At 56.8% G+C, this 224,915-nt stretch carries 221 protein-coding genes, 1 tRNA gene, 3 pseudogenes and 1 riboswitch; of the genes and pseudogenes, 97 read left to right on the top strand and 128 right to left on the bottom strand.

Annotation, left to right across the window (positions count from 1 at the left end):
• Positions 1-107: 107 nt before the first annotated feature.
• The 3 genes and pseudogenes from ACQZ5M_RS17135 to ACQZ5M_RS17125 form a co-directional block, all read left to right on the top strand.
• Positions 108-809: pseudogene (locus ACQZ5M_RS17135) on the top strand (phosphatidylserine decarboxylase); the annotation flags it as partial.
• A gap of 24 nt (positions 810-833) precedes the next feature.
• On the top strand, positions 834-1,694 hold the full coding sequence (gene pssA, locus ACQZ5M_RS17130; protein ID WP_296078376.1) for a CDP-diacylglycerol--serine O-phosphatidyltransferase: 861 nt from the start codon (positions 834-836) through the stop codon (positions 1,692-1,694).
• 203 nt (positions 1,695-1,897) lie between these two features.
• On the top strand, positions 1,898-2,032 hold the full coding sequence (locus ACQZ5M_RS17125; RefSeq protein ID WP_296019477.1) for a hypothetical protein: 135 nt from the start codon (positions 1,898-1,900) through the stop codon (positions 2,030-2,032).
• Between the two features lie 114 nt (positions 2,033-2,146).
• Here the strand turns inward: ACQZ5M_RS17125 and ACQZ5M_RS17120 are convergent, their stop codons facing one another.
• Positions 2,147-2,902 (bottom strand): SOS response-associated peptidase, encoded by a 756-nt coding sequence (locus tag ACQZ5M_RS17120; protein ID WP_296078378.1) that lies wholly within the window; start codon positions 2,900-2,902, stop codon positions 2,147-2,149.
• Positions 2,903-2,906: 4 nt separating this feature from the next.
• Positions 2,907-3,230: a YnfA family protein gene (locus ACQZ5M_RS17115; protein ID WP_296019481.1), complete on the bottom strand. Its 324-nt coding sequence runs from the start codon at positions 3,228-3,230 to the stop codon at positions 2,907-2,909.
• Between the two features lie 148 nt (positions 3,231-3,378).
• Between ACQZ5M_RS17115 and ACQZ5M_RS17110 the strand changes: the two are divergent.
• From ACQZ5M_RS17110 to ACQZ5M_RS17070, 9 genes and pseudogenes are all read left to right on the top strand, one after another.
• Positions 3,379-3,909 (top strand): annotated as a pseudogene (locus ACQZ5M_RS17110) (glutathione S-transferase family protein); the annotation flags it as partial.
• A 185-nt stretch (positions 3,910-4,094) separates the two neighbouring features.
• Positions 4,095-4,517 carry an NUDIX hydrolase gene (locus ACQZ5M_RS17105; protein ID WP_449080337.1) on the top strand — a complete coding sequence of 141 codons (423 nt, stop codon included), beginning with the start codon at positions 4,095-4,097 and terminating at the stop codon, positions 4,515-4,517.
• A gap of 58 nt (positions 4,518-4,575) precedes the next feature.
• Positions 4,576-5,001: a TIGR02301 family protein gene (locus ACQZ5M_RS17100; protein ID WP_296039979.1), complete on the top strand. Its 426-nt coding sequence runs from the start codon at positions 4,576-4,578 to the stop codon at positions 4,999-5,001.
• Between the two features lie 105 nt (positions 5,002-5,106).
• A complete protein-coding gene (locus ACQZ5M_RS17095) occupies positions 5,107-5,364 on the top strand; it encodes a hypothetical protein (protein WP_062425653.1) in 258 nt (85 codons plus the stop codon).
• Positions 5,365-5,378: 14 nt separating this feature from the next.
• A complete protein-coding gene (locus ACQZ5M_RS17090) occupies positions 5,379-6,128 on the top strand; it encodes a hypothetical protein (RefSeq protein WP_449080336.1) in 750 nt (249 codons plus the stop codon).
• Between the two features lie 294 nt (positions 6,129-6,422).
• Complete coding sequence (ygfZ, locus tag ACQZ5M_RS17085; protein WP_449080335.1) at positions 6,423-7,271, top strand: CAF17-like 4Fe-4S cluster assembly/insertion protein YgfZ; 849 nt, start codon at positions 6,423-6,425, stop codon at positions 7,269-7,271.
• A 3-nt stretch (positions 7,272-7,274) separates the two neighbouring features.
• Positions 7,275-7,886: an HD domain-containing protein gene (locus ACQZ5M_RS17080; RefSeq protein ID WP_296078385.1), complete on the top strand. Its 612-nt coding sequence runs from the start codon at positions 7,275-7,277 to the stop codon at positions 7,884-7,886.
• A complete protein-coding gene (locus ACQZ5M_RS17075) occupies positions 7,883-8,413 on the top strand; it encodes a tyrosine phosphatase family protein (RefSeq protein WP_296100907.1) in 531 nt (176 codons plus the stop codon). Before ACQZ5M_RS17080 ends, ACQZ5M_RS17075 begins: the two co-directional genes overlap by 4 nt.
• A gap of 65 nt (positions 8,414-8,478) precedes the next feature.
• The gene (locus tag ACQZ5M_RS17070) at positions 8,479-9,303 is read left to right on the top strand and encodes a mechanosensitive ion channel family protein (protein WP_296078387.1); all 825 of its coding nucleotides are present in this window, start codon (positions 8,479-8,481) and stop codon (positions 9,301-9,303) included.
• Between the two features lie 47 nt (positions 9,304-9,350).
• On the opposite strand, the gene ACQZ5M_RS17065 is transcribed toward ACQZ5M_RS17070, so the two are convergent.
• From ACQZ5M_RS17065 to ACQZ5M_RS17055, 3 genes are all read right to left on the bottom strand, one after another.
• Positions 9,351-10,169 carry an ABC transporter permease gene (locus ACQZ5M_RS17065; RefSeq protein ID WP_296078390.1) on the bottom strand — a complete coding sequence of 273 codons (819 nt, stop codon included), beginning with the start codon at positions 10,167-10,169 and terminating at the stop codon, positions 9,351-9,353.
• Positions 10,166-10,954: an ABC transporter ATP-binding protein gene (locus ACQZ5M_RS17060; protein ID WP_296078392.1), complete on the bottom strand. Its 789-nt coding sequence runs from the start codon at positions 10,952-10,954 to the stop codon at positions 10,166-10,168. The genes ACQZ5M_RS17065 and ACQZ5M_RS17060 overlap by 4 nt, the downstream gene beginning before the upstream one ends.
• A gap of 145 nt (positions 10,955-11,099) precedes the next feature.
• Positions 11,100-12,140, bottom strand: a complete 1,041-nt coding sequence (locus ACQZ5M_RS17055) for an ABC transporter substrate-binding protein (protein ID WP_296078395.1) — start codon at positions 12,138-12,140, stop codon at positions 11,100-11,102.
• A gap of 283 nt (positions 12,141-12,423) precedes the next feature.
• Between ACQZ5M_RS17055 and ACQZ5M_RS17050 the strand changes: the two genes are divergently transcribed.
• From ACQZ5M_RS17050 to ACQZ5M_RS17030, 5 genes are all read left to right on the top strand, one after another.
• A complete protein-coding gene (locus ACQZ5M_RS17050; protein WP_449080352.1) occupies positions 12,424-13,989 on the top strand; it encodes a VOC family protein in 1,566 nt (521 codons plus the stop codon).
• 171 nt (positions 13,990-14,160) lie between these two features.
• Positions 14,161-16,947 (top strand): DUF2339 domain-containing protein, encoded by a 2,787-nt coding sequence (locus tag ACQZ5M_RS17045; protein WP_296078396.1) that lies wholly within the window; start codon positions 14,161-14,163, stop codon positions 16,945-16,947.
• A 57-nt stretch (positions 16,948-17,004) separates the two neighbouring features.
• Positions 17,005-17,646 carry an HD domain-containing protein gene (locus ACQZ5M_RS17040; RefSeq protein ID WP_296039962.1) on the top strand — a complete coding sequence of 214 codons (642 nt, stop codon included), beginning with the start codon at positions 17,005-17,007 and terminating at the stop codon, positions 17,644-17,646.
• Positions 17,647-17,657: 11 nt separating this feature from the next.
• Positions 17,658-18,503 (top strand): MOSC domain-containing protein, encoded by an 846-nt coding sequence (locus ACQZ5M_RS17035; protein ID WP_296078397.1) that lies wholly within the window; start codon positions 17,658-17,660, stop codon positions 18,501-18,503.
• A 115-nt stretch (positions 18,504-18,618) separates the two neighbouring features.
• A complete protein-coding gene (locus ACQZ5M_RS17030; protein ID WP_296078398.1) occupies positions 18,619-19,845 on the top strand; it encodes an MFS transporter in 1,227 nt (408 codons plus the stop codon).
• Between the two features lie 454 nt (positions 19,846-20,299).
• Here ACQZ5M_RS17030 and recO read toward each other — a convergent pair whose 3' ends face one another.
• The gene (gene recO, locus ACQZ5M_RS17025) at positions 20,300-21,070 is read right to left on the bottom strand and encodes a DNA repair protein RecO (protein ID WP_296104017.1); all 771 of its coding nucleotides are present in this window, start codon (positions 21,068-21,070) and stop codon (positions 20,300-20,302) included.
• 90 nt (positions 21,071-21,160) lie between these two features.
• On the bottom strand, positions 21,161-21,514 hold the full coding sequence (locus ACQZ5M_RS17020) for a response regulator (protein WP_296104014.1): 354 nt from the start codon (positions 21,512-21,514) through the stop codon (positions 21,161-21,163).
• A gap of 218 nt (positions 21,515-21,732) precedes the next feature.
• Between ACQZ5M_RS17020 and ACQZ5M_RS17015 the strand changes: the two are divergent.
• A pseudogene (locus ACQZ5M_RS17015) lies at positions 21,733-22,018 on the top strand (methyl-accepting chemotaxis protein); the annotation flags it as partial.
• A gap of 448 nt (positions 22,019-22,466) precedes the next feature.
• Here ACQZ5M_RS17015 and ACQZ5M_RS17010 read toward each other — a convergent pair.
• From ACQZ5M_RS17010 to rpoZ, 9 genes are all read right to left on the bottom strand, one after another.
• The gene (locus ACQZ5M_RS17010) at positions 22,467-23,219 is read right to left on the bottom strand and encodes a Crp/Fnr family transcriptional regulator (protein WP_296019524.1); all 753 of its coding nucleotides are present in this window, start codon (positions 23,217-23,219) and stop codon (positions 22,467-22,469) included.
• A gap of 195 nt (positions 23,220-23,414) precedes the next feature.
• Positions 23,415-24,374, bottom strand: a complete 960-nt coding sequence (gene era, locus ACQZ5M_RS17005) for a GTPase Era (protein ID WP_296019526.1) — start codon at positions 24,372-24,374, stop codon at positions 23,415-23,417.
• 10 nt (positions 24,375-24,384) lie between these two features.
• Entirely contained in the window at positions 24,385-25,104 is a 720-nt protein-coding gene (gene rnc, locus ACQZ5M_RS17000) for a ribonuclease III (RefSeq protein WP_296019529.1), read from the bottom strand.
• Entirely contained in the window at positions 25,101-25,847 is a 747-nt protein-coding gene (lepB, locus tag ACQZ5M_RS16995; protein ID WP_296019531.1) for a signal peptidase I, read from the bottom strand. The genes rnc and lepB overlap by 4 nt, the downstream gene beginning before the upstream one ends.
• Before the next feature lie 131 nt (positions 25,848-25,978).
• A complete protein-coding gene (acpS, locus tag ACQZ5M_RS16990; protein ID WP_296019534.1) occupies positions 25,979-26,383 on the bottom strand; it encodes a holo-ACP synthase in 405 nt (134 codons plus the stop codon).
• On the bottom strand, positions 26,380-26,958 hold the full coding sequence (locus tag ACQZ5M_RS16985; protein ID WP_296019536.1) for a DUF2062 domain-containing protein: 579 nt from the start codon (positions 26,956-26,958) through the stop codon (positions 26,380-26,382). The genes acpS and ACQZ5M_RS16985 overlap by 4 nt, the downstream gene beginning before the upstream one ends.
• A 119-nt stretch (positions 26,959-27,077) precedes the next feature.
• Positions 27,078-27,224 (bottom strand): DUF3563 domain-containing protein, encoded by a 147-nt coding sequence (locus tag ACQZ5M_RS16980; RefSeq protein WP_296019594.1) that lies wholly within the window; start codon positions 27,222-27,224, stop codon positions 27,078-27,080.
• 190 nt (positions 27,225-27,414) lie between these two features.
• Complete coding sequence (locus ACQZ5M_RS16975) at positions 27,415-29,649, bottom strand: RelA/SpoT family protein (RefSeq protein WP_296039942.1); 2,235 nt, start codon at positions 29,647-29,649, stop codon at positions 27,415-27,417.
• A gap of 245 nt (positions 29,650-29,894) precedes the next feature.
• Positions 29,895-30,287 (bottom strand): DNA-directed RNA polymerase subunit omega, encoded by a 393-nt coding sequence (rpoZ, locus tag ACQZ5M_RS16970; RefSeq protein WP_296019543.1) that lies wholly within the window; start codon positions 30,285-30,287, stop codon positions 29,895-29,897.
• A 278-nt stretch (positions 30,288-30,565) separates the two neighbouring features.
• Between rpoZ and ACQZ5M_RS16965 the strand changes: the two genes are divergently transcribed.
• Positions 30,566-31,138, top strand: a complete 573-nt coding sequence (locus ACQZ5M_RS16965; RefSeq protein ID WP_296019545.1) for a LabA-like NYN domain-containing protein — start codon at positions 30,566-30,568, stop codon at positions 31,136-31,138.
• Positions 31,139-31,306: 168 nt separating this feature from the next.
• On the top strand, positions 31,307-32,800 hold the full coding sequence (locus tag ACQZ5M_RS16960; RefSeq protein ID WP_296019547.1) for a methyl-accepting chemotaxis protein: 1,494 nt from the start codon (positions 31,307-31,309) through the stop codon (positions 32,798-32,800).
• A gap of 130 nt (positions 32,801-32,930) precedes the next feature.
• Here ACQZ5M_RS16960 and ACQZ5M_RS16955 read toward each other — a convergent pair whose 3' ends face one another.
• The 5 genes from ACQZ5M_RS16955 to dapA form a co-directional block, all read right to left on the bottom strand.
• Positions 32,931-33,626, bottom strand: coding sequence for an FkbM family methyltransferase (locus ACQZ5M_RS16955; protein WP_296019549.1), 696 nt, complete (start codon positions 33,624-33,626; stop codon positions 32,931-32,933).
• 173 nt (positions 33,627-33,799) lie between these two features.
• Complete coding sequence (locus ACQZ5M_RS16950) at positions 33,800-35,734, bottom strand: putative bifunctional diguanylate cyclase/phosphodiesterase (RefSeq protein ID WP_296078502.1); 1,935 nt, start codon at positions 35,732-35,734, stop codon at positions 33,800-33,802.
• A gap of 9 nt (positions 35,735-35,743) precedes the next feature.
• Positions 35,744-36,247, bottom strand: coding sequence for a putative pterin-binding protein (locus ACQZ5M_RS16945; protein ID WP_296078516.1), 504 nt, complete (start codon positions 36,245-36,247; stop codon positions 35,744-35,746).
• A 559-nt stretch (positions 36,248-36,806) separates the two neighbouring features.
• Positions 36,807-37,286 (bottom strand): SsrA-binding protein SmpB, encoded by a 480-nt coding sequence (smpB, locus tag ACQZ5M_RS16940; RefSeq protein WP_296019557.1) that lies wholly within the window; start codon positions 37,284-37,286, stop codon positions 36,807-36,809.
• A gap of 140 nt (positions 37,287-37,426) precedes the next feature.
• The gene (dapA, locus tag ACQZ5M_RS16935) at positions 37,427-38,311 is read right to left on the bottom strand and encodes a 4-hydroxy-tetrahydrodipicolinate synthase (RefSeq protein ID WP_296078503.1); all 885 of its coding nucleotides are present in this window, start codon (positions 38,309-38,311) and stop codon (positions 37,427-37,429) included.
• A 384-nt stretch (positions 38,312-38,695) separates the two neighbouring features.
• On the opposite strand from dapA, the gene ACQZ5M_RS16930 reads away from it, so the two are divergent.
• A complete protein-coding gene (locus ACQZ5M_RS16930) occupies positions 38,696-40,771 on the top strand; it encodes a lytic transglycosylase domain-containing protein (protein WP_296078504.1) in 2,076 nt (691 codons plus the stop codon).
• A gap of 149 nt (positions 40,772-40,920) precedes the next feature.
• On the opposite strand, the gene ACQZ5M_RS16925 is transcribed toward ACQZ5M_RS16930, so the two are convergent.
• The 3 genes from ACQZ5M_RS16925 to ACQZ5M_RS16915 form a co-directional block, all read right to left on the bottom strand.
• Positions 40,921-41,988 carry a porin gene (locus ACQZ5M_RS16925; RefSeq protein ID WP_296078505.1) on the bottom strand — a complete coding sequence of 356 codons (1,068 nt, stop codon included), beginning with the start codon at positions 41,986-41,988 and terminating at the stop codon, positions 40,921-40,923.
• 299 nt (positions 41,989-42,287) lie between these two features.
• Positions 42,288-43,406 carry a porin gene (locus ACQZ5M_RS16920; protein WP_296078506.1) on the bottom strand — a complete coding sequence of 373 codons (1,119 nt, stop codon included), beginning with the start codon at positions 43,404-43,406 and terminating at the stop codon, positions 42,288-42,290.
• A gap of 642 nt (positions 43,407-44,048) precedes the next feature.
• A complete protein-coding gene (locus tag ACQZ5M_RS16915) occupies positions 44,049-45,179 on the bottom strand; it encodes a porin (protein WP_296078507.1) in 1,131 nt (376 codons plus the stop codon).
• Between the two features lie 598 nt (positions 45,180-45,777).
• Between ACQZ5M_RS16915 and ACQZ5M_RS16910 the strand changes: the two genes are divergently transcribed.
• The 3 genes from ACQZ5M_RS16910 (at position 45,778) to ACQZ5M_RS16900 (ending at position 47,326) form a co-directional block, all read left to right on the top strand.
• Positions 45,778-45,868, top strand: a tRNA-Ser gene (locus tag ACQZ5M_RS16910).
• A gap of 859 nt (positions 45,869-46,727) precedes the next feature.
• Positions 46,728-47,078: a hypothetical protein gene (locus ACQZ5M_RS16905; protein ID WP_296017890.1), complete on the top strand. Its 351-nt coding sequence runs from the start codon at positions 46,728-46,730 to the stop codon at positions 47,076-47,078.
• A 71-nt stretch (positions 47,079-47,149) separates the two neighbouring features.
• Positions 47,150-47,326 (top strand): hypothetical protein, encoded by a 177-nt coding sequence (locus ACQZ5M_RS16900; protein ID WP_296017892.1) that lies wholly within the window; start codon positions 47,150-47,152, stop codon positions 47,324-47,326.
• A gap of 3 nt (positions 47,327-47,329) precedes the next feature.
• On the opposite strand, the gene ACQZ5M_RS16895 is transcribed toward ACQZ5M_RS16900, so the two are convergent.
• A complete protein-coding gene (locus tag ACQZ5M_RS16895) occupies positions 47,330-48,127 on the bottom strand; it encodes an HpcH/HpaI aldolase/citrate lyase family protein (RefSeq protein WP_296078508.1) in 798 nt (265 codons plus the stop codon).
• Between the two features lie 8 nt (positions 48,128-48,135).
• Complete coding sequence (locus ACQZ5M_RS16890; protein WP_296078509.1) at positions 48,136-49,353, bottom strand: NAD(P)/FAD-dependent oxidoreductase; 1,218 nt, start codon at positions 49,351-49,353, stop codon at positions 48,136-48,138.
• Positions 49,354-49,638: 285 nt separating this feature from the next.
• Between ACQZ5M_RS16890 and ACQZ5M_RS16885 the strand changes: the two genes are divergently transcribed.
• A complete protein-coding gene (locus ACQZ5M_RS16885; RefSeq protein WP_296039365.1) occupies positions 49,639-49,992 on the top strand; it encodes a hypothetical protein in 354 nt (117 codons plus the stop codon).
• A 132-nt stretch (positions 49,993-50,124) separates the two neighbouring features.
• Complete coding sequence (locus tag ACQZ5M_RS16880; RefSeq protein ID WP_296039367.1) at positions 50,125-51,237, top strand: pyridoxal phosphate-dependent aminotransferase; 1,113 nt, start codon at positions 50,125-50,127, stop codon at positions 51,235-51,237.
• A 191-nt stretch (positions 51,238-51,428) separates the two neighbouring features.
• Here the strand turns inward: ACQZ5M_RS16880 and ACQZ5M_RS16875 are convergent, their stop codons facing one another.
• The gene (locus ACQZ5M_RS16875) at positions 51,429-51,695 is read right to left on the bottom strand and encodes a sel1 repeat family protein (protein ID WP_296017900.1); all 267 of its coding nucleotides are present in this window, start codon (positions 51,693-51,695) and stop codon (positions 51,429-51,431) included.
• A gap of 504 nt (positions 51,696-52,199) precedes the next feature.
• Here ACQZ5M_RS16875 and ACQZ5M_RS16870 point away from each other — a divergent pair.
• The 7 genes from ACQZ5M_RS16870 to ACQZ5M_RS16840 all read left to right on the top strand — a co-directional run bounded on the left by ACQZ5M_RS16870 (position 52,200) and on the right by ACQZ5M_RS16840 (position 57,750).
• Entirely contained in the window at positions 52,200-52,538 is a 339-nt protein-coding gene (locus ACQZ5M_RS16870; protein ID WP_296017902.1) for a DUF2147 domain-containing protein, read from the top strand.
• A gap of 434 nt (positions 52,539-52,972) precedes the next feature.
• Positions 52,973-54,883 carry a PhoX family protein gene (locus ACQZ5M_RS16865; RefSeq protein ID WP_296078511.1) on the top strand — a complete coding sequence of 637 codons (1,911 nt, stop codon included), beginning with the start codon at positions 52,973-52,975 and terminating at the stop codon, positions 54,881-54,883.
• Between the two features lie 187 nt (positions 54,884-55,070).
• Positions 55,071-56,228 carry an esterase gene (locus tag ACQZ5M_RS16860; RefSeq protein ID WP_296078512.1) on the top strand — a complete coding sequence of 386 codons (1,158 nt, stop codon included), beginning with the start codon at positions 55,071-55,073 and terminating at the stop codon, positions 56,226-56,228.
• A 301-nt stretch (positions 56,229-56,529) separates the two neighbouring features.
• Positions 56,530-56,739 (top strand): cold-shock protein, encoded by a 210-nt coding sequence (locus ACQZ5M_RS16855; RefSeq protein WP_296017907.1) that lies wholly within the window; start codon positions 56,530-56,532, stop codon positions 56,737-56,739.
• 110 nt (positions 56,740-56,849) lie between these two features.
• On the top strand, positions 56,850-57,134 hold the full coding sequence (locus tag ACQZ5M_RS16850) for a cold-shock protein (RefSeq protein WP_296078513.1): 285 nt from the start codon (positions 56,850-56,852) through the stop codon (positions 57,132-57,134).
• A 28-nt stretch (positions 57,135-57,162) separates the two neighbouring features.
• Positions 57,163-57,399: a 30S ribosomal protein S21 gene (gene rpsU, locus ACQZ5M_RS16845; RefSeq protein ID WP_296017911.1), complete on the top strand. Its 237-nt coding sequence runs from the start codon at positions 57,163-57,165 to the stop codon at positions 57,397-57,399.
• A 129-nt stretch (positions 57,400-57,528) separates the two neighbouring features.
• Positions 57,529-57,750, top strand: a complete 222-nt coding sequence (locus ACQZ5M_RS16840) for a hypothetical protein (RefSeq protein WP_296039375.1) — start codon at positions 57,529-57,531, stop codon at positions 57,748-57,750.
• A gap of 123 nt (positions 57,751-57,873) precedes the next feature.
• Here the strand turns inward: ACQZ5M_RS16840 and ACQZ5M_RS16835 are convergent, their stop codons facing one another.
• Positions 57,874-58,464, bottom strand: coding sequence for a hypothetical protein (locus tag ACQZ5M_RS16835; protein WP_449080334.1), 591 nt, complete (start codon positions 58,462-58,464; stop codon positions 57,874-57,876).
• A 113-nt stretch (positions 58,465-58,577) separates the two neighbouring features.
• On the opposite strand from ACQZ5M_RS16835, the gene ACQZ5M_RS16830 reads away from it, so the two are divergent.
• The 3 genes from ACQZ5M_RS16830 (at position 58,578) to amn (ending at position 60,515) form a co-directional block, all read left to right on the top strand.
• Complete coding sequence (locus ACQZ5M_RS16830) at positions 58,578-58,748, top strand: hypothetical protein (protein ID WP_296039377.1); 171 nt, start codon at positions 58,578-58,580, stop codon at positions 58,746-58,748.
• A gap of 8 nt (positions 58,749-58,756) precedes the next feature.
• Positions 58,757-58,930 carry a hypothetical protein gene (locus tag ACQZ5M_RS16825; protein WP_296017916.1) on the top strand — a complete coding sequence of 58 codons (174 nt, stop codon included), beginning with the start codon at positions 58,757-58,759 and terminating at the stop codon, positions 58,928-58,930.
• A 79-nt stretch (positions 58,931-59,009) separates the two neighbouring features.
• On the top strand, positions 59,010-60,515 hold the full coding sequence (gene amn / locus ACQZ5M_RS16820) for an AMP nucleosidase (protein WP_449080333.1): 1,506 nt from the start codon (positions 59,010-59,012) through the stop codon (positions 60,513-60,515).
• 11 nt (positions 60,516-60,526) lie between these two features.
• Here amn and ACQZ5M_RS16815 read toward each other — a convergent pair whose 3' ends face one another.
• Positions 60,527-61,462: a lysylphosphatidylglycerol synthase domain-containing protein gene (locus tag ACQZ5M_RS16815; protein WP_449080332.1), complete on the bottom strand. Its 936-nt coding sequence runs from the start codon at positions 61,460-61,462 to the stop codon at positions 60,527-60,529.
• 140 nt (positions 61,463-61,602) lie between these two features.
• Between ACQZ5M_RS16815 and ACQZ5M_RS16810 the strand changes: the two genes are divergently transcribed.
• Positions 61,603-62,577, top strand: a complete 975-nt coding sequence (locus ACQZ5M_RS16810) for a glycosyltransferase family 2 protein (RefSeq protein ID WP_296077587.1) — start codon at positions 61,603-61,605, stop codon at positions 62,575-62,577.
• Positions 62,578-62,581: 4 nt separating this feature from the next.
• A complete protein-coding gene (locus ACQZ5M_RS16805; protein ID WP_449080331.1) occupies positions 62,582-64,075 on the top strand; it encodes an ArnT family glycosyltransferase in 1,494 nt (497 codons plus the stop codon).
• Here ACQZ5M_RS16805 and ACQZ5M_RS16800 read toward each other — a convergent pair.
• From ACQZ5M_RS16800 to ACQZ5M_RS16790, 3 genes are all read right to left on the bottom strand, one after another.
• Positions 64,072-64,542, bottom strand: coding sequence for an OsmC family protein (locus tag ACQZ5M_RS16800; protein WP_296017926.1), 471 nt, complete (start codon positions 64,540-64,542; stop codon positions 64,072-64,074). The genes ACQZ5M_RS16805 and ACQZ5M_RS16800 overlap by 4 nt on opposite strands.
• 2 nt (positions 64,543-64,544) lie before the next feature.
• A complete protein-coding gene (locus ACQZ5M_RS16795) occupies positions 64,545-65,915 on the bottom strand; it encodes an aspartate aminotransferase family protein (RefSeq protein WP_449080330.1) in 1,371 nt (456 codons plus the stop codon).
• 79 nt (positions 65,916-65,994) lie between these two features.
• Entirely contained in the window at positions 65,995-66,906 is a 912-nt protein-coding gene (locus ACQZ5M_RS16790) for a diacylglycerol/lipid kinase family protein (protein WP_296039390.1), read from the bottom strand.
• A 310-nt stretch (positions 66,907-67,216) separates the two neighbouring features.
• Between ACQZ5M_RS16790 and ACQZ5M_RS16785 the strand changes: the two genes are divergently transcribed.
• Positions 67,217-68,410: an MFS transporter gene (locus tag ACQZ5M_RS16785; protein WP_449080329.1), complete on the top strand. Its 1,194-nt coding sequence runs from the start codon at positions 67,217-67,219 to the stop codon at positions 68,408-68,410.
• A gap of 16 nt (positions 68,411-68,426) precedes the next feature.
• On the opposite strand, the gene ACQZ5M_RS16780 is transcribed toward ACQZ5M_RS16785, so the two are convergent.
• Positions 68,427-71,369, bottom strand: coding sequence for an autotransporter outer membrane beta-barrel domain-containing protein (locus tag ACQZ5M_RS16780; protein ID WP_449080328.1), 2,943 nt, complete (start codon positions 71,367-71,369; stop codon positions 68,427-68,429).
• A 566-nt stretch (positions 71,370-71,935) separates the two neighbouring features.
• Here ACQZ5M_RS16780 and mgtE point away from each other — a divergent pair.
• Both mgtE and ACQZ5M_RS16770 read left to right on the top strand, forming a co-directional pair.
• A complete protein-coding gene (gene mgtE, locus ACQZ5M_RS16775; protein ID WP_449080327.1) occupies positions 71,936-73,309 on the top strand; it encodes a magnesium transporter in 1,374 nt (457 codons plus the stop codon).
• Between the two features lie 111 nt (positions 73,310-73,420).
• Positions 73,421-73,873: a GNAT family N-acetyltransferase gene (locus ACQZ5M_RS16770; RefSeq protein ID WP_449080326.1), complete on the top strand. Its 453-nt coding sequence runs from the start codon at positions 73,421-73,423 to the stop codon at positions 73,871-73,873.
• Positions 73,874-73,886: 13 nt separating this feature from the next.
• Here ACQZ5M_RS16770 and ACQZ5M_RS16765 read toward each other — a convergent pair whose 3' ends face one another.
• The 8 genes from ACQZ5M_RS16765 to ACQZ5M_RS16730 form a co-directional block, all read right to left on the bottom strand.
• Positions 73,887-74,795, bottom strand: a complete 909-nt coding sequence (locus tag ACQZ5M_RS16765; protein WP_449080325.1) for a homocysteine S-methyltransferase family protein — start codon at positions 74,793-74,795, stop codon at positions 73,887-73,889.
• A 31-nt stretch (positions 74,796-74,826) separates the two neighbouring features.
• Positions 74,827-75,516 (bottom strand): ABC transporter permease, encoded by a 690-nt coding sequence (locus ACQZ5M_RS16760; RefSeq protein ID WP_296077608.1) that lies wholly within the window; start codon positions 75,514-75,516, stop codon positions 74,827-74,829.
• Positions 75,517-75,526: 10 nt separating this feature from the next.
• Positions 75,527-76,249, bottom strand: coding sequence for an ABC transporter permease (locus ACQZ5M_RS16755; protein WP_449080324.1), 723 nt, complete (start codon positions 76,247-76,249; stop codon positions 75,527-75,529).
• 18 nt (positions 76,250-76,267) lie between these two features.
• Positions 76,268-77,041 (bottom strand): transporter substrate-binding domain-containing protein, encoded by a 774-nt coding sequence (locus ACQZ5M_RS16750; RefSeq protein ID WP_296077610.1) that lies wholly within the window; start codon positions 77,039-77,041, stop codon positions 76,268-76,270.
• Positions 77,042-77,061: 20 nt separating this feature from the next.
• Entirely contained in the window at positions 77,062-77,841 is a 780-nt protein-coding gene (locus ACQZ5M_RS16745) for an ABC transporter ATP-binding protein (protein WP_449080323.1), read from the bottom strand.
• A 179-nt stretch (positions 77,842-78,020) separates the two neighbouring features.
• The gene (locus ACQZ5M_RS16740; protein WP_296034659.1) at positions 78,021-78,857 is read right to left on the bottom strand and encodes an undecaprenyl-diphosphate phosphatase; all 837 of its coding nucleotides are present in this window, start codon (positions 78,855-78,857) and stop codon (positions 78,021-78,023) included.
• A gap of 493 nt (positions 78,858-79,350) precedes the next feature.
• Complete coding sequence (locus ACQZ5M_RS16735; protein WP_449080322.1) at positions 79,351-80,751, bottom strand: coniferyl aldehyde dehydrogenase; 1,401 nt, start codon at positions 80,749-80,751, stop codon at positions 79,351-79,353.
• Positions 80,748-81,149, bottom strand: a complete 402-nt coding sequence (locus ACQZ5M_RS16730; RefSeq protein ID WP_296077614.1) for a winged helix-turn-helix transcriptional regulator — start codon at positions 81,147-81,149, stop codon at positions 80,748-80,750. The genes ACQZ5M_RS16735 and ACQZ5M_RS16730 overlap by 4 nt, the downstream gene beginning before the upstream one ends.
• A gap of 137 nt (positions 81,150-81,286) precedes the next feature.
• On the opposite strand from ACQZ5M_RS16730, the gene ACQZ5M_RS16725 reads away from it, so the two are divergent.
• Positions 81,287-82,303, top strand: coding sequence for a zinc-binding alcohol dehydrogenase family protein (locus ACQZ5M_RS16725; protein WP_296017953.1), 1,017 nt, complete (start codon positions 81,287-81,289; stop codon positions 82,301-82,303).
• A 118-nt stretch (positions 82,304-82,421) separates the two neighbouring features.
• On the opposite strand, the gene ACQZ5M_RS16720 is transcribed toward ACQZ5M_RS16725, so the two are convergent.
• The 3 genes from ACQZ5M_RS16720 to ACQZ5M_RS16710 all read right to left on the bottom strand — a co-directional run bounded on the left by ACQZ5M_RS16720 (position 82,422) and on the right by ACQZ5M_RS16710 (position 85,677).
• Positions 82,422-83,162 carry a pentapeptide repeat-containing protein gene (locus ACQZ5M_RS16720; protein ID WP_296017955.1) on the bottom strand — a complete coding sequence of 247 codons (741 nt, stop codon included), beginning with the start codon at positions 83,160-83,162 and terminating at the stop codon, positions 82,422-82,424.
• A gap of 201 nt (positions 83,163-83,363) precedes the next feature.
• Positions 83,364-83,867 (bottom strand): GNAT family N-acetyltransferase, encoded by a 504-nt coding sequence (locus ACQZ5M_RS16715; RefSeq protein WP_296017957.1) that lies wholly within the window; start codon positions 83,865-83,867, stop codon positions 83,364-83,366.
• A 145-nt stretch (positions 83,868-84,012) separates the two neighbouring features.
• Positions 84,013-85,677, bottom strand: coding sequence for an electron transfer flavoprotein-ubiquinone oxidoreductase (locus tag ACQZ5M_RS16710; RefSeq protein ID WP_296017959.1), 1,665 nt, complete (start codon positions 85,675-85,677; stop codon positions 84,013-84,015).
• 447 nt (positions 85,678-86,124) lie between these two features.
• On the opposite strand from ACQZ5M_RS16710, the gene ACQZ5M_RS16705 reads away from it, so the two are divergent.
• Complete coding sequence (locus ACQZ5M_RS16705) at positions 86,125-86,667, top strand: GNAT family N-acetyltransferase (protein WP_296017961.1); 543 nt, start codon at positions 86,125-86,127, stop codon at positions 86,665-86,667.
• A gap of 47 nt (positions 86,668-86,714) precedes the next feature.
• Here the strand turns inward: ACQZ5M_RS16705 and ACQZ5M_RS16700 are convergent, their stop codons facing one another.
• Entirely contained in the window at positions 86,715-88,109 is a 1,395-nt protein-coding gene (locus ACQZ5M_RS16700; protein ID WP_449080351.1) for an anti-phage deoxyguanosine triphosphatase, read from the bottom strand.
• A 164-nt stretch (positions 88,110-88,273) separates the two neighbouring features.
• Between ACQZ5M_RS16700 and ACQZ5M_RS16695 the strand changes: the two genes are divergently transcribed.
• Positions 88,274-89,062, top strand: a complete 789-nt coding sequence (locus ACQZ5M_RS16695) for an SDR family oxidoreductase (RefSeq protein ID WP_296017963.1) — start codon at positions 88,274-88,276, stop codon at positions 89,060-89,062.
• An 86-nt stretch (positions 89,063-89,148) separates the two neighbouring features.
• Complete coding sequence (locus ACQZ5M_RS16690; protein WP_296077620.1) at positions 89,149-89,352, top strand: hypothetical protein; 204 nt, start codon at positions 89,149-89,151, stop codon at positions 89,350-89,352.
• Between the two features lie 3 nt (positions 89,353-89,355).
• Here ACQZ5M_RS16690 and blaOXA (ACQZ5M_RS16685) read toward each other — a convergent pair whose 3' ends face one another.
• Positions 89,356-90,114, bottom strand: coding sequence for a class D beta-lactamase (blaOXA, locus tag ACQZ5M_RS16685; protein WP_365999432.1), 759 nt, complete (start codon positions 90,112-90,114; stop codon positions 89,356-89,358).
• Between the two features lie 194 nt (positions 90,115-90,308).
• Here blaOXA (ACQZ5M_RS16685) and ACQZ5M_RS16680 point away from each other — a divergent pair, with 194 nt between their 5' ends.
• From ACQZ5M_RS16680 to ACQZ5M_RS16665, 4 genes are all read left to right on the top strand, one after another.
• Entirely contained in the window at positions 90,309-91,202 is an 894-nt protein-coding gene (locus ACQZ5M_RS16680; protein ID WP_296077692.1) for a LysR family transcriptional regulator, read from the top strand.
• Between the two features lie 139 nt (positions 91,203-91,341).
• Positions 91,342-92,634: an Hsp70 family protein gene (locus ACQZ5M_RS16675; protein WP_449080321.1), complete on the top strand. Its 1,293-nt coding sequence runs from the start codon at positions 91,342-91,344 to the stop codon at positions 92,632-92,634.
• 66 nt (positions 92,635-92,700) lie between these two features.
• Positions 92,701-93,588: a uracil-DNA glycosylase gene (locus ACQZ5M_RS16670; RefSeq protein ID WP_296034667.1), complete on the top strand. Its 888-nt coding sequence runs from the start codon at positions 92,701-92,703 to the stop codon at positions 93,586-93,588.
• Positions 93,589-93,737: 149 nt separating this feature from the next.
• Positions 93,738-93,926 carry a hypothetical protein gene (locus tag ACQZ5M_RS16665; RefSeq protein ID WP_296017967.1) on the top strand — a complete coding sequence of 63 codons (189 nt, stop codon included), beginning with the start codon at positions 93,738-93,740 and terminating at the stop codon, positions 93,924-93,926.
• A gap of 323 nt (positions 93,927-94,249) precedes the next feature.
• Here the strand turns inward: ACQZ5M_RS16665 and ACQZ5M_RS16660 are convergent, their stop codons facing one another.
• Positions 94,250-95,119, bottom strand: coding sequence for a hypothetical protein (locus tag ACQZ5M_RS16660; protein ID WP_296077624.1), 870 nt, complete (start codon positions 95,117-95,119; stop codon positions 94,250-94,252).
• A gap of 234 nt (positions 95,120-95,353) precedes the next feature.
• Positions 95,354-96,292 (bottom strand): DMT family transporter, encoded by a 939-nt coding sequence (locus ACQZ5M_RS16655; protein WP_449080320.1) that lies wholly within the window; start codon positions 96,290-96,292, stop codon positions 95,354-95,356.
• Between the two features lie 428 nt (positions 96,293-96,720).
• On the opposite strand from ACQZ5M_RS16655, the gene pepN reads away from it, so the two are divergent.
• The 3 genes from pepN to ACQZ5M_RS16640 all read left to right on the top strand — a co-directional run bounded on the left by pepN (position 96,721) and on the right by ACQZ5M_RS16640 (position 102,367).
• The gene (gene pepN, locus ACQZ5M_RS16650; protein ID WP_449080319.1) at positions 96,721-99,369 is read left to right on the top strand and encodes an aminopeptidase N; all 2,649 of its coding nucleotides are present in this window, start codon (positions 96,721-96,723) and stop codon (positions 99,367-99,369) included.
• Positions 99,370-99,488: 119 nt separating this feature from the next.
• Positions 99,489-99,788, top strand: a complete 300-nt coding sequence (locus ACQZ5M_RS16645) for a carboxymuconolactone decarboxylase family protein (protein ID WP_449080318.1) — start codon at positions 99,489-99,491, stop codon at positions 99,786-99,788.
• Between the two features lie 182 nt (positions 99,789-99,970).
• Positions 99,971-102,367, top strand: a complete 2,397-nt coding sequence (locus ACQZ5M_RS16640) for a PAS domain-containing sensor histidine kinase (RefSeq protein WP_449080317.1) — start codon at positions 99,971-99,973, stop codon at positions 102,365-102,367.
• A gap of 19 nt (positions 102,368-102,386) precedes the next feature.
• On the opposite strand, the gene ACQZ5M_RS16635 is transcribed toward ACQZ5M_RS16640, so the two are convergent.
• The 14 genes from ACQZ5M_RS16635 to ACQZ5M_RS16570 all read right to left on the bottom strand — a co-directional run bounded on the left by ACQZ5M_RS16635 (position 102,387) and on the right by ACQZ5M_RS16570 (position 118,732).
• A complete protein-coding gene (locus tag ACQZ5M_RS16635; RefSeq protein ID WP_449080316.1) occupies positions 102,387-103,502 on the bottom strand; it encodes a metallophosphoesterase in 1,116 nt (371 codons plus the stop codon).
• 149 nt (positions 103,503-103,651) lie between these two features.
• On the bottom strand, positions 103,652-106,627 hold the full coding sequence (locus tag ACQZ5M_RS16630; protein WP_449080315.1) for a bifunctional [glutamine synthetase] adenylyltransferase/[glutamine synthetase]-adenylyl-L-tyrosine phosphorylase: 2,976 nt from the start codon (positions 106,625-106,627) through the stop codon (positions 103,652-103,654).
• Between the two features lie 91 nt (positions 106,628-106,718).
• Complete coding sequence (locus ACQZ5M_RS16625) at positions 106,719-108,131, bottom strand: sensor histidine kinase (RefSeq protein WP_449080314.1); 1,413 nt, start codon at positions 108,129-108,131, stop codon at positions 106,719-106,721.
• Positions 108,132-108,133: 2 nt separating this feature from the next.
• Positions 108,134-108,832: a response regulator transcription factor gene (locus tag ACQZ5M_RS16620; RefSeq protein WP_449080350.1), complete on the bottom strand. Its 699-nt coding sequence runs from the start codon at positions 108,830-108,832 to the stop codon at positions 108,134-108,136.
• Positions 108,833-109,106: 274 nt separating this feature from the next.
• Positions 109,107-110,657, bottom strand: coding sequence for a Do family serine endopeptidase (locus ACQZ5M_RS16615; protein WP_296036970.1), 1,551 nt, complete (start codon positions 110,655-110,657; stop codon positions 109,107-109,109).
• Between the two features lie 154 nt (positions 110,658-110,811).
• Positions 110,812-111,276 carry a cytochrome c-type biogenesis protein gene (locus ACQZ5M_RS16610; RefSeq protein WP_449080313.1) on the bottom strand — a complete coding sequence of 155 codons (465 nt, stop codon included), beginning with the start codon at positions 111,274-111,276 and terminating at the stop codon, positions 110,812-110,814.
• Positions 111,273-113,264 (bottom strand): heme lyase CcmF/NrfE family subunit, encoded by a 1,992-nt coding sequence (locus tag ACQZ5M_RS16605; protein WP_449080312.1) that lies wholly within the window; start codon positions 113,262-113,264, stop codon positions 111,273-111,275. Before ACQZ5M_RS16605 ends, ACQZ5M_RS16610 begins: the two co-directional genes overlap by 4 nt.
• The gene (gene ccmE, locus ACQZ5M_RS16600) at positions 113,261-113,728 is read right to left on the bottom strand and encodes a cytochrome c maturation protein CcmE (RefSeq protein WP_296103883.1); all 468 of its coding nucleotides are present in this window, start codon (positions 113,726-113,728) and stop codon (positions 113,261-113,263) included. The genes ACQZ5M_RS16605 and ccmE overlap by 4 nt, the downstream gene beginning before the upstream one ends.
• Positions 113,725-114,870, bottom strand: a complete 1,146-nt coding sequence (gene ccmI / locus ACQZ5M_RS16595) for a c-type cytochrome biogenesis protein CcmI (protein ID WP_449080311.1) — start codon at positions 114,868-114,870, stop codon at positions 113,725-113,727. The genes ccmE and ccmI overlap by 4 nt, the downstream gene beginning before the upstream one ends.
• 221 nt (positions 114,871-115,091) lie before the next feature.
• The gene (locus ACQZ5M_RS16590; RefSeq protein ID WP_449080349.1) at positions 115,092-115,532 is read right to left on the bottom strand and encodes a hypothetical protein; all 441 of its coding nucleotides are present in this window, start codon (positions 115,530-115,532) and stop codon (positions 115,092-115,094) included.
• A gap of 142 nt (positions 115,533-115,674) precedes the next feature.
• Positions 115,675-117,075 carry an ATP-binding protein gene (locus ACQZ5M_RS16585; RefSeq protein WP_296100843.1) on the bottom strand — a complete coding sequence of 467 codons (1,401 nt, stop codon included), beginning with the start codon at positions 117,073-117,075 and terminating at the stop codon, positions 115,675-115,677.
• Complete coding sequence (locus ACQZ5M_RS16580; protein WP_296036985.1) at positions 117,065-117,736, bottom strand: response regulator transcription factor; 672 nt, start codon at positions 117,734-117,736, stop codon at positions 117,065-117,067. The genes ACQZ5M_RS16585 and ACQZ5M_RS16580 overlap by 11 nt, the downstream gene beginning before the upstream one ends.
• A gap of 89 nt (positions 117,737-117,825) precedes the next feature.
• Positions 117,826-118,095: a hypothetical protein gene (locus tag ACQZ5M_RS16575; protein ID WP_296015535.1), complete on the bottom strand. Its 270-nt coding sequence runs from the start codon at positions 118,093-118,095 to the stop codon at positions 117,826-117,828.
• A gap of 328 nt (positions 118,096-118,423) precedes the next feature.
• The gene (locus ACQZ5M_RS16570) at positions 118,424-118,732 is read right to left on the bottom strand and encodes a Dabb family protein (protein ID WP_296015537.1); all 309 of its coding nucleotides are present in this window, start codon (positions 118,730-118,732) and stop codon (positions 118,424-118,426) included.
• Positions 118,733-119,479: 747 nt separating this feature from the next.
• Here ACQZ5M_RS16570 and ACQZ5M_RS16565 point away from each other — a divergent pair.
• The gene (locus tag ACQZ5M_RS16565) at positions 119,480-121,141 is read left to right on the top strand and encodes an alpha/beta hydrolase (protein ID WP_449080310.1); all 1,662 of its coding nucleotides are present in this window, start codon (positions 119,480-119,482) and stop codon (positions 121,139-121,141) included.
• A 28-nt stretch (positions 121,142-121,169) separates the two neighbouring features.
• On the opposite strand, the gene ACQZ5M_RS16560 is transcribed toward ACQZ5M_RS16565, so the two are convergent.
• Positions 121,170-121,601, bottom strand: a complete 432-nt coding sequence (locus ACQZ5M_RS16560) for an Lrp/AsnC family transcriptional regulator (protein WP_296036992.1) — start codon at positions 121,599-121,601, stop codon at positions 121,170-121,172.
• Positions 121,602-121,724: 123 nt separating this feature from the next.
• Between ACQZ5M_RS16560 and ACQZ5M_RS16555 the strand changes: the two genes are divergently transcribed.
• Positions 121,725-122,825 (top strand): saccharopine dehydrogenase family protein, encoded by a 1,101-nt coding sequence (locus ACQZ5M_RS16555; RefSeq protein ID WP_296036994.1) that lies wholly within the window; start codon positions 121,725-121,727, stop codon positions 122,823-122,825.
• Between the two features lie 196 nt (positions 122,826-123,021).
• On the opposite strand, the gene ACQZ5M_RS16550 is transcribed toward ACQZ5M_RS16555, so the two are convergent.
• From ACQZ5M_RS16550 to ACQZ5M_RS16515, 8 genes are all read right to left on the bottom strand, one after another.
• Positions 123,022-123,450, bottom strand: coding sequence for a Ros/MucR family transcriptional regulator (locus ACQZ5M_RS16550; RefSeq protein ID WP_296015542.1), 429 nt, complete (start codon positions 123,448-123,450; stop codon positions 123,022-123,024).
• Between the two features lie 412 nt (positions 123,451-123,862).
• Positions 123,863-124,204 carry a monovalent cation/H(+) antiporter subunit G gene (gene mnhG / locus ACQZ5M_RS16545; RefSeq protein WP_449080309.1) on the bottom strand — a complete coding sequence of 114 codons (342 nt, stop codon included), beginning with the start codon at positions 124,202-124,204 and terminating at the stop codon, positions 123,863-123,865.
• Positions 124,201-124,605 carry a cation:proton antiporter gene (locus tag ACQZ5M_RS16540; protein WP_449080308.1) on the bottom strand — a complete coding sequence of 135 codons (405 nt, stop codon included), beginning with the start codon at positions 124,603-124,605 and terminating at the stop codon, positions 124,201-124,203. The genes mnhG and ACQZ5M_RS16540 overlap by 4 nt, the downstream gene beginning before the upstream one ends.
• Positions 124,602-125,081, bottom strand: a complete 480-nt coding sequence (locus ACQZ5M_RS16535) for a Na+/H+ antiporter subunit E (protein WP_296015546.1) — start codon at positions 125,079-125,081, stop codon at positions 124,602-124,604. The genes ACQZ5M_RS16540 and ACQZ5M_RS16535 overlap by 4 nt, the downstream gene beginning before the upstream one ends.
• The gene (locus ACQZ5M_RS16530; RefSeq protein WP_449080307.1) at positions 125,078-126,676 is read right to left on the bottom strand and encodes a Na+/H+ antiporter subunit D; all 1,599 of its coding nucleotides are present in this window, start codon (positions 126,674-126,676) and stop codon (positions 125,078-125,080) included. The genes ACQZ5M_RS16535 and ACQZ5M_RS16530 overlap by 4 nt, the downstream gene beginning before the upstream one ends.
• On the bottom strand, positions 126,676-127,053 hold the full coding sequence (locus tag ACQZ5M_RS16525) for a Na+/H+ antiporter subunit C (RefSeq protein WP_296100838.1): 378 nt from the start codon (positions 127,051-127,053) through the stop codon (positions 126,676-126,678). Before ACQZ5M_RS16525 ends, ACQZ5M_RS16530 begins: the two co-directional genes overlap by 1 nt.
• The gene (locus tag ACQZ5M_RS16520) at positions 127,053-127,472 is read right to left on the bottom strand and encodes a Na(+)/H(+) antiporter subunit B (RefSeq protein ID WP_296037001.1); all 420 of its coding nucleotides are present in this window, start codon (positions 127,470-127,472) and stop codon (positions 127,053-127,055) included. The genes ACQZ5M_RS16525 and ACQZ5M_RS16520 overlap by 1 nt, the downstream gene beginning before the upstream one ends.
• Positions 127,469-129,853: a putative monovalent cation/H+ antiporter subunit A gene (locus tag ACQZ5M_RS16515; protein ID WP_449080306.1), complete on the bottom strand. Its 2,385-nt coding sequence runs from the start codon at positions 129,851-129,853 to the stop codon at positions 127,469-127,471. Before ACQZ5M_RS16515 ends, ACQZ5M_RS16520 begins: the two co-directional genes overlap by 4 nt.
• 173 nt (positions 129,854-130,026) lie before the next feature.
• On the opposite strand from ACQZ5M_RS16515, the gene msrB reads away from it, so the two are divergent.
• The 3 genes from msrB to bioB all read left to right on the top strand — a co-directional run bounded on the left by msrB (position 130,027) and on the right by bioB (position 132,419).
• Positions 130,027-130,437, top strand: a complete 411-nt coding sequence (gene msrB / locus ACQZ5M_RS16510; protein ID WP_449080305.1) for a peptide-methionine (R)-S-oxide reductase MsrB — start codon at positions 130,027-130,029, stop codon at positions 130,435-130,437.
• A gap of 418 nt (positions 130,438-130,855) precedes the next feature.
• The gene (locus ACQZ5M_RS16505; RefSeq protein ID WP_296077656.1) at positions 130,856-131,431 is read left to right on the top strand and encodes a biotin transporter BioY; all 576 of its coding nucleotides are present in this window, start codon (positions 130,856-130,858) and stop codon (positions 131,429-131,431) included.
• On the top strand, positions 131,415-132,419 hold the full coding sequence (gene bioB / locus ACQZ5M_RS16500; RefSeq protein ID WP_449080304.1) for a biotin synthase BioB: 1,005 nt from the start codon (positions 131,415-131,417) through the stop codon (positions 132,417-132,419). Before ACQZ5M_RS16505 ends, bioB begins: the two co-directional genes overlap by 17 nt.
• A 43-nt stretch (positions 132,420-132,462) precedes the next feature.
• Here the strand turns inward: bioB and ACQZ5M_RS16495 are convergent, their stop codons facing one another.
• Positions 132,463-132,858 carry a rhodanese-like domain-containing protein gene (locus ACQZ5M_RS16495; protein WP_296077659.1) on the bottom strand — a complete coding sequence of 132 codons (396 nt, stop codon included), beginning with the start codon at positions 132,856-132,858 and terminating at the stop codon, positions 132,463-132,465.
• 68 nt (positions 132,859-132,926) lie between these two features.
• On the opposite strand from ACQZ5M_RS16495, the gene ftrA reads away from it, so the two are divergent.
• Positions 132,927-133,949 (top strand): transcriptional regulator FtrA, encoded by a 1,023-nt coding sequence (gene ftrA, locus ACQZ5M_RS16490; protein WP_296077661.1) that lies wholly within the window; start codon positions 132,927-132,929, stop codon positions 133,947-133,949.
• Here ftrA and ACQZ5M_RS16485 read toward each other — a convergent pair.
• The 3 genes from ACQZ5M_RS16485 to ACQZ5M_RS16475 all read right to left on the bottom strand — a co-directional run bounded on the left by ACQZ5M_RS16485 (position 133,933) and on the right by ACQZ5M_RS16475 (position 135,729).
• Positions 133,933-134,433 carry an N-acetyltransferase family protein gene (locus tag ACQZ5M_RS16485; RefSeq protein ID WP_449080303.1) on the bottom strand — a complete coding sequence of 167 codons (501 nt, stop codon included), beginning with the start codon at positions 134,431-134,433 and terminating at the stop codon, positions 133,933-133,935. The genes ftrA and ACQZ5M_RS16485 overlap by 17 nt on opposite strands.
• Positions 134,434-134,530: 97 nt before the next feature.
• Positions 134,531-135,202: a PAQR family membrane homeostasis protein TrhA gene (gene trhA / locus ACQZ5M_RS16480; protein ID WP_296015562.1), complete on the bottom strand. Its 672-nt coding sequence runs from the start codon at positions 135,200-135,202 to the stop codon at positions 134,531-134,533.
• A 116-nt stretch (positions 135,203-135,318) separates the two neighbouring features.
• A complete protein-coding gene (locus ACQZ5M_RS16475) occupies positions 135,319-135,729 on the bottom strand; it encodes a universal stress protein (protein WP_449080302.1) in 411 nt (136 codons plus the stop codon).
• A 220-nt stretch (positions 135,730-135,949) separates the two neighbouring features.
• Here ACQZ5M_RS16475 and ACQZ5M_RS16470 point away from each other — a divergent pair, with 220 nt between their 5' ends.
• Entirely contained in the window at positions 135,950-136,810 is an 861-nt protein-coding gene (locus ACQZ5M_RS16470) for a VOC family protein (RefSeq protein WP_449080301.1), read from the top strand.
• 100 nt (positions 136,811-136,910) lie between these two features.
• A complete protein-coding gene (locus tag ACQZ5M_RS16465; RefSeq protein ID WP_449080300.1) occupies positions 136,911-138,077 on the top strand; it encodes an AI-2E family transporter in 1,167 nt (388 codons plus the stop codon).
• A 22-nt stretch (positions 138,078-138,099) separates the two neighbouring features.
• Here the strand turns inward: ACQZ5M_RS16465 and ACQZ5M_RS16460 are convergent, their stop codons facing one another.
• The 3 genes from ACQZ5M_RS16460 to ACQZ5M_RS16450 form a co-directional block, all read right to left on the bottom strand.
• Positions 138,100-138,837 carry a polysaccharide deacetylase family protein gene (locus tag ACQZ5M_RS16460; RefSeq protein WP_449080299.1) on the bottom strand — a complete coding sequence of 246 codons (738 nt, stop codon included), beginning with the start codon at positions 138,835-138,837 and terminating at the stop codon, positions 138,100-138,102.
• Positions 138,838-138,892: 55 nt separating this feature from the next.
• Positions 138,893-139,813, bottom strand: a complete 921-nt coding sequence (locus ACQZ5M_RS16455) for a dihydrodipicolinate synthase family protein (RefSeq protein WP_449080298.1) — start codon at positions 139,811-139,813, stop codon at positions 138,893-138,895.
• Between the two features lie 122 nt (positions 139,814-139,935).
• On the bottom strand, positions 139,936-141,396 hold the full coding sequence (locus ACQZ5M_RS16450; RefSeq protein ID WP_449080348.1) for a protein adenylyltransferase SelO: 1,461 nt from the start codon (positions 141,394-141,396) through the stop codon (positions 139,936-139,938).
• Positions 141,397-141,690: 294 nt separating this feature from the next.
• Here ACQZ5M_RS16450 and ACQZ5M_RS16445 point away from each other — a divergent pair, with 294 nt between their 5' ends.
• The 3 genes from ACQZ5M_RS16445 (at position 141,691) to ACQZ5M_RS16435 (ending at position 143,917) form a co-directional block, all read left to right on the top strand.
• Entirely contained in the window at positions 141,691-143,406 is a 1,716-nt protein-coding gene (locus ACQZ5M_RS16445; protein WP_296077678.1) for a GH32 C-terminal domain-containing protein, read from the top strand.
• Positions 143,407-143,468: 62 nt separating this feature from the next.
• Complete coding sequence (locus ACQZ5M_RS16440) at positions 143,469-143,639, top strand: hypothetical protein (protein ID WP_296015574.1); 171 nt, start codon at positions 143,469-143,471, stop codon at positions 143,637-143,639.
• Positions 143,640-143,668: 29 nt separating this feature from the next.
• Positions 143,669-143,917: a hypothetical protein gene (locus ACQZ5M_RS16435; protein WP_296100827.1), complete on the top strand. Its 249-nt coding sequence runs from the start codon at positions 143,669-143,671 to the stop codon at positions 143,915-143,917.
• A gap of 38 nt (positions 143,918-143,955) precedes the next feature.
• Here the strand turns inward: ACQZ5M_RS16435 and ACQZ5M_RS16430 are convergent, their stop codons facing one another.
• The 5 genes from ACQZ5M_RS16430 to ACQZ5M_RS16410 form a co-directional block, all read right to left on the bottom strand.
• Complete coding sequence (locus tag ACQZ5M_RS16430; protein WP_296082418.1) at positions 143,956-144,156, bottom strand: heavy-metal-associated domain-containing protein; 201 nt, start codon at positions 144,154-144,156, stop codon at positions 143,956-143,958.
• Positions 144,149-144,577 carry a Cu(I)-responsive transcriptional regulator gene (cueR, locus tag ACQZ5M_RS16425; protein WP_296082417.1) on the bottom strand — a complete coding sequence of 143 codons (429 nt, stop codon included), beginning with the start codon at positions 144,575-144,577 and terminating at the stop codon, positions 144,149-144,151. Before cueR ends, ACQZ5M_RS16430 begins: the two co-directional genes overlap by 8 nt.
• The gene (locus ACQZ5M_RS16420; RefSeq protein ID WP_449080297.1) at positions 144,574-147,099 is read right to left on the bottom strand and encodes a heavy metal translocating P-type ATPase; all 2,526 of its coding nucleotides are present in this window, start codon (positions 147,097-147,099) and stop codon (positions 144,574-144,576) included. Before ACQZ5M_RS16420 ends, cueR begins: the two co-directional genes overlap by 4 nt.
• A 179-nt stretch (positions 147,100-147,278) precedes the next feature.
• Positions 147,279-148,097 (bottom strand): class D beta-lactamase, encoded by an 819-nt coding sequence (gene blaOXA / locus ACQZ5M_RS16415; RefSeq protein ID WP_296082410.1) that lies wholly within the window; start codon positions 148,095-148,097, stop codon positions 147,279-147,281.
• Positions 148,098-148,247: 150 nt separating this feature from the next.
• A complete protein-coding gene (locus tag ACQZ5M_RS16410) occupies positions 148,248-148,727 on the bottom strand; it encodes a YcgN family cysteine cluster protein (RefSeq protein ID WP_296077686.1) in 480 nt (159 codons plus the stop codon).
• A gap of 183 nt (positions 148,728-148,910) precedes the next feature.
• Here ACQZ5M_RS16410 and ACQZ5M_RS16405 point away from each other — a divergent pair, with 183 nt between their 5' ends.
• Positions 148,911-151,076: a transglycosylase domain-containing protein gene (locus ACQZ5M_RS16405; protein ID WP_296082407.1), complete on the top strand. Its 2,166-nt coding sequence runs from the start codon at positions 148,911-148,913 to the stop codon at positions 151,074-151,076.
• Between the two features lie 173 nt (positions 151,077-151,249).
• Here the strand turns inward: ACQZ5M_RS16405 and ACQZ5M_RS16400 are convergent, their stop codons facing one another.
• Positions 151,250-151,825, bottom strand: coding sequence for a DUF805 domain-containing protein (locus ACQZ5M_RS16400; protein WP_363315085.1), 576 nt, complete (start codon positions 151,823-151,825; stop codon positions 151,250-151,252).
• Positions 151,826-152,176: 351 nt separating this feature from the next.
• On the opposite strand from ACQZ5M_RS16400, the gene ACQZ5M_RS16395 reads away from it, so the two are divergent.
• Both ACQZ5M_RS16395 and ACQZ5M_RS16390 read left to right on the top strand, forming a co-directional pair.
• Positions 152,177-152,608, top strand: coding sequence for a DUF2231 domain-containing protein (locus ACQZ5M_RS16395; RefSeq protein ID WP_449080296.1), 432 nt, complete (start codon positions 152,177-152,179; stop codon positions 152,606-152,608).
• 2 nt (positions 152,609-152,610) lie between these two features.
• Positions 152,611-154,089 carry a PQQ-dependent sugar dehydrogenase gene (locus ACQZ5M_RS16390; protein WP_296082402.1) on the top strand — a complete coding sequence of 493 codons (1,479 nt, stop codon included), beginning with the start codon at positions 152,611-152,613 and terminating at the stop codon, positions 154,087-154,089.
• A 133-nt stretch (positions 154,090-154,222) separates the two neighbouring features.
• On the opposite strand, the gene ACQZ5M_RS16385 is transcribed toward ACQZ5M_RS16390, so the two are convergent.
• Positions 154,223-154,630, bottom strand: coding sequence for a DUF1801 domain-containing protein (locus ACQZ5M_RS16385; protein WP_449080347.1), 408 nt, complete (start codon positions 154,628-154,630; stop codon positions 154,223-154,225).
• A gap of 283 nt (positions 154,631-154,913) precedes the next feature.
• Between ACQZ5M_RS16385 and ACQZ5M_RS16380 the strand changes: the two genes are divergently transcribed.
• The 3 genes from ACQZ5M_RS16380 (at position 154,914) to ACQZ5M_RS16370 (ending at position 156,703) form a co-directional block, all read left to right on the top strand.
• Positions 154,914-155,264, top strand: coding sequence for a hypothetical protein (locus tag ACQZ5M_RS16380; protein WP_449080295.1), 351 nt, complete (start codon positions 154,914-154,916; stop codon positions 155,262-155,264).
• A 295-nt stretch (positions 155,265-155,559) separates the two neighbouring features.
• Positions 155,560-156,147, top strand: coding sequence for a DUF1214 domain-containing protein (locus tag ACQZ5M_RS16375; protein WP_449080294.1), 588 nt, complete (start codon positions 155,560-155,562; stop codon positions 156,145-156,147).
• Positions 156,140-156,703, top strand: coding sequence for a DUF1254 domain-containing protein (locus ACQZ5M_RS16370; protein ID WP_449080293.1), 564 nt, complete (start codon positions 156,140-156,142; stop codon positions 156,701-156,703). The genes ACQZ5M_RS16375 and ACQZ5M_RS16370 overlap by 8 nt, the downstream gene beginning before the upstream one ends.
• 120 nt (positions 156,704-156,823) lie before the next feature.
• Here the strand turns inward: ACQZ5M_RS16370 and ACQZ5M_RS16365 are convergent, their stop codons facing one another.
• Entirely contained in the window at positions 156,824-157,024 is a 201-nt protein-coding gene (locus ACQZ5M_RS16365; protein ID WP_296082393.1) for a hypothetical protein, read from the bottom strand.
• A gap of 637 nt (positions 157,025-157,661) precedes the next feature.
• On the opposite strand from ACQZ5M_RS16365, the gene ACQZ5M_RS16360 reads away from it, so the two are divergent.
• Entirely contained in the window at positions 157,662-158,561 is a 900-nt protein-coding gene (locus ACQZ5M_RS16360) for a DUF2336 domain-containing protein (protein ID WP_449080346.1), read from the top strand.
• 144 nt (positions 158,562-158,705) lie between these two features.
• Here ACQZ5M_RS16360 and ACQZ5M_RS16355 read toward each other — a convergent pair whose 3' ends face one another.
• The 3 genes from ACQZ5M_RS16355 to ACQZ5M_RS16345 form a co-directional block, all read right to left on the bottom strand.
• Positions 158,706-159,047, bottom strand: coding sequence for a DUF1491 family protein (locus ACQZ5M_RS16355; protein WP_296037053.1), 342 nt, complete (start codon positions 159,045-159,047; stop codon positions 158,706-158,708).
• 182 nt (positions 159,048-159,229) lie between these two features.
• Positions 159,230-160,183: a peptidoglycan-binding domain-containing protein gene (locus tag ACQZ5M_RS16350; RefSeq protein ID WP_296074302.1), complete on the bottom strand. Its 954-nt coding sequence runs from the start codon at positions 160,181-160,183 to the stop codon at positions 159,230-159,232.
• Complete coding sequence (locus ACQZ5M_RS16345; protein ID WP_449080345.1) at positions 160,155-161,678, bottom strand: sensor histidine kinase; 1,524 nt, start codon at positions 161,676-161,678, stop codon at positions 160,155-160,157. Before ACQZ5M_RS16345 ends, ACQZ5M_RS16350 begins: the two co-directional genes overlap by 29 nt.
• A 490-nt stretch (positions 161,679-162,168) precedes the next feature.
• Between ACQZ5M_RS16345 and ACQZ5M_RS16340 the strand changes: the two genes are divergently transcribed.
• Both ACQZ5M_RS16340 and ACQZ5M_RS16335 read left to right on the top strand, forming a co-directional pair.
• Positions 162,169-162,579: a DUF5330 domain-containing protein gene (locus tag ACQZ5M_RS16340; protein WP_296015603.1), complete on the top strand. Its 411-nt coding sequence runs from the start codon at positions 162,169-162,171 to the stop codon at positions 162,577-162,579.
• Between the two features lie 233 nt (positions 162,580-162,812).
• Positions 162,813-163,229, top strand: a complete 417-nt coding sequence (locus tag ACQZ5M_RS16335) for a SufE family protein (protein WP_144621064.1) — start codon at positions 162,813-162,815, stop codon at positions 163,227-163,229.
• A gap of 39 nt (positions 163,230-163,268) precedes the next feature.
• Here the strand turns inward: ACQZ5M_RS16335 and ACQZ5M_RS16330 are convergent, their stop codons facing one another.
• Entirely contained in the window at positions 163,269-163,670 is a 402-nt protein-coding gene (locus tag ACQZ5M_RS16330; RefSeq protein ID WP_296015607.1) for a DUF930 domain-containing protein, read from the bottom strand.
• A 232-nt stretch (positions 163,671-163,902) separates the two neighbouring features.
• Between ACQZ5M_RS16330 and ACQZ5M_RS16325 the strand changes: the two genes are divergently transcribed.
• Together ACQZ5M_RS16325 and ACQZ5M_RS16320 are read left to right on the top strand one after the other, a co-directional pair.
• Positions 163,903-166,002 (top strand): S9 family peptidase, encoded by a 2,100-nt coding sequence (locus ACQZ5M_RS16325; RefSeq protein WP_449080292.1) that lies wholly within the window; start codon positions 163,903-163,905, stop codon positions 166,000-166,002.
• Positions 166,003-166,383: 381 nt separating this feature from the next.
• Positions 166,384-166,668 carry a hypothetical protein gene (locus tag ACQZ5M_RS16320; RefSeq protein WP_296100811.1) on the top strand — a complete coding sequence of 95 codons (285 nt, stop codon included), beginning with the start codon at positions 166,384-166,386 and terminating at the stop codon, positions 166,666-166,668.
• 93 nt (positions 166,669-166,761) lie between these two features.
• On the opposite strand, the gene dmeF is transcribed toward ACQZ5M_RS16320, so the two are convergent.
• The 3 genes from dmeF to ACQZ5M_RS16305 all read right to left on the bottom strand — a co-directional run bounded on the left by dmeF (position 166,762) and on the right by ACQZ5M_RS16305 (position 168,960).
• Positions 166,762-167,790: a CDF family Co(II)/Ni(II) efflux transporter DmeF gene (gene dmeF, locus ACQZ5M_RS16315; protein WP_449080291.1), complete on the bottom strand. Its 1,029-nt coding sequence runs from the start codon at positions 167,788-167,790 to the stop codon at positions 166,762-166,764.
• Positions 167,791-167,800: 10 nt separating this feature from the next.
• Complete coding sequence (gene dmeR / locus ACQZ5M_RS16310) at positions 167,801-168,073, bottom strand: Ni(II)/Co(II)-sensing transcriptional repressor DmeR (RefSeq protein ID WP_113272125.1); 273 nt, start codon at positions 168,071-168,073, stop codon at positions 167,801-167,803.
• A 110-nt stretch (positions 168,074-168,183) separates the two neighbouring features.
• The gene (locus ACQZ5M_RS16305) at positions 168,184-168,960 is read right to left on the bottom strand and encodes a sulfite exporter TauE/SafE family protein (RefSeq protein WP_449080290.1); all 777 of its coding nucleotides are present in this window, start codon (positions 168,958-168,960) and stop codon (positions 168,184-168,186) included.
• Between the two features lie 149 nt (positions 168,961-169,109).
• On the opposite strand from ACQZ5M_RS16305, the gene ACQZ5M_RS16300 reads away from it, so the two are divergent.
• A complete protein-coding gene (locus ACQZ5M_RS16300) occupies positions 169,110-169,523 on the top strand; it encodes a MerR family transcriptional regulator (protein ID WP_340195028.1) in 414 nt (137 codons plus the stop codon).
• A gap of 56 nt (positions 169,524-169,579) precedes the next feature.
• Here ACQZ5M_RS16300 and ACQZ5M_RS16295 read toward each other — a convergent pair whose 3' ends face one another.
• The gene (locus tag ACQZ5M_RS16295; protein WP_449080289.1) at positions 169,580-170,128 is read right to left on the bottom strand and encodes a YbhB/YbcL family Raf kinase inhibitor-like protein; all 549 of its coding nucleotides are present in this window, start codon (positions 170,126-170,128) and stop codon (positions 169,580-169,582) included.
• A 98-nt stretch (positions 170,129-170,226) separates the two neighbouring features.
• Entirely contained in the window at positions 170,227-171,042 is an 816-nt protein-coding gene (locus ACQZ5M_RS16290; RefSeq protein WP_449080288.1) for a helix-turn-helix transcriptional regulator, read from the bottom strand.
• Positions 171,043-171,378: 336 nt separating this feature from the next.
• On the opposite strand from ACQZ5M_RS16290, the gene ACQZ5M_RS16285 reads away from it, so the two are divergent.
• Together ACQZ5M_RS16285 and ACQZ5M_RS16280 are read left to right on the top strand one after the other, a co-directional pair.
• A complete protein-coding gene (locus ACQZ5M_RS16285; protein WP_296017151.1) occupies positions 171,379-171,867 on the top strand; it encodes a GNAT family N-acetyltransferase in 489 nt (162 codons plus the stop codon).
• Between the two features lie 28 nt (positions 171,868-171,895).
• Positions 171,896-172,462 (top strand): type 1 glutamine amidotransferase family protein, encoded by a 567-nt coding sequence (locus ACQZ5M_RS16280; RefSeq protein WP_449080287.1) that lies wholly within the window; start codon positions 171,896-171,898, stop codon positions 172,460-172,462.
• 61 nt (positions 172,463-172,523) lie between these two features.
• On the opposite strand, the gene ACQZ5M_RS16275 is transcribed toward ACQZ5M_RS16280, so the two are convergent.
• From ACQZ5M_RS16275 to ACQZ5M_RS16240, 8 genes are all read right to left on the bottom strand, one after another.
• Positions 172,524-172,844, bottom strand: coding sequence for a hypothetical protein (locus ACQZ5M_RS16275; protein ID WP_449080286.1), 321 nt, complete (start codon positions 172,842-172,844; stop codon positions 172,524-172,526).
• 1 nt (position 172,845) lies between these two features.
• On the bottom strand, positions 172,846-173,553 hold the full coding sequence (locus tag ACQZ5M_RS16270) for a CbtA family protein (RefSeq protein ID WP_449080285.1): 708 nt from the start codon (positions 173,551-173,553) through the stop codon (positions 172,846-172,848).
• Between the two features lie 11 nt (positions 173,554-173,564).
• The gene (locus ACQZ5M_RS16265; protein WP_296037066.1) at positions 173,565-173,747 is read right to left on the bottom strand and encodes a CbtB domain-containing protein; all 183 of its coding nucleotides are present in this window, start codon (positions 173,745-173,747) and stop codon (positions 173,565-173,567) included.
• 144 nt (positions 173,748-173,891) lie between these two features.
• A riboswitch (cobalamin riboswitch) is annotated at positions 173,892-174,099 on the bottom strand.
• Between the two features lie 54 nt (positions 174,100-174,153).
• Positions 174,154-175,077 (bottom strand): c-type cytochrome, encoded by a 924-nt coding sequence (locus ACQZ5M_RS16260; RefSeq protein WP_449080284.1) that lies wholly within the window; start codon positions 175,075-175,077, stop codon positions 174,154-174,156.
• Between the two features lie 78 nt (positions 175,078-175,155).
• Positions 175,156-175,587 (bottom strand): c-type cytochrome, encoded by a 432-nt coding sequence (locus tag ACQZ5M_RS16255; protein ID WP_162686460.1) that lies wholly within the window; start codon positions 175,585-175,587, stop codon positions 175,156-175,158.
• 191 nt (positions 175,588-175,778) lie between these two features.
• Positions 175,779-176,414, bottom strand: a complete 636-nt coding sequence (locus tag ACQZ5M_RS16250) for a LysE family translocator (protein WP_449080283.1) — start codon at positions 176,412-176,414, stop codon at positions 175,779-175,781.
• A gap of 237 nt (positions 176,415-176,651) precedes the next feature.
• A complete protein-coding gene (locus ACQZ5M_RS16245; protein ID WP_449080282.1) occupies positions 176,652-177,500 on the bottom strand; it encodes a metallophosphoesterase in 849 nt (282 codons plus the stop codon).
• Positions 177,501-177,652: 152 nt separating this feature from the next.
• Entirely contained in the window at positions 177,653-178,255 is a 603-nt protein-coding gene (locus tag ACQZ5M_RS16240; RefSeq protein WP_062425801.1) for a superoxide dismutase, read from the bottom strand.
• Between the two features lie 225 nt (positions 178,256-178,480).
• On the opposite strand from ACQZ5M_RS16240, the gene ACQZ5M_RS16235 reads away from it, so the two are divergent.
• A complete protein-coding gene (locus ACQZ5M_RS16235; RefSeq protein WP_296037075.1) occupies positions 178,481-178,813 on the top strand; it encodes a hypothetical protein in 333 nt (110 codons plus the stop codon).
• 3 nt (positions 178,814-178,816) lie between these two features.
• Here the strand turns inward: ACQZ5M_RS16235 and ACQZ5M_RS16230 are convergent, their stop codons facing one another.
• Positions 178,817-179,359, bottom strand: a complete 543-nt coding sequence (locus ACQZ5M_RS16230) for a GNAT family N-acetyltransferase (RefSeq protein WP_296073774.1) — start codon at positions 179,357-179,359, stop codon at positions 178,817-178,819.
• A 103-nt stretch (positions 179,360-179,462) separates the two neighbouring features.
• Between ACQZ5M_RS16230 and ACQZ5M_RS16225 the strand changes: the two genes are divergently transcribed.
• Positions 179,463-180,344, top strand: coding sequence for a LysR family transcriptional regulator (locus ACQZ5M_RS16225; RefSeq protein WP_449080281.1), 882 nt, complete (start codon positions 179,463-179,465; stop codon positions 180,342-180,344).
• On the opposite strand, the gene ACQZ5M_RS16220 is transcribed toward ACQZ5M_RS16225, so the two are convergent.
• On the bottom strand, positions 180,322-180,930 hold the full coding sequence (locus ACQZ5M_RS16220; protein ID WP_449080280.1) for a LysE/ArgO family amino acid transporter: 609 nt from the start codon (positions 180,928-180,930) through the stop codon (positions 180,322-180,324). The genes ACQZ5M_RS16225 and ACQZ5M_RS16220 overlap by 23 nt on opposite strands.
• Before the next feature lie 91 nt (positions 180,931-181,021).
• Between ACQZ5M_RS16220 and ACQZ5M_RS16215 the strand changes: the two genes are divergently transcribed.
• On the top strand, positions 181,022-181,930 hold the full coding sequence (locus ACQZ5M_RS16215; RefSeq protein ID WP_449080279.1) for a LysR family transcriptional regulator ArgP: 909 nt from the start codon (positions 181,022-181,024) through the stop codon (positions 181,928-181,930).
• A 56-nt stretch (positions 181,931-181,986) separates the two neighbouring features.
• On the opposite strand, the gene ACQZ5M_RS16210 is transcribed toward ACQZ5M_RS16215, so the two are convergent.
• Complete coding sequence (locus ACQZ5M_RS16210) at positions 181,987-182,871, bottom strand: branched-chain amino acid aminotransferase (RefSeq protein ID WP_449080278.1); 885 nt, start codon at positions 182,869-182,871, stop codon at positions 181,987-181,989.
• 235 nt (positions 182,872-183,106) lie between these two features.
• On the opposite strand from ACQZ5M_RS16210, the gene tam reads away from it, so the two are divergent.
• Positions 183,107-183,877, top strand: coding sequence for a trans-aconitate 2-methyltransferase (gene tam / locus ACQZ5M_RS16205; RefSeq protein ID WP_449080277.1), 771 nt, complete (start codon positions 183,107-183,109; stop codon positions 183,875-183,877).
• Between the two features lie 54 nt (positions 183,878-183,931).
• Here the strand turns inward: tam and ACQZ5M_RS16200 are convergent, their stop codons facing one another.
• Positions 183,932-184,300 carry a VOC family protein gene (locus tag ACQZ5M_RS16200; RefSeq protein WP_296073762.1) on the bottom strand — a complete coding sequence of 123 codons (369 nt, stop codon included), beginning with the start codon at positions 184,298-184,300 and terminating at the stop codon, positions 183,932-183,934.
• Positions 184,301-184,345: 45 nt separating this feature from the next.
• On the bottom strand, positions 184,346-185,050 hold the full coding sequence (locus ACQZ5M_RS16195) for a helix-turn-helix transcriptional regulator (RefSeq protein WP_296017188.1): 705 nt from the start codon (positions 185,048-185,050) through the stop codon (positions 184,346-184,348).
• 191 nt (positions 185,051-185,241) lie between these two features.
• Here ACQZ5M_RS16195 and ACQZ5M_RS16190 point away from each other — a divergent pair, with 191 nt between their 5' ends.
• Positions 185,242-186,525 carry a TadE/TadG family type IV pilus assembly protein gene (locus ACQZ5M_RS16190; protein WP_296100787.1) on the top strand — a complete coding sequence of 428 codons (1,284 nt, stop codon included), beginning with the start codon at positions 185,242-185,244 and terminating at the stop codon, positions 186,523-186,525.
• Between the two features lie 59 nt (positions 186,526-186,584).
• Here ACQZ5M_RS16190 and ACQZ5M_RS16185 read toward each other — a convergent pair whose 3' ends face one another.
• On the bottom strand, positions 186,585-187,484 hold the full coding sequence (locus ACQZ5M_RS16185; RefSeq protein ID WP_296073758.1) for a LysR family transcriptional regulator: 900 nt from the start codon (positions 187,482-187,484) through the stop codon (positions 186,585-186,587).
• A 138-nt stretch (positions 187,485-187,622) separates the two neighbouring features.
• Here ACQZ5M_RS16185 and ACQZ5M_RS16180 point away from each other — a divergent pair, with 138 nt between their 5' ends.
• The gene (locus ACQZ5M_RS16180; protein WP_449080276.1) at positions 187,623-188,804 is read left to right on the top strand and encodes an MFS transporter; all 1,182 of its coding nucleotides are present in this window, start codon (positions 187,623-187,625) and stop codon (positions 188,802-188,804) included.
• Positions 188,805-188,889: 85 nt separating this feature from the next.
• Entirely contained in the window at positions 188,890-189,717 is an 828-nt protein-coding gene (locus ACQZ5M_RS16175; RefSeq protein ID WP_449080275.1) for an aldo/keto reductase, read from the top strand.
• A 152-nt stretch (positions 189,718-189,869) separates the two neighbouring features.
• On the opposite strand, the gene ACQZ5M_RS16170 is transcribed toward ACQZ5M_RS16175, so the two are convergent.
• Positions 189,870-190,628: an SDR family oxidoreductase gene (locus tag ACQZ5M_RS16170; RefSeq protein WP_296073750.1), complete on the bottom strand. Its 759-nt coding sequence runs from the start codon at positions 190,626-190,628 to the stop codon at positions 189,870-189,872.
• A gap of 104 nt (positions 190,629-190,732) precedes the next feature.
• On the opposite strand from ACQZ5M_RS16170, the gene ACQZ5M_RS16165 reads away from it, so the two are divergent.
• Positions 190,733-191,158, top strand: a complete 426-nt coding sequence (locus ACQZ5M_RS16165; protein WP_296073748.1) for a winged helix-turn-helix transcriptional regulator — start codon at positions 190,733-190,735, stop codon at positions 191,156-191,158.
• A 12-nt stretch (positions 191,159-191,170) separates the two neighbouring features.
• On the opposite strand, the gene ACQZ5M_RS16160 is transcribed toward ACQZ5M_RS16165, so the two are convergent.
• Positions 191,171-191,563 carry a hypothetical protein gene (locus ACQZ5M_RS16160; RefSeq protein ID WP_449080274.1) on the bottom strand — a complete coding sequence of 131 codons (393 nt, stop codon included), beginning with the start codon at positions 191,561-191,563 and terminating at the stop codon, positions 191,171-191,173.
• Between the two features lie 211 nt (positions 191,564-191,774).
• On the opposite strand from ACQZ5M_RS16160, the gene ACQZ5M_RS16155 reads away from it, so the two are divergent.
• A complete protein-coding gene (locus ACQZ5M_RS16155) occupies positions 191,775-193,337 on the top strand; it encodes a helicase HerA-like C-terminal domain-containing protein (protein ID WP_449080273.1) in 1,563 nt (520 codons plus the stop codon).
• Positions 193,338-193,457: 120 nt separating this feature from the next.
• A complete protein-coding gene (locus ACQZ5M_RS16150; protein WP_449080344.1) occupies positions 193,458-193,925 on the top strand; it encodes a GNAT family N-acetyltransferase in 468 nt (155 codons plus the stop codon).
• 199 nt (positions 193,926-194,124) lie between these two features.
• Here the strand turns inward: ACQZ5M_RS16150 and ACQZ5M_RS16145 are convergent, their stop codons facing one another.
• Positions 194,125-194,550: an organic hydroperoxide resistance protein gene (locus ACQZ5M_RS16145; RefSeq protein WP_296017204.1), complete on the bottom strand. Its 426-nt coding sequence runs from the start codon at positions 194,548-194,550 to the stop codon at positions 194,125-194,127.
• Positions 194,551-194,900: 350 nt separating this feature from the next.
• Between ACQZ5M_RS16145 and ACQZ5M_RS16140 the strand changes: the two genes are divergently transcribed.
• Positions 194,901-195,347, top strand: coding sequence for a MarR family winged helix-turn-helix transcriptional regulator (locus ACQZ5M_RS16140; RefSeq protein ID WP_449080272.1), 447 nt, complete (start codon positions 194,901-194,903; stop codon positions 195,345-195,347).
• Positions 195,348-195,487: 140 nt separating this feature from the next.
• On the opposite strand, the gene ACQZ5M_RS16135 is transcribed toward ACQZ5M_RS16140, so the two are convergent.
• The 6 genes from ACQZ5M_RS16135 to ACQZ5M_RS16110 all read right to left on the bottom strand — a co-directional run bounded on the left by ACQZ5M_RS16135 (position 195,488) and on the right by ACQZ5M_RS16110 (position 202,843).
• Positions 195,488-196,225, bottom strand: coding sequence for a L,D-transpeptidase (locus tag ACQZ5M_RS16135; protein ID WP_449080271.1), 738 nt, complete (start codon positions 196,223-196,225; stop codon positions 195,488-195,490).
• A gap of 194 nt (positions 196,226-196,419) precedes the next feature.
• Complete coding sequence (locus tag ACQZ5M_RS16130) at positions 196,420-197,304, bottom strand: L,D-transpeptidase (protein WP_296037111.1); 885 nt, start codon at positions 197,302-197,304, stop codon at positions 196,420-196,422.
• Positions 197,305-197,431: 127 nt separating this feature from the next.
• A complete protein-coding gene (locus ACQZ5M_RS16125) occupies positions 197,432-198,370 on the bottom strand; it encodes an alpha/beta hydrolase family protein (RefSeq protein ID WP_296073848.1) in 939 nt (312 codons plus the stop codon).
• A gap of 88 nt (positions 198,371-198,458) precedes the next feature.
• A complete protein-coding gene (locus ACQZ5M_RS16120) occupies positions 198,459-200,090 on the bottom strand; it encodes a cisplatin damage response ATP-dependent DNA ligase (RefSeq protein ID WP_296083496.1) in 1,632 nt (543 codons plus the stop codon).
• A 2-nt stretch (positions 200,091-200,092) separates the two neighbouring features.
• Positions 200,093-201,103: a ligase-associated DNA damage response exonuclease gene (locus ACQZ5M_RS16115; RefSeq protein ID WP_449080270.1), complete on the bottom strand. Its 1,011-nt coding sequence runs from the start codon at positions 201,101-201,103 to the stop codon at positions 200,093-200,095.
• A gap of 219 nt (positions 201,104-201,322) precedes the next feature.
• The gene (locus ACQZ5M_RS16110) at positions 201,323-202,843 is read right to left on the bottom strand and encodes an MDR family MFS transporter (RefSeq protein ID WP_449080269.1); all 1,521 of its coding nucleotides are present in this window, start codon (positions 202,841-202,843) and stop codon (positions 201,323-201,325) included.
• 115 nt (positions 202,844-202,958) lie between these two features.
• Between ACQZ5M_RS16110 and ACQZ5M_RS16105 the strand changes: the two genes are divergently transcribed.
• On the top strand, positions 202,959-203,459 hold the full coding sequence (locus ACQZ5M_RS16105; RefSeq protein WP_449080343.1) for a MarR family winged helix-turn-helix transcriptional regulator: 501 nt from the start codon (positions 202,959-202,961) through the stop codon (positions 203,457-203,459).
• Between the two features lie 37 nt (positions 203,460-203,496).
• Here ACQZ5M_RS16105 and ACQZ5M_RS16100 read toward each other — a convergent pair whose 3' ends face one another.
• The gene (locus ACQZ5M_RS16100; RefSeq protein WP_449080268.1) at positions 203,497-204,948 is read right to left on the bottom strand and encodes a diguanylate cyclase domain-containing protein; all 1,452 of its coding nucleotides are present in this window, start codon (positions 204,946-204,948) and stop codon (positions 203,497-203,499) included.
• Positions 204,949-205,292: 344 nt separating this feature from the next.
• Here ACQZ5M_RS16100 and ACQZ5M_RS16095 point away from each other — a divergent pair, with 344 nt between their 5' ends.
• Complete coding sequence (locus tag ACQZ5M_RS16095) at positions 205,293-205,952, top strand: glutathione S-transferase family protein (RefSeq protein WP_296073836.1); 660 nt, start codon at positions 205,293-205,295, stop codon at positions 205,950-205,952.
• Between the two features lie 54 nt (positions 205,953-206,006).
• Here ACQZ5M_RS16095 and ACQZ5M_RS16090 read toward each other — a convergent pair whose 3' ends face one another.
• Positions 206,007-207,011 carry an asparaginase gene (locus tag ACQZ5M_RS16090; protein WP_449080266.1) on the bottom strand — a complete coding sequence of 335 codons (1,005 nt, stop codon included), beginning with the start codon at positions 207,009-207,011 and terminating at the stop codon, positions 206,007-206,009.
• 74 nt (positions 207,012-207,085) lie between these two features.
• Here ACQZ5M_RS16090 and ACQZ5M_RS16085 point away from each other — a divergent pair, with 74 nt between their 5' ends.
• A complete protein-coding gene (locus tag ACQZ5M_RS16085; RefSeq protein ID WP_449080265.1) occupies positions 207,086-207,865 on the top strand; it encodes a DUF3750 domain-containing protein in 780 nt (259 codons plus the stop codon).
• On the opposite strand, the gene ACQZ5M_RS16080 is transcribed toward ACQZ5M_RS16085, so the two are convergent.
• The 4 genes from ACQZ5M_RS16080 to betI all read right to left on the bottom strand — a co-directional run bounded on the left by ACQZ5M_RS16080 (position 207,808) and on the right by betI (position 213,210).
• Positions 207,808-209,217 carry a chloride channel protein gene (locus tag ACQZ5M_RS16080; RefSeq protein ID WP_449080264.1) on the bottom strand — a complete coding sequence of 470 codons (1,410 nt, stop codon included), beginning with the start codon at positions 209,215-209,217 and terminating at the stop codon, positions 207,808-207,810. The genes ACQZ5M_RS16085 and ACQZ5M_RS16080 overlap by 58 nt on opposite strands.
• A 160-nt stretch (positions 209,218-209,377) precedes the next feature.
• The gene (betA, locus tag ACQZ5M_RS16075) at positions 209,378-211,030 is read right to left on the bottom strand and encodes a choline dehydrogenase (protein WP_449080263.1); all 1,653 of its coding nucleotides are present in this window, start codon (positions 211,028-211,030) and stop codon (positions 209,378-209,380) included.
• 88 nt (positions 211,031-211,118) lie between these two features.
• Entirely contained in the window at positions 211,119-212,582 is a 1,464-nt protein-coding gene (gene betB, locus ACQZ5M_RS16070; protein ID WP_449080342.1) for a betaine-aldehyde dehydrogenase, read from the bottom strand.
• A gap of 16 nt (positions 212,583-212,598) precedes the next feature.
• Positions 212,599-213,210 (bottom strand): transcriptional regulator BetI, encoded by a 612-nt coding sequence (gene betI / locus ACQZ5M_RS16065; protein WP_296017230.1) that lies wholly within the window; start codon positions 213,208-213,210, stop codon positions 212,599-212,601.
• 323 nt (positions 213,211-213,533) lie between these two features.
• Between betI and ACQZ5M_RS16060 the strand changes: the two genes are divergently transcribed.
• From ACQZ5M_RS16060 to ACQZ5M_RS16050, 3 genes are all read left to right on the top strand, one after another.
• Complete coding sequence (locus ACQZ5M_RS16060; protein ID WP_449080262.1) at positions 213,534-213,761, top strand: ribbon-helix-helix domain-containing protein; 228 nt, start codon at positions 213,534-213,536, stop codon at positions 213,759-213,761.
• A 167-nt stretch (positions 213,762-213,928) separates the two neighbouring features.
• Positions 213,929-215,746: an EAL domain-containing protein gene (locus tag ACQZ5M_RS16055; RefSeq protein WP_449080261.1), complete on the top strand. Its 1,818-nt coding sequence runs from the start codon at positions 213,929-213,931 to the stop codon at positions 215,744-215,746.
• A 102-nt stretch (positions 215,747-215,848) separates the two neighbouring features.
• Complete coding sequence (locus ACQZ5M_RS16050; RefSeq protein WP_449080341.1) at positions 215,849-216,835, top strand: NAD(P)H-quinone oxidoreductase; 987 nt, start codon at positions 215,849-215,851, stop codon at positions 216,833-216,835.
• A 354-nt stretch (positions 216,836-217,189) separates the two neighbouring features.
• Here ACQZ5M_RS16050 and ACQZ5M_RS16045 read toward each other — a convergent pair whose 3' ends face one another.
• The 4 genes from ACQZ5M_RS16045 to ACQZ5M_RS16030 form a co-directional block, all read right to left on the bottom strand.
• Complete coding sequence (locus tag ACQZ5M_RS16045; RefSeq protein WP_449080260.1) at positions 217,190-218,227, bottom strand: sulfate/molybdate ABC transporter ATP-binding protein; 1,038 nt, start codon at positions 218,225-218,227, stop codon at positions 217,190-217,192.
• Positions 218,228-218,238: 11 nt separating this feature from the next.
• Positions 218,239-219,111, bottom strand: coding sequence for a sulfate ABC transporter permease subunit CysW (gene cysW / locus ACQZ5M_RS16040; protein ID WP_449080259.1), 873 nt, complete (start codon positions 219,109-219,111; stop codon positions 218,239-218,241).
• Positions 219,104-219,961: a sulfate ABC transporter permease subunit CysT gene (gene cysT / locus ACQZ5M_RS16035; protein WP_296077558.1), complete on the bottom strand. Its 858-nt coding sequence runs from the start codon at positions 219,959-219,961 to the stop codon at positions 219,104-219,106. The genes cysW and cysT overlap by 8 nt, the downstream gene beginning before the upstream one ends.
• Before the next feature lie 133 nt (positions 219,962-220,094).
• Positions 220,095-221,120, bottom strand: a complete 1,026-nt coding sequence (locus ACQZ5M_RS16030) for a sulfate ABC transporter substrate-binding protein (protein ID WP_449080258.1) — start codon at positions 221,118-221,120, stop codon at positions 220,095-220,097.
• A gap of 535 nt (positions 221,121-221,655) precedes the next feature.
• Between ACQZ5M_RS16030 and ACQZ5M_RS16025 the strand changes: the two genes are divergently transcribed.
• Genes ACQZ5M_RS16025 through cysN form a run of 3 tightly spaced genes read left to right on the top strand, consistent with a single transcriptional unit; the run spans position 221,656 to position 224,884 of the window.
• Positions 221,656-222,423: a phosphoadenylyl-sulfate reductase gene (locus tag ACQZ5M_RS16025; RefSeq protein WP_449080257.1), complete on the top strand. Its 768-nt coding sequence runs from the start codon at positions 221,656-221,658 to the stop codon at positions 222,421-222,423.
• A gap of 32 nt (positions 222,424-222,455) precedes the next feature.
• Positions 222,456-223,409, top strand: coding sequence for a sulfate adenylyltransferase subunit CysD (gene cysD, locus ACQZ5M_RS16020; protein WP_449080256.1), 954 nt, complete (start codon positions 222,456-222,458; stop codon positions 223,407-223,409).
• The gene (gene cysN, locus ACQZ5M_RS16015; RefSeq protein WP_449080255.1) at positions 223,409-224,884 is read left to right on the top strand and encodes a sulfate adenylyltransferase subunit CysN; all 1,476 of its coding nucleotides are present in this window, start codon (positions 223,409-223,411) and stop codon (positions 224,882-224,884) included. The genes cysD and cysN overlap by 1 nt, the downstream gene beginning before the upstream one ends.
• Positions 224,885-224,915 lie beyond the last annotated feature (31 nt).

The following is a 224,915-nucleotide window of genomic DNA, read 5'->3' as shown; positions in this document are numbered from 1 at the left end:
ACCTTAAGACGTTCTGCGATGGGGCATACAGACAAATCGAGGCCTGAGCGAGCAGCAGCCGAGAGGCGCATCGTCAGGACCGGAAACGAAATTTCGGAGAAGAACGACCAATGAACCTGTTCGATACCATTCGCAACACCCTGGTACCGATTCACAAGGAAGGCTACATTTTCATCGCGGCTTTCTTCGTTGCATCGCTGGTGCTCGGCTGGATCGCCACGCCCCTCTTCTGGATCGGTATGGTTCTGACAGCGTGGTGCGCCTACTTCTTCCGCGACCCCGAACGCGTGACGCCACAGGATGACGATCTGATCATCAGCCCTGCAGATGGCACCGTGTCCGCCATCCAGACCGTCGTTCCTCCGCTGGAGCTCGAACTCGGCAAGGAGCCGATGGTGCGTGTTTCGGTGTTCATGAATGTGTTCAACTGCCACGTTAACCGCTCGCCGGTGCGTGGCCGCATCGTGAATGTCGCCTACCGCCCAGGCCTATTCCTCAATGCCGATCTCGACAAGGCTTCGGAAGACAACGAACGCAACGGTCTTGTGATCGAAACGGCGCATGGCCGGGTCGGCGTCGTACAGATTGCGGGCATGGTCGCTCGTCGAATTGTCTGCTGGGTTAAGCCGAACGAACCCGTTGATGCCGGCGAGCGCTTCGGCCTTATCCGCTTTGGCTCTCGCCTCGACATCTTCCTGCCCGAAGGCTTCGCAACGCGCGTTTCCGTCGGACAGACGGCTATTGCTGGCGAAACCGTTCTTGCCGAATTCGGCTCGGCCAAGGGGGCCGTTCTCAGCCGCCGCGCCTGATGATACGACAGGGAGCCACGATCGATGGAAGAACAAGCGCCGCAGCCGAATATTAACGGCAAGCCCGATGTCAGCACAGATAGCGGACGAGGCCCGAGGCTTCGCGAAATTCCGCTTCGTCTGGTCGTGCCTAATCTCGTCACGGTGCTTGCCATCTGCGCGGGTCTTAGTGGCGTTCGCCTCGCCTTCGAGGGGCGCTTCGAGCTGGCGGTCGCCATGGTTCTGGTGGCCGCGTTCCTCGACGGGATCGACGGGCGCCTGGCACGGATGATGAAGGCAACGTCCAAATTCGGCGCGCAGATGGATTCGCTTGCCGACATCGTCAATTTCGGCGTTGCCCCTGCCCTCGTCGTATATGCCTATCTCCTCGATCAAGCGCGGTCGCTGGGTTGGATCGCGGCCCTCATCTATGTCATTGCTGCTGGACTTCGCCTGGCGCGCTTCAATGTCATGGTCGAGCGGGAAGTGAAGGCGCCCTGGCAGAACGAATTCTTTGTTGGCGTTCCCGCCCCGATGGGCGCGATGCTGGTATTGCTTCCCGTTTATGTCGGATTTATCGGCATCGAGCCGAGCCGCACGTTTGCCCACATTGCCGCTGCCTATACAGTATTGATCGGCTACCTTCTGATCAGCCGCCTTCCGGTATGGTCGGGAAAGTCTGAAAGCCGCATCCGCCGCGATCTCGTTCTTCCAGCGATTTTGATCGTCGTGCTCTATGTCGCGCTCCTGATGAGCTTCACCTGGGAAGTTCTGATCCTGACGGTTCTGGCCTATCTCACATTTTTGCCCTTCAGCGCACGGATCTGGCATAAACGTTACGGCACGCTGACCATCGAAGACCATGATCACGGCGACAGCGGCGACGGTCTAGACCGAGGCATTTGACCTCAGCGGGACCGAAAGCGTTTCGCGGCAACAACGACTGGTTTCAGCGGTGGGCAGTTCCAGGGTGGGGGCGAACACGAAATGTCGCAGACTGCAATTTTCAATTGATTGAATCCGCCTCGAATTCGTCACGATTGACCCCGAGAGAGCTTGTCAGGAAGGCCCGCGAATCAAGGCCTGACAAGCAATCTGCGGAGGGTGGAATGACTGAGACAACGAAAATCGAAACGCCAGCAAAACCGGATCTGAAGGCGCATTACCAGCCGCTCGGCCTCAAGGCCGTTGCAGCCGCCGCCATGATGGTGGCGCGCAAGCCGAAGCAGGCAAAGACAGCCTGATCTCTTTCAAGTTCAGCAGGCAGTGTGGTGCCCGCGAGCTTTGCAAATGGCGCTCTCGAGCGCCATTTTTATTTTCTACGTGAGGACACGATCGACGAGAAGCCGATTTCTCATCTAAAATAGCGAGAGTTGCTCGCTCTTCTCTTTCACCGGAGCAAGTGGTGCGGTTTCCTCCACCGGCTCGATAAGATCCGGCCCAACATTGGCGACCTTGTTCACCTTGTCCGACACCGGGATCATCTCGAAGAAATCCTCATCCGCTGCCGTCATCAAGCTCGAGACCTCGCGGGGCTCCTGCGTCTTGCAATCCAGCCAGCGGCTGAAATCCTGCGGAGCGATCACCACCGGCATTCGGTCGTGGATGCGTGACATCGAGGCGTTGGCAGCGGTGGTGAGGATCGCGCCGGTATCGACTTCCGATCCATCCGCAGAGGACCATGTTTCCATCAATCCGGCGAAGGCAACGATACCGCCGTGCTTTGGCCTGATGTAGTAGGCCTGAAGCTTGCAGCAATCGTCTTTGGCTGGTCTTTTCCACTCGTAAAATCCGCTCGCCGGGATGAGGATGCGGCGATGACGCATGGCAGCGCGGAACGACGCCTTGCCGATGGCGGTTTCTGCGCGCGCATTGATCAGAAGCGGAAAGGTCTTGGGGTCTTTTACCCAGCCCGGCATGAAGCCCCAGCGCACGAGCATGGCCTGCCGGTTTGGCAGGTTGCTTCCCACTTCCTGCCGCTCACCCTCCACAATAATCAGGATCGGCTGGGTCGGCGCGATGTTGAAACGCGGCGGGAAATCCTCAACGCCGATCAGATCGAGATGATCGGCAATCTCTTCCGGCGTTGCTTTCAGTACGAAGCGACCGCACATGGACCTATCCTCTCGGAGCAAACAGAATGAGCGAAGCGCCGGCAAGGCAAACCGCGCCGCCCGCCAGATCCCAGCGATCAGGCGCATGACGCTCCACGCCCCAAAGCCACAGCAAAGAAGCGACGATGTAAATGCCTCCATAGGCCGCATAGGCCCGTCCGGCAGCCTCGGTCGGCACCAGCGTCAAAAGCCAGGCAAAGATTGCAAGCGACACCATCCCGGGCACCAACCAAACCACCGATCTGCCCATGCGCAGCCACGCCCAAAAGGCAAAGCATCCAGCTATTTCGGCAAGCGCTGCGGCTGCATAGACGAGGGTAATTTTCATGCCTATTTCCTGCTCCTGTTTCCGCCGCAGGCAAGGTGGACTGTTCGGGGCCTTGAGCGCATCATAGCGAAAACCATCTCTTTCGTGCAGTCTCGTCGAGCCCGCCAAGCATTCAGCCACGGTCTATGTCACACCCCGGAGCGGTTACATGACCCTTAAGCTCTATATGCACCCGCTTTCGTCATTCTGCCACAAGGTGCTCGTGGCACTTTATGAAAACGGCACATCTTTTGAACCGGTTATCGTCGATTTCTCCAATCCTGATTCAAGGGCGGCGTTCGTTGAAAGATCACCGAGGGGAAAGATGCTGGCGCTGCATGATATCGAAGCCAACGTAGCGCTGCCGGAAAGCAGCATCATCATCGAATATATTCATACCCATTATCAAGGTCCGGCCGAACTGCTGCCGAAAGGCGTGGAGGAGCAGCTTGAGGTGCGGCTATGGGATCGGTTCTTTGATCTCTACATCCACCAGTCTATGCAGCGCATTGCCGCGGAACGTTTGCGTCCTAAAGATGCTCCCGATCCTCATGGTTTATCCGAGGCTCATGCGACCATCGAAAAGGCCTATGGCGTGCTAGAGCAGCACTTGGCAGGTCATGAGTGGGTCGCAGGCAAGGAGTTTTCGATGGCGGATTGCTCTGCGGTCCCGGCGCTCTTCTACGGCTCGATCGTTCATCCGTTCAGCGGCGACCTTAAAAACACCAGCGAGTATTTCGAACGATTGGTTTCAAGACCTTCGGTGAAGCGCGTGATTGAAGAGGCGCGCCCCTATTTTCAGTATTTCCCTACAAGGAAAAGATGCCGCCACGTTTCCTGCAAGGTTGACTGCATAATAAGAGGCAGATTCTTGAAGGAAACCGCATGCCTCTTCCCCACCCAGCATCTTCCGCCATCCTCCGGCGTGGCGACCGTCTGCTGTTGGTGCGGCGAATCAATCCGCCATCGAAGGACATGTTCGCCTTTCCCGGTGGGCGCGGCGAGCCCGGCGAGACACCGGCGCAGACAGCACTTCGCGAATTGCTGGAAGAGACAGGCATCAAGGCGCGCGATCCACAGCTTTTCGCCACCTACGATCTGCCTTCGTATGACGTTGCGGGACGGCTGACCAGTCACTTTCTGCTGTCGGTGTTTCTTGTGGACGCGGACGAGCAGACCGCGGCTCTTGCAGCAGATGACGCGGCAGATGCCGGATGGTTCACGCTCGAGGAGATACGCCGTCTCCCCGCACCGGAAAGTGTTCTGGAATGCGCCGAGCGCGTTTTAGGCCAGTTGCATGAACACTAGAATCACAGCTATCTGGAAGAAGTTTGTCACGAGTCGATGTTGGGTTGCGCGTAAAGTCATGGGTCAAAGGGTTTGTTTTTTGTCGGCATTGTTGGTGAGTGTGGCTCTGCCCGTCGCCTTGCACGCTGCAAGCCCGAAACCACCTCAGCCGACAGCGCCACCACCGCAGGAAAGCAAGCCAGCACCCTATGACGACAAGCTGGCGCGCCTGTCGGAAATCCTAGGCGCCGTGCAATATCTGCGCACGCTCTGCCCGGCGACGGGTCCGCAGGAGTGGCGCAAAGCCATGAGCGATATTCTGGCAGCGGATACTGCAAACGAGCCGCAGCGAAAGCAGCGTATGACCGCCGCATTCAACCGCGGATACCGGACCTTTGCGGCTGTCCATACGAGTTGCACCTCCGCCGCGCTCTTGGCGGAACAGAAATACCGTGCCGAAGGCGCAACACTCGCGCAAGAAATCACGTCGAGATTCGGAAATTAGAGGATTGTTAACCTCTTTTCGCCGCAGGGCGTGCCGTTTTGATAAAAGACTGTTAGAGTTGTTAACAGGGTGGTAACGACTTGGACGCCCTGTCGAGGATGAAAGATGCAAACGAGCCGTAACGAAATCCACGATATGATCGCGCATGAAAAGATGCAGGTCGCTCTGGAACATCAAAACGAAGCCTGGGCGGATGGTATGGCCGATGGCATCGAACCGGAGATCATCGCAGATGCCGCTATAGCCTTGGCCATGCGCGAAACCATTCGCATGCATGGCGAAGCCGGCGCAGAGGCCATGCTCGAATCATTGCGTCAGCGCATGCTTGCTGGCGAATTTTCCCCGCAGCGGATCATTCAGTAAGCGGGAGCCTATCCATGCTGTTTTTCGGTCATAAAGTCGCGCGGTCGTCTGCCGCGCTTGCCGCCGTTATTTCACTAACCCTTTCTGCCACCGCACTACCGCATGCGGCCTATGCTCTGTCTGAGCTGAAGCCTGGTCCAGGCGGCGAGACCGAGCAGGCCCAGGCATCCGAGGCTCCCAAGTCGTCGCAGCCGGCGCCGGTCGAAGAGGGTTCCGATGGCATTCCCATGCCAGATCCGCTGGTGAACCGCCAGGGCGGACAACAGGAGGCAGCGCCTGAACAAAACGATGCGCCGCAAGTTTCCGCACAAATCGAGCATGATATCAGCAAGGCACCGGAGCCTGTGCGTCGCCTGCGTCAATTGATCATCGACGCGGCCTCCAGTGGCGATATCGAAAAGCTGCGTCCACTGATCAATGCCGGCCCGAACCAGACGCGTATAGACGCCGAAGGAACCGATCCTATCGCTGCGCTGAAAAGCTTCTCCGGCGACCCGGAAGGCCTGGAAGTGCTGGCCATTATCCTCGATCTGCTTTCTACCGGTTATGCCCGCGTGGATGCCGGAACGCCGGATGAAATGTATGTCTTCCCCTACTTTGCCGGAAAGTCGCTCAACACACTGACCAAGCCCGAGAAAGTAGATCTCCTGCGTATCATCACGGCTGGCGATCTGGCCGACATGCAGGAATATGGCAATTACAGCTTTTACCGTATCGGCATCTCGCCAGATGGACAGTGGAAGTTCTTTGGCGCAGGCGACTGATCAGGCCGCTTGACGCATGGCCCGCGCCAATTTTCGGCAATACTGACATGCGGTGAGGCAAAGAGATCAAGCGTCAGAGCGATTGTTGAAGACCGTGATGGACTCCGGCCTCAATTGCCCCTTCCGGCTTGCCCTCGCGCGCCTGAAATCCTAACTCTAAAGCACCGTGCGTTTTCTTGGACGCACAAAGGACGCTCTATCTTTTTTGTCTCTACGCCTCGGGCTTTTTCCGAAATCCGATTCTGATGTTCGGGCCGAGGCCGTAGGGAAAAAATCCAGCTGAATGGTAACGCCATGTCATCCGCCTTCTTGCCGAACCGTCGTTTCATCCGCATTGGCGGCGAAGCGGCTTCCGATTTCCTGCAAAACCTGATCACCACGGATCTGGATTCACTTTCCGATGGGGAAGCACGTGCAGGCGCGCTACTGACGCCGCAGGGCAAGATCCTGTTTGATTTTCTGATCGCACGCGACGGCGCTGCGTACCGTTTGGAGACAGACAAGGATCAACAGGAGGCGTTGCTGCGCCGCTTGACCATGTACAAATTGCGCGCGGCTGTCGATCTGCAAGCCGAAGAGACGGAAGGCGTCAGCGTCCATTGGGACGATTCTGTCCCGCAACACGGCGTCAAAGACGGACGCTTCGCCAAAGCGGGGGTGGTGCTTTATCGCGTTCCGGGTCACCACGTGAGCGGCGATTCGTCCAGTTACGACCTGCTGCGGATAGCATATGGGGTTGCCGAATCGGGTCGCGATTACGCGCTACAGGATGCTTTCCCCCATGACGTGCTGATGGATGTGAATGACGGCGTGTCCTTCAAGAAGGGTTGCTTCGTCGGTCAGGAAGTCGTCTCGCGCATGAAGCATCGCGGCACGGCACGTCGGCGGGTAGTCATCGTTTCTGGCGAACACATCCTTCCGGCAACTGGCACCGAGATCATGGCAGGTGGTAAGCCGATTGGGACACTTGGCACGGTCGTCGCAGACAAGGGCCTCGCGATAGTGCGCACCGATCGGGCCGCGGACGCGATGTCGTCGAACGTTGCGATGATGGCAGGGGATGTCACCGTGTCTGTGTCTCTGCCGGAGTGGACTGGGTTGAGCTTTCCCTCAACCGATCCGCTTGCAAGCACAGAGGACTAAGCGGTGGCAATATCAAAGGCCCCGCGCGCATGGCAACGCATGCTTTCCGGCAGGCGGCTCGATCTTCTCGATCCCTCACCGCTGGATGTAGAGCTTGCCGATATCGCCCACGGCTTGGCGCGTGTGGCGCGTTGGAACGGTCAAACGCGCGGCGACCACGCCTTTTCGGTTGCGCAGCACAGTCTCATCGTCGAAGCGATTTTTTGCCGTTTGAATCCATCGGCTCCCCCGAATGATATGCTGATGGCGCTGCTGCATGATGCACCGGAATATGTGATCGGCGATATGATCTCTCCATTCAAATCCGTCGTTGGTGGGGGCTACAAAAGTGTCGAAAGCCGACTGGAAGCCGCCATTCATCTGCGTTTCTCCTTACCGCCACATCCCACACGCGAACTAAAAGACCGCATCAAGAAAGCCGACACGGTTGCTGCCTTTTTCGAAGCCACTGAGCTTGCGGGCTTTTCGCTTGCAGAGGCGCAGAAATTCTTCGGCCTTCCACGCGGCATCAGTCGCGACATGATCGCCATCGATCCCGTTCCCGCAACGGAGGCACAGCGCCGTTTCATCGCACGCTTCGAAGTGATCGAAGCATTACGCAAGGCCCCAGCATGACCGCAATTGTCGTCTCGCCACTTTCCCGCATCGGAGAAATGGCCGTGCGCCACAAGGCGCGTGAAATGATTACCTTGATCGCCAAAGAGCAGGCCTTTCACCGCCCTGCCGTGATTTCTGCAGAGCGGCATCTGACACTGCAAATGAACGATATCGCCTTTAAGGGGAACGACGCTCTCATCGCGCCGGACGATGCCCATGTTCTGCGGCTGATCGATTTTGCCCGCGAATGGGATCAATCCGCACCGCTCTTGATCCATTGCTGGATGGGTGTTTCCCGTTCGCCAGCCGCAGCGATCGTCGCCGCACTGGCTCTCTATCCGGATCAGGATGAAACAGCGCTAGCACGCCGGCTAAGAACAGTATCCCCATATGCGACACCGAATGCCCGTATCATTGAAATCGGCGACAGGCTGCTTGACCGCAAGGGTCGATTGGTGAGCGCAATCAAGGCGATCGGCCGCGGTGCGGACACCGATGGCAACGTCCCCTTCGTGCTGCCGCTTAGCGATTCGGTCCCGCTTTAACGGGAACCCCAGCCGAAACCTATCGTTACCAACCCTGAACACCGAAAGATCATCAAGGACGATCCATGGAACAACAGGCAACGGATATCATCGTGGCATCGCAGGCCGCGCTTCGGCAAGCGAGCGCGTTGGCGGTTCAATATTCCTTCTCCGTCATCGGCGCGCTTCTTCTTCTCATCATCGGCTGGCTTGCCGCGACTTTCCTCCAGCGTTGGGCATTCCAGGGACTGTCACGCATTCGCGGTTTCGACGCAACCCTTGCAGGCTTCTTTGCCGGCGCTATCCGCTATGTCGTGCTCATCCTCGTCATGGTGATGGTGCTTGGCCAGTTCGGTGTGCAGACCGCATCCATTCTCGCTGCACTCGGTGCCGCAGGTCTTGCCATCGGTCTGGCTCTCCAAGGTACGCTACAGAACATTGCAGCTGGTATCATGCTTCTAGTCCTTCGCCCGTTTCGAGTTGGGGAATATATCGAGACGAGTGCAGTCTCCGGCACCATCATTGAAATCGGCCTTTTCGCCACCGAACTCAAGACGAGCGATGGACTGTATCGACTTGCGCCAAATTCTACCCTGTGGAACGTACCGATCACCAACCACAGCCGCTTTCCATCGCGTCGCCACGAGCTGAGCGTTACGGTGCCTAAGGGCGAAAGTATTGCCGAGACACAGGATATGTTGATGCAGATCGCGCGCAATGAAAGCCGTGTGCTGCTCGACCCTGCTCCGACCACATTCGTCGATGCCGCCAGCGCCGACAGCGCAACCGTCAAGCTGCGCTACTGGGTGCGCAGCGCAAACTGGTTTGCAACGACACGCGACATCACGAAGGCGCTGAAGCTTGCTTTCGAGGAACGCGAGGCTAAGGTTGAGGACACGCCGTCGAAATGACGAAAGGCCGGGTGAACCGGCTTTTCTCTTTGCATTAGCGCTTAACTTCATCGCCCCATGGTCGAGCGATGTGCCCATCCCGTCATGCGCTTCTCTACCAAGGCCATGAAGGCGTACATGACGATACCTTCGACCGCGAGCATCAGCAGCCCGGCAAACACCAGTGGCACATTGAACTGGCTTTGAGCCGAACTCATCATGTTGCCCAGTCCGTTATTGGAGGCGACGGTTTCCGAGACAACGGATCCCACGAAGGCGAGCGTGATGGCAATTTTCAAGGAACCGAAGAAATAGGGCATGCAGCGCGGGACGCCCACCTTCAGCATGATATCCATCTTCTTGGCGCCCAGCGCTCGCAATACATCTTCGGTTTCCGGTTCGATCGTGGCGAGGCCGGTCGCAACGTTGACGACGATGGGAAAGAAGGAAATCAGGAACGCCGTCAGCACCGCCGGCACGGTGCCGATCCCGAACCAGATCACGAGAACCGGCACCAGTGCCACCTTGGGGATCGCGTTGAAGCCGATCATCAGCGGATAAAGCCCGGCATAGATCGTCTTCGACCAGCCGATGAAGAGACCTATGCCGAGACCGGCGACGACGGCAATCGCAAAGCCGAGTGTCGTGGTGTAAAGCGTTTGTAGCGAGTTCTTCCAGATCGGCGACCAGTATTGCACCACGGCCTGGGCCACGCGCGTGGGCGATGGCAGCACCGTCTGCGGCATCTTAAGCGCAAAGACGAGCAGTTCCCAGGCGGCGAAAAGAGCGAGCGTGTAGAGCCAGGGCGCAGCCTTGACCCAGTTGATGCGCTCAACAAGCGGCTTTCGTTGGGCAGTCGCAAGCTGGCCTTCGACAACCGCACTCATGCCGCCACCCTCGCCTGGGCGATCTCTCCATGCAGTTCCTGGACCATGTCATTGAAACCCTTTTCATACATCAGCGACAACTGGCGCGGCCGCTCGAATGGCACGCGGTGCTCCGCAAGCACCCTACCCGGCCTGGCGCTCATGACGAAAATCTTGTCGGCCAGGAATACCGCCTCGCGCAGATCATGGGTGACCAGAATGATCGTCACGCGCTGGACAGCGTGAAGATCACGGATGACGCACCACAATTCCTCACGGGTGAAGGCGTCCAGGGCGCCGAAAGGCTCATCCAGCATCAGCAGTTGCGGCTCGTGAATGAGAGCACGACAAAGATTGGCGCGTTGCTGCATGCCGCCGGAAAGCTGCCAGGGAAACTTCGATCCGAAGCCTTTGAGGCCGACAATTTCCAGCAGTCGCTCGGCTTTTGCCACATACTCCGCTTTGTTGGCGCGCAGGCGGCGGCGATGTCTTTCAACGATCTCCAGCGGCAGCAAGATGTTTTCAAGTGTCGTGCGCCACGGCAGCATTGTGGGGTTCTGAAACGCCATGCCTACGATGGAAACCGGTTCTGTCACCTGCTTGCCGCCGACAATGACATTACCACTTTGGGGAATGTGCAGTCCTGTGACGAGCTTCATCAGCGTCGACTTTCCGCAGCCGGACGGCCCGACAACGGCTGAGAACTCCCCTCTGTCTACCGTGAGCTTCAGGTTCGAGACGGCGAGCGTACCCGACGCACCTCCATAGCGCATATCGACCCCGTCGATTTCCACCAGATGAGACATATCGTGAGTTCCTGTTATCTTCTAAAAGATACGTTCCGGTCACCTACGCAATGACCAAACGCCATGGAGCGACCTTCTCCATGGATGGATGCTCGGGTCGAGCCCGAGCATGACAACCTATCGGGCTTGTCGCTCCAAGCCACCATCAGGGAAGCATACGCTCTTCCTTTGGCGGCAGATAACTTGCGTCGAAAACCTGCTCGGCCTTCACGTTCCCCTTAAGGCCAATAGACATCTTCAGCGTTTCCATGGAAGCGGCAAGGCGCAAGGGATCGACCCCACCCATGCCGTTTTCGATCACGTAGGGCGTCTTGATGTTCATCGAGTTTGCCATAGTCAGGCGCTGCAATTCGATGTCGGGATTGAGCGTTTCGTTGCGCTTTAATACTGCCGCAACGCCTTCTTCCGGGTTGTTGACCGCATCGGCAAAACCCTTTGCAAGTGCTTTAAGGAAACCCTTAACGGCCTGCGGATTTTCTGCCGCAAAATCAGTATTTACGAGAACGGCGTTGCCATAAAGATTCAAGCCGTGTTCGGCCATCAGGATGGTCGCGATATCGTCGTCAGCAATGCCCTGGGCCTTGAGGTTGAGAATTACCGAGAAGGCAAAGCCGAAAACGGCATCGACATCGCCCTTCGCCAGCATCGGCTCGCGAACAGGAAAACCGATGGACTGGATGGTAATCTTGCTGTCATCGATCTTGGCGACTTGCTTGAAGGCGTTCCACTGCGCGAAGGCGCCATCTGGCGGCGGGGCGCCGAGCTTCTTGCCTTGCAGAGACTTCGGGTCTTCGGTCACGCCCAGGGACTTGCGGCCAACAACCGCGAATGTGGGGCGTTCGTAGACCATATAAACGGCCGTCACCTTTTGGGATGGGTCTTCATCAAGAAACTTCATGACGGAATTGATGTCACCGAAGCCCATTTGATATGCGCCGGTTGCAACACGCGGAATGGCCTCGACTGACCCGTTACCGCTATCGATGGTAACATCCAGGCCTTCGGCCTTGAAATATCCTTTGTCGAGCGCAAGAAGAAATCCAGCAGACGGGCCTTCGAATTTCCAGTCGAGTGTGAATTTGATTGGCGTATCGGCCAAGGCTGCAAGTGGTGCGATGGATACACCGGCGAGCATGGAAATTGCGGCCAAAGCCGCTGTTTTTGAAAACAGCCTTCGCGTCAACATTCAGAAATTTCCCTCTGGAGGTTTTTATGTCGTTGTCGCCATACAAACCAATTTCATTCTGCATGGCAAGAACTAATAGCCCATAAAATACGCAAAAGAATTTTTGCTTATATTTTGACCTATTCACGCACTGACGACGGCATGGAGAGCGATTTTTAGGCTGAAAACTATCGTGGTGAGGGTGATACTCGAAGATATGAACACATCGTTCTGCCCATCATGGATTGCGAAACGGCCAAAGAGCATCAAGATGACAGAACCAACCGGCATTCTGGAGACACGCATGACATCGGCCCTCGGCATCCACCACATCACCATGATCACCCGAAAGGTTCAGGCAAATGTGGATTTTTACGCCGGCTTCCTGGGACTTCGGCTGGTCAAACGGACCGCCGGCTTCGAAGACGCCATGCAGCTTCATCTTTTTTACGGTGACTACGCCGCCTCCCCAGGCTCGCTGATGACCTTTCTCGTCTGGGAAGATGGTGGACAGGGCCGCGTCGGCTACGGCCAGACGCTCGATGTTTCTCTTGCCATAGACCACGCCAGCATCGGCTTCTGGCTGACGCGCGCCTTGCAGGCAGGCGTTCGAACCGAGGGACCTATGGAGGAGTTTGGCGAACCCGTCATCCGGCTGAAAGATCCTGACGGCATCATCGTCAAGCTCGTCGGCACCTCTGCTTTTCCAGAGGCTCAACCACACGAGGCGCCAGGAATACCCCTCGGACATGCCATCCGTCGTATTCGCGGCGCGACCGTTCTCAGTGAAGTGCCGGAAGAAACGGAGAGTTTCTTGTCCAAACATTTCGGCTACGCCCATCACGGCAAACAGGGCGCTGTCCGCCGCATGTCTTCCGCTTCCGGCGATGTTGTCGATGTCAGAGATGCTACGGGCTTCTGGTCAAGCGCGCCAGGGACGGGCACGGTCGATCATATCGCCTTTCGCGCCCGTGATATGGATGAGCTGGAAGAGACGCTCACCCACCTGAAGTCCTTGAACTCTTCCACGACCAACGCCCACGATCGGAAATATTTCCACTCTCTTTACGTGCGCGAACCGGGCGGTGTGCTGATCGAAATGGCAAGCGACGCACCGGGCATGACCGTCGACGAGCCCCTGGAAAGGCTCGGCGAAGAGTTGTTTATTCCGACCCTCTTCATGCGCGATGAAGAGGATGTTCGCGTAGCGTTGCCTCAATTTTCCACTCCCGGAGAGGAGCGCGTAATCTATCGGGAGCTTCCCTTCGTCCACCGTTTCTACACGCCGGCGGAGCCTGATGGCAGCGTCATCGTTCTGCTCCATGGTTCCGGCGGCAGCGAGACAAGCCTCATGGCTCTGGCGCACCGGGCAAACCCTGCGGCCACCCTTCTGGGTGTTCGCGGACGCAGCACCGAAGAGGACATGGCACGCTGGTTTCGCCGCTTCGGCGATCTCAACTTCGACCAGAAGGACATCGCCGCCGAAGCGGAGGCCTTTGCGGCATTCATGGAAGGCGCGGTCCAGTCTTACGGGATCGACCGAAACACTATGAGCTTCATTGGCCATTCCAATGGCGCCAACTTCCTCGCTGCTTTCTTCGCTCTTCACCCGGAATGGATGGCCGATGCCCTTTTGTTGCGCCCCATGCCGGTTCTGGACCACTGGCCCGCGGTCGATTTTTCATCGCGAAGCCTCATGATCGCAGCAGGCGAAACAGACCGACATCGTGACAAGGCAGAAGAGCTTGCGGGGCTACTGAAGGACCGCGGCGCCGATGTGGAGGTGCGGGTTTTGCCGAACAATCACGACATCGGGTTCGACGATGTCGAACTGGCAAAGGAGTGGGTTGCGGCCCGCTCAGCCAGCTAAAGCATCGTTAAAGAAAATCGAGCGTTGCCCGTCCGACAGGATGCACAACGCTCGAGGGTCAGAACCGAGGCTGAAGGAGAGACTGGCCAATCAGTCATCAAACTAAGCCGATACGGCTTGCAGATACCGCAATAAAAGGCTTTAAAAAACAGAGCTATACGCGGAGTGCTTATGACGTCTTTCCTGTTGCTTCTTATCGTCGGGTATGTCGTTGCGTTTTTCTATACGCTGAATGCCAGCATCAAGAACTCAAGACGCTTGGCAGAGCTTGAACAGGAAGTGTCGAGCCTGAAGGCGAAGATGATGGCAGGCGTTCTGTCCACGGCTGATGCCGGAGCGGTTGCTCGCGTACCCGAGGAAGATGTAAAACCTGCCGAGGAGCTCACGCCATCAGAACCGCTCGCCGCACCAGCGGAGATGGATAGACAGGTTGTCCCGCCACCGCTTCCCGTCAGACCAACCGTTGAACAGGTGACGGAAGAGAGTACGGTCTCCGACCAGGCCGCGGCGTTTGAAGCCGCGCCGAAAGAAAGTTTCGAAAGCAGGCTCGGTGCGCGTTGGGCCGTCTGGCTTGGCGGCATCACGCTTGGGCTCGGTGGCATATTGCTGGTCAAATACTCCATCGAAAATGGTCTTCTCAGCCCTGCTGTGCGCCTTGCCATGGCGGCACTCTTCGGCATGCTGCTGGCCGCGGCTGGCGAAGCGATCCGCCGCAAAGCCCTACCCGGCATCCAGGCAGCTTACTCCAACGCGATGATCCCAGGTGTGTTGACGGCCGCGGCCTCACTGACGCTCTTCGGAGTCGTCTTCGCAGCTTACGGCGTTTACGAATATATCGGGCCGACGGCAGCATTCATCCTTCTTGCGCTCGTGGCTTTTGCCACATTGGGCCTGTCGCTGCTCCACGGCCAGGCTCTTGCTGGGCTGGGGCTCTTCGGCTCTATGATCACACCTGCTCTCATCGTGACGGAGACACCCAATATATGGGCGCTCTTCGGCTTCCTCACGGTTTCGTGGACCGCGACGACGCTAGCGGCACGGTACCAGAGGTGGCTGATCGTGCCAGCGCTCGCCAATATCGGCCTCGGACTATGGGGTGTTGGCTACACGATGGCGTCGGATCCGGTTCTTGCAGAGCCTGTCATGTTCGCAATGCTCGCAATGGTGGCGGGCTCCATCTGGATCTGGCCTGGTAAGGCTTTCGAACATACGCAGGATAACGAGGCGGCTTTGAGTACCGAGGCCACGGCAAAACCCGCCAAGCGGTTTGTTGCCATTCTCACAAGAGCGCCGCTCACCATCAATCTGACGGTTTCCCTTTCCATCGTTCTGACAGCGCTGGCCATGCTTGCCAGCGGCTCCGGCATCAGCATGCACCCCGCCTTCGTTGTCGCAGTTCTGATTATCGGCCTTGCTGCGCTCGGTGCAGGACGCGTGAATGCGGTTTGGCCCGCAATATTCTCCTCGCTCGCGGCGCTCGGTTGCGCCAATCTTCTGGCCCAAAACAGCTTGGAGTTTCTTAACGGCTTCAATTCCGGCACGGCACCGGCAACATTGGCAGTGGATCACAGCCTTCAGGCGTCCATCACCCGGATCATGGGCATTGTCTTCCTGCTATTTGCTGTGGAAGCCACACGCCGGAGAAGCGCGAAGGATCCAGCGTTCGGCACTCTTTGGGCCGCCATCGGGTCCATCGTTCCGCTTGGGCTCGGCATCATCAGCTTTGTAGATTACGGCAATCTGACGCGCGACTGGCTGCACGCAGCTTACGGTCTGTCGATCGGCCTTGTCCTATTGGGCGCCGCCTATCGGTTCGACAAGCGGGCCAAGCCAGCCTTTCAGCTGCCGGTCAACATCATGCTGGTCGGTTCGTTTCTCGCCTTCGTGTTGACCATCCACGCACTGACGAGTGGTCTTTTCACCACACTCCTCATCCCGCTCCTCGGCTTTGTCTATGTTTTAGCGACGAAGTACCGCAATTGGCCTGCCCTTGCATGGGTCATGGCTCTGGCGCTTCTCTTCGTTCTCGGCCGCATCGCCTGGGAGCCGACCATCGTCGGTCCGCAGAACCTCGGCACGACCCCGGTCTTCAACGCGCTTCTTCTGGGCTATGGCGTTCCTGCGCTGCTTGCGGTGCTTTCCGCGTGGCTCCTGCGTCACTCGCCGGATCTACGCGTCCGAAACTTCCTTCAGGCGCTTGCAAGTCTCATGGTGCTGCTGACGCTGGCCATACTCACCCGTCATGCAATGAATGGCGGGGTTTTGAACGAGGCGGTTCCGACACTCGGGGAGCAATCCATCTACACGCTGCTGACCATCGGCATGTCCGGGGTGTTGATGACGCTGGATATGAAAAGCCCCAGCCCGGTTTTCCGTTACGGTTCGATGGTTACCGGCTGCCTTGCCATGGTCAACGTGCTGGCCGCTCATTTCCTGGCGCTCAATCCTTACTTCACCGGGGAGAATACCGGGCGTTGGCCGTTCTTCAATCTATTGCTGATTGGCTATCTTCTGCCAGGCCTTGCCTATGCTGGCCTTGCCTTTTACGCCCAGGGAAAACGGCCTCGGCTTTACGTCACGCTGCTGGCGCTTGCGGGCGCAACCTTGGGCTTCGCCTGGGCAACGCTTTCCGTGCGCCGTTTCTGGCAAGGGGAAAACATTGCCGACTGGAAGGGATTCCTTCAGGGCGAAACCTACAGCTATTCCGTCGTCTGGCTTGCCATCGGTGTGCTTATGCTGGCGCTTGGCTCCCGCTTTGATGCCAAGAGCCTTCGGCTTGCTTCCGCCGGGCTCGTGCTTCTGGCCGTCGCCAAAGCCTTCCTCATCGATATGAGTAATCTGGAAGGTGTGCTGCGTGCCCTCTCCTTCATCGGGCTCGGCGTGGTACTGATTGGGATCGGGCTTTTCTACCAGAAGATTTTGACCACAAAACCCAAGGACGCAAAGGTCGAGGAATGATTGCGCCGACGCCTTGGCCACTTTAAAACGCGGTTTTATCGAACTGAGGAATCGCGAATGCATGCGGACTCTTTTGCGCCTTTTGAGGCACTGGCCGAAACTCTGATTCCGCATGCTGCGCAAGGTGATGACGGTTCGCATGATCTCGCGCATATCCACCGCGTTTTCCGCAATGCCACGCGTATTCACGCGCAGGAGGGTGGAAACGGACCGGTTCTCGTCGCAAGCGTCCTTCTGCATGATTGCGTATCGGTCGAAAAGAACTCGCCGCTGCGGTCACAGGCATCACGCCTTGCAGCAGAAAAGGCACGAGGCATTTTATCGGATCTCGGCTGGAGCGCAGCGGACGTAGACGCCGTTGCGCATGCCATATTGACGCACAGTTTTTCAGCCAATCTCGTGCCGGAAACGCTGGAGGCAAAGATCCTCCAGGATGCCGACAGGCTCGATGCGATCGGCATGGTGGGGGCAGCCCGCTGCTTCTACATCGCCGGGCGCATGGGTTCGGCCCTCTACGATCCGGTCGATCCGCTGGCAAAAAACCGCCCGCTGGACGACCGGCGCTTTGCGATCGATCACTTCGAAAACAAGCTGTTCAAACTCGCCGATGGCTTTCAGACGAAAGCCGGGCGGCAGCTGGCTATAGAGCGACATCAGCGCCTCAAGCAGGTGCTGGATATGTTTCTGGACGAAATCTGAGGGAGATGGCGATGCAGATCAGGCAACTGAATATCTATCCGGTCAAAAGCGCGCGCGGTATTTCGCTGCCGGAGAGCATCATTTCTGCCGAAGGCCTGCCGGGTGACCGCCGTGCCATGATCGTCGATGCCGCTGGCCAGTTCATCACCCAGCGCGAAATGCCGGCACTCGCGACTCTGAACGTGGCCCCTGAGCAGGGTGGCTATCGCTTGTCCATGGAAGGCAAAGGCGAGGTGCTTGCCCTGCCCTCTTCTGCGCGTCTCGATGTCACGGTCTGGAAGTCTAGCGTCAATGCGGCCGTCGCTATCGATGAGGCCAATGCGGTGCTATCGAACTGGCTGGGCCAGGAGATGAAGCTCGCCTTCTTTGACGGACAATCGAAGCGCCTTGCCAATGTCGAATGGACCGGCGAGGAAACACCCGTGACCTTCGCCGACGGCTATCAGATCCTGGTCGCAACCACGGCCTCGCTCGAAGCTCTCAATGCGGAGATGACGGCGAATGGCGAAGGCAGCGTGGGCATGGAGCGCTTTCGCCCCAACATCGTGCTGGACACGGATGAGCCGTGGGCGGAAGACCGGTGGGCTGCCATCGACATCAACGGCATTCGCTTCGATCTCGTCAAACCTTGCACGCGCTGCATCATGACCACGCAGGATCAGATGACCGGATCGCGTGACGTGCCCTCTCCGATGAAGGCCATGGGCCGCATCCGCATGTCTGCCGACAGGCGGGTTCCTGGCGTATTGTTCGGCTGGAACCTTACCCCACGCGGAGAAGGTTTAGTCCGACTGGGCAACGTAGCGAAGGTAGTGGAGTGGCGCCACGAGGCATGGCCACTAAAACGGCGTGGTTGAAGTCTCCAGAGATCTGTCGCCATTGCATCAACGGCAGTGATGCTGCTGTCAAGAAAAGTCGCTGGTGCCTGACAGTAGGGATGACTAATACTCATCTCCTATCCGGAGGAAAACCATGACGACCATACCCAGCGTAGCCACCAGAAGGCCCATGCCCTGGCTGATCATCCTCGCCGGATCGCTGATTGCCGTCCTCACCTTCGGGCCTCGCTCGGCCATGGGTTTCTTTCAGTTACCGATGCTGGCAGACACCGGTTGGGACCGCTCCACTTTTGGCCTTGCGATGGCTTTTCAAAACCTTTTCTGGGGCTTGGGACAACCCTTCTTCGGGGCTTTGGCAGACAAGTTCGGCACAGGTCGCGTGCTCATCCTCTCAGGCCTTCTCTATGCGACAGGACTGCTTTGCATGTCGCTCGGCACCTCTCCGTTCTGGCTGCATTTCGGTGGTGGCGTTCTGGTCGGGCTTGGAATAGCTGCCGGCTCGTTTAGCGTCATCCTGTCCGCCTTCGCGCGCCATGTCACGCCTGAGCAGCGGTCTATGGCCTTCGGCATCGGCACGGCAGCGGGATCTGCCGGAATGTTCATCTTCGCGCCGATTAGTCAGGCACTGATTTCCAACTACGGGTGGTCCGACAGCCTCGTTTTCCTCAGCGTCATGATGCTGCTGGTACCGCTCCTGGCATGGCCGCTGCGTGGCAACTCGTCTTCCGGGTCGCAATCGCAGGTGCAATTTCAACAGACCATCGGTGCTGCGCTGAAAGAAGCGCTCGGACATAAGAGCTATCTCCTCCTGACGACGGGCTTTTTCGTCTGCGGTTTCCAAGTGGCTTTCATTACGGCTCATTTCCCCGCATATCTCGGCGATAACGGTATCGAGCCCCGCTATGCCGTTATCGCCATGGCACTCATCGGGTTCTTCAATATTGGCGGATCGCTCGCTGCAGGCGTCATCGGCCAACGCTATTCGAAGCCGCATTTTCTGGCATATATTTACATCGGTCGTTCCATTGCTGTGACCGCATTTCTGCTTCTTCCGCAAACGCCGGTATCTGTCATTATCTTTGCCGCGGTCATGGGCGTGTTATGGCTTTCAACAGTGCCGCCAACGAACGGGCTCGTCGCCATCATGTTCGGCACCCGTCACCTCGGTATGCTGGGCGGCGTGGTGTTCCTGTCGCATCAGGTCGGTTCGTTTCTTGGCGTCTGGCTCGGCGGCTTTCTCTACGACAAGCTCGGCTCCTACGATCTCGTCTGGTGGCTCGGCGTCGCCATGGGAATTTTTGCAGCAGTCGTCCATTGGCCGATCGAAGAGAAACCGGTTATGCGCCCTGCCATGGCATAGCACTGGTTGGTCTGCTCGTCTGCCAGACCAAGTGCGCCTATCGTTGGTTTATAAAGACAACCGAAACAGAGAATAAACGTGCGTTGTCTACAGCCAAATCATGCTTTGGGTCGTTGGCCTTCCTCTTACGATAGGCGTGGCACCGCTTGCGAGGTCGCTACTACCCAACGACGCGATCCTGGGCACGCTCAGTCCCGGCCGCCTGCGCTCGAGTTGGAAGTGGCTTCGCGGCCTGACCGTTGCACTTATGGATTGAGTATCTGATCTTGCGTGCTGGTGCACAGGTTACGGTCGTTAGCCTCGGCGCAGCCACCTTAATGACCCAGGAAACGCGCGCGGACTTTCTCAAGCGGTCCGACGCAGCGCTCTATACGGCAGAGCACTCGAGCCGCACCCGTATGCATATCCGCCGTGGCCTTATCCTCGGGCGAGAATCTAAAAATGCCCCTCTGGATCAAGCCGGTTTCGGGACCTCTTGATGATGCTCTTTCATCTTTCGTTCCAACGCCTTCAACGCCGCCTGGATAAAACCGTCGCGGGCGGCATTTTCTTGAATCCCTCTCGGCTCATAGACATGTCTGTTGAGAAAATGATTCGTCAGAAGAAAGGCTGCTGAGAGGCTCTGGCAATCCGCAGACGGCGCTTCGCCGCCCTGGAGAAACGGCGGAAGCGCCAGCATCCGGTCCGCATAGGGAGCACCTGCCACACGGCAAACCGCCCGGCCCGTCTTTGGAGAGACATAGATAAGATCGCTGCGAAGCCCGGTTGCAGCGCATTCGCTAAGGTCGAGACCAAAGCCGAGATCGTTCAGTACGGCTAATTCGAAGCGGACGAACAGTTCACCCGCATCAGCCGGATCGGATAAATTATCAAGAATGACATCGAGCGAACGATAAAGATGCGGGTGCGGATCACGCTCCGGCAGAAGCCGCAGCAATGCGCCCATAGCCTGGACGCCATAGACGGCCGTCGCGGTTTCCATCAACTGAGCGGCACGCAACTGAAGCGGCTCAATCCGGTACTCGCCAAGGTGATCATCAAGACGGGCACGCCACGTGACATCGACACGATTACCTGCCTGGAGCACCGGCTGCATTGTTCTGGACCGACCGCCGCGCACAAGGCCGAGGTGACGCCCACGGGCGCGCGTCATAACCTCCGCTATGACGCTCGTTTCGCCATGGCGCTTGACGCCAAGAATGATTGCCTCGTCCTGCCACTGCATGAAAATCTTGCCCAGTGTCTCAACACAAACGGAACAGATCGTCGCGTCGTCAAGCCTTTATAGCCCGTGCAGGCGCTTCGGGTCCAATGATTACGCCATAAGCCGCGTGACGAAAGCCTTCAACTCCGGCTCTGCGAAAGGCTTGTCCAGAAGCGGCGTATCGGCAAAATCCGCCGGAAAGCCGCTTGTATCACCATAGCCGCTGACGAAACCAAACGGAACGGCGTGCTCTTTCAATCGTCTTGCAAGTTCATAGCTCATGCCGTCAGAAAGACTGACATCCAACAGAACGCAATCCGGCCTGGATCTCTCAAGCGCTTCCTGCGCTTGAGCAAGCGTTGTCACGATCTCTACGGTGTCCACCCCCATGGACTGTAGACACGCCTCGGCGTCCATCGCAACCAGATACTCGTCCTCGATAATGAGAACACGTTGAGGCACCATAATTATTTTCTTCTCCGGGCCGGACCCAATTGAAGGCCATCTTAATTAAAAAAATGCATGTCAGGCTGTCACATCGCAGATCAAGCCATCCACGTCATTTAAAAAAGACATATCTGGATACCGTTGCCACCCGAAGAAATTGCAACTCAGAAGCTAGGGTGAAGCTCGGACGATGGCTATTGAAACGGAAATCACGCCTCTCAGGGTGATTGAAGACTACGATCGTCAACAATCACATGGACGCCATTGCCACCTCCGCTCAGGAACAGTCGGTCGGACTGTCAGAGGTCAACTTGGCGGTAAACCAGATGGACCCGACGACCCCAGCAAAACGCCGCCATGGTTGAGGAGGAGAGCGCCTCTAGCACGTCGCTTGCCAGCGAAGCAGAGAAGTTGCGGCAGCTTGTCGCCAAGTTCGAACTTGCCTCGAAACGTCACTTATGCATCGCTGGCAGACCTCAGTTGGCCTCGAACGCCACAAAGCCCCTCACCTCCCCTGCCTGAAGGATGATGGCAAAGGTTGCCGGAGCCATGGGAGACCTAGCCTCAGGGAACTGGGCGGGATTCTGACGCTGGTCAGTTGCGGCGAGCTGTCGCGTCGTGAAGCGATGCGCCGCCAATCGTTGAACCGGCAGAACATTCTCTCGACAATGTTTCTAACCTTCAGACGCGCTTGCTGAAAGGATGAAGGCTGTGTGGTGGGTGGCAGCGTGCACCTTGGGTGAGGAACTGGCGCAATCCATACTGACCGCAGCGGGCGTTGACTCCAGAGCGGCCCGGCATCGGCGAGAATGGTGGCCTCGGATTTCACGATCCGCTCCCGAAGAGGATGGCCTCCTACCTGCCGCCTTTAATCTCATGAAGAAGCCCGGAAATCATAAAATGAGCATCTCCGGCGGCGTCTTTGCCGCATGATCCGGCGCCGAAGCCATTACGTTCTGGCGCAAAATACCTAGATAAACGGCCGTTTGTCGCGCGATTCGCTGTCCCAACCCGCGATCTGCGCAAGCCCCTCTTCATCCAAGACGAGACAGCCCTTGTCGATCCAGCGGATAAAATTGCGCTCGGCCAGTTTTTTCAGCGTCTTGTTAGTATGGACGATGGAAAGGCCGAGCGTATCGGCCACGTGCTGTTGCGTCACCGGGATCGGCCAGCCTTTCTGCAGCAGGCCGACGCGGATCGCTCTTTGATGCAGGAATGCCAGAAGATAGGCTGCCCTCTCGATTGCTGTGCGTCTGCCTACACTCAGTAAGTGGCTGTCGAGCATCCTCTCCTCGCTTGCGGCAATCCAGGTCAGGTCGAAGGCCAGTGAAGGGTGATCAGTGAACAGGCTTTGAAGTCTGCCCCGCTCGAAGACGCAAAGCGTCACGGGCGACAGGGCTTCCACCGAGTGTTGCATCTCGCCCATCACGGTTCCTTGCAAACCGATGAGATCGCCCGGCATCACATAGTTCAGGATCTGGCGTCGCCCGTCTTCCAGTGCCTTATAGCGAAAGCCCCAGCCTTCCAAAACGGTGAAGAGATGGGCGCTATGAGAACCTTCCATCAGGATCAGCGCTCCGCTCTCGACGGAAAGTTCACCGGTCTTGAACCGCGAAACGAAACTCAGTTCAGACGGCGAAAAGTCACGAAAATGAGGAATATCCCGAAGCGGGCACTGTTCACAGGGCGTGGTAGAGGCACCGCTTGGCTTTTTCGGCGACATAATGATCCGTTGGAGACGAGAAACTGTTTTAATGCATCACAGCTATCACGAAACCCCTTTCCGCTTTCTTGAAAAAGGTTCCCTTACGGAAGGAAAATGCAAAAAACGATGAGGTCTTTTTAAATGCGCCGCGCTTCAGATCCTTGCTGTGCCAAAATGCCTGGCAGCAAAATCTGAAGCGTTCGCGTAACCCGTTCAGTTTCTCGGGAATTCGAGTCCCATCTCGCGAAAACGCTCAGGATCGTCGCCCCAGTTTTCCCTCACCTTGACGAAGAGGAACAGGTGAACCGGCTGTTCGAGAATTTCGGAAAGCTCCTTGCGCGATGCGGACGAAATGGCCTTGATCGCCTCTCCGCCTTTGCCGAGAGCAATCTTCTTCTGGCTGTCGCGCTCGACATAGATGACTTGTTCGATGCGAACCGAGCCGTCCTTTCGTTCTTCCCACTTCTCCGTCTCGACATGAGACGCGTATGGCAATTCCTGGTGGAGACGCAGGAATAGCTTCTCACGGGTGATTTCGGCCGCAAGCTGACGCATCGGCAAATCGGAAATCTGATCTTCCGGATAGTACCAGGGACCTTGCGGTAATTCACTCGACAGGTAATTCATCAGGTCGTCACAGCCGGAACCGTTGGTAGCGGAGATCATGAAGGTGCGATCAAAGGCTACGATTTCATTGGCCGCGGCGGCGAGCTTCAGCAGGTCTTCGCGCTTAACCTGATCAATCTTGTTAAGGCAAAGAATTTTCTTCTGGCGGACGTCTTTCAAGCCTTCCAGAATGGTTTGCGCATCACCCTTCAGACCACGCTCGCTGTCGATCAGCAGCAGGATGACATCCGCATCTTTTGCTCCGCCCCATGCGGACGTGACCATGGCGCGGTCCAGCCTGCGGCGCGGCTTGAAGATACCGGGCGTATCCATGAAGACGATCTGCGCATTGTCATGAATGGCGATGCCACGCATCACCGCACGCGTCGTCTGCACCTTGTGGCTCACGATCGAAACCTTGGCGCCCACCAGTCGATTAACCAGCGTCGACTTGCCGGCATTGGTCGGCCCGATCAGCGCAACGAAACCGGACCGCGTCGGAACGGCGGCCTTGGCATCATCATCATTGCCCTCACCGGGCGCTGCGGCGAAATCATTCTCGGTCATGAATATCCAATCAGTTTGCGGCAGATGATTTCTGCCAGACGCCTTCGCGTTCCAATAGTTTCGTCGCGGCGACCTGTTCTGCGGCGCGCTTGGAGCGGTCGACGCCGGTTTCCGGCGCAACGCCTGGAATTTCCACAGTTACCGTGAAGCGTGGATCGTGATCCGGTCCGGAGCGATCGTCAACCCGGTAGTTGGGGGTAGCAGCGAACTTCGCATGCGCCCACTCCTGCAACTCGGTCTTCGCATCCCGGCGACCTGCATCCGCGCCGTTGGCTCGGCCTTGCCAGTATTTCAGGATGAAGCTGCGTGCAGCTTCCAAGCCGCCGTCGAGATAGATTGTGGCGATCAGGCTTTCCACGACATCGGCACGCACGTTCAGCATGGCCTTGCCCGTCAATTTCTTGACGTCGGAGCCTGTGCGAATAAAGAGATGCAGACCCATTTCATCGGCAATCGCCGCACAGGAATCAGCACTGACGAGCTGGTTCAAACGAACAGAAAGCTCGCCTTCGGTCGCGTTTCTGAAAGTTGAAAACAGCAGTTCCGCCACACATAAGCCCAGAACGCGGTCGCCCAAAAACTCCAGCCGCTCATAATTGCCAGCCTTCGCCGAGCGGGCGCTTGCATGTGTCAAGGCCCGGTCAAGCCGGGCCTTTTCCTTAAATTCATATCCGATCAGCGCTTCAAGACGGGAGATCTCATCCGTCTGCAGCGGTTTGGCCTTACTCATCGAACAACCTTGAAGATGCGATCCCAGCGCATGTTTGCCGGCCATTCCCAGATGTGGCTGAATGGCGTGTCATTGCCAAGAGAGAAGAAGATGACGCTGGCGCGACCAACCAGATTTTCAGCCGGAACGAAGCCTACGTCGAAGCGGCTGTCCAGAGAGTTGTCGCGGTTGTCGCCCATCATGAAATAATGGCCCTCAGGAACGATGAACTCACGTGTGTTATCACCGCGGCTGTCTGGCGATTGATCGAGCGTGTCGTATGTCACGCCATTGTCGAGCTTTTCGCGGAAGACCGGCACATTGGTGCCAGGATCTGCACGGTAATCCGAGGTGAAGACGCCGTCCGGCTCTTTTGGAACGGGATTGCCGTTGATGTAGAGAACGCCGTTGGTCACCTGAATGCGGTCACCAGGCAGGCCGACCAGGCGCTTGATATAGTCCACTTCCGGGTTCGGCGGCAGACGGAAGACGACCACATCACCGCGCTTTGGCTCACTGAACTCAAGAATGCGGCCAGAGAACAGGTTCGGAGAGAACGGCAGAGAGTACTTGGAATAGCCATAGGAGAACTTGTTGACGAACAGATAGTCACCAACCAGCAGCGTCGGCATCATGGAGCCGGAAGGAATGGTGAACGGCTGAAACAACACGGTTCGAATAACCATCGCCAGCAGCAGAGCCTGAACGATGACCTTGACGTTTTCCCAAAGGGCGCTCTGCTTCTTTTCTGCTTTTTCGGACACTTAAGAGACCTGTCTGCTCGTTCATCGCCATTGTCATAAAACCGCTGTGCGGTCTTTTTTGATGCTTTAGTGCCTTTCAGGACCAAAGGAAAGCTTTTCTGTACGCCAGGCCACAGGCTCAGCCTGCTCGCTCACCGCTGAACCGGAAGTGCTTCGATGATAACGAAGGCCTGGGCATAGGGAAAATCATCTGTGATCGTAAGATGGATCACCGCCTCATGGCCTGCGGGCATCAGCGCCTCAAGGCGCTCGGCAGCACCGTTGGTCAACAGCATTGTCGGTTTGCCGCTTGGCAGATTGATAACGCCCATATCCTTCCAGAAAACCCCTTGCGCCAAACCTGTGCCAAGTGCCTTGGAGCAGGCTTCTTTCGCAGCGAAGCGTTTGGCATAAGACGCGGCACGGTTCTTGCGGCGGTCGGACTTCTCTCGTTCGACATCGGTAAAGCAGCGATGCGTGAACCTGTCGCCAAAACGCTCGATAGATGCCTCAACCCGGCGGATGTCGATAAGATCACTTCCCAGTCCAACAATCATTCAACCATATCCAGAAGCGCGTTGCGGTTTGCGGCGCGGGCAGCGATCTGCTGATGCTTGCGCTGCCGGAAGCCTCGAATGACGACATAGACCGCCGAATAGGTCAACACAGCGGATATGGCTGCCGGGACAAGCGAGCCGACCGCCATCGGCTCCAGAACCGGCTTCCACAATTGCAGGAAATTCATATGGGAGAAAATGGTGACGAAATCTACGTGGGCGGCGGTCTCATCGCCGCTGCGCCCCAGCATCAGATGCCCTAGCTCCCAGGTCGAAGCCCAGATGAGCGGAAATGTCAGGGGGTTAGCGAAGGTGGTTCCAAGTGCTGCTGCAACGAGATTTGCTCGCAGGATAAAACCGATCATCATGGCGATCAGGATATGGATACCGAGAAACGGGGTCCAGGCGACACCAACGCCGATCGCCGCACCCGCCGCCACCGCGTAAGGCGAGGCCGACAAACGAACGAGCTTCAGCTTCATGTAACGGAACGATCGCCGCAGCCCCATTCGGGGCCAGAGTGCGGCAAGCAGGCGCTCCGAAAGCGCTAAAGGACGACGACGGCGAAACGGCATGAGAGGACTTTATGTCATCGCCCGCATTCCGCCAAGTAGGGAAAAGGGCACCGTAGCGTCACGGGGCCATTAAAGCGCCCCATTTAAGCAAGGCGGCATGGCCGCCATGCATTTTTGCATTATCTCCGGAACATGCCACGATCAACTTCGCGCTGGCGAAGTTCGAGATCGACATTCGAGACCGAACCACTGAGGTAGTCGAACTCACGTTCCTGTACAGACTTGCCACGGACAGCGCGGGCGATCTTACGAAGCGGTGCAAACATCTTCATTTCCTTTCCAGACTTGAGGCCACATCGTCAACGGCTTGATGTGCCGGAAGGCCTCTGTTGCTCTTGTTTTCTGGAGTGAAGATAGTCCCCATCCGTGCTCATGACTACGGATAAGACAAGGCCGCTGCCATGCATTTAACGCATAGCAACGGCATCAAAGTCATTTTATTAGGCACCTGGTGCATTAATCGAAGGCACGCTTGACCGTAGAAACGCAATCGAGATCTTTCAGCTGGGACAGAAGCTGGTTGAGCTGTCGAAGATCCCAGACCTCTACATCCAGTGAAAGCTCGGAGAAATCGGTGCCGATCCGAACCATGCTGAGCGCTCCAATGTTCACATCAAGCGTCGCGATGGACTGCGCCACCGAGGCTAGCGTCCCCGGCTCATTCAGCGCGTTGATCAAGAGCCGTGCCATGAATCGGGACTTGTTCGCCTCGTCGAGATCCCAGCGCACATCGATCCAGCGTTCCGGCTCATCGTCAAACCGTTGCAGTGCAGGAGACTGGATCGGGTAGATGGTGATGCCCTTCCCCTTCTCCATTATACCCACGATGCGATCGCCAGGTACGGCTCCAGTCGCGCCGAAATGGACCTCGACATTGTCAGATAGGCCGCGGATCGGCATGGGGTCAGGCCCATCCAGCAGCTCGGCTGCGCCGTCATCTTCCAAAGCGGAGCGTGATTTGCCAGGAATCTTGAAGATCATCCCGGATGCGCTGCGCATATTGAACCAGCCGTCATCGCCGGTCATCTTCACGGTCACACGCTCATCCTGATAATCGGGGAAGACCGCCCGCAGAACATCGAGCGACGACACCTCCCCTCGGCCGACAGCTGCAATCGCGTCTTCCACGTCCTTTTGGGCAAGACGATGCAGCACGGGCTTCAATGCCTCCCGCGAAAAGGTCTTGCCCGCACGCTCGAATGTTCGTTCAAGGATGCGGTAGCCCAGACCCGCATATTGCTTGCGGATCGCCATACGGGTTGCGCGGCGGATGGCAGAGCGCGCCTTGCCGGTGACAACCACCTCTTCCCATGCGGCAGGCGGCACCTGGACGCCGGATCGAATGATTTCAACCTCGTCGCCGTTGTTGAGCCGCGTAACGAGCGGCATGATACGCCCGTTGATCTTGGCGCCTACCGTCGTGTCGCCGATATTGGTGTGAACCGCATAGGCGAAGTCGATGGGCGTTGCACCACGCGGAAGTGCGATAAGCTTCCCCTTCGGCGTGAAGCAGAAGACCTGATCCTGAAACAGTTCGAGCTTGGTGTGCTCAAGAAATTCTTCGGGATTATCACCTTCGGCCAGCGACTCGATTGTGTGACGCAGCCAGGAATAGGCATTGGTTTCGGTGGAAAGCTGCTCCGTATCGCCCGTTTCGCCATCCTTGTAGAGCGAATGCGCGGCGATACCGAATTCAGCTATCTCGTGCATGCGTCGAGTGCGGATTTGCAGTTCGATACGTTGTCTCGAAGGACCGACGATCGTGGTGTGGATTGAACGATAGTCATTCTGCTTTGGAGTGGAAATATAGTCCTTGAAGCGACCGGGTACCACGCGCCAGCGCGTATGGACGATGCCGAGCGCACGGTAGCACGACGGAATATCCTGCACGAGAATGCGAAAGCCGTAGACGTCCGACAGTTGCTCAAAGGAGAGCGACTTGGACTGCATCTTGCGGAAAACCGAATACGGCTTCTTCTGCCGTCCCTTAACCATGGCGCCCTCGACACCATTGGCGATGAGTAGTTCTCGCAACTCGTCCTCGATCTTTTTGATCAGGCCTTCATTGCGCTCTTCAAGCTCATAGAGACGCTTCGTGACAGTTTCAAATGCTTCGGGATTAAGATAGCGGAACGAGAGATTTTCAAGCTCGTCGCGCATATCCTGCATACCCATGCGCCCTGCGAGCGGCGCATAGATTTCCATCGTCTCTTCGGAAATGCGGCTACGCTTGTCTGCCGGCATATGCTCCATGGTGCGCATATTGTGCAGACGGTCGGCAAGCTTGACGAGCAGTACGCGAACGTCGTCGGAAATGGCCAGCAACAGCTTGCGAAGGTTCTCGGCCTGCTTGGCCTTTTTGCTGACGAGATCGAGTTTCTTGAGCTTGGTCAGCCCTTCGACCAACCGGCCGATATCCTCGCCGAACATCTCATCGATTTCAGCGCGTGTGGCGCTGGTATCCTCGATCGTGTCATGCAGGAGAGCGACCGCGATGGTCGATTCATCCAGGTGCATTTCGGTGAGGATCGCGGCGACTTCCAGCGGGTGGGAGATGTATGGATCGCCATTGGCCCGCTTTTGCTGGCCATGCTTCTGCATCGCGTAAACATAGGCCTTGTTCAATAAGGCTTCGTTCACGTCAGGTTTGTACGCCTGAACCCGTTCCACGAGTTCGTATTGTCGCATCATGAATGGGATGCCCCGAAAAAGAAAGCGCGCCAATGGACGGGAGAAACCCCGTCAGATTGGCGCACGATGCTACATAATCCAGGATAAGATTATGACGACAATCATTTACAGAGGGTAACCGTACTCTAGCTGATACCACCTGCGGAGTTAAGGCGTAACGCGATCATTGAGATACGCGCTGACGCCTAACCTGACTCGTGTGTCGTCACCGCAAACCGCGCAAAACGTTTGCGCGACAAGCTCTATTAATAGTCGTCGTTCTTTTCCGGCGGAACAAGGCCTTCGATGCCGGCCAGAAGCTCCTCTTCCGACATCTGATCGAAGGTTACAGTTTCCGGCGCGTCGTCGTCTTCGTTCTCGCTGGTCGCGTTGGCAGCGAGCGTTACTGGATCGGGTTCTGGCTCATCGACTTCGACATGCTTCTGCAGCGAATGGATGAGATCTTCCTTCAGGTCGTCAGGAGACAGCGTCTCGTCGGCAATTTCGCGTAGAGCGACGACGGGGTTCTTGTCGTTATCGCGGTCAACCGTGATCTGCGAACCTTGCGAAATCTGCCGCGCACGGTGGCTTGCCAGAAGGACGAGCTCGAAGCGGTTGTCTACTTTGTCAATGCAATCTTCTACTGTGACACGGGCCATTGCCTGTCCTTTACGAGTCTTGATGTCGCTGATTAATGGTCCCGATACAGACATTGTCCGTCAATTTCAAGTTTTTCCTTATTTTTCGTCGTTTGTCTCCCCCCGGATGCAACCAACCATACCCTTAAAAGTTAGTGCGAATTGTAGCCCAGGGTATGGACTGTTATGTAAACAAGCTTATATGAATGCTTAATAATGTATAATAGACGCAGTGTTATCCAAGCCCGGAACCGCGTTGATATTGGCGGCAGAGAGTCGCTTTGGAGGACCTCCTATATATGTTCGATCCACGTGAGAAAATTGCACTCTTTATCGACGGGGCAAACCTCTACGCAGCTTCTAAAAGTCTCGGTTTCGATATCGATTATCGCAAATTGCTGAAAGCTTTCCAGAAGCGCGGGTATCTGTTGCGCGCTTATTATTATACTGCGCTGATCGAAGATCAGGAGTACTCTTCCATCCGCCCACTGATCGATTGGCTCGATTATAACGGCTACAAAGTAGTGACCAAGCCAGCCAAGGAATTCACCGACGCGATGGGTCGTCGCAAGATCAAGGGCAATATGGACATCGAACTCGCGGTCGATGCCATGGAGCAGTCCGAGACCGTGGACCATCTTGTGCTTTTTTCCGGCGATGGCGACTTCACAACCCTGGTGGACGCCCTGCAACGAAAAGGCAGGAAGGTCTCTGTCATCTCAACCATGTCGACCCAGCCTCCCATGATAGCGGATGACCTGCGCCGTCAGGCAGACCATTTCATCGACCTGTTGTCGCTCAAGGCCGAGATTGGCCGCGATCCCAGCGAGCGCGCTCCACGCCCCTCCGAAGCGGTTGAGACGGTGGACTGAGGCCACTTTACAAGCTTTCGGCAGGCGCCCCGGTCTAAACTGGTGCGCGCCTGTTTCAACGCAATAGTATAATTTAGATATTTAGCAAATATTTAAGCATATCAAGCCATTCTTCCTGAGAATTCTTCGGTGCGAGTTGGGACACGCACAATATCAGGGGCTTTATTTATGACCGCGCCACACAACAATTTGCAACTCGATGAAAGACTAAACTTTCTTGGCCTAGACAAAGAACAGAGACAATATCTCGCAGGCCTAAAGTCTACCATCACAGGCACACTCAGCGATTCCCTCGATACATTCTACAAAAAAGCCAAAGCTGTTCCCGATACGGCGAAGTTCTTTTCCAGCGAAGCACATATTCAGCACGCTAAAAGCATGCAGATCGGGCACTGGACGCGCATCGCCTCTGGCGTATTCGATTCAGATTACACCAAAGCTGTAGGCGCTATCGGCCGTACCCATGCGCGTCTGGGTCTGGAGCCGCGCTGGTACATTGGCGGTTATGCCCTCATTCTTGAAGGCATCATCAAAGCCATCGTCGAAACCGAACTGAAGGGCTTTCTCGTCGAAAAGAAAGGCAAGAAAGTTACCAAGGGCATCAGTGCGACGATCAAGGCCGCGTTGCTTGACATGGACTACTCGATTTCCGTTTATCTCGACGTGCTTGCTGATGAGCGTGCAAAGGTTGAGGCAGAACAGAAGCGCATGAAGGAAGAGCAGGACCACATTCTGTCGTTGCTGAACAGCGCGCTCGATCGGATGGCGCAAGGCGATCTGACTTCGCGTATCGACGGTGTGGTGCCGTCGGAGTTCGGTGGATTGAAGGAGAACTTCAACAAAGCTCTCGGCCGTCTTTCCGAAGCCTTTACCGAAATCGTCGACGAGTCGCACAAGATCGCCAACAACACCCGCGAATTGACATCGGCGACCGACGATATGGCGCGACGCACCGAGCAACAGGCTGCATCGCTCGAAGAGACCGCTGCAGCGATCGATCAGATCACCAACATTTCGAAACAATCCGCGACACGGACCGAGCAAGCACAAGCGATCGTCAAGAGCTCCGCAGAAGAAGCAGAACGATCACGCCACGTGGTCAGCGAAGCTGTCGAAGCCATGAGCGCAATCGAGGGGTCGTCACAGAAGATTACCCAGATCATCAGCGTCATCGACGAGATTTCTTTCCAGACCAACCTGCTGGCGCTGAATGCGGGCGTTGAAGCAGCACGTGCCGGAGAGGCTGGCAAAGGCTTCGCCGTCGTCGCGCAAGAGGTACGGGAACTGGCTCAGCGTTCGGCTTCCGCAGCAAAGGAAATCCGCAGCCTGATCGACAAGTCGTCGCAGGACGTGGCGCATGGCGTATCGCTGGTAAACCGTACTGGCGAAGCGTTGAACTCCATCGGTGAGAAGGTCGACGATATTCATGAGCATATCGGCGCAATCACTCAAGCGGTGCGTGAGCAGGCTGTCGGCATCCAGGAAATCAACACGGCTATCACCAGCATGGATCAACTGACCCAGCAAAATGCTGCCATGGTAGAAGAAACCAATGCATCGACCCATGGGTTGAGCGACATCAGCAACAGCTTGGCCGACCTGATCTCTCGTTTCAACGTGGCAAAGACTGTGCCCCATCAGAAGCACTATCGCGCCGCTTAGCGAACTGGCTGGGCTTCAGCAAGGCCCAGCCTTCGCCAGCCGAGCACCATATGCTTGACGCGAGGTTTTAAACTTCTGCCTCGCTTTGCGAGCGTGGCCGGACCGACGACGCCATTGGCGCTGACAATCCTTAATCGACGTCCGGGTCGTAGTCGCGGGGCTCATCATCCTTGGTGAATAGCACACAGGGACCACGCGAACCGCGCGGATCATAGGCAAAGCCCTTCAGCGCCAGAGCCTGCGTGATATCACGCACGCCCGAGAGGCCATAGAGGTGATCGTGTAGCTCGACGAAAATCCGCTCGACGCCAGCCAGGGTGGCGTCATTCAGCAAATCGCGCTCCGCACCCTCGATGTCCATGACCAGCACATTGATGCAATGACGGTCAATGAACTCGTCAATATTCTCCGAACCGATTTCTATTCGATGCTCATAGGGGCCCTGATTTTCATCCATGGATGACATCCACAGGTCGCGCCGAACATAGAATGTGTGGCTCTCAGGCTCCCCCGCAGTCAGAAGGCCCTGGGAAAACCGGACATTGTTTGCACAATTGGCCTCAAGAACACGTTCGGCCAGGCGAGCGGTGGAGGGATTGGCCTCGAAAGCCCAGACGGAAACGCCCGGGATACGGGCAATAACCGAGGTAATGACACCGATACCCGAACCAAGTTCCAGGACACGGTCTCCATCCCTGATCGCTCGCGCAACGCTTCGGGCTTCCTTCGCCTCGTAGCTGCCGTCTTTCAGCGCCTGCCAGATAATCGGCGACACCTCATCGGGAGACAATGGCAGCAGGACACCATGTACCTTAAAAGCTTCCACGTTGTGTCCTTTCAAATTACATCTGCGTCGCGGCAAGCCGCATGTCCCGGTTTCAAGCGCTGGCGATCTGCTACATCGGCCGTCATTCCCGGGAATGCTTCGGCTCCGAGCGAGTGATCCTTACCACGCTATCGGAAAATCAACGTGCGTTTCGGCACCAATGGAAAAAGCATTTACGCATAAACGCCAAGGCCCGCAAGCTTGACGACTGGCATCGGCTTGCCGACGAGATAGCCTTGGACTTGATCGCAGCCAAGTTGGCGCATGACGGCATATTGCTGTTCTGTCTCGACGCCCTCGGCGATCATCGTCATGCCCAATTTGCGACCAAGACCTACGACGAACTCGACAATGGCCAGCGCCTGCTTGTCGGTGACGATATCACCCAGGAAAGATTGATCGATTTTGAGCTTTGCGAAGGGAACGTGGCGCAGGTTACTCAGCGAAGAATAGCCCGTTCCGAAATCGTCCATCGCCATCGTGATCCCAACGGTTTTTAGACTATCGAGGATGGCGAGCGTCTGGTCGCTGTTGCCAAGAAGAACAGATTCCGTGATTTCCAGCTCTAGGCGTCCGGGGGAAAGGTTGCTTCTTTCCAGCGCACCTACAACGTTCCGAATAAGATTAGCGCTGTGAAGCTGAACAGGGGAAAGGTTGATGGCAATCTTGATATCAGGACGCCACCGCACGGCTTCTTTACAGGCAGTCTCTAGCACCCATTTACCGAGCGTGTTGATGAAACCTGTTCTTTCTGCAATGGGAATGAATTCGCTTGGAGGGACTTGCCCGCGCACCGGATGCGTCCAGCGCAGAAGCGCTTCAAAGCCACAAATATCCCGGGTCTGCGTGGAAACCTGCGGCTGATAGAACACTTCCATCTCGTTATTCAGCAGCGAGGATTGAAGGTCCGCTTCGAAAGAGCGCTTCTCGGAGAGCTGGCTCTGCATATAGTCTCTATAAACCGCAATCTTCCCCGCTCCCTGCCGTTTAGCGTCATAAAGCGAGAGGTCGGCATGTTTCAGCAAATCGTCTGCATCGACCTTTTCTTGTGAGATGGCGATGCCCACGCAGGTGCCGATCTTTATTTCCATGTCGCCAATGTTGTAAGGGCTGGCGATACGCTCAATGAGACATTGAGCAACATCGAGGGCCTCCGCCTCCCCCAAGTTGTCCGTCACCAACGCAAACTCGTCACCGCCAAGCCTGCAGATCAGTTCGTTGCTCTGTCCAAGCGGCACGATACGTGCGGCCACCGCTTTGAGCAGCGCGTCTCCAACGTCGTGGCCGAGGGTGTCGTTGATCTCCTTAAAGCCATCGAGATCAAGCAGGAGCAGAGCGACCCTGTCGATACGCGATTCGGGATTAAGCCGACGCACAAGCTCCTTGCGGAAAAGTGTGCGATTTGGGAGGGCCGTCAACGTGTCGTGATGTGCGTCATATTCAAGTCGAAGATTGTTTGACTGCAACTCTAACGTTGCAGTCTGCAATTCTTCGGTCAAAAGGGTCAGTTTTTTCTGCGCACGGTTGAGCAGCTGGTTGTGACGCAGCAGCAACACGATCAGCGCCATACCGCACAGTATGAGCCCTGCAGCGAGCGCCGTGTAGATGATGTGCAGCTTGCGCACCTCGGCGTGTGCCGCATCGATCATCTCGACATCATTTGCTACAGACGCGGCAGCAATAGCAGTGAGTTGCGGAACGAGCCCGCTCATTTCGGGCAGAAGCGCGCGTGCTTCGGCTGGCGACAACTCATCCAGTTGGTTGTCGACCCTCTCCAGTATCTTGTCGAGTTCGCCGACGGCCTGACGCATCTCCGGCTTTGAAGCCATAAAAGCGGTTAAACTTCCCTGCTGAAAAGAGATCATTCTGCCGAGCACGATATCGAGGCGAAGGCGTAATTCTTCCTTGCCGACACTGTCAATTCCGAGGGCATATTCGGCGAGCAGGGTCTCGAACCGGACATATTCCCCTACTGCCTGGCTAACCGCCCAGGAGTCGTTGTATCTCGCAAATTTTTGGAGCGCGTTTTGACGCTCAGCTATCACGTAAGCGATGTAGCCGGTGGCAAGTATGAAGCAGCAAACAACGACTGCCAGCGCCTTTCGCAAATGTCACCTTTATTCGACTATGAGTTTGGCCACTTGCCAAGCGGAGCGCGTGTAGTAAGTCTGCGATTGAAGTTCCGGCGTGCTGTCGTAAGGGTATATGACGAAAAGCGGTCCCTTGTCCCTTACCTGCATATATTCGCCATCGCGCTTCATGGCAAGAATGACGTTGAACGCGGTAAAATCCTTCACAGGAATTGTGCTGACATAATCGTTCAGTGCGACTGCCGTGACTGTCGCTCCCTGCGCGCCGACAAAGTCCATGAGTTTGGCCATTGAGACACCTTCGAAACGGGTGCGCGATTCATACCAAGGCGTCTTGGTTTCCACCGTCACCAATCCCATTTTCTCTAGCATCTCCCGGTCGAATTGCGCCGTGCCGTTGACATTGGTCTTGGTGATCTTCCCCGAAACAATCAGAATCGGCTTGCCCGCCGGCGCAGGGAAATCTTGCGAATATGCGGTTTCCAATGGAAGGAAAAATAACACGCAAAGGATCAAGCGAATGATATTCATGACACACATCCTCCCGGGCTTGCTCTCGGCAGACACGGGCCGCCCGCAGCTCCGCTTCAAGACTAATCTATATTAGAAAATATTAAACTAATGTCTTAAAGTTTCGATCCATTTGCGCAAAGCGAAGCTTTAATATGACGCATGTTAGCCGTCTTTGAACCACTTAAAAACCTGGAAAAGATTCATCTAAAGCGAGCGTTTACCGAAGGTTCTCCTCAAGCGTTTTCTTTTCAGATTTAGCAACGAAATTCTGCAATTAGCTTTAAGAAACCCGGGAAATGAATAATATCGCGTCAAGACGATAACCCGCACCTAACCTGCACGCACCCTCTTAAGTAGAAGTAAGCTTATCTAGCAACGAGACGTAGAATAGATCAACACAGATCTTATCGAATCATCAGTAAGATCTGTTGTATTTCGTTGTGATTACTTGAGCTGAAGTTTCTACTCCGTAGACCGTGATTCAATTCCGCAAACGAAAGCTGTGACGCCTACGCTCAGGACCGGTGTCACTCCGACCTGCCACAGAATAAGAGCAAGAATCTACCGGCTTAGTGCTTCAGCCATTTCCTTTGAGCAGCCTGGATTTCTGCCTGTTCCAGTCGCGTTCTTTCTCAGTCTCACGCTTATCGTGAAGTTTTTTACCCTTCGCCAAGGCCAACTCAAGCTTTGCCCTGCCCTTGTCATTGAAGTAGATCTTCAGCGGAACAAGCGTCATACCTTCGCGATTGATGCCAGCGCGCAGACGATTGATCTCCCGCTTGTTGAGCAGCAATTTGCGACGTCGGCGCGGCTCATGATTGAAGCGGTTCGCCTGAAGATACTCGGGTAGATGCGAGTTGATCAGCCATATCTCGTCGCCTTCGTCGGACGCATAGGATTCAGCAATATTGGCCTTACCGTCGCGCAATGACTTCACCTCGGTGCCAGTCAGCACGATTCCCGCCTCATAGGTGTCGAGGATTTCATAATTGAAGCGTGCCTTGCGGTTTTCGGCTACAACCTTGTTGACGATGCGCTGGCTGCCTTTGGGGGCCATATCCTATTCCATTTCCATCTGTCCGCACATGAGGGGACGCGCGGCTTTCAGCGCTTATGTAATCAATGCAAGCGAGAAAGTGAAGATGCGCGGCGGGCGCGCATCTCTGCCTCTACTCGGGTGACGAATTCCGGTTGGAATCAGTTTAAGAGGCCCGCGTGTATGAGTGCTGCATCGATAGCGGCCTCAGTTGCTGGCTCGAGCGTATCCATCAGTGGTGACCGCACCTTTCGGTTGCCCATGCGCGTGCGGGAAATCGCATACTTGGTGCCACAGACGCCAGGCTCCATGAAGACGGCCTTGTGGAGCGGCATCAGGCGATCCTGGTAATCGAGCGCAAGTGCATAGTCCCCTGCAGCCATCGCAGCCTGAAATTCCGCACAGAGACGCGGTGCGACATTCGCGGTGACGGAAATGCAGCCAACGCCGCCATGAGCGTTGAAGCCCAGTGCCGTACCGTCTTCACCCGACAACTGAACAAAGTCCTTACCGCAGTGAATGCGCTGCTCGGAGACACGGTCGAGCTTGCCAGTAGCATCTTTGACGCCGACGATATTCTTGTGCGCCTTGACGAGTGCGCCCATCGTCTCCGGCATCATATCGATGACCGAACGAGGCGGAATATTGTAGATGATGATCGGCAGGCTCACCGCTTCTGCAACCGCGGAAAAATGTGCAAACAAACCCTTCTGCGTGGGCTTGTTATAATATGGCGTCACCACGAGAAGAGCGTCCGCTCCAACTTCCTGTGCGTGGAGTGCCAACTCGATCGCTTCGCTGGTGTTGTTGGAACCTGCGCCAGCAATGACCGGGACCCGCTTGCCCGCAGCCTCTACGCACAGCTCGATGACCCGTTTATGCTCGTCATGCGACAGGGTTGGCGATTCCCCTGTCGTACCGACGGGCACGAGGCCGCTGCTGCCTTCGGCAATCTGCCACTCCACATGGGCGGCAAAAGCCGTTTCGTCCACCTCGCCTTGCTCAGTGAACGGCGTAATCAGGGCGGGAATAGATCCCTTGAACATGCAAAACTCCTTGCGGTGAGCCAGTTCATGCTTCAGCCGCATTCCGTGGTTAAAACGGTTGTCACATTAGTGTGGACCCTGTCGGCCTACAAGCGTTTAAGCTCGGCTTTCGTCTTGGACACGCAAATAGTTTGACGCTCCCTGCGCGGGACCCGCTTAAGGGACGGTAAGCGACTTGCGAACGGCGACTTCAGCCGGATGTTACCGAAATTGATCGAATGCGCGCCTTTCGATTAGAGTTTCGTTAAGGCTAACGATCACTAATGGAAGCGAGGCGACAGCGCTCACATTCGCGCTGCACACAGGCTACTAGCAAGCGCTGGATCGCCTTCACTCAAGGTTTTCGCCGTTCATTTTGGTTGTCGTTGGGCTGGTGAGTAAGGGATGAAGAAAACAGCACTTTTGGGCTTGGTGGCGACAGGGATAGCTGCGACTATATGGAGCGCGTGGGCTGGCCCTGCCCGGGACGATATCGTGCCGCTGCCTTTCGCCCGACCTAACACGCCAGCCGTTCCGGCGTTCATGCCTGCATCGCCGGAAGTAACGGGGTCCATCGTCCGCCCGCAAAAACCTATCGACGTCTCGAGGTTGAAAGCAGGTCTCGACGCTCTCTCAAACAGGGATGCAAAAGGGGCGATCGCCGTCCGTGACAGCCTCGTCGAAGACAGTCTCGACCGCCACATCTTGACTTGGGCAATCGCCATATCCGGGCAGAAGGACGTATCATCCACCGAGATTGCCGGGGCGCTCAAGGAGCTCAACGGTTGGCCGGGCCTCTCGACGCTGAGGGCGAATTCGGAACGTGCTGTCCTGCGGGAAGACCTCCCCCCCGCACGCGTGGTTGCGATGTTCAGCACGTCGCGACCGGAAACGCCGGAGGGAACAATTGCGCTTGCACATGCCCTGACCTCTTCCGGAAACACGGCCCGCGCTCAGCAACTCATCCGCCAATTGTGGGTGACTGAGGGCATGGACACCGATCTGGAAGATCGCGTGTTGGCCGAGTTTGCCGGTCTGCTTTCGCCTGCCGATCACAAGGCGCGGATGGATTACCTGATGTATCGCAGTCGCGTCAGCCAAGCCCAACGATTCGGTGATCTCGGCAGGGCGCAATCGCTTTACAAGGCTTGGGCCGCGGTTCTTCAACGCACAAAAAATGCGCCCGTGCTCCTGAACGCAGTTGGGTCCGCCTGGAGAAACGACCCTGTTTATCTTTTTGCTCAGATTGAAAACCTGAGACATCAACAAAAGTATGCGGACGCAGCAAAGCTTCTAGAGCGGGCACCCAAAGAGAGCAGCAAACTCGTCAATCCAGGCGAATGGTGGAATGAACGCCGAATCGTTGCCCGCGGCTTGGCAGATCTTGGTGATTTCCATGGCGCGTATCGTGTCGCTGCCAATCATTCGGCAACCTCACCCGTAGACGTGGCGGATGCAGAGTTCCATGCGGGCTGGTACGCGCTTCGCGCCCTGCATGAGCCGTCCTTGGCATCAAAACATTTCAATGCCCTTCTCGCCGCTTCCAACCGGCCGCTTACCGCCTCCCGCGCTTATTACTGGCTCGGACGCGCTGCAGAAGCTGGCGCCCCCGGCAATGCCCGTGACTATTTTGCCAAAGCCGCCTCCCATCCCGGAACGTTCTACGGACAACTTGCGGGCGCGCGCATAGGGGTTACGACGCTCAACGTCACCTATCCATCACCTACAGATGAAGACCGGACTAGGTTTGCCGAACGCGAAGCAGTCCGCGCTATTGAGCGCCTTGAGGCCGCCGGGTATAGCTGGCGTGCGGACGGCATATACCGTGCATTGGCGGACCAGATCGACAGTCCCGGTGAGTTGGCGATCCTTGCAACGCGCGCCGAAAGGAACAACAACCACCAAGTATCGCTACAGATTGGCAAGACCGCCTTCAGCCGAGGTATAGACGCAGCCGCCCTCGCCTATCCGATTGGTGTTATTCCCGTTAGCGCGAACATCTCCGGCTCCGGCAAAGCGCTTGCCTATGCCATCGCCAGACAGGAAAGTGCCTTTAATCCTAGTGCCGTCTCGCCCGCCAATGCACGCGGCCTTCTGCAGCTGCTTCCGGGAACAGCAAAGGGCGTCGCAAGCCGTCACGGTATGGCCTACACACAAGCCAAGCTGACCACTGATGCGGGATACAATGCGACGCTGGGCGCTCACTATCTTGGCGAACAGATTGACAGCTTTGGCGGTTCCTACATCCTCACCTTCATCGCCTACAATGCCGGACCGAAACGGGTGCCTGAATGGATCGCTCGATACGGCGACCCAAGGGGTAAGCCCATCGACGAGGTTGTAGACTGGATCGAGCGAATTCCCTTTCCCGAAACACGCAACTACGTTCAGAGGGTCATGGAAAACTACCAGGTGTATAAGACCAGACTCGGTCAACAGGCGGATATTGTCAGCGATCTGCGGAACGGTCGCGCCGGTTGAGTGAGGGGGTTCGCTGTTTTCCAAGCCTCCCGCCATCGCTTCAGGCCTTTGTTGGGCCCATCGCTGCCGTAACACCGGCGCTGGTCACGCTGGTGTTGGGTAGAGTTGCCCTGGCTCGCAAACCGCTCTACGCCGTTGCGAGCAAGTTTTTAGAAGTCACGCTGCAAACGAACAAAGCCCGACCAGAACTCCGGACGATTGTCTTCGTCATAGTAGTTGGCAGTGATCTTGGCCGCGAAATCTTCCGTGAACTTGTAATCGACCGTCAGACCGGCCGTCCAAGCATCATTGCTGGACCAATTGGCATTGATGATATCGAAGGACGCATCTTTCCTGGCTACATTACCCAGCCACTGCACACCTGGCGTGAGCGTCAGTCTGTCCGTAGCCTTATACGCATATTCGGCAACGACGGCCCATTCGGAGAGCGCGTAATAAGCGTTTACACCCGACGCATAGACACCGGCAAAACTGAATGAGCCCGGCCCCACATCTACAGAGCCGATCAAACGTAGCGCACCATCTTCGCGATCAGTATCATAGCCCCCAATGAGCGAAAGGCTTGCGGAGCCGAATTTGCCTGCGAGGCTACCGGCAATACCGACGTTGTTATTGCCCTCACGTGCCGAATCTCCAACAAAGGCAACGCCCTCGAGCTCATCTACGGAGGCTGCTGCGGAGAATGCGCCGGTGTCATAGGTATAGCGGATCGAATTGAAAAGCGTGTTGGACGAAAGAAGATCCGTCTCGCCAGAGAGATCGTCATCCCACCAGCTATAGAACTTACCAATCTTCAGGCCGGCAACTTCAATGAAGGCCTGATCAACGAACACACCGGAGCCCAGGTTGCCGGACGTTCCGGCCGTCGCACCACCCACGCCGGAGTCTGCATTGCCACGGAAGCCGATAAAGCCACGCAGGGCGCCAAGCTCGGTGTCGGAGCGTAAATCGGCCTCGAACTGAGCGCGGGTGAAACTATTCCAATCGGAAGAGCCCGAGAGATTGGGACCAAAGTCTGTCTCAAAACGGATGTAGCCACCGAACTTCAGGCATGTCTCGGTTCCCGGAATGAAGAAAAAGCCTTTTCCAAAAGCGTCACAGACTCGAACATAATCCAGGGGCTCAGCCTCGGCTGCAACGATGGCATCGGCGGCATTCGCGCCTGACACCATTGCAAGTACCGCAGCGGCTCCAAGTAAAACGCGTCTGATAGGCATATCGGTCTCCAATCGAACTCGGATAGCAGCGGACAATCGCGCTCGTGCGCCGCTCCGTCACGGCGATTAGAGACAAAGAAAAGTTAGGGGGCAATGGACATGAATTAATTTGGAGACCTTACGATTATCTTCCTCTGACAGTGTGACATCGCCAACACAAAAAACAACCGCGTTGACAAGCTCATGTCCTCATCAAAGGCGCTGCGGCCTCGGCACCTTTTAGATTCGAAGATGACAAAAAGAAAAACCCGGCTCGAAAGCCGGGTTTCCAAAGACTTGTAAGCTCAAATCAGATGAGATCAGAACGAACGCTGAAGGCGAACAAAACCGGTCCAGAAGTCAGCGCGGTTGTCTTCGTCGTAGTAGTTAGCCGTAACCTTGGTAGCAAGGCCTTCGGTGATCTTGTAATCAACCGTCACACCAGCTGTCCAGGCATCGCGGTTGGACCAATCGTTCGAAACGATGGCGGTCGAGCCGCTGAATGCACCTGTGGAGTCGAGCAGAGCAACGCGGTCAGCGACGTTACCGAGGTACTGCGCACCGGGAGTGATCGTGAGGCGATCAGTTGCCTTGATCGCGTATTCAGCAGCAACAGCCCATTCAGACAGCGCGTAGTAAGCGTTGGCGCCGGAAGCCCATACGCCAGCCAGGCCGAGCGTGCCGGGACCCACATCAGCGGTTGCGATCAGACGAACAGCGCCTTCTTCCTGGTCGGTGTCATAGCCACCGATGAACTGAAGCGTTGCGCCGCCAAGCTTTGCACCGACGCCAGCGGAGACACCAACATTGTTGTCTGCTTCAGCGCGAACGTTGAACGTCTGCACGCCGCCTACAACTGGACCGAGGCCAGTGATTGTGCGGAACTGATCGTTCGTGCCCTGAAGTTCGTCAACCGAGATACCTGCCCAGAAAGAGCCAGCGTCGTAGGTGTAACGAATAGAGTTGAACAATGTGTTGGAAGACAGGAGATCGGTTTCGCCGGAGAGATCGTCATCCCACCAGTTGTAGAACTTACCGACCTTCAGGCCGCCGAGCTCGATGAAAGCCTGGTCAACGAAGACAGACGAAGAAGAAGCAGAGCTGCCATCAGCATTGCCGCGGAAGCCGATGAAGCCACGCAGAGCGCCGAGCTCGGTATCGGTCTTGGTGTCTACTTCGAACTGGGCGCGCGTAAACGAATTCCAGTCAGATGTGCCAGAGAGATCACGACCGAAGTCGGTCTGGAAACGAACGTAACCGCCGAACTTGAGGCAGGTTTCGGTGCCAGGAATGTAGAAGAAGCCGGTGCCGAAAGCGTCGCAAACGCGAACGTATTCCATGGGCTCAGGCTCAGCAGCGACGATCGCGTCGGCGGCCTTTGCGCCAGATACTGCTGCGAGAGCTGCAGCGGAGCCGATGAGAAGGCTCTTGATGTTCATGTTGACCTCCAGTCAAGGTTTTCAAAGCAGCTCAGTCGATCCAAAACTTAAGAGGCTGCCGTGGAAGTAGTAGAACCCGAACCATGAGAGTCGCGCAATCGAGCAATCAGCAAATCCGTCACATTGTGACACGCTTCTAAATACACTGTTGCAGTTGAGCGACAGGAGTGCTGCTTGGGGAAGCCAAAAGTAAACAAGGCGTTAGCAGGCAGTCGGTTACGTGAAAAAATATATCTAATTTAGGTGCTTGCGATATTTTGCACGTGAGTGCCAAAGACACTACACTTTCGTCTAAAATTAGCTGCCTTAGGACTTGAAATAATGGGCGGGCAGCCACCTAACACAAAAAGCCGCCGGGATAGACACGGAACCCGCATTGTGAGGTCGTGATGCGCATCCATTAGCGCAGGTCAGGGCAACCTTGCATCGGCGACGGGTGTCGCTTCTGGACTGGTCCCCACATTTGCTGAAGCTCATCCAAGCGCCATTTCGAGTCGTCCTCAAATGCCTTACTCCGGGCTGGTCTTCCCAGCGTGAAGAGGCGCAACTTAGAACGTCTCAACGATATCAACGAAACTGGCCAAACCCATAAAAAAACCCGGCTCGAAAGCCGGGTTTTCTAAAACTACGTTGTTCTAAATATTAGAACGAACGCTGCAGGCGAACGAAACCGTTCCAAGAAGAAGAGCGGTTGTCTTCGTCGTAGTAGTTAACTGCAACCTTGGTGGAGAGACCCTGTGTGATCTTGTAATCAACAGTCAGGCCAGCCTGCCATGCGTCGCGGTTCGAGTAGTCGTTCGTGAGGATAGCGCGGCCGGTCTGCGCAGTGCCAGCAGCGTTGAACAGCGTGACGCGCTCAGCAACATTACCAAACCACTGAGCACCGGGGGTGATCGTCAGCTTGTCAGTAGCCTTGATTGCGTACTCAGCAGCAACTGCCCATTCAGATTCTGCGTAATAAGCGTTTACGCCAGAAGCCCAAACACCAGCGAGGCCGAGCGTGCCAGGACCGATATCAGCCGTTGCGATCAGACGAACAGCGCCTTCTTCCTGGTCAACGTCGTAGCCGCCGATGAGCTGAAGAGCCGCGCCGCCGAGCTTCGCACCTACGCCAGCCGAAACGCCAACGTTGTTGTCAACTTCACCCTGAACCACAGGGATAATGCCGCCGGCAACAGGACCGATCTGAGTTACAAACTGGCTGTCAGTTCCCTGAAGCTCGTCAACCGAGATACCAGCCCAGAAGGAACCAGCGTCGTAGGTGTAACGAATAGAATTGAAGAGAGTGTTCGTCGCCAGAACGTCAGCTTCGCCAGAGAGACCATCGTCCCACCAGTTGTAGAACTTACCGACCTTCAGGCCGCCAAGCTCGATGAAAGCCTGGTCAACGAAGACAGACGAAGAAGAAGCGGAGCCGCTGTCAGCATTGCCGCGGAAGCCGATGAAGCCACGCAGAGCGCCGAGCTCGGTGTCGGTGCGGGTGTCAACTTCGAACTGAGCGCGCGTGAACGAGTTCCAGTCAGACGTACGGTTGTTGGTGTTTACGCCAAAGCCGGTGCCGCGATTGATGTCGGTCTGGAAACGAACGTATCCGCCGAACTTGAGGCAGGTTTCGGTGCCAGGAATGTAGAAGAAGCCAGTGCCGAAAGCGTCGCAAACGCGAACGTATTCCAGGGGCTCAGGCTCAGCAGCGACGATAGCGTCAGCGGCCTTTGCGCCAGATACTGCTGCAAGAGCTGCAGCGGAGCCGATGAGAAGGCTCTTGATGTTCATGTTGACCTCCAGTCAAGTTTCATAAGGGTCTGGGTTCTTAAGCTGAAGGACAGCATTCCCTGCCCCATTCCCGTTTTTTTGAAAACGAGCGATCCACCGCCGCGCTTCCGTTGCTGAAAATACAAAAGCGTTCGTAGCTTGCAATCGACAAACCGATTTATGACCACTTCTCACAGGTGCTTCACATAACGATGTTGCTCAAAAAACACATTCCGGTTGGATCCGGTCTTTATAGTTTAAAGATTCGTTAATAAAATCAGCGGGAAAGCAGTCGCATGAGGTGATGGTGTGGTCGCTTCGCCGCAACTCACACTCACTCACTTCCTACATATTGCGCCCCCTACCGATAGCCGTCCTCTTTCAATTTATGAGGATCGGCTTGCGAAGACAGCTGAGAAAAAGAGCGTCCCGGAGAGAATCGTCTCCTTCTACTCAGCGGAGAATCACGCCTGTTCATTTCTGATTCGGATAAGTCTTCGTTCTTCCGTTTGCCAATCTTCATCGCTGACACTGAAAAACGGCGCTCAAACACTCTTTTTCCAATCTCTCTGTAAAAGCGCTTGCATTCGTTTTTCTTACGCAATAATCAGGCGGCACCGGAGAGGTGGCCGAGTGGTCGAAGGCGCTCCCCTGCTAAGGGAGTATACGTCAAAAGCGTATCGAGGGTTCGAATCCCTTCCTCTCCGCCATCGCCCAATTTATCCCGCACGATAATTTGCTGCTGAATATCTTGAGTGTATTTGAAATAAGATGTTCAAAGATGCCTCTCCCAGAAGCGTTCACGCACGCACCCTGAACTGAAACTCATCCACCCATATTGAGCGGATCCCACAGGCCAGTTGGTCTGGGCGAGCCAACGGGACCACCGATGATTACGGATTCATTCCCCGTTGACGACCATTAGGGCCGGAATACCGAGTTGCGGGATAAGATTGGATGCACGGGGCTTGGTTCTTGTACCCCATGCCGGGGCGCGTCACTTGCGAACGTTCATTGCCGGAGGGGCATTGTCGATGAAAATTTCGAGATTGATGACGACCATATTGCCTCTTGCCTCGTTTGGCAGCGCTGCCGCGGAGCTTAAGCGCGATAGAATCGCGCCTGATTCGTCCAGGCAGAAGGAGCCGTTGTTAGTAAATGGTTGAACCGGGGTCTTTAACTACATCGCTACGGATGTAGGGTTAGCAGCAGTCGCTCTGAAATGCGCTTCATTCCTGGGCGGCAAGGCCTCCGACAACGATAGCTATTCTCCATAGTGATGTGTTCGAACGCCAAGAGGGCCTTGCCACTGCGCTTTCCCTGATCCATTCGATATCGAATTTCACGACAATCACACGATCAGGCGTGGTCGAAAAATCTTAGCCGAGGAGACCAAACGCAAACCACTATGCCAGCGTCCCGCAGGATGTGGTGTCATTTGCGGGAGCCTCCACTGAGTCGGACATCCCCCATAGGACCAAAAGTTACGCCGTTTCATCTTCGTCCGTTATGGAACATTATCTAATTTGGTCGCGTTATCGCCTCGGAAACAACATGAGGTGATTTCAAATGGCACAGACCAAACTGAACGTCGTTGAAGATTCCGTCGAGAACCAGATCGCGGAATTGCGCTCGCAGATCGCTTCGCTCTCGAAGTCCGTCTCGTCCCGCGCGAGCGAGTTTTCGGGCGAAGCTTCGGATTTTGTCGATGAAGCAAAAGGCAGAGTGCAGCGCGTCGCGCAGAATGCGGCGCAGACCGTTAAAGCGCAGAGCCACAATGTCGTTGAGGCTGTTAAAGAAAATCCCGGCACTGCCACGTCGCTTTTGACAGTCGTCGGCGCGCTCGGCTTCGCACTGGGATACTTCGTCGCGAACGCATCGACTCAGCACAACAGCAGCAGCATTTATCGCTGGCGCTAACGGGCATTATGCTCAGGGCAGGAAGGTTCGTCCTCCTGCCCTTATTTTTGCTTGAAGATGGAGATGTTCTCTTGGACCTTCCGCACCAGATCGATAAAGCCCTCCAGGCATTCGCCGATGAACGCGGACTGGATAAACAGGAAGCGCTCTACCGTATCTTGAGAGAACGGCTTATTGAAGAGGGCCACCTTTCTTCGGGCGAAGAAGGGATTCCGCCGGAAAAGTTGAATGCCAGCAACGACGATTGATGATCAGTAGCCGGACGCTTTTGCCGCCAGCGACCCGCCTTTATATCTAGCGGCGAGTTTCTTCAAAACGTTTGAGAATTCAAATACGTCAGCACCAACGGCGACGAATGAAGCACCTAGCTCAAGGTATCTCTTATTGTACGATTCGTTGAACGTCAGGATTCCAGCGGCCTTGCCGGCAGCGACGATCTTACGAATCGCGCCCTCAATGACCGACTGAACCTCGGGCTCATCTATCTTTCCGAGATACCCCATGTCGGCGGCCAGATCGGCCGGACCGATGAAGATGCCGTCCACTCCCTCTACTTCCAGAATATTATCGAGATCGGCAATAGCAGCGCGTGTCTCGGCCTGGATCAGCAGACATACGCTGTCCGACGCCGTCTGATTATAGTCTGGAATGCTACCAAAAGCAGACGCGCGAGCCACTACAGCCCCCATCCCACGAATTCCTCTCGGCGGATAATGCATTGCAGATACCAGCGACTTCGCCTGCGCGGCAGAATCGACCATGGGAACGAGAAGCGTTCTCGCTCCAGCGTCAAGCATCTGCTTGATGATCCAGCTTTCTCCCATTGGAACGCGCACGACCGGTTCGGCGGAAGACGTCTCGAGTGCGCGCAACTGATCGATAATGCTGCGCAAATCGTTCGGGCCATGTTCTCCGTCGATCACCAGCCAATCGAACCCAGCGGTACCAGCGATCTCCGCCGCAATTGCCTCCCCCATGTCCAGCCAGAGGCCTATTTGCGGTTCACCGCGATGGATGGCATTTTTGAAGCGATTTTCAGCGGCGCGCATGTCAGTCCTCATGTCAAAAGCGATTTCAGGTCGGCGGCAGGATCCTCAAGGATCGCACGGTTGAGCGGGGAGTCCGTGTCGAGCGCTTTCTTGCCGGTCACATAGGCCTTGGCGTCATTGATAGCATCGACAGCGACGAACCGGCCTTGCTTGAAGTACCATATGGAGCGGCTTCCCGCTCGTTGGCCGGAACGGAGCACTGTCTCGTCGTAACCCGCGTTAAAGCCAGCAATCTGCAGCTTCACGTCATACTGATCCGACCAGAACCACGGCTTTGGCAGATAAGGCCTTTCTTCGCCTGAAAGCACGAGCGCTGCAGCCTCCGCCTGATCGACCGCATTCTGCACCGACTCCAAACGAACCGCCGCACCATTCATTGGCAAAACTGCGCAGTCGCCCATAGCGTGGATGTCGAAATCGGAGGTGCGGGTAAACTCATCGACGATGACACCATTGCCCACTGCCAAGCCCGACTCACGGGCCAAGCGGTCATTGGGAGTAACACCAATGCCGGCTATCACGAAGTCGACGTCCAGTGACGAACCGTCCGAAAGCTCTGCTTTCTTTACACGCCCACCCTCTCCATCAAGTCGCACAAGACCTGTATTTTCTCGAACGGAAACCCCTTTCGATACATGCAGGTCGCGCATAATGGCGGCTGTTTCAGCCGAGGCGACTCGTTGAAGAATCCGGTCGGCCATTTCGATGAGCGTAACATCAAGCCCAAGTTGACGCGCTACTGCTGCGGCCTCCAGTCCGATGTAGCCGCCGCCTATGACCAACAACCGCCGACCCGGCTGCATTTCCACCCTCAGCCGATCGGCATCGCGCTTGTCTCGGACGGTCAAGACTCCGTCCAGATCGCCGCCGACGCCCGCGGGCAGCAAACGAGGCGCCGCACCTGTTGCCAGTGCGAGCTTATCGTAAGCCAGCACGGAGCCATCCTGCATCCGGACAGTCTTCGCCTTGCGGTCGATTTCCTCGACCCATGTGGAGAGTCGGATCTCGACATTATTGTCTAAGAACCATTGAGAAGATCGGAATTCCAGCCGATCGAAACTCATTTCGCCCATGAGATATTTCTTGGACAAAGGCGGACGCTGATAGGGAAGAACCTCTTCCGAACCGATGATGGTGATGGGACGATCGTCCTTTAAAGCACGAAGCTTGGCAGCGAGAGCGAAGGCTGCCTGCCCAGCGCCGATAATGACCAGTCTGCCCGCCATCTGAAATGCTCCACCCGAACCTGCGTCTTCCGTATCGAAGCAGGCGTAACGACAAGTACGCTTCACGTCAACCACGTGCGAGGCGTCTACCGGCGGCGGTTCTATAAGCTCCAAGCAACCTTCTGGAGATAATAATGTTCTACCAACGTCACAGAAGACCAGTTCGCTCGGCGCATGCCGTGGCAAAATGGGACAGACATACGGCATTTTACGAATTGCCTTCAGAATCCGGCAACTCGGCAGGCGTATCATTCAAGGACGAGAAGAGACAATCGGGAGGTTGTCATGACACTCAATATAGACATCAAGACAAAAGGTGCCGTTCCACAAGACGAGATGTATGAAAAATATGTGATCGACCGACCCGGTAAGATCACGTTCATCGGCCATCATCTCAGCACCAGCAACACGATGCGGTGTCTCATCCGCAAGATTTCTCTTTACGGAGCGGACATCGAAGTCAGCCCTCATCTCGATCTTCCCAGCAATTTCTATCTCGAGATTATCGGTATACGCGACGAAATTGGCTGCACGCTGATCCGGAGAGAAGAGGAAAACGCTTCTGTCGGTTTCAACATGCTGATCGATCCCGAGTTTCTGCACCATATCCGCCGCTTGAGCTTCGAGACGTCGCTCTGACAACGACGCGACCTAGAGTCGACAGCGAAAAATACGCTCAAAATAGCGGCATAGATGTCGGCCTGCCTTGCGCAGGCCAATTTTGTTTCTATTGTGAGGCCATCCGCTTCAAGAAACACGGAACCCACTGAAATGTCCGCATTTTCGCGCTTCACTCCCCTTGCCGCCTCGCTTCCATCCACGGTCCCTTTCGTTGGTCCTGAAGCGATAGAGCGCAACAGAAAACTGGCAGTCAAAGCGCGTATCGGCGCCAATGAAAGCGGCTTTGGACCCTCACCTTCCGTGCTCGAGGCAATGCGCAATGCCGCTGGCGAAACATGGATGTATACCGATCCGGAAAATTACGAGTTGCGTGAAGCGCTCGCCATCCATCACGGCATTTCGCGAGGCAATATCGCCATTGGAAGTGGTGTGGACGGACTGCTGGGTGAAATCGTTCGGTTGGTGGTGGAACCGGGTACGCCGGTCGTCACGTCTTTCGGTGGATACCCGACGTTCAATTACCATGTGAACGGCTATGGTGGCCGGTTGGTAACGACGCCCTATCTTGATGACCACGAGAACCTCGATGGACTGCTCGATCTCGTCATAAAGGAAAATGCGCCGCTGGTTTATTTCGCAAACCCCGACAATCCTATGGGCAGTTGGTGGGACGCAAACGAGGTGCTGACCTTTGCCAAGGCGCTGCCGGAAACATGCCTGCTGATTCTCGATGAGGCCTACTGCGAAACGGCACCGGAAAGTGCGGTACCCAGCGTCCGCGCCATGATCGGTATGCCGAATGTTTTACGCATGCGGACTTTTTCCAAAGCATATGGTCTTGCCGGTGCGCGCGTCGGTTATGCGATCGGCACACTCGGCAATGCGCAAGCATTCGACAAGATTCGCAATCACTTCGGCATGTCTCGGGTTTCGATCGCAGCGGCGCTGGCAGCACTTAACGATCAAGTCTATCTGCGCGACGTTGTGAAGCGCATCGCCAATGCCCGCGAGCGTATTTCCACGATTGCACGGCAAAACGGTCTTTCGCCCCTCCCCTCAGCGACGAACTTCGTTGCTATCGACTGTCACAAAGACGGCGTCTATGCAAAATCCATCGTGGACGGATTAATGGAGCATGGCGTCTTCATCCGCATGCCGGGCGTGGAACCGCTCAACCGCTGTATCCGAGTGAGCGCTGGCCCGGACGACAAGCTCGACCTTTTCGCCGAGGCTCTGCCGAAAGTCTTGAAAGCGATCGGCTGACAATCAAACAAGAAAAAACCGTGCCGGCCTTGTTTCTGCCGGTCACGGTTTTGATCTCTCGTTGCAAGCATGCGGCGTTGCCGTCGGCGTTTGCGGTATCATGGGTGTCTCGACCGGGACTGGAGGTTACCAGTCGAAACCACTGGCGATCTTCTAATCGCTCCGTCTTTTTGAAATCGTCTTCTTGGAATTCAGTGCGTGGTCATCCAGTCGCGGGCAGCGCGAAGGGCTGCAGCGAGGTCTGCTTTGGTCATGTTGCGGGCAAGATCGGCGCGTAGCGATGCAGCTCTTTCTGAACCCTTGATGGCTGCGATATTCAGCCACTTATGGGCGGCAATGAGATCCACCGGGCAGCCCCGGCCTGTTGCATAGATCAGGCCGAGATTGCAGAAGACATCCGCGCGGCTTTGTCCACCGGCAACTGCCAACTCGATATCGCGCATTTCAAATCTTGCCATTTTTCTAGTCCCTGTTTGCCCGTATTCTTCCTGTTTGTCCGCTTCTCTGCGAAAGCTTTTTCAGCTTTGGAGCGCTACCGTCTTCTGCGGCTTTTTCGTCTCCGGCTGTCGTCAGGTTGTTCCTGCTCTTTGTTGAGCTCACTATGCCAAACGGCCTTCAACGGGCGCTTAAAATCCATGATTAACGGGGGCCAAATAAAGTCCAAACGATTGGTAAAATTGGATTTTTGTTAAATATGGGAAGGCCTGCAAATTAAGGGTTTTCGCTGCAATTTTACGAAAAGTTTACGGATGGATTTAAACGCTCTGCTAACCACGGCAGAAGCTTGCGTTTTTGGGGTGCGACACATTTGGTCTTCGGACACACCAAAAATTCTTCATCCGCCCCGCCTTCAGGTTTCCTTTTACGTGAACGTCAACTATAAAGGTGTCCATTCGCACTGGAGTTGCGAAAGCCACGGGCAGCACTGCGCTGCCGTGCCTTTATTGGATTGGGAGGTCCATATGAAGAAATTGACGATTCTCACAGGTCTGGCATTTTTGATCAGCACCAATGTCTTTGCTGCCGAAGCCATCGAAGGCAACTGGAAGACAGCGAGCGGTGAGACCGCAGCAATCGCAAAGTGCGGCTCTGCCTTCTGTGTGACGCTGAAGACGGGAAAACATGCCGGCAAGCAGATCGGCAAGATGACGGGCAGCGGCAACAGCTACTCGGGTGAAATTACCGACCCGGCAGCCGACAAGACCTATAGCGGCTCCGGCACGGTGTCGGGCAATTCCCTCAGCATGAAGGGTTGCGTGTTGAAGGTGCTGTGTAAATCGCAGACCTGGACAAGACTATAAGGATCAAAAAGGGCAGCCAAGCGCTGCCCTTATTCACCACAAGAAGATGGTCGCAAGATCGAGGGCCATCAGGACACTCCTGCCATCGCGTTCAAGAAGCGATGGCGCAGGGGCCGGGCGTTATTTTCCAGCCATCTCGTTTCCGAGCAGGCTGACTTTCTCCCAGCAAGCCGTGGTGCCCAATCGCGCGTTCAAATAAAAGGCTGCGGGTAGAACGCTTGCGACGCTTCTGGGTGACATTCGCAGCAATTTGTCCATTCAAGGGGTCGAATGCGACCGGCCACTGCCACTCAGTCATCTTCCCCACACCAGCTTGGTCGCATGAGAGACGCAACCTGAAGAGGTACGCTGCCTATCAATCCGTCACATCGCTGTAATAAACCCGCTTTAGTTGCTCGCTGAAAATATCCCGTAGTAAGCAAACGGAGAGCGCCATGACCAACATCGACACAAGCAAGCTCAGCTGGGACGAGTGGGACGAGCTGCAAAATCCCCCGCCAGCCGTGACTGATTTCGACCGCGTCGTCGAATCCGCCGTCTCGCGTCGCGGTTTCCTCGGTGGTTTGCTGGCCTTTGGCTCTGCGGCCGCGGCTCTTGGCACACTTGGCAATCTTGCGACCTCGACGTCAGCTCAAGCGCAGGAAGCTACCTCTCGCTTTCCATTCAAGCCGGTGCTCGCCGCAACCGATCACACTGTCCATGTGCCGGAAGGCTATAGCTGGAAGCCGCTTGCCAAGTGGGGTCAGCCACTGTTCCCCAACGTGGCCGATATCGACCCTACAAAAGGCGTCAGCGTTGAAAACTCAGACAAGGTTTTCGGAGAGAACACCGATGGCATGGAGCTTTTCGTCGTCGGCAGCCATCAGTTGATCGCGGTAAACCACGAATATGTAAACAACGAAACCAACCTGCCCCACCGCGAAAAAGGCATGCCAGCGAATCTGGATGAGGTGAAGATCCTGCAGCACATGCAAGGTGTCACCGTCATGGAAGTGGCGGAAGGCAAGGACGGCTGGGAGATCGTCGTCGGCAGCCCGTTCAACCGTCGTATCCACCACAACACGCCCATGAAGCTTTCCGGTCCTGCTGCCGGCTCGGAACTCGTCAAGACAGCAGCCGACCCGAAAGGTGTAGACTGTCTTGGCACCTTCAACAATTGCGGCGCAGGCCGCACGCCATGGGGCACCTATCTGACCTGCGAAGAAAACTTCAACGGCTATTTCGGCTCCACTGAGCCCAACTTCAAAATGCCGGATGACTTCAAGCGCTATGGCATCGCTGCCGAGACGCGCTATGGCTATGAGAAGTTCGACGAGCGTTTCGATGTCTCGAAGAATCCGAACGAGCCGCGCCGCGCTGGCTATGTAGTGGAAATTGATCCGTCCAATGCCACCTCTACGCCGATCAAGCGCACCGCACTTGGGCGCATCAAGCATGAAAACGCTGCTGTTGTGGTGGCGCGTGATGGTCGCGTCGTCGTTTACATGGGCGATGATGAGCGCGGTGAATTCCTCTACAAGTTCGTTTCCAGCGGCATCTATGTTCCAGGCGGCGACACGTCCAAGCTGCTAGACGAAGGCACGCTCCATGTTGCCAAGTTCACCGATGATGGCAATGGCGAATGGCTAGCTCTGACGCCGCAATCGACGGGTATGAAGATGGACGAAATCTGCGTCTTTACCCGTCAGGCCGCATCCAAGGTTGGCGCCACGACCATGGACCGCCCGGAGTGGGTCGCCATCAACCCGGTTGCTATTGAAGCCTATTGCGCGCTGACCAACAACAGCCGCCGCGGCGAGGTGAAAGACGGAAAGATTCGCACCAATGCAGGCGGTGACGTGATGGCCGTCAACGCGGCTAATCCGCGTGAGAAGAATGAGTACGGCCAAATCGTTCGCTGGTATCCTGCCAATGACGATCATGCCGACGGCAAATTCAAGTGGGATCTCTTCTGCATGGCTGGCAATCCGGATGTGCATAAGGATTCTTACGCTGGCTCCTCCAACATCAACTCCGGCAACATGTTCAACTCCCCGGACGGAATGATGTTCGATTCGACCGGTCTGCTCTGGATCCAGACCGACGGAGAAGATAGCAACGAGGGCGATTTCGCCGGTCAAGGCAATAACCAGATGCTGGCGGGCGATCCGGTTACTGGCCGGATCGAGCGCTTCTTGACGGCGCCAAAAGGGTCGGAAGTGACCGGTCAGACTTGGTCTGCCGACAAGCGCACCCACTTCGTCGGCATCCAGCATCCCGACGCTCCTTTCCCCGATGGTGAGGGTAAATTGCCACGCTCCACAATCATCGCCATCAAGCGCGACGACAACGCGATGATCGGCTAAGGCTCACGCTAACGCCATGAAACGAAGGCGCCCTTCCTGCGGCGCCTTTTTTCTTACCGACATGCCGGCACTGAGTGCTTCGTGTCGCGGCGGCCTGCCGAAATTTGAGGGCTTTCTAATTCATTGAAATGCCATTCTTGATATGACAGTTTACCCGCGGGGGTATTTGATCTGGAGGAGAAGGAATTTGCGTTTAATTCTGCCCTATGTACTCGCTGCCACCTGTATTGTGAGCGGACCTGCCATGGCAATCGATCCACCTGCGGCACCACCCGCCGACCGTCCCTTGAGCGAATTCGTTACCTCAGTCGGCAAGGACGGCTCCATCACGTTCCGTCTCTTCGCTCCCTCTGCAAAGGCGGTTTCGGTCGTGCTCGGCTCACGCGCGCCGCTTGAGATGACGAAGGCAGAGAATGGTCTGTGGAGCGTAAAGACCGAAGCGCTGAAGCCCAATCTCTACGAGTACTACTTCAACATCGATGGCTTTCGCAGCATCGACACCGGCACGAACATGCCCAAGCCCCAACGACAGGTAAACACCAGTCTTGTGCTCGTACCTGGCAGCATTCTCGATATTCGCGATGTGCCGCATGGCGAATTGCGCCTGGTGACGATCCCGTCGAAGGCGCTCAAATCGCAACGTCAGACCTATGTCTATACTCCGCCCGGCTACAGCGATATATCGAAGCCGCTTCCCGTACTCTATCTCTATCACGGCTTTGGAGACACGGTGGATTCCTGGGTGACGCAGGGCCGCGCGCCGCAAATGCTCGACAATCTCTTTGCGGAAAAGAAGATGGAGCCGATGATTGTCGTCATTCCTGACACAGAGGCTGACACACCGGAGGCCACCCCGGAAAACTTCCCCGCGGCAGACCGCCGCAAGACGTTTTATCCTGCAAATGCGGATGCGATCGACCGGGAGTTGGTGGAAGACCTCATCCCCTACATGAAGACGCATTACCGCGTGCGCGACGACGCCGATGGCCGTGCGCTGGTCGGGCTTTCCCAGGGCGGTTATCAGGCACTCGTCTCGGGCCTCACTCATCTCGGTACATTTGGCTGGATCGCGAACTTTAGTGGCGTCTCCACCACCACCGTTCCGAACAAGGGTGTAGAGGCCGCGCTCAACACGCCGGAAAAAATCAACGAGAGCCTTCGCAATTTCACCGTCACCGTCGGCACACAGGATCAGGTGACTGGCAAGGACATCGCCGGGTTGAAGTCGACCCTGGACGAGAAGAAGATCAAATATGATTATGTAGAATATAAGGGTCTCGGTCACGAGATGGATGTCTGGCGTCCATCGCTCGAAGCGTTCTTGCAGAAGGTCTTCAAAAAGTAGAGTGCGTTTGCGCCCTGCTTTCACTTAGAGGGGAACTCCGCCGCCCGGCCCGCAATCGAAAAGCGGCGGAGGACCAACTCTGACGGCTTTGGTCGCAGTGCCGCGTGGCGCACTTGCCTTTCTTGGGCTATTTTGTAATTGGGCCTTGCAAAACCGAAAATTGAGCCTATATTGTTCGTATCGACCATTGCTTGTGACGTCGGTCCAGAGCTTAGCTCCCGTCGGATTTCCTCTCAAAACATCGATCTAATCCCGCAAGGTATTTCGGGACCAACAACGATTGCTACGAAAGGAAATCGTTATGAACACTGGTACTGTAAAGTGGTTTAACGCCACCAAGGGCTTCGGCTTCATTCAGCCTGACAATGGCGGCACGGACGTTTTCGTCCACATCTCTGCTGTAGAGCGCGCTGGCATGCGTTCGCTCACGGACGGTCAGAAGATCAGCTTCGAAATCGTTCAGGACCGCCGGTCAGGCAAGAACTCCGCCGACAACCTTCAGGCGGCATAAATTGTCTCTCGCTGACGCTGACCACGGATGTACTGGCAGCAGACGCTGATTGACTGAAGAAAGGTCGGGCATCGCTCGGCCTTTTGTTCTTTATGGCATAGGAGATCCTGATGCCAAGAATGTCTTACAAAATCGGCAATGTCATCGTCCTGAAATCCAGTCATCACGGTGATCTCGCATCGCAGCAGAGCGCCAAGATTGTTGCGGTGATGCCGGAAACACAGGGCGGCAGACGATACCGTATCAGGCTGGCCAACGAAAACTTCGATCGCACCGTCGCTCACGACGACATCGATGTTGAGGCATCGGTCAGCCAGACACCGGATGCTATTGCTCCTAAAGTCTCTAAACCGGGCGACTGGATCAACCACGATCTGGTACGCACAAGAAAATAGCGGCGTAAAGCCGAGTAAGGAAAAGCCTTTGCAAGTCCTCGTCAGAGATAACAACGTCGATCAAGCGCTTCGCGTACTGAAAAAGAAGATGCAGCGCGAAGGTCTGTTGCGCGAAATGCGCGCGCGCCAGTCCTACGAGAAGCCCTCGGAAAAGCGCGTTCGTGAAGAAGCGGAAGCGGTGCGTCGTCATCGCAAGCTTGCGAAGAAGAAGATGCAGCGTGAAGGCCTTCTGCCTATGCCGAAGAAAGCAGTACGCACACGCTGATAGCGACAGTATCGACCTGAAATTCGAGCAAGATTTTCAGCAGACTGCGATGCTTGTATTGAACAGTGAAAGCGTCTTCATGCGCCTACAGAGACGCACGGCGCTTTCTCACAATGAAAGGGTTTCGACATGACCGCTACGAAAGATGAATTCTTCAAGCCCGGCAAACTAACCCCTCAGCAAAAAGCCACAGCAACCAACGATGCCGTTTCTCAAATCCTGGCTGCGGAAACCGCACAGCGCCTGAAGAAAACAGAACGCCTGCGTGAAGCGCGCCTGGCACGCGAAGCAGAGACCGTGATGGTCACGCCACCCGCGCCCACGAAGAAGAAAGTCAAAACAGGGGCTTGATAGTGCGGATAGATGATCGTTACGCCACCGGCATCACCAGAATCGCCCAATCTGCTTAGCGATCTTCCGCATTTTCCCCTACGCTTCAAAATCTTGGTCGCTTCGAGTCCGACCGTGCATCACTCAAAAATCAGTCCTCAAATAGTAGAAATGGTCCAGCAGTTTCTGCGCACTACCCATATTGATTTTGCCGATCTCGGCTTCGTTCCTGTCAGAGGGATCGTAAACGACGTATAAGGTAGTAGACGATATTGATAGTCCGCTTACTCCGACCTCAAATAGGACTTCGCCATTTTCATTGGGGGATTTTTTCTTAACCTCCTCCATGTATGTCGCCTGGTGCAACAGAAAATACGGTACCGGCGAGTACGGCGATGTTAAAGACCCATAGGTCAAGAACGCTGCCGGAAACGGTCCAACAAGCATCGACAAAAGATTACGCCATCGTCTCATACAGACGAGAAATATAAACATGGCGATACTCGCTATTGATACGCCCATGACGAGGAAGCACGTCAATAAAAGCGGCATCACCACATTTACGTTGGGGAAGAACGGGGCGATTATCGCGGGAAAAAACACCGCAGTCCAAATCCATATAAAGGCCCAAGTCCACCCGTCTTCCGAGTCCGCACTCTGTGATTGATCAACATCACCAGCGGGCACTGTAGCCTGTGCTGAATAGTCTGGTCCAACGGAACGCCGATCCTCCAAGTCATTAACCTCCCTGAACCCGGCATGAACCTCCCTCTCAGAGTTGGTTCAGTCCAACTGTGGCAATGTCATGTCCAGATTACGGGACAGGACAACAGTAAGGGGAAATGGGCATGGCAATCTTGATACGTCGCTTCAGCATCATCGTTCTTCTGATGGCTATCTTCGCCATGTCGTTCGCTGCTCTTGTTGTCAATCCTAACCGCAGCTTCCAGCGCATCAGCGTCGGCACCGCCTACACCTGCCAGCATGGGTATTCACCCAGCTGCCACGTCACGTTGTGAGGCGCGAGATGAACAAGAATATCGCTAACGCGCTACTCTCCGGACTTCGGATGTTCATCATGGCATCTGTGTTTCTGGGCCCATTCGCCGGACTGGCCGTCTACAAAACAGACCAACGGCCTGCTTCCAACGGCGCGGGCTTCGTGTTGTTGATGAGCTTGCAGCGCGGCTCTGTCAGCTAAGTCGAATTTTCTGACGGATTTTTCAAAATGCACATATTTCTGTCGCTTGCCTGTCGAATTAGGCTCCCTATAATGGGCCATGACAATAGCAAAGCACACGATTCCGCCCCTCGCCTTCATAACGCCCGAGCCTTTCGCACCGCGGACTTTTGATGATCCGAAAGAAGCCGTAGAGGCGCTGACGGCGCTTTATGATCGCAACACCGATTTCCTCATCAAATCCTTTACTGATCTTGCCAAGGGCGCGCCCATTGAGGGGCGCTACCGCGCCTGCTATCCACAGGTCAGCATAGAGACGTCGACATTCGGACATGTCGACTCGCGCCTCTCCTATGGCCATGTCACCTCGCCTGGTGTCTATACGACCACGATTACCCGGCCGCAGCTTTTTCGCCATTATCTCAAGGAACAGCTCGGCCTCTTGATCAAGAACCACGGCGTTCACGTGACCGTTTCGGAATCGGCGACGCCTATTCCGCTCCACTTCGCCTTTGGCGAAGGAGCATATGTGGAAGCCTCTGCGGCCTCTTCGCTGTCTGACGTCCCGCTTCGCGATCTTTTCGACACGCCGGATTTGAACAACACCGACGATCTGATCGCCAATGGTGAGTACGATCAGGTTCCGGGCGAGCCGGCGCCGCTTGCTCCTTTCACGGCGCAGCGTATCGACTACTCGCTGGCACGGCTGAGCCACTACACGGCAACGAGCCCAAACCACTTCCAGAACTTCGTTCTGTTCACCAACTACCAGTTCTACATTGACGAGTTCGCCGTATGGGCGCGCAAGCTGATGGCAGACGGTGGTGACGGCTATACCGCCTTCGTCGAGCCCGGCAACATCATCACTCATGCCGGATTGGACCGGCCCGAGACCGATACGACGCTTGGGCGTCTGCCACAAATGCCGGCCTACCATCTGAAGAAGAAGGGGCATGCCGGCATAACGCTGGTCAACATCGGCGTCGGGCCCTCCAATGCCAAGACGATCACCGACCATATCGCCGTGCTGCGTCCACACGCCTGGCTGATGGTCGGCCACTGTGCCGGTTTGCGTAACAGCCAGAGGCTCGGTGATTACGTGCTGGCCCATGCCTATGTGCGCGAAGATCACGTGCTGGATGACGACCTGCCGGTCTGGGTGCCGATTCCCGCACTTGCAGAAGTCCAGCTTGCGTTGGAAGGCGCGGTGGAGGAAGTCACGGGTTATGAAGGCTTCGAGCTGAAGAGGATTATGCGGACCGGGACGGTTGCGACGATCGACAACCGAAACTGGGAACTGCGTGATCAGGCCGGACCGGTAAAGCGTCTGTCCCAATCACGCGCGATTGCGCTCGATATGGAATCGGCAACCATTGCGGCCAACGGCTTCCGCTTCCGCGTGCCCTACGGCACCCTTCTGTGTGTTTCCGACAAGCCATTGCATGGCGAGTTGAAGCTTCCCGGCATGGCGACGGAATTCTATCGCACACAGGTGGCGCAGCATCTCCAGATTGGCATTCGTGCCGTCCAGAAACTTGCGGCCATGCCAACGGAAACGCTGCACTCACGCAAGCTCAGAAGCTTTTACGAAACGGCGTTCCAGTAGGTTTTCTGGCGCTACTTTTGTGTCGGTACAAAGAGCGCGAGAGCCGTTCCAATCAGAGAAGATAAGATAACGAGCAGGTGCAGGTTCACGGCAGCCTGGCCTAGAGCGGACAGTGCCTTGGCATCGGCGGCGGCTCCAAGGCCAACCGCGCCTGCGGTGATTCCCGCCGGATAGGTGCCGACACCGCCCGGCGCGTGTACGGGCAGTACGGAAGACAGTTCACCGCCAAGCGCTCCGCCAAAACTTGCAGGAAGGCTGATCTCGCCCATCAGCATCAATACCCAGGCTAACACGGCGATCTTGACGAACCAGTTGATGAGCGTTGCAGCCCATGCCCTGAGAAAGGCTTGCGCGTCTATCGGCAGCCCCGCCTGCAACTCATCGATGACCTTGACGAGTTTTGAAGGCGCGGCTCGATGGATCAATCCGATGACGATGTGGCGCCCGGCAAATCCAAAGACTGGCAGAAGCAGAAAGACCATCCAGCCCACCCAAATCCAGATGCTTGCCTCCTCCAAGGCCCATCCCAGCGCGGCCGCCGCCAGAAGCGCATGCAGATCGAAGAGCCGCATAACGAGAAGCGCCGAGGTTCCGCGCAGAAGGTTGACACCGAACTCTCGCCGCATCAGCAACGGAAAACTGGTTTCGCCACTTCGAAACGGCAACATGATGTTGAGTATGTTGTGAAGCTGAACCACGCGAAACAGCGTCGCGAAGCGGCCTCGCGTTTCTTGGGGAAAGTAATCGTAAATGCGCCAGGTGCGCAGAACATAGGTTGCGACGAGAAGCGACAGAGCAAGGGCAATCGTGCCTAGGCCGGCGTGGGACCACAGACCGAAGATGGTAGCCCAACCCCACACCCATTGAATGAAAGCAGCATAGGCGATGACGACAACCACCATGCCGAGCGTCATTGCGTTGCCTGCAAGCAACGCAAACGGTTTCATCCTGTGCGAACTGTCTTTCAAACGGCGACCTAACTGGACAACTTGCGCTCTGGCGCATATCCCGCAAGAGAACATGTTAACAAAATCTTACCCGGGAAACCTGCGTGCCGACTATGACAGCCCTTCGAAGCGAGAGTCCGATGGATACAGCCCCGGAATTATCGCTTGTCGTGCCGATTTTCAATGAGCAAGAGAGCGTCGGCCCTCTGATAGAGCGCGTTGTCGACGCTATGGCAAGCTTCAGTGCCAGTTGGGAACTCATCCTGGTGGATGATGGCAGCACAGATGCAACGATCGTTAACGCCAAATCCTATCTCGGTCGCGATGGGCTTGATCTCAAGATCGTTGCACTTCAGCGCAATTTCGGCCAGACCGCGGCGATGCAGGCTGGCATAGACACGGCAAGGGGCCGGCTGATCGCCACACTCGATGGTGATCTGCAAAACGACCCCAAGGATATTCCCATGCTGGTGTCCGAACTCGAGCGCCGTGAACTCGATCTTCTTGTCGGCTGGCGCAAGAACAGGCAGGACGGTCTGATGCTGCGCAAGATCCCGTCGTGGATTGCAAACCGGCTGATCGGTCGCATCACCGGTGTGCGCCTGCACGATTATGGCTGCAGCCTGAAGATTTACCGGACGTCCGTCATCAAGCAGGTGAAGTTGATGGGGGAGATGCATCGATTCATTCCCGCCTGGGTGGCTGGCGTAGTGCCGAGCAGCCGGATAGGCGAAATGGCCGTGACGCATCATGCGCGTCAGTTCGGAACATCGAAATATGGCATTTCGCGCACTTTCCGCGTCATTCTCGATCTTCTATCGGTCATGTTCTTCATGCGCTACAAGGCGCGGCCCGGACATTTCTTTGGCTCTCTCGGGCTCGGGCTCGGCGCTCTTGCCGGCGTCATCATGACCTACCTTTTCATCGACAAATTCATCCTCGGCAACGACATCGGAACACGCCCGCTGCTTATGGTCGGTGTGGTTCTATCGCTCTCCTCCATGCAGTTCATCACCACAGGCATTCTGGCCGAAATGATTGCCCGCCTCTACTACCGCGACGATCGGACGCCGAATTACATCGTCAGCAAAACCTTTACCTCAGACGAGACGTGACCTGATGCGCAAGGTTTTATCCCGCAATCTCGATTCAACACTGATCCTGATTGCAGGATATTTCCTGCTTGCATTCGTCGTCCGTATTCTCCGCTCGTCGGCTTTGGAGATCGATGAAACCCAGCAGGCTCTTCTGTCTCAGCATCTGCTGCTCGGATACGGATCTCAACCCTTCCTCTACACCTGGCTGCAACATGGCGTAAACGGGCTCGTCGGCCCGTCGATCGCCTCGCTCAGCCTGCTGAAGAATGGATTGCTTTTCCTCTGTTGCCTGTTCTTTTGGCTAACGGCCAGGCTGTTGCTGCGCGACAGGACTCTGGCCAACATTGCGACGCTTGGCGTACTGACAATGCCGACAGTCTTTGTCATGGCGCAGCGGGATTTGACCCATACGGTTCTGGCGCTGGCGTCCGTCGCCTTGTTTGCCTACGCGCTTTTCGCAACGCTCAAGACACCTAGCACAGGTGGGTACCTTCTGACGGGACTTGCCATCGGCATCGGCGCGATTGCCAAATACAATTTCGTCCTCGTTCCTCTTGCGGCCGTCATTGCTATCGCCATGGATAAGGATCTGCGTCAGCGGCTTTTCGATTGGCGCATGCTCTTGACGATCGGAGCAGCGGTTGCGCTCGTCCTTCCGCACTGTCTCTGGGTCGTGAATCATTTCGATATCGCCACCACGCAGACCGCGAAGGAAATGCGCGACGTCAGCGATAGCACCACGCTCTATGCCATCGATGGGGCTCTTGACCTGCTGCTTGCCTTCCTGAAAGCTGTAGCGCTGCCGACGACAATTGGTGCTGCTCTTTATTTCCGCGATCTCAAAGCGATTATCCGGGCAAGCGATCAGTCTACCCGCCTCGTCGGGCGTATCATTCTCTTTTCAATGATTTTCGTGCTGATGCTTGTCTTTGCAATGGGCGTCACGCATATGCGGCAAAAATGGCTCGCCGTTTATGTGTTGCTTTGGCCGCTCTATCTCTGTCTGAAAGTGCAGGCTGCAGATTTGTCGGGCGAGCGTAAGCTCAAGCCGATGCTAGCCTCCACCTTCACGCTCGCCATAGGTTTCCTCGCCGTTCTCCTGACGCGGGGTCTGATCTCTCCTCATTTCGAGCGATATTCGCTCATTCATATCCCCTACAAAGGATTTGCCGAAACTCTGCGCCATGACGGGCCGCTCAAACCCGACTATGTCATCGCGTTCGGCGGGCTTGCGGGTGGAAACCTGAAAATCCAGTTTCCCGATTCCATGGTGCTGACGACAGACACGGATATCGAGACGGTCCCTGCCATCTGGCCGGCTGGTGCAGTCATCCTGTTGGTGGATACCACTGACGACGGAGAAAGTCCCGAGGATTTCAAGGACGCACTCGCTTCACTTGCTGAGCGCGTCTCACTTCCTGCACCCACCGATGTCCACTACGTGAATGTGCCCTACGGTGCCACGGGTCGTAGCCACAGGTTTTATTATTCTCTCGAGACGGCCCAAGCCAATTAGAGCGTTTTGATAGTCGGCTCTACCCGGATCGGGAAATTGACGGAGGCGGCGATGAAGCATTTGTCGTGCGCTTCTGCATGAAGCTCTTGCGCCGTTTGCGGATCGCCTTTTGCGAGCGTGACTACGGGTTTTAGAACTGCCTCAGTGAAGTTCCCCGCCCCATCCTTTTTCAAAACCATGGTGGCCTCCGGCTCGTCGACATAGTCACTCACCACAACGCCTGATACGGCACAGAAATGCAGATACCAGAGCTTATGGCAGGCGGAGATGGAGGCGAGAAGCAATTCTTCCGGGTTCCATCGCTTCGGATCTCCGCGGAAAGCAGGATCGGACGAGCCGACGATATCCGGTTTTCCCTCCGCCGAAATCACGTGATCGCGGTCATACTCCCTGTAGCCGGACGTGCCGGCGCCCCGGTTACCGGTCCACGTCACTTTGACAGTGTAGTGATGGTTATGCTCTACCATGCTTATGCCTTCACTGTATCGCGCAGATGGTCCAAGCTGTTGCGCAGGGTTTCGACGATCTGGTCCACCTCGGCACGGCTGATGACGAGGGCTGGAGACGCCAGCATGCGATCCGCCGTTGCGCGCATGACGAGACCGTTTTCCAGGCAATGGTTGCGAACGATGACGCCGATGTCATCCGGCTTTTCGAAGCGCCTGCGCGTTGCCTTGTCAGCCGTCAGTTGCAAGCCGCCCATAAGGCCGACATTGGCAGCCTCCCCGACCATATCGTGGTCCAGCAGGCTCTGCCAGGATTGCGTGAAATAAGGACCGATATCGTCGCGTACCCGCTCGACCAGCCCCTCGTCTTCGATAATGCGGAGATTTTCGAGTGCAGCGGCGGCACAGACAGGATGGCCGGAATAGGTGAAACCATGGTTGAAATCACCGACCTCGTTCAGCATCACATCCGCAACACGGTCCGACACCAGCACACCCCCTATCGGCAGATAACCGGATGACAGGCCCTTGGCGATAGGCGCCAGATCCGGCGCATGACCAAAATGCTGGTACCCGAACCAGGACCCTAGCCGCCCAAAGCCGCAGATGACTTCATCGGACACCAAAAGGATATTGCGCGCCTTGCAAATACGCACGATCTCCGGCCAGTAGGTTTCCGGCGGCACGATGACACCGCCTGCCCCTTGAATGGGTTCGGCGACGAAGGCGGCCACGTTTTCTTCTCCAAGTTCGTCGATTTTGGCGTCCAGTTCGCGGGCGATTTTTACACCGAACTCTGCCGGGCTGAGATCGCCGCCTTCGGCATACCAGTAGGGCTGGCCGATATGGCTTACCCCTTCGATCGGAAGGTTGCCCTGCTCATGCATCCATGTCATGCCGCCAAGCGATGCGCCGGCAACTGTCGAGCCATGATAGCCATTGCGCCGCGAGATGACCTTCGTCTTGGTGGGATAACCAAGCGCCTTCCAATAGACACGCGCCATGCGAAACCAGGTATCGGTGGCTTCGGAGCCCGAATTGGTGAAGAACACGTGGTTCATCGTCGGCCCGGCATGGGAAGCTATCTTCTGGGCAAGCAATGCGGCTGGCGGCGTGGTCGTGCCGAAAAATGCATTGTAATAAGGCAACTCGTTCATCTGCCGCGCTACGGCATCGACAATTTCGCGGCGTCCGTAACCGATATTGACACACCAGAGGCCGGCGAATGCGTCCAGATATTTCTTGCCCGTGCTGTCATAGATGAAGACGCCTTCCCCACGCTCTATGATGCGCGTGCCTGAGGCATTCAGCTTTCCCATGTCCGAGAAGGGATGAAGATGATGCGCGGCATCGATTGCGGCAAGGTTCGAAATCGACCTGGAAATATCGTTCATGCCTACATGCTCCATGGACTGCTGCAAGCAAGCATGGCGGCTGGCTTTCTATTTTGCAAGCCACTGCCGGGGGACGATATCAAACGTTGGATGAATCCTTTGCGACGATCACCTTCAACTCGCCAGCGTGAATCTTAAGCATCACGTCGCGCTTCATAGGACGCAGTTCGCCGTCGATGACGCAGCGCACATCATGCCGTCGCTTGGGAAAATGGAGCTCGACACTTTCGACCGCCATGGCCGTCACTGCCGCGTTTTCCTTCAGCTTACCACGCAGGATATCGATTGCCAGGCGCGCCACGCCTGAGGGCGTCAGCGCCTCGGCCAGATAGAAGCCGAGGCGGCCTTGGGTAATGTCGTCGGCAACCAGTAGCGGGTTCGGACCGAACTCATTGTTGGACGCGGAGATCGCGCAGACGTGCCGGCGTTGCGTCTCTCCGGCAACCGTGAATTCCACGTCGAAAACAGGCGGATTGAGAACGACACCGAGGGCGGCACGGATGTTGGCGCGGATTTTGCCAAGGCGTGAGGCGTATTCCATCCGATCGCGATAGCGCACCATGCGCGCATGCAGACCGGCTGAGAACTGATGGACGAACGGGTGGCCATTGGCGCTGGCGATGTCCACGTTCTGAACGTGGCCGGTCGCCAGGGTATCGACCGCTTGCCAGATATCGAGCGGCAGCTTCAGCGATCTCGCAAAAAGGTTCATGGTACCAGCCGGCACCACGCCGAGCGCAATGCCATGTTTCCAGGCAATCCCTGCAGCAGCGGAGATGGTGCCGTCCCCACCGCCAGCAATGAGGCCGTCCAAACCCGACTCATCGGCGGCACGCTCCATCTCTTGAACGATGTCCTTGCCGGATACGAGACGGCATTCAATCTCATGGCCCGCCTGGGAGAATACGTCTCGCGTATGATCGCAATAGGCATCCAGATCGGTGGTCCTGAACGTTCCGCCATCGCGGTTGAAGATCGCAACCAGCCTCATCTATCCATCCAGCTATTGAGCACGAAGCGCCATCTAAATCGCGCTGCACCAAAAGGGTTCCAACGGCTGGATGTTCAATCCAGATTTTATCGAATCAAACACTACCGCGACGCACAAAAACATGATAGAAGCAATATAAGGTCAATTTGGTGACCAACACCTCCAGTTAGGGCAGATCGGCCACGTCGATCTTGCCCTTTTTTCTTGGGCGAGCCTTTCCTTACAATCGATGCGTTCTGCCGCAGCCGGAAATCCGATGAGCCATAGCTTTTCACACGACACCCACCCAGCGGCGCAAGAAGATGTCACCGTGACTTCTACTCCGGGTGGCCTGACGCCTCTTTCCGTAGCACTGATCGAGATTGCTCTTGCGGCTGGCGGGTTCGGTATCGGCACCGGAGAGTTTGCGATCATGGGTCTTTTGCCAGATGTCGCAACGACTTATGGCGTCTCGGTACCCGTTGCTGGCCACGTGATTACTGCCTATGCGCTCGGCGTCGTCATCGGCGCGCCCATCATCGCGGTGCTCGCCGCGCGCATGACACGCCGCTTGCTTCTACTTTCCCTGATGGGACTGTTTGCCGCCAGCAACATTCTCAGCGCCCTTGCGCCGGACTTCTGGAGCTTCACCGCTCTGCGTTTCATATCCGGTCTGCCGCATGGCGCCTATTTCGGCGTTTCAGCACTGGTAGCAGCCTCCATGGCGCCTATTCACAAACGCACCCGCGCGGTCGGTCGCGTCATGCTCGGGCTCACCATCGCCACGCTTCTCGGCACACCGCTTGCCACTTTCTTCGGACAAGTCTTTTCCTGGCGGGCAGCCTTCATGATGGTTGGCGGCATCGCGCTCGTCACCGTTGCGCTTCTGTGGATGTTTCAACCGCGTGACAAGGTGCAGGAAGGCGCAAGCGTGTGGCGTGAGCTTGGTGCGTTTCGCCGCGTCCAGGTCTGGCTATCGCTCGCCATCGCAGCAGTCGGCTTCGGCGGCATGTTTGCTGTTTTCAGTTATATAGCCAAAACCACCACGGATGTCGCCATGATGCCCGTGTCCGCCGTGCCCATCGTTTTGGCGCTGTTCGGCATTGGCATGAATGTCGGCAATATCGTCGGCTCGCGACTTGCCGACCTATCCTTGAACGGCACGATTGGCGGCATGCTAGCCTTCAATGTCATCCTCATGACGATCTTCAGCCTCACGGCCCATACACCCTTCATGTTGTGTCTTTGCGTCTTTCTCATCGGCTGCGGCTTTGCCGCGTGCCCCGCGGTGCAGACGCGTCTGATGGACGTTGCTGCCGATGCCCAGACCCTGGCCGCGGCATCCAATCATTCGGCCTTCAACATTGCCAATGCGCTCGGCGCGTGGCTTGGCGGCGTGGTGATCGCACTTGGCTACGGTTATGCATCCACGGGTTACATCGGCGCAGCCCTCTCCTTTGGCGGCCTGCTGGTCTTCCTCGTTGCAGTCATGCTGGAGCGGCAGGAGAAGGCTCCTAGGATTTAAGCCGTTTGGCTCTGTCTTAGAAATTCATCGTCAGGTTCGCCATGACGGCGTTGGAACTATAACCCTTGGCGAAATCACCGCTGTAGGTCAGCATCACGCGCGCCGATTTGGAGAGGTGGACGGTAGCGCCTGCCTTCACCGTCAGCGAATCTTGCGGTAGGCTAACCCCTTCCAGCACGAACGGGCTACCACCGTCGAAACGCGCGACTGCAAAAGGTCCTGTAGGGTCGAAATCATGCCGCCAGCCGACCATGCCGGATACGAAAATCGGCAGGTGGCCTGTCTCAACCTCTGTCGAGAAACGCAAACCCATCGTGGATATTGTGCTATCGAATGACCGGTCTTCAATGGCGAGTGCTGCCGCCCCGCCATCCTCTCGGATTGCGCCGCCATCGATCGCCGTATAAGCGAGACCAGCAAAGGGCTGGAGACGGAGTTTATCCATCTCGAAGGTCCAACCCGCCTCGGTAAAGACTTGCGACGTCGAGCGGCTGTAATCGGACGTCAGTACGTCTGAAAATGTGCCGAAGGCAACGTTTCTGCGTGTGGCGATCTCGTTTCGGGAGTAGAGCGCGCCGCCTGTGAAACTAAACGGCTCCATCTGCGCATGGGTATAGAGGCCGATGTGGTATGACTGCGCCTCGGCCCCCTGAGCGGCGTCAATCGTGCTGTAACCCAGCACGCCTCCAAGGCGCCAGGCATCCGAAATCGGAATCTCGCCACCGAGCAACATTCCCTCCCGGTTGATCTCCAGAGCTCCAGCCGTGTCATCATCAGCGAAAGTCTCTCTCGACGCCAGGCCTGTCGCCCACAGACTGCCGTCTTTCACCTCGCTCTCGCTTGAAAGGCGGTTGGTCTTGTCGACAATCGCTTCGCGCAGAATAGAGCTGTCGGAGAGAAGAGCAGATTTGAGCGAAGCGTGGACTTCACCGTTCAGTTGCGCAAAGGCACTCTGCGCCGTCTGGATATCCAGTGGCAGAACAGCCTGAAAAAGGGTGTTCGATACGCCGGCTGCTTCAATTGCGTTTGCAGCCGCAGCCTCGTTGCGGGTGCGTGCGACGTCTTCGAAGCGCACGGCGTTACGGTCAAGTTGAAGATCGACGGATGTCGCTCCATAGGTCAGCGTGGGCGACAGGAAAGCAAAATTGCTGTCGACGCGATCGAACGTGCCGTCGACCAGACCGGCAGTCAAGATGTGGTAGGTTGTGGACAGACCGTAAGTGCCGCTTGCTGCGCGCAGATCGACCAAGCCGCCTTGCAGACGCGCCGTTCCTGAGACATCGATGCGATCGGAGCGGCCGGTGGAATCGATATCGACATCATAGACCGCGCCCGTCTGGAAGGTCGCATCGCCGCTGACACTCGTCGCCGCAATGCCGGGCCCGGGGGCTAGGACACCACCTGCGCGAACCACTAGGCCACCCGACACGCCGCTGCCGCTCAATAGACCGCCATCGAAGATATCCACGGTGCCGGACACCGTTCCGTCGTTCCGAAGTTCGCCGCCTCTCACATCGGCCTTGCCTGTAATGGTACCCGTATTGGTGAAACGTCCTTTGACATTGCTGAGAGATGCGACCGTGCCATCGTTCGTCGCTATCCCTTCATTCACGACATCATTTACGATAGCGCCGAGATTGTTGATGAAGCTTCCACCTGCCCGGTTTTGCACATCAGCAAGCGTGTCGTTATTGACCACGGTGCCGCCGCTGATCGTCGTCGCTCCGGTAACCGATCCACCGGCATTGTTGGTAAAGAGCCCATCCCTGTTTTCGAGTGAAGCGACCGTGCCGGCGTTGGTGGTGACACCGTTGTTGGTGACCGCCCCGGCAGAGGCTGCTGTATTGTTGACGAAAGCCGCGGCGGCGGCGACATCCACATCCGTCACCACGAAGTTGTTGGTGACCGTTCCGCCCGCGACAATGGTCGTGCCGGTCACCCTGCCACCGGCATTGTTTGTGGTCGTTCCAGCATCGTTTCTAAGAGAGGCGATCGTTCCGGCATTGGTGAAGGCACCGGAATTGCGCACATCGCCGGCCGTCCCTCCGGCATTATTGGCAAATGCCGCCGCTGCGGCGACGTCCACATCCGTCACCACAAAGTTGTTGGTCACGGTGCCACCCGATATGATCGTTTCGCCGGTAATCCTACCGCCGACATTGTTGGTAAAGCTGCCCGAATCGTTCTGAAGCGAGGTGACCGTGCCTGCGTTGACGATGGTTCCTGAGTTGCGGATATCGCCCGCCGTTGCACCATTATTGTTGGTGAAGGCCGCAGCTGCTGCGACATCCACATCCGTGACGATGAAGTTGTTGGTGACACTTCCGCCCGACACCGTCGTCTTGCCGAGAACCTCTCCACCGGCATTGTTAGTGAAATTGCCGCCGGAGTTTTCCAGCGTGCCGATATGACCCGCATTCGATGCCGTACCGGCATTTTCCAAGGTGGAGAGCGTCGCCCCGCTGTTATTGGTAAAAGTGCCGCCTGAGGCGACGTCAGCACCGCTCATTGCACCATTGTTGGAAAGCGAGGTTCCATTTCCAACGACGCCATCGCGAAGCGTGCCATTCACGGTCACGCTGCCATTTTGTAGTGACAGCGTGCCATCCAGTGCGCCATCGACAGCAAGACTGCCACCGACGAGATCGACGTCCGATGTCAAAACACCGCCTGCATTGATGGTGATGCTGCCAGAGGTCATCGTGGTGCCACTGGTAACGGTCAAGGCACCGGTATTGGAGACAGTCACGTTTCCGCCGCCGACATTCAACCGGTCGATGATCTCGCCCGTCGACACCTGGGGGGAGCCGGCATTAACCGTGGCACTATCGGTCACGGACGGCGCGCGCGGCGCCCAGTTCGCGTCATTCTCGAACGCGTTATCCGTCGCGCCTGTCCACACCGATTGCGCAGCCGCATAGGTTGCCACGAGGGCGGCGGGCGCAGTTGCAGCCAACAAGACTAAAAATCTGGGTGCTATGAAGAGCGGGTGGCGGACCATAAGCATACCGGCAGTCGTCACGTCGCATCATGCCGACGTTGCCCCCTAACGTATGGCACTTATGGTTAATCAATGATTAAATCTGAAGGTGGAGCTACCCGCATGGGTTTGTCAAAACAACGTATATTAGCCGCTTTTAGCTGACCTTTGGACATGATGTACGAGGAGAGAGAGTTCGATCTTCAACTGGATGTCACGTCGAGGAATGGCACGGCGCACTTCAGGTCGGTCGAAACGTAGACACCAGAATTCAGAGAGAAATCTGCTCTGCTTTTCGCGCAGATCAACCTTGCCAAAATTTCATCTTCGCACGGCTTGACTATGACGCGGTTCAGGCGCACCACAGGCTTCACGTGCGGGTGTGACAGCCATCCGGCACGGATATTCACGGAGCATCGTTTGATGTCTAGCGACAGTAGTAGTCGATTGCCTTTGCCGAGACCGGCGAGACGTGCTCTGATCTGATCCCTGTCAGCTCACCACGGCCCGCCGCGATCGGCGGATCGACTGGAAGGTGAGCAATCATGAACTTTCACACCCTCTCCCAGAGAGCCAGCAAGGCCGCACGTCTTTTTCGCAGCGGTGATGCTGGTCTTTCAACCATTGCAGAACGTGTCGAGCAACTGAACGCACTCGATGTGCATGACGCCGTCGATGCTTTGCTGAAAATGCCGCAGCCAAAGGCCGTTGCCATTCTGGATCGTCCGGAATTGCACCATGCTGCTGAGATTATCGCCACCATCCCGCTGGAGCAGGCAACTCGTTTCGTCAACCTCATGTCAGACGACCGCGTGGCGGACGTCATGGCCGACATGGATGAGAGCCACCGCGCCAAGCTCTTTTCGCGTCTGGACCGCGCTACGGCTGCTGCCATTCAGCATCTGATGACCTATCCGCCCCGCACCGCAGGCTCCATTATGACGACGGAGTTCGTCAGCGTGCCTGATAGCTGGACGGTGGAACAGACTCTTTCGCACATTCGCGTCGTCGAGCGTTCGCGTGAAACGGTCTATGCCATCTATGTGCTGGCCGAGGATGGTACCTTGAGCAAGGTGGTGACGCTGCGCCGTCTCGTTACCGCAGAACCTGAAGCATCGATCCTGTCTGCAGCATCGCGCGAAAGCGTCGTCTATGCAGACCCCCAGATGTCGCAGGAGGACGTCGCTCGTCTCATCCGCAAGCACGATCTTCTCGCCATTCCGGTAGTGGATGAGCACGCCCGCATTCTCGGCATCGTCACCGTCGACGACGTCATCGACACGATGATTGCCGACACGACGGAAGATGCCCACAAGTTCGGCGGCATGGAAGCGCTTGGCAAGCCTTACATGTCGATGGGCTTCATGGACATGATCCGCAAGCGCGCCGGATGGCTCTCCGCCCTGTTCCTCGGCGAAATGCTGACGGCCAGCGCAATGCAGCACTTTGAAGGAGAACTGGAAAAGGCCGTCGTTCTGACGCTCTTCATTCCGCTGATCATGTCGTCTGGCGGCAATTCGGGTTCGCAGGCAACCTCGCTGATCATCCGCGCCCTGGCTCTGGGAGAGCTCAAGCTTTCCGACTGGTGGCGGGTGCTGCTGCGTGAGCTGCCAAGCGGTCTGGCTCTCGGTGCAATTCTCGGCGCAATCGGCTTCTTGCGGCTAACCGTGTGGCAGCAGGCAGGTTTCTACGATTATGGTGAGCATTGGCTGCTTGTCGGTTTCACCGTCTTCGCAGCGCTGATCGGCATCGTTACCTTCGGCTCGATCTGTGGTTCGATGCTGCCCTTCCTCCTCCAGCGCCTGCGTCTTGATCCGGCCAGCGCATCGGCCCCCTTCGTTGCCACGCTTGTGGATGTCAGTGGCCTCGTCATCTACTTCTCCGTGGCCCTGGTCATTCTGGGAGGCACGCTGCTGTAATCTCGTCATTAGCCCGGCCGCAAAATCCTGGCCGGGCTACATCGTTGCGCTGGCATTTCAATTGCTTGTAGACTTGCTTTCGATTTCTGATTCAGGATGATGAGACATTACATGCGGATATCCAATCTTCGTCACCATCCTTCTTTCGCCGATACGATCGCTCATCGCGGCTGGAATGCGTGGTGGACGGAAAGCGGCGTGCCGCTCGAAGATTATCGGGCGCATCTCGATCCTATGCTGGGAGAGGATGATATCCCCTTTGCGCTCGTGGCGCATGAAGGCGACACCTATGTCGGCTCCGTGCTCGTCATCGACAATGATCTCGACGTGCGGTCCGACTATGCACCTTGGATCGCCGCGCTCTGGGTCGATCCTGATTATCGAAAACGGGGCGTCGCTGCTGCCTTGATCAAAAACGCCCGCCAGCACATTGCGCTACTTGGGCGTAGCACCTGCTATCTCTGTGCGACAGCCGACAAGCGGCCGTTTTATTTGAAACAGGGCTTCACCCTGCTGGAAGAGGACGTCACCGGTCTCGACGTGTTTTCCATCGAGACGCGGTAGACGTCACCACCTTTCAATGAGCGCGTAACGCGCCTGCCACCTTATGGATGTGGGCCGCGCCAATGCCGCAGCATCCGCCGATCATCGTTGCGCCAGCGTCCGCCCACGTGCAGGCGAAGCGCGAATAGACGTCGTCGGTCAAATCAGTCCTTGTGCCATGCAAACCCTCATTGGCAGCGGAATCCCCCTGCTCTCCTTCGAAGGCGTTGGCATAAACGCCAATTTCCAGCGAGACGCCCTTTTCCTTGAACGTGTTGGCAGCCGTCTCGACTGCAGCTTTCATCACCTCCGGCTTGCTGCAGTTGAATAGCAAGGCCGCGGCACCCGATCCCGCTATCCACTCTGCGGCGGCGCGGACGGTTTCACCGGACCGCAGTTTCGGTTCGGCTCCGTTCAACTGCGCCGCTTCATCATCCAGCGTGAAGGAAATCCAGAAGGGTTTGCCCGTCTTCGCAACGGCCTCACGGACGGCTTCACCTTCGGCTATCAGGCTGAGGGTCTCTCCAAGCCAGACATCGACAAAGGGCTCGAGATTGTCCACCAGAACACGCAGATAATCCTGAACGCGGGAGGCATCGAAATTCTCCGGCTCATAGGAGCCAAAGATCGGCGGCAACGAACCTGCGACGGCAATCTTGCGACCGGAGGCATCAGCGGCCTCACGCGCAAGACGACCGGACAGTGCAACCAGCGACGCTCCCTGCTCACGAAACCGCTCCTCGCCGATGTGAAACGGCACCAGCGCGTAGGAATTGGTGGTAACGACGTCGGCGCCGGCTTCGATGAACTCCGCATGGACCTGACGGACAATGTCCGGCGCATTGATCAGCGCGAGAGCCGACCATTCCGGCTGCTTCAGTTCGGCACCCAGCCGCTGCAATTCGCGGCTCATGCCGCCGTCGAGAATGCGAATATCGCCCATTCAAAAAACTCCTGGTATTTGCGCCGCTAGATTAGCGTCTGACTGGCACCTGCGCTTCGATAATCCCGAAGCAGCGGGCAATGATAGCTGTGAGGATGAGATAGAAGACGGTCACGACAAGAAGCGGCTCGTAGACGAGAAGAGTGTCTTGCCGAACCTTGTAGGCAACTGCGTAGAGGTCCATCACCGTCACGGTAAAGGCGAGCGGCGTGGCTTTCAACTGCATCACCACCTCGCCTGCGATCGTGGGAAGCGCGTTGCGGATGGCGCGTGGCAGCCAGATGCGGCGGGCAAGCTTGAACCGGCTCATACCGAACGCGCGCGCGGCTTCAAGTTCACCCTTCGGCACGCCGAGAAGTGCCCCACGCAGGACCTCTGCCTCATAGGCCGCGTAGTTCAGAGTAAAGCTGACGGCAGCGAAGAAAAAACCTTCACGCAGGATCGGCCACAAAAAGCTCTGCCGCAGGCCAGGGATCATCGGTAGAAACGAACCGACGCCGTAATAAAGAAGCCAAAGCTGGATCAGCAGGGGCGTACCGCGAAAGAAGGTGCAGTAGCCGCGTGCCAGGAGCCGTGTGATCCTACCACCGCTGACCTGAGCGAAGGCAAGGCCAATCGCCAGAATGAAACCGAGGCTGACGGAGATGAACAGCAGGGCGATGGTCTGCCATGCACCGGTGAGGAGAAGCGGCCAGTATTTTTCAATCCAGGAAAACGTCATCTTGTCTCCCTCACGCCAGCGACGGCTGGCCGCGGCGCACGCGCCGTTCGATCAGCCGGAAGACAAAATTGGAGACAAGCGTTATCGCCAGATAGATCAGTGCGGCAGCCATGAAGAACAGGAAATAATGCTTGGTGCTGGCCCCTGCCAGCCGTGTGGCGAGCGCCAGTTCCTGATAGCCGACGACAGCCACCAACGCGCTATCCTTTGTTACCGACAGCCAGAGATTCGAAAGTCCAGGCAACGCGTTCGGCAGGAGAGCTGGAAGGACCACGCGGCGAAAACGCAAGAACGGTGACATTCCAAACGCCTTGGCTGCCTCGATCTGGCCATTCGGGATAGACAGGATCGCGCCTCGCAGGACTTCCGTCATATAGGCGCCCTGCACAAAACCAAGGACAGCGACAGCGGCGACGAAGCCGTTGACCTCCAGCGGCGGTAGGCCCGCCATTTGCAGCAGGCGGTTCAAGCCGTCCGTTCCGGCGTAATAGAGGCCGACAATCAGAATGAGTTCCGGCACCGAGCGGATCAGCGTCGTGTAGAGATTGAGAATGATGCCGAGAGCCCGGTTATCGGAAAGCTTGCCAAGCGCACCCGCCATTCCGATGACTATACCGATTAGATAGGCGCCGGCGGAGATGGCAAGCGTCGCGGCAGCACCAGACAGCAATGTGCCTCCCCATCCCGGTGGATGGGGAGACAAAAGCTGAATGATGCTGTCAGGAGCTGCCATTTGCGAGAAGAACCAGACTTACTTCGCGCCGTAAATATCGAAGCTGAAGTATTTCTTTGTGATCTCGTCATACTTGCCGCTGGCGCGCACAGCTGCGAGCGCCGTGTTCAGCTTCTGCTTCAGTTCCTGGTCGTCCTTGCGCACCCCGCCTGACACGCCACGGCCCAGAATTTCAGGATCGTCGGCAACATTGCCGGCATCGGCGCAGCAATCCTTGCCGGTATCGGTCTTCAGGAAGTCATTGAGAACGAGCGAATCACCGAAGACATAGTCGATGCGGCCGGCGGCCAGATCCTGGAAGGCTTCGTCCAGCGTCTGGTAGGTTTTCTCGTCGGCGACGTCCTTGAAGTACTTGGCGTAGTAAGCGGACTGAATGGTGGCAACCTGAATGCCGATCGTCTTGCCCTTTACATCTTCAGCCGTCGTACCCGGCTTGCCGTCCTTGGCGCCGATGAGCTTGGCTGGGGTGTTGTAATATTTATCGGTGAAGTCGATGACCTTCTGACGCTCGGCGGTGTTGGACATGGACGACCAGATCACGTCGAACTTCTTGCTTTCAAGCGCCGGAATCAATCCATCCCAGGAAAGCGCGACGATGGAGCATTTCTCCTTCATCTCAGCGCAGACGGCATCCATCAGATCGATTTCCCAGCCTTGCCACTTGCCGCTGGCATCCTGGGCAAAGAAAGGTGGATAGCTTTCATTCATGACGCCAAAGCGGACTTCGGCGCTGGCAGAGAAAGCCGATAATGCGAAGGCCGTGCCGGCCAGCAGGGATGCGACGAATTTCATATCAAACTCCTGTGTGACAATCAGTTGGCAAGCGCGCCGGTAAAATCTCGGGTCCGTGCGCTGATGGGGTTGCTGAAGACCTGCTGGGGAGATCCCTCCTCCTCCACGCGGCCCTGGTGCAGAAACATGACATGGCTGGACACGTCGCGGGCAAAGCGCATCTCATGCGTCACAAGCAACATGGTGCGGCCCTCTTCCGCCAGATCGCGAATAACTTTCAGCACTTCGCCAACCAGTTCCGGATCTAGCGCCGATGTCGGCTCGTCGAAAAGCATGACGGCGGGCTCGACGCAGAGCGCACGGGCAATAGCGGCACGCTGCTGCTGCCCACCCGAAAGAAAGGCTGGATAGGCATCCCTCTTCTCGTAGAGACCCACCTTGTGCAGCAGCGCTTCCGCCTTCTCGACCGCTTCCGCGCGCTTTACGCCCATGACATGGACCGGGGCCTCGATGACATTTTCGAGAACGGTGCGATGAGCCCAGAGGTTGAAACTTTGGAAGACCATGCCGAGGCCGGTGCGCAATCGCTCCACCTGACGCCAGCTTTGCGGGACAGACTTGCCATCGCGCCCATGCCTGACCGCGATCTCTTCGCCATTGACGCGGACACGGCCTCTATCGGGTATTTCCAGAAAATTGATGCACCTAAGAAGGGTGCTCTTTCCCGAGCCGGAAGACCCGATGATGGAGATGACATCGCCCTTCATTGCCGTCAGCGAAATGCCCTTCAGAACCTCTTGATTGCCGAAGCTCTTGTGGATGTCCTCCACAGCGAGGGCGCAAGGCGCGTCGGTGGTCATTCGTTTTTCCTGACAACATCAAAGGATACCGCAAAAGTGAGCGGCGTGGCGATCTTTCAGCCGGAATAGACGCTCTCTCGCCATACCGAAAGGAAAATAATTCTACAGGGATAGAAAGTCATAAAATTACCCGGTGCGGCAGGCCGTACCGGGTAAAATTAACGCGTTTCCGACCGGAATCAGATCGGGTTGATGACGCCGCTGAAGAGCAGGCCAAGCAGCGCGACACCGATGACGATGCGATACCAGACGAAGGGCATATAGCTTTTCGTCGAAACCAGCTTGAGGAATACGACGATGACAGCATAGCCGACGACAAACGAGATCAGGGTTGCGAGGGCAGTCTGGCCCCAGCCGACGGTGTTTTCCTGACCGATGCTTTTGAAGAGCTGGTAAAAGCCGGAGCCGAAAACGGCGGGAACGGCGAGCAGGAAGGAGTAACGTGCAGCGGCTTCACGCGTGTAACCCATGAGCAAGCCAGCAGTAATCGTTCCGCCGGAACGGGACACGCCGGGGATCAAAGCCATGGCCTGCGCGAAACCGAAAATGATCGCATCGCGCCAGATCAGTTTGTTGATCGGATACTTCTTCTTGCCGATACGATCCGCCCAGCCCAAAATAATACCGAAGACGATCAGCATGACAGCGGTGATGTACAGATTGCGTAACGAGTGCTCGATCGCATCCTTGAACAACAGCCCAAGTAACACGATCGGCACCGAACCGACGATGATCATCCAGCCAAGACGCACATCGGCAGGGTCGTACGAACCGCCAAGCCTGAGGTGATGCCGAAGCCACGCGAAGGCGATCCGCATAATGTCCGACCAGAAATAGACCAGGACCGCCAGCTCCGTGCCGATCTGAATGATGGCGGTGAAGGCTGCACCCGGGTCTTCACCGGTGCCCAGAAATTCCCCGGCTATTCTCAAATGTGCGCTTGAAGAAACTGGCAAAAACTCTGTAAGCCCTTGAATAAAGCCGAGGATCGCGGCTTCTATCCAACCAATACCCATGCTGGTCCGTCCCTGAACTGACAAATCACTGCCCGCGAAATTATGAACCAATCCGGGCAGTTCGATGTTGCGGTGCAAAAAAATGTGAATGATGAGAGCCGGCGAATGCCGCGGCAAATCCTTCCTCCCAAATTGTCGGAAAATCAAGAGGACATTCTTCGCAAGAATGGTTCAGAAAAACACATCGCATCGATGTCAAGGTGCGCACTTATCATGTCCAAGTAAAGTATTACCTCAACATGAATGCGAAACAAGAAGTAGCTCGAACATTATAAATCAATATGTATTGCGACGAATGTGACGAATATTTTTGCATTCCTGGCGAGCCCTTGTCGCTCAGGCTAAACCAAATCCATCCGCCATGAATCTGGGTTGATCGATCCCCATTCGTGCAGCGGTCAACCGCCGCCTTCGATGTCCGCTGTTATTCCTGCCGTCCAAGCGAGGCTTATGCGCGGCATCTCGAATGGCAGCATTTAAACCAGTGCCCAATTCAGCGCAGCAGAAAGGCAATTGCCGCCTTCGTCAAACGCCCGTAGGGCGGGCGCAAACGGTTGGGAATGCTGAATCGACCCTGGGAAAAGACGCCCTTAGCATGGCTCATCCGTCGAAAGCCCTCTATGCCGTGATAGGCGCCGATACCGCTTGCGCCGACCCCGCCAAAAGGAAGATCGTCCTGCGCCACATGCAACACGGTGTTGTTGATCCCAACATTACCAGACGTGGTGTTGGAGAGAATCTTGCGGCAGTCCTCGCTTCTTTCGTCACCAAAGACATATAGCGCCAGCGGTCGCGGTCTCTCGTTGATGTAAGCAATGACCTCATGGATATCGCGGTAGGTCAGCACGGGCAGAATCGGCCCGAAGATTTCATCCTGCATCACCGCCATATCGTCCCTTGGGTTGAGGACGAGCGTCGGCGAAATGACCCGTCGTCTCGGTTGCTCATCTGCCTTTCCACCGACCGGCCGCAAGGTCGCACCCCTGCGCTCGGCATCGTCGAGTAGCGCCTTTAAGCGGGTAAAATGTCTGTCACTACAAATGGATGTATAATCGGCGCTTTTCGAACCGTCCGGATAGGATTTCGCAACCGCTCGACCGAATTTATCGACAAAATCACCAACCTCGTTCTCTTGAACGAAGACATAGTCCGGAGCAACGCATGTCTGCCCGGCATTAGCGAGCTTTCCCAGGACAATGGCAGCCGCAGTGTCCTGGCTTGCCTTCCCCGGAAGAATGATAGTGGGACTTTTACCACCAAGCTCCAGCGTTACCGGAACAAGGTTCTCGCTCGCAGCTTTCATCACCGAGCGTCCGACTGCGGTGCTACCCGTGAAGAACAAATGGTCGAATGGCAAGCCGCTGAATTCGGCGCCGATGGCGGCATCTCCCAGAATGACGGCAACCTTTTTTTCGGGGAACGCGTCCGCGAGCATCGCCTTCATCAAAGCGCTGGTTTCCGGTGTAAGTTCCGATGGTTTCAGCATCACACGATTGCCAGCTGCAAGTGCGGTTGCCAGCGGCACCATCGACAGCAAAAAAGGGAAGTTCCATGGTGACAGGATGCCGATGACACCGAGCGGCTGATACTCGACCCAAGCTCGCCCGCGCTGAAACAGTGCCGCCACGTGTCGTCGCTCCGGCTTCATGAAGCGCTTCAGATTACGGTCGAGATAATCGATCGTCCTTATTACGCCGACGATATCGAGAAGCGCCGTCTCATAGGGAGACCGTCCGCCGAAATCCGTATCTACCGCTCGTTCTATCTTTTGCCGATTTGACGTCACGACCTTGCGGAGTGCCTTCAGATCTGCGCGGCGCTGCTCCAGCGTCGGTTGTCCGTCTTGAATGAAGGCGTGTCGTTGCCTTTGCAACATATCGGTTGCCATGCTCATTCGGCAGCCGCCAGAGGCATGACGGAGTCCACAGCCGACGCGACTGTTTTAATGCCGTTCTTGCATACGACGTGCGCCTCCCCCCACGTTTTGAGGGCAGAAATGACTGGCTCCATGCTCTGGCCAAGTACGGTGAGGCTGTAATCCACCCTTGGCGGCACGACAGGAAAGACGGTACGGGAAATCAGACCGGCGACTTCCAGTTCACGAAGCTGCTTTGTCAGCATGCGCTGCGTCACGCTTGGAATATGGCGGCGCAACTCGTTGAAACGCAAGGTTCCCTCGCTCAACAGGTGATAGAGAATGACGCCTTTCCATTTTCCATCGAGATAACACAGCGTCGATTCCACCGGACAACCGGGAAAGTTATCCTTCAACTTGGCGCGGGGTCGGGACATCAAGAGGCTCCGTTTTTCGGGATCGATGAACGGCTACAGTATCCTTTTTGTCTGTATAGACACAAAATGTGCATTCTTGCAGCCTGTGCTGCTTTCTATCAAATAGCCCCCAACGCAACAAGCGAAGGAAAAGCATCATGCGAGCCATCGGTTTTAACAGCTGCAAACCCGTCACTGAAACAGACGCCCTAGTGGATTTCGAACTGCCTGCGCCAGAGGCCAAGGGGCGCGACATTCTGGTTGAAGTGAAGGCCGTTTCCGTCAATCCGGTAGACACGAAGGTTCGGCGCAACCAATCGCCGGAAAACGGCCAGACCCGCATTCTCGGCTTCGATGCCGCTGGCATCGTCAAGGCCGTTGGCGACAAGGTGAGCCTGTTCAAACCGGGCGATGAGGTGTTTTACGCGGGCGCTATCAATCGTCCTGGCACCAACAGTGAATTCCACCTCGTGGATGAGCGAATCGTCGGCACGAAGCCAAGCAGCCTGAGCTTCGAGGAGGCTGCGGCACTGCCGCTCACCGCGATCACCGCCTATGAGGCACTGTTTGACCGCCTAAAGGTAAAGGACAAGGTTCCGGGCGGCAGCGATGCTATCGTCATCATTGGCGGTGCCGGCGGCGTTGGCTCTATCGCGATCCAGCTCGCCCGACATTTGACGGACCTGACCGTCATCGCCACAGCGTCCAGAGCAGAGACGAAAGAATGGGTTCGGCAACTCGGCGCACACCATGTGCTGGACCATAGCAAACCCCTCGCTTCTCAGGTCGAAGCGCTCGGTATTGGCGCGCCTTCCTTCGTCTTCTCCACAACTCATAGCGATGTTCACCGCGCCGATAGCGTAGAGCTGATCGCGCCACAGGGACGCTACTGCCTGATCGACGACCCGGAAGACGGCTTCGATATCATGCCGTTCAAGCGCAAGGCCATTTCGGTTCACTGGGAGATGATGTTTACCCGCCCGGTTTTCGAGACTGTGGACATTCTGGAGCAGCACAACCTGCTGAACCATGTCTCCGACCTAATTGACCAGGGAAAGATCAAGACGACGCTGACAGACGTGTGCGGCAAGATCAACGCCGCAAACCTGATCAAGGCCCACGCTTTGATTGAAAGCGGCACCGCCAAGGGGAAGATCGTGCTCTCTGGCTTCTGAGCAGGCGCGCATCGTTCGCGCCTTTGTCCGATGTTTGCGACCTAACTAATGCCTTAGAGCGCTTCCTTCTCAGACGGAGTGCTCTAAGGCCTAAACTCAATCGCGGGCTAGCTCTAAGTTAGTCGTCTTCCGGGTCAGACGGGCAAGGCCAGGTGGCTGGCTTGGTCAGCCCCTGCGGAAGCTTCGTCTTGTCGTCACCACAGGCGATATCGATCTGTTTCTGCTCTAGCCCAGTGGCTGCGGAAAGATCCAGTCCTTCAATATGCGCCAGCAGCAGAAACGAGTCGGAGAAATCGATTGAGCCGGTAAACTTGGCTCCCTCGAAACTGGCCCGAGAAAGATTGGCCTTGGTGAACTTGGTACCTGTCAGCACCGCACCATTAAAATCTGCGCGTCCAAGTTCTGCTTTGCTGAAATCGGCATTATCGAGCTTGGCATTTTCGAAGTCGGCACGCTGCATTTCGGCGCTATTAAATTTGGCATTGGTGGCGTTCACGTCACTGAAATCGCTCCGGTAGGCCTCAACCTTCACGAGATTTGCCCCTTCAAGTTCAGAGGATGCCAGCGAACTGCGGATCAACTTGGCTTTTTCCAAATTAGCCTTCTTGAAGGACGAGCCTCGTAGATCTGTGTAGGTGAAATCCGTTCCGTGAAGGTCTGCACCATCGAGAATACTGCCGCCAAGCATGAGAAGGCGTTTGTTGCACTCGCTCCAATCTATGCTCGCTGCTGCATCAGCCCGGCAACTCGCCGCCATCGCAGGCTGGCTACCAAGAGAGGCAGCGCAAGCCACAAAAGCAGCAGCCACCGAAATGATGTTTCTCCGCAGCGCGAAAACCAAAGTGGCGCTTTTCGTCATGTACTCACTCCCAACCCCCGCCGGGGGCCATATCAACCCGATTGTCGCTTAGGGTCTAAGCCCGATCAGAACAGGTCTAGTACTAGTAGATGATCCTGCCCGTAGCTGCAAATGTCTCAATCGATCAGGACGATCGATGTTATAATCTCAAAGACTGACGGTTGTTCAAAAATGATGGCTTGATGCATTTCAAATCGCGCATCACAGATGCAAACGCATCGCGACCCGGCGCTCTGGATCGAGACCGGAATCGACTTGCGCCTTTAGTCTTTTCAGCAGGAATGCCGGCGTTTCCACCGCCGAAAGAATCCGAAACCCAAGCTTTTCGTAGAAGGGGGCATTGAAGGGCGCATAGCGATCTGTGGTCAGAACCGCCTCGGAGCACCCAAACCCACCTGCGCGCTCAAGCAAAGCGAGCATCAAAGCCTTGCCGATGCCCTTGCCCTGTGCCTCACGTTCCACGTCGATTTCGACGATGTGGAGCGTACTTTCTTCCATCAAACCAAGCGCAAATCCGACAGTCCGGCCACCCTCCTCGGCAACCAGAAGCAAATTCTCCTCCAAGCTCTGCTGAAGAAGATGGACTGGCGCGCAGGATGGCTCCTGCGATACGTCGCAAGCCTGCGCCCAGGTGACGAAGGCATCCAGTTCGATGTCGGCAAGACGGTCGAACTCCTCTTGTCGACCATCCCGAATTATAACCATGAAGAGGTGCTCCTAGAACACGGTCCGCTCGGATATCTCGCCAACAACTGTTCAGGCGGCCCGCGCCAATACTTACATATTGGCGTAGACCGGCCCTTCGCCGAACATCTTCGCTAACGGCGGTCCGGGCGGGCCGCGCCAATACTTACATATTGGCGTAGACCGGCCCTTCGCCGCCTTGTGGCGGAACCCAGTTAATATTCTGGTTGGGATCCTTGATGTCGCAGGTCTTGCAGTGGACGCAGTTCTGCGCGTTGATGACGAAAGTCGGCTCGCCGTCCTTCTCCACCCACTCATAGACTCCGGCGGGACAGTAACGCGTCGACGGTCCGGCATAGACGTCATGCTCGGAACGCTTCTGCAATTCCATGTCCTTCACCTGAAGATGGACCGGCTGATCCTCTTCATGATTGGTGGATGACAGATAGACCGATGACAAACGATCGAAAGTCAGCACGCCATCCGGCTTTGGATAGGCAATCGGCGTGTGCTTTGCCGCCGGTTCCAGGCTCTCAGCATCCGTCTTGCCATGCTTCAGTGTGCCGAAGATGGAGAAGCCGAAGAGCTGGTTGGTCCACATATCCAGGCCGCCGAGGCCAACGCCGATCGCTGTGCCGAACTTCGACCAGAGCGGCTTTACATTGCGTACCCGCTTCAGGTCCTTGCCTATATCGGTGCTGCGCCATTCGTTCTCGATCTCGATCACTTCATCATTGGCGCGACCTGCTTCGAGTGCCGCCGCAATCTTATCTGCCGCCAGTATGCCCGACAGAACGGCGTTGTGACTGCCCTTGATGCGCGGAACGTTGACAAGGCCGGCCGAGCATCCGATCAGAGCACCACCTGGGAATGTCAGCTTCGGCACCGATTGATAGCCACCTTCGGTAATGGCGCGCGCGCCATACGAGAGACGCTTTCCACCTTCGAAGGTGGGCGCAATGGCTGGGTGCGTCTTGAAGCGCTGGAATTCTTCGAAAGGATAGAGATAGGGATTCTTATAGTTCAGGTGAACGACGAAACCGACGGCCACCATATTGTCCTCCAGATGATAGAGGAACGAGCCACCGCCCGTTTTCATTCCCAGCGGCCAGCCGAAGGAGTGTTGCACAAGGCCTTGGCGGTGGTTTTCAGGCTTGACCTGCCAGAGTTCCTTAATTCCGATGCCGAATTTCTGAAAGTCGCTGTTCTTCGACAGGTCGAATTTCCTGATGAGTTGCTTGGCAAGCGAGCCGCGTACGCCTTCGCCGATCAGCACATATTTGCCCATCAGCGCCATACCGCGGGTGAAGTTAGGCCCCGGCTCTCCATTTCGCTCGATCCCCATATCGCCGGTTGCGACACCGATCACTGCGCCTTCGTCGTTATAGAGGACTTCGGTTGCAGCAAAGCCCGGGTAGATTTCAACGCCAAGCGCCTCTGCCTTCTCCGCCAGCCAGCGACAGACGAGACCAAGCGAGACGATATAGTTGCCGTGATTGTTCATCAGCGGCGGCATCAGGAAGTTCGGCAGGCGAATCGAGCCGGCAGGTCCCAGGAACAGAAACTGGTCGTCCTTGACTTCGGTCTTGAAGGGATGCCCCTCTTCTTCGCGCCAGCCGGGCAATAGACGGTCGATACCAATGGGATCGACAACTGCGCCGGAGAGGATATGCGCACCCACTTCCGAGCCCTTTTCCAGCACCACAACGGACAGATCCGGATTGACCTGTTTCAGCCGAATAGCTGCAGAGAGGCCAGCAGGTCCCGCGCCGACGATAACGACGTCGAACTCCATCGATTCACGTTCCGGCAATTCCATTTCTTCCGTCATAAGATCCTCGTCAGTTCGCCGGTCCCGTCCGGCTTTTCGTTATCCTGCCCTACACCATCACGCAGCCAAAGACGTGTGAAAAAACGTCGTCGCAACAAGCAGTTCGCGTCATCTGTCTTGGCAAAGGACAAGCGTTTTGTCGAGACCAATAGCAAGGAAGCGCGGTCGCATCCATCAAATTGTCTGACAACCTGATGACCATCGTTTACTTTTACGTGAACGTAACACGAAGAATAGGAGTGCTTAATGAGATGGTCAAGAGAAGAAGGTGGGCTCAGTAGTTGCTTTAAGCATAGCATCTACAGAAAGCGGATCGCGCTGATTGCGAAGCTGCGTTGGAGGCATCCAACAATCGAAGACAATTTGCTGACCGGAACGCTTGGCAGTTCCAGGAGAGACTATTAAACCTGTTCCCGTGAATGGCATGACAAAACGGCAGTAGAGATAATGGACGTACCGACGCTTACGACGCAGCGCTTTACTATGCGGGGCTTGATTGAAAGCGATGCAAAAGCTTTGTTCCCAACTTTTTCAAGTGCCGACCAGTGCCGATTTATGTCTCAGCCTCACTTTGAAGATATCGCGACATTTTCCGATTGGCTGAACGATAAAGAGTGGCCCGGACAAACCTGGATCGCCATTGACCGCGTGACCGAGGAGGTTGCAGGTCGCTACATCGCTTTTCCTGGTCGCGACGACGCCGTTCTCGAGCTTGGATATATCACAGCCACTGAGCGGCAGAGACAAGGAGTGGCGCGCGAATGTATGACCGCGCTCATCGCCCATATCTTTACCATGGGCCGATATCGCAAACTTTACATGGAGATCGACGCCGAAAACCGCTCCTCCATTGCTCTGGCGGAAAGTTTGGGCTTCCTACGCGAGGCGTACCTTCGCCAGCACGAAACAACCCATAACGGCGTCTGCGATCTGCTTGTCTATGGTCTACTCATCCGCGAGTGGCGCCAGCGGCAGGGAGAAGCAAGCTAGAGCGTTCCCCGCTCAAATTTCCAGAAGCGTCGATGGGCTTAGCCCGGTTAAAGCCTGTCGAACACGGAACCTGCCCCTGGTGAAAAGAGGCGCTCATAGGTCCTGATGAGATAGCCATCCGTCATTCCGGCAACGAAATCGCAGATGACACGCAAATCCCCGCCAGATTTGTCATAGAGGGGGAAGACATCGTCTGGCAGCAGCCGTTCGGGATCGGACTGGAGCGCTTCAAACACTGCAACAACCATTCCCTGGCCTTTGAACTCCATATGCTGAACACGCGGGCTTTTGATCACGTGTTTGCGCACCACATCCTGAAAGGCTTTCAGCAGTCGAACACGGTCCGCTCCAAGCTTCACACCGTGACGCAAGAGTGGCGTTTCGAACCGCTCGTCGTCCGCAAAGCGCGCATCCGTGATAAAATGGCCGACCAACATGCTGATGAACATTTTGCGGTCGCCGCTATGACCAAATAGCCCATCCACGATTTCGCGATAGACGTCGTTGCCGCGCTTATTCTTATGGTTCTTGTTGAGCATCGCAATGAAGCTCTCGCAATCCTCCGCCGTCACCTCCTTCTCGAAGGCATCCCTGGTGATGAGCTGCATGGCGACGGCATCTTCAAGATCGTGGACCCCGTAGGAGACGTCGTCTGCAACATCCATGATGGTGCAATCGAGCGATTTGAAGAGGGACTTTGCGTGCTTGCCATCTTCACGCGTCGCCGTCTGAAAGAGATCGCGGTCGGACTCCGGCAAAGGATCAAGGATCCAGTCCACCACATCCGTCTCGCAATCCATGTAGCATTTTGGCGGCTTGGAAGCCTGCGTGTCGATGATGCGAAGCGTCGAAGGTCCGTCGTGCAGTTTTGGCACTCGCCCGGGATGAGCAGCTTTCGAATAGGCGACTGGGTATTTTAGAATACCCAGCAACGTACGCCGCGTGAGGTTGGCGCCATGGGCTTTTGAAAATGTCTCAAGACGGCTGAGAATGCGTAAAGTCTGGCCGTTTCCTTCGAAGCCGGCTTTGGAGATGTCGGTCATGACGCCATTGCCGTTGCGCCCCGCTTCATTCGGATCTGCCGCAACGCGCATGCAGTAATTCAGCGCGACCTCGCCTCCATGCCCGAAGGGCGGATGGCCGAGATCGTGGGCGCTGCCGATCGCCTGGATGAGGCTATGCTCTGGCAATTCATCCGTTACCGGATGAAGAGGAAAGGACTTGCGCAGGTGCTTGACCAGACCCGCGGCGATCTGCGCCACCTCCAGCGAATGCGTCAGGCGGGTGCGGTAGAAATCGCTGTCGCCGAGATTGAGGATTTGCGTTTTGCTCTGGAGGCGTCGAAAGGAGGTGGAGTGAATGATCCGCCCATAATCGATGTCGCTTTCGCTGCGGGCGTCGTCGCTCTTGCGGTTTTCGACTTTTTGACGCTCGGTCCACACGTTCAAGCCCGCCTCTCCAAACACAAAATTCATCGGGGCTGTCTTACCGACGCGCAAGAGGCGGCGCAAGCAAACGCTGCCAATCTCAGCCGATGAACCCTTTTCAGGACTGGGCGCAGGGGCTACAAGCGGCAGCAATCGTCACGAGCATAAAGGACACCGTCATGGATTTGGGTATTTCCGGCAAGCGCGCATTGGTTCTGGCCTCATCTCGCGGCTTGGGTCTCGGCATCGCGACGGCGCTTGCGAACGAAGGCGTCAACGTGCTCATGGTCGGACGCAGCGGCGAAAAGCTGGGCGCCAATGCCAAGAGGATCAATGCGCTTGGCAAGGGCAAAGCCGACTGGGTCTGGGGCGATCTTGCCGAAGAAAACTTCGTGCCGTCGATGATTGAGGCGGTGAAGACGAAGCTCGGCGGCATCGATATCCTCGTCAACAACACCGGCGGGCCGACACCAGGGCTGGCACAAGATATCACGACGGACAAGCTCGACACCTTCTTTCAATCCATGGTGCTGCGCGTCGTCGCTCTCACCAACGCATTTCTTCCGCAGATGAAGGAACAAGGCTGGGGCCGAATACTGACGGTTGCCTCATCGGGCGTGTTCGAGCCCATTCCCAATCTGGCGCTGTCAAACACGCTTCGCGGTGCGCTCGTCGGCTTTAACAAGACGCTTTCCAGCGAAGTCGCAGGCTTTGGCATTACGGCCAACATGCTCCTACCCGGTCGCATTCACACCGATCGGATTGATGAACTGGATGGCGCCAATGCCAAACGTCTCGGTAAGAGCCTAGAAGAAGTACGCGAGGCTTCGGTAAAGAGCATCCCCGCTGGTAGGCTCGGCACCGTCGAAGAGTTCGCCGCCGCCGGAGCTTTTCTCTGCTCTGAACCCGCAAGCTATATTACGGGCACAATGCTACGTGTCGACGGCGGCGCAGCGAAATCGATCTGATTGCCTTCACCGGTGCTAGATTAGAGGCTTTAACTTGAAAGCCTTTCCGGCTTAGTATCCGGGAAGGCTTTGTTGGGGGAAGCATCATGCGGGCACTGCGAACAATCTTGACTATCTTGGGCGCTCTGATCGTGCTCATCGGCCTCGTGTGGATCGGACAGGGTAGCGGCTATTTCCCCTACCCTGCGTCCAGTTTCATGATCAATCAAGGCCCTTGGATACTGCGCGGCGCACTAACGGCAGCTGGCGGCTTCATTCTGATTGTCGCAGCACGCCGTCTGCTCCGCTGAGCGCTATTTTACCAGCTTTGGCAGGTCGGCGATAAGGGCATCCCGTGTGGCGAAGCTGATTGGCTCGTCGCTCTTCCAATCCTCGATATTCAGGCGTGCAAACACGACCTTCCGATCACCCCTCTGCGCCCATCCGACGAACCAGCCAAGCCATCGATCCCCATCATAGGTGTTGGCCTTGGTGCGCATGCGACCGGACCCTGTCTTCCCATGGACAGTCCAACCATCTGCGGCTGAAAACTGCGGTATGATCGCTTCCGTTCTGGCGATGGCCTCTTTCGAAACCGGCAATTGACCATTGACGAAGCGGCGAACGAAATTCGCTTGCTGATCGCCGGAGATCTTCAGCGACGACATGAGCCATGCTTCCGTCAGGCCATCTGTCTGGCCCGCTACGCCGCTGACATCGGCATTGCCGTAGTCGAAACGGCGAACATAGTCGGCAAACTTCGCCTTACCGAGCCTGCGCGTGATCTCCTGCGAGTACCAGACAATGGAGTCCCGCTCCCATATTGTCGGATCGACAGCTTTCTGCTCGCGCTGCGGCCTTTTCCATTCCTTCTTATAGGTCCAGCGCGGCGTTGTCGCATCCTTCAGGATACCGGAATCATATCCGATGACGGCAAGCGGCAGTTTGAAGCTGGATTGCGGTGCAAAACCTTCGTTGCACGTTCCATCCCGATGCAGAACCTGACCGCTTTTGGCATCGAGAATGACGGTGCAACGCAACCGTTCTGCCGCGATGGCCTCAATGGAGGACATCCCGGAAACTGCTGTTGCGAGAAGAAGAATCGATCTCAGCTTCTTTGTCGTGGTTGTTGGCATGGGCACTTAAGTCTCCTGTACTCGACCGCCCGCTTGAGCGGAACGAGCACCACTTAAGACCGTTTGCCGGCGTGGCACAAATAATGATATCTACCTCCTGACATGAATTAAACTTGGCCTCACTTACTATCATGGTTCGTCCTCACCTTCCGCTCAACGCTTTACGCGCCTTCGAGGCGGCGGCCCGCCACTTGAGCTTCACACGTGCCGCCATCGAACTTTGCGTCACGCAAACAGCCATTAGTCATCAGGTAAAACTGCTTGAAGAGCGACTTGGCACCGCGCTTTTCAGACGACTTCCGCGCGGACTGATGATCACCGACGAGGGCCTGGCCCTACTTCCGACGCTTCGCGATTCCTTCGATCGCATGGCCGATATTCTCGAACGCTTTGAGGACGGGCATCTACAGGAGGTGTTGACCGTAGGCGCCGTCGGAACCTTCGCAATCGGCTGGCTGCTGCCGCGTCTCAGCGTATTTCAGGAGCGTTACCCATTTATCGATCTCCGTCTCTCCACCAACAACAACCGGGTAGATATCGCTGCTGAGGGCCTGGACTACGCAATCCGCTTCGGCAATGGCGCCTGGCACGACACGGACGCGGAAGAACTTTTTTTCGCTCCGCTATCGGCACTTTGCATCCCGGCGATAGCGCGGCAACTCGCAAGCCCCCACGACATCGCGCATCAGACACTGCTTCGCTCCTACAGAACCGACGAATGGCCCGAATGGTTCGTCGAAGCCGGTGTCCCTATCCCCCGGATCAAAGGCATCGTGTTTGATTCCTCGGTTCCTATGGTCGAGGCTGCCCTTCAAGGTGCGGGCGTGGCACTTGCCCCGCCGCTGATGTTCCAGCGACACTTGTCATCAGGAACGCTCGTGCAGCCATTTCCGATGACCGTATCGAAGGGCTGCTACTGGCTCACACGGTTGAAGTCCCGTCCGGTCACCGATGCCATGGCCAGTTTCGCTGATTGGCTGAAAGACGAAGCCGCAGGAATGCCGTCGCCTCGTGTAAAAAACTGAGGCTTGCCTGCTTGCCATTCACAATTCGCTGTGCCATCACGCGCCCTCCTCAAAACAGGCAGGCGCGAATGCGCGCCTTTGATGGCCCGGATGCCCGCATTCCGGCACAGCTTTCTCGTCGACGTAAGGACATTTTGCCATGACACGGACACTCGGCCTCGATTTCGGCACGACCAATACAGTTATGGCGCTTTCCGACACAGGCACCACCAGCCACTCCATGCGCTTCACCTCAAGCGCTGGAACGACGGACAGCATGCGCACCGCCCTTTCCTTCATGAAGGACAAGGGACTTGGCGCTGCAGCGCTGCAAGTCGAAGCCGGTCAGGCAGCCATTCAGCAGTTTATCGATCATCCCGGCGAATGCCGTTTTCTGCAATCGATCAAGACATTTGCTGCCTCGTCGTTGTTTCAAGGCACGCTGGTCTATGCGAAGCGTCAAAGCTTTGAAGACCTGATGGAAGTGTTTCTACGCAAGCTCAAGACCTATGCAGGCGACGAGTGGAAGGACGATGCCTCCACCGTAATTGCCGGACGCCCCGTGCGCTTTGCCGGCTCCAATCCCGATGAAGCATTGGCGCTTGCCCGCTATAACGAAGCGCTGACGCGCGCCGGCTTTCCGCAAATTCATTATGTCTATGAGCCGGTAGCAGCGGCGTACTACTTCGCCCAGAGCCTGAAGAACGACGCGAACGTTCTGGTTGCCGACTTTGGCGGCGGCACCACCGACTACTCCTTGATCCGCTTCGAAAAACAGGCAGGGCAGCTTTCCGCAACCCCGATCGGCCATTCCGGCGTAGGCGTCGCTGGCGATCATTTCGACTTCCGGATGATCGACAACCTGGTTTCGCCGGAGATCGGCAAGGGCAGCAAGTTCAAAAGCTTCGACAAGGTTCTGGATGTTCCGTCGGGTTACTATGTCAATTTCGGGCGATGGAACCAGCTGTCCATCTTCAAGACATCGAGAGAGTTTGCCGATCTGAAATCTCTGCTGCGCTCCGCGCTGGAACCGGAAAAGCTGGAGCTTTTCGTCGAACTGGTGGAGCATGACGAGGGCTACCCCCTCTATCAGGCGATATCCTCCACCAAGATGGCGCTTTCCTCTCAGGAGGAAGCGGAGTTCAACTTCGCGCCGCTGGGTGCCGCCGGACGAAAGATGGTGAAGCGGTCCGATTTCGATCGATGGATCGTGGACGATCTCGCCAAGATCGAAGAGGCCCTGGACGAGGTGTTGACCAAGACGAACACTACACCTCAATCCATCGACAAGGTCTTCCTCACCGGTGGCACCTCGTTCGTTCCCGCCGTACGCCAGCTCTTCACGCGCCGGTTCGATGCAGACAAGATCGAAAGCGGCGGAGAACTTCTCTCCATCGCCCATGGTCTTGCCATGATCGGCGAGAGCGGTGACATCGAACGATGGGCCGCATGATAACCGGTCTCAAGCCCGCGACGGTTTTGCTGGTGCTGCGTTGGAACATCGGTTAGTTTGCCGGACATGATCTCGGCGCAAGACCTCTCCCCGGCAGAACTGGCTGCACTTTTGCATTTTCATGCGGATGCAGGGGTCGATTGGTTGCTGGAAGATGCGCCTTTGGACCGCTTTGCCGAGTTCGCGGCAAGCCGTCAGGCGCGTGCGCCGCAAAGCGGCGCGCAATCGCAACAACGCGAACCGCAGAATGCGCCGCCACAGCCACCCTCTCCGGCCAGACAGGGCTCTTCAGCGGCAACGCGCGCACCTGCGGCAGCGCCCTCCAGCCCCGTCACTGTGGCGCTTCCCGACGACCAGGCGATTGCTTCGGCACGCTTTGCCGCCGAGAGCGCGCGGTCGCTCGCCGAATTGAAGACCGCGCTCGAAAGCTTCAACGGTTGCAATCTTAAGAACAGTGCCCGCAACACGGTGTTTGCGGAAGGCGATCCCTCCTCCGGCATTATGGTTATCGGCCCGATGCCCGATGCCGACGACGACCGGGAAGGCCTTCCCTTTACCGGAAAGACAGGATTGCTTCTCGACCGTATGCTGGCAGCAATCGGGCTCGATCGCACAAAACTGATGCTCACCAATGTCGTCCCATGGCGCCCTCCGGGCAACCGCTCGCCTTCCGGTCCAGAAATGGAGATATGCCGTCCCTTCATCGAGCGGCAGATCGCGTTAGCAGAGCCGAAGACACTGTTGCTTCTCGGCAACTTCACCGCGCGTTTTTTCTTCGGCGGTTCCGGCACGATCCATACTCTACGTGGGCAGTGGCGAGATGTCGCAGTGGGTGCTGGAACAGCGAGCGCAATTGCAACGCTGCACCCGCAGGAGCTTTTGAACGCTCCCGCCAGCAAGTCCTTGGCCTGGCAGGATTTATTGGCATTTCAAGCACGTCTGCGCGATATGTGAATGCTTCCTTTTTGATCAATGTAAATGAAATGTGAAAATTGCCATGCAAATGACGCATAACAGCGGCGCATTTGCCCTGATTGCCGAATCTATGCCGCACTGCAATAAGCCAACTGTCTTGGGAGGAACAGGTTTAAGGAACCAAGGCAATGACTACTCGCTTCCGTCCGGTTCATTCCGGCTTTGAAACGCTCCGATTGGCCGGCCTCGGCCCACGCTCCACTCAGGGCTACCACCGCTTCGGCGTAACGAACGAACAGTTGACCGCTCGCGCCTCCACGCAGCAGGTTCGCACGACCCGCCCGTCTGCGGTGTTTGTAGACTTTCGTGAGCGCTAAGCGCCCTGCGTCCTGCTGGACGCACGTGGACGCGTTATATTTTTGAATCTGCTCATCGTGTTTTTCCGAGAATCGATTCCGATTTTCGGGCTGATCCTCCAGGGGTCAGTTTGGCACATACGCGCCCCGCAGGTTTAAATCTCAACAATGCTTATCAAGCGCCTTTCGTCCGAGAGGCGCTTTCGATTTTTAGAAGCGCTTCAGCCTTGGCGCAGAAACTGACAGCGTTTTTCAAAAAAAAGACGGTCGATCAACCCGCTGCGGAGCCTTTGCGCGTTCCAAACCAGGCACAACGCTCCTGGCTCTTGGCGCTCGCCGCGTCCTTATCTAGCGATATGCATCCGGTCCTCAAGCATTGATTTTGCGCTCTCGAACGCGTCCTCGACATGCTTGAACTTCCTTGCCTGCCAACGCGAATATTCCAGCAGATAATCGCGAGAAATCCACATGGCGCTACGCGGCGTGTCGTCGATCCAGCCGACGCTGCCCTGTTCCGCCGCTCTGTTAAGGAGCCGCTGCAAATGCGTTCGCGACATCATGAAGGTCGTGGCCATGGCGCGGACATCGACATAGCCGATGTCGACCTTGTCTCTTTCATCGCGCGTATCGCGGATCCGGATGATGAAATCGTCCATTACCAGTCCCCCGGCTTCGGTCCAGAGGAAAAGTCCCACTCGCGGCGTCGGCTCCACCCACTCCTTGTCAGCGAGGCACGCCCTTGCGGTTGCGGGGTGAGCAATCTCTATAAGTCCCGGATGCGCCATCAAAGTAGACGCGCGATGACCATTGTCCATACCATCGATAGCTGCAAGATTGGCCAGGTACCATCCGAAGATGCCTGTCTCGCTGATTTGCGTGGCACGGTAGCGCTTCGGCCTCACCGCTGGGACGCGATGAACCTTCTCGATATAGCGATAGAGTTCAAGTTGATCGAGATAGTTCTGAACGGTGTTGCGGCTGGCCACTCCAAGCGGCGTGACCATTTCGCGCAATTGCGCAACCGTAAAGCCGTTGTCACCGTATTCGGCGTTCAGGGCCATCGCTGCCTGCGTCAAAAGCCATTTTTGATGGGCCGACAGTAGCCGCGCCAAACGCGGATTTTGGTTGAATTTCCCGCGCAGGACCGCAGCCAGATTTTGTATTGCGGACAAAAGAGCAGGATGAGCGGCGAACTCTTCATGGGAGTAGCTCACGACGATGCCCCCCTCACGGGAGACCTCAAAAACGTTGTGCGGCTGCGCACACAAAAACGTCTCACGACGCCCCGGTCCTGCTCACCGCTTCGCAGACGAACCCGTTCTGGCCTGACGTTCCCACTCAAGATGCACCACCCAACACCACAACCCAAATCTGCATATATCACATTACTCGCGTGATATACATGATTTTATTAAAATTCACAGGTGTTTAGTCATAGATGCAGTGCATCAAACCGTAGGGCTTGAGGCTTTGCGGGCGGCCTTGCGTTGAAGACCGAGCTGATGCTCCCGAAAGATGATGAATATGCCGGCGGAAATAACGATACTGGTTCCAACGAGCATCGTGAACGTCGGCACATCGCCAAAAAGAATATAGGACACGCCGATGCCAAGCAGGATCGAGCTATACTCGAACGGCGCAATGGTCGACACTTCAGCATGGCGGTAGCTTTCCGTCAGCAAAATCTGCGCGACGCCGCCGGCTATGCCCGCCGACACTAGTAGAACGGCCTGCTGCATATCCAACCACTCCCAGCCGAAAGGCATGCTGAAGGCTGAAATGAGCGTGCCGGTCAGCGAGAAGTAAAGCACGATCGTTGGCGTGCGCTCAGTCACGACCAGTTGGCGCACCTGCACCATCGCCAATCCACCAAGCACTGCACCGAACAGAACCGCAAGCGCGCCGATGCTTTCGCCTGCCTCCAGACCGCCATTCTGCAGCAGAGTCATCTTGGGCCACAGGATAATGACAACGCCCATCATGCCGACGACAACCGCCGACCAGCGATAGATACGCACCGTTTCGCCGAGCATCAAGGCGGCAAAAACCACCGACATAAGCGGCGAGGCATAACCGATTGCGATAAATTCCGGCAGCGGCAGCAATGTCAGTCCGTAAAAACCGCACATCATCGACAAAATGCCGAGGAAACCGCGCTTGAAGTGGCCGAACAGGTTGCTCGTGTGGAAAGCACGCGTGAGGCTGCGAAGCCATGCCAGATAGAGAATGATGGGAAGGATCGCGAAAGCAGAGCGGAAGAAGGTGATCTGCCCCGCAGGAACGACTGGTCCTGCGGCCTTGATGCAGGTCTGCATGACGAGGAAGAACGCGACGGAGGTGAGTTTGAGAACAATACCCCGGACGGGATTGTACGTGTCTGCACTCATGGGAAATTGCGATCGGGATTTGCAGACCAGATGCCCGCAGGATTGGATTTTGACCCGAGCGCACGAGCACAGCAGATCGACTTTCATGTTCATTAGATCACGCTGGACAACAGAGGTAAACCGATTTGACTGGGCGATCTGCCCTCATCGATCCAGTGGAGGCTGAGATGAATGCTGAAGCGAGGCTGATTTTCGAGATATTCGCTTCCTGCATGGTCACAGCTTCAGTAATCGTTCAACATTTCATGAAATCATGCCTCGATATGAAATGCCCAGATGCGAGTTTAAGCTTCTGTCTGGCAGTATTTCAGGGATGTTTGTCCCCCGCCTCTCCATGATGGTGAAGCGCATCGGCAAGTTTACTTTCACCCATCATGTCCGCATGATGGACAGGCAGCGGCAGACGCAAGGTTCATTCGGGAATAGTTATGCGAACAGATACGGGTCAGATTGTTCAGTTGGCGGATTATCGCCCAACGGATTTCGTGCTTGAACGGGTTGACCTCACATTCGAACTGGACCCCCAAAATACCAAGGTGGAAGCGCGGCTGATTTTCCACCGGCGTGAGGGCGCTGACAAGGCCGCACCGCTGGTGCTGGATGGCGACGAGCTTACGCTTTCCAGCCTACTTCTCGACCAGATCGAGATGCCTACGGAGCAATATGACGCCACACCGGAAAAGCTCACCATTCGCGATCTGCCGGAGGAGGCTCCCTTCGAGATTTGCGTTACCAATTACATCAACCCGGAGAGCAACACTCAGTTGATGGGCCTCTATCGCACCAATGGCGTCTATTGTACCCAGTGCGAGGCCGAGGGTTTCCGACGCATCACCTATTTCCCAGACCGTCCGGACGTGCTGGCCCCTTACACCATCACCATCATTGCTGCGAAGGAAGGCAATACCTTTCTTCTGTCGAACGGCAATTTCCTCGGTGGCGGCAACTACGACGAAGGGCGCCATTTCGCCGCTTGGTTCGATCCGCATCCGAAACCAAGCTACCTCTTTGCGCTTGTGGCGGGCGATCTCGGTGTGGTCGAAGACAGCTTCACCACCATGTCGGGCCGCGAGGTCGCGCTGAAGATCTATGTCGAGCATGGCAAGGAGCCGCGTGCGGCTTATGCCATGGACGCGCTGAAGCGCTCTATGAAATGGGACGAAGAGCGTTTCGGTCGGGAATACGACCTCGACATCTTCATGATCGTCGCCGTGTCGGATTTCAACATGGGCGCCATGGAGAACAAGGGGCTCAACGTCTTCAATGACAAATACGTTTTGGCCGATCCGGAAACCGCGACCGATGCCGATTATTCCAATATCGAGCGCATCATCGCGCATGAATATTTCCATAACTGGACCGGCAACCGCATTACCTGCCGCGACTGGTTTCAGCTTTGCCTGAAAGAAGGCTTTACCGTCTACCGTGATCAGGAATTTTCTTCCGACATGCGCTCGCGCGCCGTCAAGCGCATTGCCGATGTACGCCACCTGAAGTCTGAGCAGTTTCCCGAAGATGGTGGCCCGCTGGCACATCCGCCACGTCCGGACAGATACCGGGAAATCAACAACTTCTATACGACGACCGTATATGAGAAGGGTGCCGAAATCACCGGCATGATCGCAACGATCCTGGGTGAAGAAGGCTTCCGCAAGGGAACGGATCTCTATTTCGAGCGTCATGACGGCGATGCCGCGACGGTCGAGGATTTCGTAAAGTGCTTCGAGGATGCCTCCGGACGTGATCTGACGCAGTTTTTCCTGTGGTATGTGCAGGCTGGCACGCCACTTGTCAGCGCCTCCACCTCCTATGATACGGCCACAGCCACATTCACACTTTCGCTCGAGCAGACAGTTGCGCCGACACCTGGCCAAAACCTGAAGAAACCGCTGCACATTCCGCTTTCGACCGCCCTCATTCTGGACAACGGCCAGATCGCCACACCGGCAAAGGTAGAGGGCGGCGAATTCAGGGACGGCATTTTGCACCTGACCGAGCGCAGCCAGAGCTTCACATTCTCCGGCATTTCATCGCGCCCGGTCCTGTCATTGAACCGGGGCTTTTCGGCGCCGATCAACCTGCATCTGGAACAATCGTCCGACGACCTGATACAGATTGCCCGTCACGAAACCGATCTCTTCTCCCGCTGGCAGGCACTGACTGCTCTTGCGCTGCCGAACCTGATTGCGGCAACGCAGGCGGTGCGAGCGGGCAACGAAGTGAGCGTCGATCCGGCCTTCATTTCCACACTGATCGAGATCGCAGGCAACGATGAATTCGAGCCGGCCTTCCGCGCCCAGGCCCTCGCCTTGCCAAGCGAGGCGGATGTGGCGCGCGAGATGGGCAAGGACAATGATCCCGACGCCATTCATAAAGCGCGCAACGGTATCATGCGTGCAGTCGCAAAAGCCGGCATCGAGACCTTCAAGAGCCTCTTCTCGACCTATGAGGAGAAAGGCGAGTACTCGCCAGATGCAGAAAGTGCCGGTCGCAGGTCGCTGCGCAATATCGCCATGAGCTATTTGTCCTATGCGGAAGAGACGCCCGACCGCGCCGCGCAGACCTTTGTCAATGCTTCCAATATGACTGACATGGCGCATTCGCTCAGCGTTCTGACACAGCGTTTCCCGGACTCGGCAGAAGCATCCGATGCGCTGGCAGCATTCGAAACACGCTTTGCCGACAATGCCCTGGTGATGGACAAATGGTTCGCGCTTCAGGCGGCGATTCCGGGTGACGGCGCATTGGCCCGGATTACCTCGCTGATGGCGTCAACGCATTTCATCGCCACCAATCCAAACCGGGTTCGTTCTCTCATCGGCACCTTCGCCTTTGGCAATCCTACGGGCTTCAACCGAGCAGATGGCAAGGCCTATGATTTCCTGGCGGAGCAGATTGTTGCCATCGACAAGCGCAATCCACAACTGGCTGCGCGCATCCTCACCTCAATGCGCTCTTGGCGATCGCTGGAGGCAGTGCGCGCCGATCATGCACGTGAGGCTCTCTCCAAGATCGAACGTAGCGCTGGTTTATCGACTGACGTGCGTGACATCGTCGAACGCATGCTGAAGGGCTAAGGTCGTATCATCATCCACGAGAAAAGGCCGGGCTTCCGGCCTTTTCTTGTTTCAGATCAACAACAAGAAGGCCTTCTCCTCGTAATTTCGCCTCATCGACAGGCACGAGGAGAGTGACCATGACCATCAGCCCGGCATTCCAGAGCTTTGCCAAGGAAGCACCACAGCAATACGCAGCCTGGCTTCAGGCCGTTACCGAACTCGGCAAGGCTTCAGCGCTTGATGCCAAAACCCAGAGCCTGGTCTATATCGGCATCCTGGCCGCCATGCGTTTGGAAGGCGGTCTCGCCTTTCACGTTCAGGAGGCCAAAGCGCATGGCGCCTCGCGAAATGAGATCATCGGCGCTGCTGGCGGGAGTGCCCGCGGTCGGAAACTGCGCCACGCAGGCGCTTCCGCCAGCGCTTCAATCCTTCGATAACGACTGACGTAAGGGTAGCCAAAAGACCCTCTTTGAAGCTTCGAAAAAAAGCGCGAGTCGGTTCAAGGGGTTAAAAATCTTTTAACTTTCAGCTCTGGACAAGCCGAATCGGCTTTGATTCATTAGGGACAGATTCGAGCGGCGGCGCTTCGAATTGACACGAGGGATATCAAGGCGGGACAATGACGAACGTGCGGCGGGCGACTGCGGGCGATGATCGACCGTATGCCAGATTTGCTGAAATGGCGGCGTTGGTTCACAGGGCGGCAGAGGGTCTGTCCTCGATCCGCAGCTTGCCCGGCCTATTGTGGCCGGTCAACAGGCTCGAAACCCTTCTCAAGAGCCTCATTCCCATTCTCATCCTTGCATTTCTGGTGGTGGTTGCCGCATCGCGCATGTTCGGCATCACTGCGGAATATAGCCGTATGGAAAGTGCCGCCCGTCAGGCGACAGCGCTATCGGCTTTGACGGCGCGTGCGGCGCTGTCCGGCGGGGAAAATCTTACCGCGACACAGGACAGAGCGACGGTCGATCGCCGGCTGAACGAGCACTTCCCGACAGGGAGCCTGGATGACGACACCGTCGTCCTCGTCGCCGGCATGAACGGCCGTATCTTCAGCGGTGTGGGCATGCATGCATCTTCCTACGTCGGAACGTCGCTAACGACGCTACTGCCTGAAATTGCCATCGTTCGCCGCTTTCCCGGCGCTCCGGGAACGATCGAAACCGATATCAACACCACACCGCATTATGCCACCATGCTGCCGCTTGGCCCCGATGGTGGCATGATTATCGCAGCGCACTCGCTAGAGCCCATGCGCACCTTCTGGCGCAGCGAAGTGGCCATGAATGTCACTCTCTTCACCGGCATTTCCGCCATCCTGCTTGTGATCCTCTATGCTTATTACATGCAGGTGAAGCGAGCCCGCACTGCCGATGAGGTTTTTGTGGAGGCCAACCTTCGCGTCGAGACCGCACTTTCACGTGGACGCTGTGGCCTCTGGGATTTCGACCTCGCGACGCGGCGCATGTTCTGGTCCACTTCGCTTTATGAAATCCTTGGCCTGCCTCCAAGGACGGAACCGCTGTCCTTCAGCGATGCGGCCCGCATGATGCATTCCGAGGACGGCAACCTCTATGAACTGGCACGCTCCGTCGGCTGCGGCGACCTGCGCCAGATCGACCAGATTTTCCGCATGCGCCACACCCATGGGCACTATGTCTGGCTGCGCGCCCGCGCGCAGGTCATTCATACGGCAAACGGTCCGCGCGTTATCGGGATCGCCATGGACGTGACCGAACAGCATCGTCTGGCGCAGCGTTACGCCGAGGCAGATCAGCGTCTTGCCGATGCGATCGAATGCACGTCGGAAGCCTTCGTCCTGTGGGACAAGAACGATCGTCTCGTCATGTGCAACACCCACTTCCAGCAGGCCTATGGTCTGCCGGACAGCGTCCTTGTGCCCGGTACGGAAAGATCGGTCGTCTACAGCGCGGCAGCTCGCCCCATCGTCGAGCGGCGTGTGGCAGACTCCGATCAATCGGGGCTGTCGCGCACGACGGAAGTGCAGCTTGCGGATGAGCGCTGGCTGCAGATTACCGAACGACGCACGCGTGATGGCGGCCTCGTTTCGGTCGGCACCGATATCACGCTCCTCAAGCGGCATCAGGATCGTCTTCGCGAATCCGAGCGGCGCCTGATGGCGACCATTGGCGACCTCTCCGCCTCCCGCCATAAGCTTGAACGACAGAAAACAGAGCTGTCAGATGCGAATGCGCTCTATCAGTCCGAAAAGGAACGTGCCGAAGCTGCCAACAAGGCGAAGTCCGAATTCCTTGCCAATATGAGCCATGAACTGCGCACACCCCTCAACGCGATCCTCGGCTTCTCCGAAATTCTGGTTGCGGAAATGTTCGGACCGGTCGGGTCGCCGAAATACAGCGAGTATGCCAGGGATATTCACGACAGCGGCAAGCATCTGCTGAACGTCATCAACGACATTCTCGACATGTCGAAGATCGAGGCAGGCCATATGCGCATCAACCGCGAAAAGGTCGATCTCGCACCACTGGTCGAGGAGACGTTGCGCCTGACAGCCATTCAGGCTGCGCAGAAGAATATCACCATTCAGCAACGCGTCTGCAAGAATATGCATATGAGCGGCGACCGCCGCGCCATGAAGCAGATCATGCTCAACCTCCTGTCCAACGCGGTAAAGTTCACCGATGATGGCGGACGCGTCGAGCTTCGGACCCATATTCACGAAGGCGGACTTATGCTGACCATTGCCGATACGGGTATCGGCATTCCGTCTACCTCGATCGAGAAGATCGGTCAGCCATTCGAACAGGTCCAGAGTCAGTATGCCAAGAGCAAGGGCGGATCAGGTCTTGGACTTGCCATCTCCCGGTCGCTGGTGAGGTTGCATGGCGGCAAGATGAAAATCCGCTCCTGTGAGGGAAAGGGCACGGTTGTGACGATCCTCATCCCGCATGTCCATACCGCGAAGGACGTTCCCTATCTGGCATATCAGGCTAGAAACAAGCTAGAGCTTCTTCGCTCGCACAGACTGAACTGATGGGCCTCTCGGTCGCGCCTCAGCGAGACCTCAAGGTGATGCGGGTTAATTCGGATGGAACACCAAGCCGGAGCGCAAAGCCTGGCCAAAGCGCCGTGCCGTTATTGACGTAAAGCTTCATGCCATCGACGTCGTAGAAGCCCGAGACAAAGCCGTTATTTGGGCGAGCAACCACACGATCAAGTCCAAGTACCATTCCGCCATGGGTATGGCCGGAAAGCTGAAGCGCAACACCCAGTGCTGCATTGTCAGCCGCCTGACGGGGTTGGTGGTCGAGCAGGACAACAGGCGCATCGACTGGTGCGCCTTTCAGCGCAGCCACCGTGTCATGCACGGGAAATGCGGTCCGTGCCGATGAGAGGTCGGTTACGCCAGCGATGACAAGTTTGGCGTTGGCACGCTCGATCACAGCATGGCTGTTTGCAAGAGTGATCATATTCAAGCGCTGATAATAGGCCATCCACTCTTCATAACCGAAGAAGTATTCATGATTTCCGGGAATGGTGTAGACGCCATCACGTGCCTTCAATTCTGCCAAGGGCGCGATATCGCTACTTCTCGCCTCCACCTTACCGTCGATCAGGTCGCCCGTTATAACGATCAGGTCGGCCTTGAGCTCATTGGTTTTTTCCACCACGGCTTGGGTCCAGAAGGCGGGAAAGAGACGACTGATGTGTAAATCCGTCAACTGGACGATCCGGTAGCCATCGAAAGCCGGATCGAGGCCCGGAACAGAAACCTCGATATCCTTCAACGGCGGCACACGAATGGCCTGGCTGACAGCGAATGCCGATAGACACAAGGCGACAGCAGCCATCCCATAACGTACAGCGGAGGGCACAATCGGAAAATGCCCCTTGAACAGCATCAAGATCAGCGACACGACATCCAACACGATCTGAAAAACTGCGAGCAGGAGCATGAAGCCGAAGAGCAGGTTGAAGCCGATAATCAAAGGCCTCGGAAACTCCGGCGAGAAGACAGAGCCGGAGGAGAGTCGGCTGAAGAGGTGATATTGAGATGCTGCGAGAAGCAGCAGCGCGAGCGCGAGCTTCAAAGGCCAGATCCAAGGCAATGGCAGGATGAAGCGGACAGCAACCACTAGCCATGGAATTCCGAAAATAAGGTGAAACATAAAGACGCTCTCGTTTTAGCTTTCGCCATAAGTGGGGGTGGCGCCTTGATCAATCCAGCCCGGCAAAATCCGTTCCAGTGCCGGGAAACTTATGTGCCCCTCTGGACCTGCGACGGATACAGAGTCGTTTCTGGACCCCTCACTCGGCTTTATGAACTGCCTTTCGCAGTGACCAGTGTGGAAAAAGTCTTGCGGACCGCTTTCGACAGCCGCTTAACCTCACCCTCCAAGGTCGCGATATCAGGGCAATCGCCAGCTCTGCACACGAGATCGACTAACCCAGAGGGGGCTTGCTTTGGATCGAAATCCGTATCGATGCAAAGCCTTATAATCTGCGATAACTCCGTGAAGAGCCGCATCGCCTCAATGCAATCGTCATGCGCCTGCGGCTCCATCGCTTGCGAGGCAATGCGTTTTAGCACGTCGAAAGTGCTCTCTCCCGGCTTGTGCAGCGGCAGATCTTTCGTGGGCGCGACCAGCGTCAGATATTGCGCAATAAACTCCAGATCGACCAGTCCGCCAGGAATGAGCTTGAAGTCCCACGGGCTTCCAGGCGGCTTTTCCTTGTCGATGAGTTGACGCATTTCATGAACGTCGGCGGCAATCGTCGCCACGTCGCGTTTGTGCGACAGGACCGAAGAGATTATCTCCATAGCATCGGAGATTAATGTGGCGTCACCGCAAATGAGGCGGGCTCTGGAGAGCGCCAGATGCTCCCAAGTCCAGGCTTCCTCGCGCTGGTACTTTTCGAATGTGGAAATACGGGTTGCCACCGGCCCCTTGTTGCCGGAGGGTCTGAGGCGCATGTCGACCTCGTAGAGCACGCCCTCGGCCGTCGGTGCAGACAGCGCCGCGATCAGCCGTTGGGTCACGCGGGTAAAGTAGCGCACTGCATCGAGTGGCTTTGCACCGTCGGACTCGGCGGCTTCGTCGTGATAATCATAAAGCAGGATGAGATCGACGTCCGAACCGGCGGTCAGCTCGAAGGAACCGAGCTTGCCCATGCCGATGACGGCGACGCGACCGCCCGGATAGACGCCATGCGCCGTCTCCATCTCCACGAGTACGGCGTTCAAAGCCGCTTCGATGACAAGATCGGCAAGGTGTGTAAAGGCGCGACCTGCCACGTCTCCGGTGATTGCGCCCGTCAGATGCCGCACACCAATGAGAAATCGCTGCTCGGCGGCGAAGATGCGCAAGCGGTCGAGGACATCCTCATAATGACGGGCCGGTGCGAGGAAACCCCTCATTCGCTGGGCGAGATAATCGCGTGTCGGTATTTCCGTCATCAGCGCGGGATCGAGCATCCCGTCGAAAACGTGCGGGCGCGCCGCAATGATCTCTGCCAGTCTCGGAGCAGACGACATGATCGTTACCAAGAGAGACAGGAGCGCTGGATTGTTGCCGAGAAGAGAAAACAGCTGGATGCCGGCAGGCAACCCGGAGAGAAAATTATCGAAGCGCAGCAGCGCTTCGTCGGCGCGCTTGCTCTCGCCGAAAGCCTTCAACAGGTCGGGTGTCAGCTCGGTCAGCCTTTCTCGCGCTTCGACCGATTGCGTTGCGCGGTAGCGACCATTGTGCCATGTGCGGATCACGCGCGACATATCTTCAGGACGTTCGAAGCCGAGCCGCTCCAGCGTCTTCAATGTGTCGGGATCATCCTTCTTACCCGTGAAAACCAGATTGCCGCTTTCGCCCGAAAGCTTGGTTTCCTGCTCAAAGAGAGCGGAGTATTTCCGCTCCACCAGCCGCAGCACCTCTTCCAGCTTTTCTGAAAATGCCTTGTTATCGGTAAAGCCCAGCATGAAGGCAATGCGCTTCAGTTCGGTTTCCGTATCGGGCAGGATATGCGCCTGCTCATCGCGAACCATCTGAATACGATGCTCGACCTCGCGGAGAAACCAATAGGCATCCGTCAGGCTGTCACGCGTCTCCGCGTCGATCCATTTTGCATCGGTCAGCGCCGCAAGCGCTTCTTCGGTCGAGCGGACACGCAAGGGCGCCATGCGCCCGCCGGCAATCAATTGCTGTGTCTGGGCGAAAAACTCGATTTCCCGGATACCACCACGTCCGAGCTTGACATTGTGACCTTTCACGGCAATCGCGCCATGGCCTTTATGCGCATGGATTTGCCGTTTGATGGAATGGATATCGGCAATCGCGGCGTAGTCGAGATATTTCCGGAACACGAAAGGGGTCAAGTCACGCAAGAAGCCCTCGCCTGCGTTGACGTCGCCGGCAACGGCTCTTGCCTTAATATAGGCCGCCCGCTCCCAGTTCTGCCCTCTTCCCTCATAGTAGAGCAGCGCCGCATCAACCGGAATGGCAAGCGGCGTCGAGCCGGGATCGGGGCGAAGGCGAAGATCGGTTCGAAACACGTAGCCGTCGGCTGTGCGCTCCTGCATGATGCGGATCAGCCGCCGCATCATGCGTCCGAAGGTTTCCAGCGCATCCAGTGGATCGGGCACAATGCCCGCCATTGGCTCGAAGAAAACGACGGCATCAATGTCGGATGAATAGTTGAGCTCGCGCGCGCCGAGCTTGCCCATGCCAAGCACGATCAGGCCGGACCCTTCACTAGGGTTCTCGGGGCTCTTCAACTTGAGCTTGCCGCTATTGTGGTTGGCAAGAAGAAGGTGGTCGATTGCCGCCGACAGCGTCGCATCGGCCATGTCGCTCAACCATCGTGTCGTATCGCGGGCGGTGAAAATGCGTCCAAGATCGGCAAGTGCGGCAATGAAGGACAGGCGACGTTTGGCAACGCGCAGTGTCGTCATCACCTCCGCCTCGGTCGGGATGGCGCCACCCTCATCCGGTCGCCAGCAATGACGGGCCTGCTCGACCAGTCTGCCGAGCGATGCCTCGACCGGCTCGGAGATGGCAAGTGTCAACAACCCCTCATCGGCGCTCGCTGCGTCGCGCAGATAAGGAGACAGGGTAAAGGCGCTGGCAATAAAATCCTTGAGCGGGCTGTCGCCAGCCATCGATTCGGCGATAGCGGGTTCGCGCTTGGCGATATCTCTTAGAGACGAGAAAACGGATTTCAGTTCGGTCTGGGTCAGCGCGCGGACCGTTCCCGGCTGCACATCGTCAAGCCGCAATCCGGCTGGTGCCGCATCTGTCATGGTTTTTCCTCCTGCATCTCACCCTTTTAGACGGGCTTTGCCTCTCCCTGAACAGCTGTGCAGTCACCGCCGTCACGGAAAGACACTAACCTTAAGGCTTCGACGCTGGAAAGACCATGGACACGGTCAGGCCGGGCGAGGTTCTATTGTCCGGATCGGTATCGAAAAGACGAAGCGCGCCCCCGTGAAGCTCCATCACCGCTTCTACCAGGGACAGGCCCAAGCCTGTACCGGGCTTTGAGCGGCTTTCGTCCAGCCGCACGAAGCGTTTGATCACCTCGCCGCGCTTTTCAGCCGGAACGCCGGGACCGGTATCGGCAACCGAAAGAACGATCCCTTCGTCACTCTGAGCAAGATGAACGGACAGGCGTTTCGGGCCATCATGCCCGCCTGCATATTTAATGGCATTGTCGATCAGATTTGTTAGCGCCTGGCCAATTAGTTCCCGATTTCCCTGCACCACAAGTCCTGGCTCAATAGCTGTGGTCAGCGTCAGACCTTCCTCTTCCGCGACCGGCTCGTAAAGCTCTGCACTGTCTTCGGCGATGGCTGAGACATCCACATCGGTCATCTCAGCGGCGATCGAGCCTGCCTCGACTCGCGAGATCATCAAAAGCGCGTTGAACGTGCGGATCAATTGATCGGATTCAGCAATGATGCCTTCAAGCGCTGCGCGACGCTTGTTTTCATCTTTATCGTCGAGCGCATCTGCCGCCTTATTGCGCAGACGCGTCAGCGGCGTCTTCAGGTCGTGCGCAATATTGTCGGAAACTTGGCGCAAGCCTTCATTGAGCTTTTCGATGCGGCCAAGCATTGCGTTCAGCGAACCAGAGAGACGATCGAACTCGTCTCCGGAACGGCCTTGCGGCAGCCTTTGCGACAGATCGCCCGCCATGATCTTCTTCGTCGCCGCGGACATGCGATCAAGCCGCTTCAGGGCGTTTTGCCCGATCGCGAACCAGATGATAAGCGCGCCGCCCCCCATGATGGCGAGGGCCACCATTAGCGCATTTCGGACCAACAACCTGAACTTCGTGGGTTCTCCCAGGTCGCGTCCGACGAGGATTCGAAGACCATTGTCGAGGACGAAGATATTGGCGGTTGCGAGGTGTTTCACGCTATCTCCGCTTTCAGAGTAGCGTTCGTAGGTGAAGGGAAAATCCGTCCAGCCTTCGCTGTCGAAAACGCCCGGCTGAACCGAGGCGACGTTACCCGCCAGGATCTCGCCATTGGGACCCGCTATCACATAAAGGCTGGCACCAGGCTGTCGGGCGCGCCGCTCCATCATCCGCAACAGCGGATTGATACCGCCGCGCTCATAAATCCGCTGGACGTCATTGACCTCCTGAAGCACGGCGTCGCGCGTCTGCTGGTTCAAAAGACGCTCGGAAAGCGCGGTGACGTAGAAAACCAAGAAAGCAGCGCAGAGCGCGAAGAGCAGAATATAAAGCGCAGACAGACGGACAGCGGTGGAGCTGAAAAGAAGGCGCAGGCGCGAAGGCATGGCTAGCCTTCATCCTTCATCATATAGCCTGCACCGCGGATCGTCTTCAGCAACGGCTTGTCAAAATCCTTCTCGATCTTCGAGCGGAGCCGCGACACGTGAACGTCGATCACGTTGGTCTGGGGATCAAAGTGATAGTCCCAGACATTTTCCAGGAGCATGGTGCGGGTCACCACCTGACCGGCATTCTTCATCAGATATTCCAGCAGGCGAAATTCACGCGGCTGAAGCAGTATTTCCTTGCCGTTGCGGCGCACGTCATGAGAGAGCCTGTCGAGTTCGAGATCGCCCACACGATAAATCATGTCCTGCTCAGGCTTGCCCTTGCGGCGGCCAAGCACTTCGATGCGGGCGAGCAGTTCATTGAAAGCGTAGGGCTTCGGCAGATAATCGTCGCCACCGGCACGAAGACCCGTCACGCGGTCATCGACCTGACCAAGCGCAGAGAGGATGAGGACTGGCGTCTCTATACCCTTCTTGCGCAACTCGGAGATGACGGAGAGTCCGTCTCGACGCGGTAGCATCCGGTCGATGACCATGACGTCGTAGACATTTTCGCAGCCCATAAACAGACCGCTTTCGCCATCGCTTGCATGATCGACAACAATACCCGCTTCACGAAACGCCTTCGTCATGTAGGCGGCAGCTTCCAGATCATCTTCAATAACAAGTATTTTCATGTGGGGAACATTAACGTCCATATCATTCAGCGCACAACCGGAAAGAGGTTCGCCCGAAACATTATGCAGATGACTTTCCATGGATTGGCTCATGAGGTCCGCCATGACGATGTCTCCTGACTGCTCGGCCTGTCACGCGTTGAAGAGGCGGGCAGTGACTTTGGCCGTGGATGGCCGACACCCGACCACCATAGCTGATCGCAAAACACCAAGACGCCGAACTCATCGGCGATGTTTTTGTTGTTCTGCGACTAAAAATGAGAGGGGCAAAACGCCCCTCTCCCGTCTTTGCTAATCAGCCCTGATCAATGTCGAGGGCGATGAAGCGGCTGCCCTGCTCGGTTTCGATCTGGAACAGAGCCTTGGTGCGACCGTCCTTCTTGGCTTGCGAAATCACCTTCTCAACATCGGCCGCGGATGCGACCTGCTGGTTGTTGACCGAGGTGATCTTTTCACCGGCCTTCAGGCCACGGGTTGCGGCATCGGAGTCCGGATCGACATCGGTGATGGCAAGGCCATTGCCATCTTCCGCAGGCGCGACCGTCAGGCCGAGGCTGGAGAGAGCCTTCTCGCTGGAGGACTGACCGCCGCGATCGTTATCGTTTTGACCCTTGGCGCCCGCAGATGCGTCATCGCTTGCAAGATCGCCGAGCGTGACACTGACAGACTGGGACTTACCATTGCGCCACAGCGACAACTCGACCTTGGTGTTGGGTGCCAGCGCACCGATCCGACGAGACAATTCACGAGCATCCTTGATCGGATCGCCATTGACCGCGGTGATGATATCACCCTGCTTGATGCCGGCCTTATCACCTGGAGAGCCCGCCTGCGGAGCGACGACCAGAGCACCCTTGGCTTCGGAGAGACCAAGCGATTCGGCTATATCCTTGCTGACGGGCTGGATCTGCACGCCGAGCCAACCACGCTCGACCTTGCCGTCCTTGATCAGATCCTGAACGACATCCTTGGCAACGGATGCGGGAATGGCGAACGCTATACCGACATTGCCGCCGGAGGGAGAGAAGATCGCGGTATTGATGCCGACCACTTCGCCGTTGAGGTTGAAGGCAGGGCCACCGGAGTTACCACGGTTCACGGCTGCGTCGATCTGCAGGTAGTCGTCATAGGGACCGGAGCCGATATCACGACCGCGGGCCGAGACGATACCAGACGTCACCGTACCGCCGAGACCAAAGGGATTACCAACGGCCACGACCCAATCACCAACGCGAATCTTGCTGTCATCGGCGAACTGCACATAGGTAAACTTGCGATTCACATCGACCTTCAGAACCGCAAGGTCGGTGCGGCTATCGCGGCCGATCAACTTGGCATCATATTCCGTACCGTCATTGAGGACCACAGTGTAGGCAGATCCATCGTCAACGACGTGGTTGTTCGTAACGATGTAGCCGTCTTCGGAAATAAAGAAACCAGAGCCCTGAGCGACAGGGCGAAGCGGGCCCTTCCCTTCACGATGGCGGTTCGGACCGCGCTTGTCTTCATTTGCACCCGGACCACCGAATTCCTTGAAGAAGCGCTTCAGCGGGTGATCGTCAGGAAGCTGGTCGAGACCGCGACCGCCGAAGGAAAAGCCGCTGCTGTCGTCAGACACCGGCTCGACATTGGATTTGACACGGACCGAAACGACCGCGGGAGAAACGGCATCAACCACATTGGCAAAGCTCGGCACCTGAGGCGCATTAACCTCGACAGGTGCTGCAAAGGAACGGGCTATCGGGCCGGCGACACCGGTGGTTAGCATCAACGCGGCAAGACCGCCAACGGCGGAAGACTTCAGAACGGTCTTCAACGAGGAGCGTCCGTTTTGCAATTGAGACATGTGATTACCTTCTCTGTTCATCTGACTGGAGACTCCGAGGGAACCGGAGTAGCGGTGGATGATGAAAGATATAGGGACTTCCACCTTACAACGAAGTGTCTGCAGAATGAAAAAATAGTAATCTTGTCAAAGCCGCCGCATCAGGTGCGCTAGGTCAGCGTTCCAGCAATTGGCGGATGCGCGCCTCTTCATCCGAGGTCAGTTTTTCACCTTCGGCGAGAGCCGCACGACGACGTGAAAAGACGAAGACCGCGACCACGCCGATCAGAAGAAGGCCGATCGGCGCACCCCACAAGACGAGCGTCCGCGCAGTGAAGCGTGGTTTCAGCAGCACGAATTCGCCGTAACGGGAGACGACATAGTTGATAACGGCCTCGTCGCTGTCGCCCTTGACCAGCCGATCCCGAACCAGAAGACGCAGATCGCGAGCAAGCTCCGCATTGCTGTCATCGATCGACTGGTTCTGGCAAACCATGCAGCGCAGTTGTGCGGTGAGGTTGCGCGCGCGCGTTTCAAGTGCGGGGTCGGACAGCACCTCGTCCGGGTTGAAGGCGAAGGCCGGAAAAGCGCTGAAGGCCAGAAGAAAGAGCAACGACACTCTCGCCAGAACCGCCGTCATTCCGCAGCCTCCAGAGCCGCGGCCTTGGCAGGTCTGGCCTTGCGATTGGGCGCGCCGACACGCAGGCGACGGTCAGACAGAGAGATGAACCCTCCAAGCATCATGAAGAGCGCCCCACCCCAGATGCAGAGAATGAAGGGCTTCCACCAGATGCGTACGACGATACCGCCGTCCTGCATGGGGTCGCCAAGAGAGACATAAAGCTGAGACAGGCCGAAGGTCATGATACCGGCTTCGGTCGTCGGCATCCGGCGTGCGGTGTAAAGTCGTTTGGAAGACCAGACATCCGCGACTTTCGCACCGGCCTTGCGAGCGGTGAAGTGACCTCGATCTTCGCTATAGTTCGGACCGACAAAGTGACGAATTCCGTCAAAGGTCAGGCTGTAGCCGCCAGCTTCCACCGCCATGCCATGCTTCATCTCGACGACGGTTTCGGTCTCAAAGGTGGTTACGGTCACAATACCAAGCACCGTAATCCCAAGACCCATATGCGCCAGCGCCGTTCCGAAAGTCGAACGCGGCAGACCCTTCAGTCGGCGCAAAGCGATGCTAAGGGCCAGCTTGCCAAAGTTTGCACGATACCAGAGATCGGCAAGTGCGCCGAAGATCAGCCAGAAGCCTGCGGCAATACCGAGTGCGGCCAGCACCGGCCCGCCATTTTCGATATACCAGAGCGCCAGCCCGGCAAGAGCGGCCAGAGCCGCTGCTACGTAGAGCCGCTGGAAGGCGCCAAGAAGGTCGCCCCGCTTCCAGGCCAACATGGGGCCGAAAGGCGTGACGATCAGGACCGGGATCATCAACAGGCCAAACGTGATATTGAAGAAGGGCGCACCAACGGAGATTTTTTCGCCTGTCAGCGTCTCGAGAACCAGCGGATAGAGCGTGCCGGTCAGCACCGTGGCGGTGGAGACCGTCAGGATCAGGTTGTTGAGAACGAGCGCACCTTCTCGCGAAATCGGCGCGAAAAGACCGCCCGCCTTCAGCGTCGGGGCGCGCCATGCGAAGAGCGAGAAAGCACCGCCGATAAACATCGTCAGGATGCAGAGAATAAAAATACCGCGGCTCGGATCGGTGGCGAAGGCGTGGACAGAGGTCAATACGCCCGAGCGAACAAGGAAGGTGCCAAGCAGCGACAGCGAAAAGGTCATGATCGCAAGCAGCACGGTCCAGATTTTCAGCGCCTCGCGCTTTTCCATGACGAGCGCCGAATGCAAGAGCGCGGTTCCCGCAAGCCAGGGCATGAAGGAGGCGTTTTCGACAGGGTCCCAGAACCACCAGCCGCCCCAGCCGAGTTCGTAGTAGGCCCAGTAAGAGCCCATGGCGATACCGGCGGTCAGAAAGGTCCAGGCAGCAAGGGTCCATGGCCGCACCCAACGCGCCCATGCGGCATCGATGCGCCCTTCCATCAAGGCAGCGACCGCAAAGGAGAAGCAGACGGAAAAGCCCACATAGCCCAGATAAAGCAACGGTGGATGGATGGCGAGACCGAGATCCTGAAGGATGGGGTTCAGATCCTGCCCTTCAGCCGGCACCGGGTCGAGGCGCAGAAAAGGGTTGGACGTCAGAAGGATGAACAACAAGAAAGCCGTACTGATCCAAGCCTGTACCGAAAGCACATTGGCCTTCAGCGTTTCGGGAAGGTTGCGACCATAGACGGCGACGAGCGCGCTGAAAAACACCAGAATCAGCAGCCACAAGAGCATCGAGCCCTCATGGTTTCCCCATACGCCAGTAAGCTTGTAGATCATCGGCATCAGGGAATGCGAGTTCTCGAAGACGTTTTTCAGCGAAAAGTCGGAAATGGCGTAGGCGCGCGTCAGGGCGGCAAAGCTCAAGCCGACCAGAAGGAACATCAGTAGTGAACCGACGGAGGCAACGTCCATCAGCGCGCGATCGTAACGGCGCACGCCGATGACGGGAAGAATCGAAACGACCAAGGACACCGCAAGTGCGAGGATCAGACAGTAATGGCCGATTTCGGTAATCATTTGGTCGCCCCAGTCTTGTTGCCCTCTTCAGTATGCTGCCAGAGACCCTTGTCCTTCAGCCGATCGGCAACTTCTTTCGGCATGTAGTTCTCGTCATGCTTAGCCAGTACGCTGTCGGCCATGAAGGCATGAGTTGCGGCATCGAACACACCTTCCGTTACAACGCCTTGGCCTTCGCGAAAGAGGTCTGGCAGAATACCCGTATAGCTGACCGGGACGCTTCCCGTTCCATCCGTCACGGTGAAGCCCACCGTGCGGCCTTCGCCGCGTTTCACCGAACCTTCGGCAACCAGCCCACCGAGACGGATGCGGGTTCCGGGAGCGACAGCATTCTTTTGAAGATCGGCAGGCATGTAGAAGTAAGCGATGGACTGACCAAAGGCAAACATCACAAGAAACACGGCAAGCATGATGAAGCTCACGCCCCCGCCGATAATGGCCAATCGTTTCTGCTTGCGTGTCATTGGGTCGCTCCATCGGCATTAATACCGAGCTGCTGTGCCAGCGCCAGAAGCTTCTTGCCCTGCTCACCACCGGGCGGGAAAGCTTTCAGGCCGTTGCGCAGCGCTTCCTTCGCCTTGTCTTCATTATTCAGCATGGCATAGGAGCGCACGAGCCGCATCCAGCCCTCGAAATTATCGGGCTGTTGTCTAAGCTTGCCATCCAAGCTTTCCACCATGCCGGAGATCATCGCCTGGCGATCCTCGGGCGACATGGTATTGGCCGCCTCGATATCCTCTGCCGTCGGGTTTGCGGGCGCTTCAGGCTTTTGCGCGGCAGCAATTGCAGCATCGCCGCCCGTTGCCTTCAAATGAGCCTCAACCAGCGCAATCCACGGCGCACCTGCCGGAGATGTCTGCAGGATTTCGGCAAAGGCATCGCGTGCTTCATCCATCTTGCCAGCCTGCTCCAACGCCAGCGCCAGATAGAACTGCGCCCGAGGATTGCCCGGACGCATCCTCTCCGCATCGGCAAAGGCAGACTGCGCCTCGTCGGTGACGATGCCCTGACTGGACGTCACCAGCGTTTCGCCGAGGCCGGTCAGTCGCTGCGCATTTTCCCCCAGAATGCGGATCGCATTCCGGTAGGCCATTTCGGCATCGGCAAATCGCATCGTCTTGAAGTAGATCGGTGCCAGCACGTCCCATCCAGCACCATCCTGCGGGTTTTGCGCCAGGTGCCGTTCAGCCTTGGCGATCAAAAGGTTCATATCGTTGCCGGGGTTTTCCAGGCGTGCTTCCAGCGGCATGTCCGGGCGGTTCGGACTGCCCATCCACAAGTATAGACAGAGGCCTGTGAGCGGTATCAGCGCGGTGACAATGGTCGCAATCACATTGTGGCGGCGTGCTGTCGAAGCGCCATCGGGCTGGTTTGGTCCAGAAGCAGCGGCCAGTAGCCGGCGTCCAATCTCAGCCCGCGCATAATCTGCCTCCGTTTCGCCAATCAGGCCGGACGCACGCTCTCGCTCAAGTTCCGCCAACTGATCGCGATAGACAGCAACCTCGCCCTGCCGATCGGCAATGGCGGCCTGCCTGCTGCGCATCAGCGGATGGGTGAGAACGATGGCGACAGCCGCCGTCAGTATGGCAACGAGAATCCAGAACATTCCCAATCAACTACTCGAATGCGCGTTGCTTTTAAACATGTCGCAACAGGATGACACGAATTTGAGGCCATCGGCCGCGCGACTTTCTCTCATAGGAAGACCTACGCCTTCCTTGACGCAAGTCAAATGGAAGAATGTCGATCACGAGGAGGATTGGCCAAAACCATGACGGGAGTGGCACTATGCCATTTCAAAGCGGCGCCGGACGTTTCGCCACGTCCTCAAGTCAGCGGCGTCCAAGTTCCGTCTGCGTTACGACACGCTGCACCACGCACCTTCGCTTCGCGGCCATTATCCGTAATGGTATGGGAGTATTGACGGCAATTCTGATTGCCCACTTGATAGGGCGCATTCGCGACGACTTCACCCTTGGCGCTGCCGCTCCAGGTCACGGCCTGCCCGCCGGGCGCTGTTTCAAGAGCGCGATATTCCGCTTCCAAGGCCTTGTTGTAATCGCCTCTGCTCAATTGAATTCCACTGCGCGACACGATCCCGCCCTGAAGGCTGGAAATGTAGGAAACGGACGCAGAGGAACCTCCGCCGAAGAGACCCGTGCCGCTTGCACCGCCGCGGGTATTGGATGTTGCGCAGGAGCTCAAGACGGAAACGACGACCAGCGACAGCACGGCAGACCCTGCCGCGCGAGCCCTTGCTGACCTCATACCTGAACTGAACTTCGCTTCGATCAAAATACCACTCCTTGACAACTCGACGCATGAACCTGTCGGTCACGGCACAGAACCACGCCTGGTCAGGCAGGTTTTAACGTTCTTTCAGTTTGAATTAATTGCCTTTTCCCATGCCTTAAGCAAGTTCTTTCGAAAGGCCCGGCAAAAGCAGCGCGGCCTTCAATCCGCCGAGTTCGCTTCGCGACAAGGCAAACTTGCCGTGATATTCGGAAACTACCTCGCTGACGATGGAAAGGCCAAGGCCTGTACCGGGTCGGCTTTCATCGAGCCTTCTGCCACGCTTGAGCGCTTCGGTAATCTGGTCGGGCTCAAGACCGGGACCATCATCTTCGACCGTCAGTTCTACCCAGGCGCGACGGGTAATGTCCGGATCGGATGATGTGTGGCTTCCGGTCGTCATACGCACGACGACGCGCTTGTTGGCAAACCGTGCCGCATTTTCGAGAAGATTGCCGACGACTTCTTCCAGATCCTGCTGCTCCATGGCGAGAAGGACACCGGGCTGGTGAAGATCGAGTTCGAATATTTTATCGGGATTGAGACGCCGCATCACACGGATCAGACGCTCCAGCGCCGGCTCTGCTTCGGCGCGCGCCAGGATCGAGCCACGCTGTGCGGCGATGCGGGCTCGCGAAAGATAGGACTGAACCTGCGCCTGCATGGCATCGGCTTGCGCTCGCACCAGATCGCCATGCTGGCTGTCCAGCGTGCGCGCCTCGTTCAACAAGACTGCAATCGGCGTCTTCAATGAATGCGCGAGATTGCCGACCTGCATGCGCGCGCGCTCGACGATACGCCGGTTGCTTTCGATCAGCGCATTGACCTCATGGGCGAGTGGCTGAATTTCCCGGGGGAACTCACCCTCGAGCCGCTCCGCCTCGCCACCGCGTATCTTGCCGAGCGCCACGCGCGCGTGGTCCAGCGGGCGGAGACTATAGAGGATGGCAAGGCCATTAACGACGAGACTGCCGACGCCGAAGACGGCGAGCGCCAGATAAAGGCTATTGGAAAAATCCCGCACGTCGTCTTCCACGACGTTCAGATTGCCGGTCACGCGAAACCGCGCCGCTCTGCCCTCTCCGTCCAGCACGACTTCGGTTTCGGCCACCTGAATGCGATTTCCGGCTTGATCCGTCAGCGTGTAATAGCGCTCGTAGCGGTTATCGAAAGGGACATCGAGAATGCTGGGAACGGCAAGCTTGGACACACCCAGCGAAGAAGAGACCAACTGTGCTGTCTGAAAGTTGCCGAGGGGTTCAACAACCCAGTACCAGCCGGTGTCGGGCTGGGAGAAACGCAGATCGCCAAGCTGCGGGCTTCCGGCAAGCGTGTTGTCATTAGAAATCGTCACGGAATTGATGACGTTGTAAAGCTGGGCGCGCAACAAATCGGTAAAGCTACGCTCGACGCCCTGGCGATAGAGCGTCGAAATCACCACTGCGATCACCACCAGCGCCAGCACGGACCATGCCGACGCCAGCAACAGAACGCGGGCGGTGAGTGAATTACTTCGCATCTTGCGGCGCTTGCATCCGGTAGCCGAGGCCACGAATGGTCTCGATCAGATCGACCCCGAGCTTCTTGCGCAGTCGACCAACAAAGACTTCGATCGTGTTGGAATCCCGATCGAAATCCTGATCGTACATATGTTCGACAAGTTCGGTTCGCGATACGACCTCACCCATGTGATGCATGAGATAAGACAGCAGACGGAATTCGTGGGAGGTAAGCTTCAAGGTCACTCCGTTGACCGTTGCCTTGGAGGACTTAGTATCCAGCCTCACAGGGCCACAGACAATCTCGGAGGATGCATGGCCAGCGGCGCGGCGAATCAAAGCGCGCACACGGGCCAGCACTTCCTCCACATGGAAAGGCTTTGTCACGTAATCGTCCGCGCCCGCGTCTATACCGGCGACCTTATCGCTCCAGCGGTCACGTGCTGTCAGGATCAGAACAGGCATCGACTTGCCGGACGAACGCCATTTTTCGACGACGGTGATGCCGTCCATCTGCGGCAGGCCGATATCGAGGACGATTGCGTCATAGGGCTCCGTATCGCCGAGATAATGCCCTTCCTCGCCATCGAAAGCCTGATCGACCACATACCCCGCCTCTTTCAGCGCGTCGGTCAATTGACGGTTCAGGTTGGTATCGTCCTCGACCACGAGAATGCGCATCGTCTGCCCCTTTTTCAGTCCAACCGGCCGCGGGCCGGCATTCGAAACATGTCTACAGGAGATGTACGGAGATTTAGGCCGGGATTCAACTACATAGGTACGCGCATGGTCACCTTGCGCGGACGTTCGCCATTGCCCTGCACCAGCACCGTGACCACGCAGGACTGACCATCGCCGGACGGATAGACGGAAAGAAGCTGACCGCCAGTTTCACGGACGACGCGGGAAACAGCGCCGGTACAATCGCTGGCAACGCGCACGATCGGCGCTTCGACGGCACCGGCCCGCAAATCCACTTGCGGCGCGGGGAAGCCGGATAGTCCAGCCGCAAGCGTCGCAATGATGAGAGGAGATGCCATTTGCAAAAACTTCCACAAAAAGTCGGATGCACGTCAAATAGTTTGTTGCGGCAATATTTAGCTCAAAGCGCCTGAATGGCAAATGAATGTGGTCTTTTGCTGCGGTTCAAGCTGGGGACGGCCGCAGCTTTACAATGGCAAACCGCGCATCGGTCGGTCAGAAATGGATGGCGAGAGTGACGCATCCGCTCCACTGGCTTCTAGCCCCGTTTCCGACGCGCTTTGCCCCTTCCTTGAATCTTTCGAATCGTTTGAACGAAAAATCTGCCGAGCAGCTTTCGGCCGTTAAGGCGACGATTGAGGAAAGCGAAAGGCTTGTCTCACCCGCCTAGATGATTGGCGCCTTGACGGCTTTGTCGGCGTCGAAGTCCGCGGCAACCCGAGTATCGCGCAGCGGTTTCACGGTGTTGGTGGAAAGCTCGTAGGCGGGGTCGGCCTTATAAGCAGCCAGTGCATTTTCACTTTCGAATTCGCCATAGACGATGAAATCCACCGAATTCCCCCACTGATCTTTTTTGACGTTCTCGCCAATCTCCAGTTTCGAGGCATGCGAGATCGCAGTCAGGCCGGACAGGCCCTTGCGCACGGCATCACGGTTAGCTTCCGGTACAGTGAAGAAGACGATGTGGCGGATCATGAATGTGCACCTGTCATTGAACACGTCGCGACAAATTTAAAGGGACCGCCTATCACCCTGTGGCGACGCGTTCAATCCGCTAGCCAGCGACTAACCACGCGTGCTCATCAAAATGATGTGCCGATGCGGTTGTCAGGACCGCAAGGCAGGCGCCTCTGCCGCTTTTTAGAGTGTTTAAGCGGGCACATAGCACTTTGATATGCGGAAGAATCATCGTCTGCAAAAGCTCATGAAGCGCCCGGAAAATGCAACTGCAGGCAAGTGACGGATTTGTCCCCGCTCGGAGCGCCACACTTAAATCGATTTGAAAAAATCTTAATCGATTTTAATAGCTACGAACCGATTTAAGGAAAAATTTTTGCTTGAATCCCGGAACCTCTCACCCTCTTACTTGGTTTCAGAGCCCGCAAATGGAGCTGCATCAACCAGTCAGGAGGAATGCCATGACAGCGACAATTCCCCAAAATATTTACGACCGCCTCGAGAGCGAGTGGCGGCAGATGCGCGAAGGCGGAAGTCAGCCAAAGCCTTCACAGTCTCCAAAGAAGTGATTGCCGCATACACGCCATGATGGCGGTTTCCCGGCATGTGAGAACAGCCCGTGATGTGACGAAGTCCATCGCGGGCTTTTTTTACTCTGTGATTTCTTTCCTAGCTGCAAAGCCCGAACTGGATTGACCATCGCGCAGTCGCGATGCTTCAGTTCAATCTAGAACGCTCAGCCAGAATCATGGGAGGAGTCGCTGCTTGCGATGGATCAGGCGCTTTCTCGGACCGCTCTCCAGCACTGGTGTCGTTTTTGGCACGCTGCTGTTCTGCGCGTCGCTCACCCCTTCGCTTCTGCCACGTACCTTCATCATGCAGGGCGTGCTTTGCGGATTTTCCTTTGCGATCGGGTACCTGATCGGCATACTGCTGAAGACGATTTACGTCTATCTTGAGTTGCCGCAACCCTCCAGGCATGATCGGCGCGGCATCCGCTTTGTCTTGTCGCTTGCCGCTATCGTTTCCGCAATCGGTTTTCTCTGGCAGGCGGGGCGTTGGCAAAACTCCATCCGTCTACTGATGGAAATGAGCCCGCTGGACACCAGTCACCCCATCAGAACCGGAGCGGTCGCGGTGGCCGTTGCCGCTATTCTGATTGGCTTCGGGCGGCTTTTCCAACTGGTGCGCCTATTGCTAGCGCTGCGCAGTCGACGCTTTCTTCCGCGCAGGCTGGCCAATGTCGTAAGCGCGATTGCGGCAATAGTGCTCGCCTGGATGGTGCTGAACGGCCTGATTTTCGATATCGGACTGCGCTTTGCCGATAGCTCGCTGAAGCAGGTGGACAGCCTTATCGAGCCCGACGTCCCCAAGCCGACCGACCAGCTGAAAACCGGCAGCGATGGCTCGTTGATGACGTGGCAGTCTCTCGGCCGTCGCGGACGGGAGTTTGTTGCCACCGGCCCCACTGCGCAGCAGATCTCCAGCTTCACGGGCCGTCCCGCTCTTGAGCCGATCAGGGTCTATGCCGGCCTCAATTCGGCAGATACGCCGGCAGAACGGGCAAAGCTTGCGCTTGACGAGTTGAAACGAACAGGCGCGTTTCAGCGTCAAACGCTGCTCGTCGTGGTACCGACCGGCACGGGCTGGATCGATCCGGAAGCTCTGGATACGGTCGAGTATCTGCACAATGGCGACATAGCCAGCGTTGCGGTCCAATATTCCTATCTGTCCAGCTGGATCGCCCTTCTGACGGAGCCGGATTATGGGGTCGAGACGGCGCGAGCTCTTTTCGAAGAGGTCTATGGCTATTGGACGACGCTGCCCAAGGACACGCGGCCAAAGCTCTATCTTCACGGGCTTAGCCTTGGTGCGTTGAACAGCCAGAAATCGTCAGATCTTTATGATGTGCTGGCGGATCCGTTTCAGGGCGCGCTGTGGAGCGGGCCACCATTCGCAAGTCCTACATGGCGCATGGCGACCAATGGGCGCGTCGATGGAACACCCCAATGGCTGCCTCGATTCCGAGATTCGTCCGTCATTCGCTTCGCCGATCAGTATCAAACTGCCAAAATGCCGAATGCGTCCTGGGGGCCCATGCGGATCGTGTATCTGCAATATGCCAGCGACCCGATCACGTTCTTTGAGACGTCATCCCTGTGTAGGCGTCCCGAGTGGATGAACCAGCCTCGAGGGCGCGATATCTCCTCATCGTTCCGCTGGTTTCCGCTCGTCACCTTTCTGCAGTTGACGCTTGACGTGGCCGCAGCGACGACCGCTCCGATCGGCTACGGTCACGTCTATGCGCCGGAACATTACATCGATGCATGGATGGAGGTGACCACTCCGCAGGGCTGGAGCGAGGACGAGCTTCAGCGGCTGAAGATGTTCTTCAAGGCTCGGCGCGGAAGTCTCGATCAGGCGTGAGGCGATCGTCGACGAAAAAGAGGGCGTCTCACCGAGAAATCCGCGTGGATAGAATGATCGACGAGAGGGTGCGCTCAACTCCGTCCAATGCCCCGATCTTGTCGATCAAACCGTCGAGTTCCGCAATGGAGGGGGCGGCAAGGACGGCAATAAGGTCGAAGCTGCCGCTGACGGAGTGCAGCGTCGTCACTTCCTTTATGGCAGACAGCGACATCGTCACCGCTGCCAACGCCTTCGGGGCGATGGTGATCAGCACATGGGCGCGCACAAGCCCGGACAGATAGTTTTCCGAGAGCCTGAGGCCATAGCCGGCGATTACCCCTTCTGCTTCCAACCGCTCAAGCCGCGCTTGTACCGTCGTTCGCGAAAGGCCGAGCTTGCGCGCCAATTCCGCTACTGGCATGCGGGCATTGCTTCCCAGCAAAGATAGAAGAGCGCGATCCTTGTCGGAGATGGTCATAATGCCTGTTTCCTTCGGCGTTATGTCTAAACTTACACATCTATCTGATCGAAATAAAGCTACGAATCAACCGCGAGCAACGGCATTCTGTTACCTCAATACATAATCTCAAGGGGACGGATCATGAAACACATCGTTGTAGTGGGCGCTGGCAATATCGGCTCTGCCATTTCCTGGATGCTGGCGGTGACAGGCGATTACCGCGTCACCGTTGCCGATCGTGCGGTCGAGCAGCTATCCAATGTTCCGACGCATGAGCGGATCGATACGGAAGTGGTGGACATTACCGATCGGCTGAGCCTTCAGGCTCTGTTGAAGGACAAGTTTGCCGTCCTGTCCGCAGCGCCCTTCCACCTGACCGCAGGTATTGCAGAAGCTGCGGTTGCGGTTGGTACGCATTATCTCGATCTTACCGAAGATGTCGAATCCACTCGCAAGGTGAAGAAACTCGCCGAGACATCGGAAGTGGCGCTCATCCCACAGTGCGGCTTGGCACCCGGCTTCATTTCTATTGTCGCTGCCGACTTGGCCGCTCGCTTCGACAAGCTGGACAGTGTGCGCATGCGCGTTGGCGCCCTGCCGCAATATCCGTCCAACGCCTTGAACTACAATCTTACCTGGAGCACGGACGGCCTGATCAACGAATATATCGAGCCTTGCGAAGCCATCGTCGAGGGTCGTCTTACAGCCGTTCCGGCTTTGGAAGAGCGAGAGGAATTCTCACTCGACGGCGTTACCTACGAGGCCTTCAACACATCCGGAGGTTTGGGAACGCTGGCTGCTACGCTGGAAGGCAAGGTGCGCACCATGAACTACCGAACCATCCGCTATCCTGGTCACGTGGCAATCATGAAGGCGCTTCTCAATGATCTCAACTTGCGCAACCGTCGCGACGTCTTGAAGGATCTGTTCGAAAACGCGCTCCCCGCCACGATGCAAGATGTGGTCATCGTGTTCGTCACCGTGTGCGGGACGCGCAACGGTCGCTTCATGCAGGAAACCTATGCCAACAAAGTCTATGCCAGCCCGATCTCCGGCCGCATGATGAGCGCAATCCAGATCACCACGGCAGCTGGTATCTGCACCGTTCTCGACCTCCTGGCCGATGGCAAATTGCCGCTTCGCGGCTTTGTCAGGCAGGAAGATGTGGCTCTGGATGCGTTTTTGAGCAACCGCTTCGGCCAGCATTACGTGCCTCGTGAAGGCTTGGCGAAAGTCGGCTGATACGGTTCTTCTCGCAACGAGCGTGTCGCAGTCTTCCAGCTTCGCTCACGTTTTAGACATGTAAGGCTGGCGTCATTTTTATGAATGTTACGCCAGCCCGCCGACTGTATTTGATACAACCGTCGTTGCTTAACGAAAAGCAAAAGCCGACCCGAGGGCCGGCTTTCAATTTCAGCGCGGTCAATTGCGAAGAAGATCAGCGGCCGGACTTACGGCGCTGTCCAAGCCCCATTTCCTTGGCCAGACGCGAGCGCGCTTCGGCATAGGCAGGTGCGACCATCGGGTAGTCCACCGGCAAATCCCACTTTTCGCGATATTCTTCCGGCGTGATGCTGTGGTGCGTCGTCAGGTGACGCTTGAGCGACTTGAAAGAACCACCACATTCCAGGCAGATGATCTGATCATCCTGAACCGACTTTCGAACAGAAACCGCCGGCTTCTGTTTTTCAACGCTCACCGATGCCGCCACCGGAGCGGATGTACCGCTCAGAGCGTTGTGTACATCGGAAATCAGGCTTGGAAGTTCCGCGACCGGAACAACGTGGTGGCTAACATAGGCGGCAACAATATCCGCAGTCAGTTCGACAAGCAGATTCTGGGCTCCGCCATATGTAGTTTCCGTCATTTCATTGTCTCCTGTTCATGTCTCGCATAGCGATGGGCAGAGCCACATGCGCCAGTATTGCAAAGTAAAAACCAACAAAACTGCACTGTGTGTATGACACGAAGCCAGCCCCAAGCTTCATGCAGAATAGGCGGGATTACTGATGCGACCAACGTGATCCGTGACTGTATCTCTGGCACTAACCCAACAAGACTTCCCGGTCTCATGTAGGGCGTAGAGAAACGCCAATAACGAATAGCAAATCAGCTTCAGAAACTTTGCGTATCGTTGGATATCACCAAACCAAAAAAAGTCCAGATATTATTTTGGAACAACTCAGACCATATTTCCGGAAATTCATATATAAAAAATAACGGGTAACAAAATATTTAGTAGCTAGAAATCCGCACAAGTTAACGGCGAAGTTGTTTTTTCACTTGGACTTCCGATCTGCTTCCAAGTCATCCGCGATTGAGTGAAAAGACAATTTATATCCAACCTGATGCGCCGATTTTGCAAGCAAATGTGCAGATATTGGGGCAGTAAGAACAACGAACAGAAAGCCTGCGAAGGCGCGCGCAAATACTTCAAGGTCTTGGGAATAAAGGCCAACTCCCAGAAGAAGGAGCCCTGAGCCGACCGTGCCTGCCTTGGATGCTGCATGCATTCTTGTGTAGAGATCGGGCAGACGGTTAAGGCCAATGGCTGCTGTCAGGGAAAACAGCGCCCCGACGATGAGCAGCACAGTTATGATCGTTGCAAGTACCCAAGTCATTTCTTCTTGCCTTTCTTCTTTGTTCCCCTGCTCTTTAATTTTGTACCCGCGACATTTTGCATGTTCCTCTCCGCAGGCAGGACATCTGGACCATCGAGAACCTGTCTTTTTCCACTCTTTTCTTCAGGCCGGCGTGACAGGATGAAGCGAGCAAAGGCCACCGTCGCCAAAAAACCGACGAGGCAAAGGGCAATTGCGATATCAATGTATAGGTTGAAGCCACTGCGCACCGCAATCACCGCGATAAAGCCAATGGCAATCCCAACCAGCATGTCGAGCGCCACGACCCGGTCCGGCAGCGTCGGGCCGACCACGACGCGATAGACCGTAAGCAGAAAAGCGATACAAAGAATAAGGAGCGCCACAAGCGAGGCGTAAGAGACGAGTATCTCCGGCGTCATCTGGCGAAAGCCTCCATGATCTTGCGCTCGAAGCCATCGGCGATGGACCGTTTCGTCGCCTCGACGTCGCGGCAATCCAGAGCATGGATGTAGAGCGTCTTGCGATCTTCCCCCACATCTACGGAAAGAGTTCCTGGGGTAAGCGTGATCAGATTGGCGAGAAGGGCGATTTCGAAATCACGCTCAACCGTCAGAGAATAAGCGAAGATGCCGGGCTTCAATTCCATCCTTGGCTTCACGACGAGTTTTGCGACAGTCCATGCGGAAAGCGCCAACTCCTTGATGAAAAGCAGGGCCAGCGAAACCGTGGCCAGAGGTCGGATGCCCGCTCTGTCACCTCTCTTGATCTGGTGGCGAATAAGCCCAAGCGACAAGGCCGCCACCACCGCCCCGAAGAGCAGGTTGGGAACTGTGTAGCTGCCGGAGATGGCAAGCCAAATCAGCACGAACACAAGGCCGGTGAAAAAGAGGCTCATCGAAGCGCTCCTTGCGGAAAGACCGAACGAATATAGGCGGAGGGATCGCCAAGCGTCTGGGCCGCGCTTTGGCTGATCTTCATAAGGGGCTCGGGAAAGAGACCCGCCACGACGATCAAAAGAGTGAGAGCCGCCACGGGCATCATCGATGGCGGTCTTCCGGACGCCGACGCCAACGGCGCCCTGGCTGGCCTCGACATTTCAGGTGCGGCTGGTTTCCAGAAGCATAGGAGAAACGCACGCCCAAGAGCGATTGTAAAGATAAAACCCGAAATGAGGATTGATGCAGCAAGCCACCATGCGCCGATATCGATCGCGGATTTGGTGAGCATGGCCTTCGGCCAGAAACCGGAAAAGGGTGGAAGGCCCGCGCCGGCAAAGAAAAGCACTAGAACCATGGCGGAGAACCATGGCGCCCCGGCATAGAGCCCCCTCAATCCAGACAGCGTCCATGCGCCGCCGAGACGCGCCGCGTGACCGATGGCAAGGTAGAGCGCCGTCATCAGCACGATGGAATTCAGCGCATAGAAAATTGCGCCGCTCAGCGCTGCCTGTGTGCCGATCGCCACACCCGCCATGATGGAACCGATGCCGGAAATGACGATGTAGCCAAGCATGCGGCGCAGGTCATTCTGTGCGAGCGCTCCCATGGCGCCGAGAATCATCGTCAACGCAGCGGAGACGGCTATCACAAAACTGAGTTCCTCGCGCTGCACCGGAAAGAGCATCACCATGACGCGCAACAGAGCGTAGACGCCAACCTTGGTGAGCAAGCCGCCGAATAGCGCGGAAACGACGATCTTGGGTGTGTGGTACGATGCGGGTAGCCAGAAATTCACTGGGAAAGCTGCCGCCTTCATCGCAAAGGCGAGCGTAAAGAGCGATGCAAGCGTCATGAGAGGCGCGGTCTGCCCAAGTGGCGTGGCTTTCCTTGCAATATCGGCCATGTTGAGTGTGCCGAAAATGGCATAGAGATAGCCGACCGTAATAAGGAAAAGCGTCGTTCCGAGAAGATTGAGCACGGCATATTTCAGTGCGCCGTCGATCTGCTCTCGCGTGGAGCCGAGTACGATGAGGCCGAAAGAGGAGATGAGCAGCACCTCGAACCAGACATAGAGGTTGAAGATGTCTCCGGTCAGAAACGCACCCGTGACGCCGGCCATCAGTAACATCAGGAACGGGTAGAAGCCGTAGCGTCTCTCCCGATCCTCACAATCGCGCGCCGCGTATATAGCACAGGCAAGTGCTGCAATGGCGCCAGCCAGTGCCAGCACGGTTCCGGTCAAATCCGCGGTGAAGGCTATTCCGAAAGGCGGAAGCCAGCGGCCCATTACCATTGTGAATGGCCCTTGCGACGCCACGCGCCAGAGCAGTGCCGCTTCCAGCGCCACAAGAATGCAAAGGCCCATTATCGTGATTGGAGCATGAAGCCTTGTCCGATGGCGGATCATCATCAGCACTGCGCCGAGACCGATACAGAGGGCGACCGGCATCACGATCACCCAGTCGGCAAGTCCAGTGGGTTGCATGACGAGAGCGGCAGATAGATCGACGGCGGCGGGACCGGATGCTGCGATAAGAAATTGCGTGATCATTAATAACCCACCGGCGGGAGCGGCTCGCCTTGCGGCTCAGCCGCACGCATTTCGTCCGTATCGTCGGTCTTCAACTCCTGAAACGCGCGCCAGACGAGTACCAGCAGAAAGCAGAAAAAGCAGAATGAAATGACGATCGCCGTCAAAATAAGAGCCTGCGGCAGGGGATTTGCCGTGTCCGGCGGCAGCGCGTCCATACCTGCTGGAATGATAGGTGGGACTTGGCGATGCAGGCGGCCGGCGGTAAAAAGCAACAAATTGACGGCGTTGCCGAGGATCGCTATGCCAAGCAGAAGCCGAACGCTGCGGCGAGACAGCATGAGATAGATCGCTGTCGAGAAAAATACGCCGACGAGGATGGAGAATATCGCTTCCATCAGTCACGATCCCTTTCTTCCAGCGCGAGCGCGATGGAGGTGAAGCCACCGACAACGACCAGGTAGACGCCTATGTCGAAGGAGATGACGGTGGCCAACGGCACTTCCACACCGAAGAGGCTGGGGTAAATCCACAAGCCCGTCATGAAGGGTACGTCGACGAAGATCGAGCTCATACCGGACAGCGTCGCCAGCAAAAGACCGAAGCCGGCAATCGACAAGGGGTGGAAAATTATGGCGCGCCGGACCGCGTGTACGCCATAGGCGATACCATAAATGGCGAGCGCTGAGACGGCAATCAGACCGCCAATGAAGCCACCGCCAGGTTCATTGTGACCGCGCAGCAGCACGAAGATCGAAAACAGTGTCATGACACTGGTTATGACGGGCGCAGCCGTCCTGAAGATCAGCGTATTCATGCCCTGCCCTTCCCTACACGATCATAATCGTCATCCGGATTGTTATCCGCAGGACGTAATTTCGAGCCTGTGCGGATGCGGATAAGCGACAGAATGGCCAGCGCCGTGATCATCACCACGGCAATTTCTCCCAATGTATCGGTCCCGCGGAAATCGACGATGATGACATTCACCACGTTGTTTCCATGGGCGATAACCTTGGAATAAGCATTGAAGAACGCGGTCAGGCTATTGTCGAAGGGCTGTTCGGTCGATTTCAGCAGCATCAAGGCAAATCCGATGCCGCAGGCAACCGCAATCGTTCCATCCATTAGCTTCTGACCAAACCCGCGGTGATCCGATGGCGATAGACGCAGGCGTGTCATGACCAGAGTGAGGATCACCACCGAGAGTGTCTCGACCATGAACTGCGTGAAGGACAGGTCCGGCGCACCGAATAGCAAAAAGAGCACCGCGACCGCGAAACCCTGAATTCCAAGCGCGACAATGGCGGTCAGTCGGCTGGACGCCATCAGCACGGCGACCAGGCCGATGACGGCGATCACCACGAAGGTCAGCTCCTGAATTTGAGCCTTGGCTGGCCAGATCGGCATGGCCGGCAACTCGTCGTATATAAAAAGCGGGATCAGAAGAGCAGCTGCGATCATGGCGCATGTCGCGGTAACGTAAAATTCGAGCCTGCCCGGCTGAAGAACTCGCGTGAGACTGGCGGAGACGCGCACGAGACCGGAGACGAAGGCATCGAACCCCTTGTCGGGTCCGGGACCGACGGCATCCAGCGTGCGGGTCATCAGATCACGCGCCTTGGCGAGCATCGTGAATATCATGACACCAAGGCCGATGGTGAACAGCGAAAGCGCTAGCGGTATACCGATATGCGGTATCAGCGACATTTCGACGGCCCGAGTATCGCCGGCAACTGCACTTGCCATGGGTGTGGAGACGGCCGCGTGAAATGTGTCTGAAAATACGGCAGCGACCAGACCGAAGAATGCCAGCACCGTGGGTCCGAGCCACAAAAGCACGGGTCCTTCATGTGCTGCTTTCGGCGTCTTCAGTGGCACGCCGACGAAAGGCTTGAGCCCCACCGCAAAAGCGATGGCCAGCATCAATGCGTTGCCGATGATTGCGACACCGGTAAAGAGAATTGCGCGCGGGTTTGCGTGGGCCAACGCATAATAAATCTCCTCTTTCGCCAGGAAACCGAAAAAGGGTGGCAACCCCGCCATGGAGAGTGCGGCGGCGAAAGCTGCGGCAAAGATGATCGGCATCGCCTTTCTCAAGCCCGCGAGCTGGCGCACGTCGCGGGTTCCGGTCCCATGGTCGATGATCCCGGCCACCATGAAGAGGGAGCCCTTGAAGAGGGAATGAGCGATCAGATAGAGCACAGCCGCTTCGAGAGCATGCTCCGACCCGAAGCCGATCAGCATGACCAGGAGGCCAAGCGACGACACGGTCGTGTAGGCGAGCATAAGCTTGAGGTCGGTCTGGCGAATAGCCATCAATGCGCCGATCAGCATCGTTAAGCCGCCAAAAAATGGCAGCAGAATTTGCCACGCAGCAGTATCGCCCAGGACCGGGTTAAGGCGCATCAACAGGTAGATGCCTGCCTTTACCATGGTCGCCGAATGCAGATAGGCGGAGACAGGCGTCGGCGCTTCCATGGCGTTGGGCAGCCAGAAGTGGAAGGGAAACTGCGCGGATTTTGTGAATGCACCGCCGAGCACCAACACCAGCGCCGCGAAATAGAACGGGCTTTGGCGCAGCACATCGCCGCCATGCACAAGCAGCGAGAGCTGTGTCGTGCCGCTGATGTTCCAGATGAAGAGAAGCCCCGCCAGCAAGGCAAGACCGCCTCCGCCCGTCACTAGAAGCGCCTGGAGCGCGGCACGACGGGAGGCTTCGCGATGATGATCGAAGCCGATAAGCAGGAACGAGGTGATCGAGGTCAGTTCCCAATAGACGAACAGCATCATCAGGCTGTCGGATATCACGACGCCGAGCATGGCGCCCATGAAGAGAAAGAGAAAGGCAAGAAAGCGGCCCTGCTGCGGATGGCCTTCCATATAGCCGCCAGCATAAAGCACGATCAGGGCTCCGATACCGGCGATCAGCAGTGCGAAGGTAAGCGAGAGTCCATCAAGAAACCAGGAGAAGCTGAGATTGAAGCTCGGTACCCAGACATAGCCGCCGGTTACCACCTCGCCAGCAGCGACTTCCGGCAGAAACCGGAGGAAATGCGCGAAGACGAGAATTGGAACGAGGGCCAGTATCCAAGCCGCCTTGGATCCCAGCCTGGCCACGAGGACCGGAGCAAGCAGCGCTGCCAGAAATGGTGAAAAAAGCGCGATGAATGTCAGCGACGTGACATCGAATGCCATCCGGCCTCCTCTCAGAGCCGACCGCGGCTCTCAATGCTGATGCCTGAATTACGGGAAAGGTTAATATCTCTCAACCCTTTGGGCGGCAAAAAGCAGGGAAGACACGCCGATTTGACCCTCTTTCAATGAACGCGCATCGTTACTATATCTAAGCCAACAGAAAGGGGCCTCTGATGAGCGATCTCAAATCTCCCAAAATTACCAAAACCGATCAGCAATGGCGTGAACAACTCACGCCCGAGCAATACCGAATCTTGCGCGAACACGGCACAGAGCGCGCCTTTACCGGGCCATATTGGAACAGCACCGAAAAAGGTCTCTATCGCTGCGCCGCCTGCGACGAGCCGCTCTTCGTTTCCGATACGAAGTTCGATGCCGGATGCGGCTGGCCCAGTTATTTCGAACCCGTGAAGCCCGATGCCGTGACAGAGCATCGCGACATCAGCCACGGGATGGTGCGCACTGAAATTCGCTGCGCCAATTGCGGCGGTCATCTGGGGCACGTCTTTCCCGATGGCCCGCCACCGACAGGCCTGCGTTACTGCATCAACGGTCATTCCATGGTGTTCGAGCCGCAAGATTGACAGCGCGAAAAACGGGTTGGCGCGTCTGCGACAACTCGTAACAAAGGCAACAAACGAAAAGTTGCCATTGGTAGTCCACCCTTGATGCACAAGAGGGCGCCCAAGACCTCTGGTCTGACGGAAAAGCGCGGCCGCTGGACGGCGGTCGGCTCTTTAGAGGGCCTGGCTTGAGGTAAGCACCTGGCCCCCTCGCGTCACCTCGGCATAACATCCTCCGCCTCTCTTTTTAACCTTCTCTGCCTGCTCTGAACGAGTCCGGCCATGTGATGCGATCCATGAGAATGGAAAAACAATCTCTCGATTTTGAATAAATTATAGATAATATTGCATTTTTACCTCCGATTTAGCCTCTTGACTCTCCGTGGAGTCTGAATACCCTTATCATCATCGATAAATTATCTATAATTGAGAGAGCTTGATGCATAAAGTTGAGACTGCCTTTTTCAGCGCCAAAAACCGTAGCTTGCCGTTCCGGACGGTTGCCGTTGTCGCTGGTGTCGTCCTGATGACGCTTGCCGCAAAAACGCAGGTACCGTTCTGGCCGGTACCGATGACGCTACACACCATGGCAGTGATGGGTTTTGCGATCATCCTTGGACCACGAATGGCCGTTACGATCTTCGTCGCTTATCTGTCGGCGGGCGCTGTGGGCCTTCCAGTCTTCTCCGGCTCTCCCGAGCGCGGCATCGGAATTGCCTATATGATGGGACCGACGGGTGGTTACCTAGCCGGTTTCCTTGTTGCATCCTGGCTTACAGGCTGGCTGTCGCAGAGTGGAACCCTGCTGCGGAGAACCGTTGCCATGATGGCGGGCCTGGTCGTGATCTACGTCTTCGGCATGGCATGGCTGCTCGCCTTCCTGCCCGCAGAAAAAATCTTCTCTATCGGCGTTGCGCCATTCATTCTGGGCGATCTCGTCAAAATCGGAATTGTTGCTGCCGCGTCGCTTCTTCTGCCCAAAGTGAAGACGGTGGAGAATGCTGCCAATGACTGAAAAGCTGCTAGCCGACGTCAAGATACGGCATGACTGGAGCGTTGAGGACATCGCTGCGCTCTACCGGCTCCCACTTCTCGAACTGGTGGGGCGCGCCAATGCTGTCCATCGGCACTATCACGACCCAAACCATGTGCAGAAGGCCAGCCTTCTCTCGATCAAGACGGGCGGCTGCCCGGAAAATTGCGCTTATTGTCCGCAATCGGCCCATCATCGCGAGGTCGATCTGACACGCGACATGCTGATGGACCCTCGAAAGGTTCTGGACATGGCGACCACGGCGAAGGCGGCTGGCGCAGAGCGCTTCTGCATGGGAGCCGCTTGGCGACAGGTCCGCGACGGTAAGGAATTCGACGCTGTCATCGAGATGGTAGAGGGCGTGCGCGAACTCGGCATGGAGGCCTGCGTCACGCTCGGCATGCTGAAGCCGCATCAGGCCGAGCGATTGGCGAAGGCTGGTCTAACCGCCTATAACCATAATCTAGACACCAGCCCGGACTTTTACTCCCGCATCATCACCACGCGCACATATCAGGACCGGTTGGAAACATTGTCTACCGTGCGCGCCGCCGGCATCGAGCTTTGTTGCGGCGGAATCATCGGCATGGGAGAAGGCGTCAATGACCGGGCCGCGATGCTGCAGGTGCTGGCGGGCTTCGCGCCTCACCCGGAAAGCGTACCGATCAACGCACTCGTCCCCGTCGAAGGCACACCCCTTGCGAAACGTCCTCGAATCGATCCGCTGGAACTGGTGCGTATGGTGGCAACCGCGCGCCTCGTCATGCCGCAATCCACCGTGCGCTTGTCAGCCGGTCGCTCAAGCCTGACGCGGGAAGCGCAAATCCTCTGCCTTATGGCAGGCGCGAACTCCATCTTCTATGGCGATACACTGCTCACCACGCCCAATGCCGGCATCGGCGAGGATGCCGAATTGTTGACCGCCATCGGAGCTGTGGAAGAGACGGTTGAAACCGCACTGGCGTCGTGACGCAACGCGTGTCGACGGGGCAGCGTTTTCGCTGCCCTGCGCTTCAGATGGCCGCAAAAGCAAAACCCTCATCCGCCCAACCAGTCATGCCGCCGATCATGATCTTCACCTTGCGTCCCAACCGGGCAAGATTGAGCGCTGCCCTGTCCGCTCCATTGCAATGTGGACCAGCGCAGTAGACGACAAACAAGGTGTCTTTGGGCCATTCCTGCATCCGCTCTTCAGTCATATCCGCATGGCGAAGATGGATCGCTCCGGGGATGTGGCGCCTAGCGAAGACCTCGGCCGACCCCACGACATGAAGAAGCACGAAGTCCTGCTGGCCTTTCTCCATTGAAGCCCATACGTCCCAGCAATCGGTTTCCACTGCCAGTCGCATAGAAAAGTGGTCGATAACAACGTCTGCCGGGGCAGCAGAAATGTCAGTGACATAGCTCATGGTTCATCTCCTTTTTGTCGAGTGTCCCGAACTTAAAACGTCATTTGCTGGCTTGGCAGGTGGCAGGATTGCCATATAGCGTAAAGATCATGACAAACCCTGCAGAAATTGCGAAGCCTCCCAATCGGCTCGTCGTAGCCATTGCCTATGATGGACTTTGCACGTTTGAATTTGGTGTTGCGGTGGAGGTCTTCGGTCTGGCGCGTCCAGAAATGGGTGACGATTGGTATCGCTTTGCGGTGGCGGCGGTCGATGATGGGGAGATGCGCGCAACAGGCGGTGTGCGCTTCGTTGCCGACGGAGGCATCGAACTCATAGAACAGGCCGGAACGATCATCGTGCCTGGTTGGCGTGGACTTGACGCCGACGTGCCGGACGCGCTTCGCCTCGCCTTGCGAAAGGCGCATGAAAATGACGCCCGGCTTCTTTCCATCTGTTCGGGCGTCTTCGTTCTGGCGGCCAGCGGGGTTCTCGACGGCAGGCGTGCGACGACACATTGGCGCTATACACAAGCGTTGCAGGACCGCTATCCTGCGATCACGGTGCTGCCGGATGTGCTGTATGTCGATGAGGGCAATGTCCTGACCTCTGCCGGAAGTGCTGCTGGCATCGATCTTTGCCTGCACCTGATACGCCGTGATTTTGGAACCAGGGCGGCTAATATGGTGGCGCGCCGTCTCGTGGTTGCACCACACCGCGATGGAGGACAGGCGCAGTTCATCGAAAAGTCCGTCCCGGAGCCGCATGAGAAGGCACGGCTTGGGCCTCTGTTGGACATGATGCATGCCGATCTGTCGAGAGCCTACACAGTTGCAGACCTGGCTAGAATGGCTGGCATGAGCGCGCGCACGCTGCTACGCCGCTTCGAAGCGGCGACCGGAACGACGCCCGCCAAATGGCTTCTGTCGCAGCGACTGTCAAAGGCGAAAGACTTGCTGGAAAGCTCGGCATTGACGATCGACGCTGTGGCCGAAACATGCGGGCTGGGATCATCCGCCAATCTTCGTCACCACTTCCGCCAGCATTTTTCCACGACCCCAGCCGCCTATCGCGGTCGGTTCGGCTCTGAAAAGCTCAAGAAGGAACCCTGAGCTCCATTGTGGTCAAGTCCAGCCAGCGTCCGAATTTCTTGCCGACTTCCGAATATTGTCCCGCAATCCGAAAGCCGAGCTTTTCGTGCAGCCGGATGGATGCGACATTTTCGGATTCGATAGCGCCGATGAGCACATGGACGCCAGCTGCCTTGGCATGTTCGATGAGCGACAGCATCAGCAGCTTGCCAATCCCATGACCGCGGGCTTCCCTATGCACATAAACCGAATGCTCGCGCGTGTGCCGATAACCGTCGAAGGCACGCCAGTCACCGAATGAGGCATAGCCTGCGACCACGCCGTCCTTGATCGCGACAATCACCGGAAAGCCGCGCTCCTTGCGCAGCTTGAACCACTCCTTGCGGTTCTCGAGATCGACGAGGACCTCGTTCCAGATAGCAGTCGTGTTCTCCACGGCGTCATTATAGATGTCCATGATGCCGCCAAGATCTTCGACTTTGGCGTCGCGTATTTCAATGCTCATTTCCGATATCCATTCACGATGAATCTGTGCCGTGACCATAGGCACGGCTGCGGAGCCTGTGAAGCAGTTTCAGGGACGTTGAGGCATTAAAACGAGATCAATAGCCGACGCCGGGCGTGATGCTGAAGCTCGTCATCACGGCCGAGTAATGTACGGCTGCCGCAGTAACCACGAAGCCATGCCAGATGGCATTCTGGAACCGCAGGCGCTCCCAGACGTGAAAGATCACGCCCATTGAGTAGATCACGCCGCCAATCACGATCAGCCACATGGTGATAGGTGCGAGATGATTGGACAAAGGCTGCGCAACCATGACCCCACTCCAGCCCATGCCAAGATAAAGCAGAATAGCAAGCCGGTCATATCTACCTGGATAGAAGCATTTAAGAAAGATGCCGCCCAGCGCCGCCACCCAAATGCCCGCCAGCGTCAGAGCAATTAAAGGATCTTCAATTCCACGCTGAAGAAAGGGTGTGTAAGTGGCTGCAATCAAAATGAAGATGGCAGAGTGATCGAGTCGGCGCAGCAGCCATTTCGCTCTCGAATGTGGCCAGATATTGTATGTGAATGAAATGGAGAGGCAGAGAACGAGGCCAAGCGCGTAGATCCAGGCTGCCGCAATTGCGCTAAGACTGCCCCAGAGCGTTACATAAAAGATGAGCGCGGTTGCGCCTACAAGCGCGAAGGCAATGCCGATGCCATGCACGATGCCATCGGCCACAATTTCATGCAGATCGTACCGGCGGCCAAACGGCCAAATCTCGCTCATTTCATCTTCCCATCAGTCGTCATGTTATCATGTCGGCAATATGAGACAGGAACAAGACGAGCGATCGCCTTGAACTTCACTTTCCGTTCACGGCTGTTGCAAAAGAGGAGACATATCTAACGGTCGACCAACACCGAGCACTTGGCATGACGCACGACACGGTCTGCCGTAGCGCCGATGAAGTAGTTGGTGAAATCTGGCGTGTGCGAGGCGATGATGATGAGATCCGCGCCCGTCTCTTCCGCAACAGCCAATATTTCGCGAGCGGGCGCGCCGCTCCGAATTTCAGTGGAAGAGATTCGAGCCGATTTTTTCTTCAACAAGGCAAGCTGGCTCTTGGCGTCTCGTACGGCATTTTCGACGATGTCCATGGGCACGTCGATGGCTAGATAATTCGGCAGATCTTCCACCACGTTCATCAGCACGATCTGGCCGCCCTGGTCGAGAAGCGCTTCGGCTTTCCTGACCATGCGCTCTGCCTTGTCGGCGTTGCTGAGATCGACCGGCACCAGGATTTTAGCATACATAGGTTGCTCCCTTCGTTTGGAAGCAAATGCGCTGCTTCCTCACCGGAATGATAGCCCCTTACACCGCAGCCAGCCATAACGGACGTCAAGTCGGCAAGACTTACCGTCAACGATTATTAGACAGTTTATCGCCAATCGATGAGCTTTCGCGAACGATCTCTTCGCAGCATATTGACGGCAACGGGCTCGCAATATGAGCAAACGACAGGGAGATTTGCCAATGAACACAGAGAAGCAATTTGCCTTCACGCGCCCAGGCTATGTGGGCCAGGCGCATTTGGTTGTGAAGGACCTTGCGCAAGTGTCAGGGTTCTATAAAAAGATTATCGGCCTTTCGGTGATTGAGCAGAGCGCAAGCGGCGTCGTTCTAGGCGTCAATGGTCTGCCGCTCCTTACTCTCACAACCTCGAGAAACGCTGAAAAAGCTCCGGCCACCGCAGCGGGACTGTTTCACACCGCCTTTTTGCTCCCGAGCCGAAACGATCTTGCCCAGTGGCTTGCCCATGTAGCGCAAAACGGCGTCCCGCTCGAGGGCGCGTCGGATCATCTCGTCAGCGAGGCGATCTATCTTTCCGATCCTGAAGGAAACGGCATCGAGGTCTATCGCGATCGCCATCCAGACGAGTGGAACTATCAGGAAGCGGGCACGGTGCAGATGGCGACGAACAGGCTGGACCTCCAGGCGCTTTACGAAAGCGCGCCCAAAACTCAGTTCACACAGGCAATGGAGGGAACGGCCATCGGCCATATTCACCTTCAGGTCGGCGCACTGCCGCAGGCGGATGCTTTCTACCAGGACGTTCTGGGACTGAAGATCATGGCCCGTTATCCGGGCGCAAGTTTCTTCGGCTACGGCGCCTATCATCATCACGTCGCGGCCAATATATGGAATAGCAGAGGTGCTGAAGCGCGTAAGAGCAACATGACCGGCCTTTCAGGTTATTCCCTGAAATTCAACGAGCAAGCTACGCTGGATAAGGCCCTCTCCGCATTGGATCGCCTGGAAATCCCATCCGAACGCCAGGACGATGGGATTGCCGTGAAGGACCCGTGGGGTATCGGTTTGAAGCTCTCGGCCTGACTGAACAAGGCTGGATCTCATATCCTCTCTGGCATATTTTAGCGACACTGGAACTGCGCTCTTAACGATGAGTTATAGCTCATCACGAGGGGTCGGGAACATGAACAGTCACGTTTTTAGCCGTAAGAAAAAGAAAACGGAGCCGCCAACGGTCGAGCAGAATCGCGATCCCGCCCTCAAGAGCGCGCTCGCGACTGCTCAGGACGACGCGCGCAGCCAGCAGCCGCTTGGACGTGAAGCGCTCGATGTCGCGGTCGCCTGGTCCGTCGTCGGTCTCTTCGTCATCGTGCTGATGAGCGTGATCCACATGCTTTCGCTGGTCCTCATCCCCATCGTCATGGCGATCGTCGTCGGCATGATACTTGGCGTTGCGGCAGAGAAGCTCGGCTCCTACGGCATCCCGGGGTTCGCAGTCGCGCTCCTCTTGTCTTCCGCGGTGGCACTCGTTCTTTTTCTCGTCATCAACTCACTTGTCGGCCCTCTTTCGTCGCTAGCAAGCGAAGGGCCTGAACTTCTCGAGCGAACACTCAACCGATTTCTCCCCTATCTACAGGGCTGGCGTTTTATCAACATCACTGCATCGACGTTCAGCTTGGGCAATATGTCGATGGAATCGTTGATGTCACGCAGTGGCGAAATCATTTCGGTCGTGGGGGCTAACCTCACCCCTGCCATCATTCAGGGCTTGATCTTTTTCGCAGCGCTTCTGCTCTTCCTCTACAGCCGGCTACGACTGCGTAAAGCCGTCATTATGGCCTTTCCGCAGCGCCATCAGCGATTGCGAACCATCCGCACGATCGCCTCGATCGAAACGGTGCTGAGTTCCTATTTTACCACTGCGTCCCTGCTTTATGCCGCTCTAGGCGTGTCTATGGTGGTGATCGCCTTTCTGGGCGGCCTTCCCATGCCATTCCTTTGGGGGCTCTTTGCCTTTCTGTCTAGCTTCGTGCCCTTTCTTGGCATCACGGCGATGACGCTGTCACTCGCCGTCGCAGGTATCATCACCCATGACAGCCTTTTCCTGGGACTGCTTCCGTCTATCGTTTTCTTCACCATCCATCTTCTGATGGAAAATCTGGTATTTCCTGCAGTGGTCGGCAAGAATATGGAAATCAATCCATTCCTGGTTTTCGTGGCGATCATTTTCTGGACATGGATGTGGGGAGCAGCAGGCGCAATGCTGGCACTTCCTCTATCCCTGATCGGGATGACCATCGCCCGCGAACTCTTTCCGTCGCGTCGGGTCGTGCCAAACCTTCCGGCGTAGTGCGCTATCCAGACTGATCCGATCAGTTGGAGGGCGTATTGAAGGCTGGATCGTCCAGCCTGACGAATGTCACTCCGCGCGCTTTTAGTGCCATCAGGCCTTTAACCACACCCTCGCCTGCCTCATGCGTCGGCTGGTTGATGTGGGAGATTACCACGTCACCATCCTTGGCGGAAGCAATGTGCTTTGAGGTGGCCGTCGCGCCGAGCAAGGAGCCGCCATCGCCGTTGATAGAATAGCCGGCGACGCGTTCACCCATCCTATTAATCGTCGTCATGGACGTGGTGGTGTATTTTGCCGTGGCCCCACGAAACCATTGCGGCTGCCTGCCGGTCGAAGCGACGATGGCCTGCCTGCCGCCCTCGACCTCCTGAACCACGGCTTGCTCGGAACCGGCTGCGGCAATGCCATAGATCGACACTGGCTTATCGACTGCAGGAATGTGGTTTTCGCCGTGGTTTTCGATTTCGAACAGATCGGGATGCGCCAACAAAATCGCCAGCGCATCGCTATTGTGTTTCAGCCAACGGGCTGTGACGAAAATGGTCGCAGGGATTTTTTCCTGAACCAACGTATTGAGAATGCGAAAATCCGTTTTGCCCATGCAGGCATCGAGAGTGATTGCCACTCGAATGGGAGCACCTTTGGTCTGAAGCTTCTCGCCGTGCATCTTAAGGCTCGGCTCCAGAAGCCCGGTCCCGGCGAAAGCAGGAATGGCGACCGTCGCGAACATAGCGGCAAGAGCAATGGGCTTTATCATCTCACATACTTTCCATCGAAATCTCATCGGCAATGCCGCTTGTAAAACGCCAGAATTATGGCGTTGCGGCTGGCAGCGCGTCGAGTTCGGCGAGCTTTGCCAGCGCTTCCTCTACACGCTGGGTATCGCTGACGCCAAGCGGCATGATGGGCAGTGGCGGCTGGTGATGGGTTAGCGACAGCAGGTTTGCAGCCGAGTAAGTGACGCGATAGCTACCGAAGGACTTGTAGAGCGTCCACAGCGGATCGAAAAACGCCTGCAATCGTTGGACTTCCGCTTTATCCCCCGCCTTCGCCGCAGTGTAAAGCCGTTGCGTCGGCGCAGGCAACAGCCCGCCGATGACGCTATACCAGCTATCCGCGCCCTGCAGCACGGCATCGGCGCAGCCCCAGTCGCCGCTGTAGCCGATGGCGAAATCGTCTCTCAGTCGAGAACGCAGTCGTTCCAGTTCCGCCTTGATATGCAGATCGGCTGGAAGCGGCATCTTCACAGAACGAATGGTTGGAATATAAGCGAGCTTCACCAACAGTTCTTCGCCGAAAGTAAAGTGTGTGGTGGATGGGTTGTTATAGACGCAGAGCGGCAGCGCGGTTGAACCGGCGACCGCTGCGAAGTGATGATAGGCTTCCTCCTGCGTCAACGGCGTGTATGAGACAGGCGCTAACAGAAGCGCGTTTGCGCCGGCCTTCTCCGCATCTTGCGCCAGGGCGAGAGACTGATCGGTACGCAGTGCGCCTGCGCCTACCATCAGCGTGCGCCTGCCACTCAGGCACTCGACAGCGGCCTGAACCGCACGCAATCGTTCCTCACGACTAAGATAGGCGTAACTGCCGGTGCTCCCCAGGAGGCCTATGGAATCAACACCCGCCGCATCCAGTCGCTCGATGAGACGAGATAGCGCCTCGACATCTACTCTGCCATTTTCATCTGCTGGCGTCAACGGAAATGCCGAAAGTCCGTGAAACCTGCTGCTCATGTGAAGTCACCCCTGAAATCCCTCTTTGGACAGGATTAGGGGGCAAACGATAAAACGACAATAACGATTTGAAATCACTGAGATATCGTTGCCGATCAGCAACTGTCGCTTTGGATGTCTGCTTAGGTTCCGCAGAATGTACGGAAGACCCGCTCGTGGTTCATCGGGGCCTGCATGTAGACGGCGTAGTCGGGTCGCTCCTCGAAAGGGCGCGCGATCGCCTTCACCATTTCATGGAACGGCTCAAAATCGTCATCCTCTACGGCCGCTGCGATGACTTCCTCGATGCGATGATTGCGCGGAATGACGGCAGGGTTGACAGCACGCATGGCTTTAGCCTGCTCATCGCCAGAACGCCCCTCCTGAGCAGAACGCGCTTGCCAGCGTTTCAGCCATTCATCAGCGGCGGCAATGTCGATAAACATGCCACGGAAGGCCTCCGCTTTACCTTGCGCTGCACTGCAAAGGCTGCGGAAGGTCAAGGTGTAGTCCACCTCGGAACGCTGCATTAGTGCCAACAGATCCTGAACCAGTTGCTCATCGCCCTCTGCCTCGCTCGCTAGACCGAGCTTGGCGCGAATACCGGCAAGCCAGCGCTTTGGAAAAGCCTTGGCAAAATCGGCAAGCACGCTGTTTGCAAGATCGACGGCCTTGTCCTGATCTTCATCCAGAAGCGGTAGGAGGCACTCGGCAAGCCGTGCGATATTCCATTGGGCTATGCCTGGCTGGTTGTTGTAGGCATAGCGCCCCTGGGCATCTATCGAGGAAAACACCTTGTTGGGATGATACTCATCCATGAAGGCACAGGGGCCGAAATCGATCGTCTCGCCGGACACGGCCATATTGTCCGTGTTCATCACGCCATGGATGAAGCCTACCATGAGCCACCGGCAGACGAGATCGCACTGCCGTTCGGCGATCGCCTGCAACATGGCAAGATAAGGCCTTTCAGCCTGGCGTGCTTCTGGATAATGCCGATCGATGACGTGGTCCGCCAGTGTTTTCAACCCTTCGGCGTCTTCCCGCGCTGCAAAGAACTGGAAGGTCCCGACGCGCACATGGCTTGCCGCCACCCGGGTAAATACGCCACCGGGAAGCCCGATCTCACGCTGGACACGCTCGCCGGTCGTCACAGCAGCAAGCGCCCGCGTAGCGGGAATGCCGAGCGCAAACATAGCCTCTGACACGATATACTCACGCAGGACAGGTCCAAGAGCCGCACGTCCATCGCCTCTGCGAGAGAAGCGCGTTGGGCCGGAACCTTTCAACTGGATATCACGCCGCCCGCCCTTTCGGTCCAAGACCTCACCCAGAAGAACGGCACGGCCGTCGCCCAACTGGGGCACGAAATTGCCGAACTGGTGTCCGGCATAGGCCATGGCCAACGGCTCGGCGCCCTGAGGCACCGCATTACCGGAGAAGATTGCAGCCAGACGCTCATCGTCCACACCATCCAAATCGATCCCGAGTTCTTCCGCCAAGGCGCGATTGAACGCGATAAGCCGCGGCGCCTTGACCGGCGTCGGAAGAACCGCAGCACTGAAACGTTCAGGCAGACGGGCATAGGAATTGTCGAATTGGATCACAGGCTTGCTCCCTTTGCCCTTATATTGTGTCTGGGTGCCGCTTTTGCCAGTGTCGTGGTCGACGCGGTTCAAGACCTTTTGTAAGCACCTGGTGTCGGCGTCTTCGGGAAAATGCCCGTCAAATTGAGCTGTTTCTTGGTCCACACCAAGAGAAATTTTGGCGGCTGACACCGAGAAATCAGAGTGCCCGCCCCCTGCTGATGCCCCGTCGCCCCGTTTCGGCCAGTGAACTTTACCCTGCCATTTTCATTCCTATGATTGAGGCTGATTTGGTACAGGAAGGATATTGGAATGAATGACATCGCTGCTCCTGCCGAAAGCGAAAGCGCAATCCGCACCATTCACACCGATCTTCCCGTCAATGCCATTTTTCATGTCTGGCTCAAGGCGAAGAAACCGGAAGATCCGGGCGCGGTTTCGTTTTCCAACGCCAATGGCAAGTTCGGCGAAGTTTCGTCCTCCAATTTGGAAGAGTACAGCTTTCGCATTTACCACGTCTTCGGAGGCGGGCGGGTCGATATCAGCTACGACACGATGACGACAGCTGTTTCGGTGATCTACTGGTTCATCGCGTCCGATGTGCTGGAAACGGGCATCACCGTCGTCCATACCAAGCCTGACAATGCGCCACCGGATTTGCCCGACAGTTACCACTTCCGCCCGCCCTTCGGCTGGATGAACGATCCGAACGGCTTTGGCCGCTTTGAAGGGCATCCGCATCTTTTCTACCAGCACTACTCCCACGGGCTGCGCTGGAACACCATGCATTGGGGTCACGCGATCTCTTCCGATTATCTGCGGTGGCGGCACCTGCCGATCTTTCTGTTCCCATCGGAGGACCTGACCACCAGGCCAGACAAGCGCGGTGGCGCTTTCTCGGGCTCGACAATCCCTCTGGTTGAAGGAACGGGCATCCGCGTCTTCTTTACCGAACAGGTTCAAGATCGCATTCCTGAACAACAGATTCAGCTGACAGCAACCTCCTCCGATCTGATCACGGCGGGTCAGGCGCAGGTCATTTTGGGCAACCGTCCCGACGGACAGGGATTGACGCCGGACTTTCGCGATCCCTACGTGCTGCGTGGTCCGGACGGCAAATGGAAGATGCTGCTCGGAAGCCAGAGCGATAGCGGCGGCGTCATTCTCCTTTACGAAACACAGGATCCGACAGCCGCCTCCGGCTGGACTTATGTGGGCAAGCTGTGGGTGGAAACGCGCTACAAGACCACCGCTATCGAGTGCCCCTGTCTTCTTCCGCTGGATGGACCCGCCAATGCCCGCTCGACCCGCTGGGTACTGACCTATGGACTGATGCATTCGGAAGACCCCGCGACGGGGCGCAAGAACCTCACTATGGCCGATGTTGGCTGGTTCGACGGCAAGACCTTTACCAAGGAGTTCGGCCAGGAACTGGACTTCGGCACTGACAATTATGCCTTCCAGGCCTTTCTCGATGGTGACAGCATCGTCGGCATCGGTTGGCTGGCGAACTGGGCGGATGCCACACCGGAGATCGACTTTCCCACCGCCATGACCTTGCCAAGGCGGATGCATTTTTCCAACGGTGCGCTTCTCACACCCCCGATCGGCGCTGCGGAAAGCCTGCGACACCGCATTCTCGACCGGACAAGGCTGGCAGCGGGCGAGCGTGTCGACCTGTCGACGGGCGCCGTCGAGTTGCTGTTCGAACTGAACAAGCCCGGCCTGCCGTTCGAGTTGGAACTCGATCATCCGGATGTGCGTCTTGGAGTGGTCAGCGACGAAAGAGGCCTTTGGATTCGCCATGAAGACGGTCGAGATGGGACGAAGCCCCGATATCTTGCTGAGGGCGCTCGACCCTACAGGCTGCGCATCTTCATCGACTATGGCTCCATCGAGGTGTTCGCCGACAAAGGGCGTTACGTCGGCACCAAACGTATCGCGAGCTTCAAACCGGTGCGAGCGGCACATCTGAAAACGAGCGAAGGCGTGGTGTCGCACGCCACTATCTGGAGCCTGAAACAGTAAATTCAGGAACCTTTGTCGAGCTCACGTCTTTCCTGAACGAGCCTATCAAAAGGAGACTTATGATGACGCGGATTCAGGAAACCGACCCCGTTCACTTCCCAACTCAGCCTAATGAGAACAAAGGCGAGAAGCGCCGGGCGGGCAAAGGTATCGTCCTGGCGGTCGTCGGTATCGGCATCATGGCTTTCGTCATCTATATGGCGGCAATTCTGATTGCTACCGTCCAGTCGTAAAAAGACACGCTTTAAAACGGAGGAATACCATGGACCCGCGAGCCCCGCTTCTGGAAAGTGAAGATGCATTGGATCAGGCCGTAACAGGCATCGATGTCGAGGAGCTTCCGGCCAAGGGAGAAATCCCGCAGAAGCTTGAGCACGACATTCAGGATGCCGAGCTCGAAACCGAAGACGATCCCTATCAGGAGAGTGATGAGGCGCTGCCAGACGACATGGAGGAGCGGGTCATCGATCGCAACCCGTCTCGCGAAGGCGGCGCTTTCGACGAGGTTTAACCTGCCTACAGGGCTAGAATAAAACCGCCCGGAGCCGATCAACCAATGCGCTTCGGGCTGTACCCAACTTCCTCCATCGCCGCCATAGCTTTCTCACCGTCTTCCTCAACGATCACAGTGTGAGACGCCAGGTCGACACTGACGCCGACCCCCGGCATAGCCTCCGATAAGGCGCCCCGAATGGTCTTCTCGCAATGCGCGCATGTCATGTCCGCAACGTTGAACGTGGCCCTAGTCATGATTTGTCCTTTCTGTGGTTTGCACTGATAAACTGGCTCCTGCCAGATCGTCCAATATCGGGCAGTCGGGGCGGTGGTCGCCTCCGCAGCAGTGTGCAAGATGAGACAGCGTCTTCACCATGCTCTTCATCTCGTCTATTTTGCGCTCAAGATCGGAGATGTGCGCCAACGCTATGTCCTTGACCGCAGAGCTTTCCCGCTCCTTGTCCTGCCACAGCTTCAGGAGTGCCTGAGTTTCCTCCAGCGAAAACCCTAAAGTTCTCGCGCGTTTGATGAAGCGCAGATTATGCACCTCCTGTTCGCCGTAGAGCCGATAGTTGTTATCTCCGCGCGTGGCGGGAGAGATCAGGCCGATCTGCTCGTAATAGCGGATCATCTTGGCAGAAACGCCGGAGGCCTGGGAGGCTTCACCGATATTCACGACCGGTCCTTTCCGCTTGAGACACGGGCGCCTTTAAGGCGCAGCGCATTAGCGACAACGAAGACGGATGAGAGAGCCATTGCTCCCGCTCCGATCATCGGCGACAATGTAATGCCGAAAGCCGGATAAAGGGCGCCTGCCGCAAGCGGGATGAGAACGACGTTATAGCCAAACGCCCAGAATAGGTTCTGTCGAATGTTGCGCATCGTAGCGTTACTCATTTCGATCGCGTGAACAACGCCCATCAGATCGCCGCCGACCAGCACCACATCGGCACTCTCGATGGCGATATCCGTTCCGGTGCCGATGGCGATGCCGATATCGGCTTCGGCAAGCGCGGGTGCATCGTTGATGCCGTCACCTATGAAGGCGAGCACCTTGCCCTGCGCACGGAGGTCGTGGATCGCCTTCACCTTACCCTCGGGCAGCACGCCCGCGACGACCTTGCCGATTCCAACTCCAGCAGCGACAGCATTCGCCGTGGCTTCATTGTCGCCGGTGACCATGACGACCTCGACCCCCATGCCGTGAAGGGTCTTGATGGCATTGGCACTTGAAGGTTTCAAAGGATCGGCGACAGCGATCACCGCTGCCAAAACACCATCGATTGCAGCATAAAGAGGCGTTTTACCCTGCCTGGCAAGGCTATGTGCGGCTTCAGTGAACGGTGTGACGGACAGGCCGAACCTCTCCATATATCGATCCGCACCGATCTCCACCTTGCAGCCGTCCACAACGGCGCTGATACCGTAGCCGGTCACGCTCTCGAAATTTCGAACATCCAGTGGCTTAAGCCTTGCAGGGATCGTAACCTGTTCTTTGGCTGCACGGGTGATTGCTTCGGCAATAGGGTGTTCGGAATGGGCTTCGACCGCAGCGACCATTTGCAGGACGTCTTTTTCGTCAAACCCATTTGCTACAATCAGGTCGGTCAACTCAGGCCGACCCTTGGTGACAGTGCCGGTCTTGTCGACCACCACGATATCCGCGCTGCGCAACTGCTGAAGCGCTTCCCCTTTGCGGAATAGCACGCCGAGTTCCGCTGCCCGCCCGGTGCCCACCATGATGGAGGTGGGTGTTGCAAGGCCCATGGCGCAGGGACAGGCTATGATGAGCACAGCAACGGCATCGATCAGAGCGAAGGTATAAGCGGGATCTGGACCAAAGATCGCCCATATAATGAAGGTCAGCACTGCGATGGCAATGACGGCGGGCACGAAAAGTGCCGTTACCCGGTCTACAAGAAGCTGGATGGGTAGCTTCGACCCCTGAGCGTGCTCCACCAGCCGGATGATCTGGGACAGCATCATGTCGGCACCGACCTTCGTCGCCCGATATTTGAACGCGCCGGTCTTGTTGATCGTGCCTCCCACGACGCAAGCGCCTGCGACTTTTTCAACCGGAACCGGCTCGCCGGAAATCATCGATTCATCCACATAGGAATGACCTTCGATGACCTCCCCGTCCACCGGTAGTCGCTCTCCGGGACGGATAACAACAATATCGCCTTCCCGAACCTCTTCTACCGCGATCTGACTCGTCTCGCCGCCACGCTCTACTCGCGCAGCCTTGGCTTGAAGGCTGGCAAGCTTGCGGATTGCATCACCGGTTTTGCCGCTGGCACGCGCTTCAAGCAATCGGCCGACAAGGATGAGCGTAACGATGACGGTAGCCGCTTCGTAATAGACATGCCGGGCATTTTCCGGCAGCAGGTCGGGGGCAAATGTCGTGACGATAGAATAGAGATAGGCCGCGCTGACGCCGAGCGCGACGAGCGAGTTCATCTCCGGCGCACCATGAGCCAGGGCCGGAAAGCCACTCCTCAGGAAGCGCCGACCTGGTCCGAAGACAACCGCTGTCGCCAGAAGGAAATAGAAATAATAAAGGTTTTGCGTGTCGATGACACCCATCAGCCAGTGGTGCATCGGGGGATACACATGCCCGCCCATTTCGAGCACGAAGAGCGGCGCAGTCAGCACGGCGGCGATCGTCGTGTCGCGCTTCAATGTCGCTTCGTCACCTAAGTGGTGATTATGATCGTGCGCAGAGCCGATCGAATGGGAATGGTCGCCGTGTGCGTCTTTGTTGGCGGAGAGCGTAAAGCCAGCAGCCCGTATGGTTTCGATCAGCAGATGACGTTGATGCGGGCCGCCCATTGTTTGCACAACGACCTTACCGTCGGCATCGACATCCGCATTGACGATGGTTGCCAACGCTTCGAGCTCGCCTTTCAGACGCTGGGCTTCTTCGCTACCTTCTACGCCATCGACAAAGAATTCGTGCCGCTCGGGCTCGATTTCATAACCGATCTTTTTCACCGCGGCAGCCAAAGTCCGGGCAGAAAAACCTTCTGCGGGCTCCACCGTCAGCTTCTTCGTTGCGAAGTTGACGGAGCTCGAAGCGACACCCGGAACCTTCGCTGCTGCGGTTTCCACACGTCGAACACAGGACGCGCAGGTCATGCCATCCACTGGAATGGACAGAGGCTCCTGCAACTGGTTCTGTCTCACGGTCTTGTTCATCGCACTCCCCTTTCGAGGCATTGGCTCAAGCGTCGCGGGCAAAACAGGGGTTGTTTCCAACCGGCGCAGCACCAATCTAGGGCTTCCCATTATGGGAAGGTCAAGGGAGAAAACAGTCTTTTGTGATGAGGCTATTGGATAAGGCCCCGACGGGTTAGCTCTGCCTTGGGCCAGGCGTCCTACCGGTGTGTCGCGTAGCGCTGGATATCGCGGAGAAATTCTGCGCGCACCACCTGCCCCATGGGCTGATCGGAGGGCTTGTCGCCGACACGCAGGCGAACGAAGACGATATGCTGGCCCTCCCGCTCCGCCCAGCCGACGAACCAGCCGAAGGGCCGGTTAGGATCGGGCTTGCCATCCGGCCCCTTCAAATTGCCGGTGCCCGTCGTGCCATGCGCACTCCAGGCTTCCGCGCCATCGAATACCGGTACGATAGCCTTTGTCTTATTCTGTGCATCGCGCGAAAATGGCAGGTTATTGGCCAGTAGACGGCGCATGAAACCCACTTGCTCTACCGGCGAGATTTCCAGTGATGTGCCGACCCACGCATCCGTCATGCCGTTGTCCTTGCCCGGTTCACCTGCAACGTCGCCATTGCCGAAGCCAAGCCGCCGGACGTAAGACGCAAACTTCTCCTGGCCGAGGCGACTGGTGATCTCGCGCGAGTACCAGCGGATCCCCTCCTTCTGCCATGTTGTGGGATCGACCTTCTTGCGCTCCTGAGGGGCTGCCTCCATTCCCTGCTGCCAATCCCACGCAGGGTTGAACTCATCCTGTAAAATACCTGCATCGTAACCGATCAGTGCCAACGGGACCTTGAAAGTGGATGCGGGAGAAACCCGCCGGTCACAGGCGCCCTGTTGATTGATGACTGCGCCGGTTTCCACCGATGTCACGAGCGTACACTCGAATGGCTGCTGCACGACTTGAGCACGCGCCGGCTCGAAAACCGCTGCAATAAGGCAGATCGGAAGAAGAAGCGCTAGGCTATGGCGCATGCGGGGTCCTTGGTTGTCCGGCAAAGCATCATAACCATAACCGGGAACGGGTAGAAAAGAGAAGCTAGCGCAATACAGAGGGGATGCGGCAGGAATAGGACGGAGCGTGCGTGCGCGCAGGAAGAGACCTCAGCGTCCGGCTCCCTACGCTCAACGTGGTTTCTGCGCTTCCGGACGCTCGCCCACCGTCAACGGCCAATCCACCACATAGTCTTCGAAGTCTTCTACATCGACGTCCTTCTCGTTGATCGTGCGATCACGCGCAGAGATACCCGCGACATGCACCGTTTCAGGATCGCCCGAAACCAGGTGATGCCACCAATAGAGATCGTGTCCGTCGCGTACTAGAGCGTAGGCGCAGGTCGGTGGCAGCCAGCCAATTTCATCCACCAGCTTGAGATCGAGCTGGATGCAGTCCGGTACTGTGGCGCGCCGGTTGTCGTAGTCGGAGCAGCGACAGCTTGTGCCATCCAGAAGCTGGCAGGCGACGGATGTGAACACCACCTCGCCCGTATCCCAGTCTTCCAGTTTGTTGAGACAGCAAAGGCCACAGCCATCGCACAGGCTCTCCCACTCGCTGTTACTCATTTGCGCCAGCGATTTGGTTTTCCAGAACGGCGCGTCACTCATCGTTAAGATTTCCGTTTCATTTTGCATCGTCGGGCCTCAAATAGAAAAGCCCGTTTTGTCTTATCGCCATTGGCCCGATTATAAGATAATTCTTAAATCCGGCGGAGTGGTGGTGAGGAATGACCCGCGCAAGGTTACCGCGTCAAGCGTTCGCTCGCCACATCGAACAGGAATACGTTTCAGGTGCAGGAAGACAACAACAAGAAGCCGGCGCGCCGTAAACGCCATATTCTGCTTCGGATCGATTCATGGATCGATTCCAGCCTGTGGACTGCTGCATCTCGCGCATTCGATTTCTGGGAAGAAGTGACGATCGCCTCCCGCAAGCTGCATGTGCGCGGATGGAAGAAATTTGTCGTCAACATGACCTGCAACGCGCTGACCGTCGGCACGGCTGGGTCCGTCGTTCTGTTGGCACTTGCCCTGCCCGCCTTCGAGGAAACCAAGAAGGACTGGCGCTATCGCGGCGACTTTGCCGTGACTTTCCTTGATCGCTACGGCAACACCATCGGCCATCGCGGCATCATTCATGAAGATTCCGTTCCGATCGACCAGATGCCGGATCACTTTATCAAGGCTGTTCTGGCGACCGAAGACCGTCGCTTCTTCGACCATTTCGGCATCGACTTCATTGGCCTTGCCCGCGCCATGAGCGAGAATGCCCGTGCAGGCGGCGTCGTTCAGGGTGGCTCAACGCTGACGCAGCAGCTTGCCAAGAACCTGTTTCTTACCAATGAACGATCACTGGAGCGCAAGATCAAGGAGGCCTTTCTGGCATTGTGGCTGGAAGCCAATATGTCGAAGAAGGAAATCCTCGCGCTCTATCTCGACCGCGCCTATATGGGCGGCGGCACCTTTGGTGCAGCAGCAGCGGCACAATTCTATTTCGGCAAGAACCTGACGGATGTGACACTGGCGGAATCCGCCATCCTCGCCGGCCTGTTCAAAGCTCCGGCAAAGTACGCGCCGCATGTCAACCTGCCGGCGGCACGCGCACGCGCCAACACGGTTCTTTCCAACCTCGTCCAGGGCGGATTGATGACTGAAGGTCAGGTCGTTGGCGCACGTCGCAACCCTGCAACCGTCATCGACCGCGAAGAGGTGCAGGCACCCGATTACTTCCTCGACTGGGCTTTTGACGAGGTGCAGCGTCTGGCCAAGGACGGCAAGATCAAGGACCATACGGTCGTGGTCCGCACCACAATCGATACCGGCCTGCAACAGGCTGCAGAGCAGGCGATGGAAGGCAGTCTTCGCGAATTCGGCGAAGGCTATAAGGTCAAGCAGGGCGCAATGGTGATGATCGAAAATGGCGGTGGCATCCGCGCCATGGTCGGTGGTCGGGACTATGGCGAAAGCCAGTTCAACCGCGCGACAGCGGCCCTTCGCCAACCGGGATCGTCATTCAAGGTCTATACCTACTCCGCCGCCATGGAAAAGGGCTACAAGCCGGAGACGCTGATCTCCGATGCGCCGGTCACATGGCGCGGCTGGTCGCCGCAGAATTACGGCCGCTCCTATGCCGGCAAGGTAACGCTGCAGACCGCACTGGCGAAATCCTACAACACCGTACCGGTGCGTCTTGCCAAGGATGTGCTTGGCACGCAGATCATCGTCGACACGGCAAAAGCCATGGGCGTTGCAACGCCGCTTCGCAGCGACAAGACCATTCCGCTTGGTACCTCAGAATTGACGGTGCTGGATCAGGCTACGGGCTACGCCGTCTTCCCGGCCAATGGCATGCAGTCGCGCCGCCATGGAATCGAGCAGGTTCTCGATTATGAAGGCAAGGTGCTCTACGACTTCGACCGCGACGAGCCGCCTGCGCATCGCGTGCTTTCAGAAGAGGCGACGTCCAAGATGAACCGCATGCTGGTGACCATTCCGGTGGAAGGCACCGCACGGCGCGGCGCGCTGGACAACGGCATCGTCTCCGGCGGCAAGACCGGCACGTCACAGGCCTATCGCGATGCCTGGTATGTCGGCTTTACCGGCAACTACACGACAGCTGTGTGGTTCGGAAATGACGACTTTACGTCAATGAACAACATGACAGGCGGCGCCCTTCCCGCCATGACCTTCAAGCGGCTGATGGACTACGCCCACCAGGGCATGGAACTGCGCCCTATCCCAGGCATCCAGAACCCGCTGCCGACGGGCTCTCGCCCGCAACCCGGCGCGAATGGGGCGCAGATTGCTTCCTCCGATGCAAGCGCGCTTCCGGCGCTTACTCGCCCTCGCTCTCTTTCGGCCGAAGCCACGCGAATTCTACGGGCGGTTGGCAAGCAGCTGAAAGAGGCCTCGGCCCCTACTCTTACGCCGCAAAAGGTGGCCGAAGCCGGAAACTAGTGTGCCGGTCACACCTGAAGAAGCAATGTCACACCGCGGCCCAATCGGGGGATGCGAAAGTCTTTAAGCAGGTCGTGATGTATTCGCTCACGCGCTTCATGCCTTGTCCTGCTTGAAGTCGCATCGCGACGCCATCTGACACCTTTGCACGACAGGCTGCCGTAAATCTGAACTCAAGCAGACCCAAGTATCTTTCTCTTCTCTGTCTCGAACTCTTCCTGTGTCAGTGCGCCACTCTCACGTAGCTTCATGAGTTTTTCGAGCGCTTCAACGGTATCCTTGCCTGGTTTGACGGTCGTGCCTCGCGTCAACGCAGCTCCATCGGGTGCCGGCGTGCAGTACCACACGATCAAAACCACCCAGCCGATAGGCAAAATGAGCCAAAGAAGCTGATGCCATCCACTGCGATTGATGTCGTGAAGGCGCCGGGTATTTTGCGCTATAGTCGGCGTAATCGTGGCGAACGAAAATACGATGCTAAGAAGCCCGGACCGATCGATTACGTTAAGGACGGTAGAGGCCAAAATCAAAAACAAGACACAATACCAGAATTCCGACCGGCTCGCACGCGTCGAAAAATTGGTGTAGTTTTTGAAGAAGGTCGATACCGCCGTTACAAAATCCATGGCGTATGGCAAGCCACCGAAGCGGTTAGGACCTGGAGGTGGACTTCTCATCGCGAAAATCACCGGAATGATGGCGATAATGCCGAGTGCGATGACCCAGTGCCAAATCGAAAAACTACCCATGCCAAGCCCTTGAATGCGTCTGCAAAGCCTTGCTCATGCAAGCAAAAGCTTCGCTCTACATGTCCATCTGCGGCCCTTACCTTCGCTAATCGATCTCGATTGTTGGGTGGTGCTGCAGATACCCAAAAATGCAATCTTGGGGCTGTTCATGTGGGGAGTACAACACTCGATCGTGCGATTTTTGTATTGAGCGACGTTTTTCCACACGAATAATCGACAGACATCTCTGGGTGTGTCTGTAAGAACGACAATTGCAACCAGATGACCTCTTGAACCGTTCGCAACATCATAGTGGCGCTCAAAGCCTATTGGCACGAGAGCGCTCCCTTCAATACCGATTGGAGCAATGACATGAGTGATGCATCCCACAGGGAAGCTTCCGCCTATCCTTTCCAGTTGCTGTTCGTGCCTTTTCCGTTCGTGTGCTTTTCTCTGGCGCTTGCAACGGACATTGCCTACTGGCGCACAGCCAATCTGATGTGGTCGAATTTTTCATCATGGCTTTTGTTTGCGGGACTGGTCGCTGGCGGTATCGCAATTCTCGCCGGTCTTATCGATCTGCTTCGCCGGCGCACGCGGCCCATGCGCCCGTCCTTTGCTTCCATCGTCCTCTTTATCGTGATGCTGCTGCTCGCTTTCACCAACAGTCTCGTTCATGCCGGTGACGGCTGGACGGCAGTGGTCCCTTACGGACTTTTGCTTTCGGCCATCACCTTTGTCGTGTCGCTGATGGCGGTTTCCGCCTCTTCCCGAAAGTACACGCGCCTGGCCTGGAGAGTATAATCATGGTTTCTCGCATTCTCACACCCGTCCTAGTGCTTGCGGGCGTTGCACTTGTCCTTCCTGCGTGCAGTGACCAGAACGACAATTTCGACATCTCGCAGCAGATCGGTCCCGATCCTGTTTTGCCGGAGCCAGCCATGAGCCTGATTCCCGACCTGAAGGTCGCGGAGGTCGTCGGTTGGAAGGATGGTGAAATGCCGACGGTGCCGGAAGGGCTGAAGATTTCCGTCTACCAGAAGGATCTCGTCAACCCGCGCACTGTTCATACCTTACCAAACGGCGATGTTCTTGTGGTGCAGTCGCGTGGGCCAGAAGGCGGACAGTCCTCGTCGCGCCCAAAGGACATCATTCGCGGCTTCATCATGTCGATCGCGCATGGCGAAACTGGCGGACCGCCGAAGGAAAGCAATATCATTACCCTGCTTAAGGACACCAACCGGGACGGCACGGTGGACGAGCGCCACGATCTTTTGAAAAAGCTCGACTCCCCCTTTGGGCTGGCCTTCGCCGACAATACGCTTTACGTGGCGACCGCCAATGAAATCCTCGCCTATCCGTATCAACTCGGTCAGAACGAGATAACCGCAGAGCCGCGTGTGCTGACTCAACTTCCGGGCGGACCGATCAACCATCATTGGACGAAGGACTTGGCGCTTAGCCCAGATGGCAAGTTCCTCTATGCGTCGGTCGGCTCGAATTCCAATATCGTCGAGAACGGTCTTGAAGCGGAAAAGAACCGCGCCGCCATTCTTCAGGTCGACCGCCAGACAGGAGCGTGGAAACTCTTCGCCTCGGGCCTGCGCAATCCCAACGGCCTCGCCTTCAACCCGCAGAGCAAGGAGCTTTGGGCCGTCATCAACGAACGCGATGAACTCGGTCCCAATCTCGTGCCGGACTATATGACATCCGTCAAGGAAGGTGGATTTTACGGGTGGCCATGGAGCTACTATGGCAACCATGTGGACAATCGTGTCCATCCGCTACGGCCCGACATGGTGGAAAAGGCGATCAAGCCAGATTATGCTTTGTCCAGCCATGTCGCTGCGCTCGGGCTTACTTTTTCGCTGAACTCCGCCTTGCCTGCGCCGTATAAAAACGGTGCCTTCATCGGAGAACATGGCAGCTGGAACCGTACCGCCTTCAATGGCTACCGCGTCACTTTCGTGCCGTTCGATAACGGCAGGCCAGTCGGGAAAACGCAGGACGTGGTGACAGGATTTATCCAGGGTGATAAGGCCAGGGGCAGGCCTGTTGGCGTGGGTATAGACGGCACTGGCGCGCTGCTTGTGGCGGATGACGCAGGCAACACGGTTTGGCGTGTGGCAGCCGCCGACGGCACTGTCACTCCCGCGCCTATCGCGACGGACGATGTCTCGGGCTCCTCTGTAAGCGCAGCACCACCTGCAGCGCCTGCGGGCTCAGCTCAGCCGGCACAACCCTCGATGCCTGCGGCTACAGGACAGCCAGCACCCGCCAACTAAAGCGCTGCGCGTCCCCTGGTGCGCATAAATGACGCTTCATCTTCTTAAACACCGCATCGTCCCGAACGATGCGGTGAGACAGCGAAAGTCAAGCGTGTCGCGCCCGCGACATGACATCGTTGAGAACGCCTGCTTATCGTGTTCGACCGCGTTCTGCGGCGCGTTCCTCGTTAAACGCTATTGCGCGCGCTATCAGCGCACTCAAAGCCTCTTCATCGATCTCCTCACCTTCGCGAATGTCGATGGCTCGACGCGTGTCACCTTCAAGCGACGCGTTGAAAAGACCCATTGGGTCTTCCAAGGACGCACCGTGAGCAAACGTCATTTTGACGATGAAGCGATATGTCTCTCCGGTGCAAATAATACCGTCACAAGACCAGACCGGCACGCCCCGCCACTTCCAGTCCTCCGTTACCCTTGGATCCGCGGCCCGGATGATCGACCTGATCTTCGATAATTCCTCCGCCCGCCAATCGCCCAACTCCGCAATGCGCGCGTCGATCAAACGGGACGCGGGAGAGCTGTCCTCATCCCCCTGCATCACGTCCGCGGCAAGACCGGAAAGTTCAGCAGAAATCATATGTCTCCCTTCGCTCCGAGAACGCCGCCTCTTTCAGCATTAGCATATACGAACTCTCCCAGAGTCAACAAACGGCTTAAGGTAGCCCCTACTCAGAATAGACGCCTGCCCAATGGCAAAATCCAAAAAAGGTTCGCTCATCAATCGCGAAATCCAAGAGGCTTCGCTGTAGGATGGCTTGAAACTCCAATACGAAACCGTCCAATGGAGTTTAGTGATAACATGGCTTTCGGGGGGGACAATCATGAAAAAATTGAACACGATACTCACCGCTGTGGCATCTCTGGTGTGCGCGTCCGCAGCGGCACATGCAGACGATCTGACGTTCACGCTGAAGAACGGCACCAACTCGGTTTTGACGCGGTTCTATACATCACCGGTCGGCGTCAACGAATGGGAAGACGACGTCTTTGGCGAGCAGGTTCTGGAGCCGGGCGAAAGCATCGAGATCACCATTGCAGATGGCCGCACGGTCTGTCGTTACGACATGCGCTTCGAGTTCGAGGAAGGCTCCGATCTCGATACGACCGAGGATAGACAGGACCTGTGCAAACTTGGTTCCTATACGATCCACGAGCAAGCCTCACCTGGTTAACGGCCAGCATGTCGGCAGCTTTGCGCCGCTTCCTCGTGCATCGAATGGTTCGGTATATGTGGGACCTGTGTGTCATGCGGCGTGCGTCATTGAAGGTGCGGACGTGACGGCGACAGTGCCGCTGCCACGTCCGCATCGTCTGGTTTCCGCATCGGTCGCGAAAAGCTGTTCATCGCGATATTGAAATCGAAACCGATGAATTTTCCCTCTAGCGTTCATGATCCTTTACGCTGAGCCATTTCCCCGCGTCGAAATCAATGCTAACCGTGGCGCTGCTCCAAATCGGGAAAGCAGCGTGTTTCGAGTCCCATTTCTTGTCGCCCTTTCATTGGTCATTGCCTTTGGCGGTGGCATCGTTTCCACGCTTGTGGCACTGGAAGCCACGTCCGGCTTCGGCTCTATCAAGATCGGCGCCTGGGACGCCTTTCCAGAGTCGCAGACGATCGAAGCAGACCCTTATGCGAAAGCGCACCGGGCTGATGCGGGAAAATTGCTTTACGGGACTGCAGAGGGCTTGGCTTTCACCGCAGCCATGGACAGCGGCGGTCAGCGACTGACGGGTCAATGCCGGTATACTCTGAGCGGAAATCTGCCGCCCGCGCGCTTCTGGACCCTGTACATAGCCGATCAACAAGGCAATCTGCTGGATGATGGCTCAGGCCGGCCAATCGCTCTCAACTCGCGCAACCTGCTGCACGGCCCGCAAGGCGGCGTATCCGTGACGCTTTCGGCGACTGCCACTCCGTTGAACTGGCTGGCAGTGCCGCCTGCTGGCAATTTCAAACTGGTTCTGACCCTGCTGGACACGCCGATTGCCGGCAGCACCGGCCTGATCGACATTACCATGCCAGCCATCGAAAAGACGGATTGCAGTCATGCTTAGGCTCCTCCTGTCTATCTTCACGGGTCTCGTCGGAGCCGCCGTTCTGCACCTCGTCATCCTGTTTTCCATCCCGCATTTTTCCAACCGCGACGCTTATACGCGTGCTGTTGCACAGGGTGTGCAAAACCGTTTCCATATGGTCGAGCCCAAAATTGACCGGCCCGGCCAGAACAAGGCAGAACTCGTGAGCGAAGACCCGTTCATGCGGGTGGCTGTCTGCACCTTTGATATCGAGGAAAAGCCAGTTAAGCTCTCGGCCTTCGGCGCTGTTCCCTTCTGGTCCATTGCGGTCTTCGACAGCGCATCGAATGAGATTTTCAGCATGAACGACCGCACGTCGGCGGGTGGAGAGCTGGATATTGTCATTGCCAACGCCGAACAGAGCGGCGCCATTCGCAAGACGCAGGTTCAGGCGCTGTCGAAATCCATTCTGGTAGAAGCAGGACATGAGAAGGGCTACGTCGTTTTGCGAACGATGGTCCCGCAGACAAGCTTTCTCGAAGAAGCGGAGCGGTTCCTGGGAGCGGCGACGTGCGAGCCGACAGCGATCAGATAGACGGCATGTCGATGCCGCGAGCTGAAATACCGGGGGTCCTTTCGATAAGGACGTTTGATTGTGCGCAAAAGCCAAAGGGCGGTTGAGAATATCAGACTGCTTCACGCAGGTTCTAAGTGCTCAAGAATTTATCGCACTGTCCTGTCCTGCAACGACGCTGACTTTGCGTTTGCGTGCCTTAACCGTTTTGGCTGCGTCTGTGCGTTCATAACGCACGCCGGTGAAAAACAGGATCTGCGCTGGGCCACCAGCACTGATATGCGCGTCGTCCGGCTTACGTGGACGGCGTGTTGCCGTCGAAATCGAAATTATGTCTGCCATTGCCATCTCCTTCCACTCGGCACGACGGAACTTGTTGACCGGACTGCCATATACATTGTCGCATGCGACCGTCCGGTATGAGCAGGCGCCATATCGAGCTTTCAGCAAAAATCTGTTTTTGATCTTTGTGCCGGGTCTTTGAGACAACGGCATTGAGCCGATACGGAATGCCAGTACCACTACATCGGGCATTACCAGTCCACGGACTGGGCAGAAACACGGGGTCCGGGATGCTTCTCCCGCCCTCATGGGCTTTGCTTCGCTTCAGGACCATATCACCGAATGCTGCACTTGCCCACGCTATAGAATCACGAGAAAGTTAAGCAAGCGTTAATCCTAATATGCCTTGTGCAGAACAGCTTTACTTTCGCACGGCGACCTATTTCTTCCGATCGACCTTGGCAAACGCGAAACGTATGAGCTCGGTTCCATCGGACCAAAAATTCCTTTGGTTAACAAAATAGCTGTGAATTATCGAAAAAAGCCTCTTCTCGGGACCCGTGGTTAACAGGGCGTCAACGCATTCATTCTATTTTGAGTGCTCATGTAGTTTTGCGTCTTGTTGGGTATTGCGTTGACAGACCGATTTCGAGAACTGGAACGGCCAAGGGCCGAGAGGAAGAAAGACGTGGTATTGATGGCGACCGTCTCGAGTTTCGAAGGGCTGCCTCATCCATCCAGATCAGAGCTGCGACAATTTGCAGAGCTTTTTCTGCCGCTCTTTTCCGCCTCCACCACCGAGGCGAAGCGAGAGGCGATCGCTGCCCTTTCACAGAACCCTCATGTGCCTTCAGCCGTCGCATTCTTTATCGCTAGCCAGCCGATTTCGCTGTCTGCGCCCTTCCTCGTGTCCTCCAAGGCGCTGAATGACGAGACATTGATCGCAATCGCCCGAACGCAAGGTGGCGCGCATGCCAGAACGATCGTCCGGCGCGAAGATCTGTCCCCAACCGTCATCGATGCGCTGGTTGGTTTGCGACATTCACGCCATGGCGCGGGCGTCACAAACGAGGATATCCGCACTTCCCAGTCAGATGCGGCGAGAGCCGAGCGCGAGGAGAAGCTGCGAAGCCAGCTTCGCACGATGGCGCGTCAGCTCAACCGCCCTGCGGGCGATACGCTCGGCGTCCGCCGCCTGACCCAAGTGCAGGAAGCACTACTGGTCCGGTTCGCGCGCGAGCGCGATGCGAGCCGGTTTGCCGCAACCCTTTCGGATTCACTCTCCACCAGTCACTGGCTGACGGAGCGCATCCTCCTCGATATCTCCGGACGCCAGTTGGCCACGACACTTGTGGGCATCGGCATGGATATGAACGACGCCATCTTCATTCTGGAATGTTTCTATCCGCATATGAGGAAGCTTGCCGGCGATACAAGCCGTGCCGAAGCCATGCTCGAGTCACTCGACACTGTCGAATGTGAAGAGCGGATCGAAAGCTGGCGCCGCGCGGATCGTTACACAACAAATCCGCAGAGCAGTGACAGCGCGCATTCTCCTGAACCTGCCGCAGTTCACAAACTGGTTGTACGCCGCTAAAGAGCCGTGCGTCTCGTTGCAGGCGTGAAGGGCACTTCGCCGATTTGGATCTATGCAGCGTGCTTTGATGGGTCGAGGCTTTAATGCGTGCCAAAACGCAGTGGTTTCCGATCACAGGAAGCATTCCGGCGCATCCAAGGAACGTCAGGCCACAAGGGTGAAGAGGTCGTCAACGCTCTCGGTTTCCAGTTCGACGACCCAGAGGTCCTCGTCGAACCGGCGTTCCTTGTCCAGAAGACTGTCCACTTGTAGGGCGGTCGCCTCTTTAAGCCGCTGTTCGAACCGACGTTCTGAACGGATCTCATCATCTTCTGCAAAGCTTTGAGGGGCCGGGCCAAAGAGATTTTCGCGACCGTCGCGCAGTCGCTGGCGGATGAAGATCGCGCCCGCCTCCTCCGCTCCCTTTCGCTCAATGGCGGCAAAGTCGCCTGCTGCGAAGACGCGACGCATGAGAGCGGATATGAAGATTTCGGACTTGAGACGCATGAGGAGACTTATAGAACGCGCAATACTGCCAAGCTATTCTTTTTCCGGATGCAGAACCAAATCGGCGCGAGAGGTTGGAAAAAGAGCGTGTCCACCCAACGCTTTGACCAAGAACGCTCACAAACTGATTCACAAAAGCCGGGTTGTGTCGACGAACCTTCAGAAAAAGATTCCGTTCGCTCTTACAAAGCCCCGATAGATTTGAGCTTTTTCAACACCGCTTCACTCGGCTCTCCTGTCTCGGGGAGGCGATAGTGCTTCTCGAAATTGCGGATGGCCTGGCGCGTCTGTTCACCAGCCAAACCATCTACTTTCACATCGGCGTAAGCAATGTTGACAAGGCCCTGCTGGATTTTTGAAACAAGATCCTTGCCGGCAGGATTGGTGCCGCTTGCCGAAGACAGAGAGACATTTTGCGGCTTGAGCGGCTTGGCCTCCGCATTGCGGATTGCGGCAGCGACCGGATCGATCGCCACCCCTCCGCCATTGGCCGCAGCGGGGCGATCTTTTGGCAAAGCCTTAGGGATGGCTGCAACGGTCGTTGCGCTATCTATTTTCAGCGCGGACAGGACCCGGCTCGTCGGTTCCCCCGTCTGCTCCATGCCGACGGTTTCTTCGAAGAAAAGGATCGCCGCTGTTGTGCGTGGGCCCGTCAAGCCATCGGCAGGACCATCGTAGAGGCCGCGGCGCGCAAGCTCACGCTGGATTTCCGCAACCAGCTCGGAAGGTGGATGGCTGGCAGGCTGTTGACCTTGTCCGGCGGTTGCTACCTGCCCTGCTTCTGGCTGAGCCGAGGCCTGTTGCGCATCGATCTCCTGAGCATCCGCCTGTCGTTCTATGCGGAAGGTCGTAACGTTACCGTGCTGGCCGAGCGTCGACGTCATGCGGTAACCCGCAATACCATTTGGATCATCCTCATCTCGGGTGCGCAGGAAAGGTGCCGGATGATGGCCGGGTTGGTACCAGAGGGCGTTGGCGGAAACGAAGCCGAAAACAATCAGGAACGCGGCGGAGCCGCCAACCAGTTTCGGATGAGACAGAACCTGTTGGCCCATGGCGCGCGCAGCCACAGACAGCAAGCCAGGCTCCTTCCGGACAGTTTTTTTCCTAGGCGATTTTCGCTTTGGCGCGGCCATCCGCAGTGTCCTTCCTCTTTCTCATGTCGGCGCCACCCGCATTGTCTCTCAAGCGCGGCGGAAACTCCACAGGCGCACCGGCATCTTCGCAAGTACTGCGCGGCTCGCCGGAGCCATCGGCAGGCAGCAGGATCGTGACGACTGTTCCTTCGCCCTGCTTGCTGGTGATTGCAAGTCTGCCGCCATGAAGTTCCACAAGTCCCTTCACTAGCGATAGTCCCAGCCCCGTGCCCTCATAGCGACGGGTATAATCATTCTGGACCTGCATGAAGGGCTGGCCCAGGAATTCGATCTTATCGGCGGCAATGCCAATGCCCGTGTCGCTGACCGTTAGCTTTAGCATATCATCCTGCATTGATGCATCGATGACAACCACACCACCGGATTCGGTAAACTTGATGGCATTGTTCGCCAGATTGATCAGAACCTGCTGGACGGCCCGCTGATCCGCGACGATCTCGCCAAGATCGCGCTGAATGCGGCTCGTCAGCGTCAGACCCTTCTGTTTCGCCTGGAGACCAAGCATGCCTTCGCATGACGCGATGACATCGCTGATGCGGAAAGGCTCCATCATCAACTCGTAACGTCCCGCCTCCAGCTTGCTCATATCCAGCATCGTGTTGACGACGGAGAGCAGATGGCCGCCAGACTGACGGATCAGCTTAACATATTCGCGCTGACGATCGTTCTCCAACTTGCCAAAATACTCGCCGGCAAGAATGTCGGAAAAGCCGAGTATGGCGTTGAGTGGCGTGCGCAATTCGTGGCTGACGGCCGCCAGAAAGCGCGATTTTGCCTCGGTCGCAGATTCCGCCTCTGCGGCCTTTCGGGCCATTTCGCGGCGTAGAACTTCCATTTCGCTGACATCGCTGAGCTGGCCGATGACGCGCACGAGCCGGCCGGTCTGATCCCGCTCCGCCGTCATGTCTATGCGGGCATACATGAACTGAATCTTGCGACTGACGGGACCGTTCTCGAACCGCAGGTCGGCAACCGCATGATCTTCTCCTTGACGCAGTGTATCGAAAGCCTGCATCAGGCCAATGCGGTCGGAAACATGCACCATTTCGGCAAAGACATGTCCTGCGCTGTTCTGGATCTGCAACGGAAAGCTCCGCCGGTCGCGACCCGATACGGCCTCGACGACGCCCTGTTCGGTGAAGAACAACAGTAAACCCGGAACCTGCGAGGATGCGATTTGCTCGCGGTTGATGACCGCAGCTGCGATCTCTCTGGTGGGCTGATGAATTGTCAAAAGCACCGCGCACGACGCCAGGAATACCGCGACCACCAGCGCTACACCGAGAGGCAGTGCAACTGATGCAGGCAGAATGAAGCAGATGATGGCAGGAGCGAGGAATAGCGCGACGATAGCAAAGGCGGCGAGACGACGAACCGCGGCAACGACTGCCAGTCTTTCGCTGGTATCGTCTTCCATGCGCGACAACCACATGCCCGCGACATGATCGACAACCGCAATCGCTTTTTCCGCTATGTTACGCAATACCAGGACACCGCACTCTAAAACGCAGCAGGATTAACACCTGCCTTCAATCATGCCTGACAATAGAAGCACGCGGCTTAAGGAATGGATAAAAGCGAGGGTGACGAAGGCGCTCCAGTCACCCCGAAATCCCATTTCGGCGCAAATATGCAGTCCTTTGCCAATCATGGTTAACGGTGGGTAAGCGAAGGATTTTCTTGTATTTTTCCGTTTGCGTTAATACTTGAGGCGAGGGATGCGCGCCCAATCGCCTGCATTTTCGCCCCACTGCCGCAATTATGCTTAACATCGACCGTTAAAATTTGTGAGATCAGGGATTCATCGACTTTCGGGGGGAACAAGTCGTTACAATTTGAATTAAATCTCGCGGTTTTCAGCAAAGGGCTGTTGGGCTCTCGGCGCTAGGGTGTTTGCAAGCCCGGACAACAGGGCAACAACGGATGATCCGAAAAGGACGCCGGTCAAACAGGGTAGTCTTGCAATGTGGTTTCTCATCAAAGGAACGATCTGGTTTTCGCTGGTGCTCGTCGCACTGTCCTACTTTGGCGGTAACAGCACAGACAGCCAGAACTCGCAGATGAATGTCGCAGGCGCGATGTCCGCCGCCAGCGAAGCGTACCGCTATGTCAGTGCCATCTGCGTCGAAAAGCCTGACGTCTGCATCAAGGGCGCCGAAACATTCCATGCGCTTGGTGAGCGAGCCCGCGAAGGCGCCAAGGTTGCCTATGAACTGATCGATTCCCATCTCAACGCAACCGATGAGCCCAAAATCGCCAACGCGAACGTTCCTGCCACAAAGGTCGAAACGGTGACAGCCGGCGACGATATCAAAACCGGCACCATCAAGGTCGAAAATACCATTCCCCTGCCGCAGAAGCGTCCTGCCCTCTGACTGAATAGCCAGACGCGCAACGCCACAGCAGAACCGATACAGATTTGAGTGATACTCTCACCATCCCTTGCGGCGCATCCCGCTATAGATGCGCTGCCTGACTGCCTGACTGCCCGACTCCTGACGCCCTGCCCGAAGTGAAAGCTTCGCCGCAGGGCTTTTTTCTTAGCGGCAGCGGTTCAATTTACCCTGCCGTTGACCTATATCGGTGCAGCAACATGGATGGCAGGCAAATGGCTTCTCTCGACAAGATCATGGACGACTTCTCCTTTCTCGACGATTGGGAGGACCGCTACCGCTACGTGATCGAGCTTGGGAAGGAACTGCCGGATCTGGCAGAGGACAAAAAGACGGCGGAGAACAAGGTACAGGGCTGCGCCAGCCAGGTATGGGTCGTAAGCCATAGCGATGGCGCGCCTGATCCGGTGCTGACATTCGAAGGCGATTCAGACGCCCATATCGTCCGGGGACTCGTCGCTATCGTCCTTGCTACCTATTCCGGCAAAAGGGCCTCGGAGATCGCCGCTCTCGATGCCATCGACGTGTTCGGCAAGATCGGCTTGGTGGAACACCTGTCCTCCCAGCGAGCCAACGGCCTTCGCTCCATGGTGAACCGCATTCGCGAGGAAGCGCGGCTCTTGTCGGCGTGATCGCGGCGGTCACCCGGGCCGCCGCGCCGATTTTTTTGCTCAGTCGTAGAGATAGTGCTTCGCCCACTGCGATTCCGGCACCTTGTCGCCCACCTTGTAATCGAAGTTGCGGATGCCGAGCGTTGAGGGTGCCACTTGGCACTTGTATTTGAGGCGATACCACTCACCAGCGCTGCGGAACACCGCGCCCGAAGCCTTGATCGAATCCTTGGCAACATCGGGATCGCCGAAGGCATAGGCAATAACCTTATCGGGCTTCATGCCTTTCTGTTCCTTGGCAATCCGCTCCATCGCCTCGATATCGCAACGCTGCTCCAGCCGCTCCTCGGGCGCAAGCTGGTTCAACTGTCTTATGACATTTGCATCGATGGCGTAGGACGGAAGCGAGAACGAGAGGACGGAAAAGGCGGTCAAAAGTGCGATCGATAGTGGCTTTTGCATCGGATTTTATGAGGCTTTCTCAAGTCTTCTTGTCATTCTTTGCAGGGAGGTATCTGCAGCGGCTCCTCGACGCAGCAGACTGTGTCGTCGTCTAACGCCAGAATGTGATCGAAACCTGACCAAAATGTGCCCTGCCGATATTCGGTCGGGGACAATAGAAACTTGATAGCGCGGCAGGGGCACTTTACATCATGAAAAAGCAGAGTGATTTTCTTACGAAAGCGAGTTTGTCTTGACCATTTTCAAGAACCTGCCCACCCCACCCCATGCGCAGAAGAAGCCGGTGACGGATACCCATCACGGCATTACACGCACGGATGACTACGCCTGGTTGCGGGCGGATAACTGGCAGGCGATGTTCAAGGACCCCTCCCTGCTCGACCCGGCGATCCGCACGCATCTGGAGGCGGAAAATGTCTATATGGAAGCGGCGATGGCGGATACGAAAACGCTTCAGGAGAAGCTTTTCGAAGAAATGAAGGGCCGCATCAAGCAGGACGATTCCTCGGTGCCGGTCAATGACGGGCCCTATGCCTATGGCACACTCTTCGTGACTGGCGGCGAGCAGCCGCATTATTTCCGCACCCCGCGCAATGGTGGCGAGAAGCACGTTCTGTTGAACGGCGACAAGGAAGCCGAAGGCAAGGACTATTTCCGTCTCGGCGGCCTCGATCAGTCCTCCGACCACAGCCGCGGCATCTGGAGCTATGACGACAAGGGCTCGGAATTCTACACGCTGCGCATCCGCGATCTTGCCACCGGTAAGGATCTTGACGACGTGGTGGAAAATACCGGCGGTGGCGGCGCATGGGCGCCTGACGGAAAGAGCTTCTTCTATACGCTTCAGGACGAAAACCACCGACCGTCCAAGGTCTTCCACCACATCGTCGGCCAGCCTCAATCTTCCGACCGTCTCGTCTATGAGGAGAAAGACCCGGGTTTCTTCATGGGCGTCGGCGCCTCAGTTCTTGATGACTTCATTTTCATCGATATTCATGATCACGAGACCAGCGAATACCGTCTCCTCTCCACCAAGGATCTGCTGGCCGAGCCGCAGATCGTCGCCGAGCGCGAAGAGGGTATCGAATATTCGATGACGGAAGGCGGAGACGTCTTCTTCATCCTCACCAATGATGGCGACGCCAAGGATTTCCGCATTGTCGAAGCCCCTGTTGGCGCGCCGGGCAAAGAGAACTGGAGCGAGGTCGTGCCGCATGAAGCGGGTCGCCTCATTCTCTCGGTCGATGCCTATGCCCGCCATCTGATCTGGCTGGAGCGCCGGGACGGACTGCCGCGCATCGTCATCCGCGATCGCTCGAAAGGTGAGGAGCATGCGATCGCTTTTGAGGAAGAGGCCTACTCGCTCGGGCTGCATGGTGCGGCGGAGTACGACACCGACGTCATCCGCTTCAGCTATTCCTCAATGACGACACCAAGCCAGTTGTTCGACTACAACATGGTGACACGCGAGCGCACGCTTCTGAAAACTCAGGAAGTGCCGTCCGGGCATAATCCGGATGATTATGTGACACGACGCGTCATGGCGCCTTCGCATGACGGTGCGCTGGTGCCAGTGTCCCTGCTTTACCGCAAGGATACACCACTCGATGGTTCGGCACCCTGCCTGCTCTACGGCTACGGCGCGTATGGCATCACCATTCCCGCCTCATTCAGCACCAACAATCTGTCGCTCGCTGATCGCGGGTTTATCTATGCGGTGGCGCATATTCGCGGCGGCAAGGACAAAGGTTTCGAATGGTATGAAAACGGCAAGATGGAGCACAAGCAGAACACCTTCAAGGACTTCATCGCCGCCGCCGACCACTTGGTGAAAGAAGGTTTCACATCCTATAGCGGCATCATTGCCGAAGGCGGGTCCGCGGGTGGCATGTTGATGGGCGCTGTCGCCAATATGGCGCCGGAGAAATTTGCCGGCATCATTGCCGCCGTTCCGTTCGTGGACGTCCTGACCACAATGCTGGACGACACGTTGCCGCTGACCCCGCCCGAATGGCCGGAATGGGGCAACCCGCTGGAGTCGGAAGAGGAGTATCGGTGGATTGCCGCCTACTCGCCCTATGACAACGTCGGTGCAAAGCCCTACCCGCCTCTGCTCGCGATCTCCGGTCTCACCGATCCGCGCGTGACCTATTGGGAGCCGACGAAGTGGGTAGCAAAGCTGCGTGAGAAGACCACCGGCAGCGCGCCGATCCTGCTGAAAACCAATATGGCGGCAGGTCACGGCGGCAAATCGGGCCGTTTCCAGCGACTGGAGGAAATCGCCTTCGAATATGCCTTCGCTCTCAAAGTAGCAGGCAAGAACCAATCGTGAGGCGAGGCAGGATATTCCGACAAGAGAAGCGACGCGAGAACACGCGCCGCTGACTTGAGAGCGCCATAAGTCCTGCAGGACGAAAGATGGCGCTCTCTCCTCGTCGATCGATGAACCGTGCTCAAAATCGAATTCGATTCTCGTGCGGATGCTTCAGCGCTAACCAGCTTAATTCCCCGTCTAATGCAGTTTCGGATGGCGTCCTATCGTCAAAGAATCGGCGTTTGCGGGGTTTCTGCTGTTTTGCAACCCCCTGAATTACAAAAACGAAGCAGGGGTTTGCCTCATGTCAAGCACCGTAAGCGCTCCAAGCATGAGTGCGGCAAGCTTCGCGCAAGCTTCAGCGGTTAAAAAAGCGTTAACAGCTTGAAGAGGCTCCCGATGAATATCGACAACAACATTGGCGGATCGCTTTACCACGGTCGCTCACAAACCATTGAGAAAGTGCAAACGGACGCCGTCGTATCGGAAGTTTCGTCGCCGGGCTTTAGCGGCAGCACGATTTCTTTCGTCAACGCGCTGCAGGCAAGTTCGCTGGCAAGCGTGCTCTGGACCGTCAACCGCGACGCGGTAAAAGAAGCCGCTCCGGCACCAACGACGGCTCCGCTTTCGACAGCGGAAGATCCTGACGCCGCCTGGGTCTACCAGGCCTATACGGAGCACTAATACCGCCGGACATATCCGGCGGCGGCCTTGCCAGATCTGGCACGATCCGCTTTCACGTGAAGCCAGATGCCATAATTCGGCATGCTTCGCGGATCAGGCAACTGCATTGACCTCGATCGTTACGTGGGACAACTCTTCGATCTTAGAAAGCTTATCGCGATAAAAAGCGGAAGACTTTTCACCAGTTGTCGATAGGCATACGATTGCCGCATGATGTCCTGGACCGACTTGCCACACATGCAGATCGGTTATGTTCTCCTCCCCTGTTTCAACGGCTCCACGGATTTGCGAAATGAGCGAGCGATGTCCAGGGATGGCATCCACCAGCACTGCACCCGTGGTTCGAAGCAGGCTCCAGGACCAACGCGCTATGACGACGCCACCTACAAGGCCCATGGCGGGATCCAGAAGGGTCCAGCCATTCCACTTTCCGAGAAGAAGCGCTCCTATAGCGAGAACCGACGTCAACGCATCCGCAATTACATGGAGGTAAGCGGCGCGTAGATTGTTGTCGCGGCTCTCATGGTGTGCGTGCGATCCATGCGCTTGATGAGCGTGAGCCCCGCGATGATGATCGTGGCTTTCATCCGGATGGTCATGATCATCGGCGCCATCGTGATGGTCGTGGCGGTGGCCGTGATGATGCCCATGATGGTGATGATCGTCCTTCAGCAGCAAGGCGCTGACGATGTTGACGACAAGACCAATGACCGCAACGATAATGGCCTGGTTGAAGTCGATCTCCACCGGCGAGACGAAACGCAGCACGCTTTCCCACGCGATCAGTAGAGCGACGACGCCGAGCACCACCGCACTGGCGAAGCCGGCAAGATCGCCAAACTTTCCCGTACCGAAGGTGAACCTTGAATCATGCGCATGTTTGCGGGCGTAGAGATAAGCAAGCGCCGAAATGAGCATCGCGCCCGCATGTGTCGACATATGCCAGCCATCGGCTGTCAGCGCCATTGAGCCAAACCAGTGGCCAGCGGCGATTTCCACCACCATCATGACGGTTGTCAGGGCAATGACCATCCAGACGCGGCGCTCGTTGCGCTCATGATCGCTTCCTAAAAAAACATGCGTGTGCGTGCCATCGGTATGACTGTGTTCCATCATGGCCATCGTCTTCACCTTATCGAATGTAGGTTTTCAGAACCTGCGCCAGTTCTTCTGCGGCTTTGGCGCGTTCCTCGTCATTTTCGGCATGCAGAACATGCTCGTGCAGATGCTCCTGCATCACTTCACCCGTCAGACCGGAAAGTGCGCCGCGCACGGAGGCAAGAAGCTGCAGCACGTCACCGCAGGGTTTGCCGCCTTCAAGCGCACGCTCGACCGCTTCCATCTGACCTTTCATGCGGCGGATACGCGCCAGGAGCTTATCCTTGTCTCTGATCGTATGGGACATCTGCTTATCCTTCGCATAGTATAGGGGGGTATACTATATTGCTCGAAGTGAAGCCGCAAGCCTCTCCTCGCTACGAGGGACGGGGCGAATGTCTGTGGAGGGATTTGGAATCAGGTCTTCAACGCATCGAACAACGGCATGCTGATCACCGCAGCAGTCGCGATCATCGCATAGCAGATGCGGCGAAAGGTTCTTTCCTCTGCCAGTCCAAACATTCTGCTGCCCAGCCATAGGCCAAATCCGTAGGTCGGTGCGACCAAAACCGCCAAGGCTAGGATTTGAAGGGTGATGAGCCCGCTCCAAAGATAGGCCGTGGCGTTGAGGACTGTGGAAATCGCAAAGTAGACGATGATATTGGCCCGAACGATGGTCGCCGGGACCGCCCCGCCCAACCAATAGGCGACGACCGGTGGTCCACCAATCTGCGCCACGCCGGAAAACACGCCGGCAATCAGACCAACAGTTGCTGTCAGAATTGCCTTTGGCTTATCACGGTATCGCCACCCGGATATCAAGAGCGACAGCAGCACCACGACGATGACGACAATGGCCCAGCGTATGATGACGGGGTCAAGTGTTATCAAAAGGTGGACACCAAGCGGCACGCCTATGATGGCGCCGACCGCCATGGTGAGTACGTCGCGGTGATCCGCACGGCGTACAGCAGCCGGTATCATACCCAGCGTCATCACCCCATCGACCACGAGAAGAAGCGGAACGGCAATCTGAGGTCCCATCACCGAACTCGCAAGTGGTACAAAGATCAGCGCCGCACCGAATCCGGAAAAACCGCGAGCCAGGCCTGCGCTCCAGGCAACGAAGACCAGGAATGCCAGAGCGGGAACGGAAAGATCGGTCGATAAGATACTGGGCACGGCGATAATCATTGAAGTGAGGCGTTCTCGTCATACTCCATCAGCGCTCGTAAATAGCCAACGCTTTTCTCGAATGCCTGACGGCGGGAGACGGCAGAAGGATTGCGTCCTGATTGGCTCAAACCTATATCTCTACAAGCTATAGCTATGAGGATGAGGACATGTATTCCATCGGCGAATTATCGAAGCGGACCGGCGTGAAAGTCCCGACCATCCGATATTATGAGCAGATGGGCTTGCTCAACGAGGCGGACCGCTCCGAAGGCAACCAGCGCCGGTATGAGAAGGCTGATCTCGAACGTCTCGCCTTTGTTCGGCACGCCCGAGATCTTGGTCTCAACATCGACGCGATACGAGAATTGATTGCCCTTAGTCAGCATCGCGAAATGCCGTGCGCAGGTGCAGACCGAATTGCGGCCGATCATCTCGCCACCGTGCGGGAAAAGATTGCCAAGCTGAAGAAGCTCGAACACGAGTTGGAACGCATCGTCTCCCACTGCGACGGGCATTCGATCGAAGACTGCTATGTTATCCGGGCACTGTCAGATCATGGTCTGTGCGATCACGATCATTGAGATGTCATGCTGCAGAGGACAGTCGCCATCGCCTGCGACTGTCCTCTGCTACGCACTTAACGGTTATAGACCGCTGTGATCTTTGCCGTGGCAATAGTGTTAGCGCCAATCATAAAGCCAGCTAGAGCATTGCTGGCATTGTCCGGCAGATCCAGATGCTCTACGCCGAGGGCATGGACGGTGAAAATATAGCGGTGGACCTCACCAGGTGGCGGGCATGCTCCGCCAAAAGCGGCCGCACCATAATCGTTGCGGATTTCCGACGCTCCTGCTGGCAATTTCTTCTCGCCGCTCGCGCCGAGTTCGAGCGACGTTTGAGAAGCGGGAATATTCACCACGTTCCAGTGCCACCAGCCTGAGCCTGTGGGGGCATCCGGGTCATAGGTCGTAATGGCAAAGCTCTTCGTACCGGCGGGCGCACCTGACCAGGCGAGCTGCGGCGACTGATTTCCGCCCTCGCAGCCGAAGCCCTTAAAGACAAAGGTGGACGCAAGTTGCTGGCCCTCGGCAATCGACGTACTCGACAATTTAAAATCCGCTGCGCTCGCGGTCGTGGCGGTGCACAAGGCAAGCATGAAGCCGGCTACGACGTTCTTTTTCAGCATGATGAGGTGTCCTTTCCAGACGTTGATCATGCTCAATGAAGTAAACCGGCCAGGAATTTCGAGCTTCCGGCTCGCGATCAATAACTATCGAAAAACGATCAGAATTCGGCTGTTCGGATCGAACGTGGTTTAAGACCGAACCTTTTGCGGAAGGCCTCTGAGAAATGCGAAGGATTCTTGAAGCCACATTCCAGGGCGATGTTGGAGATGGAAAAGTCTGTCGATTGCAACATCCCTAACCCCTTCTCCAATCTCGTGTTCAACAGAATCTGCGAAAATCCGGGACCGGATTTCGCTAGCCACCGCCGGAAACTGGCTTCACTCATGGCAAAATGCCGAGCAACGTCTTCCACCCGCCAAGGCTGGCTGATGTCGGTCTCTATCAGCCGCCGGACCTGGTTCCATGGCTGGTCTTCACCTCGCTTCGGCAAATGGACTCCGTGATGGCGAAGCCAGACCAGGGGTTCCAAAAGGCGGTGGCGCTTGATTGAGATGGGGGAAGCGTCATCATCCAGTGCTCGCCGCGTGATCTCCACGACATCATAGTCATCGCTTTGTGCCTTACGAATGATCTGAACGCCGGGCGAGCCCGCCGCGCGTGGCTGATCGGAGAAAGCCGAGTCAATCAACTCATGATCGAAGTAGATGCCGGTCGCCCTATAATTCGCGGCACTGACGGGACGGTTTTCCAAGGTGACGATAGAACCAGAGGGGAAGATCAGAACGTCACCGGCCTCGCCAACCAACTCGCCGTTCACAGGGCAGACGACCCTTTTGCTCCCCGCACAGATAAAGCACAGGAAAGTCAGACCGATGAACAGATCCGTGAATGTCGCTGCCGTTGCTTGGGTTATGGGAAACAGCGAGACGCCTGCACGATGAAAACCCAACTGCTCTGCCGATTGCGTGGTCATAAATCTCGTTCGTCCCTGCCTGCACTTTGGTTGAATATCTCGGCGATGCACATAGCGGCTTGAGCGGGACCGATGTCAATCAAACACTCGCTCCCGTGAGTCGGATGGAACTGGAGTGGCCGGAATGCTGAAACCACCCCTTGACAGCTTTCCGATTCGAGCGCATTGAATCGCCCATGATCAACGAACGCGCACCCATCTCCTGCACGTATTTTTGGGCCTACCTGTAAAGGGCGGCTCGACAGATCACTTTGTCAACAAGCCGCCGTTAGGCGGCTTTGTTGTTTTCCAAGCGTCCTGACGGCAAAAGACCAGAAAACCCGAAGGACCAGACCAATGACCGAAGACAGCCTTTTGACACTGCCGAGACCGCCCGTCGTCACCATACGTGGCGCGCGCCCGGCGGATTTGCCCGAACTCAACGAAATGATCACGCTGCTTGCCGCTCATCATGGCGATGCCGCAGCGATCACGCCTGAGAAGCTGGAGCGCGATCTTTTCGGCCAAGTCCCTTGGATCACCGCACTGGTGGCGGAAGCTGCAGGCGAGCTTATCGGCTACGCCATTCTCGTGCCGCTCTACCGCGCCCAGGAAGGCCGCCGAGGAATGGAGCTGCACCATCTCTTCGTGCGTGACGGTCATCGCGGACACGGCACCGGTCAGCACCTCGTGGCGCGCGCTCGCGATGTAGCCAAGCGATGCGGCTGCGACTTCCTGTCCGTCGGGGCTGCGACCGGCAATTTCGCCGCGCACAAGTTCTACGAAAACATGGATTTCATTTCGCGTCCCGTCACGGGCATGCGCTTCATGCAGGCGATCGCCTGATCCGCCTTCTGATCTTTTGGAGGATGACATGGCCCGTATTGCAATTGCCCTGACAGAAGAGTTTGCCGATTGGGAGCCTGCGCTGCTTGCCGCTGCGGCGCGGGGCTATCTTGGTGTCGAGATCGTAACGGCATCTCCAGATGGCCTACCCGTGACGTCCATGGGTGGGTTCAAGGTCGCGCCGGAAACGGCTTACGACGCCCTTGATCCTAGCACTATAGACGCCCTCGTCATTCCTGGCGGCCTGTCTTGGGAAAAGGGTAAGGCTCCCGATTTCAGCGATCTGGTCCATCGCTTTCGGGAAAAAGAACGCGTCGTCGCAGGGATCTGCGCCGCCGCGAGTGCGCTAGCAGGCACCGGCATCCTGAACCACGTTGCGCATACGGGGAACTCGCTGGACTCGCACCAGCGATATGACGCTTATGATGGGTCAGTGCTTTATCGCGACCAGCCGAGGGCTGTCAGCGACAAGGGCATCGTCACCGCGCCCGGCAACTCGCCGGTGAGCTTCGCGACAGAGGTATTGGAAGCCCTTGGTCTCTGGGGACCGGAAGCCGAATGCGAACTTTCGGTGTTTTCCGCAGAGCATCGATAGGGCGCCATGCCTCTCTCTGAAGCCACAAAGGCCGCTCTATGCAAGTCCACTCATCGTGCTTTCAACGGTCCAGAACACGACAGAGGCGCGCCGGTCCTTGCGCGTCTTCTACCGCCATGGCGCGGCGTAAATCACGGCTGTTGATGTGGAGGCTTCGGTCGGATGGAATTGTCATCCGCTCGATCTTCTTACGCGCAGCATCGAAAAAAGCGTCCCGGTTTTCCAGAAAGTAAGCCCGGCACGTCTGCGCTGTCGGCGCCTCTTGCAGGAGCGCCTTGAAGGCAAGACGATGCATGGCGCAAAGCGCGCCATGACCGGGAACCGGAAAACGCAGGCAATCGAGCTCATCGCTCCAGTCGGCTGCGTTTACCCCTGTGGTCATCTTACTTTGCAGCTTCGAAACGCTTGAGGAACAGGCCACTCAACGAGCCGAGGATCAGCCAGAAGACGAAGCTGGTAACGGTGGCGAGAACGACGAAGCGGCGCTCCAGCGGCAGAGGTGCCAGCGCGTGTTCACCTGCAGGCGGCAACGGCGCACCGACGACATGCGGCGCAACAATCAGCACGACAGCAAGGATCACCGCCCAAGGCTCTGAACGGCGAAACGCAAGAAGCGCAATGCCACCGGCCGTGGCTGCCGCGGTTGCGATCCACCAGATCTGGCGCGCACCGAGATCGGCAGCAGGGCTGCCCGGCAGTTCCGGCGGCAGGCCGATCATAGGGGCCAGCATGACGGCTGCAAAGCCGGCGAGCCCCCAGAAGAGCCCCTCGCGCCAGCCACCCTGCGCGCCGCGAAGCGAGATCAGGCCGGTGAGCACGAGCGCATAGCCGATGGCAGTCAGCACATTGGCGGCCACGGTGTAGGCGTTGCGCTCGAACCCATCGGCGGGGGCCCAAGCTTCAGCGTCGTGGTGGTGATCGGCAGGTGTTGCGGCATCATGCGAATGGTCTGCTTCGCTGCCGGCACCCTCGAACGTTTCCGCCTGGAGAATGAGCGGCGTTGTGCCAACCGCTTGCATGGCACTGACGGCCAGTCCGGTAATCAGGCCGACGAGCACAGCGGTAAAAACGATATTCCTGAAAAACGACATCTCAGTTCCCCTCAATGGCAGGGGAAGGCATTGGCGTGGCGCGTATCATGCGCCGCATTATGCATGGCCTCGACATGCGAGAAGCCGACGAAACCGACGATAAACAGTCCGAGCGCTACAGCGGTCAGGGCTTGAAGGAGTTTGGAAGTCGTTGAGGAAACGGCGCTCGACGCCGTGTTCTGTTGGATAGACATGGTGACCCTCTTTTTCAGCGGCGCGCTGTTTTCAGGCAGACGGACGCACGCGTTCAACATTCACCACGGGGAAAGACAAACAGGGCTTTTCGGACGGATGATTCCTGCCCGAAAACCGTGCTCTTCCGGACACCCCGCCGGCATTGACGACACTTCTTGATGGCAGGTCTCCTGGCTCGCGGGTCGTAGCTTTGAAAACGCCTTCCCGATGCAAAAAACAGCATCAGTGGCTTTCGTTTTCAGGCTCGCCGCTCACAGTTGCGGGGGCAGCCACGAATGAGAGCGAAGCTCCTATCGTGTTCCCTTTTCACTTTCCGGCAGGACCGGAAAGACCATCACCTGTCTGTTATTAGTCAGAGGTTGTGTAGAGTCAATGCGAGAAGCGCCGCCTCTTGCATTCAGGATTTCAGCGCGCCGGAACTGCCTTGAGATAAGCGGCGATCGCATTGCGGTCATCGGTAGAAAGCTTCGCCATGTTTTGCTGCACCTTGACCATGGAGCCGCCGACACTGTCGAACTCCGGCGTGAAGCCGGTCTCGAGGTAGTTGGCGATATCTGCTGCCGTCCAGGAGCTGATGGCCTGCGAGCCGGGCGTGATATCGGGGATCGTCCCCTCGCCTTCCGGGTTGGGGCCGCCCGCCAGCCACTTGTCCTTGATCAACCCGCCAAGTGCCGTGCGTGGCGTATGGCATTCGCCGCAATGGCCTGGACCTTCCACCAGATACTGGCCGCGTGCGACATCGGCGCTGGCATTGTCATTGGCAAGCTGCACGCGCGGCGCACCCTTGTCGAAATAGAGGAACTTCCAGCCACCGAGAGCCAGTCGCATGTCGAGCGGGAATGGTAGATCGTGGGCAGGCGCATCATTGGTGCTGGTGGGCAACGTCTTCAGATAGCCGAAGAGGTCGTTGATGTCCTGCGCCGTCATGCGGGCATAGGAGGTATATGGGAAGGAGGGATAGAGATGTTCGCCATTCTTTCCAACGCCTCTGGTCATGGCGTCACCGAATTCGGCCACTGTCCAGTTGCCGATACCGTGCTGAGGATCTGGCGAGATGTTGGGAACGTGAAAAGTGCCGAAAGGGCTCGGTAAGGCCTGGCCGCCGGAAAGCGTTTTCACGGCGTCTCCGGTCGCATCCGGGGCGGCGTGGCAGCTTGCGCATCCACCTGCCCAAAACAGAGTCTCGCCATTGGCAAGATCCGGCTCGCCCAGATTGGCCCAGTGGCTTGGTGGTTGGCGCTCAGGTGCCGTCACCCACATGAAGATACCGAAACCGGCAATCCCCGCGACCGCAATGCCGCCTGCCAGCTTTGCCCATATGGATGCCATCCGCCTCTCCGCCTAATCGATAAAACATCAAAAAAAAGAATAGCCCGCCGCTGAACCGGCGGGCGTGTCTTCGTCGTCTTACTTCTTCAGACGATAGGCCTGATGGCAGGAGCTGCAATCGGCGCCGAGCGTCTTCAGGGCAGCACCCGTGCTGGCCTGATCAGTCGGCAACTGTGCGAGCACCGCGTCAGCATCGGCGCCAAGCTTCTCAGACTTCGCCTTGAAGTCGGCGAAGTTCTGCCAGATGGCAGGCGACGCTGCACCGCCTTCGGAGCCCGCCGGGAACTGGTCCGGGAATGCCTTGGCGTTGGTGCTGATGGTGGTGACAGCGGTCTTCACGGTCTCGGCGTCGTACGGCTTTTCGCCCTTGGCGATCGCGCCGAGTGCGCCCATGGCGCCACCGATCTGCTTCATCAAGCCTTCGCGCTTTTCAACTTCGCCGGCCGCGGACACCGCTCCGGCGCAAAGACAGCCTATAAGAATGGATGCGGCAATCGTCTTGAATTTCATGCTCTCTCTCCTTGTTCCGGTGTCACCGGAGGGTGGTTGTTCGCCGTCCCGCATCGATCTCACGACACGCGCATGCGTGCCGGGCGGCACACCGAGTCGAACAGAGATGAAGATGCAGGCTACACGTGGCAAAAAGAAGTCACATTCAGGTGATTTTCCAAAGTAAAATCAGGCACCTAAACTTGTCTTTTTCAGTTTCCTTTCAACCCTTCCCAAAGCGTGAAGACGGCAACAAAAATCAGCAGCAGCCCGGCGATCCTACCGATGAGAATTGTCGCTCTAGGGGATGACACCAGAAAATCACGACTTTTGCCAGCGGTTAGCGCCAGCGTGCCATAGACGGCCAGTTGAGTCCCAGCAGTCATCAGCCCCATGACGATGCCTTGAACCCATATCGGACCATAGGCGGGTTTGAGAAATTGAGGGTAGACAGCCATCATGAAGAGATAGGCTTTCGGGTTGCTGAGGCAGGTAATGACTCCGCGCCGAAAGGCCCGCCAGGCGGAAGCGCTAGCACTGACCTCATCTGCTTCGATGACAATCGAGCTTCGTATCAGGCTGAACCCGATCCAGATCATATACGCCGCACCGAAGATCATCAGCGGCGTGAAAAGAACGGGAATGAGCGTCGCCAGAAGGGCAATGCCGATGGCGCCATAAAGTGAATGCACCGCTCCACCTGCGATGATGCCGGATGTCGCGGCAAGCCCGACGCGTCGCCCGCCAGTCAAGGAACTGGCCAGGACGAGGAGCATATCTATTTCTGGCAGCATGATGATACCAAAGAGCAGCGTGAAATAGAGCCAGAGGTTTTCAGTATAGGTCATGTCGGTCCGGACACATGGCGCGGAGAGAGGATCGAGAGAAATAATCGAAACCTTATCCACCCGGTGGAGGGACTGTATCAAATGAATAAGTGTGGTGGATTCAACTCGCTGACGAGACGCTTTTCAAAGCTTGTCTTGATCTTTCAGGTCATCTCATAAATTTTATTTTTATCGCATGTCGGCAGCGCAAAACCTCTGCACACCTTTGCACAACATGCTTTAGCGCCCATCGTTCGCTCAGAACATCAGAACGCGGTTCGTCTCGCGGCCAAAGCCACGAATGGCGATGCGATCCGGATGGACGTCGGCGATCGCAAAGGCATTTTGGTCCAGCGTGTCCACCATGCCTTTGATGTTGACGAAATGGGTATTGCCGATCGCGCCGTAATTGCCTTCGTGATTGTGCCCGCAGAACCACGCCTTGACGCTGTGGTGGGCTGCAAGCAGTTTCAGCACTTCGGGGGCATCCCACATATTATGCGCGTTCTCCGGAAAGAGCGGATAGTGGCAGAACAGAACGACATGTTCCTGCATGGCATCGGCCTTTGCGAGCGTCGCTTTTAGCCAGGAAAGTTGCTCATCGCTGAACGAGCCGTTCCAATCCTGCGCATTCAAAGCCCCGGCCTGCCGCAATGCCTCCAGGCGCATCTTTGCAAGCTCTCGACGGGGGTCCCCCAGCGGAGGCGCGAAGGTGCTCACATCATTGCCATCGAGCACGATGAAGCGGAATTCACCGAAACTGAAGTCATGCCATCTGGCCGGCATGCCGAGTCGCTCATGAACCTTTGCCAAATGCTCAGGCTCGACGGCGAAGTCGTGGTTGCCAGGAAGGAGTACGCAGCGATGCTTCAACTGGTCATAACATCCAAGGATAGCGTCGAAGCTATCCCAGCCTCGGTCGATCAGGTCGCCGAGGGTTACGACAAAAGCGAGATCCTCCTGGTTGAAGGCCCCAATCGCATCCGCCAGCTTCTTCGTACTTTCCGCGTAAAAGCGGTTCATCTCTGGTCTTGCAGGGATATCGGCATATTGCGGGTCGGCGACGATGCCGAATGAAAAGAGCGGTGTGGCGAGTGTATCTATCATGGTCGCTACCGCTTAAGAGCGCCGCATGACAGCGGTGTGACAGGCGCAGTAGAGGAGAGCGCGTCAAGGCTGCTTATGGGAACGGGGAGAAGCCGGAAAGCAAAACACCCGGCGCGAAGGCCGGGTGTTGCTTATCCGATCCAATCGGAAAATTACTTGGATGCGGCTTCGTAGCGCTCCAGAACGTAATCCCAGTTGATGAGATTATCGACGAAGGCTTCGAGGTACTTCGGACGCAGATTGCGGTAGTCGATGTAGTAGGAGTGTTCCCATACGTCGACGCCGAGGATCGGCTCTGCACCGTGAACCAGCGGGTTTTCGCCATTCGGTGTCTTGGAGATTTCAAGCTTGCCGTTCTTGACCGAGAGCCAAGCCCAGCCGGAGCCGAACTGCGTGGTGCCGGCTGCGATGAAGTCCGCCTTGAACTTGTCGTAACCGCCGAGATCGGAAGCGATCGCCTGCTCGAGCTTGCCGGGCAGCTTGTTGCCGCCGCCGTCCTTCTTCATCCACTTCCAGAAATGGACGTGGTTGTAATGCTGGGCGGCATTATTGAAAAGACCGGCATTGGTGCCGAAGGACTTCTTCACCACCTCTTCGAGCGAAAGGTCGGAAAGACCGGCTTCTGCAGCCAGCTTGTTGCCATTGTCCACATAGGCCTTGTGGTGCTTGTCGTGGTGAAACTCCAGCGTTTCGCGCGACATGTAGGGCGCAAGCGCATCATAATCATATGGGAGTTCGGGAAGTTCAAAGGCCATGGTTTTACTCCTTGTTGCAGCGGCTGGGCCGCTCCTCGAAACCTAGTGGGCGGACCATAGGATCAGCTATCAATTCAGGCAACCTGTGAATTATCAAAATGTTCCAGCAAAAGAGAAAATTCCTCTCGTGCCTCTTCAAAAACATGATTGCGACCCAGTTTGCCGTACCGATTCCGAACGATCCGTTCGGCTGATCTCGTGAGAAACTATAACAAGGACATGGCAATGAAACGACAGGCTCTGGTTTTGATCTTGGCATCCTTCGTGGCACTCCCCGCAGCCGCCTCGTCCGACAGCGCATGGGAAGAGTTCGTCGCCGACGTGCAGGCAAAATGCCTCGACGCGGGTGCGAGGCTGATGGATGATCCAAAGGCCGTGGTCGATCCGACAGGAAGCGAGAATTACGGTCTTGCGATCCTGACCGGAAAGGCAAAGGGAGCAGACGCCACCATCAGCCACATCTGCGTCTATGACAAGAAGACCAAGGCCGTTGAACTGGGAAGCGAACTTTCCGCGGATTCCGTCAAGGTCGAGCTTCCCGGCTCCACCAAGCCATAAGACTTAGAATCTTCGCGTCGTGTCCGCCTCGCCGAGCGGTCGCTGCATGAGAACGATATCCAGCCAGCGGCCATGCTTCCAGCCGACGGATTTTAGCGTACCCACCATCTCGAAACCCGTGGCGCGGTGAACGCCAACCGATGCGGCGTTCTCAGAATCGCCGACCACCGCTACCATCTGGCGAAAGCCCCGCGCCGTTGCCTCGTCAATGAGCGCCAGCAGCAGGGCCTTGCCAATGCCCAAGCCCTTTCGGTTCGGATCTACATAGATCGAGTCCTCCACCGTGGCGTCATAGGCCGGGCGCGCGCGGTGTGGTCCGGCATAGGCATAGCCGACGACCGTGCCTTCCATCTCCGCAACGATATAGGGAAAGCCGCCGGCGAGAAGCGTTGCCCGGCGTTCACGCATGACGTCAGCCGTCGGCGGCTCGATTTCGAAACTGGCGCTGCCATGGAGAACGGCGTCACGATAAATTGCGACGATCGCGGAAATATCACCCTCTTCGCAGGGGCGGATGATCAAGGCGGCTTTTGTCGGGGAGGTCATTGATGGGAGTCCTAAAAGGGTATGCGTCTCGTTGCAATCTGCACCAGAGACATACCCAAATAAAGATTATAGATCTTATGCAGAGCATAAGGATTTCTTTGTCATGGATTTGGACCTCCGACAGTTGAAGAGTTTCATTGATGTCTCGGAGCTTGGAAGCTTCTCCGCCGCGGCCGAGAAGGCACGGCTGACCCAGCCCGCCATCAGCCTCCACATTCGATCGCTTGAAAAGCAACTCGGCGTTCGACTCATTGAGCGTGTTGGACGCAAAGCGCAGCCAACGCCCGCAGGCCGTGATCTACTGGTTCATGCAAGACGCATATCCGACGAGGTATCTCAGGCCATCGACACAGTCGCGCCGCACCGAGGTGGCCAGAGCGGCCGTTTGCGCATCGGCACCGGCGCAACGGCCTTGATCTACTTTATGCCGGCAATATTGCGCGAGATCCGCTATCGAATGCCTGGCATCGAAATTAGGGTGGAAACCGGCAATACGCCGGATGTCGTTCGCCTTCTCGAAAACAACGAAATCGACGCCGCGATCGTCACGCTCCCCGTCACCGGTCGCAGCCTTGATCTGCGCAAGGTCCACCGGGAGGAGTTGCTCGCAATTTTTCCGCATGACGCGTCAGACATTCCTCAAGTCATAGATCCAGGCTATCTTTGCGCTCGGTCGCTGCTGCTTTATCAAGGCGGCAATACCCGGAAGCTCGTGGACGGGTGGCTGAAAGAGAGAGGTGGACGAGTTCAGCCCATCATGGAGCTTGGAAGTGTCGAGGCGCTGAAGACGCTGGTGGAAGCCGGTCTTGGCGTCGCCATTGTGCCTGCAATGGCCGTTGGTGACCTCGAACGGAGCAAACTGCAAATACGATCGCTTGTGCCGAAGCTGGAACGTGACCTCGTGCTGGCGCTCAGGCGCGATAAGCACATGAGTGCGCCGCTCCGCGCCCTGGTCGCTGCGCTTAACCGCCAGTCAGAAGCGTAAGCGCAATCAGCCACATGACTAGCGCGATGATACCTTCCAGAATGCGCCAAGCGAATGGATTGGCAAAAACGGGTCGCAACAAGCGCGCACCATAGCCAAGCGAGAAGAAAAACACGCCCGACGCCGTGGCCGCACCGGCTCCGAAGACCGCTTCCTTGTCGGGAAACTGCGTCGAGATCGTGCCGAGAAGAACGACCGTATCGAGATAGACATGCGGGTTCAGCCATGTCAGTGCCACACAGGTCAGAAGCGTTGTAGCGAAGGGCGCGACCGTGCCGGACGCAGCGGCCAAAACCTCCGAAGAGCGAAGCGCCGATTGCAGGCTTTTTGCGCCATACCACACCAGAAACGCGGCACCCGCATAGCGCATGGCGGGCTCGATTGCAGGCATGACCGTGGCGATCTGCCGGAACGCTGTGACGCCGACGGTAATCAGGATCGCATCCGACAGCGCGCAGGCCAGACAGACGGCGAAGACGTGATCACCTCTAAGCCCCTGACGCAACACGAAGGCATTCTGCGCACCGATGGCCATGATCAACGTCAGCCCCATGGTGAAGCCTGTGAAATAAACCGAAAAATCCATGCGATGCCCCTTGTGCCTCAGCATCGAATAGTTGGCGGGAAACCATTAATACAGTTAAAGATACTTATTTCGATTAAGCAGGGCTAAATCTATGGACTATGCATCGCTTCGCGCAGTGGCAATGGTGGTGCAGACCGGCAGCTTCGAAAAGGCGGCACTTTCTTTGCACGTCACGCCATCGGCCATCTCTCAGCGGGTTAAGCAACTGGAAGAGCGGCTGGGCGCCGTCCTCATACTGCGTGGAAATCCCTGTACCGCCACCGAGAAAGGTGCGTGGGTCTGCCGCCACATGGAGCATGTGGGGATGCTGGAGTCGGAGCTTTTCAGCCAGCTTCCCGCGCTCCTCTCTTCGGATGAACCCAGCAGCCGGGTAACGCTCCATATCGCCACCAATGCCGATAGTCTCGGTACTTGGTTCCTGAAGGCGGTTTCCGCTTTCACTCGCCAGTCTGGCTTCCTCCTGAATGTGGCAGTGGACGATCAGGACCACACGGCCGAGTGGCTACAGCGCGGACGCGTGCTCGCGGCAGTGACGAGTCTGGAGAAGCCGGTCCAGGGCTGCCGCGTCACGCCGCTCGGCTTTCTGCGGTATCACGCAACAGCGAGCGCAGCGTTTGTCGACCAGTATTTTCCCAACAGCGTGACTGAAGCCGGACTTGCACAAGCGCCCGCCCTCACCTTCAACCAGAAAGATCGGCTTCAGCAGCAATGGATCCGCCAGGTTTTTGGCGCGGCGATTGCCCACCCAACCCACTGGCTTCCCTCTACCCAAAGCTTCGTCGATGCAGCCTTGTTGGGCATGGGCTGGGGCATGAACCCGGACCTTCTGGTGCGAGATCATCTGGCGGGCGGACGATTGGTAGAACTCAAGCCCGGCACGCCGCTCGATGTCCCGCTGTTCTGGCAGGTCAATAGACTGGCGGCGGATCGGCTGAAGCCCTTGACGGATGCGGTCGTCGAGGTGGCACGTCGCGAACTGGTGCAGGCAAAGGGCGAATAGAACTCCCTGCGACGTCGAATTTACTTACGTCCACAGGGAGGGTTCACTCCATATCCTCACTCCGCTGGAACGGTGGATTTCGCCCAGTCCAGGTAAAGGTCCAGAGCTTTGCGAGCCACGGGGCCTGCCTGAAGTTCGCGGTCATCCAGCTTGATGACCGGGGAAACCTTGGAATAGTTGCCGGAGCAGAAGATTTCGTCCGCGTTGCGGAAGTCCTCGACTGAAAGTGTCGCCTCACGCACGTCGAAACCGGCCTGCCGCAACAACATCATCACGCGTGAGCGGGTGATGCCCGCCAGGAACGTCCGGTTCGGCATCGGCGTAAAGACAATGCCGTCCTTCACCATGAAAACGTTGGAGGATGCAGACTCGGCGACATTGCCGTTCATATCGCGCATCAGCGCATTGTCAAAGCCGCGCGAACGGGCTTCGATGATGGCGCGACCGCTATTGGGATAGAGGCTTCCAGCCTTGGCATCGGTCATGGCCGTTTCCGGGGAAGGGCGACGAAGCGGAGAAACAGTCAGCGTTAACGGTACACCGGCATCCATCGGCGCCTCGAACAAGCAGAGGGCAAAGCGAGTAGACTCGGCATCGGGCGCCACGACGGAGCCGCGCATGCCATGCTCCGCCCAGTACATCGGCTTGATGTAAATCGCCATATTGCCGTCGAACTTCTTCACGCCTTCCAGCGCCAATTGCTCGATTTCTTCCGCAGTCATGGTCGGCTTCATGCCCATATTGACGGCGGAGCGGTTGACACGCTGGCAATGCAGATCGAGGTCCGGCGCCACTCCGTCGAACCAGCGTGCGCCATCGAAGACGGTAGAAGCAAGCCACATGGCATGCGAAGTCGGTCCGATCAGAGGAGGATTGCCAGGAAGCCATTGACCATCGACATGGGTCCAGGTGGTGGAACGGGGTGCGGTATCGACGGACATGGCATTCTCCTTCTTGAATGCGTCGGAATGAATGCCCGTGCGGCTATGACGTCAAGGTGAAATTCCCGACAAAACGCAAAAGGAAGGATTATTGCCCGAGCATTGTTGTGAAATGTGCATTTGTTGCGTGCAGCCAAGAGCTTGATCTGGGCGTTGATGCTCCGATCGAGTTGATCTGGCGGTTGCAAGAACGCTGTGTCATCTTCGGTATTATACGAGCGCAGGGAGAGACGGAATGGCATGGTCGGCACAGCAATATCTGAAATTCGAAGACGAGCGGACGCGGCCGGCGCGTGACCTTCTGGCGCAGGTTCCACTGGAGCGCGTGATGACGGGCTTCGACCTTGGCTGCGGCCCAGGCAACTCGACAGAGCTCCTGACGGAGCGCTACGGCGTCAACGTCATTACGGGGGTCGATAGCGACGACAACATGCTGGAAGAAGCAGCGGTCAGGCTGCCGATGACGCAATTCGTTCAAGCTGATCTTTCATCCTGGCTTCCGGACGAACCTGCCGATCTGCTCTACGCCAATGCTGTGTTCCAATGGCTGCCGAACCATATCGACCTTCTCGAACGGCTGATGGATCACCTCAACCCCGGAGGCGTCCTCGCCATCCAGATGCCGGACAACCTTAATGAGCCCGGCCATTTGCTGATGGAGGAAACGAGCCGCTCCGGCCCATGGAGCGTGAACTTCGAGGGGCGGCAACTGCGCCGCCAGCCTCTGCCTTCTCCCGCCGACTACATCGATCGGCTGGCGCCGAAAGCGCTTCGTGTCGATGTGTGGCACAGTATTTACAATCACCCCATGGCCGATGCCAGCGCCATCGTCGAGTGGGTGAAAGGTACGGGCCTTCGCCCTTATCTGGCAACGGCCGGCGCTGAACATCAGGACGCTTTTCTAAAGGATTACCGGCAGCGGATCGACGCTGCCTACCCGCCTCTTGCGGATGGAAGACGCCTCCTGCGCTTTCCGCGATTGTTCATCGTCACGGTCAAATCCTGATCATCGATGGCCAGGCACCGTGGCGATGCCTGGCCCTCCGAGCACGACTAAGCTTCAGCCGTGGAAGGCGTAGACACGCAGACGATAGCCATCCGGATCCGCCGCCAGAAACGTGCGGCCAAAATCCATCACTGTTGGCTCTTGGAGAATTGTCAGCCCTTTGCTCTTCCACTCAACATGACATACATCCACAGCATCGTCCGAGTGTAGAACAAAGGCAATTTCGACAGCGCTGCCGTCGGACGATAGCGGCGGCGCGACGCTGTGGCGAGACCACAGCCCAAGCCGCATGCCGCTTTTCAGATTGAATAAAGCAAATGTGTCCGAGAGTTCGACAGGTTCTGCGTCAAGCAGATTGCCATAGAAAGCAGCGCTCTGGCGGGGATCTTTGGCGAAAAGAATGATGAAGTTCGGGTGTTCCACGATCGGTCTCCTTTGTTGATGGAAAGACCTTAGCGAAGCACAGTGTCAGTTTCTGTCAGCAGCCTCCTGCCGCGCCGTCATCATCTTTCGCCAACCGCTCAGCAGTGCCTCCCGACGCTTTGAATAACGCGTCTCGGTCGAGGTAAAAGACAAGATGCGGTCCGCACGGAAACTGCGATAATCCTGCCGGAGTTCGCACCATGCCAGCAACACCCGCACCTGATCGAAAAAGGCCAATGCGAAGGGCCAGATAATCCGGCGGCTGCTGCGTCCCTGTTCATCGGCGTAATCGATTTCCATCTTCGTCTGGCTGCGAATGGCATTTCTAATCGTACCGAGATCGACATGCGGCATATCGATGACCTTACCGGGCCCGACAAGAAGCGTGGAGTTGTCCAGCTCTTCTGCCAGGGCTTTTGGCAGGACCGCGGCGATCTTGGAGAGCCCGGCTCGGGCCGCCTCCGCCAAAGCACCATCTGCCCTGCCTGCCACCCACCGAGAGCCCAAAACCAGCGCCTCGATCTCCGCTTCGGAAAACATCAGCGGCGGAAGTAGATAGCCAGGTCTCAACACATAACCGACACCGGCCTCTCCTTCGATATTCGCACCCTGCGCCTGAAGCGTGGCGATATCGCGGTAGAGCGTGCGCAGGCTCACCCCGGTGGCTGACGCCAGTTCCGCACCGCCAATCGGTCCACGACGGCTACGCAGCAATTGAAGGAGATCAAGTAGACGTTGCGAACGTGACAATGATTTCTCCGGCCACACTGACATCATTTGCTTGCCGCCCAGCAAAACAAACAAATATCAAATCTAAACGGCGATTTTTATTGGTCGAGTAAAATTTTTACGGCGTTCAAAACCGTTTGTTATTCATTTAGCGGCAGTTATTTCCAGTATCAATAAGTCAAACGGGCTCGCTTTTATTTCAAGAGGCTCATATGCGCAATATATGGCGTGACAGGAATGGCAATTTCGCCATCATGACGGCTCTACTGGCGGTGCCACTTTTCGGCGCGGCCGGAGTCGCGTTAGACATCAGCCAAGCCCTCGTGGTCAAGGAAGATCTGCAAAAGGCTGCCGATGCCACGGCCCTTGCCGCCATTGCCAAAAATTCCCCCTATGTCATCGAGGCTCGAAAAATGAGCGGAGACGGGCCGATCATCGCTCAAGGCAACGTCTCGATGGATTTCTTCAACAAGGCTTCGGCCGATCATGGAGACGACTTCGTCGTTACCAACATAGCCTTGAAAGTCAACAAGACCGGTAACGAAGTCGAGTCTTACGTGGAATACAAAGCCACGGTGAACACCACACTGTCACAACTTTTGAACATGGAGTTCTTCACCGTCAGCGGTAAAGCGACGGGCAAGTACGTGACCGAGCGATATACCAACTTCTATCTTCTTCTAGACAATACGCCATCGATGGGTGTGGGCGCGACGCCTAGAGATGTCGCCACACTGGTGGCGAACACGCGAGATCAGTGTGCCTTTGCATGTCATGATGTGTCGGCAGGCGCCAATAGTTACTACAACCTAGCCAAGAAGCTGGGAGTGACGACACGCATTGACGTCGTGAGCAAGGCAACCGTTGCTCTGATGGACACAGCAGCGGATATGCGGCTGGTGCCCAACCAATACAGAATGGCGGTCTATACTTTTGGCGAAAAGGCCGAGGACACGAAGCTGTTGGAGGTGGTGCCTCTAACGGCGGATCTGGCGCTCGCAAAGAGCAGCGCGAGCAAAATCGACCTCATGTCCATCCCCAAGCAGGGCTACGATAACGACCAGCAAACAGACTTCGATCGTGCAATGACGCAAATTGGTAGCAAAATGGGCCTTCAAGGCGATGGCAACAGCGCGGTGACACCGGAGAAGGTTCTCTTTTTCGTTTCCGATGGCGTTGGCGACAGCTACAAGCCAACGATTTGTACTAAACGAACCACGGGTGGACGTTGCCAGGAGCCAATCGATACAAAGCTGTGCAGCGCTCTGAAGTCGCAAGGTTACCGCATTGCTGTACTTTATACGACCTATCTTCCGCTGCCGACGGATGGCTGGTACAATCAATGGATCAGCCCGTTCCAATCGGAAATCTCGGGACGCATGCAGGATTGCGCTTCGCCCGGTCTCTTCTTCGAAGTCAGCCCGACGCAGGGTATTGCCGACGCAATGTCAGCCTTGTTCAAACGTGTCGTGACCTCTCCTCGCCTCTCCGGCTGACCAAGACCATGAGAGCGCGGTGCCGTTCTTTCGGTTTGAATGCACGCCTCGTGCGGTGATCAATTCGTTTCGATCCGCTCGACAAGGAAGTCTATGAAAGCACGGATACGGGCCGCCAGATGCTCGTGTCCGGCATAAACGGCATGGACGAGTTCCATGTCGCCACCGTTATAGTCCTCTAGGATCGGCACAAGCCGTCCGGCCTCGATGTCCGGGCGAACGTGGAATTCCCCTATACGGCCTATGCCGACGCCGAGCAGACATAGTTGCCGCTTGATGGAGCCGCTCGACACGAGGATATTGCCACTTATTGCCTTGGTATAGGTGACCTGCGTGTCAGGGTCGCGGAATGGCCATTCATCGAGGCTGCGACGAAAGTTAAAGCCGATGCAGTTGTGATGATCAAGGTCGTCCGGCGCCTTCGGGACACCTTGCCGGCTCAGATAATCCGGCGACGCCACGATCACGCGCCGGCTGGAGAAAAGGCGCCGCGCCATGAGTGACGAGTCCCTCATAGGGCCAACGCGAATCGCAATATCGGTGCGCTCGCCGATGAGATCGATCACGCCATCTGTCAGTGTGAGATCGAGTCGAACTTTCGGGTGACGGTCGGCAAACTCGCCGAGGAGCGGAAGAATGCATCGCTCGCCAAAGCCGACCGAGGAATTGACGCGCAGCAAGCCTCTCGCCTCTTCACGCCCGCCAGCGACCAGTTCCTCCGTCTCGTCGATCTCTTTCAGAATACGCCGGGCGCGGCGAAGATAAATCTCGCCCTCGGGTGTGAGTTCCAGCGTCCGGGTGGAACGGACGAGAAGGCGCGTTCCCAGCCGCTCTTCCACCCGTGACACGAGCTTGCTGACGGCAGAGGGCGAGAGCTTCAACCGTCGTCCAGCGCCAGAGAAGCTTTTCAACTCCGCAGCCAGTACAAAAACCTCCATCTCGCCCGCGCGGTTATCCATCAGCTCGCCTATGATTTCAATTCAAAAATGATTATCGATTAATCGGGATTATCAAACAAGTACCTTGCGCCGATATTCAGCCTCGAACCTCAAACCCATCGAGATTGCCTGCTATGACAGGCCTGAAAGGCACACCCCATGCCCCTTGCTCTTTTTGCCCTGACGATTGCTGCATATGCTATTGGCACTACGGAATTCGTCATCGTGGGTCTTCTCCCCACCGTCGCTAACGATCTTCACATTACATTGCCGCTCGCCGGGCTCATCGTGTCCGTCTATGCGCTGGGTGTAACCTTCGGCGCGCCCGTTCTGACGGCGTTGACCGGCCGCATCGAACGCAAGCCGCTTCTGCTTGGACTGATGGGCCTTTTCATTCTCGGCAATAGCGCTGCGGCACTGAGCCCCAGCTACGAGATGCTGCTAGTGGCACGCGTCATCTCCGCCTTTGCCCATGGCGTGTTCTTTTCCGTCGGCGCGACCATTGCCGCTGGGCTTGTGCCGGAAGATAGAAGGGCGTCGGCCATCGCCATGATGTTCATGGGGCTGACCGTCGCCATCGTGACCGGCGTGCCGCTGGGCACGCTGATCGGTCAGATTTTCGGCTGGCGCGCCACGTTTTTTGCGGTTGCAGCACTCGGGATTGTCGCCTTTATCGGCATTGCGGCACTGTTGCCATCAACACTTCAAAAAGCACCGGCAGCAAGTCTGATGGAGCAATTGCGCGTTCTCGGCTCGTGGCGGTTGCTGCTTGCCTTCGCCATGACGGCACTTGGTTATGGCGGTACATTCGTCACATTCACCTTCCTTGCCTCCATCCTTCAGGAACTGACAGGCTTTGCCGAAAGCACCGTCAGTCTTGTCCTGGTGCTTTACGGTCTCGCGATCGCGGCGGGCAATCTCGCAGGCGGACGAATTGCCGACCGCGATCCGGTAAAAGCGCTTGGCTGGCTCTTCGGGCTTCAGGCACTTGTTCTGGCGCTCTTCACCTTTACCGCCACCTCCGCAACTGCCGCACTTCTTACGCTCGTTGCCTTGGGGTTTCTGTCCTTTGCCAACGTTCCCGGCCTTCAGCTCTACGTGGTGCAACTTGCCAAGCGTTTTCGTCCGAATGCCATCGACGTGGCCTCTGCACTTAATATCGCGGCCTTCAATCTCGGCATCGCCGTTGGCGCCTGGATCGGCGGCATGGTCGTCGCTTCGCCACTCGGACTTGGCGCAACGCCATGGGTCGGTGCGATGCTGGTCTCGTCTGCGCTCGTGCTTACGCTCATCAGTGCAAGCCTCGACCGAAAGCGGGCAGATCGCGTGCAGCCCGTTTGAACCAAACCCGCCCTTTAAGACTTAGGCTAACGACCTTCCTGTCCCGCGTCCAAGCGGGACCACAATCCGCAAATGGAGACATAACATGAAGACAGTAAACGCCAATGGCGCAAATATTCCAGCTCTCGGCTTCGGCACCTTCCGCATGCCGGAAGAGGACGTGCACCGCATCTTGCCGCAGGCGCTGAAACTCGGCTTCCGCCACGTGGACACGGCGCAGGTCTACAAGAACGAGGCGGCTGTCGGCGATGCCATCACAACGTCCGGCATCGAGCGCGGCGACATCTTTCTGACCACCAAGGTGTGGGTGGATCAGTACAGGCACGACGACTTCATCCGCTCCGTGGATGAGAGCCTGACGAAGTTGAAAACGGATTATGTTGACCTTCTTCTTCTGCACTGGCCGAAAAGCGATGTGCCGCTTGCCGAACGGATCGGCGCGTTGAACGAACTGCACAAGGCGGGCAAAGTCCGCAATATCGGGGTCTCCAACTTCAACGTGGCACTGATGGATGAATCGGTGCGCCTGTCTGAAGCGCCCATCGCCAATAACCAGATCGAGTATCACCCCTATCTCGATCAGACCAAGGTGATCGAGGCTGCCCGCAAGCATGGCATCTCGATTACCGCTTACTATCTGATGGCCGATGGCAAGGTGCCGAAAGACGAGGCGTTGCGCGACATCGGCGCAAAGCACGGCAAGACCGCAGCGCAAATCGCGCTGCGCTGGGCGGTCCAGCAGCCCGATGTGATCGCTCTTTCCAAGACTGCAACGGAAAGCCGCCTCCCCGAAAACTTCGATATCTTCGACTTCGAGCTTTCGGAGGACGAGATGAAGGCAATTTTCGCGCTCGCGAAAAAGGACGGCCGCATCGTCAATCCTGGCCATCTGGCACCCGACTGGGATAACTGAGCCTTTTCAGTGCTACACAAAGGCCGCTTCGGGCCGAGTACAACGGAGGCTGCGCCGAGACCACGGCGCAGCCACACCAGGCCAGCGGGTCGCGGAGTGACCTGCTGCCTGGTCGAAGCCGCAACGCGCAGGCCAGCCACGATCGCTGAACATCAAGAATGCAGGCTGTTCACCATGCCGAAAACCTGATCGAAATTGCCGTTCTCGGCTGCAAAACGCAATGGTTTGCAGCGTTCCACGATCACTTCCTTTTCATCAGGCTTGCTAGTCAGGATTCCCATCACCTCCGCGACGAACTCATCAAGCGGCATGGCCCGTTCGTCGGTGGCCTGTTTCTCACCTTGAAGCGTAGTCTGAACGTAGGGTGGAGCAATTTCGATGACCTCGACCGATGTATTTTTCAACTGCTCCCGCAGAGCCATGGAATATGCATGGATGGCAGATTTCGTCGCGCTGTATGTCGGTGTCGCCACCATGGGTACAAAGGCTAGGCCCGAAGAGACGGTGAGGACAGCGGCGTGAGGCTTTGGCAGGAAATGCGGAAGGAGCGCCGCCGTCAGACGGATCGGGCCCAGAAGGTTGGTGGCAATGGTTTCCTCGGCAATGTCCAGATAATCGGGCGCCGCAGTAATGTCTTCGTTCTTCATGATACCGGCATTGTTGATGACGACATTGAGGTCCGGGTGTTTCCGGATCAGCGTGTCGGCAAAGCTGCGGATGCCATCCGCCTTCGTTGCATCCAGCACCACGGAAACCATGCCGGGATTGGCGGCTGTCACGTCATCCAGTGACGATTGCCGGCGACCTGAGATGATGACCTTGTTGCCGAGCGCGTGAAAAGCTTCTGCGAGCGCACGACCGATACCGGAGCCGCCGCCGGTAATGAGAATGGTGTTTCCTGTCATTTTCATTTTGGCTGTCCTCTCTTGTTGGATGGACTCAACCTAGATATGCTGCTCTCCTATGGAAAGTAGGCACCCGAAAGATTTATACTTACCCGAAAGAGAGTGTCTTCATGAAAAGGCATCTGGCAGATCCCGCCATCGAGCAGAAGCGTCTTGATCCGCCACCAGGTGAGACCGATCCGGTTATCGAAGCGCTGGTCCAAGACATCATCGCGAAGGTGGCAGACAAGTGGACGATGCTGATCCTTGAAGCCTTGGAAGAGCATGGCACCATGCGCTTCACGCAAATCGGCAAGGCTGTTGGCAATATCAGTCAGAAGATGCTGACAAAGACGCTACGGCAGATGGAATGCGACGGGCTGGTGACGCGCATCATTCATCCGGTCATTCCGCCGCATGTGGACTATAGCCTCACTCATCTCGGCAAGACACTCGGCAGCGCTTTTTGCGGCGTATGGATTTGGGCAGAGACGCACCATGCAGACATAGAGAAGGCGCGGAGAGCCTTTGAAGAGCAGACTCCGCGCCTGACATAACGAATGATGCGATCAGGCGAACTGGCTGAGGCCCGGTACCGAAGCAATCACCTTGTCCACGACTTCATCGCCTGCATGCTGGCGAGCAATCGAGATGGTCGTCTTTGCAAGAGCGGAAATTTCGCTCATGCCGAGACCCTGGCTCATCAGTTGCTGGCCTAGCCCCATGATGCCACCGCCGCCGATTGCGCTCATCAGACCACCGAGAAGGCCACCGCCACCCTGGCCTTCGCCGTTGTAACGGGCGACGAGCTCCGGCGCGCCTGGGATCGCTTCGATCATCTTGGCGACAGCCGCGTCATCAGCCTCGCGCTGGAGGAAACCAAGCATCATGCCGAGAGCCTTTTCCGCCTTGTCCGGCGCAATGCCCACTCTATCCGCGACCTGAGTTACGATTTCGCTCATAAATTTCCTCCTGAATGCGAAATTACGTTCACGTCAACGTAAAACAATTGAAACCGAGACTCAAGGCCGCCAGGGCCAGTCCATCAAAGGTTTTTCGATACGCTCTTTTCAAGCTTATCAAACAGTTGTTGAGGGTAAAAACAGTTCCTATAAGTATGAAGAGGAAATCGAAATTGGGCACCGCTGCCCGATAGTTGGGAAGGAACGCCAGATGCTGCAGGACGGCAAGCTTTACATCGGCACGAGCCGCAACCCGGACGATAGCCTCAACAAGGGCGAATATCTCGACCTTCGGTTTGGCAACCGCCACGGGCTGATCACCGGGGCGACGGGTACAGGCAAGACGGTGTCGCTGCAGGTGCTGGCAGAAGGTTTTGCAAAGGCGGGTGTTCCGGTTTTCTGCGCCGATATCAAGGGCGACCTTTCGGGCATCGCCAAGCCGGGCGAAGCCAAGGATTGGGTGACCAAGCGCGCCGAGCAGATCGGTTTCTCAGACCTGTCCTTTGAACAGTTCCCAGTGATCTTCTGGGACCTTTACGGCGAGAATGGCCACCGCGTTCGCGCCACCATTGCTGAAATGGGGCCGCTTCTGCTCGCACGGCTCATGGATGCCTCCGAAGCGCAGGAGGGCGTTCTGAACATCGCCTTCAAAATCGCCGATCAGGGCGGCCTGCCGCTGCTCGATCTGAAGGACCTGCAATCGCTGCTGAACTATATGGGCGAGCATGCAAGCGAGCTCTCCAGCCAGTTCGGTCTTATCTCCAAATCCTCCGTCGGATCTTTGCAGCGCGGTCTTCTGGTGCTGGAGCAACAGGGTGCGGAGCATTTCTTCGGTGAGCCTGCGCTGAAAATTTCCGATATCATGCGCACAACAAGCGACGGGCGCGGCGTCATTTCCGTTTTGGCTGCCGACAAGTTGATGATGAACCCGCGCCTCTACGGCACCTTCCTTCTGTGGATGCTCTCCGAACTCTTCGAAGAACTGCCCGAAGTGGGCGATCCGGCAAAGCCGAAGCTCGTCTTTTTCTTCGACGAGGCGCATCTTCTGTTCAACGATGCGCCGAAGGTGCTCGTCGAACGTGTCGAGCAGGTCGTTCGCCTCATCCGCTCCAAGGGGGTAGGTGTCTATTTCGTCACTCAGAACCCGCTCGACGTGCCGGAAACGGTTCTCGCACAGCTCGGCAATCGTGTGCAGCACGCGCTTCGCGCCTATACGCCGCGGGAGCAGAAGGCGGTGAAAACCGCAGCCGATACCTTCCGTCAGAATCCGGCCTTCAGCACGGCCGAAGCCATCACCACGCTTGGCACGGGCGAGGCGCTGGTGTCCACTTTGGAAGACAAGGGCGCACCCTCCATCGTCGAACGCACGCTGGTGCGTCCCCCATCGGGGCGCGTCGGCCCGGTCAGCGACGACGAGCGCCGCAGCATCATGGCCTCCAGCACGGTTGCTGGCGTCTATGATCAGGACATCGATCGCGAATCCGCATTCGAGATTCTTGGAGAGCGAGCCCGTAAGACCGCAGAGGCCGAAGCCGCAAAGCGAGCAGCGGAGGAGCAGGCAAGCCAGCAGCCCGACAGCGCGGCTGGCCGCTGGAAGCTGCCGGGCTTCGGCGACGAAGAACCGAAGCAAGCCTCAACGACCGGCGCACGACGCTCCAGCGGATATCAGCGCGAAACGGTTATCGAAGCTGCCATGAAGAGCGCAGCTCGCTCCGTGGCAACGTCCGTCGGGCGCGCGCTCGTTCGCGGCATTCTGGGAAGTCTGCGACGATAGCGCGCCGCCCTCCCCTGTTCACACGGCTGCCTCAATGCGCAATCACTTGCGTCGGTTCTCGCTGGCAACGAGATAACCCCCGGAGCGCAATAACTCCAGGGAGACATATGAGAGCATCCAATTTCTGCCGGTGGAGACCGAACGCCTTGTCCTGCGCCGGTTCGCTCCAATCGATTTCAACGCCTGTGTCGCCTATCATGGCACCGACGAGGTCTGCCGATTCTTTACGCAGAGCCGCCCTCAGGCGACGCGCTGAGAACACAGTTCGATAGCACGTTTTCAGCTTCTATTGATAAGGATGGCGATGTTTCGCGCTTGGCGGTTGTGCGGAGGGAGGATCGGCTACTGCTGGGAGAGGTTTTGCTGAAAATCGCAAGCGCGGATGCTTTGCAGGCAGAGGTGGGCTCTATCTTCTGTCCAGCATCCAGCGGCAAATGCTATGCCACGGAAGCTGCAGGCGCCATGTTCGAGCTTGGTTTTGTCGAGCTCGGCTTTCAGCGGATTTTTGCACGGCTGGATGCGCTCAATCGCGGCTCCGTCGATGTGGTCGAGCGGTTGAGGATGCGCAAAGAAGCCCATCTCTTGTAGAATGATCGCTTCAACGGCGTCTGGGGTTACGGTTTGATCTACGCCATCCTGAAGTCAGAATGGACCGACTTCAAGCGATAGTCACACCAAGCGATAATCAAACGCTCAAACGTAGCGCGCAGTGCTTTTCCAAAAAAAACGGCCGGTTTTAACGACCGGCCGCTTTGGAAACGATAATGTCTCGACGAGTACCGTCGATTTATTCCACGGAAACCGGCACTTCCGTAGAGGTGCGCAGGGCGTGGGAATAAGGGCAGACGATGTGCGCCTTTTTCACCAGGTCTTCGGCCGTTGCCTTGTCGAGGCCTGGAATATTGACCTTGAGCGACACGTCGATGCCGAAGCCACCGCCGTCTTCGCGCGGACCCACGCCAACGCTCGCCGTCACTGTGGTGTCATCTGGGATCTTTACCTTTTCCTTGCCGGCCACGACGCGCAACGCGCCGAGGAAGCAAGCAGAGTAACCGGTCGCGAAAAGCTGCTCTGGGTTGGTGCCGTGTGCGCCATTGCCACCGAGTTCTTTGGGAACGGTCAAGGTGACGTCGAGAACACCGTCTTCAGTCTTGGAATTGCCTTCGCGTCCACCACCGGTCGCCGTTGCCTTGGTCGTGTAAAGAATGGGCATGCCATGTACTCCCTTCGTTTGAGTTGGACTTCTTATAGCGCTCAATTCAATTGCGCGCAATATAATTTTGCGCATTGAAAAAATTTTTATGGTCTGCGATAAGGTTAAGAAGATTACTCGGCCTTCGCATGCAGCAGGAACCGAGTGACAGGATAAAATGTTCCCTAGAGCGCTTCCCTGCCAAGCGGAATTGTTTCGCCGGAGCACTGCTTCGCAGAATGGACCAAACCGTAGCGATCAATCCCGCGGATCGCTGCAATGTTTGCATCCCTCACTGTGGAGACGGCTTCCGGCGAAGATTTCTCAAGCAGAGGATAAGCGCTTAACAGCGCATTCTGGAGCTCACGCGAATGGACGACGGGACGATGGAAGGCCTTTTAAGGCTGGACGTGCAGATATGTTTCGCGCTTTACGGCGCAGCCCATGCATTTACGCGGGCTTACAAGCCGCTACTGGAGCCGCTCGGACTCACATATCCGCAGTATCTGGTAATGATGGCACTTTGGGAAGAGGACAATGCGACCGTCAAGGCGCTGGGCGAAATGCTGGGTCTCGATTCAGGTACGCTCTCGCCTCTTTTGAAGAGGCTGGAACAGGCAGGACTGATCACGCGCAAGCGCGGCAAGCAGGATGAGCGTCAAGTGGTGATCAGCCTGACTCCAGCGGGGGCCGACATGAAGAAAAAGGCTGTTCACGTAATGCGCTCCATCGGCAAAGCCACCGGGTGCAGCCTTGAAGAGCTCGGGCAGATTCGGGATCGATTGAATTCTTTAAAACACAATCTATCGCGGGCATGACGGGCAGCCCGCTATTCCGGTCTATTATATATGTAGAGGTGCCTAGAGATCATTGACGGCCGGCGCGGCAACGATGCCCGTCTGTCAATTTATCACCCTCCGATGCGAAGGAGGGTGATAGATCGGTAAAATGATGCAGGTTACTGCCAGACGACAACGCGCGCCTTGTTCGGCACACGGTCATAAAGGTCGATAATGTCCTGGTTCATCAGGCGAACACAGCCGGAAGAAACCGCCTTGCCGATGGAATTCCACTCCGGCGAACCGTGCAGACGGTAAAGCGTATCCTTGCCGTTCTGGAAGATGTAGAGCGCGCGAGCACCTAGCGGGTTCTTCAGGCCCGGCTGCATGCCGCCATTCTTGGCAGAGTATTTGACCAGTTCGGGCTGACGCGCGACCATTTCGTCTGGTGGCGTCCACTTGGGCCATTTCTGGCGCCACTGGATAACGCCCTCGCCCGACCAGGCAAAACCTTCGCGGCCAATGCCGACGCCGTAGCGCATGGCCGAGCCGCCCGGTTCCACCACGTAGAGGAAGCGCGAACGGGTGTCGACAACCACCGTGCCCGGGCGCTCCCCGGTCGGATCCACGACACGCTGGCGATAATAACGGCGATCGATCTTCTGATAGGGTATTGCGGGGATGACGAAACCGCCATCTTCCACTGTGCCGTACATGACAGCGAGCTCGGCGTCGGAAATACCGGACGAGAACATCTGGCGAAAATCATTCGCCACGCCGCCGGCGAAACCAAGCGGCTGCGTGCTGTCGTAGGGCGCGACACCGGATGATGCACAACCCGCCAGCAGCGACGCGGAAGAAAGGCCCAGAAGGGAAAGGAAAGTCCGTCTTGAAAGATCTGTGTCGGTGCTCATCATAAGTCCGGTTTTCTCACATCGGAGGCGAATGGGAAGGCACTGTGCAGAAGCGCTCAGAACCTGCCGTTCAATCTCGCCGTACGTCATTTGTTCCACGATAGATCAGCTATTGCTATAGTGGTTAAGACATACTGAAAGCCAGTTGCAGACGTGCAACATTTGGCGCGGCCTCATGCTTTCGTCGGCTGACGTGTTCAGATAACCACAATCGGTGCGCCCTGTGGCACGCGATCGTAAAGATCGATCACATCCTGATTGAGCATTCTGACGCAACCGGACGACGTCGCCTTGCCCACGGACTGCCAGTCCGGCGTTCCATGCACACGGTAAAGCGTGTCTTTGCCGTCCTTGAAAATGTAAAGAGCCCGCGCACCGAGCGGGTTGTTCAGCCCTGGAATCATGCCGCCCCTCGCCGCTGAGATAGACGCCAGCTCAGGTTGTCGCTGGACCATCTCGTCAGGCGGCGTCCAGCGTGGCCACTTGGCCTTCCATTGAATGGTCCCCCGCCCGGCCCATGCGTAACCGGAACGCCCCAGACCAACACCGTAGCGAACGGCCTTGCCGCCCGGCTGCACCAGATAGAGGAAATGCTGCTTGGTATCCACGACGATAGTGCCGGGCGCTTCCGCCGTCTGATAACCCACTTCCTGGCGAAGGAAACGCGGATCGATCCGGCTGTAGGGAATTGCAGGAAGCGTGTGCCCTTCATCCGATAGCACGTCATACATGGCGCGATGGAGCGGATTGGAAACAGGAATGCCGTATCCAAGCGTGCGATCACGGTAGGCAGGAGAAAGTGCCGGCCCGGGGCGCGCTGTGGTCGGCGGGCCGTAAAGTTGCTGGAACTGCGAGCGGAAGAGATCCGGAGGACGGCTGTTGATAGAGCCGGGTGTGGGCGGCAACGGGTCGCGTGGAATCGATCCGACATTATTGTAATTGAAGACGGGTGCTGTTTCACGCACGAACACGTCGGCATTCATGCGACTGGTGTCGGTGATGAAAAGGCAGCCGGACAGCAAGGGCGCTGCCAGCAACATACAGGCAAATCGACGCAGGGTCTTCAGGGCAAATACAATCATCGAACCGCTTCAGAGATAAATCACTTGCGGCACAATGACTCGTGCGGCTGGCGCGAGGCTGGATAACCGAGGCCAGGCCCGTTTCTACGAACGGGATTGAGAGCCCGTGTGAACGTTTGCTCACTTCTCAGGTGAAGGCATTGAAGAATTTGATGCTTTCATCGACCGCATGCGGAACGACACCATTATGCGTGCCCGGCAAAAGCTGGTGATCGATCTTCGTGCCAACAGACGTCGCACGCGACATGAGAAGCTCGTGATCGGCATCAAACGGCCGCTCTTGCGTTCCGCGCAACATCAATGTCGGGCATTTTAGACTATGACCGAAGCAGACAGAGGAGCGCATGATAAACTCCTGCGGATCGGTCTCGTCAAAGCAGAGCTCATCGGTATATCGGTTGAAGTAACGCCATGAATTGACGCCAGCAGAGATGGGAACGGCTGCGCGAAACTTTCGCGTCATGGCGGCTAGGAGAGAGAGCGTGCCACCATTTGAGTGGCCAGCGAGGAAGAACCGGTCCTTGTCGATCCCGGGTAGATTTTCCAGATAGGCCGCAGCGGACAAAGCGTCCGACGTCTCATCATAGAAACCCGAATAATTGCCCTGCTGGCCGTTTTCACCGCGAAAAGAGGGCAGCAGCACCACGAAGCCTGCCTGCCAGAATGGCTTCATCAACGCCCAGTGACCGTCTCCGGTCGCATTGCCGCCGTGCAGAAACAGAACTGCGGGTTTTAGCGTCTTTGAAGGCGTATATTCCGACAACCACGCAACCAGCTCGATGGAACCATTTGGCCCGCCGGGATAGGTCACGCGACGCGCGCCGGGCGGCGTGCCGAGTGGCTCGGACTTTTCGGGCGCAGGCATTTTGCGCAAGAGATGTGTGTGAAATCTTTCTCGGGCCTTGGCGTAATCCTCACGCTCCAGTGGCAGGACCGGGGGCTGATCTACCTCGGAATGCGCGCCTTTGGGCAGTAGCGCTGCTGCGCTCAGCCCGAACGTTCCCGCAAGCAATGAACGCCGGGTTGGAGAAAAGGAAAAAGGCTTGTCGATGCGCTTGTCTGTCATTTTCTAAAATCCGATCAGCGTTGCACGGCTCAAGTTCACCACTGCACGATCTGCTTGTCTACTCAATGTTTTGTTTCCATGCATGAATTCATGCCGAACCTTCACGCTCATCCACCATAGCCATCAATGTGGATAGCCGATCAGCCTCTGAAGGAGGTTTGTCGGCCCGCAAACGAGCAATTCTTGGAAAGCGCATCGCCACGCCGGATTTGTGGCGGGCTGAACGATTTATGCCCTCGAATGCGACCTCGAGCACAAAGCCGAATGAGGGCGTTGCGCGTACTGCCCTGACAGGACCAAAGCGTTCAACGGTGTTGTCGCGCACGAACTTGTCCAGCACCTCAAGTTCGGCGTCGGTGAAGCCGAAGTAGGCCTTACCCACGGGCACCAACTGTTCGCCATCCTCGCCATCTGCCCAAACACCGAAGGTGAAGTCGGAATAATAGCTCGAACGCTTTCCATGACCGCGCTGGGCATACATCATCACCGCATCTATATTGAACGGGTCTCGCTTCCATTTGAACCACGGCCCCTTGGCGCGACCCGCCTGATAGACGCTATCCTTGCGCTTGATCATCACGCCTTCTATCACCGGATCGGGCGGGGCCTTTCGCAGATCGTTTAGTTCCTGCCAATTGGAGAAGCCAACGAGCGGCGAAAGATCGAAGCGGTCATGCGGTGCAGCCTCGATCAGATCAGTCAAATATTTGCGTCGCTCCAGGTATGTCTGACCGCGAATATCATCCTCACCCTTGAACAAGAGATCATAGGCGCGGATGAAGGCGGGATAATCTTCCATCATTCGACCCGTCACCGTCTTGCGGTTGAGCCTTTGCTGCAAATCGGAAAAGGTTCTGGTGGCGCTGTTGGATCGCGCCGTACCGCCGATCAGAAGTTCACCATCGATGACGCCATCGAAATTGGCAGCTTCCAATATGTCCGGGAATGCTCCGGAAATATCGTCACCCGAGCGGGAATAGAGCTTTCGGATATCGCCCGAGCGAGACAGCTGTACGCGGATGCCATCCCACTTCCATTCGGCGGCAAAGTCCTTCGGATCCAGATTGGTCAGGTCGTTGTCGCCAACGGGCGTCGATAACATGACCGAATGGAAAATGGCGGGCGTTGCAAGAAGCGGACGCTCTGTCTTCCCTTCCAGCCACGCGAAGAGCGGCTCGTACGGCGGCGTCAGGCCGTGCCACAGGGTTTCGATTTCCGTGATATCCTTGCCCGCAAAATCCGCCAGCGCCTGCCGCGCAAGCCTGGCGGAAACCCCGATCCGCAGGCCGCCGGTCACCAGCTTCAAGAAAGCGAAGCGGGAGGATGTGTCCAGCCGATCAAGGAGATCGCGCACCGCTGCGCGCACTTGCGTCTTTGCGAGCGCATTGATCTGCGCCACGACTTCTCCAAGGCCCGGGTCATCGGGCTTGGGTTGATCGGCACTCTGGCTGGTGTCCCAGACCAGCGATATCGTTTCCGCCAGGTCGCCGACATAATCATAGGAATAGCGAAACAGCACCTCGTCCATGCGTTCCAGCACGAGTTCGCGCAGCATGGCGGGCTTGACGCTCTTCAGGTCCAGCGTCCCCGCGATCGCTGCAAGCCCATATCCACGATCGGGATCTGGCGTGTCGCGAAAGTAATCGGTCAGGAGCTTCAATTTACCGTTTCTGGACGGGGTCAGAACAAGCCGGTCGAGAAGGGTCGCAAAGGCTTTCACGCTTAATCTCCCTCATCTTCGTAACCGACGAGATGAAGCGGTCTAGCCGGAATTCCCTGAAGCTCGCACCAGCGTACCAGCGCTTCCTCGCGACCGTGCGTCACCCATACTTCAGACGGTGAAACTTCCTTGATGGTTTCCAATAGCTCGGGCCAGTCGCAGTGATCCGATATCACGAGCGGGAGTTCAACTCCCCCCTGCTTGGCGCGTTGACGCACCATCATCCAGCCTGAGGCAAAGGCGATCAGAGGCTCGTTAAAACGCCTTGCCCAGCGATCTTGGAATGCTGATGGCGGGCCGACTACGATTGCGCCTTTGAATTGAGACGGATTGCTTTTCTCTAGCGTGGCAGGACGGAGGTCGCCGAGATCGATGCATTGCGAGACATAATAATCGCAGAGCTTGGCAAGGGCACCATGGATGTAGACAGGCCCGGCATAACCGTTGTCACGTAGTAGCCGGAGAACACGCTGCGCCTTACCTAAAGAATAGGCACCGACAAGATGAGTCCGCTCCGGAAACTGACGGATCGACGTGAGCAGTTTGGCGATTTCGCGGCTCGGCGCCGGGTGGTGGAACACCGGAAGCCCGAAGGTTGCCTCGGTAATGAAAACATCGCAGGCGACCGGCTCGAACGGCGCACAGGTAGGGTCGACACCGCGCTTGTAATCGCCCGATGCGACAATGCGAGTGCCGTTATATTCGATAGAGATCTGGGCCGAGCCGAGCACGTGACCGGCAGGGTGGAAGCCCACTGTGACGCCATTGACTTCGATCGTCTGGCCGAATGCAATCGCCTGCTCGCTAGAGGTGAAATCCTCACCGTAACGCAGACGCATGATGTCCAGTGTCTGGCGGGTGGCCAACACTTTTTCATGCCCTGCCCGCGCATGATCCGAATGACCGTGGGTGATGAGCGCTTTGTGCACCGGCCTCACAGGGTCGATGTAAAAATCACCCACTGGACAGTAAAGCCCTTTCGGCGTCGGATTGAGTAGCTTTTCTGGTTTCATGAGCGTCGGGATCGGTCGGGATTTGCCAATGATATGATGCGCGCAATGAAAACGAACGGTCGGGAATAAGGTTCATTTCGACGATCGCCCAAGAGCAGCAAATGCGCACGTCACCGTGTCTTGGCCTTTGTGCGAAGAAAGCGTTCGAAACCGATTGTGCAGTCGAGACCCCCTGGGGTCCGGCATGTGACAAAGCAAAGCGTTCCGTCGGCACGGCCCTCATTCTTGCAGCGAGGGCTTTTCTGTGGCGACCGGCAGTCGGATATTCTTCAGCATCACAGCCGCGATCAGACCGATGAAGGCTGTTGCGGCAGCAGCAAGAAAGAGCGGTGTGAATGCGGCTGCATATAGATCGGCGACCGCATGCTGAGAGTCCGCTGGCAGTTCCGCCAACATCTTCGGCGTCAGCTCCTGTATCCGCCCAACACCTGGGATATCGACACTCGGGCTATTCAGACTGGAAGAAATAACCGCACCGTAGATCGAGATTGCGAGCGCTGCACCGCCCATGCGTGTGAGAGAAACAGCCCCGCTTGCGGCACCCACATCCGCCCTGGAGGCAGAATTCTGCACTCCGATGATCGGCGCCTGCTGGCCAAGGCCGACACCAAGTCCCTGCAACAGCATCAGTCCTGCGATAATCGCCAGGGGTGTGCCGGCATGGACCTGCGACAGCGAGAGCATCGCCACCACCGCAATCGACAGACTGATCACGGAAAAGGGCTTGTAGCTGCCCGTCTTCGAGATCAACCTGCCTGCCGTCAGCGAACCCATGACGATGCCGCCTGTCACGGCGATGAAGAAAAGACCGGCCTGCGAAGGAGAAAGCCCGGTCGTGGTTTGCAGAAAGAGCGCGTAATAATTGACCATGCCGATCCCGAGACCACCGCTGACCAGTGAAATGATCATCAGCAGCGGAAATGTCGAATTCTTGAAGAGACGCAAAGGCACGACCGGCTCCGGCGCCCGCTTCTCCACCTGCACCCAGAAGAAGGCGCAGACCGCAGCGAAGGCGATGATGACAAGACTTTGCCAGGCGATCAACGATCCGAACAGTTCGGCACTGTCGGCCCAGAGCACGACACTGGAAATGGCGGCAGCGAGAAGAATGGCGCCGATATAGTCGATCTTGGGCTGACGGTCCGGTCGCCGATAGGGCAGAAGGAATGCGAGCCCCAGAACGACGATGATGCCAATCGGCAGATTGATGAGGAAGATGGAACGCCAGCCGAAGAGATCGCTCATCGTGCCGCCGAGGATGGGGCCAACACTGCCCGACGCCATGATGACGAGACTGGAATAGCTCTGGTAGCGAGCCCTTTCACGCGGGGCAAAAAGATCGGCATTGACGGAGAAGATGGACACCATGATGCCGCCGCCACCGAGCCCCTGGAGAACGCGGGCGGCGATCAGCGAGTTCATCGACCATGCAAGGCCACAGACCAGTGAGCCAACCGTGAAGATGACGACAGCGGAGATCATTACATACTTGCGACCGAAGAGGTCTCCAAGCTTGCCATAGACCGGCATGACGGCGCTGGTCGCCAGGAGATAGGCGGACCCCACCCAGCCAAACCGCTCCAGTGCGCCAAACTCACCGACGATCGTCGGCAGCGCCGTGGAAACAATCTGATTGTCCAGCGTCGCCATGAACATGGCCAGCATCAGAAAAAGGAAAACTACAATCCTGCGGCGCGGGTCCGTGACGAGAGGAGCCGCAGGGTTCACCGACATGTCCATGAAAATGCCTCACGTTATATGGCATTTTATGTGCTTATAGCATATATGTGTCAATAGCATCTTCTCATAGTTTGCTATATGCTGGAGTGCGGATGGAAGCGGGGCACCCATGAGCATGCAGAATTTGAAAAGCGCAGAGACTGACGAGACGACGCGAGATGACGTTCTCGCGATCAGTGATACCATGACACGTATGCGTATCATGATCGGCCGCCGCGTTATCGGTCGTATGGCCATCGCGAAGCTGTCACCGGAGCTGGAGCTGTCTCATCTCGACGTTCTCGACGTCGTTCATCGCACCGAGGGCGATGCGACCGTAGGCTCGATTGCGGAAGGCATGCGCCTCGATCCGTCGCGCGGAAGCCGTCTGGTTTCGGATATGGTCGGCAGAGGGCTACTGCGGCGGGACGCGTCACAGGAAGATGGGAGACGCAGTGTGATTGCCGTGACACCGCTCGGCCTCGATGTTCTGGATGACGTGCGAAGTGCAAAGATCGCCATTATACGCGATGTGGTCAGCGACTGGCCGGATGAGGATATTGCCGCCTTCGCGCAGCTTTTCGATCGCTTTATTGGGCGCTTCGAGACGCGTCTGTCGCCTGACGCGCGACTTTAGACGACTGACCTGCGGCCTCAGATGTCGCTATCGACCGTCATTTTCCTTTCAGGCGATCGCGGCTGTCGCGCTTTGCCCGGTACATCGCGGCATCGGCCTTTGCAAGAAGGCTTTCGGGCGTCTTTCCATCGTTGGGATAGAAGGCGGTCCCCATTGAACAGGTTACAGTAAGAGCGGTGGCCGATTGAGCGATAGGCTCTTGCACGATCCTGCGGATCTCCTCCAGCCGGGCCAGAATACCAGCCTCGTCATGGATTGGATTGCTGAAGATGATGGCGAATTCATCACCACCGAGACGCACTGCGACATCGGAAGCGCGAATGCAGCTGGTGATACGCTCGGCAAAGGCGCGTAGCACGTCATCTCCTGCTGCATGACCGTAAATATCATTGATTTGCTTGAAATTGTCGAGGTCGAGATAGGTGATCGCGACAAGACGATTTTCCCGCTTCGCCTCGTGCAATACGCGGCGGAACTGACCCCAGAACAGATTGCGGTTCGACAATCCCGTCAGAGGATCGTGATGGGCCATGTAATGCACACGCTCTTCGGCGCGACGCCGATCGATAGCGATTCCGGCGATATTGGTCGCCATATCAATGATTTCTTTTTCCATCTCGGTGGGCATCCGAACCGATCTGGAATACAGCGCGAATGTTCCGAGCAGGACATCATTGTTGCCGAAAATGGGCGTGGACCAACAGGAACGAAGACCATGTTGCTTCGCGATATCGACATAATCGGCCCAAAGCGGGCTTTGAAACGTATCGCTGACATAGACCGCATCCCTGCGAAACGCAGCAGTACCACAAGAGCCGTTGTTAGGCCCCACCGGAACCCCGTCTACAGTGGACACATAGGCCTCGGACAATGAAGGCGCCGCTCCTGAACGCAAGATTAGTTTTTTCTCGTCAAGCATCAAAACAGAGCCGAAAACATTATCCAGCAACCCCTCTACCTCCTGAACAAGGGCGGTGAGTATGTCTTTGAGAGGCTGACCTTTAACGATCATTTCCAGTAGACTTGCGTGACTTCTGCGCATCGTTTCCTGGCGCTTGGCAAAAGTAATTTCCCGTGAAATTCCGGCAAGCCCAACCGGCGCGCCCGATTGGTCACGCAGGATGATACGAGTTCCCGCATACCAGCGTGTCGTCCCGTCCTCGCCAACCAAACGCTCTTCGGTATCGTATATATCACGATCTCCCGCCAAAACACGGCGGTCCAGCTTATCGATACACTCCGCAACGGGCTTTGAAGCCAGATCGAAAATCGTCAATGTACGACTGTTGAGATAATCCCGGCCAAACCCAAGGGACGCCAGCGCCGCAGCGTTCATATATTCGTATCGACCGGAACAGTCCTTGATGAAGACGAGTTCGGGAACATTATCAAGGAGGAAAGCCAGTTGATGCTTGCTCACGTCCGATAGGGACGTTTCCGTCGACAGCAACTGCGAAGTGGGCGGCGCCAGACCGTTTTTCTCACCCATTCCTAGAAATGCTCCTCAGATAAATTGATCCGGCAGCGCTCTTTGCTTCACATACCACCAAGAGCACGCCTATATTATGTGGAAATCCTTATAAAAAATTTGCTTACACAGAATTAAAAAAATTCATTGTAATACTAAATCCATGAAGTCTGGACATTCAAATTTCCGCTACATCATGCCGATCGATAGTTATTTTTCTTACCCCGGATTGAATTGATATTTGATATTTTTTTAGGGATTAAAGCTTGCAGACTGTTCGAACCTCCTCTCAGCGAAGGCGCCGTTATCACTGGATTTTGCAAAAAATGTCTCTAGTCTGCCGACGACGTTGAAGGGGCTTTGCAATGCTTACAATTTATGGTGTCTATCGTTCCCGGGCCACGCGCACATTATGGCTCGCAGAAGAACTTGATCTTGCTTTCAAACACGTACCTGTCATTCAGGCACGACGCCTGGCAGATCCGCTGGCCGACGATGCGCCGACCAATACGCTGACACCGTCCTATCTGGCGATCAATCCCATGGGAACGATACCGTGCATCGATGACGACGGCATGGTTCTCTATGAGTCCATGGCCATCAACCTATATCTCGCCCGCAAATACGGAACGTCCGTCGCCCCGACCGATGCGGCGGAAGACGCATATATGATGCAATGGTCTTTCTTCGCCGCGACCGAGATCGAAGCAAACGCCCTGAAGATTTCCTCCACCTTCGCCGAAGGACTGGCGGATACCGACAGTGGCAGGGCGGTCATCGACGTTGCAGCACGTATGCTGCGCCGGCCTTTTCGCGTTCTGGAACAGCATCTTGCGGACCGGGACTATCTGGTAGGCAACCGCTTTACGGTGGCAGACCTCAACGCCGCCGAAGTCGTGCGTTATGCTCAGGCTCATACGCCGATTTTCGATGCACATCCGGCCGTCAAAGCATGGCTGGCACGTTGCCAGTCACGCCCTGCATTCAAGGCCATGTGGGATGCGAGAACTGCCGAGCCATCCTGACAATTTCGCGCAAAGGGCGTGGTTCTACGATAACCGGCTCCCGCGTTTTTGGACTCAGGAAAGCGAAGACGTGACGCGAATATCGCCGACATGGATGCCGTTCCAGTTCTTCAAGGAGCGGTTCGCCATAGCATCGAGTGCCGCTCGTTCGGCACTATCGCTCTCAAAGTAGCGTGCCAGAAGAGACGCAATCATAGCTTCTGCCGCGCGCGTCGTTCCGTCTTCGCATTTGACCGCGATCGCCAATCCTTTTTCCGGAACAATACCGACAAAGACGCCTTCCGCGCCGGTCTTGGCGAAAATCTTACCCGGCGAGATTTCCATCAGCTTCGTGCAGGTTCTGCCCGTACCCGCCACATAAAAAGGTTCTGCCATGCAGGCCTCGATCAGACGGCGCGAGGCTTGAGCGCGTATCGGTTCAAGTCCGCGTCCCGTCGCCATCTTTGCAAAACCATGCGCCAGCGCCTTGAGCGGCACGGCATAGGCTGGGATCGAACAGCCGTCTACTCCGCAGCTGTCTTCGGCAATCGCCGTCCCGGTCAGGCTTTCCATCGCTGCGCGGATTTCCCGCTGCAATGGGTGGTCGCCATGAACGTAGCCACGGGTCTCGATCAGATTATGACTGCAAGCACAGATGAAGCCGGAATGTTTGCCGGAGCAGTTGTTATGCAGTGCTGTCGGCTTTTGCATGCGGCGAGCCTGCGCAATCAGCGCCTTCTGGTCGAGCGACCAATGTGCGCCGCATTCCAGGTCATCGACATCCTTGCCCGCCCTCGTCAGCATGGAGGCGGCAAGGTCCACATGCGCTTCCTCACCTGAATGCGAAGCACTGGACAGCGCCAGTTCGCGATTGCCGAAGCCGTAAGCATCCGCCGCGCCGCTTTCTACCATGAACAACGCCTGCATGGCCTTGCAGGCTGAGCGTGGAAAGACAGGGCGCTCGACCTCGCCTGCGGAAAAGACGATTTTGCCGTCCCCATCCACAACGACCGCCATGCCTCGATGACGGCTTTCGACGATGTTGCCGCGGGTTACTTCGACAGTCACGGGGTTGTGCATGATGCTGGCCTCAAAAAATTCGAAATGCGATCTCTATCTAACCAGATCGGTCACATGTTGCACGGGGCTCTCCATTGAAATTTGCCAAACGCTTTCTGGCTGCCGTCTTTTTCATCTATCTGCTGCCTGCGCTCGCTTCTGCGGGATTATGGGCAATGAAGGATCACCCGACCGGTTATCGCAATGCGCGCTGGTCTTCCGCCGGCATTCTGCCCGAAGCGGCTCTGGACAAGCCAGCCGCAATCTATGTCTATTCCGCCATGACGGGTGGCTTCAAAGGATCAATCGCCAGCCATGCGTGGATCGTGATGAAGCCGGAAGGCGCTTCGACCTATGAGCGTTACGACAAGGTGGGTTGGGGGTCGCCTATTCGTCGCAACGCCTATGCCCCTGATGCTTATTGGTATTCCAACACGCCGAGGAAAGTCCTGGAACTTCATGGCGAGAATGCGCAGAGACTAATTCCGAAAATCCAGAAGGCGATTGCGGACTATCCTTATAGCAAGGCTGGTGGCTATCGTATTTATCCCGGTCCCAATTCGAATACCTTCATCGCGCATGTGCTGCGCAGTGTTCCGGAACTCGGCGTGGTGCTGCCGCCGGACGCGGTCGGTCGGGACTACCTGCCGAATGGCGAGTTCTTTCATATTGCCGATGACTGGAAGGATATGAGCGTCTCGCTGGGTGGGCTTTTCGGATTGTCCGCCGGTGTGCGCAGTGGCTTCGAGGTCAATTTTCTTGGGCTCGTCGCCGGGATCGACATTCAAAATCCCGGCATCAAAATCCCGGGCCTTGGCTACTTCGGCGTCAACTCGTTCAAACCGGCACCGGAGCGCAAGCCCGAAGCCGCATGAGCGTCACCCTCGTGATGCTCGGCTTCACTTGCGCGCCTTGCTCTTATGCCCTGGGCAATGAAGACGCGTGACAGACCGTGATAGAGCGGCTCGGGCGAAATCATGCGTGAGGTCAGGTAGCCCAGCATAGACGCGGCCATGATAGCGATGACGCCATCATGATTTCCTGTCATCTCCAGGATGATGACAAAGGCCGTCATTGGTGCCTGAACGACACCGGCGAAATAGCCAGCCATGCCGAGGATGGCACCGAGCGCGATACTGCTGCCAAGAAGCGAAGATACCGTGCTGCCGAAACCCGCGCCGACGGACAGCGACGGCGCGAAGATACCGCCTGGGATACCCGATAGCATGGCGAGGAATGTCGTCATTAGCTTTTCGACGAAGAACAACAACGGCGCCGCCTGACCCTCAACCGCCGCTCTTGCCTGTTCATAGCCGGTTCCGAAGGTGGCGCCACCGCTCAGAACGCCAATGACAGCCGAGGCTAGGCCGCACACGCCGGCAACGATCAGCATGCGCTTCAATGGAACCGTATGAGCCCAGCGGCGGATACGTTGCGAGGCGCGAAGCGCGCCAGCGCTGAAAATAGCGCCCAGAAAGCCGCCGCCGATGCCGCAGAGCAGAACGAGGCTCCAGTCCTTGCCCGTCTGCATCAACACCGTGCTGGTGCCGAAATAGGTATAGCTGCCGACTAGACCGAGAGAGGCGAGACCGGAGAGAATGACCGCGGTCAATACCAAGCCATTGGCCCTCGACTGGTAGGACCGGCTCATCTCCTCGATGGCAAAGACGATACCGGCAAGCGGCGTGTTGAAAGCAGCGGCGATACCTGCTGCCGATCCAGCGAGAATGAGGCCCCTCGCCTGCGCCATGCCACCCACGCGCGCCGCCAGGAGCATGATCGACGCACCGACCTGTACCGTCGGCCCTTCCCGGCCAATCGATGCACCGGACATCAGACCGACGACAGTGAGGGCGATCTTTCCAACGGCAAGCTTGATCGACAACAAACGAGACCGGTCTTCATCATGATGAAAATGGCGCGCAGCAATGGCTTGAGGAATGCCGCTTCCGCCGGAATTTGGAAACACCACCATGGCCAGCCACGCGCAGATGACAAAGCCAAGCGGCGTGATGACGAGCGGCAGGAGAAAGGCCCACTCGCCCGACGATGTCGTGGCGGCAAACATATGCTGCGCCCAGTCGGCGGCCTTTGCAAAGCCAACGCTGATCAGCCCCACCGCAATGGCTCCAAGCCAGAAAACGGCCCGAGGCTTCCAGATGCGCCATGAACCCCACATAACGCGGGATCGGCGTACCATTTTCATTTTCTTATAAGTGTCTGGCATGGCAAATTTCTGCATTTCAAAAGCTTGGTTTCTTATCGGTCCCGAAGGCCTCGATTGCAACCATGTCTTTGACAAATGCCATGCAAAGGCATTTTACGGCCCGCTCTCGATCATACGGAGACGGTTCCGCCTTGAGTAGGAACTGGCCTCATGGCCCCTCTTATCGATCGCTTACCTCGGCGCGTGGATTGACCCAGGGCTCCTGGTTGGAGCGCGGCAGTGGTTGCCTTCCCAGAATGTGGTCTGCGGCTTTTTCTCCCGTCATGATCGACGGTGCATTGAGGTTGCCATAGGTCACATGCGGAAAAATGGAGCTATCGGCCACGCGCAGTCCATCGATCCCGATGACGCGACACTCCGGATCTACAACGGATAACGGATCGTCCTTGGCACCCATGCGGCAGGTGCCACAGGGATGGTAGGCACTTTCCAGATGTTCGCGAAGGAACGCATCGATCTCCACATCCGACTGGACCTTTTCGCCCGGCTGGATTTCCGGGCCGCGAAATTCGTCAAACGCCTTCTGGCTGAAGATCTCACGGGTGAGACGCACGCAACGGCGGAACTTTTCCCAGTCTTCGGCTTCACTCATATAGTTGAAGCGGATCACCGGGTCGTCCTTCGGATCGGAAGAGCGAAGCGTAACTTTGCCGCGCGACTTCGACAGGTTGTAGCCCACATGCACCTGGAAACCGTGGCTCTTCGCCGCCGCCTTGCCATCATAGGAGATGGCAACGGGCAGAAAGTGGAACTGGATATCGGGCTGCTTCAATCCGGGTGCCGAGCGCAGGAAGGCGCAAGCTTCGAACTGGTTGGAGGCACCAAGTCCGCCCTTGGTCATAAGCCACTGCGCACCCGCCACACCCTGCCAAAACCAGGGCAGCCACGAGTAGAGCGATACGGGCTTGGTGGAGACCTGCTGGAAATAAAACTCCATGTGGTCCTGAAGATTGGCGCCGACGCCAGGGCGATCCACTTTTACGTCGATGCCCATATCCTGGAGATGCTGTGCCGGACCGATGCCCGACAGCATCAGCAGTTTTGGAGAATTGAAGGACGAGGCGGAGATGATAACCTCACGATTGGCCTTGATCGTCTCGACCACGCCTTTTCGTTCGATCTCGACGCCTGTTGCACGACCGTTTTCGATCACGATCTTTCGGGCGAAGCCATGCACCAGCGTGACATTGCCGCGCTTGAGAGCGGGTCTGAGATAAGCGTTGGCGGCGGACCAGCGACGACCATCATGGATCGTCTGCTCCATCAGGCCGAAACCCTCCTGCTTGGAGCCGTTATAATCGTTCGTTAGCTCAAACCCGGCCTGGGCACCCGCTTGGATGAAGGCATGAAACAGCGGGTTCTTGACCGGACCGCGCTGAACATGAAGAGGCCCATCCGTGCCGCGCCAACCTGCCTCGCCGCCATGGCTATGCTCCATGCGCTTGAAGTATGGTAGAACATCCGCATAGGCCCAGCCCTGTGCTCCGAGTTCCTCCCAGCGGTTGAAGTCTTCGGCATGGCCACGAACATATACCAGACCATTGATAGAAGACGATCCGCCGATGACCTTGCCGCGTGGAGCGGTGATGCGGCGGTTGTTAAGATTGGGCTCAGGCTCGGAGAGATAGCCCCAATTGTAGCGCTTCATGCTCATCGGCCATGCAAGTGCTGCCGGCATCTGGATGAAAGGACCGAAATCCGATCCGCCAGCCTCGATGACGATGACAGAATACTTACCGTCTTCCGATAGACGATAGGCCATGGCTGAGCCTGCGGATCCGGAACCTACAATGACGAAATCTGCCTGCTGCATCTGTTATCTCTCTTGGTGGCGATACCCTGCTTAAAAAGCGCGGGCTAACGGGACCGATTGGTCACTCCCCTGCTAAGGGAGTATCTGATCAATACGGAGCTTCGACTTTGCCGGTCGATACGTAGACCGTCTTCAACTCGCTATAATGATTGAGGGCTGCCGCCGAGTTTTCTCGACCAAAGCCGGATTGCTTGGAGCCGCCGAACGGCATTTCGACCGGGCACAGATTATAGGTGTTGATCCAGAGAGTTCCGGCTTCTAGCTGATCGACGACGCGATGCGCGCGTGACAGATCCGCAGTGAAAACGCCGCCTGCCAGGCCGAACTCCGTGGCATTGGCACGCGCGATGACCTCGTCCTCGTCATCGAAATCCAGCACGCACATCACCGGTCCGAAAATTTCCTCGCGGGCAATCGTCATGCCGTCCTTAACATCGGCAAAGACCGTGGGCTGGACGTAGAAGCCTTGGCCGGACACATTGTTGGGGATGCCGCCGCCGGTGACGAGTGTTGCGCCTTCCGCCTTGCCCTTTTCCATATAGGCCAGCACCTTTTCCTGCTGCGCTTTGGAGACGAGCGGGCCGATCTGGGTGGCCCCATTCATCGGGTCTCCGATGACCATGGCGTCGGTGCGGCTTTTCAGATTGTCCAGGAAGCGCTGCTTTGCGCCGCGCTGAACGAAGACGCGCGTCCCATTGGAGCAAACCTGGCCCGAAGAGTAGAAATTGCCAAGCATCGCGCCGCCGACTGCACTTTCGATGTCGGCGTCATCAAAAACGATGAGCGGCGACTTACCGCCGAGTTCCATCGTCACATGCTTCAAGTGCCCCGCAGCGGCCGCGGCAACCTTGCGGCCCGTCGGCACCGATCCGGTCAGCGATACCTTGGCGACATCTGGATGGTTGACGAGCAAAGGACCGGTATAGCGGTCGCCCTGGATGACGTTGAAGATGCCTTTCGGCAGTCCCGCCTCGATGAGGATTTCAGCAATCTTCAACGCACCGAGCGGTGTATTTTCAGACGGCTTGAACACCATGGCATTGCCCGCAACAAGCGCGGGAGCAGCCTTCCAGCACGCAATCTGTTGCGGATAGTTCCAGGCACCGATCCCAACGCAGACACCCAGGGGAACACGCTTGGTATAGGCAAAATCGCCGCCGAGCGGGATGTAGTCGCCGTTCAAAGCGGATGGGGCTATACCGGCGAAGAATTCAAATGAATCCGCGCCGGACGTCGGGTCGGCGACGATGGTTTCCTGGATTGGTTTGCCCGTGTCGAGTGTTTCCAGTTCGGAAAGCGCCCGGTTGCGCTCGCGCATGATGTCAGCGGCGCGGCGCAGAATACGTCCGCGCGCCGTCGGGCTCATCGCCGCCCATTCTTTCTGCGCGCGCTTGGCCGAAGCGATCGCTCTCTCAACGATGGCAGGCGTTGCCGCGTGAAGGCGTGCGATGACTTCGCCGGTGGCCGGATAGATGCTTTCGATCAGCGTACCGCTCTCGTCTTCAACATAGTCGCCATCGATGAAATGCGAGGCTTTGGGTTGGGCTTTCAAAGTCATGATCATGTCCTCAAAGATGTCGGGTGGACGTCTTGTTGTCTGAAAAGCGTTTCAACTGCATGTCGAAATAATCTTCGACCAGGGCTGGCGCTGCGGAGATTCCCAACGGTGCCGCTTGCAGGCTGTGGCGAATATAGAGCCCGTCAATGAGGGCTGCGGCCCCTTCCGCGATCCGCGCCGCATCGTCCGGTGGGCAAAGGCGGGAAAGACTGTACATGATGTTCGAGCGAAGGCGCTTGGCATAGAGGACAAGAAGCCTGCGGGTTTCTTCGGAACGTTGCGCCTCCACATAAAAGGCGAGCCATGCGGCAACGGTTTCCTGGGTGAACTGATCGCTTTGAAACGAGACGCGCACGATGGCGCTCAGACGCTCGCGCGGTCCGGAGGCACGCATCAGGGCCGCGACTGCATCGCGTCTCAGATCGCGCAGCAGGCTGCGGATCGTTTCCAGCAAGAGCTGTTGCTTGCTGCCGAAATAATGGTGCGCAAGCGCGGCGGATACGCCCGCTTCCCGAGCGATGTCCGACATCGTCACATTCAGCGAACCATGGTGACCTATAGTGCGAAGAGCTGCATCGACCAGCGCCTTTCGCCGCAGCGGCTCCATTCCAACCTTAGGCATCAGCGATCTCCTTTGGTGATCTGTTTATTATTGATTGATCAGTCAATCAATAATAAATTCGAGGTCTCGGTGTTCTTTGCGCCATGTCAAGGCGAGCATGCGCTTTGGCTTTAAGATTGCGGTGAAGGTGGCAGACCAGACAGGCCCCGTAAGGCCGTCATTCGTTACGCAAATGATGCCTCGTTTGGAACCGATGCAGGTGCCTTGCGTTTATAACGACCGCCACTATGCGACTTACAGATCGACTTTGCCTCGATCGCCTCAGCATGGAGGCTTATACGGTTGACGGAAAAATCCGCAGCTTGGTAATCGGGAGGACCACTATGCCAGTATTGACCGTATCGATCTCTCCGGAACAGGCTGACCAACTCCACGAAGCAGTGGCATCCGGTGCCTATGCATCCAGCAGCGAAGTCGTACGCGCGGCTCTGAAGCTCTGGGGGGATACGCACCAAAGAGAACGGCGGGGGATTGCCACCGCGGCTAGAATGGATGGTGAAAGCGTCAATGTGGCAGAGCTTTACGCTTTCCACAACACTCAGAGGCGTTAAAGCCCAGCGCACCCATTTGGACATATTAATAATGCCCCGGACATGCGGCATACGACCGATTGCTTAAGCTGTCATCGAAGTTTCACATCACGTAAAGTTTTCATTGAGGAGTTGTCTCCACAATCCCGCCAAAAAGACGATCCGGCGAAGCCGTAAACGGATCCGAAATGGTGGAGAAGCAAGTGATGTCGAGCAGTGCCGAGCAGAATGTCGTCAGACGGTTTGCCAGCGGTCAGATGATTTCAATGGCCAAGCTCGTTCTCGAGTGTGCCTTCCAGCCCATAGTTGAGACGACGACTGGGTCAGTATTCGGATATGAATCTCTGATGCGCGGTCATGAGCGCATCGGTTTTGCCAACCCGATCGAGCTGCTGGATCATGTGGAAGCCGAGGGACAACTCGTCGAGCTGGAAAAGATGATCGCCAGCCGAGCGCTTGCGAAATTTTCCACTCTTCCGGACTGCTCCTCTGCCACATTGTTTCTCAACCTGGACGTACGCCTGATCCGTCATGGCGACATCATTCTGGACAAGCTTCTGGAACAGCTGACGCAGGCCAAAATCCCTCCCTCTTCCATTTGCTTCGAGCTTTCAGAACGCTTCGACAATACCAGCGTCCCAGAGTTCGGCGCGCTTATCAACCGTATGCGCAAGGAAGGCTTCAAGCTGGCCATCGATGATTTCGGTGTTGGCCATGGCGAAATGAAATTGCTTTGCGATTTCGATGTCGATTACCTGAAGATCGATCGTTACTTCATTCAGGACGTTGAGCGAAATCCGCGCAAACGGCACATGGTCAAGAACATCGTCAATATTGCCCATGTGCTAGGCGTGCGCGTCATTGCGGAAGGCATCGAGACGGAAGGAGAATTCCTGACGTGCCGTGAAATGGGTGTGGACCTCATCCAGGGTTGGTTCGTGTCCCGCCCGACCACTTTCGTCAAAGAGTTGCATGGCTCGTTTCCCCATCTCCAACAACTGGGCGACACTCGCCGCAATCGTCAGACGCTGGATGAAATCCTGATCCGCCGCCAGATCGAACATCTTCCCACAGTTTATGAAAACGACAGTATAGACAGCGTATTCGAATTGTTCCGGCGCAACCCGGAGCAGGCCTTCTTCCCGGTTCTGAATGCCAATGGCGAGCCGCGCGGTGTGATCAACGAATACCATTTGAAGGAATACATCTATCAGCCCTTCGGCCGCGACCTGTTGAAGAACAAGGTCTATGAGAGAACCATATCGCACTTCGTTGATCGGGCGCCGATCGTCGGGCTGGATGCAGATGCGGATCGGCTGATGAATATCTTCGCCAATATGGGCGGCAGCGCCTGTGTGATCCTCACCGAAAACATGCGCTATGTCGGTGTCGTCTCCGCCGCATCGCTGATCAAGGTCATCAACGAAAAGCAGTTGAAGCTGGCGCAGGAGCAAAACCCGTTGACAGCACTTCCGGGGAACCGGGCGATCAGCGGCTTCATCGAGGAATCCTGCCGCGATAGCGACGAGGATCGCTTCTTCTGCTACTGCGATTTCGATAATTTCAAGCCGTTCAACGACAAGTATGGCTTCCACGTCGGCGACCACGCCATCAGCCTGTTCTCGGCGCTGATGAAGCGCTACTTCTTCTCCGGCGACTGCTTCCTTGGCCATATCGGCGGCGACGATTTCTTCATCGGCGTTCGTGACTGGACGACGGATGAGGTAACGGAAATTCTTGAGCGGTTGCTCGGCGACTTCCATGACGATGTCATCGCCCTTTATTCGGAAGAAGACCGGCTGGCAGGACAGATCAAGGGTTTCGACCGCTTTGGCAATGAGAGGGAATTTGCCCTTCTACGTTGCTCGATTGGCGTCGTTCAACTTCCCAAGGGCATGTTGATCGGCAACCCGGACGGAATTGGCGCGGAGATTGCCAATATCAAGAAAGCCGCCAAGAAGAGCGAAACCGGACTCGTCATCCACAGTCATGGTGAGATGAAATGACTGGAGCGGCATTACGTCTCCTTTTTTAATCCGCATAAGTGACCTAAGTCTAGCTGACAGTAGCAAGCTTTGAGGAGGCCACCCGTGTCACTGCCATCCACCATGCGTTTTGTCGATCTGCCCAACTTTGGCGGCCCCGAGGTCATGACGTTCTCGAATGGGCCTCTGCCCTCACCCAAAGCTGGAGAACTGCTGGTGAAGGTGCAGGCTGCCGGCATAAACCGGCCGGATGTGGCGCAGCGTCAGGGCAATTACCCCGCACCAAAAGACGCAAGCCCGGTTCTCGGCCTTGAGGTCGCTGGAGAAGTCGTTGCACTTGGTGAAAGCGTCAGTGATTTCCAGATTGGCGACCGGGTCAGCGCACTTGCCAATGGCGGCGGCTACGCCGAATATTGCGTGGTCCCAGCGGGCCAGGCCCTGCCGTTCCCGGCGGGTTATGATGCGGTCAAAGCCGCGGCCGTGCCGGAAACATTCTTTACCGTATGGGCCAATCTCTTCCAGATGGCTGGCTTGACCGAAGGCGAGAGTGTCCTCATCCACGGTGGCAGCAGCGGCATCGGCACGACGGCGATCCAGCTGGCCAAGGCTTTCGGTGCCGAGGTCTATACGACCGCTGGCTCCAGGGAAAAATGCGCCGCCTGCGAGAACCTCGGTGCAAAGCGGGCGATCAACTACCGTGAGGAAGATTTCGCCGCCGTCATCAAGGAAGCGACCGGCGGTAAGGGCGTGGATGTCATTCTCGACATGATCGGCGCATCCTATTTCGAAAAAAACATCGCCTCACTTGCGAAGGATGGCTGCCTGTCGATGATCGCATTCCTCGGCGGCACCGTCGCCGAAAAGGTGGATCTGCGCCCCATCATGGTCAAGCGCCTTACCGTGACAGGCTCGACCATGCGCCCGCGCACCGGCGACGAGAAGCGCGCCATTCGTGACGAGCTCGTCGAGCAGGTCTGGCCACTGCTGGAAAGCGGTAAAGTGGCACCTGTCATTCATGACGTGATCGATTTCGATCAGGTTGCGGAAGGCCACCGACTGATGGAAAGCAGCGGCCACATCGGCAAGATCGTGATGCGAGTTAGTCAGTGATATCAGCTGCTTGGCGTCAGCGTCAGCGAAGCCCGCGGCTTTTCTGACGTGACACTGCCGTTCATCGGCGATGGCGCCTTGTTCGGATTAAAACATCGATATAAGGGCAACCCCTTGCAATCAGCGCGAATCGGATTACCTTCATACTATGTTCAACGTAGAGAAAGGAAGGTGATCCAATGTCTAGTGAGATTTCGGTCTTCGTAGCAGGCAATGGAAAGGATTTGATTTTGACGAGGCAGCCCTCGGCCTGATCCGCCTTCCCTTCGAAGCGTTGCGAAACGTTTCGGGTCTGAAACAAGGACCAAACTCATGGAAGGGCCGCTCAAAGCGGCCCTTTTCCGTTTCTGCCTGTTACTTCCTAAAAACTTGCCAACGTGTCGGACGAAAGCGCACGTCGTTGCCAACCGACACGGATGCATCGAGCGGCACCTCGATTTCCAGATGATAGGGCTCGTGGCCATTATTGGCGATGTCGATTTCGGCGATGCGCGTCCCTGCCAGCCGGCGACAGGTCGTCACCTTGCCGTAGAGCGCTTCGCGTTCGTCCGTCAGCGCCACATCCTCCGGGCGGAAGAACAGGTAGCCCTCGCCCTGTCCAGTCTCGGCAATGCCGATGCCCTCTCCCTGAAACAGGATATTTCCGTCCTGAATTTTCACCGGAAGACTGGAGGATTCGCCAATGAAGGAGAACACGAAGGGGGAATTCGGCGTATCGTAAACATCATCCGCCGTACCGACCTGCTCGATCTTGCCCTGGCTCATCACCACCACACGGTCTGCCAGTTCCAATGCCTCTTCCTGGTCATGGGTGACGAAGATGGTGGTATGACCGGTGCGGTCGTGAAACTCGCGCAGCCAACGGCGCAATTCCTTGCGGACTTTGGCATCCAAAGCGCCGAAAGGTTCATCCAGCAGAAGAACCCGCGGTTCGATGGCAACGGCGCGCGCCAGCGCCACACGCTGACGCTGTCCGCCGGATAGTTGGTTGGGATAGCGCTTTTCCAGGCCGGAAAGATGCACCATGTCCAGCAGTTCCGAGACGCGTTTGCGAATTTCCGCCTTGGGCGGCCGTGTCGCAGACGGTCGCACCTTCAGACCGAAAGCAATATTTTCCGCCACCGTCATGTGACGAAACAGAGCATAATGCTGGAAAACGAAGCCGACATTGCGCTCCTGAACGGAGCGATGCGAAGCATCTTCATCGCCAAAAAAAATCTGTCCTCTAGTCGGCTGCTCCAACCCTGCGATCAGACGCAGAAGCGTCGTCTTGCCCGAGCCGGAGGGTCCAAGCAGCGCAATCAACTCGCCGGAGCGGATGTTGAGCGACACGTCATTCAACGCCGGGAAGCGGTCGAACTGCTTGGTGATACCGGAAACTTTCACTTCCATGGATATGCCCTTCAATGCTTGCCGGCAGCGTTGCCCGCGCCAAAGCGTATTTCGAGAATGGTTTTGAGAACAAGCGTGACGAGCGCAAGCCCTGCCAGCAGCGTGGCAACGGCGAAAGCAGCACCGATATTGTACTCGTTATAAAGAATCTCGACATGGAGCGGCATGGTGTTGGTCTCTCCACGAATGTGGCCTGACACGACCGATACGGCTCCGAATTCCCCCATGGCGCGGGCGTTGCAGAGAAGCACGCCATACAGCAGACCCCATTTGATGTTGGGCAGCGTCACATACCAGAAGGTTTGCCAGCCCGACGCGCCAAGTGAAATGGCCGCCTCCTCATCGCCGGTCCCTTGATCCTGCATCAGCGGGATCAGTTCGCGGGCGACGAAGGGAAAGGTGACGAAGATCGTGGCGAGCACGATGCCAGGTACGGCAAACAGAATTTCAATGCCGTAGCTCTTCAGCCACGGCCCCAGCACGCTGTGTGAGGAAAACAGGATCACATAGACCAGGCCGGAAATGACCGGCGAGATGGAAAATGGCAGATCGATGAGCGTGATGAGAAACGCCTTAGCCTTGAACTCAAACTTGGCGACGGCCCAGGCAGCAGCAACCCCGAAGATGAGGTTGAGCGGCACGGAAATGGCAGCCACGAGAAGGGTGAGACGAATGGCCGAGAGTGCGTCCGGCTCGACGATCGCTTCCCAGAACGCGCCCGTGCCTTTGCGGAAGGCTTCGAAGAAGACCGCCACCAGAGGCATGACGAGGAAGAGCGCGAGAAACAGAAAGGCAACGAGAAAAAGCGAAATCTTGGCGGGCAGACCCTCGCTTGCGGGGTCTCGGAACGGCTTTGAAGAAACGGACTGCGCTGTGTCAGGCATAACCGTACCTCTTGCGGCTCCAGGCCTGAATGAGATTGATGACGAAAAGCATGGCGAAGGAAATGATCAGCATGATTGTGGCGATACCGGTTGCGCCCGCATAGTTGAACTCCTCAAGCCTGATGACGATGAGAAGCGGCGCAATCTCCGAAACATAAGGGATATTGCCGGCAATGAAGATGACGGAGCCATATTCACCGACGCCACGGGCAAAAGCGAGCGCAAAGCCTGTGAGAATTGCCGGCACTAGACCCGGCAGAAGTATGCGCGTGATCGTCTGGAAACGGTTGGCCCCGAGTGTAGCCGCAACCTCCTCAACCTGCCGGTCGATTTCTTCCATGACCGGCTGCACCGTGCGTACGACGAAGGGTAGCCCGATGAAGATCAGCGCAATGACGATGCCGAGCGGCGTAAAGGCGATTTTGATACCGAGCGGTTCGAACAGCGAGCCGATCCAACCTCGATTGGAATAAAGTGTCGTCAGCGAGATGCCTGCCACCGCAGTCGGCAGAGCGAAGGGTAGATCCACGATCGCATCGATAAAACGCCGACCGGGAAAGCGATAGCGGACCAGCACCCAAGCGATGATGACGCCGAAAAAGGCATTGACCAAGGCTGCCAGGAACGCCGTGCCAAAGCTGATGCGTAGCGCATTCAAGGTTCTGCTGTCGGTCGCAATGGCGAGAAACTCGGCGAAACCGAGATGGGCGGTGGACCAGATGAGGCCACCAAGGGGAATCAGAATAATGAGAAAGAGATAGGTAATCGTGTAGCCGAGCGTCAGGCCGAAGCCTGGCAAGACGCTGGACTGCCGCCACTTCCATCCGCTTTGCGACGGGGTGTTGCTCATCGAGGCTCCGGGTAAACTAGTGGCTCAACAAGCCATCATATGCGCCATCGACCGGCCGTGAAGCCAGTCGATCTGTCCTGCTCCTCGCTGGGCAGACACAAGGCCTGCCCGGGCGGTTCGCTATATCATCCACTTACTTTCCGGGCTTGTAAATCTGGTCGAAGATTCCGCCATCACCGAAATGTTCCGGCTGCGCCTTTGCCCATCCGCCGAAGATCGGATCATCGATGGTGACGAGCTTGATATCCGGCAGCTGCTTCAGGAGATCCTTGGAGACCACAGACGGATTGCTCGGACGATAGAAGTGCTTGGCCGCAATATTCTGCCCTTCGTCGGAGTAGAGGTATTGCAGATAGGCCTCCGCCACCTTGCGCGTACCCTTGGCATCGACATTGGCGTCGACCACGGCAACAGGCGGTTCCGCCAGGATCGAGATCGGTGGAACGACGATGTCGAAGGAATCTTCGCCAAATTCCTGACCGGCAAGATAGGCCTCGTTTTCCCAGGCGAGCAGAACGTCACCGATCTGGCGCTGGGCAAAGGTTACCGTCGAGCCACGCGCACCGGTATCGAGGACTGGGGCGCGCTTGTAGAGCTCGCCGACATAGGCCTTGATCTTGTCCTGATCGCCCTTGAACTCTTCATTCGCCCAAGCCCAGGCTGCGAGATAGTTCCAGCGCGCGCCGCCGGAGGTCTTGGGATTCGGCGTTACGATCTGGACGTCGCCCTTTACGAGATCGCCCCAGTTATGGATGCCCTTGGGGTTGCCCTTGCGGACAAGGAAAACGATGGTGGATGTGTAGGGCGAGGAGTTATGGGGTAGGCGCGCGCGCCAGTCCGTATTGATCTTGCCACTGTTCTTGACAATGGCGTCAATATCGCTCTGCAGCGCGAGCGTGACCACATCGGCCTCGAGTCCGTCGATGACGGAACGGGCCTGTTTGCCAGAGCCGCCGTGCGACTGCTGGATCGTGACGTCTTCACCCGTATCGGCTTTCCACTTTTTGGCAAAAGCCTCATTGAAATCCTTGTAAAGCTCTCTTGTCGGATCATAGGACACGTTGAGGAGCTTGGTCTGGGCGGAAACCGGTCCTACAGCACCCAATGTGACTGACAGGCCAAGCGCGATTGCGCCAAGGCTGGAAAGAAATTTCGACATCACTACCCTCCTGGATGCGTACGGGCTCACACTAGCGTTTGAGATTGTGTGGTCAATCAGCTGCGATTTATTCGCAAAAGTGTTTCCCTGCCGCATGCTCCGGCAATATGAAAAACGCCGCGAACGGAAAGAATGATGAAACAAGTAATGCGCGGAATTCCCTAGATGCGCAAAACCAGTTCGCGATTTTGCTGCATTTCGCCCCATAAAGTGAGAAAAAATCGCTTCGCTGGAATGGCATTTCCGATTTTTTGCAGCAGCCCACCAATTATATATCAGCCAGCATCACGCGACGCCGGAAAAGAATTCTATAAAAATTACAGAAAATATCGCAATTCTCTTGCAATTGGTTGCGAACAACGTTTTATTGGGATCAGCGGACTAGGAACAGATTCAATATATTGGGACTCTTTTGCGCGTAACTCTGCTGCAAGAGAGATATTTGCTCGTTAGCGCCTGAGAGAAGCACGGGCATTTCTGTAAAAGATGGCGTTTTTCGAAGATTATCGGGACAGTAAAGTTTCGGAATCGAGAAATGACGATAAACACGCCTCCGCAGCCCATACCCCAGCACGATATCACTTCGCTCGATGAAACGTTGAAGCATCTTTCTCTTGTCGAGAGGCTGGCCTTTGTCGCGGGGCTTGGGTCGCGGACTGTGTTCACGACGAGCCTCGGCATCGAAGACCAAGTCATCACAGCCGCAATCGGCACGCATCGCCTTCCTATCGAAGTGGCGACGCTTGAGACAGGTCGCCTGTTTGCAGAGACGGTTCGATTGATCGATGAGACGGAAGACCGCTACGGTCTGACGATCACGCGTTTTCATCCAGAGCCGAATGATGTCAGCGCTTATGCTGAAAAATATGGCTTGAACGGCTTTTATGAGAGTGTCGAGGCGCGCCACGCTTGCTGTCATGTCCGCAAGTTGATCCCGCTCGGCAAGGCACTCAAAGGCGCCGGCTTCTGGATAACCGGCCTTCGCCGAGGCCAGTCCGGCAACCGCGCTGCCACTCCTTTCGCCGAGTTCGATTCCGATCGCAATCTCATCAAGATCAATCCGCTGGCGGACTGGGACATCGAAACAATCAAGGCACATGTCGCGGCGGAAAACATTCCTGTGAACCCCCTCCACGAGCGTGGCTACCCTTCCATCGGCTGCGAGCCCTGTACCCGCGCCATCAAGCCCGGCGAGCCAGAGCGCGCCGGTCGCTGGTGGTGGGAAAATGACGAGAAGCGCGAATGCGGCCTTCATGTTGCCGAAGCCACGCAAGCCTCGCCAATCCCCGCCTCACGCCATTAACATTTCAATCAGTACATTGCCGGAGTTTTAAAATGTCCAATGCAGTTCCGGAAACGGAAGGCACCAGCGTCAGCACACCCAAGCAGCCGCTCGACCCCCACTTGAAAGCCCTCGAAAACGAAGCCATCCACATTTTCCGTGAAGTTGCCGCCGAGTTCGAGAGTCCCGTGATGCTCTACTCCATCGGCAAGGATTCGTCCGTGCTTCTGCACCTGGCGCGCAAGGCATTCTTTCCAGGCCGCATCCCCTTCCCGCTTCTGCACGTCAACACCGGATGGAAGTTCAAGGAAATGATCGAGTTCCGCGACAATATCGTCAAGGAATATGATCTCGATCTGATCTCGCATACCAACCCGCGTGGAGCGGCGGAAAACGTGACGCCTTTCACCCATGGATCGGCGCTCTACACCGATATCATGAAGACCGAAGCGCTGCGCCAGGCGCTCGATGCCGGCAAGTTCGATGCCGCCTTTGGCGGTGCGCGTCGCGACGAGGAGGCCAGCCGCGCCAAGGAACGCATCTATTCCTTCCGCACGCCCGATCACAAATGGGACCCGCGCAACCAACGCCCGGAACTTTGGAACATCTATAATGGCATGGTGCGTCAAGGAGAAAGCGTGCGCGCCTTCCCTCTATCCAACTGGACGGAAGTCGATATCTGGCGCTACATCCAGGCAGAAAACATCCCTCTCGTTCCGCTCTACTATGCCAAGGAACGCCCCTATATCGAGCGTGACGGCATGATGATTCTTGCGGAAGACGAGCGGCTGGAACTGCAGCCAGGCGAAGAGGTGAAATATGATTCGATCCGCTTCCGCACGCTTGGCTGCTTCCCGCTAACCGGCGCGATCCATTCCGAGGCCACGACGCTGGACGAGGTTATCGCCGAGCTGGAAATTGCCACGGTCTCCGAACGGCAGGGCCGCGCCATCGATCGCGATCAGTCCGGCTCCATGGAAAAGAAAAAGCGCGAGGGTTACTTCTGATGACACAGATCTCCACGGCGCAATCCGCCACCATTTTGCCTTTCGTTGAGCCGGCAAAGACCGTCAGGGATACCCGCCCGCTTCGCCTCATTACCTGCGGCAGCGTGGATGACGGCAAATCGACCCTGATCGGTCGCCTGCTTTGGGACACAAAGGCTGTGAAGGAAGATCAGGCGGCGACACTGAAGCGCGATAGCGGCCAGCAGAATGATCTCGGCCTTCCCGATTTCGCGCTTCTGCTCGATGGCCTTCAGGCCGAGCGCGAACAGGGCATCACTATTGATGTCGCTTATCGCTATTTCGCCACCGACAAGCGCGCCTTCATCGTCGCCGATACCCCCGGTCACGAGCAATATACGCGCAACATGGCGACCGGCGCCTCGACTGCCGACCTCGCCGTGCTTCTGGTGGACGCGCGAACCGGCATTCTAGAACAGACGCGCCGTCATGCCACGATCGCCGCGCTGATGGGCATTCGTCAGTTCGTGCTCGCCGTCAACAAAATCGACCTCACCAACTACGACAAGGCCGGTTTCGAACTGATCGCGCATGACTTCAAGGAGTTTGCGTTGTCGCTTGGCATCAAGCAGATCGTCGCCATTCCGATGTCTGCGCTCAAGGGCGAGAATGTCGTGCTTTCCGGCAAGGCTTCGATGCCTTGGTATGACGGCCCAACACTTGTGGAAACACTCGAGCTCGCCACGGTCCGCTCCACACAGACTGGCGGTTTCCGTCTCCCCGTGCAGCGCGTGTCTCGTCCGGGTGAAAGTTTCCGGGGCTATCAGGGGACAGTTGCCGGTGGCGCGGTGAAGCCCGGCGATTCCGTCGTCATTCTGCCGTCCGGCGTGGTCGCCAACGTCAAGCAGATCGTTACTTTCGATCTGGTGCGTAATGCCGCTGTTGCTGGCGATGCCATCACACTGGTTCTTGATCGTCAGGTCGATGTATCGCGAGGCGATATGATCGTTTCCATCGATGCGCAGCCGCAGACGGGCCTCGCTTTCGATGCTCAGATCGTGGCATTGCAGCCCGGTGGCATCGAGCCAAACAAGCGATACTGGCTGAAAAGCGGCAGCCGCCGCCAGCGCGTCAGCGTTCAGCCCGTTACGCAGCTCGATCTTAAAAACGGTCACTGGCAGGCGCATGATGAGACACTGCCAATGAACGCGATTGGCAAGGTTCGTCTGACGTTCGACGAAACTGCGATTTTCGACCCGTATGAACATAACCGTTCGACGGGCTCCTTCATCCTGATCGATCCCGACACGAACAACACCGTTGCGGGCGGGATGATTCTCGGCAAACGCAGCGATACGGGCAAAATTTCGGATGGCGAACGCGTTATCCTCTCTCTGCCGGTAGACCTGGCGGAAGCGCTACTGGCAGGCGAATTGCTCTCCGCCCGGCGTGATGAAATCGAAATCCGCAGAACGAACGCTAAATCCGCCTCAAGACTATTGGAAGATATGGAATAAAGGAAAAAGGCGCCGGACTGTCCCGGCGCCT

This window comes from Rhizobium sp. 22-785-1 (assembly GCF_053521965.1).
This window is presented reverse-complemented; position numbering and strand designations above follow the sequence as displayed.

Excerpts from the sequence above, each read along its gene's own strand:
- pssA (WP_296078376.1), top strand. The coding sequence starts at position 834 with ATGGAAGAACAAGCGCCGCAGCCGAATATTAACGGCAAGCCCGATGTC.
- ACQZ5M_RS17125 (WP_296019477.1), top strand. The coding sequence starts at position 1,898 with ATGACTGAGACAACGAAAATCGAAACGCCAGCAAAACCGGATCTGAAG.
- ACQZ5M_RS17120 (WP_296078378.1), bottom strand. The coding sequence starts at position 2,902 with ATGTGCGGTCGCTTCGTACTGAAAGCAACGCCGGAAGAGATTGCCGAT.
- ACQZ5M_RS17115 (WP_296019481.1), bottom strand. The coding sequence starts at position 3,230 with ATGAAAATTACCCTCGTCTATGCAGCCGCAGCGCTTGCCGAAATAGCT.
- ACQZ5M_RS17105 (WP_449080337.1), top strand. The coding sequence starts at position 4,095 with ATGCCTCTTCCCCACCCAGCATCTTCCGCCATCCTCCGGCGTGGCGAC.
- ACQZ5M_RS17100 (WP_296039979.1), top strand. The coding sequence starts at position 4,576 with ATGGGTCAAAGGGTTTGTTTTTTGTCGGCATTGTTGGTGAGTGTGGCT.
- ACQZ5M_RS17095 (WP_062425653.1), top strand. The coding sequence starts at position 5,107 with ATGCAAACGAGCCGTAACGAAATCCACGATATGATCGCGCATGAAAAG.
- ACQZ5M_RS17090 (WP_449080336.1), top strand. The coding sequence starts at position 5,379 with ATGCTGTTTTTCGGTCATAAAGTCGCGCGGTCGTCTGCCGCGCTTGCC.
- ygfZ (WP_449080335.1), top strand. The coding sequence starts at position 6,423 with ATGTCATCCGCCTTCTTGCCGAACCGTCGTTTCATCCGCATTGGCGGC.
- ACQZ5M_RS17075 (WP_296100907.1), top strand. The coding sequence starts at position 7,883 with ATGACCGCAATTGTCGTCTCGCCACTTTCCCGCATCGGAGAAATGGCC.
- ACQZ5M_RS17070 (WP_296078387.1), top strand. The coding sequence starts at position 8,479 with ATGGAACAACAGGCAACGGATATCATCGTGGCATCGCAGGCCGCGCTT.
- ACQZ5M_RS17065 (WP_296078390.1), bottom strand. The coding sequence starts at position 10,169 with ATGAGTGCGGTTGTCGAAGGCCAGCTTGCGACTGCCCAACGAAAGCCG.
- ACQZ5M_RS17060 (WP_296078392.1), bottom strand. The coding sequence starts at position 10,954 with ATGTCTCATCTGGTGGAAATCGACGGGGTCGATATGCGCTATGGAGGT.
- ACQZ5M_RS17055 (WP_296078395.1), bottom strand. The coding sequence starts at position 12,140 with ATGTTGACGCGAAGGCTGTTTTCAAAAACAGCGGCTTTGGCCGCAATT.
- ACQZ5M_RS17050 (WP_449080352.1), top strand. The coding sequence starts at position 12,424 with ATGACATCGGCCCTCGGCATCCACCACATCACCATGATCACCCGAAAG.
- ACQZ5M_RS17045 (WP_296078396.1), top strand. The coding sequence starts at position 14,161 with ATGACGTCTTTCCTGTTGCTTCTTATCGTCGGGTATGTCGTTGCGTTT.
- ACQZ5M_RS17040 (WP_296039962.1), top strand. The coding sequence starts at position 17,005 with ATGCATGCGGACTCTTTTGCGCCTTTTGAGGCACTGGCCGAAACTCTG.
- ACQZ5M_RS17035 (WP_296078397.1), top strand. The coding sequence starts at position 17,658 with ATGCAGATCAGGCAACTGAATATCTATCCGGTCAAAAGCGCGCGCGGT.
- ACQZ5M_RS17030 (WP_296078398.1), top strand. The coding sequence starts at position 18,619 with ATGACGACCATACCCAGCGTAGCCACCAGAAGGCCCATGCCCTGGCTG.
- recO (WP_296104017.1), bottom strand. The coding sequence starts at position 21,070 with ATGCAGTGGCAGGACGAGGCAATCATTCTTGGCGTCAAGCGCCATGGC.
- ACQZ5M_RS17020 (WP_296104014.1), bottom strand. The coding sequence starts at position 21,514 with ATGGTGCCTCAACGTGTTCTCATTATCGAGGACGAGTATCTGGTTGCG.
- ACQZ5M_RS17010 (WP_296019524.1), bottom strand. The coding sequence starts at position 23,219 with ATGTCGCCGAAAAAGCCAAGCGGTGCCTCTACCACGCCCTGTGAACAG.
- era (WP_296019526.1), bottom strand. The coding sequence starts at position 24,374 with ATGACCGAGAATGATTTCGCCGCAGCGCCCGGTGAGGGCAATGATGAT.
- rnc (WP_296019529.1), bottom strand. The coding sequence starts at position 25,104 with ATGAGTAAGGCCAAACCGCTGCAGACGGATGAGATCTCCCGTCTTGAA.
- acpS (WP_296019534.1), bottom strand. The coding sequence starts at position 26,383 with ATGATTGTTGGACTGGGAAGTGATCTTATCGACATCCGCCGGGTTGAG.
- ACQZ5M_RS16985 (WP_296019536.1), bottom strand. The coding sequence starts at position 26,958 with ATGCCGTTTCGCCGTCGTCGTCCTTTAGCGCTTTCGGAGCGCCTGCTT.
- ACQZ5M_RS16980 (WP_296019594.1), bottom strand. The coding sequence starts at position 27,224 with ATGTTTGCACCGCTTCGTAAGATCGCCCGCGCTGTCCGTGGCAAGTCT.
- ACQZ5M_RS16975 (WP_296039942.1), bottom strand. The coding sequence starts at position 29,649 with ATGATGCGACAATACGAACTCGTGGAACGGGTTCAGGCGTACAAACCT.
- rpoZ (WP_296019543.1), bottom strand. The coding sequence starts at position 30,287 with ATGGCCCGTGTCACAGTAGAAGATTGCATTGACAAAGTAGACAACCGC.
- ACQZ5M_RS16965 (WP_296019545.1), top strand. The coding sequence starts at position 30,566 with ATGTTCGATCCACGTGAGAAAATTGCACTCTTTATCGACGGGGCAAAC.
- ACQZ5M_RS16960 (WP_296019547.1), top strand. The coding sequence starts at position 31,307 with ATGACCGCGCCACACAACAATTTGCAACTCGATGAAAGACTAAACTTT.
- ACQZ5M_RS16945 (WP_296078516.1), bottom strand. The coding sequence starts at position 36,247 with ATGAATATCATTCGCTTGATCCTTTGCGTGTTATTTTTCCTTCCATTG.
- smpB (WP_296019557.1), bottom strand. The coding sequence starts at position 37,286 with ATGGCCCCCAAAGGCAGCCAGCGCATCGTCAACAAGGTTGTAGCCGAA.
- dapA (WP_296078503.1), bottom strand. The coding sequence starts at position 38,311 with ATGTTCAAGGGATCTATTCCCGCCCTGATTACGCCGTTCACTGAGCAA.
- ACQZ5M_RS16930 (WP_296078504.1), top strand. The coding sequence starts at position 38,696 with ATGAAGAAAACAGCACTTTTGGGCTTGGTGGCGACAGGGATAGCTGCG.
- ACQZ5M_RS16925 (WP_296078505.1), bottom strand. The coding sequence starts at position 41,988 with ATGCCTATCAGACGCGTTTTACTTGGAGCCGCTGCGGTACTTGCAATG.
- ACQZ5M_RS16920 (WP_296078506.1), bottom strand. The coding sequence starts at position 43,406 with ATGAACATCAAGAGCCTTCTCATCGGCTCCGCTGCAGCTCTCGCAGCA.
- ACQZ5M_RS16915 (WP_296078507.1), bottom strand. The coding sequence starts at position 45,179 with ATGAACATCAAGAGCCTTCTCATCGGCTCCGCTGCAGCTCTTGCAGCA.
- ACQZ5M_RS16905 (WP_296017890.1), top strand. The coding sequence starts at position 46,728 with ATGGCACAGACCAAACTGAACGTCGTTGAAGATTCCGTCGAGAACCAG.
- ACQZ5M_RS16895 (WP_296078508.1), bottom strand. The coding sequence starts at position 48,127 with ATGCGCGCCGCTGAAAATCGCTTCAAAAATGCCATCCATCGCGGTGAA.
- ACQZ5M_RS16890 (WP_296078509.1), bottom strand. The coding sequence starts at position 49,353 with ATGGCGGGCAGACTGGTCATTATCGGCGCTGGGCAGGCAGCCTTCGCT.
- ACQZ5M_RS16885 (WP_296039365.1), top strand. The coding sequence starts at position 49,639 with ATGACACTCAATATAGACATCAAGACAAAAGGTGCCGTTCCACAAGAC.
- ACQZ5M_RS16880 (WP_296039367.1), top strand. The coding sequence starts at position 50,125 with ATGTCCGCATTTTCGCGCTTCACTCCCCTTGCCGCCTCGCTTCCATCC.
- ACQZ5M_RS16875 (WP_296017900.1), bottom strand. The coding sequence starts at position 51,695 with ATGGCAAGATTTGAAATGCGCGATATCGAGTTGGCAGTTGCCGGTGGA.
- ACQZ5M_RS16870 (WP_296017902.1), top strand. The coding sequence starts at position 52,200 with ATGAAGAAATTGACGATTCTCACAGGTCTGGCATTTTTGATCAGCACC.
- ACQZ5M_RS16865 (WP_296078511.1), top strand. The coding sequence starts at position 52,973 with ATGACCAACATCGACACAAGCAAGCTCAGCTGGGACGAGTGGGACGAG.
- ACQZ5M_RS16855 (WP_296017907.1), top strand. The coding sequence starts at position 56,530 with ATGAACACTGGTACTGTAAAGTGGTTTAACGCCACCAAGGGCTTCGGC.
- ACQZ5M_RS16850 (WP_296078513.1), top strand. The coding sequence starts at position 56,850 with ATGCCAAGAATGTCTTACAAAATCGGCAATGTCATCGTCCTGAAATCC.
- ACQZ5M_RS16840 (WP_296039375.1), top strand. The coding sequence starts at position 57,529 with ATGACCGCTACGAAAGATGAATTCTTCAAGCCCGGCAAACTAACCCCT.
- ACQZ5M_RS16830 (WP_296039377.1), top strand. The coding sequence starts at position 58,578 with ATGGCAATCTTGATACGTCGCTTCAGCATCATCGTTCTTCTGATGGCT.
- ACQZ5M_RS16825 (WP_296017916.1), top strand. The coding sequence starts at position 58,757 with ATGAACAAGAATATCGCTAACGCGCTACTCTCCGGACTTCGGATGTTC.
- amn (WP_449080333.1), top strand. The coding sequence starts at position 59,010 with ATGACAATAGCAAAGCACACGATTCCGCCCCTCGCCTTCATAACGCCC.
- ACQZ5M_RS16815 (WP_449080332.1), bottom strand. The coding sequence starts at position 61,462 with ATGAAACCGTTTGCGTTGCTTGCAGGCAACGCAATGACGCTCGGCATG.
- ACQZ5M_RS16810 (WP_296077587.1), top strand. The coding sequence starts at position 61,603 with ATGGATACAGCCCCGGAATTATCGCTTGTCGTGCCGATTTTCAATGAG.
- ACQZ5M_RS16805 (WP_449080331.1), top strand. The coding sequence starts at position 62,582 with ATGCGCAAGGTTTTATCCCGCAATCTCGATTCAACACTGATCCTGATT.
- ACQZ5M_RS16800 (WP_296017926.1), bottom strand. The coding sequence starts at position 64,542 with ATGGTAGAGCATAACCATCACTACACTGTCAAAGTGACGTGGACCGGT.
- ACQZ5M_RS16795 (WP_449080330.1), bottom strand. The coding sequence starts at position 65,915 with ATGAACGATATTTCCAGGTCGATTTCGAACCTTGCCGCAATCGATGCC.
- ACQZ5M_RS16790 (WP_296039390.1), bottom strand. The coding sequence starts at position 66,906 with ATGAGGCTGGTTGCGATCTTCAACCGCGATGGCGGAACGTTCAGGACC.
- mgtE (WP_449080327.1), top strand. The coding sequence starts at position 71,936 with ATGAACTTTCACACCCTCTCCCAGAGAGCCAGCAAGGCCGCACGTCTT.
- ACQZ5M_RS16770 (WP_449080326.1), top strand. The coding sequence starts at position 73,421 with ATGCGGATATCCAATCTTCGTCACCATCCTTCTTTCGCCGATACGATC.
- ACQZ5M_RS16765 (WP_449080325.1), bottom strand. The coding sequence starts at position 74,795 with ATGGGCGATATTCGCATTCTCGACGGCGGCATGAGCCGCGAATTGCAG.
- ACQZ5M_RS16760 (WP_296077608.1), bottom strand. The coding sequence starts at position 75,516 with ATGACGTTTTCCTGGATTGAAAAATACTGGCCGCTTCTCCTCACCGGT.
- ACQZ5M_RS16755 (WP_449080324.1), bottom strand. The coding sequence starts at position 76,249 with ATGGCAGCTCCTGACAGCATCATTCAGCTTTTGTCTCCCCATCCACCG.
- ACQZ5M_RS16750 (WP_296077610.1), bottom strand. The coding sequence starts at position 77,041 with ATGAAATTCGTCGCATCCCTGCTGGCCGGCACGGCCTTCGCATTATCG.
- ACQZ5M_RS16745 (WP_449080323.1), bottom strand. The coding sequence starts at position 77,841 with ATGACCACCGACGCGCCTTGCGCCCTCGCTGTGGAGGACATCCACAAG.
- ACQZ5M_RS16740 (WP_296034659.1), bottom strand. The coding sequence starts at position 78,857 with ATGGGTATTGGTTGGATAGAAGCCGCGATCCTCGGCTTTATTCAAGGG.
- ACQZ5M_RS16735 (WP_449080322.1), bottom strand. The coding sequence starts at position 80,751 with ATGAGCATGGCAACCGATATGTTGCAAAGGCAACGACACGCCTTCATT.
- ACQZ5M_RS16730 (WP_296077614.1), bottom strand. The coding sequence starts at position 81,149 with ATGTCCCGACCCCGCGCCAAGTTGAAGGATAACTTTCCCGGTTGTCCG.
- ACQZ5M_RS16725 (WP_296017953.1), top strand. The coding sequence starts at position 81,287 with ATGCGAGCCATCGGTTTTAACAGCTGCAAACCCGTCACTGAAACAGAC.
- ACQZ5M_RS16720 (WP_296017955.1), bottom strand. The coding sequence starts at position 83,162 with ATGACGAAAAGCGCCACTTTGGTTTTCGCGCTGCGGAGAAACATCATT.
- ACQZ5M_RS16715 (WP_296017957.1), bottom strand. The coding sequence starts at position 83,867 with ATGGTTATAATTCGGGATGGTCGACAAGAGGAGTTCGACCGTCTTGCC.
- ACQZ5M_RS16710 (WP_296017959.1), bottom strand. The coding sequence starts at position 85,677 with ATGACGGAAGAAATGGAATTGCCGGAACGTGAATCGATGGAGTTCGAC.
- ACQZ5M_RS16705 (WP_296017961.1), top strand. The coding sequence starts at position 86,125 with ATGGACGTACCGACGCTTACGACGCAGCGCTTTACTATGCGGGGCTTG.
- ACQZ5M_RS16695 (WP_296017963.1), top strand. The coding sequence starts at position 88,274 with ATGGATTTGGGTATTTCCGGCAAGCGCGCATTGGTTCTGGCCTCATCT.
- ACQZ5M_RS16690 (WP_296077620.1), top strand. The coding sequence starts at position 89,149 with ATGCGGGCACTGCGAACAATCTTGACTATCTTGGGCGCTCTGATCGTG.
- blaOXA (WP_365999432.1), bottom strand. The coding sequence starts at position 90,114 with ATGTCCTCCATTGAGGCCATCGCGGCAGAACGGTTGCGTTGCACCGTC.
- ACQZ5M_RS16680 (WP_296077692.1), top strand. The coding sequence starts at position 90,309 with ATGGTTCGTCCTCACCTTCCGCTCAACGCTTTACGCGCCTTCGAGGCG.
- ACQZ5M_RS16675 (WP_449080321.1), top strand. The coding sequence starts at position 91,342 with ATGACACGGACACTCGGCCTCGATTTCGGCACGACCAATACAGTTATG.
- ACQZ5M_RS16670 (WP_296034667.1), top strand. The coding sequence starts at position 92,701 with ATGATCTCGGCGCAAGACCTCTCCCCGGCAGAACTGGCTGCACTTTTG.
- ACQZ5M_RS16665 (WP_296017967.1), top strand. The coding sequence starts at position 93,738 with ATGACTACTCGCTTCCGTCCGGTTCATTCCGGCTTTGAAACGCTCCGA.
- ACQZ5M_RS16655 (WP_449080320.1), bottom strand. The coding sequence starts at position 96,292 with ATGAGTGCAGACACGTACAATCCCGTCCGGGGTATTGTTCTCAAACTC.
- pepN (WP_449080319.1), top strand. The coding sequence starts at position 96,721 with ATGCGAACAGATACGGGTCAGATTGTTCAGTTGGCGGATTATCGCCCA.
- ACQZ5M_RS16645 (WP_449080318.1), top strand. The coding sequence starts at position 99,489 with ATGACCATCAGCCCGGCATTCCAGAGCTTTGCCAAGGAAGCACCACAG.
- ACQZ5M_RS16640 (WP_449080317.1), top strand. The coding sequence starts at position 99,971 with ATGACGAACGTGCGGCGGGCGACTGCGGGCGATGATCGACCGTATGCC.
- ACQZ5M_RS16635 (WP_449080316.1), bottom strand. The coding sequence starts at position 103,502 with ATGTTTCACCTTATTTTCGGAATTCCATGGCTAGTGGTTGCTGTCCGC.
- ACQZ5M_RS16630 (WP_449080315.1), bottom strand. The coding sequence starts at position 106,627 with ATGACAGATGCGGCACCAGCCGGATTGCGGCTTGACGATGTGCAGCCG.
- ACQZ5M_RS16625 (WP_449080314.1), bottom strand. The coding sequence starts at position 108,131 with ATGCCTTCGCGCCTGCGCCTTCTTTTCAGCTCCACCGCTGTCCGTCTG.
- ACQZ5M_RS16620 (WP_449080350.1), bottom strand. The coding sequence starts at position 108,832 with ATGGACGTTAATGTTCCCCACATGAAAATACTTGTTATTGAAGATGAT.
- ACQZ5M_RS16615 (WP_296036970.1), bottom strand. The coding sequence starts at position 110,657 with ATGTCTCAATTGCAAAACGGACGCTCCTCGTTGAAGACCGTTCTGAAG.
- ACQZ5M_RS16610 (WP_449080313.1), bottom strand. The coding sequence starts at position 111,276 with ATGACGGCGGTTCTGGCGAGAGTGTCGTTGCTCTTTCTTCTGGCCTTC.
- ACQZ5M_RS16605 (WP_449080312.1), bottom strand. The coding sequence starts at position 113,264 with ATGATTACCGAAATCGGCCATTACTGTCTGATCCTCGCACTTGCGGTG.
- ccmE (WP_296103883.1), bottom strand. The coding sequence starts at position 113,728 with ATGACACGCAAGCAGAAACGATTGGCCATTATCGGCGGGGGCGTGAGC.
- ccmI (WP_449080311.1), bottom strand. The coding sequence starts at position 114,870 with ATGTTCTGGATTCTCGTTGCCATACTGACGGCGGCTGTCGCCATCGTT.
- ACQZ5M_RS16590 (WP_449080349.1), bottom strand. The coding sequence starts at position 115,532 with ATGAGGTCAGCAAGGGCTCGCGCGGCAGGGTCTGCCGTGCTGTCGCTG.
- ACQZ5M_RS16585 (WP_296100843.1), bottom strand. The coding sequence starts at position 117,075 with ATGCGAAGTAATTCACTCACCGCCCGCGTTCTGTTGCTGGCGTCGGCA.
- ACQZ5M_RS16580 (WP_296036985.1), bottom strand. The coding sequence starts at position 117,736 with ATGCGCATTCTCGTGGTCGAGGACGATACCAACCTGAACCGTCAATTG.
- ACQZ5M_RS16575 (WP_296015535.1), bottom strand. The coding sequence starts at position 118,095 with ATGGCATCTCCTCTCATCATTGCGACGCTTGCGGCTGGACTATCCGGC.
- ACQZ5M_RS16570 (WP_296015537.1), bottom strand. The coding sequence starts at position 118,732 with ATGATCCGCCACATCGTCTTCTTCACTGTACCGGAAGCTAACCGTGAT.
- ACQZ5M_RS16560 (WP_296036992.1), bottom strand. The coding sequence starts at position 121,601 with ATGACCATCTCCGACAAGGATCGCGCTCTTCTATCTTTGCTGGGAAGC.
- ACQZ5M_RS16555 (WP_296036994.1), top strand. The coding sequence starts at position 121,725 with ATGAAACACATCGTTGTAGTGGGCGCTGGCAATATCGGCTCTGCCATT.
- ACQZ5M_RS16550 (WP_296015542.1), bottom strand. The coding sequence starts at position 123,450 with ATGACGGAAACTACATATGGCGGAGCCCAGAATCTGCTTGTCGAACTG.
- mnhG (WP_449080309.1), bottom strand. The coding sequence starts at position 124,204 with ATGACTTGGGTACTTGCAACGATCATAACTGTGCTGCTCATCGTCGGG.
- ACQZ5M_RS16540 (WP_449080308.1), bottom strand. The coding sequence starts at position 124,605 with ATGACGCCGGAGATACTCGTCTCTTACGCCTCGCTTGTGGCGCTCCTT.
- ACQZ5M_RS16535 (WP_296015546.1), bottom strand. The coding sequence starts at position 125,081 with ATGAGCCTCTTTTTCACCGGCCTTGTGTTCGTGCTGATTTGGCTTGCC.
- ACQZ5M_RS16530 (WP_449080307.1), bottom strand. The coding sequence starts at position 126,676 with ATGATCACGCAATTTCTTATCGCAGCATCCGGTCCCGCCGCCGTCGAT.
- ACQZ5M_RS16525 (WP_296100838.1), bottom strand. The coding sequence starts at position 127,053 with ATGGAAGCGATATTCTCCATCCTCGTCGGCGTATTTTTCTCGACAGCG.
- ACQZ5M_RS16520 (WP_296037001.1), bottom strand. The coding sequence starts at position 127,472 with ATGAATACGCTGATCTTCAGGACGGCTGCGCCCGTCATAACCAGTGTC.
- ACQZ5M_RS16515 (WP_449080306.1), bottom strand. The coding sequence starts at position 129,853 with ATGGCATTCGATGTCACGTCGCTGACATTCATCGCGCTTTTTTCACCA.
- msrB (WP_449080305.1), top strand. The coding sequence starts at position 130,027 with ATGAGCGATCTCAAATCTCCCAAAATTACCAAAACCGATCAGCAATGG.
- ACQZ5M_RS16505 (WP_296077656.1), top strand. The coding sequence starts at position 130,856 with ATGCATAAAGTTGAGACTGCCTTTTTCAGCGCCAAAAACCGTAGCTTG.
- bioB (WP_449080304.1), top strand. The coding sequence starts at position 131,415 with ATGCTGCCAATGACTGAAAAGCTGCTAGCCGACGTCAAGATACGGCAT.
- ACQZ5M_RS16495 (WP_296077659.1), bottom strand. The coding sequence starts at position 132,858 with ATGAGCTATGTCACTGACATTTCTGCTGCCCCGGCAGACGTTGTTATC.
- ACQZ5M_RS16485 (WP_449080303.1), bottom strand. The coding sequence starts at position 134,433 with ATGAGCATTGAAATACGCGACGCCAAAGTCGAAGATCTTGGCGGCATC.
- trhA (WP_296015562.1), bottom strand. The coding sequence starts at position 135,202 with ATGAGCGAGATTTGGCCGTTTGGCCGCCGGTACGATCTGCATGAAATT.
- ACQZ5M_RS16475 (WP_449080302.1), bottom strand. The coding sequence starts at position 135,729 with ATGTATGCTAAAATCCTGGTGCCGGTCGATCTCAGCAACGCCGACAAG.
- ACQZ5M_RS16470 (WP_449080301.1), top strand. The coding sequence starts at position 135,950 with ATGAACACAGAGAAGCAATTTGCCTTCACGCGCCCAGGCTATGTGGGC.
- ACQZ5M_RS16465 (WP_449080300.1), top strand. The coding sequence starts at position 136,911 with ATGAACAGTCACGTTTTTAGCCGTAAGAAAAAGAAAACGGAGCCGCCA.
- ACQZ5M_RS16460 (WP_449080299.1), bottom strand. The coding sequence starts at position 138,837 with ATGATAAAGCCCATTGCTCTTGCCGCTATGTTCGCGACGGTCGCCATT.
- ACQZ5M_RS16455 (WP_449080298.1), bottom strand. The coding sequence starts at position 139,813 with ATGAGCAGCAGGTTTCACGGACTTTCGGCATTTCCGTTGACGCCAGCA.
- ACQZ5M_RS16445 (WP_296077678.1), top strand. The coding sequence starts at position 141,691 with ATGAATGACATCGCTGCTCCTGCCGAAAGCGAAAGCGCAATCCGCACC.
- ACQZ5M_RS16440 (WP_296015574.1), top strand. The coding sequence starts at position 143,469 with ATGACGCGGATTCAGGAAACCGACCCCGTTCACTTCCCAACTCAGCCT.
- ACQZ5M_RS16435 (WP_296100827.1), top strand. The coding sequence starts at position 143,669 with ATGGACCCGCGAGCCCCGCTTCTGGAAAGTGAAGATGCATTGGATCAG.
- ACQZ5M_RS16430 (WP_296082418.1), bottom strand. The coding sequence starts at position 144,156 with ATGACTAGGGCCACGTTCAACGTTGCGGACATGACATGCGCGCATTGC.
- ACQZ5M_RS16420 (WP_449080297.1), bottom strand. The coding sequence starts at position 147,099 with ATGAACAAGACCGTGAGACAGAACCAGTTGCAGGAGCCTCTGTCCATT.
- blaOXA (WP_296082410.1), bottom strand. The coding sequence starts at position 148,097 with ATGCGCCATAGCCTAGCGCTTCTTCTTCCGATCTGCCTTATTGCAGCG.
- ACQZ5M_RS16410 (WP_296077686.1), bottom strand. The coding sequence starts at position 148,727 with ATGAGTGACGCGCCGTTCTGGAAAACCAAATCGCTGGCGCAAATGAGT.
- ACQZ5M_RS16400 (WP_363315085.1), bottom strand. The coding sequence starts at position 151,825 with ATGGGTAGTTTTTCGATTTGGCACTGGGTCATCGCACTCGGCATTATC.
- ACQZ5M_RS16395 (WP_449080296.1), top strand. The coding sequence starts at position 152,177 with ATGAGTGATGCATCCCACAGGGAAGCTTCCGCCTATCCTTTCCAGTTG.
- ACQZ5M_RS16390 (WP_296082402.1), top strand. The coding sequence starts at position 152,611 with ATGGTTTCTCGCATTCTCACACCCGTCCTAGTGCTTGCGGGCGTTGCA.
- ACQZ5M_RS16385 (WP_449080347.1), bottom strand. The coding sequence starts at position 154,630 with ATGCAGGGGGATGAGGACAGCTCTCCCGCGTCCCGTTTGATCGACGCG.
- ACQZ5M_RS16380 (WP_449080295.1), top strand. The coding sequence starts at position 154,914 with ATGAAAAAATTGAACACGATACTCACCGCTGTGGCATCTCTGGTGTGC.
- ACQZ5M_RS16370 (WP_449080293.1), top strand. The coding sequence starts at position 156,140 with ATGCTTAGGCTCCTCCTGTCTATCTTCACGGGTCTCGTCGGAGCCGCC.
- ACQZ5M_RS16365 (WP_296082393.1), bottom strand. The coding sequence starts at position 157,024 with ATGGCAGACATAATTTCGATTTCGACGGCAACACGCCGTCCACGTAAG.
- ACQZ5M_RS16360 (WP_449080346.1), top strand. The coding sequence starts at position 157,662 with ATGGCGACCGTCTCGAGTTTCGAAGGGCTGCCTCATCCATCCAGATCA.
- ACQZ5M_RS16355 (WP_296037053.1), bottom strand. The coding sequence starts at position 159,047 with ATGCGTCTCAAGTCCGAAATCTTCATATCCGCTCTCATGCGTCGCGTC.
- ACQZ5M_RS16350 (WP_296074302.1), bottom strand. The coding sequence starts at position 160,183 with ATGGCCGCGCCAAAGCGAAAATCGCCTAGGAAAAAAACTGTCCGGAAG.
- ACQZ5M_RS16340 (WP_296015603.1), top strand. The coding sequence starts at position 162,169 with ATGTGGTTTCTCATCAAAGGAACGATCTGGTTTTCGCTGGTGCTCGTC.
- ACQZ5M_RS16335 (WP_144621064.1), top strand. The coding sequence starts at position 162,813 with ATGGCTTCTCTCGACAAGATCATGGACGACTTCTCCTTTCTCGACGAT.
- ACQZ5M_RS16330 (WP_296015607.1), bottom strand. The coding sequence starts at position 163,670 with ATGCAAAAGCCACTATCGATCGCACTTTTGACCGCCTTTTCCGTCCTC.
- ACQZ5M_RS16320 (WP_296100811.1), top strand. The coding sequence starts at position 166,384 with ATGAATATCGACAACAACATTGGCGGATCGCTTTACCACGGTCGCTCA.
- dmeF (WP_449080291.1), bottom strand. The coding sequence starts at position 167,790 with ATGGCCATGATGGAACACAGTCATACCGATGGCACGCACACGCATGTT.
- dmeR (WP_113272125.1), bottom strand. The coding sequence starts at position 168,073 with ATGTCCCATACGATCAGAGACAAGGATAAGCTCCTGGCGCGTATCCGC.
- ACQZ5M_RS16305 (WP_449080290.1), bottom strand. The coding sequence starts at position 168,960 with ATGATTATCGCCGTGCCCAGTATCTTATCGACCGATCTTTCCGTTCCC.
- ACQZ5M_RS16300 (WP_340195028.1), top strand. The coding sequence starts at position 169,110 with ATGTATTCCATCGGCGAATTATCGAAGCGGACCGGCGTGAAAGTCCCG.
- ACQZ5M_RS16295 (WP_449080289.1), bottom strand. The coding sequence starts at position 170,128 with ATGCTGAAAAAGAACGTCGTAGCCGGCTTCATGCTTGCCTTGTGCACC.
- ACQZ5M_RS16290 (WP_449080288.1), bottom strand. The coding sequence starts at position 171,042 with ATGACCACGCAATCGGCAGAGCAGTTGGGTTTTCATCGTGCAGGCGTC.
- ACQZ5M_RS16285 (WP_296017151.1), top strand. The coding sequence starts at position 171,379 with ATGACCGAAGACAGCCTTTTGACACTGCCGAGACCGCCCGTCGTCACC.
- ACQZ5M_RS16280 (WP_449080287.1), top strand. The coding sequence starts at position 171,896 with ATGGCCCGTATTGCAATTGCCCTGACAGAAGAGTTTGCCGATTGGGAG.
- ACQZ5M_RS16275 (WP_449080286.1), bottom strand. The coding sequence starts at position 172,844 with ATGACCACAGGGGTAAACGCAGCCGACTGGAGCGATGAGCTCGATTGC.
- ACQZ5M_RS16270 (WP_449080285.1), bottom strand. The coding sequence starts at position 173,553 with ATGTCGTTTTTCAGGAATATCGTTTTTACCGCTGTGCTCGTCGGCCTG.
- ACQZ5M_RS16265 (WP_296037066.1), bottom strand. The coding sequence starts at position 173,747 with ATGTCTATCCAACAGAACACGGCGTCGAGCGCCGTTTCCTCAACGACT.
- ACQZ5M_RS16260 (WP_449080284.1), bottom strand. The coding sequence starts at position 175,077 with ATGGCATCCATATGGGCAAAGCTGGCAGGCGGCATTGCGGTCGCGGGG.
- ACQZ5M_RS16255 (WP_162686460.1), bottom strand. The coding sequence starts at position 175,587 with ATGAAATTCAAGACGATTGCCGCATCCATTCTTATAGGCTGTCTTTGC.
- ACQZ5M_RS16250 (WP_449080283.1), bottom strand. The coding sequence starts at position 176,414 with ATGACCTATACTGAAAACCTCTGGCTCTATTTCACGCTGCTCTTTGGT.
- ACQZ5M_RS16245 (WP_449080282.1), bottom strand. The coding sequence starts at position 177,500 with ATGATAGATACACTCGCCACACCGCTCTTTTCATTCGGCATCGTCGCC.
- ACQZ5M_RS16240 (WP_062425801.1), bottom strand. The coding sequence starts at position 178,255 with ATGGCCTTTGAACTTCCCGAACTCCCATATGATTATGATGCGCTTGCG.
- ACQZ5M_RS16235 (WP_296037075.1), top strand. The coding sequence starts at position 178,481 with ATGAAACGACAGGCTCTGGTTTTGATCTTGGCATCCTTCGTGGCACTC.
- ACQZ5M_RS16230 (WP_296073774.1), bottom strand. The coding sequence starts at position 179,359 with ATGACCTCCCCGACAAAAGCCGCCTTGATCATCCGCCCCTGCGAAGAG.
- ACQZ5M_RS16225 (WP_449080281.1), top strand. The coding sequence starts at position 179,463 with ATGGATTTGGACCTCCGACAGTTGAAGAGTTTCATTGATGTCTCGGAG.
- ACQZ5M_RS16220 (WP_449080280.1), bottom strand. The coding sequence starts at position 180,930 with ATGGATTTTTCGGTTTATTTCACAGGCTTCACCATGGGGCTGACGTTG.
- ACQZ5M_RS16215 (WP_449080279.1), top strand. The coding sequence starts at position 181,022 with ATGGACTATGCATCGCTTCGCGCAGTGGCAATGGTGGTGCAGACCGGC.
- ACQZ5M_RS16210 (WP_449080278.1), bottom strand. The coding sequence starts at position 182,871 with ATGTCCGTCGATACCGCACCCCGTTCCACCACCTGGACCCATGTCGAT.
- tam (WP_449080277.1), top strand. The coding sequence starts at position 183,107 with ATGGCATGGTCGGCACAGCAATATCTGAAATTCGAAGACGAGCGGACG.
- ACQZ5M_RS16190 (WP_296100787.1), top strand. The coding sequence starts at position 185,242 with ATGCGCAATATATGGCGTGACAGGAATGGCAATTTCGCCATCATGACG.
- ACQZ5M_RS16185 (WP_296073758.1), bottom strand. The coding sequence starts at position 187,484 with ATGGATAACCGCGCGGGCGAGATGGAGGTTTTTGTACTGGCTGCGGAG.
- ACQZ5M_RS16180 (WP_449080276.1), top strand. The coding sequence starts at position 187,623 with ATGCCCCTTGCTCTTTTTGCCCTGACGATTGCTGCATATGCTATTGGC.
- ACQZ5M_RS16175 (WP_449080275.1), top strand. The coding sequence starts at position 188,890 with ATGAAGACAGTAAACGCCAATGGCGCAAATATTCCAGCTCTCGGCTTC.
- ACQZ5M_RS16170 (WP_296073750.1), bottom strand. The coding sequence starts at position 190,628 with ATGAAAATGACAGGAAACACCATTCTCATTACCGGCGGCGGCTCCGGT.
- ACQZ5M_RS16165 (WP_296073748.1), top strand. The coding sequence starts at position 190,733 with ATGAAAAGGCATCTGGCAGATCCCGCCATCGAGCAGAAGCGTCTTGAT.
- ACQZ5M_RS16160 (WP_449080274.1), bottom strand. The coding sequence starts at position 191,563 with ATGAGCGAAATCGTAACTCAGGTCGCGGATAGAGTGGGCATTGCGCCG.
- ACQZ5M_RS16155 (WP_449080273.1), top strand. The coding sequence starts at position 191,775 with ATGCTGCAGGACGGCAAGCTTTACATCGGCACGAGCCGCAACCCGGAC.
- ACQZ5M_RS16145 (WP_296017204.1), bottom strand. The coding sequence starts at position 194,550 with ATGCCCATTCTTTACACGACCAAGGCAACGGCGACCGGTGGTGGACGC.
- ACQZ5M_RS16140 (WP_449080272.1), top strand. The coding sequence starts at position 194,901 with ATGGACGACGGGACGATGGAAGGCCTTTTAAGGCTGGACGTGCAGATA.
- ACQZ5M_RS16135 (WP_449080271.1), bottom strand. The coding sequence starts at position 196,225 with ATGATGAGCACCGACACAGATCTTTCAAGACGGACTTTCCTTTCCCTT.
- ACQZ5M_RS16130 (WP_296037111.1), bottom strand. The coding sequence starts at position 197,304 with ATGATTGTATTTGCCCTGAAGACCCTGCGTCGATTTGCCTGTATGTTG.
- ACQZ5M_RS16125 (WP_296073848.1), bottom strand. The coding sequence starts at position 198,370 with ATGACAGACAAGCGCATCGACAAGCCTTTTTCCTTTTCTCCAACCCGG.
- ACQZ5M_RS16115 (WP_449080270.1), bottom strand. The coding sequence starts at position 201,103 with ATGAAACCAGAAAAGCTACTCAATCCGACGCCGAAAGGGCTTTACTGT.
- ACQZ5M_RS16110 (WP_449080269.1), bottom strand. The coding sequence starts at position 202,843 with ATGGACATGTCGGTGAACCCTGCGGCTCCTCTCGTCACGGACCCGCGC.
- ACQZ5M_RS16105 (WP_449080343.1), top strand. The coding sequence starts at position 202,959 with ATGCAGAATTTGAAAAGCGCAGAGACTGACGAGACGACGCGAGATGAC.
- ACQZ5M_RS16100 (WP_449080268.1), bottom strand. The coding sequence starts at position 204,948 with ATGGGTGAGAAAAACGGTCTGGCGCCGCCCACTTCGCAGTTGCTGTCG.
- ACQZ5M_RS16095 (WP_296073836.1), top strand. The coding sequence starts at position 205,293 with ATGCTTACAATTTATGGTGTCTATCGTTCCCGGGCCACGCGCACATTA.
- ACQZ5M_RS16090 (WP_449080266.1), bottom strand. The coding sequence starts at position 207,011 with ATGCACAACCCCGTGACTGTCGAAGTAACCCGCGGCAACATCGTCGAA.
- ACQZ5M_RS16080 (WP_449080264.1), bottom strand. The coding sequence starts at position 209,217 with ATGCCAGACACTTATAAGAAAATGAAAATGGTACGCCGATCCCGCGTT.
- betA (WP_449080263.1), bottom strand. The coding sequence starts at position 211,030 with ATGCAGCAGGCAGATTTCGTCATTGTAGGTTCCGGATCCGCAGGCTCA.
- betI (WP_296017230.1), bottom strand. The coding sequence starts at position 213,210 with ATGCCTAAGGTTGGAATGGAGCCGCTGCGGCGAAAGGCGCTGGTCGAT.
- ACQZ5M_RS16060 (WP_449080262.1), top strand. The coding sequence starts at position 213,534 with ATGCCAGTATTGACCGTATCGATCTCTCCGGAACAGGCTGACCAACTC.
- ACQZ5M_RS16055 (WP_449080261.1), top strand. The coding sequence starts at position 213,929 with ATGGTGGAGAAGCAAGTGATGTCGAGCAGTGCCGAGCAGAATGTCGTC.
- ACQZ5M_RS16050 (WP_449080341.1), top strand. The coding sequence starts at position 215,849 with ATGCGTTTTGTCGATCTGCCCAACTTTGGCGGCCCCGAGGTCATGACG.
- ACQZ5M_RS16045 (WP_449080260.1), bottom strand. The coding sequence starts at position 218,227 with ATGGAAGTGAAAGTTTCCGGTATCACCAAGCAGTTCGACCGCTTCCCG.
- cysW (WP_449080259.1), bottom strand. The coding sequence starts at position 219,111 with ATGCCTGACACAGCGCAGTCCGTTTCTTCAAAGCCGTTCCGAGACCCC.
- cysT (WP_296077558.1), bottom strand. The coding sequence starts at position 219,961 with ATGAGCAACACCCCGTCGCAAAGCGGATGGAAGTGGCGGCAGTCCAGC.
- ACQZ5M_RS16030 (WP_449080258.1), bottom strand. The coding sequence starts at position 221,120 with ATGTCGAAATTTCTTTCCAGCCTTGGCGCAATCGCGCTTGGCCTGTCA.
- ACQZ5M_RS16025 (WP_449080257.1), top strand. The coding sequence starts at position 221,656 with ATGACGATAAACACGCCTCCGCAGCCCATACCCCAGCACGATATCACT.
- cysD (WP_449080256.1), top strand. The coding sequence starts at position 222,456 with ATGTCCAATGCAGTTCCGGAAACGGAAGGCACCAGCGTCAGCACACCC.
- cysN (WP_449080255.1), top strand. The coding sequence starts at position 223,409 with ATGACACAGATCTCCACGGCGCAATCCGCCACCATTTTGCCTTTCGTT.